The organism is Pantoea sp. SGAir0215 (assembly GCF_043543215.1).
Window position 1 is genome coordinate 4,088,847 of sequence record NZ_CP028031.1, and the last position, 230,686, is coordinate 4,319,532.

Here is a 230,686-nt window from a genome sequence, read left to right on the forward strand (position 1 = left end):
ACGCCCAGACATTGCCCCAGCAGATCCAGCAGCGCGGCCTCCAGCGCCGCAACCGCATTTACGCGCAGTTCAAACGTCCAGGCGCCCTTGCCAAAGGTCTCGAAATCCGCAGACTGATTGCCCCGATGCACCTGCTGTACCAGCCGGTTCAGGCAGGCGACCTGCTGACCTGTCACCTGCGGTACGGCATCCAGCAAGGTCTGATAAATGGTCTCGCCTCCCGGTGCCTCACCCAGCCCGGTATGACCCGCACTGTCCGTCAGTATCACAATGTTGCGGGTAAAACTGGCATTGTGTGCCCCCCCAATGTTGAGCAGCATACTGTCGTAACCGGCCACCGGCACAACCTGCATAGCGGTGATAACGGGCGTGGATTGCGTATTCATACAGGCTCCTTAGCGGGTTTCAGCTCAATGCGCTTGATGTTATCCACCAGCACCAGATAACTGAGTACCGCGACAAAGGCGTGGATACCCACGTATACCAGCGCACCGTTATACGATCCGGTCGAGGCAATGATGTAGCCAATCGCGACAGGCGTGATAATGCCGGACGCATTACCAAACATATTGAACAGGCCGCCGCTCAGACCGCTGATCTCCTTCGGCGCGGTATCGGCCATCACCGCCCAGCCCAACGCACCAATGCCTTTGCCAAAAAAGGCCGTCGCCATAAACAGCACCACAACCCAGTCGGTTTCAACGTAGTTACATATCACCATAGAGGTCGAGAGCAGCATCCCGAGCACAATGGGCGTTTTGCGGGCAATGTTCAGGGAGCCGGTTTTGCGCATCAGCCAGTCGGAGATCACGCCACCCAGCACGCCGCCAATAAAGCCGCACAGTGCCGGTACGGAGGCAACAAAACCGGCTTTAAGAATCGACATTCCGCGCGCCTGAACCAGATAAACCGGAAACCAGGTGATAAAGAAATAGGTCAGTGCGTTGATGCAGTACTGGCCAATATAGATACCGATCATCATGCGTGACTGCAGCAGCTGTTTGATCTGGAACCGCTTGTCACGGAAGCTGACGTTTTGCTTTTCGCTTTTCTGATCCATGTTGATCAGTGCACCGCCCTGCTCCATGTATTCCCGTTCCGCCTGATTAACGCCAGGATGATCGCTGGGATCGTGAATCACTTTGAGCCAGATAAGGCTCAGGATGATGCCCAGTCCCCCCATGAACCAGAAGACATGAGCCCAACCGACTGCGGAGGTTAGCCAGCCCATGATGGGTGCGAAAATCACGGTCGCAAAATACTGGGCAGAATTGAAAATGGCCACGGCGGTACCGCGCTCCTGAGCCGGAAACCAGGCGGCCACAATCCGGCTGTTACCCGGAAATGAAGGTGCTTCTGCCAGCCCCACCATAAAGCGCAGCATAAACAGCGCCATAACGATGGTGTAACCACTGAACAGGTCCACGAAACCTTGCAGCAAGGTAAATAACGACCAGAGGAAGATGCTCCAGAAATAGACGCGTTTGGACCCAAAGCGATCCAACAGCCAGCCGCCGGGGATTTGTCCAATAACATAGGCCCACGAAAACGCCGAGAAGATGTAACCCATGCCCACGGGATCGAGGCCAATATCCTTTGCCATCGCGGAGCCAGCGATGGATAACGTCGCCCGGTCGCCGTAGTTGAATGAGGTCACAATAAACAACATGACCACAATCCAGTAGCGTGCATTTGTCCGTTTCTGGACCGCCTCTGACGTCTGGTGAAAACTACTCATGATGCACTCCTGAAAAATAGCGAAAGTGACATTCGCTCTGACTGCATACACATCGCGTTGGGTATCAGAGAGATGTAGGTTAAACACGGCGATTTTTTTATTGGCAAATTGCTCACGCGGCGTGACAGATAACCTGACCGGGGAAACGGAAATCAGTATAAGAAGTGGGTTTCACGGTGACATTGGAATATCTCCCTGGAATAAGGAGAAGGAATCGTGCTTTTTTGGGCTATTGCATAAAACACTGCGGCGCATTTCACGTATTTTGGTATTCCTCACCCAAAGCCAGTTCCTACGCCCGACGATCGCCGGCTTTGTGAGAATCTTCACTTGATTTGGTACAAAGACATGAAAACGGCCGTCTCTGAAGGCTGAATGTAGGTCAATTGCACAATGTGCAGGTGAGAACCCCTCTTTATACTGACGGTGGCAAATACTGAACCTGTGACATCTGACTTCTTATAATGAATGCGCCACAGAAATAAGGCGCGACGCACTGGAAGGTGAGCGATGATCCCCCTGTCAAACGAACAACCGCTCTATATCAAAGTTCATGAAAACGATAACGTGGCCATTGTGGTTAACAGCCAGGGACTGCCTGCCGGTACCACGTTTCGTGATGGCTTAACTCTGACCGAGCATATTCCCCAGGGACACAAGGTGGCGCTGCAGGCTATTCCTGGTGGGCAGCCCATATTGCGCTATGGCGAGGTGATTGGGCTGGCCATGCGTGATATCGCCCAGGGGAGCTGGATCGACGAATCGCTAATTGCTCTGCCGGACGCCCCGGACTTAGCGCATTTACCTTTAGCGAATAATGTGCCGCCGGCGTTACCGCCGCTGGACGGTTATACCTTTGAGGGCTATCGCAACGCCGACGGCAGCGTGGGCACCCGTAATCTGTTGGGGATCACCACCAGCGTGCACTGCGTCGCGGGCGTGGTGGATTATGTGGTGCAAATCATTGAGCGTGATTTACTGCCCCGCTATCCCAACGTTGATGGCGTGGTGGCGCTGAATCATCTTTATGGCTGTGGCGTGGCGATCAATGCCCCCGCGGCGGTGATCCCGATCCGAACCGTTCATAATCTGGCCCTGAATGCCAATTTCGGCGGCGAAATCATGGTGGTCAGTCTGGGATGCGAAAAGTTACAACCCGAACGCCTGCTGACCGGCACGCCTGACGTACAGCCCATCTCGCTGGACGATGCGGATATTGTGCGTTTGCAGGACGAGAGCCGGGTGGGCTTCGGTGCCATGGTGGATGACATTTTGCAGGTCGCAGAGCGTCACCTGAGCCGCCTTAATCAACGCCAGCGCGAAACCTGCCCGGCCTCTGAACTGGTGGTTGGCATGCAGTGTGGCGGCAGCGACGCGTTTTCGGGCGTGACCGCGAATCCCGCCGTCGGCTTCGCCGCTGATCTGCTGGTACGCTGCGGAGCCACCGTAATGTTTTCTGAAGTCACGGAGGTACGGGATGCCATTCATTTGCTGACGCCACGCGTGGTTGACCAGACCGTGGGCCAGCGACTGATTGAGGAAATGGCCTGGTATGATCGCTATCTCGATCAAGGCAAAACGGACCGCAGCGCCAATCCCTCGCCCGGCAACAAGAAAGGCGGACTGGCCAACGTGGTGGAAAAAGCATTAGGCTCGATTGCCAAATCAGGCCGAAGCCCGATTGTGGAAGTGCTGTCGCCGGGACAACGGCCAACACGACGAGGGCTGATTTTTGCCGCCACGCCCGCCAGCGATTTTGTCTGCGGCACGCAGCAGCTGGCCTCAGGCATCACCTTACAGGTTTTTACAACAGGCAGGGGAACGCCTTACGGCCTGGCGGCGATTCCGGTGATTAAGATGGCGACCCGTACCGCATTGGCTGAACGCTGGCATGATTTAATGGATATTAACGCCGGTACGATTGCCACGGGCGAAGAAACCATCGAGCAGGTTGGCTGGCGGTTGTTTACATTAATTCTGGACATTGCCAGCGGCCGGAAACAAACCTGGTCAGACCGCTGGGGCATCCGCAATCAGCTGGCGGTCTTTAATCCCGCACCGATCACCTGATGCCGTTTTTATGCAGACAGGTCGTGCTGACACCCGCGTGGCGCGCATGTCAGCCACGCGGGTGCCGTCTTCCCACCCTGTACAGTCAGAGCTGTTTGCCCCACTGCTCAACCCAGGGAGACGTTACCGACTCTGGCTCCGGATTTTCGGTGGCGTCGATGAGCAACACGTCACCGATCCGCTTCGCCTGGTGCGCCTGCAGCAATGCATCAAAACGTTTGCCTGCGCCGCAGAAATTTTCATAACTGCTGTCGCCCAACGCTATCACGCCATAACGCAGCGTGGGCTGATGGCCCAGCTTATCCTGCATAGCATGAAACAGGCCGGAAATCGTATCCGGAAAATCGCCCTGACCGGTGGTCGAGGTGATGATCAGAGCGACATCACTGGCATAGTGTTGCCAGTCGGCCAGTGTCGGATCTTCGAAAATCGTTACCTCATGGCCCTGCTGCTGCAACAACGGCTCAGCTTCTTCTGCAACCAGTAAGGCGTTCCCATAGACGGTGCCTACAAAAATCCCAATCTTTGCCATTTCTTTTCCCCTTTATTCCGGAACGCTATCCTGACCTGAGCCTGCGAGAAACTCAACCCGTGGAACATCAGGAATACAGGCCTGCCAGCCAAACCGCTCCATCACCCGTTGCCAGACAGGATCGAGCCCGGCACGAATAAGCAGCGGTTCGCCCGTCACAGGATGGTTAAGGGATAAGCTGCTGGCATGCAGCATCAAACGGCTGGCCCCAAAGTGCGCAGCCGCACCACGATTCTGGCGTAAATCCCCGTGGGCCGAATCGCCGATGATGGGATGACGCAAATGGGACATGTGCCGACGGAGTTGATGTTTCCGCCCGGTTTGCGGTTTAAGCTCAACCAGGCTGTAACGTGCCGTGGGATAGCGACTGATGGCGACCGGCATTTCTACCGTTGCCAGTGCGGCGTAATCGGTCACCGCCGGCTGCGGCGCACGGGGTTCGCTGACAAATTTGTCCGCGATCTTGTCCAGTTCTTCCACCAACGGATAATCCAGCCTGTCACTGCCTTCAAGCCAGCCGCGCACAATGGCATGGTAGGTCTTTTCCATGTGGTGATGCTCAAACTGCTGGGACAGCAGGCGGCCTGCCTCACTGGACAGCCCCATCAGCAGCACGCCTGATGTGGGACGATCCAGCCGATGCGCCGTGAAAACATGCTGGCCTATCTGGTCGCGTACCGTCTGCATCACAAACCGGGTTTCATGGCGATCAAGCCAACTGCGGTGCACCAGCCAGCCTGCGGGCTTATTCACCGCGACCAGCCACGCATCCTGATAAATGATTTCCAGCATCAGACCGGGTCATCCTGCAGCAATGCATCCAGCTGCTGTAAGGTCAGCAACAACAGTGTGCGCCCCGGCTGAACCGGCGTTAACGCCATTTCAAAATAGGGGGCAACCGCAAAATTTTTTGGCAATGCCTGGCCCGCACGAATCAGCATCTGCACCCGTGGAATCAGGACCCACTGCAACCATTCCAGCGGCTGCATCGTGTCGAGGAAAAAAGGTTGCTGGCTTGCGAAAGCCTGTTCGTCTGGCGCGTCCACCTGCCACAGATCGTGCTCACGCATGACGGCTTCGAGCTGTTCAAGCCGTTGCATAATAAACTGTTCTGACGTCATGCCTCACCTCTGACGAATAAAAAGGGGCGGCAAGGATAACCCGCAGGCACAAAAAAAGGGAGCACTGTATTAAACAGTGCTCCCGGTTCGTTTGCAGCTCTCCTGCTACGTTAATGCTCCCTGCTCATCCTTGACAACTTTTCCCGTGCGTAGTCCTTCCGCGAATCATCCTGATCACTCCTTAGCCTCCTGGCCCACCGCCTCGTCCGAGGGGCTCTCATTCTCCATCCTGGAGGTGTCCCTTAACTCATTCCTGAGTGTCCTGCTTCGTCCTGAAGCCTTCCTTGTGACGTAACAGCATTACGTTCCTGCCTCCTGGCTACCGTCTTCCTGACGGTTCCTGCTGTCCATGACGTCCTGTCAGCGAGACCTATTCTCTTAAGAAAAGCCTCAGGGCACAAGGTGTTAAAACACGATATAACGCGATCCTGTTCAAGAGATTGAACAGCGGTGCTAATAAGTTAATGATTTACAATATTTTTACATCTCGGCCGCCACTTCACCGTTTCGCTAATATGGCGATCTCTCACACGGCATGTAAGAGATCTCTCACACGCGAAGCGGCACATCTCTGCAATTAATCACTAAGCGGTTGTAAATTATTAAGAAAAGTACAGATATCCGATGCCAGCGTAATACGTTTCTTCTGACCGGGCGTTTCAAGGATGATGTCACCGCTCAGATTGCACAGGGAAATAATGTTCTCTTCTGACGCAGTGGTGGCAATAAACAGTGTTGGATTCTGCTTCAGGCGCCGCTGCATGACGAGGTGCCCGATCAGGTTTTCCTGCAGCCGGACAAAGTCGGTTTCACTCCAGACCTGGAGCAGCGTTAGCCTGTGGTCCTGCCACATGGCCTGCATGTCCCCCGCGAACTGGTGCGTATAAAAGGCCGTAATCTGCGGTTGCAGCGCAATCTCCAGCGCCCGCTCAACCGCCTCCAGCGAGGGCGGTAGTGTAAAGGGTTGCGGTTGCCAGAGCGCACACTCATCACGGTTTTCCAGCAAACAGGGGGAAGGAATACCATAAAGATCGCGACTGGCTGGCGCATGGCCCCGGCTCTGCTGCCAGTGCTGGCAGTAGCGCGTGGTAAAATCCGTTAACGCTTCAGCGGTTTGCTGCATCATTCAAATTCTCACTTCTGATAGGTTACACTTACTCACTTTGATGACTCTAGTGGTAACCGTTATGTCTTCTTACCAGCCGGACCCGGCACTGAGCAACCTGACGCTGGGCAAGCCTACAGCGTATCACGATCGCTATGACAACAGCTTATTACAGGCCGTGCCGCGCAGCATGAATCGCGAGCCTTTGGGCCTTTATCCCGATAATTTGCCGTTCTCGGGCAGTGATATCTGGACGCTCTATGAACTCTCATGGCTCAACAGCAAAGGCGTGCCCCAGGTGGCCGTGGGCGAAGTCGAGCTTGATGCCCGGAGCCGTAATCTTATCGAATCAAAGAGTTTTAAGCTCTACCTTAACAGCTTTAACCAGACGCGATTTACAGACTGGGCCGAGGTACGCCAGACGCTGGAGCAGGACCTGCGCGCCTGTGCCGAGGGCGATGTCCGTGTGGCGCTGTTTCGCTTACAGGAGATCGAAGGTCAGCCTGTCGGCCACTTTGCGGGCACCTGCATTGATGAGCAGGACATCGAGATTGAAGATTACGGCTTCAATGCCGATTATCTGATCGACGCCGCCGGTCAGGAACAGGTGCAAGAAACGCTGGTCAGCCATCTGCTTAAATCCAACTGTTTGATCACCAATCAGCCTGACTGGGGATCGGTAATGATTCGCTATCAGGGCCCGCGCATCGATCGTGAAGCTCTGCTGCGCTATATCGTTTCATTTCGTCAGCATAATGAGTTTCATGAACAGTGCGTGGAGCGTATTTTCAACGACCTGATGCGCTTTTGTCAGCCATCACAGCTGACCGTCTACGCACGTTACACGCGACGGGGTGGACTGGATATCAATCCGTGGCGCAGTAATGTGCCCTTTACGCCGGGCCATTCTCGTCTGGTTCGTCAATAGTTTGCGAATCCTTTCTCAGACTGTTAAACGCGCATACGGTTCCACTTGAGCAAACCTTGCCGACAAGGCTACTCTGGACAGGGCGGTAACCTGCGGGTTGCCAACCAGGGATTTTGGTCACTGCATTTGCAGTGTCAGTTATCACCCCAGCGGGTGCAAAGGAGTTCATTTGATTACACATGTCAGCCCTCTTGGCTCTATGGATCTGCTCTCCCAACTGGAAGTAGATATGCTGAAGCGCACGGCCAGCAGCGATTTGTATCAACTTTTCCGTAACTGCTCGCTCGCCGTACTCAACTCTGGCAGTCAGACTGACAGCAGCCATGAACTGCTGTCGCGTTTTGAGAACTTCGACATCAACGTACTGCGCCGTGAGCGCGGCGTTAAGCTGGAACTGATTAATCCCCCGGAAGAAGCCTTCGTCGACGGTCGTATCATCCGTTCACTCCAGGCCAACCTGTTTGCCGTCTTGCGCGACATCCTGTTTGTGAATGGCCAGCTCGCCAGCTCGGGGCGTTTACCCTGCGAAGAGGACAACGACTCAGCCACCATCACCAACACGGTGTTTTCCATTTTGCGCAATGCCCGCGCCCTGCATGTGGGTGAATATCCCAATACCGTTGTCTGCTGGGGTGGCCACTCGATCAACGCGGTGGAATACCAGTATTGTCGCAACGTGGGCACGCAACTGGGGCTGCGTGAGCTGAACATTTGTACCGGTTGTGGACCGGGCGTGATGGAAGCGCCGATGAAAGGTGCCGCCGTGGGCCATGCCCAGCAGCGCTATCGTGACAGCCGCTTTATCGGGTTAACTGAGCCGTCTATTATCGCGGCTGAGCCACCGAATCCGCTGGTGAACGAACTTATCATCATGCCGGATATCGAAAAGCGCCTGGAAGCCTTTGTGCGCATCGCGCACGGCATCATCATCTTCCCGGGCGGCGTGGGTACCGCAGAGGAGTTCCTCTATCTGTTGGGCATTCTGATGAATCCACAGAACGCGCATCAGGTTCTGCCGCTTATTCTGACCGGCCCGAAAGAGAGCGCCGATTATTTCCGCGTACTGGACGACTTCATTGTCAGCACGCTCGGCGAGCAGGCACGTAAGCATTATCAGATCATCATTGACGATGCTGCTGAAGTTGCCCGTCTGATGAGAAAAGCCATGCCGCAGGTGAAAGAGCATCGCCGTGAAACCGGTGACGCCTACAGTTTTAACTGGTCAATGCGTATTGCTCAGGATCTGCAGGTGCCGTTTATGCCAACGCATGAAAATATGGCCAACCTCAATCTCTACACAAACCAGGCTCCAGAAAAACTGGCGGCGGATTTGCGCCGGGCCTTCTCTGGGATTGTTGCAGGAAACGTCAAAGAGATGGGCATTCGCGAAATCCGCGAAAAAGGCCCTTACAAACTGCACGGCGATGCCGACATCATGCACCGCATGGATGAACTGCTACAGGGCTTTGTGGCGCAGCAACGTATGAAACTGCCCGGCACTGCCTATATTCCGTGCTACGAAATCATCAAGTAAATCTGGAGGCAGCCTGCGGGCTGCCCATATCTTATGTCTCTTCACTTACTCATTGTTGACGCCCTCAATTTAATTCGTCGCCTGCATGCGGTACAAGGCTCGCCCTGCGTCGACAGTTGCGTAGGCGCGCTGCGTCAGCTTCTGGGGCACACGCGGCCGACGCACGTGGTGGCGGTGTTTGATGGTGAAGCCCGCCATCAGGGATGGCGGCACCAGTTGTTGCCTGACTATAAAAGTGGACGCCCACCGATGCCCGACGATTTGCAGGCCGAAATGCCCGCGCTGAAGGACGCCTTTCGAAACGCGGGCGTCAGTTGCTGGATAGCCGACCAGGATGAAGCCGACGATCTGGCGGCGACGCTGGCGGTCAAAATGGCGCAGGCTGGTCATCAGGCGACCATCGTTTCAACCGACAAAGGTTACTGCCAGTTACTGGCACCGACGATTCGCATCCGTGACTATTTTCAAAAGCGCTGGCTGGATGTGCCTTTTATTGAAGCCGAATTCGGCGTTGCACCCGCGTTGCTGCCTGACTACTGGGGATTGTGCGGCATCAGCAGCAGTAAAATTCCCGGCATCGCAGGCATTGGCCCCAAAAGCGCCCGGGAACTGCTACAGCAGTTTGGTTCACTGGAATCGCTGTATCAGCAGTTGGATCAGGTGCCGACCAAATGGCGTAATAAGTTACAGGCCGGACAGGAGATGGCGCTGATCAGCCGCGATGTGGCCCGGCTGAAACAGGATTTGGTGCTGGAAGGGAATCTGAATTTACTGCGTTACCATGGCGGCTAATCATATCAGACCGGGCACAATCGTGCCCGGTCAGCAGGGTTAACGCTCGTCGCGGCGGCCACCGACAGCGGCCCAGATGCGACGAATGTGCACTGTCACTTCTTCACGATCGTGATAAAGCTGACGTGCCCGAATCTGCGCGTTAACGCCATTTTCATTGAGCCGCTGCTCGATCATGGCCAGATTCTGCGTGACTTCTTCGTAGCGCTTCTTCATGGGCAGTTTCAGGTTAAATATGGCTTCGCGGCACCAGCCGTTGACCAGCCAGTCCGCCATCAGGTTCGCCACGCGAGCCGGCTTTTCCACCATGTCGCAGACCAGCCAGCTGATGTTGGTGCGGGGCGGACGGAAACGGAAACCGTCTTCACGCTCGTGAAAAACCTGGCCGGTCTCCATCAGGCTGGGCGCCATCGGCCCGTTATCCACGGCGTAAACCATCATGCTGCGCTGTACCAGTTGATAGGTCCAGCCGCCTGGACAGGCCCCCAAATCGACGGCATACATTCCACTGGCCAGACGTTCATCCCACTCATCGGCCGGAACAAAAACGTGAAAGGCCTCTTCCAGCTTAAGCGTGGACCGACTCGGCGCATCAGACGGGAACTTAAGACGCGGAATGCCCATATAAAAGGGTGAGCTGTTCTCCGGCAGTGAATACCCAACGTAGCAGGTGCCGGGGGCGATAAAGAACACATGCACGACCGGGCGTTTTGGGCTTTCATAGCTGAGCAGGATTTTGCTCTCACGCAGGCTGGCGCGCAGCGGGACGGTAAACTTGCGGCAGAACCTGGTGAGCTCTTTGGCTTCGTTGGTGTCCGGCACTTCAACACGCAGTTCCCCACCCTTTTCCACCACGCCGCTTAACATGCCTACGATGGGGGAAATACGATCGTCCTGGGGCAGATCCCGCAGCAGTTCGCCAACAACCAGCATCTGACGGGCAAAAATCAACTGCTCAAACGGCAACTCGCGGATCAGTCTCTCCGCATCGGGCTGCTGGTAGCACTCAAACAGGACATAACCTGCATCCTCTTTAACCCGAGGAAAGCCGTAAACATTGCGCTCGGCGGCTTTAGCACTAATTTCCGCCGCACACTCTTTTTCAAAGCCAGCGCGGCAATACAGTAAAACTTTATTCATGGCGTTCTGCCTTGGTTTTAAGACGCAGTGCGCCAATCAACATCAATAGCCAGCCAACGAGGAAGAACAGCCCCCCGACTGGCGTGATAAAAACAAAAAACGTTAAGTGCGACAGCGCCAGGGAATAGAGGCTGCCGCTGAATAATACGGTACCCAGTGCCATAGAGGCGCTGCTCCAGTAGAACCAGATATTACAGCGATAAAGCATCGCCGCTCCCAGCCCCAGCACAGCCAGCGTATGATAAGCCTGGTATTCCAGCCCGGTATGAATCCAGGCCATTTCAGTCGCTCCCAGCGTTTTATTCAACACATGAGCACCAAAAGCACCAAATGCCACCAGGAAAAACCCACTGATGGCCGCAAAAATAAACATGGCACGTCTGGACATGAATGTATCCTCAAGGTGCGTTTGCAGGTCCCTGCAAAAAAATAAAAAAGTTACTGATCATAACGAAAGCGGAATTTTTCTTGTTCGGTAGCCGCTTTGGCGAGGATCCACTGTCGAAAGGCGGCTATTTTACCCAGTTCTGCCTGACTGTCATGACAAACCAGATAAAAAGCATTTTTGCTCACTAAAACGTCATTAAACGGACAAATCAACCGTCCCGCTTCGATTTCGCTTTGCGCCATAACGTTATTGGCCAGGGCAACGCCCTGCCCATGGATGGCCGCCTGCAGCACCATCGCGCTGTGGCTGAAAATGGGCCCCTGTTGCACATTGATATGCTGGACGCCTGACTGACGGATATACGCCTGCCAGTCACGGCGGGAAGCATCATGCAACAGTGTAAAACGAGCCAGATCCATGGGCGTTTTCAGGGGATTTTCACCCGTCATCAGCGATGGCGAACAAACCGGCAGCAAATATTCGGCATAGAGTTTTTCGACCCGCAGGCCTGGCCAGTTTCCCCGGCCATAGAAAATGGCCACGTCCACATCATCGGCCAGCTTCTCTTCATCCCGATCGACCGCCTGAATGCGGACGTCAATTCCCGGATAAGCCAGATTAAAGCTGGAAAGACGCGGGACCAGCCACTGAATCGCAAAGCTTGGCAGCAAACTCACCGTCAACGCCCCTTTGGCGCTGCGTGCCTGCAGTTTACGCGTCGCCTCGTTGAGCGCAGAGAAAATTTCTTTGATATCCAGATAGTAACTTTGGCCTTCCTCGGTGAGTAAAAGCGACCGGTTTCGCCGTCTGAACAGCTTCAGTCCCAGAAAATCTTCCAGTGATTTGATCTGGTGACTGACAGCAGCCTGGGTCACAAACAGCTCTTCAGCGGCTTTGGTAAAGCTTAAATGGCGTGCTGCGGCATCAAATACCCGCAGTGCATTCAGGGGAGGAAGACGTTTTGACATGGTTATCCATAGCCAGCCTGGCAAAAAATACGCGGACTAATACAAAGCCTTAACGTATTAGAATTTATAATCCGAGACATTATAAATTGTCCGTTGAGGAAGCTCCAGCAAATACCTATAGTTGCGGTACTTCCTGAGCCGGAACGAAAAGTTTTTAGATTTGTGAGTGAGTTCGCAGATTTTCTGAAAGCTTTTGGCTTGTGGTCGTGATGTTGTGTTTGCAATTTTGATCTGACCTTTACAGATCAAGCTTTTTTATTTCCTGTAGATTTACCCTGTCTGTCCATTGTGATATTGAGTAGCACCGCAAATTGCGGTGCTTTTTTTATGCGCGGATTACTTCATCTCAACCATTTCTTTCACATCTGAACGGTTAATCTGCTGCTCATTGCCATTCGCATCTTTATAGCTAATCATACCGGTATCAGTATCGACTCTTGGTTTACCTTCAGCAACGATAGTGCGTCCGTCATTGGTATGCATTACGTAGTTGCTTGAACAGGCAGCCAGGGTAAAGGCCATTGTACAAACGGCCAGCATTGCGGCGAGTTTTTTCATCTTCTATCTCCTTGCAGATTGATTGCACCAAACCGCCCGCGTTACGCTGACCCGAGAAATGGTCAAGTGGGATCGACTATCAGAATGTCGTATCGCCATGCGGGTGAAGTTTTTACCTTGCAATATTCAGCATAACCCGCTTTTCCAGCTTTGCCAGACAGACATCCATCTTTCAGCCTGAGTCTGATAATTAACAACGAGCTATGTATGCGTGCCTTTAATCCTTCTTCATTCCGGCAGCAGTTTCCTGCCCTGAGCGACGCGGGTGTTTATCTCGACAGCGCCGCCACCACGCTAAAACCGCAGGCGGTAATCGAGGCGACTCAGCAGTTCTACAGCCTGAGCGCCGGTACGGTTCATCGTAGCCAGTTTGCAGCGGCTCGCCGGTTAACCGAGCAGTATGAGCAGGCGCGGGGCCAGGTGGCGCAGTGGCTCAATGCCGCCAGCGACCGGCAGATTGTCTGGACGCGCGGTACCACCGAAGCCATTAACCTGGTGGCGCAAAGCTGGTTAGCCCCGCGTTTACAGCCCGGCGATGAAATCCTCGTCAGCGAAGCCGAGCACCACGCCAATCTGGTTCCCTGGCTCATGGTCGCACAGGCCACGGGCGCGCGCGTGGTAAAATGGCCAATCGGTGAGGATCGCCTGCCCGATATCGCCGTGCTGCCCTCACTGATCACTCACCGGACGCGTCTGCTCGCGCTGGGTCAGATGTCCAATGTCACAGGCGGCTGCCCCGATTTATCCCGGGCCATCGCTCTTGCCCATGCGGCAGGCGCAAAAGTTATGGTCGATGGCGCGCAGGGCGTCGTACATTGCCCACCGGATGTACAGGCGCTGGATATTGATTTCTATGCCTTTTCCGGCCACAAGCTCTATGGCCCACTGGGCATCGGTGTGCTGTACGGTAAAGCGGAATTGCTGGAAGAGATGGCCCCCTGGCAGGGCGGCGGTAAGATGCTGACGAAGGTCGACTTCACCGGCTTTACGCCCCAGCCGGTGCCCTGGCGCTTTGAGGCCGGTACGCCAAACGTGGCGGGCGTGACCGGACTGAGTGCCGCGCTGAGCTGGCTGCAACAGCATAATATGTCTAAAGCGGAGATCTGGAGCCAGCAGTTAGCCAGTCTGGCCGAGGAACAGCTTGCAGAACTGCCGGGCTTTCGCAGTTTCCGTTGTGGCCAGGCCAGCCTGCTGGCCTTCGACATTCAGGGAATTCATCACAGCGATATCGTGACACTGCTGGCAGAGCATGGGATCGCCTTACGTGCGGGTCAACATTGTGCCCAACCGTTAATGGCGGCACTGGGCGTTGAGGGGACGCTGCGCGTATCGTTTGCCCCCTATAATAATTTACAGGACGTCGATGCGCTGCTGCGCGCTATGCACAGCGCTGTCGCGTTGTTATCGGAGTTTTAATCATGCACGCATCCCTGCTTGCCCCGCATCCGTTCGGTGTTGAAATTACGCCTGCGGATCTGAAAGAAACCTTCTCTCACTGTCGGCAGTGGGAGGATCGCTACCGGCAGCTGATTTTACTTGGCCGACAGTTGCCGGCCTTACCTGACGCATTAAGAACACCGGACAGTGAGCTGAGTGGTTGCGAGAATCGCGTCTGGCTGGGCAGCCAGATCCGGGAAGAAGGTTCCCTGCATTTTTACGGTGACAGCGAAGGTCGCATCGTTCGTGGTTTGCTGGCCGTGCTGCTCACCGCTGTTGAAGGCCAGACGCCCGCGCAATTACTGGCGGCCGATCCGCTGGATCTGTTTGAATCGCTGGGCCTGCGTGCGCAGCTTAGCGCCTCACGCAGTAGCGGCCTGAAAGCGCTGGCCGATGCCGTCCAGCAGCATGCGCAACGGGCGCTGGGTTAACCGCTCATGGCGCAGTCGTCGGCCAGTGTTTAGCTAATCAGGTCAGGCTGGCGGCCTGGCAAACGCGGGCTAAAGCCGTACAACCGCGTTGCACGGCAGATTAGCATTACGCCTGGCGCGCGGCCCGTGCCAGAAATTTCTTCAGGGCATGCGAAACGGCGACAAAGCCAAAGGTGGCGGTGACCATCGTGGCTGCGCCAAATCCGGATTCACAATCCATTCTTTTCGGCCCTTCCGCTGTGCTGCGTGAGGCGCAAACCGAGCCATCCGCCTGCGGATAAACCAGCGCCTCTGTAGAGAAAACGCAGTCGATGCCCAGCTTGCCTTTGCTGTTTTTTACCACGCCCAGCTGTTTAAGCCGCTCGCGTAATTTAGCCGCCAGCGGATCCTGGATGGTCTTCGCTAAGTCAGTCACCTGGATTTGCGTGGGATCGATTTGCCCACCTGCGCCGCCCGTGGTGATCAGGGGAATCTTATTGCGTCGACACCAGGCAATCAGCGCCGCCTTGGGGCGCACACTGTCGATAGCGTCAATTACATAGTCGATATCGGCAGTCAGCAGCGTCGCCGTGTTTTCCGGGGTGATAAAGTCATCAATACAGATCACCTCACAGTCAGGATTAATGGCGCGCAGACGCTCGGCCATCACGTCCGTTTTGGCTTTACCCACATTGCCGCTCATCGCATGTATCTGACGATTGGTGTTGGTGATACAGACATCATCCATATCGATCAGGGTAATCCTGCCGATGCCGGTTCTTACCAGTGCCTCGGCAGCCCAGGAGCCCACGCCGCCAATACCAATCACGCAGAAGTGGGCATCAGCGAAATGCTGCAACGCCGACTGCCCATAAAGACGTGCCGTGCCACCAAATCGCTGGTGCCAGGCATCGTTTAACACTTTCATAGTTGAACCTGTTACTGAGCGCGGGCCCGATCGCCCGCCGCTTCAAAATTTAGTTAGCGCCTAACAGCAGGCTGCCGTTGTTGCTGCTCTGCGCGTTGCTGAACAGCGGCTGACCGGCTCCCGGTGCCGATTTCAGCACCCACACACGACCATAATGGTTATAGAACCCCGCCAGATGGGCAGCATCTGGCCCTACGCCCTGATAGATATCGAAGTGCTGGCCTTTGATCGCGCCGCCGACATCCAGCGCCACCATCACCCGCATTTCATATTTCCCGTTGAATTTGCCCTTTTCATTGAGCTGCGGCACTTCCGCCAGCAGCACCGTTCCGGCAGGAATCAGTGAACGATCGGATGCCACAGAGGCTTTCGCCACCAGCGGTACCGCGCTCGCGCCACGTACCGGCACATAAGGTTCGGGTTTGAAAAAGACAAAGGAGGGGTTAGTTTCTAGCAGCGCCCGCACTTCCTCGGGTGAATGTTCCTCAGCCCACTGGCGAATGGCCTGCATTGACATGTCTTCACGCTTGACCTCGCCCCGGTCGATCAGCTCTTTACCGATGCTATGATAACCCCAGCCGTTTTTGCCGCCATAACCAAAAAAGCTCATCGGACGTCCGTCACCAAAATCGACATAGCCGCTGCCCTGCACATCCATAATAAAGTTATCAATGAGTGAGTTACTCCAGGCAATCACGTAGCGATCGTCTAACGCCCCACTGTATATTGATGCGCGGCTGGGTAATTTCTGACCGCGTTTGCGCGGCGGCATGCGGTAAATAGGGTACTGAAACTCGCCCTGTCGCGTGTAGCGTGCCTGAACGACCGGCGTGTAGTAGCCCGTGAACTGGACGTTACCGTAATTATCGGTGCCTTCCATCTGAAACGCATTTAACCCAAACTGGCGCAACTGTCGTGTATCGCCCCCCGCCATCAGCCAGTTTTCAACCGCACTGTAAGTGCTGTTGTTACGGCCAAACAAACCCGAAGCGGCCGCCTGGATTTGCTGAATCTGTTGCCCAAAATCTCTGCCGTTAACCGGACGGCCTTTGGCGTTAGGTTGATTAACCAGCGCTAAGGGTTGATCAAGTTTTCCGTCTTTATATTGTTGACCCCGATCGGTCGGCTTAGAACTACAGCCCGCCAGAAGCGCTAAAAATGCGCCAGTAAGTGCGTACTTCGCCCAACGTCCTTTCATCTTCATCTCTTTTTATAAGTGTTCGCCACGCGACGATAGCAAAGCCGTCATCAGAATGAAATCCATCCTCTTTCGTCATAACGGATATCGGTGCAATAATTCACCAATTGGTGGAATCCTTCAGCAATTAACAGCAAATTTAGCCTTTTAGGGCAAAAAGGGGTTGCAACAATCATCGTGCGGAGTATAGTGCGCATCCACGGACGCGGGGTGGAGCAGCCTGGTAGCTCGTCGGGCTCATAACCCGAAGGTCGTCGGTTCAAATCCGGCCCCCGCAACCAGTTCTTCTGTAGTTTTGCTCAGACAGAAGAAACAATGTGAAAAGTCGCTATGCGCAATCGGACGCGGGGTGGAGCAGCCTGGTAGCTCGTCGGGCTCATAACCCGAAGGTCGTCGGTTCAAATCCGGCCTCCGCAACCAATTCTTCTGAGATAATGCTCACTCAGAAGGGACAATGTGAAAGTCGCTATGCGCAATCGGACGCGGGGTGGAGCAGCCTGGTAGCTCGTCGGGCTCATAACCCGAAGGTCGTCGGTTCAAATCCGGCCCCCGCAACCACTTTAAACACCTGAGAAGGTGTTTTTTTGTTTCTGGCCTCCGTCAGTCAATCCCCCTCTCCTTTTTACCGCTCAGACACGCAGTGAGATCAGACCGCACGCGAATGTCGCAACAGATCTTGCTCTGGCCAACCCGTTTCTGCTTTTATGATTCATCCGGACACGACAAGGTCTGTTATGAATACCTTCAACATTGCTGCACTTGCTGCACAGTATCCGACGGTTGCGGATATGATCGCGCTGAAAGAAACCATCTGGTTCAATCCTGTCACCACAACCGTCGCCGACGCCCTGCCCTTTGTGGGTCTGACAGAGCAGGACGTTGAAGCCGCCCATGCCCGCCTGAAGCGGTTTGCGCCTTTGCTGGCTCAGGCCTTTCCTGAAACCGCCGCCACGGGCGGTATAATCGAATCGGATGTGGTCGCGATCCCCGCCATGCAGGCCCGGCTGGAACAGGCGTACGGCCAGAAAATTGCAGGCACACTGCTGCTGAAGAAAGACAGCCACCTGCCGATTTCTGGCTCCATCAAAGCGCGTGGCGGCATTTATGAAGTCCTGAATCATGCCGAGAAACTGGCATTAGCTGCCGGTTTGCTGTCCCCGGAGGCGGATTACCGCACGTTGCTCTCCCCCACGCTTCGGCAGTTTTTTAGCCAGTACCGTATTGCCGTGGGATCGACCGGCAATCTCGGGCTGTCGATTGGCATCATGAGCGCCCGCCTCGGCTTTAACGTAACCGTTCATATGTCGGCGGATGCCCGGGAATGGAAGAAAGCAAAACTGCGCAGCCATGGCGTAACGGTGGTGGAATATGAACAGGATTACGGCGTGGCGGTCGGGCAAGGACGCAAAGCGGCCGCATCGGACCCCAACTGTTTCTTTATTGACGATGAAAACTCCCGCACGCTGTTTTTAGGTTATGCGGTCGCAGGCCAACGGCTGAAAGCGCAGTTTGAACAACAGGGTCGCGTGGTTGATGCCCAACATCCCTTATTTGTGTACCTGCCCTGCGGCGTGGGCGGTGGCCCCGGCGGCGTCGCGTTTGGCCTGAAGCTGGCATGGGGTGACCATGTTCACTGTCTGTTTGCGGAGCCCACTCATTCGCCCTGCATGTTGCTGGGCATAACAACGGGCTTACACGACGGCATTTCCGTACAGGACATAGGTATTGATAATGTCACGGCTGCGGATGGTCTGGCGGTAGGCCGGGCGTCCGGCTTTGTGGGCAGAGCCATGCAACGTCTGCTGGATGGCATTTACACACTTGATGATGCGCGCATGTACGACATGCTCGGCTGGCTGGCGCAGGAAGAAGGTCTGCGGCTTGAACCTTCTGCGCTGGCCGGGATGATCGGTCCACAGCACGTATGTGGTTCAGCGCACTATCACGCGCTGCACGACTTCAGCCCAACACAGTTACAACAGGCCACTCACCTGGTCTGGGCGACGGGCGGCGGCATGGTGCCGGAACAGGAAATGGCGCACTACCTGGCAAAAGGCCGCTAAGTGGACGCACATCGTCGGCGAGACAGGAACGCCACGCAACCCGGTCCCTGTTCCGCTTCTGACGGCAAACCCTGACAGCAGATAAGGCCGGGCGGGTGATTTTTCCTGCCCGGCAGCTTAACGGTGTGCCAGCGCCGCCCCGTTTTTGAAATAGGCCTTAATGCCTTCCAGAATGGCCTCGGCGACCTGATGTTGATAACGCGTGGTGCGGAGTTTACGCTCTTCTTCGACGTTGCTGATGAACGCGGTTTCCACCAGGATCGAGGGAATATCCGGTGCCTTCAGCACCGCAAAACCGGCCTGATCCACAGTGCGTTTGTGCAGATGGTTAATCCGCCCCATCCGGTGCAGCACTTCTTTGCCAAACTTCAGGCTGTCATGGATCGTCTGGCGCTGCACCATATCAAACATGGTGTGATCCAGATAGCGATCGCCACTCATGCTGACGCCGCCAATCAGGTCGGATTCATTCTGGGTTTGCGCCAGAAAACGCGCCGCGGCTGACGTCGCCCCCCGGGTCGAAAGGGCAAACACAGAGGAGCCCCGTGCGGCCCGGCTGGTGAACGCATCCGCATGAATGGAGACGAACAGATCGGCCCGCTGTTTACGGGCTTTGGCCACGCGAACCCGCAGGGGAATAAACACATCCTCGTTACGCGTCATGTACGCCTTCATATTGTGTTCTTTCTCAATCAGCGCCTTAAGGCGGCGGCCAATCTTCAACACAATGTCTTTTTCACGGGTTTTGTATTTACCGTGCGCGCCCGGATCTTCCCCGCCATGGCCAGGATCGATCATGATAATGATGGGGCGATCGCGCCCGGCTTTACCGGGTAACGGCGGCTGAACGCTTTCATTTTTATCCAGATCGCCCTGGTTGTAATCTTTCAGTAATGCCAGCAGCGGATCATCTTCTACCGTATTCTGGCTGGGGTAGAGATCGACCACCAGCCGGTGTTGAATACTGGAGACCGGTGCAAGGCTGAAGATTTTTGGCGAGACGTTGCGTTTCAGTTCCAGCACCACCCGCACGGTATTGGCATCGAACTGCCCGACCCTGGCGTTTTTGATAAAAGGATCGTCCACCCTGACGTGCTGGTTAACGCCCTTAAGGACCGAATTAAGGTGCAGGTTCTCAATGTCGATGACCAGCCGGTCCGGATTCGTCAGTGCGAACTGCTTATACTTAAGGGCAACATTGGATTCCAGCGTCATGCGCGAATAGGTTGAAGAGGGCCAGATGCGAACCGCCATAATATGGCTGGTGGCCGCGATGCCCACACCGCTTACGCTGAGCAGCAGCAGTGCCCCAGTACCTTTTAATAATCGTCTACGTGAAATAAGGGGATGACCTTCCGACATGCCACTCCAGCTGTTATATCGTGTTTAAAAAAACGGCAACCAAATAAAATGGCGGCGAAAACTTTATCCAATCCGGCTGACGATGTCACCCCGGAAACTCTAAATAATGCAGTCTGTTAGCGGCGTTATCACCTGAAAAAACGTAAATAAACGTCAGGATTAGCGCTTGCAAAATGGCCGCCAAAGGCATAAAAATACAGAAAATACGAATAAACATTCACTGAGGGTTAGCCGTGAAGGAACGTAGTACTGAACTGGTTCAGGGTTTTCGCCATACCGTTCCCTATATCAATGCGCATCGGGATAAGACATTTGTCATCATGCTTGGCGGTGAGGCCATTGAGCATGAAAATTTCTCCAGCATCGTCAACGATATTGGCCTGCTTCACAGCCTTGGCATTCGTTTAGTCGTCGTGTACGGCGCACGTCCGCAGATTGATGCCAGCCTCGCCGCAAACCAGCTGGAACCGGCTTACCACAAATATACCCGCGTGACCGACGCGCAGTCACTGGAGCTGGTAAAGCAGGCCGCAGGCCGTCTTCAGTTGGATATTACCGCCCGCCTTTCCATGAGCCTGAATAACACTCCGTTACAGGGCGCGCATATCAACGTGGTGAGCGGCAACTTTATCATTGCCCAGCCGCTCGGCGTAGATGACGGCGTCGATTACTGTCACAGCGGTCGCATTCGTCGTATCGATGAAGAGGCTATTCACCGCCAGCTCGACAACGATGCCATTGTGCTGCTGGGTCCGGTGGCCGTGTCAGTGACCGGTGAAAGTTTTAACCTGACTTCTGAAGAAGTGGCCACGCAGCTGGCAATTAAGCTTAAAGCAGAAAAAATGATTGGCTTCTGCTCGGAACAGGGCGTAATCGATCGTGAAGGCAACATTGTTTCGGAGTTATTTCCCAATGACGCTCAGGCACGCATTGATGAAATGGAACGCGATGGCGATTTTCTGTCTGGCACGGTGCGCTTTCTGCGTGGCGCCGTTAAAGCCTGTCGCAGCGGCGTCCGTCGCAGCCATCTGATCAGCTATCAGGAAGACGGCGCCCTGTTACAGGAACTCTTCTCGCGCGACGGCATTGGTACGCAGATTGTCATGGAGTCCGCCGAGCAGATTCGTCGGGCCACGATCAACGACATCGGTGGCATTCTGGAGCTGATTCGTCCGCTGGAGCAGCAAGGGATTCTGGTACGCCGTTCACGCGAACAGCTGGAAATGGAGATCGACAAATTCACCATCATTCAGCGGGATAACCTGACCATCGCCTGCGCCGCGCTCTATCCGTTTATGGATGAAAAGATTGGCGAAATGGCGTGCGTTGCGGTCCATCCGGATTACCGCAGCTCCTCACGCGGAGAGCTGCTGCTGCAACGCGTTGCACTTCAGGCGAAGCAGATGGGGCTGGAAAAACTGTTTGTGTTAACCACACGCAGTATCCACTGGTTCCAGGAGCGCGGCTTCACGCCGGTGGATATCGAGTCGCTGCCGGAGAGTAAGAAAGAGATGTACAACTACCAGCGCCGTTCCAAGGTGCTGATGGCCGATTTAACCTGATGGCAGCCGGGCGGCCATCCCGCCGCCCGACCTGTTATCCCTGCGTTTCCGCCCCCAGCCTTTCCACCAGGCCACTTCGCCGCTGCGTCTGCAACTGGACTGCCCGTTCAAATATCGCGCGATCGCTGTAAAGGGTCAGTTGTTTGCGTGCACGGGTAATGGCCGTGTAAACCAGCTCACGGGTCAGGACCGGCAAAAACTGCGTCGGCATGACCAGCGCGGTATGATCAAATTCTGAACCCTGCGACTTGTGCACCGTCATCACCCATGCCGTTTCATGAGACGGCAAACGGCTGGGCTGAATCGCTTTCACGCTGCCGTCTGGCAACGGAAAAAACACCCTGAGTTGCCCTTCAGCATCACGCAACGTAATGCCGATATCGCCGTTAAACAGCCCCAGGGCACTGTCGTTGCGGGTGATCATCACCGGACGTCCCGGATACCAGCGGCTGCCCAGTGCAGGACGCCGGATGCGCTGCAGCTGCATCAGACGCTGTTCGATGCGCTGATTTAATCCGTGCACACCGAATGGCCCTTCACGCAGGGCACACAGGAGCTGATAACGGCTAAATGCCGCAATGGCCTGTTCTGGCGCAGCCTGACGCTGAACGGCATCCAGATAGTCCTGATAGCCCTGCGCCACCTCGTTCAGCATGGTCTGATATGCCTCACCGTCATTCAGCGGCTGAAAAGACAGGTCAGCATGTCCGGCGGCGAACACCTTACTCATCTGGCGCGCATCGCCCTGGTTGACGGTGCGGGCAAGCTGGCCAATACCGGACTTTTCGTCAAAGCGGTAACTTTGGCGGAGCAGACAAATGCTGTCGCGAACGGCAGGCGCGGTATCGTCATCGCTGCCCGTAAGCGCACATTCGGTAAGCGTCACCAGTTGTGCGGCGCGCGCCGGACTGAAGCCGGTTTCGCTGCAACGACAAATGTCCCCCAACACCGCTCCGGCTTCAACCGAAGCCAGCTGATCGCGATCGCCCAGAAACACCACTCTGGCGTGAGGCGGCAAGGCGGAAATCAGTTTTGCCATCATCGTCAGATCAACCATCGACGCTTCATCAACCACCAGCACATCCAGGTGTAACGGGTTACCCGCATGGTAGCGCATGCGCTGCGAGTCAGGCTGTGCGCCAAGCAGGCGATGCAGCGTGGTCGCTTCAGCAGGAAAACGCGCACGCTCGTCATCGTCCACCGCCAGTCCCTGCAGGGCTTTTCCCAGGGATTCGGTCAGACGGGCTGCCGCTTTCCCTGTCGGTGCCGCCAGCTGTATGCGCAGAGGTTCGGGATTCAGGCGAATCAGCGCCGCCAGCAATTTCGCCACCGTCGTGGTTTTGCCGGTACCGGGTCCGCCTGAAATAACGGCGGTTTTACGGGTCAGTGCCACCGCAGCAGCAATTTTTTGCCAGTCGTCAGGCTGACGGCCAAATAACGTCTGCAGAACATCTCGTGCCTGCTGCGAATCGAACGTCCCGCTATCCGGCTGCAATGAGAAAAACCGGGCAACCTGGCCTTCACTTTGCCAGAGCCGGTGCAGGTATAAACGCTGGTGACTCAGCACCAGGGGCGTCACAACACGGCCATCGCTCACAGCTGACCAGCTGGCCAGCTGTGCATGCCGCTCCGCTTCATCAGGCGCGCCTGCAGCCTGCCACAATGCCTGCGCCAGTGCGGGCTGACGACCGGAGAACAGTCCAGCCTCATTCAGGTTAGCCAGCGGCAGGCAGACATGTCCTTCGCCCGCGTCGGCACTCACACAGGCCGCTGCCAGCAACCGAAAGGGTTGCGTCTCATCTGCAATCAGGCGGGCAAACTGAATATCCAGAGGACGCAGTAAACGCTTTTCGACTGCCTGAAGCAGCAAGGCGTTTATATCACTCATAAGCTCTCCTCTGTATGACCAAACAATGCATCCAGTTCCTCAATAAAGGCGGGATCGGGACGAGTGGTAAAGATGCCGTTATCGGCAGAGGTGCCATCCACCCCGCGCAGGAATACATAAAAGACGCCGCCAAAATGCTGTTGGTAATCATAGCCCGCCAGGCGGTGCTGCAGATACCGATGCAGCGCCAGTGTGTACAGCTGATATTGCAGGTCATAGCGATGGTCGATCATGGCCTGCGCCATCGCCTCCTGCGTATACGCGGTATGGCTGTCACCCAGCCAGTTCGATTTGTAATCCAGCAGATAATATTTTCCCTGCCAGCGAAATACCAAATCAATAAAGCCTTTTAACATGCCTCTCACCTGACGGAAATCCAGCGCGGCAGCGCGCTGCGACAGTGGATCGTACCGGCGCATCAGCGCATCCAGATCGGCAGCCGTCAGCAGGCGGTTGATCGGCAGGTAAAACTCCATCTCAATCAGCCGATCAGCGCTGCGGATGCAGTCCAGGGTTAAGCCGTCTTTGTTGAGCGGCGTGGTCAGTACGCGGGCGATCCACTGCTGAATCACGGGCAGCCAGTTCAGGGAATAGCCCTGTTGCTGAAGCTGATCCTCCAGCCAGAATGCGTCCGGCGGCTCAGTGAAATCCATGGCCTCAAACAGCCCGTGCAGAAACGTGCCGGGAGCCGCACCGCGGGGGAAGTGGTGCGGCGTTAACAAGGGCTCTTCATCCTCGACCGCCTCACCAGCAGCATCAATATCGAATTTCGGCAAAGCATCCAGCAGGGGGGAACTGCCGTGCTGTTGTAATCCGGAGTAACTGGTGACGCGCCAACTGTCCGCCAGCGCTCGGGTCATTTCCCGACTGCTCAGCGCGTTCTCGCGGTGTTCGCTGTCCTGCCACTTCGCGCCGGGCTGCAGCTCGCTCCGTATCACCTCAATCCCTTCGCCTGCGAGCGCCTCAAGATGGTGACTGAGCACGGCGGCATCGCCGCTCTCACCGCGCTGTACCAGGTAGCCCAGCGCGCTCTTATGCAGATCGCTGTCGCCCTCTTTTTTACGCGCGCCTTTGATTAGGGGCGCAATACCCACGCTGCAGTGGTAAACCGAGCGCGTCAGCGCGACATAGAGCAGCCGTAAATCCTCGGCCAGTCGCTCCTCTTCCGCCAGCGTCAGGCTCTGTGCATCGCCCTGTATGTCGAGCATGGCAGCAAAACTTTCACGGTCGTGATACAGGGCGCTGGCCGCTTCGCGAAATCCGGCCGCAAACGGCAGCCAGACCAGCGGATACTGCAGGCCTTTGGATTTGTGAATCGTGACGATCTGCACCAGATGGCGATCGCTTTCCAGACGCAGCTGCTGACTGGCGGCCTGGCTGTCAGGGCGGGCAATTTGCTGTGCCAGGAAACGCACCAGAGCATGCGTGCTGTCGAGCTGCGTTGCCGCTTCCTGCAGTAATTCGCCCAGATGCATCAGATCGGTTAAGCGCCGCTCGCCATTTTCGGAAGCCAGCATATTTTCCGCCAACTGCCGTTTAATCATTACATCGCGCAACATGGGCAGTACGCCACGTTGCTGCCAGATCTGCTGCCAGCTGACAAACTGCTCTACCAGCGCATCCCACTCACGTTCGTTTTGCGCCAGCGCATCAAGTTGGGCGGCATCGATAGCAAAGATGGACGTGGCCAGCGCGCTACGCAGCAGTCGCTCCTGTTCAGGTGACTGCACCGCCTGCAACAGCCATAACAGCTCGCGCGCTTCAGGCGTGGTATAAACGCTGTCGCGGCTGGAAAGATAGACCGACGGAATGGCCAGCTTATTCAGCGCGTCACGAATCAGACTGGCTTCATTGCGGCTACGCACCAGTACGGTGATATCCGAGGCCTTAACCGGCTGCAGTGCATCGCCTTTCCCTAACCGCGCCTTGCCCTGCTGACCGGCCGCCAGCCAGCGGCTGATATCGGCCGCACACTGCTGGGCCATAAATTGTTGGTAATCACTTACTCCAACACCTTCGCCCGGCTGGAGCCAGAAGCGCAAGGCAGGCTGGGGCTGATCATGGTAAACCAGCGTTAACGCCTGATTCGGGGCAGCCGGGCTGACCGGAAGAAACGGAATGGAAGAAAATAAAAAGGGTGCGTCAACCTGTGAAAACAGGCGGTTGACGCTGTTCACCATCGCGGGCGATGAGCGCCAGTTCGTCTCCAGCGTATAGTGAGCACTAACTTCACTACGGGCGCGTAAGTAGGTAAAAATATCTGCGCCGCGAAACGCATAGATCGCCTGCTTGGGATCGCCAATGAGCAGCAACGCCACATCCGGCTGTTGAATATACAGCGTACGGAAGATTCGGTACTGTTGCGGGTCGGTATCCTGAAACTCGTCAATCAGGGCCACCGGGAAACGGCCACGAATAGTTTCGGCCAGCAGCGCCCCGCCCGGCTGCTGAAGCGCTTCATCCAGACGACTTAACAGATCGTCAAATCCCAGCAAGGCACGCTGCCGTTTTTCCCGCTGCACCGTTTCTTTCACCTCGCTCAGCGCCTGCCAGATGATGATATCGCGGAGCGTCAGCGGTTCGGCAAGAAAGCCATCGACGGCATCGAACAGCGCATGTTGCGGTGCCTCGCCCTTTTTGGTTTTTTCGTGCAGCACCTGCTGGCCAAAGCGTTCAAGCTCTTTAGGAAACTGGTAATCCAGCGTATCGCTCTGTGCCCACTGAGTCACTTTCGCCACCCAGTTAGGTAAGTGCTTACTGCTGTAGCTGCGTTTGTCGACGCCGGAAGCCGCGATCATCCCTTCAATATCGGCACAGACAGTCTGCCACTGCTGCTTGAGGGCCTGGATGCGTTGCAGGTTAGCGGTATGACGTGATGCCAGCGTTTCGTCTGCGCGAGGCGGACGCTTCAGCCTGGGGGATTCCCCCTGCAGCCAGGGCCGTAACGTCGTCAACAAACTGTCCGGGCCGCTCCACTCCGCCGCGATCACCCGGGCCACATCCAGTGACAGGGGATAACACTGGCGACGCCAGAAATCCGCCGCGGCCTGGCGGAGTAACGTTTGTTCGTTTTCGATGAGTTCCTGCTCGAACAACATGCCTGACTCAAAGGCATTCAGGTTGAGCATGCGCTGGCAAAAACCATGAATGGTAAAAATCGCCGCTTCATCCATTTGCCGCTCAGCCGCCAGCAGCAGCGAGGCCGCCTGGGGCAAATCCGCTATCTGCTCAATCAGCTGTTGGTGCATGGTGTTATGGCTTTTACCCCGCACGCAGGCGAGCCGAAGCTGATGAATATTGTCACGAATACGGCCGCGCAGCTCCGCCGTGGCGGCTTCTGTAAAAGTCACCACCAGGATCTCTTCGACTGACAGCGGCCTGCGCCAGGCGTTCTCGCCCCCCAGCCCTAATAACAAACGCAGGTAGAGCAGACCAATCGTAAAGGTCTTACCGGTGCCCGCTGAGGCTTCAATTAACCGCTCGCCGTTGAGGGGCAGCGTTAGGGGGTTTAACGGTTCAGGTCTGGACGCCGTCATGGTGTTTCACTCTTGACCGGCAGAGACTGCTGTAATTTGGCGATTTCTGGCCAGGTCCGCCAGCCCGGTAACGGTGCGAAGGCGATGTTATGCTCGCCGCTACCGGCGATTTGAGAGGTCATTGCCATGCCCTTTTTCTGCATGACGGCCTGGTGAAAGAAGTCCGCCAGTCCGGCAGGGGTAAGCTGTTGAACCTGCTCCATCAGCTTTTGTCGGGTATCAAAATCGTAATTCTGCCGATCAAAATCGCGGCTGTAACGGTCGGCCTCTTCATTCAGCGTTTGTGGACGCTGTTTCAAATCGTTGATCATGGCCTGCTGATACTGCACAAAATCGGCCTGACTCATCGAGCGCAGGCGGTGTTCCGCCTGGGGATAAAACGCCTGATAGCGCTGCATCAGATAAGCGGGTGGTTTACTGTTACTTTGCAGCAGAAAGCCAATCCCCCACTGACGCCCTACCGGCATCCTGAACGCAAACACGGCATAACCTAACTGCTCCTCGGTACGCAGTTGGTTATAGAACCACGGCTGGACAATCTGACTGAGCATCGCGCTGTTGGCCATACTCTGGTATTCGTCATAACCCAGGGGAATATAGAGCGCCGCCAGCGCAGAGTCCGTGCTGCTGCCGTGCTGCTCCAGATTCGCCTTAAGCGGCTTTTCGACACTGAGGTAATTGCTGTGCCAGTAGTGCGTACCGTCGCACTGCATCTGCTGTTTCAGCTCGCGTCCCAGTTGCGTCACACTGTCAGCACTCAGGTTACCGATCACCATCATTTCTGGCGTGGCATTTTTAATTAAGGCATCGCGATAGGCCACGACATCCTTCAGTGTAATCCCCTTGACCAGCTTACGGCGCGTGTCTCGCTGCGTGTAAGGCAGCTGGGATAAGAGCTGCATAGGCTGGATCGCCTGCTCGAAGGCTTTTCCTTTCTCTGCAGCATCCAGACGCTCCAGATACCAGGATTTGGCCTGTTGTAGCTGTGCCTCGCTGGGCTGAAAAGTGCTGTAGCGATTAACTAACTGCTTAAGCAGGTCAGGCAGGCGTTGTGTGAAGCCGCTGGCATTAAAGACCAGACCATCGTTTTCGCTGGTTGAAAAACTGATGCCGCCAATAGACGCCTGGGAACTCAGTTCATCCAGCGCCAGGCTTGCCAGATAATCATTCAGGCCGAACAGCACCTGCTGACGCGCATCACTGATCGCCTGCTGATTTCGCAGCGCGACGGTGATGCTGGCCTTTGGCTCGCTGGCATAGAACTGGCTTGGCATCCAGTAAATACGCATCCCGAAATCATTGTCGAGCTTAACCGGATGACGGTAGGTTTTGTCAGTCGACACCAGGGTAAACGCATCGGGAATGTAGGGATTTAAGCGCGGCATGGCGAGCTGAATCGCCTGGCCACGCTGTTGCCATTGCGTCAACGTCTGGGCCGTTATCTTATCAACCTGATAAGGCGCATTCACAAAATAGGCCAGCTTGTTATGCGGTTCCTGCGGGCTGATGTACCAGATTCGCGCCTGCGCTGGCGTCATGCTTTCCAGACGAGCATTGATAGCCGCGGGATCGTAGCGATCGGCCAGATAAGGGGCATCCAGCGTGTGCTCAACCGGAACACGCAGCATCGTATCCGCCAGCCACTCAATATAGTCCATGTCGCGGGTGATTGACGGATAACGGAAGTCCAGCGCCAGCACATGCGAAACTTCATCGAAATAGCGTTGGTCGATACCGTTTTTGCGCAGCATCGCGAGATAGCTAAAAACAGCCGCGACGACCTCATCACGTTGTGCCAGACCTTTGTCCGTTAATGACACGCTGATGGAGAACACGCCGCTGGTGCGCTCGGTCACCGGATCGGCCCCCGCGCTGACGCCGTCGGCCAGGCCCTGTTTTTGCAGCCAGTCGGCCAGCGTATTGGGGCTGCGGTTACCAATGACATAGCTGATAAGCGTGTCCGTTTTACTGCGAAAGCGGTCACTGTTATTCGGTATACGGAACTCGATTTTTAACTGCTTACGCGGCTGCGCCGGCACATAGTGAATAATGATGCCCTGCTGGGCTTCCGTGACGACCGGCTCGGTAATCGCGGGAACGCTGGCATTGTGGTTAGCCACGCGCCCAAACGTATTCACGGCGATGGTCGCCATCTCTGCCAGCGGTTTATTACTGTAGATCACCGCCTTCATCAGATTGGCTGAATAGTGCGTGTGGTAAAAGTCCAGCAGCGCCTGATGCAGATTACTGCCGGGCTTATCGCGCAGGGTATCCAGATTGCCGCCGTAAAAATGCGCGGCCGGGTGCGCCGGGTTAATCGTCTCAGCCCCGACCTGTCCCATGCGCAAACCGTCACGGGACCGTGCCATGGTCAACTCCGCATTGACCGCATGGCGTTCCCGATCGGCATTGACCGGATCCAGTAAGGGTTCGGCAATCGCGTCGGCCAGACGATCGACGGCAGGCTCAAGCGCATCGTTTTCGACTTCGAGGTAATAAGCCGTGCGACAGGAGGCGGTGCTGGCATTATGGCTGCCACCGTGTTTCTTGAGAAAATCGGCAAGGCTGTCAGGCTGTGGGTAACGCGTTGAGCCCATCAGCACCATATGTTCAAGGTAGTGCGCCAGGCCGGGCTGCTGCGCGGGATCATCCAGTGAGCCAATGGGCAATGTCAGCGCAGCAAGGGATTTCGGCGCCTGAGTATCTGAAACCAACAGCACCGTCATGCCATTATTCAGCGTGATGGCCTGATACTGACGCGGATCCTGTTCGCTTTTCCCGATGGGCGTGTTGACAGGCTGCCAGCCGGCGCCGGTTTCGGCTTGTACCGCCAGCGCCAGTAAGCCCAGCAGAATGGCGGCGATCAAGCGTGCATGTGTGCGCATGTAAAACCTCTTACGTTACCCAAAAGCCGCGTTGCGAGCGCATTAACGGCTGAAAGTACAACAAACTTTTTGATGTTTTCATTACCCGGCAGCGGTCGCTTACCGGTCGTCCTGATGCGCCTGGAGTACCGGTAAATACCAGCATTCAGCCGCGTCGGTTATCTGCTGTATCCGGGGTTCATCCAGTGCCCTGCATAACCGTTGCAGGTAGGGATCGCTTCCCTCACCTTCCTGTTGGTAACCGCCGACCCAGGCGGCAAGCAGAGCGTTACGGGCTTTGAGCTGTGTCGCCTCATCTGTCATAAACTGATGATTTTTCTTGTCAAAACACGCATTAAGCCAGGCACCACCGCTTTTGGTCAGCAACATCAAAGGCTCGCGCATGCCCTGCAGATAGCCTTGCATATAGCGCGCCAGCGCATCAGTCGCCTCGTCCGGCGGCACGGCAGGGAAGCACCAGTAGCTGTGCTGTCGGCCAAACATCCGACTTTTACCGTCGCCACCCAGTGCACAATAAACTAAATGTTCCAGCCACAGTAATAAACCGTCATTGATATTCAGCACACCCGGTCGCCAACGCAGCAGGCCATCGCTCTGCACCTGGGTTAACCAGCCGGTTAATGTGACGCCCGCCAGTGCCAGATTGATCTCCCGACTTTCACCCTCACTGCGCTGAGTGATCACCTCTGCGGCCACCTCCTGCATCTCTTCGCGCTGAGCCTGCCAGAACAGCTCGCCAAACGCCCCATAAGGTAAATTGCCGGCGGCGCGGTGATGGGCATAAAGGCGATCGGTGTCCTCCCCTGTTACCAGCGCATTCAGTAGCTGCGCATTGATTTGATAGCGCTCCAGGCTGTCCAGAGCAAAGGGTTCACTGTCGGGCAGTTCATTTTCTTCAAGCCAGAAATTGACCCCCAGGCGCTGCTGAAACCAGGCCCGAACCGGATGACGCCAGAAGCGCAGAAACTGTTCGAAGGCTAATGTCTCTACAGGCGGTGTGCTCAGCGGCTGAACAAAATCAGGCTGGGGCTGACCGGTGCCCTGCGCGGCAGGCAGCCATTCACGAGCAAAGCTGTGTGCCGCTGACGCAGGCTGGAAGTTTTCCGGCGCAAACGGCATCCGGCTGTGTAAATGTTCCAGGTGTGCCCGTACCCGCTGTGCGCTGTCATCCAGTTCCCTGTCCTCGTCGCCAGGCAGGTAAAAACTTTGCCCGATATACTCCAGCAATTCGGTGACCAGCACCGAAGGGTAACGTTCGGTATTGTCCTGAATAGCGCGGCCAATATAGCTGATATAGAGCTGTTGCTGAGCGGAAATCAGGGCTTCCAGAAACAGATAGCGGTCGTCATCACGACGGCTACGGTCACCTTTGCGCGACTGCTGCTGCATCAGATCAAACCCCAGCGGCGCTAAGGTGCGCGGATAAACGCCGTCGTTCATCCCCAGTAAGCACACCACGCTGAAGGGAATCGAGCGCATCGGCATCAGGGTACAAAAATTGATTTGCCCGGCCAGAAAGCGTTGACTGATACGCTGCTGATCCAGCCGCCCACGCAGATCGTCGCGCAGGAGCACGACCGGAATCGCCTCATTGAAACGCGCGTCCATACCGTACTCAATCAGCGTTTTCCACTGCTCTTCCACCAGCAACAATGCCGCTTCTGTTTCGGTATCCGGTGTAAAAAAGGCATTCAGCAGTTCGCGACACAGCGGCAGCCAGGCCTCCAGCGGGCGCGGCTCCGATAAGACCTGTCGCCAGTGATTAAGCCGGGACAGCAGTTCGGCCAGATGGCCCGCCAGTTCGGCGACCAGCCCACTTGATTCGTCATAAGGCAGAATACCTTGCCAGTCGCCATGCTGGCTTTCCATTGCATATCCCAGCAGCATACGTTGCAAGCCAAAGCGCCAGGTATGCTGACCGGTGACCGGCAGAGCCAGCGCTTCCACACTGGCATCATCCAGCCCCCAGCGCACGCCTGATTCGCTGACCCAGCGACGCAACAGACGCAGGCCGCTTTCGTCAATCGAGAAATGATTCGCTAAGGCCGGGACATCCAGCAGCGCCAGCACATCTTCAGAGACAAACCGGCTGTCCGGCAGTGACAGTAATTGCAGAAACGCGACGATAGCAGGATGCGCCTGACTGGCACGACGGTCAGAAATGGCAAACGGCAGATAGCGTTCTGCCGGGGCGTTTGCAAACACGGCCTGAATAAAAGGCGCGTAAGCGTCAATATCGGCCACCATGACGATAATATCCCGCGCTTTCAGCTCAGGATCGGCTTCCATCAATGCCAGAAGATGATCCTGTAGCACTTCAACTTCGCGCTGCGCACTGTGGCAAACCTGGATGGCAACAGAGCGATCCTGCGGGTCCAGCCGCCGTTTCTGCCCACTGTAAGCCAGTTCATCCGCCGTCAGGCCAATGATTGCCCTGTCCTGCAGATTAAGAAGATCGTGCTGCATGCAGTGCAGCAGGTTGTCTTCTTCGACGTCAACAAACGCATCGATTTCGCTGTTCAGCTCCATCTGGCTGAGCAGGAAGAGGTTATCGCGGCCTAACTTGCCCCAGGAGGCCAGCAGCGGGTTAGTCAGATGTTGTTCCCCTTGCTCACTAAACAGGGCTGGCGCGCGCGCCACATCACTGAATAAACCGCGATATTCTTCCCGGTCATGACGCCGCCGCTGGCGGCTTTGTAGCTTCGCCAGAAACGCATAGTCCTGAATATCGCCCCAGTAATCACGGCAGGGATTGGTAAACAGCAGATAGATATCAACGTGCCGCCCCAGCGCCTGCAACGCCTGTAAATAGACCGGCGGCAGCGCTGAAATACCACAGATAAACACCCGCTGCGGCAGGTTATCAGGTCGGGTTTGTGCCTGCTCAAGCGTGGTAATAAAGCGCGCATAGAGGTTGGCACGATGCCATTTGGGCTGGCCCAGCGCGTCGGTATAGTCGACTAAATCACGCCACAACGCGGCCTGCCACACCTGCGCCTCTCCCAGGCCCTCGATCTGTTGACCGCGTTCCCAGCTGTTAAGCCAGTCCGCGCGGTAAACCAGATACTGGTCAAACAGGTCGGCAATGCGGGCACTGAGCTGAAAAAGTTTGCGCCTGTCTCCGTCGTCACTCAGATAATGGCGCAGTGAGGCAAACTCGTCCTGCAGCAGCAACGTGGGTAAACGATGCATCAGTTTCCAGCTCATGCTGGCTTTGCTGAAGGCGCTCTCCGGCGGAATGTCTGGCAGGACGCGCACAAACATTTCCCAGATAAAGCTGGCCGGGAGCGGGAATTCGATATTTGCCGCAATGCCAAAGGTGCGCGCCAGTTCCATCTGCAACCACTGCGCCATCCCCGGGCTTTGCACCAGCACCATTTCTGACGCAAAGGGATCGTCAAGCGGATCCAGTTTAATCACTCTCGCTGCCAGGCTTTTGAGCAGATCAAGCTGATTAGAGTGATAAACGTGAAACATGCAAACTCCTGTGGAAACGCTAAACGGCATGGCGATGGCAGACGGTACTCACTCTACCGCGTATCGCATTTGAAGCCTACCGTGAAAACCCATTCTCATCCGCTCAGCAGTGTAATCGCGTCAGGCTGGCCTGACGTTGATGCGGACCGCTCACCGTAACCGTTTCCAGCGTACAGCCGCCCGGCCCCGTTTTTTTATCTGACCGCGTTTGCCAGCCCGCCACTTCACGCCCCAACAACCGCTGTTCCGCCACACGCCAGGCTTCACGCTGCTGCCATTGCTGACTAAAGCCGAGCGTTAACACCCGGTGATACTGCAATAAGGCGCTGGTGCTGATGGCCATCAGTAACAGGGCAAACAAGGCTTCCGGCAGGCTAAATCCTGCCGCCTCACAGGCACTGCTCCGGCGCGGATTGCGGGCAATAATCAATCCAGCCCTGTGGCAAGGGACTGATTTTGCTGCCCTCCAGCCTGACCCAGTGCCATAACGCCTTATCACTTTTTTGCGTTTCACCTTTAAGCAATCCTTTCTCATCGTCCACGCGATGCAGGCACGCCTGCCAGCCATACTGCGACTCGCGCTGGCAGGTGGCAGGTGGTTGCGCTGGCCACGTTAATGTCAGTCCCCATTGCAGTGCCGACTGGGCCTGCCAAAACCCCTGAATAGCGTGTTGCTCATCGGCGACGATAAACATTCCCTGCGCCAGCATCTCGCGGCTGGCCTGAAGCGTGATGCCGCCTGTCAGCAGGATGATGAGTACCATCCCCAGCGCACTGTTGCCCTCGGCGTTCACAGATTCATTCCTTCGACCCGGCTTTCCAGCGTTTCGGTTCGGTTCCCGCTTCGCCCCTGCAGTACAACGGTGACCAGCCGGCCTTCACGGCGCACGTCGAATGCCTCAATCGAAAGGAAAGCCGGATCGGAAAGCCGTTCCCATCCACTGCCGTTGCAGTTATCCACACCACGCTGCATCTCCAGTTGGTGTTGTCGCAGCCGGTAACCGTAGTAATCGCTCTCACTGTGCGTAACCCCTTCCCACTGACCGTTGCTGTTCTCGTCAAACCGGATCAGCACACAGCCTTCGGCTGTCATCAGGCCACCCGTTCCGCACTCCCCGTGGCAATAACCCGCCCGCCGGATCGCTTTTTCCAGCGTGGACAGCATTTGCTGTAACTCCTGACGCAGTTGAACCTGTTGTTGCAGCCTGAGGTTTTCGGCCAACAGTCGCGGCATAAAGCGTCCTGCACTGACCATCAGCACCGCACTGATCGCCATGGCGATGAGCATTTCCAGCAGACTAAACCCGGCCATTTTCATTCGCAGTCCGCATCGTCAATACGGCAAAGACGAATTCGCGCCCGTGCAGAAATAATCACCCGTATTTTTCCGGCGCGATTGCGCAGCTCAATGCTGCCCGCTTTGGCCACGTTGCGGCGTCCGTAAAAACCCGGCTCGCCACGCAGGGCGTGAAGGGTGATGTCCGCATACGGCGCGATAAAGTGCAGGCGGCTTGCCGTACTGCAGCCATTCTGTGGCGGTGCTGCCACGCCGATACACCAGGGCTGTGTGGGGCGGTGCCACAGCACCAGGTCCCGGTTTTGCGCATTGGCCTGAGCACGGACGCGTAACAGAAAGTGTTGCAGTTGCAGCGCCGTATCGCGAAGCTGTTGACGCTGCTGCCAGCGCTGCCAGCCTTGCGTGGCAAAGGCGCTGAGTATGCCAGCGATTACCATCACCAGCAGCAGCTCCGCCAGCGTAAACCCTTTTGACTGTGATCTTTTCATGGCGGCAGAGTGCCGCAGCAGCGAGCGCTTCAGCAAGCCCGAAAGCCACCTGTTGGAAGCAAAGCTACAGCATTATTCCTCTGGATAAAGACATGATCAGTGCAAGTGTGCACCGCGCCGCAACATCGCTGTAAAAAAAACGCCCCGGCATGCTGTGGCAAGACCGGGGCGGATGCTGGCGGCGGGTGTTCAGACCGCAACCGGCGCTTTGATGGCGGGATGCGGATCGTAACCTTCAATCTCAAAATCGTCGAAGCGATAGTCAAACAGCGAGGCAGGCTTGCGTTTAATCACCAGCTTCGGTAACGCACGCGGTTCGCGCGTCAGTTGCAGGCGCGCCTGCTCCAGGTGGTTGCTGTAAAGGTGCGTATCGCCGCCGGTCCAGACAAAGTCACCGACCTCCAGATCGCACTGTTGCGCGACCATATGCACCAGCAGCGCATAGCTGGCGATGTTAAACGGCAGCCCCAGGAAAATGTCGCAGGAACGCTGGTAAAGCTGACAGGAGAGCCTGCCATCCGCGACGTAGAACTGGAAAAAGGCATGGCACGGAGCCAGCGCCATTTCATCCAGTTCGCCCACGTTCCACGCCGAGACAATGATGCGGCGGGAATCCGGATCGCGCTTGATCTGTTCAATCACTTTGGTGATCTGATCAATCTCTTCGCCACGGGCGGTGCCCCAGCTACGCCACTGTTTGCCGTATACCGGTCCCAGATTGCCCTGCTCATCTGCCCACTCATCCCAGATAGAGACATTGTTTTCTTTCAGGTAACCAATGTTGGTGTCCCCTTGCAGAAACCACAGCAGCTCATGAATGATGGAGCGAACATGGCACTTTTTAGTCGTGACCAGGGGAAAGCCATCCTGCAGATTAAAACGCATCTGGTGACCAAAAATTGAAAGCGTGCCTGTACCGGTACGGTCAGATTTTGGTGTGCCTTCGTTCAGCACGTAGCGCATTAAGTCCAGATACTGTTTCATTTTTCCTCGTGAAGTTGTTGCTGCGGACGTCGACGGTACGCCCAAATCATCATAATCACACCGGCGATGATCATCGGCAGAGACAGTATTTGTCCCATGCTCAGGCCGCCGGTGAGCAAACCCAGTTGCGCGTCGGGCTGACGGAAGAACTCAACAATAAAGCGGAAGCAACCGTAGCCGATCAGGAACAGGCCGGACACGCTGCCCATCGGGCGGGGTTTGCGAATAAACAGGTTCAGGATAATGAACAACACAATGCCTTCAAGGAACAGTTCATAGAGCTGTGAAGGATGGCGCGGCAGGACGCCATAGGTGTTCAGCAGTGCCTGATATTGTGGGTTGTTAGCCGCCAGCGCGATATCTTCGCTGCGTGAGCCGGGGAACAGCATGGCGAAACGGAAATTGGGATCGACGCGGCCCCACAGTTCACCATTGATAAAGTTGCCCAGACGACCGGCGCCGAGGCCGAACGGAATCAGAGGGGCAATAAAATCAGCAACCTGGAAGAAATGACGTTTGGTACGGCGCGCAAAAATCAGCATCACCAGGATGACGCCAATCAGACCGCCGTGGAACGACATGCCGCCATCCCAGACTTTGAACAGGTAAAGCGGATTTTCCAGGAACAGCGGCAGGTTATAAAACAGCACGTAACCGATACGTCCGCCCAGGAAAACCCCCAGGAAGCCGGCATACAACAGGTTTTCGACTTCCTCTTTTTTCCAGCCGCTGCCGGGTTTGTTCGCGCGGCGCACCGCCAGCCACATGGCGAACACAAATCCCACCAGATACATCAACCCGTACCAGTGAAGCGAAAGCGGTCCGATTGAGAAAATCACCGGATCAAACTGTGGAAATGCGATGTAGCCGTTATTCATCATTCACCGTTTTTTTTCTGCCCTGAAAGGGGACGTGATGCACATAAATTAAGGCTGTGCATCATAGCACAGCCAGTTTTTTGCGTAGTCGCAGAAATGTAACCTGGGTTAACGCCCGCCGCGGATCAGACCGCCCAAACCACGCTGTTCCATAAACGCCGACATCATCTGGCGTACCTCCGTCGCTGACGAGGCTTTAAGCGCCTGGGTGCTGAGCTTCTGCGTTTCTTCGTAATCCAGATGACGCAGCAGGTATTTAACACGCGAGACGTTTTTCCCGTTCATACTGAGGTGGTGATATCCCATTCCCACCAACAGCGCCACGCAGGTCGGATCGCCCGCCATTTCACCACACAAACACAATTCCAGATTCGCCAAATGGGCTTCAACAGAAATGGCCTGCAGTGCGCGCAACATGGCCGGATGGAGGGAATCGTACAGATTCGCCACGCGCGTATTGTTACGATCGACCGCCAGCAAATACTGGGTCAGATCGTTGGTGCCTACCGAGATAAAATCAACACGCGAGGCCAGATGCGGGATCATAAACAGCATCGAGGGCACTTCAATCATGATGCCGATGCGCGGCTTCGGAATCGCATAGCCGAGCATCTCTTCCACTTCTGCCCCGGCACGCTGAATCAGCCGTTTGGCCTCGTCGATCTCATCAATGTGGCTGATCATCGGCAGTAAGATGCTCAGGTTGCCTGAGGCGGCATTCGCACGCAGCATCGCGCGCACCTGCACCAGAAAAATTTCCGGTTGATCGAGCGTCAATCGGATTCCGCGCCAGCCCAGACACGGGTTCTCCTCGCTAATCGGCATGTAAGGCAGTTGTTTATCGGCCCCGATATCCAGCGTACGCAGCGTAACGGGCTTGTCGTGAAAGAGCTGTAACATGCCCTGATACTGTGCCACCTGCTCTTCTTCTGACGGGAATCCGCTTTGCAGCATAAACGGGATTTCCGTACGGTAAAGACCGATGCCGTCAACCCAACTGCCCTGCGTTTGCTCATGCTCCGGGCTCAGTCCCGCATTAAGCATCACCTGTATGCGCTGACCGCTTCTCAGTTCTGCCGGTCTGTCTACACCGCCTTCAGCCATCTTGCTGAGGGCATTTTCTTCATTGATTAACCGCTGGTACTCCTGCACGATCACCGGTTCAGGGTCGATCAGCAGTTCACCACGATAGCCATCGACAATCAGCAGGCGCTTATTGAGCTGGCCGGGCTGAATGTCTGCGCCCATCACCGTGGGGATCCCCATGGCGCGGGTCAGGATCGCGGCGTGCGAATTCGCGGCGCCGTCACGCACCACAATACCGGCCAGGCGATCATGCGGGATCTCGGCGAGCGTTGTCGCTGTCAGCTCATCGGCTACCAATACAAAGCGTTCGGGCCAGGCATTGACGCCCACCAGGGAATCATCAAGGTGGAACAGTAACCGCTGCCCAAGCACCCGCAGATCGCCCGCGCGCTCTTTCAGATAGCTATCCGTCAGGCTGGCAAACTGCGCGGCAAACTTTTCAATCACGGTTTTGACTGCCCACTCGGCCACGGATCCGCGTTCGATCTCATCGAAGAGATCTTTTTTCAGGCGGGCATCCGTTAACAGGTGCGAGTAGAGATCGAAGATTGCCGCGCTTTCTTTCTGCGCGCTGGCAGAAAAGCGTTTACTGAAGCGACGAAACTCACTGGCGGCTTCACTCATCGCCAGTGACAAGCGCTCACGTTCGCGCAGTGGATCCAGCGTGGAGGCCGCGGAGACCTGATCGAGCAGGGGTTGGGTTTCATCCACCCAGCCCGGCGCAACCGCCACACCCGGTGCGGCCGCGATGGCGCGAACACGGGCCTGGCGATACTGGCCAAACAGCTGGCTCAGCTGCGATTGTGACAGCAGGGCCGCTAGCTGGGTGGCGAGCGTAACCAGAAAAGACTCTTCGCTTTCGTCGAACTGGCGATGCTCGCGCTGCTGCACCACCAGCACACCCAGAAGCTGGCGGCGGCTGATGATGGGCACACCAAGGAAAGAGCGATAGCGTTCTTCCTTAACGGAGGGGATGTATTTAAAGCTCGGATGGCTCTGCGCATCAGCCAGGTTGATAGGCTCGGCCAGGCGACCGACCAGGCCCACAATCCCTTCATCAAACGCCAGTTTCACCGTCAGGCCACGCGGTTTTTTCAGACCGCGCGTCGCCATCAGGTAATAACAGCGATGATCGTGATCGGCCAGATAAACGGAACAGACTTCCGTTTCCATAGCCAGACAGATCTCATTAACCAGGATGTCGAGTGCTTCGTTCAGACGGGGCGCACTCGCCACCTTTTCAACAATTTCTCGCAACTGAGTGAGCATAAAGGGCGTGGCCTATCCTCTTTTACGTCGATGGGCAGGATGATTTCGCTGCACCGCACTCTCCTGCATGGACATGACAACGCCTGCAAACTCCTTCATCACCCGACGGTACACATCGCGTTTAAAAGAGACAACCTGACGTACCGGATACCAAAAGCTCACCCAGCGCCAGCCGTCGAATTCCGGCGTGCTACTGTGTTGCACATTAATATCTGCATCACTGCACATCAACTGCAGAAGAAACCACTTTTGTTTCTGACCAATACAAACCGGTTTTGTGTCCCAACGCACCAAACGTTTTGGCAATTTGTAGCGCAACCAGTTACGGGTAGATGCAAGTATTCGGACATCCTTTCTGTGTAACCCTACTTCTTCGAACAATTCGCGATACATCGCCTGTTCTGCGGTTTCACCGGGATTGATGCCTCCCTGAGGAAATTGCCAGGAGTGCTGTCCAAAGCGCCTGGCCCATAACACTTGTCCCTGCCTGTTACAAATTACGATACCAACATTCGGGCGGTAGCCATCATCATCGATCACTGGACTACCTCAAAAGCTAAATTTGAATGGTCTGATTGTTTCACACTCCTTACAGGCGGTAAACCACTGGATTCACGGGCAATGGGGACCGTAATCTCGGGATAACTCACAGAAGAATGCAAAGTTATAAACAAAGCACCGAGAAAATATCGATCTTATTCACGTTTTCTGTGGATAGCTTTGTGTAGAACACGGGAGTTAACTGAATAACCCGTTGGGAGGAATCTGAATACGCTTTACTGTCATTCTGAAATAGCTATTGAAATATAAGACTATTTCTCTGCTGAGGTTTGAATAAATTCGTCTGAGTGACATTGTATAATGTCCTGTCGCTGACAATTGGCTAAATATCCACCACCCGGCTTTTTATCCACAGATATCGGTTCAAGCTTGCAGCAAACCGGCTAATTTTTGCTAAAAAACAGCAAAGTCAAGGCTGTAAATCGAACCAGTAACCCGTCTGATGCCAGGTTATCCCATCTTTCTGTGGATAACTGGTCATAAGATCCTGTTCATTGTTGATAGCAAGTTGGGATAACCTGACCCGTCGTTAACAGCATGAAGCGGTGCATTCTTAAAAAAGCACTATGTTTCATGTTATTATGCGCACCTTACCCTGCTCATTCCTGTGGAAAACCTGACAGGCCGCAGGGCGCTTATTTTTTAACCACATCGGGTTACGCATATGATCACTCTTCCAGAGCCACCTGAAAACGAATCGGTACTGTTCGCGCGGGCGCAGGCACTGGCAGGTTTACCTTTACACTGTCTGGCAGAACAGGCCGGCATTCCAACGCCAGCCAATCTGAAGCGCGATAAAGGCTGGGTGGGCATGCTGCTGGAATGGCATTTGGGGGCCAGCGCAGGCAGTAAAGCCGAGCAGGATTTTGCGCATCTGGGCATTGAGTTGAAAACCATCCCTGTCGATCGTGAAGGCAAACCGCTGGAAACCACATTTGTCTGCGTTGCACCGCTGACCGGTAACAGCGGCGTGACATGGGAAAACAGTCATGTTCGCCATAAGCTGGCTCGCGTACTATGGATGCCGGTTGAGGGTGAGCGTGATATTCCCCCTGGCGAGCGCCGGGTAGGCGCACCCTTGCTGTGGAGCCCGACGGCACAAGAAGAAGACATGCTGCGTCAGGACTGGGAAGAACTTATGGATATGATTGTGCTGGGTCAGGTGGAACGTATTACTGCCCGTCATGGTGCCTGGCTGCAAATTCGTCCCAAAGCGGCTAACAGCCGGGCCCTGACCGAAGGGATCGGCGAACAGGGACAGCCCATTATGACGTTACCGCGCGGGTTTTATCTCAAGAAAAGCTTTACCGCCCCGCTGCTTGCCCGCCATTTTCTTCTCTGAATCCCCTTTCCCCAGGCCATGCACTATTTAAATGTGAGTTCGACAGATTAGGTGCGTATAATCTTCGTTTACTTTTCGTTTAGGATACGAGTGCAGGTATGTTCGAGTGGATTTCCGATCCTAACGCCTGGCTGGCGTTGGGCACCCTGACCATTCTGGAAGTGGTTCTGGGCATTGATAACATTATCTTTTTGTCATTAGTGGTGGCAAAACTGCCTAAACATCAGCAGGCCCGCGCACGGCGCATTGGTCTGATGGGCGCGATGCTGATGCGGCTGGGACTGCTGGCCTCGATTGCCTGGGTAGCAAAACTGACCAATCCCCTGTTTACCCTTATGGATCATCCGTTCTCCGCACGCGATCTTATTCTGCTGTTTGGTGGCTTATTTCTGCTCTGGAAATCCAGCATGGAAATCCATGAAACTATCGAAGGTGAGGAAACCGAACACAAATCCAATGTGCATTCGTTCCTGGGAGCGATTGTGCAGATTATGTTGCTCGACATTATTTTCAGCCTCGACTCGGTTATTACAGCCGTCGGCCTTTCAGACCATCTGTTTATTATGATGGCCGCCGTGGTGATTGCCGTCTTAATGATGATGTTTGCGGCACGCAGTATTGGCGAATTTGTTGACCGTCATCCGTCGGTCAAAATGCTGGCGCTTTCTTTCCTGATTTTGGTGGGTTTCACCCTCATTCTGGAGAGTTTCGGCGTGCATGTACCAAAAGGTTACATTTATTTTGCCATGTTCTTCTCGATGGCCGTTGAGTGCCTTAACCTGATGCGCAGTAAGAAAAAAGTCAGCTAGCGTTGTCAAGGGCGGCGGCCTGCCGCCCACCTATTTTCAGATTGATACGATTAACCCAATCGGTAAAAGGATTTATTACTACAATTTTTTTACAGTGGACGCGTTGCGAGGATAAGCACAATGAAAGGGCTGAGTAAGATTATATTGGCGGCCGTTGCCGCAGTGACATTAGGTGGTTGTAGTTCTGATTATGTGATGGCGACAAAAGACGGTCGCATGATTATGACGGAAGGCAAACCGAGCATTGATAAGGAGACCGGACTGGTACAGTACACCGATCAGTCAGGCCATACGGTACAGATTAACAGTGATGAAGTATCAACCATCATTGAGCGTTAAATGCGAAACGAGCAGGCCTGTCGACCTTTCCCTCTCCGGCAGGCTGTTTCTCCTTGTTGTTTCCCTTTCTTAGCCGCTACGCCTCGCGCTATAGTCCCTTAAGACACAATATCCATCCTCAGAGAAAAGGAAGCCGGCAATGCATTATCACCGTATCCCCCATAGCACGCTGGAAGTGAGTCAGCTTGGATTGGGCACCATGACGTTTGGTGAGCAAAACAGCGAAGCCGACGCCCACGCGCAACTGGATCTTGCGATCAGTTCCGGCATCAACCTGATCGATACTGCCGAAATGTATCCGGTGCCGCCTCGCCCGGAAACCCAGGGCCTGACCGAAAAGTACATTGGCAGTTGGTTAAAAAAGACCGGCAGCCGCGATAAAATCATTCTCGCCAGTAAAGTCGCAGGGCCGACCCGCGGCAACGATGCCTCCATTCGCCCTAATATGGCGCTGGATCGTAAGAACATTCGCGAAGCGCTGGATGCCAGCCTGAAGCGCCTGAATACCGATTATATCGACCTGTACCAGCTGCACTGGCCGCAGCGCCAGACCAACTTCTTTGGCAAACTTGGCTATCAGTACAGCGCTTCCAGCGTCCCGGTGACCCTGCTGGAAACGCTGGAAGCGCTGGCAGAACAGGTGCGGGCCGGTAAAATTCGCTACATCGGCGTCTCTAATGAAACCCCCTGGGGCGTGATGCGTTACCTGCAACTGGCAGAAAAGCATGAGTTACCGCGCATTGTTTCTATTCAGAATCCCTACAGCCTGCTGAACCGCAGTTTTGAGGTGGGCCTGGCGGAAATCAGCCAGCATGAAGGCGTGGAACTGCTGGCCTATTCGTGCCTGGCTTTTGGTACGCTAAGTGGGAAATACCTGAACGGTGCACAGCCTGCTGGTGCACGTAATACCTTGTTTAGCCGGTTTACCCGCTACAGTGGCGAGCAGTCTCAGCTGGCAGTCGCAGAATATGTGGCGCTGGCAAACAAGCATCAGATCGATCCCTCGCAAATGGCCCTGGCGTTTGTTCGCCAGCAGCCGTTTGTTTCCAGCACGCTGCTGGGCGCCACCACGCTGGATCAGTTAAAGATCAATATCGACAGCGCCAACCTGACGCTCAGTAGTGAGATTCTGGAAGAGCTTGAGGCGATTCACCGCCGTTATACCTACCCAGCACCGTGATGCCATGTGCCAGCCGCAAGTGCGGCTGGCAGTTCTGACTGACAGCCTGCGTTAACCCAATTCCAGAGCCAGCAGATCCTCGATACGCTGCGCGCGACGAATCTCGCGTGGCGTGCCGTTTTCAAACAGGATTTCCGGAATCAGCGGTCGACTGTTGTAGTTAGAGGACATGGACGCACCGTACGCCCCGGTATCGTGGAACACCAGATAGTCGCCGACTTTCGCGTCGGGAATCGCCCGGGTTTCCACTTTGCCCCCTTCAAGCTGAGTAAACACATCGCCGGACTCGCAAAGTGGCCCCGCGACAACGCTTTCACGCGTGTCCTGTTCATCAATCTTTCGGTTGTCGCCAGCCATCAGGGAGATATGGTGATAGCTGCCGTACATCGATGGTCGCATGAGATCGCTGAATCCGGCATCCACCAGCACAAAGTGACGGCTGCCCATCTCTTTAACGGCCCTCACCTGCGACACCAGCACGCCTGACTCCGCCACCAGGAAACGGCCCGGTTCAATTTCCAGCTTCACGGCGTGACCCAGATGTGAGGCAATACGCTGGCGCGCGGCGTCCCACAGGCCAAAATAGTGTTCGGTATCGATCGCTTCCTCCCCATAGTGATAGGGAATGGATAAACCGCCGCCCGCAGAAATCGCCTCCAGATCCTGACCGAACGCCACCACCAGATCGACCATGGCATCGCAGACCTGCTGCAGGTGCGCATAGTCCACGCCCGAGCCGATATGCATGTGAATGCCGATCAGGCGCAATCCATATTGCTCAATCGCCGCCTGAGCAGCAGGCAAATCACTCGGCCAGATGCCGTGTTTACTGTTTTCACCGCCGGTATTGGTTTTCTGGCTGTGGCCATGACCAAATCCCGGATTGATACGCAGCCAGACCGCGTGCCCTGGCGAAACCGCACCCAGCTGATGCAGCATATCGACCGAACCGGCATTCACCGGCACCTTTAGTTCTGCAACTCTGGCGAGTGTAGGTTCATCCAGCACGTCAGCCGTAAACACGATGTCGTCACCGCCGGGCGTAAAACCAGCCACGAGGGCGCGCTCAATTTCGCCCAGCGAAACGGAATCCACTTTAACCCCGGCCGATTTCATAAGGCGCAGGATGTGCGTATTTGAACAGGCTTTTTGAGCAAAGCGCACCACATCAAAAGCGTGAAGCTGTGCAATACGCTGCTGAATCACCTGCGCATCATAAGCCCAGAACGGGCCAGAATACTGGCGGGCAAGCGGCAGCAGATGATCAACGTTGAGGGCGGTTTCTGTGGTGTTTAACGGACGCGGCATAGCATGTCTCCTGTGGCAATCCTCCTATTAAGCCAGATTCGTGCCATGCCGAAAAATATCTGTTTTAATAGCATCTATGCATAAATGATATGGGATATCCCATGGCCACGATTAACTGGCGCCACATCGAGATCTTTCATGCCGTGATGACCAGCGGCAACCTCACCCAGGCCGCCACGCTGCTGCAAACCTCACAGCCCACGGTCAGCCGTGAACTGGCGCGGCTTGAACGGCAGTTGAGTCTGCAACTGTTTGAGCGCGTGCGTGGCCGTCTGCAACCGACGGTGCAGGGACTACGCCTGTTTGAAGAGGTGCAGCGCTCGTGGTATGGGCTGGACCGCATTATGGATGCGGCAGAAGGTTTGCGGCAGTTTCGTCAGGGCGAGCTGTCGATTGCCTGTCTGCCGGCCTTCTCACAGTCGTTGCTGCCGCCCATTTGTCAGACGTTTTTACAACGCTATCCCGACGTCAGCCTGAACATCATTCCGCAGGATTCACCGCTGCTGGAAGAGTGGCTGTCGGCGCAGCGCTATGATTTGGGCCTGACAGAAACGCTGCACGCACCTGCCGGTACCGATCGCCAGGCTTTACTGACCTGCGATGAAGTCTGTGTCTTACCGAAACAGCATCCTCTGGCGCAGCGCAACTTACTTACGCCGCAGGATTTTGCGGGTGAGAACTATGTCAGCCTGTCACGTACGGACAGCTATCGGCAGTTACTGGATGCACTGTTTCATGAGCAAGGCGTGACTCGCAGGATGGTGATGGAAACCCATAGCGCAGCCTCGGTGTGCGCGATGGTGCAGGCTGGCGTGGGTATTTCTGTCGTTAATCCGCTGACAGCACTCGATTATGCTGACAGCGGGATCGTCATGCGTCCGTTTAGCGTGGCGGTGCCCTTTACCGTCAGTCTGGTCCGGCCGCGCCACCGGCCGGCTTCAGCACTGGTTGACGCGTTTGCGGCGCACCTTCAACATCAGATTGCCCGTTTTCCGGCGCTGATTGCGGCCAGGCTGGTTTAGGCGTGAACGCTGGCCGCCGCGCCGCCTGATTTACGGAAGGTGATCACGCAGACGATCAGCCCCACCGCCGCCAGCGCGGCCGCGGCAACCGGCACGCTGGTCAGCCCATAGCCCCGGGCGATAACCGCTCCGCCTACCCAGGCACCCAGTGCATTCCCGACATTAAAGGCCGAAATGTTCAGGGTCGACACCAGATTTGGTGCCTCCTTACCGTGGCGCACGACATTTATCTGCAAGCCGGGTACCGTAGCGAAGGTAGCCATCGCCCAAAGGAACAAGGTGATTTCCGCCAGCCACAGCGCATGGCTGGTCCAGCTAAACAGTAGTGAGAACAGCGCGATCAGCAGGAAACTGCCTGTCAGGCTGAGCGCCACATTGCGGTCGGCCAGTTTGCCGCCCAAAATATTGCCTGCCGTCAGCCCCGCCCCAATCAGGAACAGAGTCCAGCTCACGCCATGATCGCTGATGCCGGTGACCTGCAACAGCAACGGCGCAATATAGCTGAACAGCGTAAACATGGCGGCAGCAAAACAGACCGTCATCAGTAACGACAGCCACAGTTTACCGTTTGCCAGCGCGCTGATTTCGCTGGCCAGATTGACGGGCTTCTCGTTTTTATTTCCCGGCAGGCTGGTGATCAACGCAATAAAGGCCAGCACACCAATTACCGCAACGCCCCAGAAGGTGGCACGCCAGCCAAACAGCTGACCAAACCAGGTCCCCAATGGCACGCCTAATACGTTGGCTAACGTCAGGCCGGTAAACATCAGCGCCACGGCGGACGCCTGGCGATCGGCAGCCACCAGACTGGCAGCCACCACAGCGCCAATGCCAAAAAACGCACCGTGACAGAGGGCGGTAATCACCCGCGCCAGCATCAGAAGGTTGTAGCTGTACGCCAGCGCGCACAACAGGTTACCGATGATGAAGATGGCCATTAACAGAATCAGCGTTTTCTTGCGTGGCAGTTTCGCGGTCAACAGTGCCATGACCGGCGCGCCAATGGCCACGCCCAGGGCATAGCCGCTGATGAGCCAGCCCGCTGACGGAATGGTCACCTGTAAATCGTTTGCCACTTCCGGCAGTAACCCCATAATAACGAACTCAGTGGTTCCGATGGCGAACGCACTCAGCGCCAATGCCAGTAATGCCACAGGCATAACACTCTCCCAAATATGATTATTGCGACGCGGTTGCTTCCGCGTGCATCGCGATGAACAGGCTATAATTTATGATCTCTGTCACATTCTGTATTACACCATAGCTGACTGTCATCGGATACTCACACAGAGGCAACACTGTATTGCAGGAAAGGCAATAATTGACAGTAAGATGAACTATGCTTATTAAACATGAGGTTAAGGAGAAAGGGATAGCCCGCCACTTAAAACAAGCAGAAAGGTTGCCAGCGAAGTAGCCGTTTTTTAGCTAATACCGATTTTAGTTATCAATAAAGTATTAGCGTTGCCGATAAAGCTCTTATGAATCGCCAGATGAAATGCAGTCCAACTGACGCGGAGAGAGAATAATGCAACGGCTTACCCTCTTACTGGTACTGGGCTTAACGGGTTGCTCAGTCGGTCACTATGAGTACAGTAAAGAAGCTGAAAAGCGGGTTGATATGACCGTTACCGGCATTCCAACCATCATGGGGCTGGGCACGCTGGGTACGACCATTCCCCTGACCCCGGACTACAGCCTCACGGCGGCCCACGTGGCGAAATATTCGCTTTACCGGGTGAAAGCCTGGCATCCGGAGTGCGACCTGGCGGTGGTCTACCACAAGAACAGCGAAGCCAACCTTCCTCCTGCCTTCCGTAACAGCCACATTGGCGATAAGGTGAACCTTTACGGGTACAGCTTTATCTCGGCCATGCCGGTCAGCTCAACCGGTCAGAATCTGGTGAATACCACGCTGGCCAATGACTGGAACAAAGCTAACTGTGTGGTGGTGGCAGCGAATGCCGGCGTAGTTAAAGGGATGTCTGGTGGCGCGGTTTACAATGCTTCTGACGACACACTGGCTGGCGTGATTGTCGGCTACAGCCAGCGCATTAACGATAACCACAGCGGCAAGACGTTGTATAAAGACGTCGCCCTCTATGTTCCTTACTCTCGCTTTCAGCACTGGCTGGATGACGCCGTAAAATCTTAATTTTTGTCGGGCAAACCGGGATGCTTGCCCATCGTCTGTTCAGGCGGATTCAGCCACCTGTCCTCACGGGTTGCTTCGTAGTCCGGATTGAGCGGATAAGTAATACGGTTTTCGGGTTTGCTCACCTCGCCCACCACTAAAAAGCGCGCCTCATGGTCGCGGTTGTTGATAAAGGTATGGCAGATGCCGGTTCCGGCCGGAAAAGCAACGGCATCGCCCGGCGACAGCGGGTACAACTCACCGTTTATCCAGGCGTCAGGATGACCTTCAAGCACAAAGATAAACTCTTCTTCCGCGCTCTCCGCGTGCGGATAGGACATGCGGCGTCCGGGCAACAGCCTTTCATGGTGAATGCCGAGGCGGGTTAACCCCAGTAACCGCCCCAGTGGCGCGCCAATCGACATACGCTCATCGCTGTCAGAATAGTGTTCGTTATCGTCGCCTTCCAGCGTCTGCCAGTGGCGAATACAGTCGGGACGTTGTGTCATCGTGGTTGGCTCCCTGTTGAGATTTCAGTCTGGCAGAGGGAGCGGGATGACTCAAGCACGGCATCGCGAACAGCAGAAAGAAAAAAGGCCGGGATAACCCGGCCTTTTTACAGAACAACAAGACTTATTTAGCGCCAGGACGCAGCGCCGGGAACAGGATCACGTCACGGATGGTATGGCTGTTGGTAAACAGCATCACCATCCGGTCGATACCAATGCCTAAACCTGCCGTTGGCGGTAAGCCGTGTTCCAGTGCAGTAACGTAGTCTTCGTCATAGAACATGGCTTCATCATCGCCCGCGTCTTTGGCATTAACCTGCTGCAGGAAGCGATCAGCCTGATCCTGCGCATCGTTAAGCTCAGAGAAGCCGTTGCCGATTTCACGTCCGCCGATAAAGAACTCGAAACGGTCGGTGATTTCCGGGTTTTCATCGTTACGACGAGCGAGCGGAGAAACTTCCGCCGGGTATTCGGTAATGAAGGTAGGCTGAATCAGGTGCGCTTCTGCGGTTTCCTCAAAAATCTCGGTCACCACGCGGCCTAAGCCCCAGCTTTTCTCGACTTTGATGCCGATGGCCTGAGCGACTGCCACGGCTTTATCGAAATCGTCAAGATCGGCCAGATCGGTTTCCGGACGGTATTTTTTGATGGCTTCACGCATGGTGAGCTTTTCAAACGGCTTGCCGAAATCGAATTCCTGCTCACCATAAGGCACGACGGTGCTGCCCAGCACATCCTGCGCCAGCGTGCGGAACAGGCTTTCGGTCAGTTCGATCAGATCCTTATAATCCGCATACGCCATATAGAGTTCCATCATGGTGAACTCTGGATTATGACGTGGCGAAATCCCTTCGTTACGGAAGTTACGGTTGATCTCAAACACGCGGTCAAAACCGCCCACAACCAGACGTTTCAGATACAGCTCTGGCGCAATACGCAGGTACATATCGATATCCAGCGCATTATGATGCGTGATAAACGGACGCGCTGATGCGCCACCCGGAATCACCTGCATCATTGGCGTTTCCACTTCCATAAAGTCGCGAGCGACCATGAACTGGCGAATACCGGCCATAATCTGAGAGCGAATTTTGAAGGTGTTGCGTGATTCATCGTTGGCGATGAGATCAAGATAACGCTGACGATAACGTGTTTCCTGATCGGCCAGGCCGTGAAACTTATCAGGCAACGGACGCAGCGCTTTGGTCAGTAAACGCAGTTCTGAACAGTGAACAGACAGCTCGCCGGTTTTAGTTTTGAACAACTTACCGCGTGCGCCGAGGATATCGCCCAGATCCCACTTTTTGAACTGCTCGTTATAGATGCCTTCAGGCAGATCGTCACGTGCTACGTACAGCTGAATGCGGCCGCCAACGTCCTGCAGGGTGATGAAAGACGCTTTGCCCATAATACGGCGCGTCATCATACGGCCCGCCACGCTGACCTCAATGCCTAAGTCTTCCAGCTCTTCGTTACTCTTCTCGTCATAGCTGGCGTGCAGCCGATCGGAGGTGGTATCACGACGAAAATCGTTAGGAAACGCCACGCCGTTTTCACGCAGCACGCTCAGTTTCTCGCGACGCGTTTTCAGTTCGTTATTTAACTCAAGTGCGACGTCAGCGCTCTGCGGTTGTTGTTCAGACATGTCGGTTCCTTATAGCCCTGCTTTTAAACTTGCTTCAATGAAACGGTCCAGATCGCCATCCAGAACCGCCTGCGTATTACGCGTTTCCACGCCGGTACGCAGATCTTTAATTCGTGAGTCGTCCAGAACGTAAGAACGGATCTGGCTTCCCCAGCCGATATCCGACTTATTGTCTTCCAGCGCCTGCTTCTCGGCATTTTTTTTCTGCATCTCAAGCTCGTACAGCTTCGCCTTCATCTGCTTCATCGCCTGATCTTTGTTTTTGTGCTGAGAGCGGTCATTTTGACACTGCGTGACCGTACCGGTCGGAATATGGGTGATACGCACCGCAGATTCCGTCCGGTTAACGTGCTGACCACCGGCACCGGAGGCACGGTAAACGTCAATGCGCAGGTCTGCCGGGTTAATGTCGATATCGATATCGTCATCGACTTCCGGGTAGATAAACGCGGAGCTGAATGAGGTATGGCGGCGACCACCGGAGTCAAACGGACTCTTACGAACAAGGCGATGAACGCCTGTCTCGGTGCGTAACCAGCCAAACGCATAATCGCCCGACACGCGAATGGTTACCGATTTAATGCCCGCCACTTCGCCTTCGGACTCTTCAATAATCTCGGTTTTGAAGCCTTTCGCTTCGGCCCAACGCAGATACATACGCATCAGCATGCTGGCCCAGTCCTGCGCCTCGGTGCCGCCGGAGCCAGCCTGCAAGTCGATATAACAGTCTGCGCTGTCGTACTCACCTGAGAACATACGGCGGAATTCGAGTTCACCCAGTTTAACGTCCAGCGCGTCCAGTTCTTCGACCGCTTCGTTAAAGGTTTCTTCGTCATCGGCTTCCACAGCCAGATCAAGCAGGCCCTGTACGTCTTCCAGCCCCTGCGTCATCTGATCCAGCGTATTCACGATTGCTTCGAGAGAGGAGCGCTCTTTACCCAACGCCTGGGCGCGTTCAGGTTCGTTCCAGACGTCAGACTGTTCGAGTTCTGCGTTTACTTCTTCAAGGCGTTCTTTCTTGGCATCGTAGTCAAAGATACCCCCGAAGAACGTCGCTGCGCTCGGTGAGGTCCTGAATACGGTATTTGACCGGATTAATTTCAAACATGTGTTTAGCGTCTTTTTAACGTTTGATGGAATAAGAAATGTAACCTGCGAGTTTACCCGAAACCGGCGACAGTTTGTAGCGTTGAGAAAATGCGCAGGGTGTAAACGTTTGGGACAGGCTGTGCTGAAAGGGAGGGAGGCAACGTCAGAAAGGCCTGGCGGACGGACTCCCGTCCGTCCACCTTCATCCGTTAACTGAGCGGCCAGAGATGTTCAATAATCAACTGCACTGAGCGGTTACCGCGATATTCATTGATATCCAGCCGGTACGCCAGTTCAACCTCGCGAACGCTGCTGTCAGGCCACAGCGTGGTATCTACGTTAAACGCGATACCGTCGATCAATGGCCCGCCGCCCAGTGGCTCCACCATGACTTTCAGATGACGTTCCCCCACCAGCCGCTGTTGCAACAGCCGGAATTTGCCGTCAAACGCAGGCTCCGGAAAGGCCTGTCCCCAGGGACCGGCATCGCGCAGCATTTCGGCGGTCTCCAGAGAAAACTCAGCGGGTTGTAACGCGCCATCAGACCACATCACCCCTTGCAGCGCTTCGCCAGCCAGCCAGTCGCCGACCAGTTCAGCGAACCGCTGACGAAACTCCTCGTAGCGCGCCTCCTCCAGCGACAGCCCGGCCGCCATGGCGTGACCACCAAACTTCTGCATCAGCCCGGGGTGGAGCGTATCAAGCCGTTCCAGGGCATCCCGCAGGTGCAGGCCCGCAATCGAACGTCCCGAGCCTTTCAGCATGCCGTCGCCCGCAGGCGCAAAGGCGATGACCGGACGGTGAAAACGCTCTTTGAGCCGGGAAGCCAGAATACCTACCACGCCCTGATGCCATTCGGGATGATAAAAGGCCAGCCCCAGCGGCAAATCGGTTTGCTCACGCTCCAGCGTCTGACAGAGCGCCAGCGCCTCGCTTTGCATACCCTGTTCAATCTCTTTGCGCATCTGATTGAGCGCATCCAGCTCGCTGGCTAGCATACGCGACTGGCTGAGATCGTCCGTCAGTAACAGCGCGACGCCGACTGACATATCGTCGAGCCTTCCGGCCGCATTCAGCCGCGGTCCCAGCGCAAACCCCAGGTCGCTGGCGGCCAGCTGGCGCGCATCGCGATTGGCGATTTCCAGTAGCGCCTTGATGCCCGGTCGGCATTTACCGGCACGAATGCGGCTCAGGCCCTGCCAGACCAAAATACGGTTATTTGCATCCAGCGGCACGACATCCGCAACCGTGCCCAGCGCCACCAGATCGAGCAGGTCAGCCAGGTTAGGTTCTGCCCGCGTGACGCCAAACCAGCCCTGGGTTCGCAGATGGGCACGCAGCGCCATCATCAGGTAAAAGGCCACACCAACGCCTGCCAGCGCACGCGACGGGAAAGTGCAATCAGGCAGGTTTGGGTTAACGATAGCGTCCGCGTCAGGCAGCGTTTCGCCGGGTAAATGGTGGTCGGTCACCAGCACCGCAATCCCGTGCGCATGCGCGACGGCGACGCCAGCATGAGAGGAAATACCGTTATCGACAGTGAGGATCATCTCCGCGCCGCGCGCTTTCGCCTGTTCGACAACCTCAGGACTGAGGCCGTATCCATCCTCAAACCGGTTAGGTACCAGATACTGAACATTGCTGCATCCCATGCTGCGCAGAGCCAGTACGGTAAGCGCGGTACTGGTGGCACCGTCAGCATCAAAATCGCCGACGACCATAATACAGCGTCCATCCAGCAGCGCTTCATGCAGCAAGGCGACGGCCTTATCAATACCGCTCAGCGCACTAAACGGCAGCAGGTTTTTCGCGCCTCTTTCAAGCTGAGCGGCATCACTGACGCCGCGTTGCAAATAAAGCCGACGCAGAAGCGGCGGCAAATCAGCAGGGAGCCCGGGCAAATCCGGTACCGCCTCACGACGACGTAATTCGACTTCGTGCTTTACCACGCCTTAACCACCACGCTTTTGATTATCCAGTACCTGTTTGAGTTCCTGAGGGCTTTGGTAGCCCGGGATCATCATTCCGCTATCGGTCAGAATGGCGGGCGTGCCCTGAATGCCGAACAGAATGCCGAGTTTATACTGCTGACCAATGTCAGTTTTGCATGACGCAGGCGCCTCCATCTTCGGCGCATCACCTTTCATCGCGTCATCGAAGGCTTTGTTACGATCGGCGCTGCACCAGACCGCTTTCATGGCGCTGGCGACATTACCGTTCATCCCTTCGCGTGGGAAAGCAAGATAACGAACCGTGATGCCCAGCGCATTGTAATCGGCCATCTGCTCGTGCAGCTTGTGACAATAGCCACAGGTAATGTCCGTGAACACCGTGACCACATGCTGCTCTTTTGGCGCTTTATAGATGATCATCTCCGGAACCAGCGCGTCGACCTTTTTATCCAGCAGCGTATTGGTCACGTTCACCGGTTGCGTGCCGCTGACATCATAAAGGGGACCCTGGATCATGTGCTTACCATCATCGGTCACATACAGGACGCCGCTTTCGCTGAGCACGGTTTTGAAGCCTGGCAGCGGAGACGGCTGAATCTCGGTCTGGTGTAAACCCAGCTTTTTCAGGGAAAGCTGAATAGCGCTGTCATCAGCGTGGGTTAAACCGGAAAAGGCGCTGACCAGCAGCGCCAGCGTGGCAACATGTTTGTTCATTGTTTTCCTTATATCCGTCGGTCATGCACGCGGATGATGCTGTTGATGTAACAGTCGCAGACGTTCCGTGGCGACGTGAGTATAAATCTGGGTCGTGGAGAGATCGCTGTGTCCCAGTAACATCTGTACGACACGCAAGTCTGCTCCGTGGTTCAGCAAATGTGTGGCAAAGGCGTGGCGCAGCACATGGGGCGACAGCTTTTCGCTGTCAATGCCTGCCAGCGTGGCGTAGTGCTTGATTCGGTGCCAGAACGTCTGCCGCGTCATTTGCTGCGCGCGGCTACTGGGGAAGAACACATCCAGCGTTTGCCCGTTGAGCAACCACGGACGACCATGTTCCATATAATATTCCAGCCAGTAAACCGCCTCTTCACCTAATGGCACCAGGCGCTCTTTATTGCCCTTACCGATCACCCGCACCACGCCCTGACGCAGGCTGACGTCGTTCAGGGTTAATCCCACCAGCTCCGAAACACGCAGCCCGGTGGCATACAATAATTCCAGCATGGCTTTATCGCGCAGTTCCAGCGGCACGTTGACATCCGGAGCCTGCAGTAAACGCTCGACCTGTGCCTCGCTCAGATCTTTGGGCAGCCGCTGGGGCAGCTTTGGCGCGGCCAGTTGGGCGCTGGGATCGTCCACACGAATCTTTTCACGGTACAGGTACTGAAACAGGCGGCGCATAGCGCTGAGCAGACGCGCTGAGCTGGTGGCCTTATAGCCGCCTTCCAGTCGCTCTGCGAGAAACTGTTGCAGATCCTGCGGGCTTAATGACACCAGCGTCAGGCCGTGATGCGCCAGCCAGCCGGTGAGCGTTTGCAGATCCTGTCGATAGGAGGACAAGGTATTTTGCGCCAGATTGCGCTCAATCCACAGCGCGTCAAGAAACTGTTCTGTCAGTTCGCTGTCTTGCACGTTTTCCCCGCCGTTCAGTCTGAAATCGTGCTCATTATGCCTGATTCACCCCTGCTTCTGATACAATTACGCCAAAGTCTGGATTAACAGAGCACTATCTGCATGAAAATAGGTCTTTTTTACGGTTCCAGTACCTGCTACACCGAAATCGTAGCGGAGAAGATTCGGGATTTTATTGGCGACGAGTTAGTGACGTTGCACAACGTGAAAGATGACGATCCGCGTCTGATGGAAGAGTACGACCTGCTGATTTTGGGCATTCCGACCTGGGACTTCGGCGAGCTACAGGAAGACTGGGAGGCCATCTGGCCGCAGTTGCCCACCCTCAATCTGCATAACAAGATAGTGGCGCTTTACGGCATGGGCGACCAGATTGGCTATGGTGAATGGTTTCTCGACGCGCTGGGTATGCTGCACGACCTGCTGCAACCCATGGGCGTGCAGTTTGTCGGCTACTGGCCGCTGGATGGCTATGAATTTACCAGCCCCAAACCGCTTAGCGCGGATGGCAAACAGTTTGTCGGGCTGGCGCTGGATGACGTCAATCAGTTTGACGTGACGGATGAGCGCGTTGAGCAGTGGTGCGAGCAGATTCTGACGGAAACGGCCGAACGCCTGTAGGCTGTCGGTGTTAACGCGCGCGTTGTCTGTCGCGAAAACAGCAGGCGCGTAAGGCGCGCCATTCAGCAGGCTGCATATTATCCTGCATGAGCCAAAACCGCGTTATCCTGCCTTGAGGGTTCTTCATGACCAGCAACACCGCGCCAGGTAACCAGTAAAGCGGTTGCTGCGTTTGCCAGTGTTCATCCTGCCAGTGCCAGTCACGGGCACTGTCGCGTCGTAGCGCTCCACAGCGCAGACACAAGCGCCTGTCCTGCCGCCATCCTTCCCACACGATGAGGGCGAACAGCACCGGCTTTATCACCCACTCTGCCGCAGACAAGGGCATCAGCCCGACGCCGGCTAGCGTTACCACCAGCGTCAGGGCAAGGATTGTGCGCGCCTGCAACGAGGGATGAAGGTTACATTGCCACCGGGCCGCGTTCACGATTACGCTGCTGAATAAGCTTCACCATGCGTTTCAGCTCGGGATCGGCTGGCTCGCCGTGGTTCATCATCCAGTTGAAAAGGTCCGGATCGTCACTTTTCAGCAGGGCAATGAAAACCTGCTTGTCGGTATCGTTTAACGTGTCATATTCGTACTTGAAGAACGGCATAATAGCGACATCCAGTTCCAGCATGCCACGACGGCAGGCCCATTGAACGCGCGATTTATCATGAATATCCATGCATCAGTTTTCCTGTTTCACATCGTGGCGACTAGTGTAACCTGGATTAACAGCGGCTGCAGGCTCCAGACTTCGTCATGTGCACAACGCCGCAGGATGACGCTTTTTATGGCGTTCATCACGCGTTTTGTGCGCCCTGTTCAGTAAACAGGTTGCAATGCCAGTCTGCTCTTTTACCATTGAAGATATTGTTCCGGATGAACCTTCATACTCAGGATTTATCAATGCCAACATTTACGCTTCCCCCACGTCAACCTGCGGCCTCATCGCGTCTGCCGCTCACGTTAATGTCTCTGGATACCTGGGCTCTGGTGTCTGTAGTGGGCCCTGACAGTACGTCCTATTTGCAGGGTCAGTTGACGCTGGATGTCGCCGCGCTGGATGCCGCCCATCATCTGCCCGCCGCCCACTGCGATGCGAAAGGCAAAATGTGGAGCAATCTGCGTCTGTTTCACCGCGGCGAAGGTTATGCCTATTTAGTGCGCCGGGCACTGCGTGATACTCAGTTGCCGGAGCTAAAAAAATACGCCGTATTCTCTAAAGTGACGCTGGCCGCCGATGACGATGTGGTGTTACTGGGCGTTGCCGGTTTCCAGGCTCGCGCGGCGCTGGCCGACCGGTTTGAAGCCCTTCCTGACAGTACCACTCCCGTGGTGCACCAGGGCGAAACCACCCTGCTGTGGTTTGCCCAGCCCGCAGAGCGCTTTTTACTGGTCACCTCGCTTGCTGAGGCAGAAGCACTGAAACAGAAGCTGGCCGAGGATGCTCAGTTAACAGACAGCACACAGTGGCTGGCCCTGGACATTGAAGCCGGTATTCCGGTGATTGAACCTGCGACCAGCGCGCAGTTTATTCCCCAGGCGACTAATTTGCAGGCACTGGACGCGATCAGCTTCAAAAAAGGCTGCTACACCGGGCAGGAGATGGTGGCCCGCGCGAAATACCGTGGCGCCAATAAGCGCGCCCTGTACTGGCTGTCAGGCCAGGCCAGCCATCTGCCTGCCGCAAACGACTCGCTGGAATTGCAGATGGGTGAACGCTGGCGTCGCACAGGTACCGTTCTCGCCGCCGTGCAGCTTGATGATGGCGTGACCTGGGTGCAGGTCGTGATGAATAACGATCTGGAGCCAGACAGCGTATTGCGCGTCGAAGGGGATGAAGGAGGCAAACTCACTATTCAGCCTTTGCCTTATTCGCTGGACGAAAACTGAGTGTCGGGGCGGGAACCTCTCCCGCCCTGTTTCTACATGACGTAGAAATAAATGGCGCAGAAATGACAGATGCAGCCGCCTAACACAAAACCGTGCCAGATGGCGTGATTAAACGGCACGCGGCGCGCCACATAAAAGATCACCCCCAAGGAATAGATGATGCCACCCAGCGCCAACAGCCAGATTCCGCCCGGCGACAGTTTCATCGCCAGTTGATAGACCACCACCAGCGACAGCCATCCCATACAAAGATACGTGACCAGTGACAGCACCTTATAGCGTTCGGCGATCGTCAGTTTAAACAGGATGCCCAGCAGCGCCAGTCCCCAGATGACCGCCATTAATGCGTGAGCCAGCGGTGACTGCAGCCCTGTCATCAAAAACGGCGTATAAGTGCCCGCAATCAACAGATAGATGGCGCAGTGATCCACTTTTTTCAGCACGCGTTTGGCGCGTGAATGACTGACAGCGTGATAAAGCGTGGACGCCAGAAACAGCACGATCATGCTGCCGCCATACAGGCTTGAGCTGACGATGGTGGTGACATCCGCATGGATCGCTGTTGCCTTAACCAGTAGCAGCACTAACCCAACGATTCCAAAGAGGCAACCCAGCCCGTGACTGATACTGTTGGCAATTTCCTCTGCCAGTGGATAGCCCTGCGTGGAAAAATGTTTATGCGTCATAACCTTCCTGCCTGAAAAGTGAGAGCCATTGCAGATTAATCACCAGATAAATTAATCAGAAAAACTTTCAGTGTACAAGTGTAAGCTTAAATTAATTAATGCGGTCAACGCCGGTTCAAATTCTGTTAAAATGCTGACTGGTCAACTATCTGGTGATTTTTTCATGTTCGCGCATCACGATCTTGCCACGCTCAACGATCTGGAATTGCAGGTTTATCAGTACATCATCAGACATCGTGAAAGTGTCAGTTACATGACCATTCGTGAACTGGCGGAGCAGGCCGCCGTGTCAACTACCACCGTGCTGCGTTTCTGTCGCAAAATGCACTGTGAAGGCTGGTCTGAGTTTCGTATCCGTCTGCGGCTGGCCCAGGAACACACGGCCCCAGCTTTACCGGTCTCTGGCCCGGCCGATATGCTGAGTTTTTTTAAAAGCATCAATAATGCTGAATTTGAGCAGGTCATCACCCAGGCAGCCGCGATGATCAGGCAGGCTGAGCGGGTATTTTTTATTGGTGTGGGCACATCAGGGAGCCTGGGAAAATACGGTGCACGTTTTTTTTCGAATGTGGGGAAATTCAGTCATGCTATTGATGATCCTTATTATCCCGTCAGTCCGAGCCTGTATGAAAATGCCCTGGCGATCATCCTTTCTGTCTCGGGCGAAACAGAAGAAGTACTGCGTATCGCCAGCCAGTTTAGCCTGAATAAATGCAAAATTATTGCGGTCACCAACAGTGAAAACTGTTCGCTGGCAAAAATGAGCGACTTTACGGTTTCCTATCACGTCCCGGTTATCCGCCTGGCGGATAACTGCGATATTACCACTCAGGTACCGGCGATTTATATTATCGAATCACTTGGCCGACGGTTAAGCCAGTAAAACACAGCGTTTTTTAGCTGTGACAAATCCCTTTTTTCGCACGGTGTTATACCGTGACTTTATAAAGTGCTTTGCTACACTCAGCCCAATTTTATCTGTATTGGAGAGTGGGTAATGAGCTTACCAGACACATTTTTGTGGGGCGGTGCCGTCGCGGCTCACCAGGTTGAAGGCGGGTGGGATCAGGGTGGAAAAGGTATTAGCATCGCTGACGTGCTGACAGGGGGTGCACACGGCGTGGATCGTGTCATTACCGATGGCGTTCAGCCCGGAAAATTTTACCCTAATCATCAGGCCGTCGAGTTTTACTCACACTATAAGCAGGATATTGCGTTATTTGCGGAGATGGGATTTAAATGCTTCCGTACCTCGATTGCGTGGACGCGTATATTCCCTAATGGCGATGAGCAGCAACCTAACGAAGCCGGCCTGCAGTTTTATGATGACCTGTTTGATGAATTACTGAAATATGGCATCGAACCAGTAATTACCCTTTCCCATTTTGAAATGCCCTACCACCTGGTAAAAGAGTATGGCGGCTGGCATAACCGTAAAGTCATCGATTTCTTTGTGCGTTTCAGTGAAGTCGTGCTGGAACGATACAAAAATAAAGTTAAATACTGGATGACCTTTAACGAAATTAATAACCAACGTAACTGGCAATATCCGCTGTTTGGCTACTGCTGTTCCGGCGTTATTTTCACCGACCATGAAAAACCTGAACAGGCGATGTATCAGGTCATGCACCATCAGTTCGTTGCCAGTGCCCGGGTGGTGAAGCGCGGACACGAGATCAACCCGGACTTCAAAATTGGCTGCATGATCGCCATGGTGCCGGTTTATCCGTTCTCCTGCCATCCGGACGATGTCATGCTGGCTAAAGAAGCGATGCATCAACGCTATGTCTTTAGCGATGTACAAATGCGCGGTTACTACCCTGCCTACGCGCTGAAAGAGTGGGAACGCAAAGGCTACCACATTGAGATGCAACCAGAGGATGCAGATACCCTGCGTCAGGGCTGTGCCGATTACATCGGTTTCAGCTATTACATGAGTAATGCCGTGCAGCACAGCGCCAGCGGTGTTGACGACCCCATTACCGGTTTTGACGGGGTGGTCAAAAACCCGCATGTCAGCGCCTCAGACTGGGGCTGGCAGATCGATCCCGTTGGCCTGCGTTATGTGCTGAACGATCTGTACGAACGCTACCAGAAGCCGCTGTTTATCGTGGAAAACGGCTTTGGCGCAATCGACAAACCGAATGCGCAGGGCGTGATCGAAGATGATTACCGCATTGCGTATCTGGCGGTGCATATCGCAGAGATGAAAAAAGCCGTCATTCATGATGGTGTGGATCTCATGGGATATACGCCGTGGGGCTGCATCGATTGTGTATCCTTTACGACCGGCCAGTACGACAAGCGCTACGGTTTCATTCACGTTAATAAAAACGACGATGGCAGCGGTGATTTCTCACGCGCGAAAAAGAAAAGCTTTGCCTGGTATCAGCAGGTTATCGCCAGTAACGGTGAAAAGCTGTAAGTCGGTTGCCGCAGCGTCACGCTGCGGCATGAATTTACCGCCCGCCGGCGGCATCAATGATGCTGCCGGTGATGTAAGAGGCCGCATCGCTGGCCAGCCAGACCACCACTTCTGCAATTTCTTCGGCATGTCCACCACGTCCCATCGGAACGCCGCTCGCCAGTCGGTCGACCCGGCCGGGCTCCCCGCCATCGGCATGCATCCCGGTGTAGATCAGACCGGGCCGCACGCCATTGACGCGAATTCCCTGTTGCGCGACCTCCAGTGACAGACCTTTCGTCAGCGTATCCATCGCGCCCTTCGATGCGGCATAGTCGACATATTCACCGGGAGAACCCGTACGGGCTGCCGCGGAGGAAACGTTCACAATACTGCCGCCCAGTCCTCCCAGGTGCGTTCCCATGCGCCGGACGGCTTCACGACAGCAGAGGAAGGTGCCCGTGACATTTGTGGCAAAAACCTGTTGAATGCGCGCCGCGTCCAGTTGCTCAAGACGGCATTGCTGAAACAGGATACCGGCGTTATTTACCAGCAGCGAGAGCGGCAGGTTCTCCTGATCCAGCCGTTGAAACAGCGCCATGACCTGCGCCTCCTCACTGATATCGGCCTGTACGCTAAAGGCTTCTCCGCCGTTACGCACAATCTCATCCACCACCCGCTGCGCTTCACTTTCGCGCGCGCGATAATTCACGGCCACACGGTAACCCCGTGTCGCCAGTAAAACGGCGGTCGCACGGCCAATGCCGCGACTACCGCCAGTAACAAGCGCGAGTTTCATCTGAGCCTCCATAAAAAAGGGCCGAAAACCGGCCCTCAAAACAGTTGTGTTAACCCGACTCAGGCATAGTCGCTCATCGGTACACATGAGCAGAACAGGTTGCGGTCACCAAAAACATCATCCAGGCGCTTCACTGTTGGCCAGTATTTATTGTGGCTGCCTGCCGGGAAAACGGCCAGCTCGCGGCTGTAAGGATGCGTCCATTCGCCAGTCACTTCCATTTGTGTGTGAGGCGCGTTAACCAGCGGATTATCATCCATTGGCCACTCGCCCTTTTCCACCCGCCCAATTTCCATACGAATCGCCAGCATGGCATCAATAAAGCGGTCCAGCTCCAGTTTGCCTTCCGATTCGGTAGGTTCCACCATCAGCGTGCCCGCGACCGGGAATGACATGGTTGGCGCATGGAAACCGTAGTCGATGAGGCGTTTTGCAATATCCAGTTCACTGATCCCGGTCTGCTCTTTCAGCGGACGAATATCCAGAATACATTCGTGCGCCACACGACCATCGCGCCCGGTATACAGAATCGGATAAGCTGATTTCAGACGGCTGGCGATGTAGTTGGCATTGAGAATCGCCACCGAACTGGCCTGCTTGAGCCCTTCCGCGCCCATCATGCGGATGTACATCCAGCTGATTGGTAAAATGGAAGCACTGCCAAACGGTGCAGCAGAGACAGCGCCCTGCTGTGTCAGCACACCATCATTCTGCACCACGCTGTGACCGGGTACAAACGGTGCCAGATGCGCTTTCACGCCAATAGGTCCCATGCCCGGGCCGCCGCCGCCGTGCGGAATACAGAAAGTTTTGTGCAGGTTAAGGTGCGAAACGTCAGCGCCAATATAACCCGGCGTCGTAATGCCCACCTGGGCATTCATGTTCGCACCGTCCAGGTACACCTGGCCGCCGTACTGATGCACGATCTGGCACACTTCACGAATAGTCTCTTCGTACACGCCGTGCGTGGATGGGTAGGTCACCATGATGCATGACAGTTTATCGCCCGCCTGTGCGGCTTTTTCGCGCAGGTCGCCCAGATCGATATTACCCTGTTTGTCACAGGCCACGACCACCACATCCATGCCCGCCATCTGGGCTGAGGCCGGGTTGGTCCCGTGTGCTGAGCTGGGAATCAGGCAAAGGTGACGTTCACCTTCACCACGGCTTTCATGGTAACGACGAATCGCTAACAGCCCCGCGTATTCCCCCTGTGCACCGGAGTTCGGTTGCATGCAGAGCGCATCGTAACCGGTAAGCTGAACCAGCCACTGGGAAAGCTGGCCAATCATTTGCAGGTAGCCGCCCGCCTGTTCTGCCGGGCAGAACGGATGCATTTCGGCAAATTCAGGCCAGGTGATGGGAATCATCTCTGCGGCAGCGTTAAGCTTCATCGTGCATGAACCCAGCGGAATCATCGCCTGGTTGAGAGCCAGATCTTTTTTCTCCAGGCTGTGCATATAGCGCATCATCTCGGTCTCACTGTGATGGCGATTGAACACAGGGTGAGAGAGGATGTCGCTGACGCGCTGCTGGCTTGCAGGGATTGACTGGCTGTCTGCCGCAACCTGGCTATCAAGTTGATCGATATCCAGACCATGATCATCGCCCAGCAGGATGGCGAACAATGTCGCAACGTCTTCACGACATGTGGTTTCATCCAGCGTGATACCGACAGCGTTATGAATATCACTACGCAGGTTAACGCCGAAACTCAGCGCACGGTTTAACACGGCGGCTTTATCGGTCACGTCCACTGTCAGCGTGTCGAACCAGTGGTGATGACGCAGCTTCAGCCCGCCACGTTGCAGTCCGGCAGCCAGGATATCGGTGAAGCGGTGAATACGTGAAGCGATACGTTTCAGCCCAACAGGTCCGTGGAACACGGCATACAGTCCCGCGATATTGGCCAGCAGCACCTGAGAGGTACAGATATTGGAGTTGGCTTTTTCCCGACGGATATGTTGCTCGCGAGTTTGCATCGCCATACGCAACGCGGTGTTGCCAGCGGCGTCGCGTGAGACACCGATAATACGGCCAGGCATAGAACGCTTGTGTTCATCACGGCTGGCAAAGAAGGCCGCATGAGGACCGCCATAGCCCATTGGTACACCAAAGCGCTGAGCGGAACCGAACACAATATCCGCGCCCTGCTTGCCCGGCGATTCAAGTAACACCAGGGCCATAAAATCCGAGGCCACGCTGACGACCACCTTACGGGTTTTCAGCTCGGCAATCAGGCTGGTGTAATCGTGGACCTCGCCCGTGGTGCCTACCTGCTGAAGCAGGACACCAAACAGATTATCGTGCTCCAGGGCTTTCTCCGCGCTGTCGATAATCAGTTCAAAACCAAAGGTTTCGGCGCGGGTCCGTACCACATCCAGCGTTTGCGGATGGATATCATCAGCGATAAAGAACCGGTTGGCATTTTTCAGTTTGCTGATGCGTTTTGCCATCGCCATCGCTTCGGCCGCCGCGGTGGCTTCATCCAGCAGTGAAGCGGACGCGATATCCATGCCGGTCAGATCAATGGTGACCTGCTGGAAGTTTAGCAGCGCCTCCAGGCGCCCTTGAGAAACTTCGGGCTGATACGGCGTGTAAGCCGTGTACCAGCCCGGATTTTCCAGCATGTTCCGCAGGATAACGGGCGGCGTTATCACCGCACTGTATCCCATGCCGATCCAGGATTTGTAGCGCAGGTTTTGCGCGGCAATCGCTTTTAACTCTGCCAGCGCCTGCTGTTCAGTTGCCGCATCGCCAACGGCGGGCGGACCGGGCAACTGAATGTCGGCGGGAACAATAGAACCAATCAACGACGCCAGAGAGCTGGCACCAATCGCCTCCAGCATAACGGCCTGTTGTTCTGGCGACGGACCAATATGGCGCTCAATAAACGCACCGTTGTGTTCAAGCTGGCTGAGAGTCTGAGTCATGAGCTGTAAATCCTGAATCGGGCTGGGGAACAGAGAGTGCTGGTCAGATATCGGCGGCCTCATCTGGAGGCCGCGCAACGATTACTCGTCAATAGATGCTTTATAGGCATCCGCGTCCAGCAGTGAGTCTAGTTCTGACTCATCGCTGGCTTTGATCTGGAATAACCAGCCGTCCTGATAAGGCTCGCTGTTAACCAGCTCTGGGGAATCATTCAGCGCGTCGTTCACGGCGATAATTTCGCCACTGACAGGAGAATAGATATCGGAAGCCGCTTTTACGGATTCGGCGACGGCGCACTCTTCGCCGGCAGCGAACGTCGCCCCTACTTCTGGCAGGTCCACAAAGACCATATCGCCCAGTAATTCCTGCGCGTGTTCGGTGATGCCGACGGTGTAAGATCCATCCGCATTTTTGCGCAGCCATTCATGACTGTCGCGGTATTTCAACTCAGCTGGCACATTGCTCATCGCCCTTTCTCCTGTAATTATGTTTTACTGCGCAACCGGCTTGCCGGCGCGAACGAAAACGGGTTTAGTCACTTTTACGGGCATTTCACGGTTGCGGATTTCAACGATAGCGTCTTCGCCAATGCCCGCAGGCACGCGGGCCAGCGCAATGCTGTAACCCAACGTTGGTGAGAAAGATCCGCTGGTAATAATGCCCTGCTGCATCTGCCCCTGACTATCCGTAAAACGCACGGGCAGGCCGTTACGCAGTACGCCTTTTTCTGTCAGGATCAGGCCAACCAGTTTTTCAGTGCCTTTTTCGCGCTGACTTTCCAGTGCTTCGCGCCCGATAAAATTGCGGTCCGCCGGTTCCCAGCACAGGGTCCAGCCCATGTTGGCGGCCAGCGGTGAGACGCTTTCATCCATTTCCTGACCGTAAAGATTCATGCCCGCTTCCAGACGCAATGTATCGCGTGCGCCCAGCCCGGCGGGTTTGACGCCCGCGGCGAGCAGGCGCTGCCAGAATGTAACGGCCTGCGCCGCAGGCAGCGCGATCTCATAACCCGCTTCGCCGGTATAACCGGTGGTGGCGATAAACAGCTCCCCGGCCTGGATACCAAAGAACGGCTTCATACCTTGTACAGCCTGACGCTGTGCATCACTGAAGAGCGTTTGTGCTTTTTGCTGGGCCTGTGGGCCCTGCACGGCGATCATCGCCAGATCGTCACGCTCCCGGACTTCCACGCCATAACCCTGCGCATGTTCATTGATCCATGCCAGATCCTTTTCACGCGTCGCAGAGTTCACGACCAGGCGGAAAAACGTCTCATCCATGAAATACACGATCAGATCGTCAATCACGCCGCCCGACGCATTCAGCATGCCGGTGTAAAGCGCTTTGCCGGGTTGCGTCAGCCTCGCGACATCGTTTGCCAGCAGAAAACGCAAAAACTCACGCGTACGTGCACCGTGCAGATCGACGATGGTCATGTGCGAAACATCAAACATGCCTGCGTCGTTGCGAACAGCATGATGTTCATCCAGTTGGGAGCCATAGTGCAGCGGCATCATCCAGCCATGGAAATCCACCATACGCGCACCGTTTTTCTGATGCTGGTCAAACAGAGGTGTGTGCTGAGTCATAACTATCCTGTGCTGAAACAAGTAAGTTTGAAACCACGCCGCCGGGAGCCGACGCAAACGTTCTCTTTGCAATGACGTTACCACTGAACGGGTCGATTAACCATAAGCAAAGCGAGGTCGAACGCAGACGCACAGCCTAATCGCGCAAAAGAAAAAGCAGGACAAAAGACTGTAATTTTGTGATTAAACACACAACAAATACGACCTATTCATTTTTTTACAGCCATTTTATTCGTACCGACACGCAAGATGTTAAAAAAATAGCGAAGCAAAAATGGCGTCGAATAAAAATAAGTAATGCGAAACATCACGCAAAATTAGAATAAATCAAATGAGGCGCTGCAACGGTGCAGGACTGCATTTTTACGGTGCAGTCCTTTTTTAAAATAAAAAAGCCAGCAATTACGCTGGCTTTAAGAAAGGGATTCGCGTCAGCGAAGCCAGGCGGGAATGTCGTTCAGGCCCATCGCCTGCCGCAACATGACAGGTTTCACGCCCGGTAAATTATCGGCCAATTTTAGCCCGACATCGCGAAGCAGCTTTTTAGCCGGATTATTGCCCGCAAACAGCTCACGAAATCCCTGCATGCCCGCGAGCATCATGGCGGCACTGTGTTTACGGCTGCGTTCATAGCGGCGCAGATAGAGGTGCTGCCCGATATCTTTGCCCTGCTGATGCAGGCGGCGAACTTCACCAATCAACTCTGCGGCATCCATAAAACCGAGATTGACACCCTGCCCGGCCAGCGGATGAATGGTATGCGCAGCATCGCCCACCAGCGCCAGGCGATGTGCAGCAAAGCTGCGCGCATAGCGTGCCGTGAGGGGGAATGCCTTCCGTTCGCCTTCCAGTTCGCACAGGCCAAGGCGCATATCAAACGCCACCGACAACTGTTGATTAAAGAGCGCCTCAGGCATCGTTTCCAGCCGGGTGGCTTCCTGGGGCGACAGCGACCAGACGATGGAGCACAGATGCGGATCCTGCATCGGCAGAAACGCCAGAATGCCATCCCCATGGAATACCTGACGCGCGACGCCATCATGTGGCATGGAGGTACGGATGTTCGCCACCAGGGCATGGTGTTCATAATCCCAGAAAGTCAGCGGAATATCGGCTTTGTTGCGCAGCCAGGAATTGGCACCGTCTGCGGCAACCATCAGCCGTGCGCTCATCATGCCGCCATCCTGTAGCGTAATGAAAGCTTCGTTATCGCCAAATGCCACCTGCTGAAGATGTGACGACGGCAGCAACGTCACGTCACTGCAATGCCTGGCTCGCTGCCATAAGGCGCAGTGAATCACCGGGTTTTCGATAATGTGCCCGAGATGGGTTAAGCCCTGCTGCTCACCGTCAAATGAGATAGCACCGAAGCTGTCACGATCCCAGACTTCCATGGCCTGATAAGGGCTGGCTCTGAGCGACAGGATCGTCGACCAGACATCCAGTTTTTGTAAAAGACGTTCACTGGCCGCATTGATAGCCGATACGCGGACAGACGGAGAAGCGGTGGCATCAAATTGCGGCTCGGGCGCTTGTTCGAGTACGGCGATACGCAAGCCACTGCCCTGCAGACCGCAGGCCACGGCCAGTCCTACCATACCGCCACCGGCGATCACCACATCATAAGTTTGCATCAGTGCCTCTCAGTTAACGCTTAACCCAGCCAAGCGTGCGCTCGGCCAGAAGATTTCTCAGCAACGGCAGATGATCCATTGCCAGCAGGCCAAGGTTGCGCCCGACGACCAGCGGTGCATGGCGGTTGGCAAACAGGCGCACCAGACCGTCGGTGAGACCGATGGTCGTGGCCCGATCCTGTTGGCGACGCTGGCGGTAATGCTGCAGGACAGCATAGCTGCCGGGGTCCTGTTGCTGCCGGTGCGCGGTGGCCAGGGTTTCGGCTAAGGACATGACATCCCTCAGGCCCAGGTTAAATCCCTGCCCGGCAATAGGGTGCAGCGTCTGGGCTGCGTTGCCCACGGTGGCAACACGATGTGAAACGACCGGTTCGGCCTGTTGCAATGCCAGCGGATAGATATCGCGTTTACCGGTGTGGGTAAATTTCCCCAGTCGCCAGCCGAACGCGTGCTGAAGTTCGCTGAGAAACGTCTCGTCGTCCCAGCGCTCAAGCTGCGGGCGTTTATCCAATGAATGACACCACACCAGCGACAGTCGGTTGTCAGACATCGGCAGCAGGGCGAGCGGGCCGAACGCAGTAAACCGTTCAAAGGCCCGCCCCTGGTGCGGTATCTCGCTGGTGACATTCGCAATGAGTGCCAGCTGCTGATAAGTTTCGGTTTGCCACTGAATACCGCAGGCTGCCGCGACAGCCGAACGCGTGCCATCAGCCGCCACCAGCACATCAGCGTCCAGCTGTTCATCATTATCCAGCGTGACCTTCACGTGCGCCTGAGTACGGTTCACATTGGTGACCCGTGCCGGACAGCGCAGGGTGACGCCGGGAGCCTGTTTAAGCTGCGCGAATAAACGCTGGCCTACGTCGAACAATTCGACGACCTGGCCCAGCGCGGGAATCGCATAGTCGCTGGCCGCCAGTGAGACAAAACCCGCATGACCCCGATCGGAAACATGGATCGTTGTGATCGGCGTTGCGCAGGGGGCAATGCGCTGCCAGAGATTAATATTGGCCAGTTGCTGACAGGTGCCGGCAGACAGCGCAATGGCACGGCCGTCATAACCTGGATGCGCGCGGCTGGCAGGTTCGCTGCTTTCGATCAGCGTGACGGGCAGCGCGCCCTGTGTCAGGTGCGAAATAGCCAGCGCCAGCGTGGCACCGGTCATTCCGCCACCCGCGATGAGGACGGTCATCCTGCGCGTGCCGCCGCCATCAGCGCCTCAATAGCATCTGGATCTTTCACCACGCTGTCAGTGAGGTTCTCGTTACCTGTTTCAGTGATCACAATGTCATCCTCAATGCGAATGCCGATACCGCGGTATTCCACCGGCACGTCGGCATCGGGGGCAATGTATAAGCCTGGTTCAATAGTAATGACCATGCCCGGTTCCAGAATGCGATCCCGGCTTGGCGTGCCGTAGTGCCCCACATCATGGACATCCAGCCCCAGCCAGTGGCTCAGGCCATGCATAAAGAATTTGCGATGCGCGTCTTCAGCAATTAACGCGTCAACCTCGCCCTGCAACACGCCCAGTTCAACCAGACCGGTCACCATGATGTGCACCACCTCATCATTCACCTCGCGAATACTGACGCCAGGCCGGAAACGGGATAATGCCGTCTCTAATGATTTCAGCACGATGTTGTAGACAGCACGTTGAGCAGGTGAGAATTTACCGTTTACCGGGAAGGTGCGGGTAATATCGCCTGCGTACCCCTGCCATTCACATCCCGCATCAATCAGCACCAGGTCGCCATCCCGCAGCTCACATTCATTCTCGGTATAGTGCAGAATACATCCATTTTCACCGGAACCGACGATGGTGTTGTAGGAGGGAAAACGCGCACCGTGGCGGTTAAACTCATGATGAATTTCGCCTTCCAGATGGTATTCGTACAGGCCGGGGCGACAGGCCTGCATAGCGCGCGTATGGGCCAGCGCACTGATCTCACCTGCACGGCGCAGAATGGCGATTTCTTCCGGACTTTTGAACAGGCGCATCTCATGTACCCAGGGACGCCAGTCTGTCAGGCTGGCAGGGGCGCTCAGGTTCTGGCGGAAACCGCGACGTAGTTTATCCAGTGCACTGAACACCAGCTTGTCAGCCTCAGGATATAACCCTTGCGCGTGATAAACCTCATCCAGACCGTTCAACAAAAGATGAAGCTGCTCACCGATATCGTTCCAGGGCAGTGCGCGATCCACACCCAGTTTTGCCGGTGCCGCCTCCTGGCCCAGACGGCGACCAAACCAGATTTCTGCGGTCAGGTCGCGGACACGATTAAACAGCACACTGTGGTTGTGGTTCTCATCACTTTTGATCAGCACCAATAAGGCTTCAGGCTCATTAAAACCTGTGAAGTACCAGAAATCACTGTTTTGACGAAACGGATATTCGCTGTCGTTACTGCGCGTTACTTCAGGCGCCGCAAAAATTAACGCTGCGCTGCCCGGAACCATTTTCGCTAACAGCGCCTGACGACGCTGCTGGAAGGTCTCCAGTGAAATCATGTCTGCACTCCCTGTTGAACTGAGATATCTGGCTTAGTGTAACGTTGGCTTCTGTACTTCAGGTGCGGTTGGCTGCGGGCGCGTGAACGTATCGTGACAAAGTAGCGCCGCGACGCGGACGTACTCGATCACCTCCTCCAGCGACTGCTCCAGCTCTTCCTGATCTTCGTCTTCGTCATAGCCAAGCTGCGCGATAGTACGCAGATCATCAATGGCCTCGCCGGTTTCGCCGGTGACCTTATCCAGTTTAGGCTGAGTTACGCCCAGGCCGAGTAAAAAATGGTTTACCCAGCCAGCCAGGGCGTCCGCCCGATCAAACACGGTGATGTCATCATCGTCGGGCAGCATCAGTTGAAAGAGAAAGCCATCTTCTTCAAGCGCCGTCGTAATATTTGCATGCAAATCCTGCAGCGGCTGGGCCAGCGTGTGCGAAAAAGCCATGCCTTCATTCGCGAGATCGTGGACCAGCGTTTTCCAGCTGGTATCCTGATTACCGCCACACAGAATACCGCTGAGTAATCCGTGCATTTCGGCAGGTGTCATTCCGACGCCGTGCTGTGAGAGCGCCGCCGCCAGCGCATTGTAATCAGGGGTTGCGTTCTGTGAAGACATCATTTTTCATCGTCGTTGGCTGTAAGAGTTCGTGGTATGCTACCACTAGCTGCCTCAAGGTTTCCAGAAAAGGGGTTGTATCTTATTTCTCAGGTCTATATAGTTGCCCGCCTCCCAGGCCATTGAAGGCTAAGGGAATGGCGAGCCAGGTAATCAGTCAGGAAGGTGGCATGTCTGCACAACCGGTAGATTTACAAATTTTTGGTCGTTCTTTGAGAGTAAATTGTCCGCCTGAACAGCAAGATGCGCTGAACGCGGCGGCGGAAGATCTCAATCAACGGTTGCAAGATTTAAAAGTTCGCACTAGAGTCACCAATACAGAGCAACTGGTGTTCATTGCCGCGTTAAACATTTGCCATGAACTGGCACAAGAAAAAAACAAGACGCGCGACTATGCTGCTAATATGGAACAACGAATCCGTATGTTACAGCAGACGATAGAGCAGGCATTAGTTGAGCAAGGTCGCATAACTGATCGTCAGGATGCGAAGTTCGAATAATACTTCATGGTCACTGTGCTACACTGACGGTGAAGTCAATTTTCTCTGAGATGTTTGCAAGTGGGCCAGTCCCCTGAGCCGATATTTCATACCAACAGAATGTGACGCTCCGCAACCTGTGAGCATGCTCGGTCCGTCCGAGAAGCCTGATGGTTGCGACGGCATGTTCACCTTGAACCAAGGGTTCAAGGGTTACAGCCTACGGCGGCATCTCGGAGATCTCCTTTCTGGTTGTACTGCATTATCCCCCACCAGACATGATATAGTGCGTCGCTCAGGCGACTTCTTCTGGGGGACACCATGTCAGAACCCTCTTTACTTCAGCGACAGGACATTCGTCAGCATGTTCGTCATTTACGTCGCGCCTTAACCCCGGAACAGCAACACACTGCCGCCGAACAGCTTGCGGAACACGCGATTAACTTTGCGCCTGTCTCCGACGCCCAAAACGTCGCGCTGTTCTTATCCGTCGATGGGGAAATTAATACGCGTCCGCTTATCGCAAAATTATGGCAGCAGAACAAACGCGTTTATCTTCCTGTGCTTCATCCCTTCTCTGCCGGTCATCTGCTTTTTCTGCGCTATACGCCAGAAACGCAGCTGAGCCCGAACAAGCTACGTATTCCTGAACCACCACTTGATATCCGGCATATGGTTACGCTGGACGAACTGGATGTGATGATGGTGCCGCTGGTGGCCTTTGATCGCAGTGGTCAGCGTCTGGGCATGGGAGGCGGCTTTTACGACCGCACGTTACAAAACTGGAAACAGCACGCTTTTTTACCGGTTGGCATCGCGCACGACTGCCAGTTGGTCGATTCGCTGCCTGTGGCGGCCTGGGATATTCCTTTGCCCGCCGTGCTGACGCCGTCAACGCTGTGGTTGTGGGAAGAATAAACCCAGGCACTGTTGTGCGCCTGGGTTGATTATTTCGATAAATCAGTAGAGGAGACGGGCGCGGATAGTGCCAGGGATAGCCTTCATCAGCTGCAACGCTTTCTCCGCCAGTTCGTGCTCGGCATCGATATCAATCACCACATACCCCATCATAGGTGAGGTTTGCAGGTACTGCGCGGCGATATTAATGCTCTGTTCGGCAAAAATCTGGTTAATTGCGGTCAGCACACCCGGACGGTTTTCATGAATGTGCAGCAGACGGCTTGCGCTGACGCCGTGCATCGGCAAGGACACTTCAGGGAAGTTCACTGCAGACAGCGTTGAACCGTTATCGGAATATTTCGCCAGTTTGCCTGCCACTTCGATACCAATGTTTTCCTGCGCTTCTTCGGTGGAACCCCCGATGTGTGGCGTCAGAATGACATTATCGAACTCACTCAGTGGCGAGACAAACGGATCGCTGTTTGTGGCTGGCTCAACCGGGAACACGTCAATGGCCGCGCCCCCGACCTGCTTGCTGGCCAGCGCGTCACACAGTGCCGGAATATCCACGACGGTGCCGCGTGAGGCGTTGATTAACAGCGCGCCAGGTTTCATCTGCGCCAGCTCGTCAGCAGAGATCATATTTTGTGTCGAGGCAGTTTCAGGCACATGCAGACTGACGACATCGCTCATATTCAGCAACTGCGTCAGGCTTCGCACCTGCGAGGCATTACCCAGCGGCAGCTTATTTTCAATATCGTAAAAATACACGTGCATGCCCAGGCCCTCAGCCAGCACGCCTAACTGCATACCAATGTGACCATAGCCGATAATGCCCAGCTTCTTACCGCGCGCTTCGAATGAGCCTTTAGCAATCTTATTCCAGACACCGCGATGGGCTTTGGCGTTCGCTTCTGGCACGCCACGCAGCATCAGCAGCATTTCGCCAATCACCAGTTCGGCGACCGAGCGCGTGTTAGAGAACGGGGCGTTAAAAACGGGAATACCGCGCTTTGCCGCCGCATTTAAATCAACCTGGTTGGTACCGATACAGAAACAGCCCACAGCGACCAGTTTTTCTGCTGCGGCAAAAATCTCTTCAGTCAGTTGGGAACGGGAACGGATACCGATAAAGTGCGCGTCACGGATGGAAGCCTTTAATGACTCGCTATCCAGTGCGCCTTTGTGGAATTCAATATTGGTGTAACCTGCAGCACGAAGATTGTCCAGCGCGCTCTGGTGGACACCTTCCACCAGCAGGAACTTAATCTTGTCTTTTTCCAGTGAAACCTTTGCCATTTCCCAACCCTATTCAGAATTCAACGAGGACTGAACGCAGTCAGCCAGCAGTCAAAATATCAAAAAAAACGCCAGCAGCAATACAAACGATTGCCTGACCGGCTGGCTGGCTGGATTCAGAAGCCAAACTTTGCCGGACAAAATCGTGGGTTGGCCGCATCGGGGAGAATGAACCCGCTGTTGATGACGCTTATGTGACATAAGTCACCAAATTTCAGCCTGGCGAGAAAAGTTTTTTTTTAATTAAAAAAACGCGGGCGCAAATTATGCGCCCGTCGCGTTATTTTTTCAGCGTTTTGACCCCATCCGGTCCGCCAATCAACGCCACATCGGCACCCCGGGTAGCGAAAAGCCCGACGGTGACGACGCCCGGTAACGCGTTAATGGTTTTTTCCAGCTCAATGGGATCCAGAATACGCAGATTATGCACGTCCAGGATGATATTACCGTTGTCAGTGACGACATTCTGGCGATACTCAGGCAAACCGCCCAGCCTGACCAGTTCACGCGCGACGTAGCTGCGTGCCATGGGAATCACTTCAACGGGCAACGGAAAACGCCCCAGCACGTCGACTTCTTTCGATGCATCGGCAATACAGATAAACTTTTTAGCCACGGCCGCGACGATTTTTTCGCGGGTCAGCGCGGCACCGCCGCCTTTGATCATCTGCATCTGGGGATTAATTTCGTCGGCACCATCAACATAGATGGCCAGGTCATCGATTTCATTCAAATCAAACACCTGAATACCGAGGCTTTTGAGCTTTTGCGTGGAGGCTTCAGAACTGGACACGGCACCTTCAATCTGGTGTTTGATGCTGCCGAGCGCATCAATAAAATGGGCAGCGGTAGAGCCTGTTCCCACGCCGACGATCGTACCTGGCTGGACATAATCAAGTGCAGCCCAACCAACAGCTTTTTTCAGTTCATCCTGCGTCATGGTATGTTTAGAACCTGTGCGATAAGAAAATGCGCGTAGTATAAAGCAAGGTTTGCTGAAAATGCTCGGATGCATTGGGCGGATTTAATGCTTTGGAAGCCAGCCCACAAAAATACCCCAGACTTTTGCTCAGGCACATTTGTGGCATCGTAACGTCCACCCTGAAGGAGAGAAAAGAATAATGAAACGCCCGGACTACAGAACGCTTCAGGCGCTGGACGCAGTGATACGTGAACGTGGCTTTGAACGTGCTGCGCAAAAACTGTGCATCACCCAGTCGGCCGTATCGCAACGCATCAAACAGCTGGAAAACCTGTTTGGTCAGCCGCTGTTGGTTCGCACCGTGCCCCCTCGTCCCACTGAGCAGGGGCAAAAGCTGCTTGCGTTGTTGCACCAGGTTGAACTGCTGGAGGAAGAGTGGCTGGGGGATGAAATCAGCGGTACGACGCCGTTACTGCTCTCCCTGGCGGTGAACGCCGACAGTCTGGCCACCTGGCTGTTGCCTGCATTAAAAGACGTGCTGGCCGATTCGCCGGTGCGCCTTAACCTCCAGGTTGAAGATGAAACCCGTACGCAGGAACGTCTGAGACGTGGCGAAGTGGTCGGCGCAGTCAGTATCCAGCCCCAGCCTTTACCCAGTTGTCTGGTTGATCAACTGGGCGCCCTGGATTACCTGTTTGTGGCTTCCCGTGACTTTGCCGAGCGCTTTTTTCCCAACGGCGTCACCCGTTCCGCGTTGCTGAAAGCGCCTGCCGTCGCATTTGACCATCTGGATGATATGCATCAGGCCTTTTTACAGCAGAACTTCGATCTTTCGCCGGGCAGCGTGCCCTGCCATATCGTTAACTCTTCTGAAGCCTTTGTGCAGATGGCCCGTCAGGGCTCAACCTGCTGTATGATCCCGCATCTGCAGATTGAGCGCGAACTGGCGAGCGGTGAGCTGATCGATCTGACACCGGGGCTGTATCAGCGTCGGATGTTGTACTGGCACCGTTTTGCACCGGAAAGCCGATTGATGCGTCGGGTAACCGATGCGCTGATTGCGCATGGTCATCGGGTTCTGCGTCAGGACACGATGGAATAGCGGCCAAAGGCGAAAGTGAAGGTCGGATAAACTGGGGACGGTGCGTGTCAAACGCGACTCTCTGCCGCTACCGGGCAGCATTCCCGGTCTGCTTATTCTCCTGACAAACCGCCCGGAACCGGACAGCCTGTCCGGGCTTCTGCTGAACTAAAGAGAATAATCCCCTGTGCCACAGCAAGCGTCAGGCGTTGCAGTGAGAGTGTACCTTGCTAAAAGCAGCACGGCTCCATGGCCATCAGGGGCGTGATTTCAGCAGGTGATACCGGGCGCTGAAAAGCGGGAATCAACCAGGGATTGCCCCCGCAGGAATGCGGGGGAAAAGCGCCGCCGGCAAAGGAACAGGCCGACTGCGACAGTCCGTCAGGTTGCTGAGCGATGAAAAGGCACCGCATCAGTGGTGCAAAGCGCACCTGGTAAACACGGCCGCTGATGGCTTCACGACAGCATCGATAAGCTTACTGTGCCGTATTGGGTTTCATCTCAAAAACCACATCAACCTGGTCATCGAAGTTAATGCTTTGCTGGTCGTAGGTTTCCTGCGCGGAAGTATCGGCCGCTGCCGCGGAGGCTTTAAACATGCGATTCATCGGCATAGGCTGGTAGTTAGCGACCTGATAGCGAATGCTGTAGATTGGCCCCAGTTTGGCGTTAAAGCCTTCTGCCAGTTCTGTGGCTTGCTGAGTCGCATTTTTGATGGCGGCTTTCAGCGCCTGCTGCTTGTAGCGCTCAGGATTGGCGACGCCTAACTCGACGCTGCGAACTTCGTTCAGGCCCGATTTCAGCGCGCCGTCAAGCAGCTCATTCAGCTTGTCCAGCTGGCGGACGGTCACCTGAACCTGACGTACCGCACGGTAACCTTTCAGCTGTGATTTACCGTCTTTGGTATAATCGTATTCTGGCTGCGTGGTCAGGTTGGCCGCTTCAATATCCTTTTTCTCGATGCCGTTTTTCTGCAGGAAATCAAAATACTGCGCAACACGACTGTCGACCTGTTTCTTTGCCTCTGCGGCATCTTTCGATGAGACATTCACCACAATTGACAGCGTCGCGATATCCGGGCGGGCATCAACCGTCGCTTTGCCTGACGTCACAACATGCGGTCCGTTTGGCAGTTCATCAGCCTGTGCGCTTAAAGGCAATGCCCCTACGCTCATCATCGCGACAAGCGCCAATGCTTTCAGTTTCATGAAAGTCCTCCTTGAAAGGTCAGTTCGGTGGCTTCGGGTCCGAAGCCGGCACGCGCATCATATTACGCCTTGCTTGGAGTGAAGGTAATGACAAAAGTTCGGAAAACGGGTCTGGATAACCCGTTTTCGTTTACCTTTTGCTCAAAATCCTGTGATGGCCTGCTGTACGAGTTGAAACGCGATAAACCACATGACCGCGCCGACCAGCAGGTTGATGAGGCGTTGCGCGCGCGTTGTCTGCAGTAACGGCGCAAGCCAGGCCGCCAACAGGGCTAAGCCAAAAAACCACAACACAGAGGCACTGACGGTCCCCAGGGCGAACCACTGACGCGCGTGGGTATCAGGAAACTGGCTTCCCAGGCTGCCAAGCACAACAAAGGTATCGAGATAAACGTGGGGATTGAGCCAGGTGACTGCCAGCAGGGTAGCAATGATCCGGCCTCGGCTCTGCCGGATATCCAGGCCTGACGCCAGCGCCAGCTCGCGGCGAAAAGCGGTCCGTAATGCGCCCCAGCCATACCAGAGCAAAAAGGCCACACCTGCCCAGGTAATCACGGTCAGCAGCAGTGGCGACTGCTGCAGGAGCGCACTTCCCCCGAAAATCCCCGCGCAGATCAGCACGACATCGCTCAGCGAGCAGAGCGTGGCGGTCATCAGATGATAGTGCCGTTTCACGCCCTGATTAAGTACGAAGGCATTTTGTGGCCCCAGCGGCAGAATAAGCGCGGCCCCAAGAGCAAGCCCTTGAAAATAAATCGATAACACGGGAAATATCCTTACATCAGTCAGATGTCAGGCATTATAGGGAAGCCGATATGATTAGCGGAAATGGAAAAAATTAATACATCATTAGCCATTTTAATGGGCGGCGGCTGCCGCCCATCGGCTTAACGGGTGACCGCAGTTTCCGCGTCAGGTTTGTTCACCTGATGCAGATGGACATCCATCTGTGGGTAAGGAATACCAATGCCTTTGTTATCCAGCGCACGTTTGAAGTTCTTGAGCAGATCCCAGTAAACGTCCTGCAGATCGCTACTGTTGCTCCAGCAACGCACAACGAAATTCAGCGATGAAGCGCCCAATTCATTCAGGCCAATCTGGATGCCACGATCTTTTAAGACACGCTGATCGGCTTCCACCACTTCACGCAGCAGGGTAATCACCTCATCCACATCGGCTTCATAGGCCACGCCGACGATGAATTCATTACGGCGCACGGGTTCACGCGAGAAGTTGATGATATTCCCGCTGATGATTTTGCCATTGGGCACCACCACAATCTTGCCATCCGCCGAACGCAGTGTGGTCGAGAAAATCTGCACATTCAGTACGGTGCCCATCACGCCGCCCAGATCAACAAACTCACCGGTACGGAAAGGACGGAACGTGACCAGCAGTACACCGGCTGCCAGATTGGACAATGAGCCCTGTAGCGCAAGGCCGACGGCCAGACCCGCCGCACCCAGCACGGCAATGACCGACGCGGTTTGCACGCCAACGCGTCCCAGCGCAGCAATCACCGTAAACGCAATGACGCCATAACGAACCAGCGCGGAAAGAAAGTCTGCCACGGTGGCGTCAATATGACGCGCGATGAGCAGACGATTAACGGCGTTTGAAATCACTCTGGCGATGACCATCCCGACAATAATGATGGCAACAGCCGCAACGATATTCACGGCATAACTCAGAATCAGCGCCTGGTTGTGTACTAACCAGCCACCGGCACTGTTGATACCATCCACAACATTCAAGTCTTCCATTTGTAAGCCCTGTTGATGAATCCCCGAGGGGGAAAAACAAAAACTGCCAGATGTAATCCGACACCCAGGGATTAAGGGTAATCAATTATTTAGCCTGGTGCCAAATTACATGGCACCATAATGAGGACGGGCAGCCTGAATCGTCGCCACAATGCGTTTGACTCCCCTTGCTTCGCCCTTCCCTGTTGAGAAGTTTTTGAGCATAAAAGGTGGTGAGCGATGCCGCTGTAACCGGACGTCGACTTATCAAAAGCGCAAAGAGAAAGGTGTACAAAGGCGGGATAAAAAAAGTCCCGATCGGCTGATCGGGACAGAGTCAGTCACGCTGACGTCCTGACGACCTCAGCGCTGAGCAACGCTACTTACAGAACGTCAACGGCGTTGAGTTCTTTGAACGCCTGCTCCAGACGCACCACCATGGATGCCTGCGCAGCGCGCAGCCAGACGCGTGGATCGTAGTATTTCTTGTTCGGCTTATCAGCGCCTTCTGGGTTACCCAGCTGCGCCTGCAGATAGCCTTCGTTCTTTTTGTAGTACTGCAGAATACCGTCCCAGGTCGCCCATTGAGTATCGGTATCGATGTTCATCTTGATCACGCCGTAGCTGATAGACTCTTCGATTTCTGCAGCAGAAGAACCTGAACCACCGTGGAACACGAAATCCAGCGCATTGTGCGGCAGGCCATGTTTTTCACAGACAAATTTCTGGGAGTCACGCAGGATGGTTGGGGTCAGTTTCACGTTACCGGGTTTGTAAACGCCGTGGACGTTACCGAAGGATGCCGCAATGGTGAAACGCGGGCTGATCGCATTCAGTTTTTCGTACGCGTAGTTCACGTCTTCTGGCTGGGTGTACAGGGCAGAAGCGTCCATGTGGCTGTTGTCCACGCCATCTTCTTCACCGCCGGTGCAGCCCAGTTCGATTTCCAGGGTCATGTCGATTTTCGCCATGCGCGCCAGGTATTTGCTGCTGATTTCGATGTTTTCTTCCAGTGACTCTTCAGACAGGTCGATCATATGAGAAGAGAACAGCGGCTTGCCGGTTTTTTTGAAGTGCTCTTCGCCTGCGTCAAGCAGACCGTCGATCCACGGCAACAGTTTTTTGGCACAGTGGTCGGTGTGCAGGATAACCGGCACGCCATACTGTTCAGCCATCAGATGCACGTGCTGTGCGCCAGAGATCGCACCGAAAATGGCGGCGCCCTGTGGCTTGTCGGTTTTAAAACCTTTACCGGCGATGAACGCAGCACCGCCGTTAGAGAACTGTACGATAACCGGGGCTTTAACTTTCGCGGCGGCTTCCAGCACAGCGTTAATTGAGTCAGTACCGACGCAGTTAACCGCTGGCAGAGCGAATTTATTCTCTTTCGCTACTTTGAAGATCTTCTGAACGTCGTCACCAGTGACAACGCCGGGTTTTACGAAATCAAAAATTTTAGACATGATTGTGTCCTGTTTCGTGACCGGTTATCCCCAACATGGGGACAGCGATTTAAACGCCCGGTATCGGGCGAGTTTTCAGGCAGTGCCGCCAGGCACCGCCCCCAAAGGATTACTGCTTCGCACGCTCTTCCAGCATGGCAACGGCAGGCAGTTTTTTGCCTTCAACGAACTCAAGGAACGCGCCGCCGCCCGTCGAGATATAGGAGATTTTGTCTTCAATGCCAAACAGATCGATAGCAGCCAGCGTATCACCGCCACCTGCAACAGAGAACGCGTCACTGTCTGCAATCGCGTTAGCGACAATCTCGGTGCCTTTACGGAAGTTCGGGAACTCAAACACACCAACCGGGCCATTCCACAGAATGGTTTTCGCATTCTTGAGGATGGTTGCCATGGCCTGAGCGGTTTCGTCGCCGAAGTCCATAATCTCTTCGTTATCTGCCACTTCCGAAACCTTTTTCACGGTTGCCGGGGCAGTTTCAGAGAATTCCGTGCCAACGCGTGAGTCGGTTGGGACAGGAATACCGTACTGATCGCGCAGGCCTTTTGCCGCTTCAACAAAGTCTGGCTCATACAGCGATTTACCCACTTTGTTATCGATAGCGACGAAGGTGTTCGCAATGCCACCGCCGACAATCACGGTGTCAGCAATCTTGACCAGCGACTGCAGCACATCAAATTTGGTTGAGACTTTTGAACCACCGACAACGGCCACCAGCGGACGCTCAGGGTTTTTCATCACTTTACCCAGCGCGTCCAGCTCAGCCGACAGCAGCGGGCCCGCACAGGCGACAGGCGCAAATTTACCCACGCCGTGTGTAGAGGCCTGGGCGCGGTGCGCGGTGCCAAAAGCATCCATCACGAACACGTCACACAGTGCTGCGTATTTTTTTGCCAGCGCTTCGTCGTCTTTCTTTTCGCCTTTGTTAAAGCGAACGTTTTCCAGCACAACCAGCTCGCCCGCGCCGATATCGACGCCGTCAAGGTAGTCTTTCGCCAGCGTTACCGGGGTGCCGTTCAGTTTTTCTTTCAGGTAGTTCACTACAGGCAGCAGTGAGAATTCGTCGTTGTATTCACCTTCGGTCGGACGACCCAGGTGAGAGGTAACCATCACTTTAGCGCCCTGCTTCAGGGCTGCTTCGATGGTAGGCAGAGACGCACGGATACGTGCATCTGACGTCACTTTCCCTTCTTTTACCGGCACGTTGAGATCGGCGCGGATTAGAACGCGTTTGCCAGCAAGATCCAGATCGGTCATCTTAATTACGGACATGGTGAACCCTCTCGTTGATTCTCATAAGTTTTGCCAGACGCAAACCGCGTCTTACCTGAAACCGCTTGCGGCCATCGCTAACGTCGTGTCGATCATTCGGTTAGCAAAGCCCCATTCGTTGTCGCACCAGACCAGGGTTTTGATCAGATGCTGACCGCTGACCCGCGTTTGTGTACCGTCCACAATGGCACTGTGCGGATCATGGTTGAAATCTATTGAGACTAACGGCAACTCCGTATAGTCAACTATACCACGAAACGCCCCTTCTGCCGCGCTCAGCAACAAGGCGTTAACCTCACAGGCCTTAACCGGCTGACGCACAGAAACGCTGAGATCAATGGCGGTCACGTTGATCGTCGGCACACGCACTGCGATGGCTTCAAAGCGATCGTTAAATTTCGGAAAAATACGCGTAATGCCTGCCGCCAGGCGCGTGTCCACCGGAATAATAGACTGACTGGCTGCACGCGTGCGGCGCAGATCGCTGTGATAAGCATCGATCACCTGTTGATCGTGCATCGCCGAATGGATCGTCGTCACCGTGCCCGACTCAATCCCAAACGCATCATCCAGCAGCTTAATCACGGGAATAATGCAGTTGGTGGTGCAGGAGGCATTCGAGACAATACAGTCCGTTTGTTTCAGTTCCTGCTCGTTAACACCGTACACGACGGTGGCATCAAGATCGTGACCACCCGGATGGGAAAACAGGACTTTTTTAGCGCCAGCGCGCAGATGAGCTTCACCATCCTGGCGGGAACCATAAACGCCGGTACAGTCCAGTACCACATCGACATTGAGTTCGCGCCAGGGCAGCGCGTCCAGTCCGGCGTGGTGCAGAATACGAATAGTATCTTCTCCCACCCACAGCAGGTCCCGCTCCTGGCGAACATCCAGTGCAAAACGGCCATGACTGGTGTCGTATTTTAATAAGTGCGCCATGCCTGCGGCTTCCGCCAGCTCATTAATCGCCACCACGGTGATTTCAGCACGGCGTCCCGTTTCATACAGTGCACGCAACACGTTGCGTCCAATGCGACCAAAGCCGTTTATTGCAACCCGAATGGTCATCTTTCTCCTGCCAAACCAGACTGAAAAAAAGGTGCAGATAGCCTGAGCGTTTCACCACGTTTTGTACAGGAGATTCTTACCTGGTGCAGGGTGAACGCGCCATAACTGAAACGGTTCAGCGAGAATAATAGAAGTGAGGAATAACAGGAATGACTGCGATCAAGCGAGCTGCGAATTTTTGGATCTGCATCACATAATTGAGCAAAAATGAGCGATTACTCCAGGAATAATTGCGTCAGTCAGGGGGCAGAAAGCGCCCCCTTTTTTATTGCTATCCTGACGCGCAGGCACGCGTCAGGATTGTGGCATTACGCCAGCAACGCTTTTGCTTTTGCGACAACGTTGTCGAGCGTGAAACCGAACACTTCGAACAGCTTCTCAGCAGGAGCCGACTCACCAAAGGTGGTCATCCCAACAATAGCCCCGTTCAGCCCGGTGTATTTAAACCAGTAATCGGCGATACCAGCCTCAATAGCGACGCGCGCCGCAACGGCTTTTGGCAGAACAGATTCACGGTATTCTTCGGACTGTTTATCGAAAGCATCGGTCGATGGCATAGACACCACGCGCACCTTGCGACCTTCTTCGGTAAGCTTCTGGTAAGCCGCGACGGCCAGTTCCACTTCGGAACCGGTGGCAATCAGAATCAGTTCTGGCGTGCCTGCGCTGTCTTTGAGGACATAACCACCGCGGGCCACGTTGGCCAGTTGCTCGGGTGTACGCTCCTGCTGTGCCAGGTTCTGACGCGAGAAGATCAGGGCGCTTGGACCGTCTTTACGCTCAATGGCATATTTCCACGCCACGGCAGATTCAACCTGGTCACACGGACGCCACAGGCTCATGTTCGGCGTCGTGCGCAGGCTTGCCATCTGCTCAACAGGCTGGTGCGTCGGGCCATCTTCACCCAGACCGATTGAATCATGGGTATACACCATGATCTGACGGATCTTCATCAGCGCAGCCATACGTGCCGCGTTACGCGCATATTCCACGAACATCAGGAAGGTTGCGGTATAAGGCAGGAAACCGCCGTGCAGGGCCAGACCGTTAGCAATCGCGGTCATACCAAACTCGCGCACACCATAATGGATGTAGTTACCCGCAGTATCTTCATTGATTGGCTTAGAGCCCGACCAGATAGTCAGGTTACTGGGTGCCAGATCCGCTGAGCCGCCCAGATATTCCGGCAGGATCTTACCAAACGCTTCAATCGCATTCTGCGAGGCTTTACGGCTGGCAATTTTCGCCGGGTTCGCCTGCAACTGCTCAATGAATTTTTGCGACTCTTGCTGCCAGTTAGCTGGCAGTTCGTTGCTCATGCGACGTTTGAATTCGGCAGCCAGTTCCGGGAAGGCTTTGGCGTAAGCGGCAAATTTTTCATTCCACGCGGCTTCTTTCGCCTGGCCCGCTTCTTTAGCATCCCACTCGGCATAAATCTCAGACGGGATAACAAATGGCGGATACTCCCAACCCAGTTGCTTACGGGTCAAGGCCACTTCGTCGTCACCCAGTGGCGCGCCATGTGAATCATGGGTGCCCGCTTTGTTTGGTGAACCGAAACCAATCACGGTTTTGCACATCAGCAGTGAAGGCTTATCGGTTACGGCTTTCGCTTCTTCGATGGCTTTCGCGATCGCATCCGCGTTATGCCCATCCACACCGCGCACCACATGCCAGCCATAGGCTTCAAAACGCTTAGCGGTGTCATCGGTAAACCAGCCGTCGATATGGCCATCGATTGAAATACCGTTATCGTCATAGAAGGCCACCAGCTTACCGAGCTTCAGCGTACCGGCCAGTGAGCAGACTTCGTGTGAGATGCCTTCCATCATGCAACCATCGCCCATAAACACCCAGGTGTTATGGTCTACGATGTCATGACCCGGACGGTTGAACTGCGCCGCTAATGTGCGCTCAGCGATGGCAAAACCCACGGCATTGGCAATGCCCTGGCCCAGCGGACCGGTGGTGGTTTCCACACCAACGGTGTAGCCGTACTCAGGGTGACCCGGGGTTTTAGAGTGCAGCTGACGGAAGTTTTCCAGTTCGCTGATGGGCAAATCGTAACCGGTCAGATGCAGCAGGCTGTAGATCAGCATCGAACCGTGACCATTCGACAGCACAAAACGGTCGCGGTCAGCCCACAATGGGTTAGTTGGATTATGATTCAGGTAGCCACGCCATAACACTTCGGCGATATCCGCCATGCCCATAGGGGCACCCGGATGTCCCGATTTAGCTTTTTGCACTGCATCCATACTTAACGCGCGAATGGCATTGGCAAGATCTTTACGAGAGGGCATCTTCTACTCCATTTCGGATTAACGATTTGCGCCTTAACCTTTTGTAATTAATCAGTTATCGGGCAAAGCGAGGGGAAACTTTCACAACAATGTACATGAAAAACGGCCTAAAAGTAATGTCGTAAAACGCGAAATATGCCCGGCGCGTTTGGCTTTTCCGGTAATGTCTGCTAGCAAAACGGTTTACCGCCGACTATAACCAGTAAGTTCGATCACCAGCCACCGCGTCAGGTGATTGTTTTTTATCTTGTTACTATTGGGAAGATGGAATGAAAATTCAGAAAACGGTACTGGCTTTGGGGATGATCGCGCTGTTAAGTGGCTGCGAGGGGATGAATAACAACGGCCTGCTGCAGTCAGGTGCACAGGCTTTCCAGGCGTACACATTAAGCGATGCCCAGGTGAAGCAGTTGAGCGATCAATCCTGTGCCCAGATGGACAAAGACAATCAGGTCGCGCCGGCGAACAGCGAATACCAGCAACGTCTGAATAAAATCGCGGCCGCACTGGGCGACAACATTAACGGTACGCCGGCTAACTATAAGGTCTACCAGACCAAAGATGTGAATGCCTGGGCGATGGCCAACGGCTGTATTCGCGTTTACAGCGGCCTGATGGACATGATGAACGACAATGAAGTGGAGGCGGTGCTGGGGCACGAAATGGGTCACGTCGCGCTGGGCCATACGCGTAAAGCGATGCAGGTTGCCTTTACCACGACCGCCGCGCGCACCGCTGCCGCGTCCGTAGGAGGCATCATTGGCTCGCTGTCGCAGTCACAACTGGGCGATATGGGCGAAAAACTGGTGAATGCGCAGTTCTCCCAGACTCAGGAAACGCAGGCGGATGACTACTCTTACGATCTGCTTAAAAAAAGGGGAATTGACCCTGTCGGATTAGCGACCAGCTTTGAAAAACTGGCGAAACTGGAACAGGGTCGCCAGAGCTCTATGTTCGATTCGCACCCTGATTCTGAAGCCCGCGCACAACACATTCGCGATCGTATCGCGGCAGACAGCAAGTAAGCCTGAATCAGCGGGATAACGCTGTGTTATCCCGCTGTGGCATTAGCCTTTGTTGGCGGCCTGAACGTGTAACATATCCAGTGCCAGCGTTGCGGCAGCCAGCGCGGTCAGATCGGCGTGATCATAGCCCGGGGCCACTTCCACCAGATCCATCCCGACAATATTCATGCCCTGCAAACCCCGAATCAACTTGGTCGCTTTATCGGTCGTTAAGCCACCGATCACTGGCGTACCGGTACCCGGCGCATGCGCAGGGTCTAGGCAGTCAATGTCAAAGGTAAGGTAAACCGGCAGATCGCCAACGGTGCGCTTAATTTCCGCAAGGATATCGTCCACGCTGCGGTCGTTAACCTGCGCCGCATCCAGCACGTTAAAGCCCAGGCTCTTATCGAACTCGGTACGGATACCGATCTGGACGGAGTGCTGCGGATCGATCAGGCCCTCTTTTGGCGCCGTAAAGAACATGGTGCCATGGTCAAACGTGGGGCCGTTAGAATAGGTATCGGTATGCGCGTCGAAGTGCACCAGCGCCATTTTACCGAAGTGCTTCGCGTGGGCACGCAGTAGTGGCAGCGTGACGTAGTGATCGCCGCCAAACGTCATCATACGTTTACCGTTAGCCAGCAGCTTCTCTGCGTGAGCCTGCAACTTGTCAGACAGGTCCTGAGAGTCGCCAAAGGCATAAACCAGATCGCCACAGTCCACGACATTCAGGCGCTGACGCAGGTCAAAATCCCACGGCCAGCGACAGCCTTCCCAGGCCAGATTCGTTGAAATCTGACGGATGGCACCAGGGCCAAGACGGCTGCCTGGACGGCCAGAGGTTGCTGCATCAAACGGAACGCCGGTGATCACCCACTCTGCGTCGCTGTCGTAAGGCTGAAAATTGACTGGAAAACGCATAAAACCAAAGGCGTTAGAAACCAGTGAATTGTCGTACTGATTACCGAGGGTATTGTACATAAGTCGTCCTCTGTTAATGTCTGAACCGGGCCGGGCCCGCACACCTTTCAGGTTGAGATAAAAAAAATCCCCTCCGCGTCGTTAGGCCCGACGAGGAAGGGATGTGTTGCCGCCGATTATCAACAATGTCCCGCCCGGCTGCAAGCGCTTCGCAGGGCGTTATTCGTCTTCTAAATACGTGTAGCCATACAGACCGCTTTCAAACTCCTGCAGGAACTGCTCACGCAGGTCTTCGTCCAGTTCAGAAGTCTGAATCTGTTTACGGAACAGCGTCATCAGCTCATTGGGGTCCAGTTGCACATACTGCAACATGTCGGCCACGGTATCGCCTTCATCGGAAAGCTGTACTTCCACTTCGCCATCCTGGAATGCGAAGACATCCACCGCTTCGGTATCACCAAACAGGTTGTGCATGTTGCCCAGAATTTCCTGGTACGCGCCGACCATAAAGAAGCCCAGCATCGGTGGGTTCTCCACATCATATTCCGGCATCGGCATGGTCGTAGCGATGCCGTCGCCATCCACGTAATGATCGATGGTGCCATCGGAGTCACAGGTAATATCCAGCAGCACGGCCCGACGTTCGGGCTTTTTATTCAGGCCTTCCAGTGGCAGCACCGGGAACAGCTGATCGATGCCCCACGCGTCCGGCATCGACTGGAACAGCGAGAAGTTCACATAGATCTTATCCGCCATGCGCTCCTGCAGCTCATCAATAATCGGGCGATGTGCGCGGTTGCTGGGATCCAGATGCTGCTGAATATAATGGCAAATGCTCAGGTACAGCTGTTCAGCCCAGGCGCGCTGCTTAAGGCTGTAAATGCCTGACGAATAGCCGGTGTGAATATCAAACAGGTCCATCTGGCTGTCGTGCAGCCATTCACGCAGAGAGCGGCGCGTATTCGGCTCGTGCATCTCCTGCCAGGTTTCCCACATGCTCAGGATAGGACGTGGCGCATCATCGATATCGGGCGCTTCAGGTTTGCTGAATTCGTTCCGCTCAACACCAATGATGTTAGAGACCAGCACCGTATGGTGCGCCGTTACGGCGCGACCGGACTCGGTGATGACGGTAGGATGTTCAAGTCCGTGTTCGTCGCAGGCGGCACCGATGGCCCAGATAACATTATTAGCGTATTCATTCAGCCCGTAGTTTACCGAGCAGTCAGACTGTGAACGCGTCCCTTCATAATCCACGCCCAGGCCGCCGCCGACGTCGAAGCACTTAATGTTGACGCCCAGCTTCGCCAGCTCCACGTAAAAACGTGCCGACTCGCGCACGCCGGTGGCGATATCGCGAATATTCGCCATCTGAGAGCCAAGGTGGAAGTGCAGCAGTTGCAGGCTGTCAATGCGTCCGGCTTCGCGCATGATTTCAACCAGCTTCAGCACCTGCGTGGCAGACAGGCCAAATTTGGATTTCTCGCCACCGCTCGACTGCCATTTACCGGAACCTTGCGACGCCAGACGCGCACGAATGCCGAGGCGCGGCACCACATTCAGGCGTTCCGCTTCTTCCAGCACCAGGCGCACTTCGGTCATCTTCTCCAGAACCAGATAAACCTTGTGCCCCATTTTTTCGCCGATCAGCGCCAGACGAATGTATTCACGATCTTTATAACCGTTACAGACAATCACTGAGCGGGTGTGGCCGGCATGCGCCAGCACCGCCATCAGTTCCGCTTTTGATCCGGCTTCAAGGCCCAACGGCTCACCGGAGTTCACCAGCGATTCAATCACGCGTTTGTGCTGGTTAACCTTGATGGGATAAACCAGGAAGTAGTCACCGGTATAGCCATAGGATTCACGCGCGCGTTTGAACGCGGCGTTGATTGAGCGCAGGCGGTGCTGAAGGATCTGCGGAAAACAGAACAACGCCGGCAGACGCTGGCCTTGCGCCTCACGTTCTTTCACCAGTTTTGCCAGATCAACGCGCACGTCCGGGCGATCCGGGTCGGGACAGACACTAATATGACCCAGTTCATTCACGTCATAATAGTTATTGCCCCACCAGGCAATGTTATAGGTCCGCAGCATCAGGCTGGCGTCCTGATCGTTCATCGCCACCTCCTGCATAGAGCGGAGAGCACCTTGTTCGCCAGCTGACGAACCCTTGATATTCTTCATGCCGTCAGACATCACGAACCTCAATTTTCCGTTGAAAGATAATACTGTAATCCGACTCAACAGCCGGATGTAGGGAAATTCGTTGCCACATATTACGTCATGCTCTGTCAGCGTCACGCGCCCAGATAATCCCCTTGCATGACCTAAGTGTAAAACACTCCGCCACGACAGGGGAAAAAAGGGCCGCGAATAATTCACACCACGTCGGTCGGGCCACTTGCCCACGTTGACGTGTCAGAGGTTAGCCAGCGCTTGTGTCGGGATAATTACCGAAGCGAATAAAAGGGTGGCAGGAAAGAAATAAAGACGGGAAACAGGATAACGCTGACGCAAAGCCAGCACGCAAAGAAGCCGTGAAGGAGAAGATAAGGCTCATGACGTGTATCACCTCCGCACATGACGCCGTCATGTGGCAAACCATCAGGGTGAAAGCCAGACAGTGGTCTGACGGGCGCGACGCGATAGCGCGTCATCCTTTTTCTGCTGCAAACGCAGCGGCGTTTTATACAATTTGCGCCTGAAAAATGCAAAGAGATTATTCGCTTAATGCTGGCCCTGCCCGCAGCATTATTCACTACTCAGCACCAGGCCGGCAGTGCATCAGAAAAAAGGGCTGGTAATTCGCTCATCTCGTAACCTAAAATAGACGTCCAGATGGTTTTCCATCTAAACAGGTTAATATCCAGGCGGTGTTGGCCTGGCGTGCTGACACTACCTGACTGCTCTCGGCTTTGCCTTAAGGGGCGTTAAGTCAGCTAACACTCACTTGCGCTACGCAGTCGAACTCAAACCATTGGTAAGGTAAAGAACATAATGGCTAAACATCTTTTTACATCCGAGTCCGTATCAGAAGGACATCCTGATAAAATCGCTGACCAGATTTCCGATGCGGTGCTTGATGCGATCCTGGAGCAGGATCCTAAAGCGCGCGTGGCCTGCGAAACGTACGTGAAGACCGGTATGGTTCTGGTCGGCGGCGAAATCACGACCAGCGCCTGGGTTGATATCGAAGAAATCACCCGTAATACCGTACGTGAAATCGGCTATGTTCATTCCGATATGGGCTTTGATGCCAATTCCTGCGCTGTGTTAAGCGCCATCGGTAAACAATCTCAGGACATCAACCAGGGCGTTGACCGCAGCGATCCGCTGGAACAGGGTGCAGGCGATCAGGGCCTGATGTTCGGCTACGCGACCAACGAAACCGACGTGCTGATGCCCGCCCCGGTAACCTATGCGCATCGTCTGGTTCAGCGTCAGGCTGAAGTCCGCAAAAATGGCACGCTGCCATGGCTGCGCCCGGATGCGAAAAGCCAGGTCACTTTCCAGTATGACAATGGCAAGATTGTAGGCATCGACGCGGTCGTGCTCTCGACTCAGCACAGCGAAGCCATCAGCCAGAACGATCTGCAGGAAGCGGTGATGGAAGAAATCATCAAGCCGGTACTGCCTTCTGAGTGGCTGAACGCGTCCACCAAATACCACATCAACCCAACCGGCCGTTTTGTTATCGGCGGTCCAATGGGTGACTGTGGCCTGACCGGTCGTAAAATCATTGTCGATACCTACGGCGGGATGGCGCGTCACGGTGGCGGCGCATTCTCAGGTAAAGATCCCTCAAAAGTTGACCGCTCCGCGGCGTACGCTGCGCGCTATGTTGCCAAAAATATCGTGGCGGCTGGCCTGGCCGATCGGTGTGAAATTCAGGTTTCCTACGCCATCGGCGTGGCAGAGCCGACATCTATCATGGTGGAAACCTTTGGTACCGAGAAAGTCTCTACTGAACAGCTGACGCTGCTGGTCCGTGAATTCTTTGACCTGCGTCCATACGGTCTGATTCAGATGCTGGATCTGCTGCACCCAATCTATAAAGAAACGGCCGCTTACGGTCACTTTGGTCGCGAACATTTCCCATGGGAAAAAACCGACAAAGCGGCACAGCTGCGCGAGGCCGCTGGTCTGTAAGCACCGGTGAGTAAGTGCACCTGAAAGCCCTGCCCGATGGCGGGGCTTTTTTATGGGCTTTATCCCGCATTCGTCCTCCGCTTTTTTCCTGCGGCACATTTTTTTAACTCAACTACACTTTCTTTCAGTTTGTACCCTGCCCTTGTGTTAACGATTACAATTTGAAACGCTTTAAATATCGGCTATTTAGGAATTTATCGCCGTAGTTATTCTTTTAAAAATGCGTTATTTTCAGCGTCATCTGATAGGCGTTAATCAGGACATTGTCAGAAACTTCGAGGGTACTATACCTCACTGGTTACTTGACCTTTCTGGGTTGTAAATGCTGGATTTCAGGGTTTCAGCATGTGTAAGCGATTACATCAATGTGATCGGGCTCACTTTTAACCCAGATAAGGTTTTTTAACATCGATAACAACAATGATGGATAATTTGGAGGCAACCATGCCTGGCAACTCACATAAAAGCAGAACCTCAAATAAGGCAATGACCTTATTTGTCTGCTTTCTGGCAGCGCTCGCAGGCCTGCTCTTTGGGCTGGATATCGGCGTTATCGCAGGTGCCCTGCCCTTTATCGCTAAGGACTTTAATGTTACTGCCCACCAACAGGAGTGGATTGTCAGCTCCATGATGTTTGGTGCAGCCATTGGTGCTATCGGCAGCGGCTGGATGTCATCACGTCTGGGCCGTAAAAAAAGCCTGATGGCCGGTGCGATTCTGTTTGTCATTGGATCACTCTGGTCAGCGATGGCACCTAATCCAGAAATGTTGATCTGCGCGCGCGTCCTGTTAGGTCTCGCCGTGGGTGTCGCCTCGTATACCGCGCCACTTTACCTTTCTGAAATCGCACCAGAGAAAATCCGCGGCAGCATGATCTCGCTGTACCAGCTGATGATTACCATCGGTATTCTGGGTGCGTATCTCTCCGATACCGCATTTAGCTTTACCGGAAACTGGCGCTGGATGCTGGGCGTGATCACGATCCCTGCCATTCTGCTGCTGATTGGTGTGTTCTTCCTGCCGAACAGCCCGCGCTGGCTGGCGGCGAAAGGCAACTTCCGCGACGCACAGCGTGTTCTGGATCGTCTGCGTGACACCAGTGAACAGGCAAAACGCGAACTGGATGAGATCCGCGAAAGCCTGAAAGTGAAGCAGTCTGGCTGGGGTCTGTTTACCAATAACGCCAACTTCCGCCGCGCGGTCTTCCTCGGCATTCTGCTTCAGGTGATGCAGCAGTTCACCGGGATGAACGTCATCATGTATTACGCGCCGAAAATCTTTGAGATCGCCGGTTTTGCGAATACGACTCAGCAGATGTGGGGAACGGTTATTGTCGGTCTGGTTAACGTACTGGCCACCTTCATCGCCATTGGCCTGGTGGATCGCTGGGGCCGTAAGCCTACGCTGATTCTGGGCTTCTTGGTCATGGCTGCCGGTATGGGCATCCTGGGCACTATGCTGCACATGGGCATCCATACACCAGGCGCGCAGTACTTCGCCATTGGTATGCTGCTGATGTTTATCGTGGGCTTCGCCATGTCAGCCGGTCCGTTGATTTGGGTACTGTGTTCCGAAATTCAGCCGCTTAAAGGGCGTGATTTTGGTATCACGGTTTCAACCACCACCAACTGGATTGCCAATATGATCGTTGGCGCAACCTTCCTGACCATGCTGAACACGCTGGGTAATGCACCGACCTTCTGGGTTTACGCGCTGCTGAACGTGTTCTTTATTGTGCTCACCGTTATGCTCATTCCGGAGACCAAAAACGTGTCGCTGGAACATATTGAACGTAACCTGATGGCGGGTAAAAAACTGCGCGATATCGGCCAGTAAATTCCTTCGCGCCCGCGTCCGTGAAAGCCAGTCAGTGTAAACTGACTGGCTTTTTTTAACCCTTTACCCACGCCAACAGCTCAGCGTATTCACGCTAAAACCCTGCCACGCCTGGCTTGCGCCGCCCCGCTTCGCTTTTCTTTCGTTAAAGTCGAAAAAATATACGCCGATAAATGACCTGACGTTTCCCTTATAAAAATCCGTTTTCAGACTTTATTTTCATCAGGAAATCCAATGAACAACCCCAGCGTAAAAAAGACAATGAGCACCCGGGCTCAGATGCTGCTGGCAGGGGGAATGACGATTGTCGTGGGCTTTGCAGCGACCATCGGATTGCTCAGCTGGCAGTCTTCAAAAGCGCAAAAATCTCTGGCCGCTGACTACCTGCAACAAATTGCTGCCAGCCATGCCGGACAAATTCAACAGGAACTGACGCATGCCCTGGACGCGGCACAAAACCTGGGGCAAAGCCTTGCCGCGCTGCCTGCGGCCGGCGTGACCGATCGCAACGTTGCCCATAAGCTCATGGAATATGCCCTGCAGAAAAATCCTGACTTTGTATCGATGACCGTGGTGTTCGAACCCAACGCCTTCGACGGTCGTGACAGTGCTTTCGCCGGCCAGCAGGGAATGCCACCCGAGGGGCGCTATGCCTGGTATATTGATCGGGATAAAGACGGGCATTTTAAAATGAATCCGGCGCTGGATTTTTTACAACCCGGTGCGGGCAATTACTATCTGCTGCCGAAAGAAACGCTTAAAGACACGCTGATTGAACCCTACAGCTTCGCCTATGATGGCGCGAAACCCGAGTGGTTAACCTCAGTCGCCACGCCTGTCATGGTGAACGATAAGCTAAAACTGGTCGTCAGCTCGGATATTCTGCTGTCGTCTATCCAGAAAAAAATCAACCAGATCAAACCCTGGCAAGGCACCGGTTACGCGCTGCTGATTTCAAACAGCGGTAACGTGATTTCCTCCCCCGATACAAGTGAAGCGGGCAAGAAATGGCCGGGGAACGTAAACAGCACCAGTACCAACGTGACGGAGCAATACGATCCGGTGCTCAAAGAACAGGCCATGTATACGTGGTATCCCGTGCGCGTTGGGAAGAGTGATAAACCCTGGTATGTCGGGATCGTGGCGCCCGTCAGTCAGGTGATGGCGGCCGCTGACCGCCAGCTGTACTGGGCAATCGGGCTGATGATCATCAGCATCCTGTCGGTGGGTGCCGTGCTGGGGCTGCTGTTCAGTCGCAAAGTGATGCGCCCGCTGGGTGGTGAACCGGCAGAGGCTGCGCGTATCGCGCTGGCTGTGGCTGAGGGGCGGTTAAACAACAGCATTGGCGTTGCGCCCGACGATAGCCGTAGTCTGTTCTACGCGTTGAGTACCATGCAGTCACAGCTTAGGACGATGGTCGGCCAAATCAAAGATGCCAGCCTCTCTGTCCAGCAGGGCGCGGGCGAAATCGCCAGCGCCAACCTGAACCTGTCCTCCCGAACTGAGGAGCAGGCTGCCGCCCTGGAGGAAACTGCGGCCAGCATGGAACAGATTAGCGCGGCCATTCGTATGAACGCTGACAACGCACAACAGGCGACAGGACTGACGGAAAATGCCACCCGTATCGCTAACCGTGGCGAAACGCTGGTGGATCAGGTCGTGACAACCATGGCGAAGATCGATGAAAGCTCGCAGAAAATTGGTGATATCACCACGCTGATTAACAGCATTGCTTTCCAGACCAATATTCTGGCGCTTAACGCCGCCGTTGAAGCGGCACGTGCAGGGGAACAGGGACGCGGATTTGCCGTGGTGGCCTCAGAAGTGCGTAACCTGGCGCAGCGCACCACCAGTGCCGTAAAGGACATCGCCGCCCTGATTGAAGAGTCAGCGCTGCGCGTCGAGAATGGCGTTGTGCTGGTCAATGATGCGGGCAAAACCATGCATGAAATGACAAATGCCGTTTCATCCGTGCAGCGCATCATCGGTGAAATTGTTGCCGCATCCGATGAACAGGCGCGCGGTATCGCTCAGGTCACCCTTGCCGTTAATGAAATGGACGGCACGACTCAGCAAAATGCGGCACTGGTTCAGCAGATGTCGGCGGCCTCCAGTTCACTTGAGGATCAGGCCCGCCAGCTGGCACAAACCGTCGCGCAGTTCCATTAAGCCGTGGCGATGTCCGTCGTGACAGACGGGCATCGCCATCTTTGCCCCGCGCATTCATATTGAGTTCCGCCTCTGCGGCGCTTATGCTGAGCGCCATGAAAACACCTCGTCTTCCGATTGCCCTGCAACAAGCCGTTATGCGCGCCCTGCGTGATGCTCTTGAGCGCGCTAATCGCACGCTTGAACGCACCTACCCTGAGCCCACGCTGGTTTATCAGCAACGGGGCACCGCCGCCGGTACCGCCTGGCTGGAAAAATGGGAGATTCGCCTCAATCCTGTGCTGCTGCTGGAGAACCAACAGGCGTTTATTGATGAAGTCGTCCCTCACGAACTGGCCCATTTGCTGGTGTGGAAGACCTTTGGTCGCGTGGCACCGCACGGGAAAGAGTGGAAGTGGATGATGGAAACCGTCCTCGGTGTTCCGGCCCAGCGTACCCACCGTTTTGAAGTCGCGTCCGTCCGTAGTCGCACCTTTGCCTACCGCTGTCAGTGCCAGCAGCACCACCTTACCGTACGGCGTCATAATCGCGTGATTCGCGGCGAAAGCGAATACCGCTGTGTCCATTGCGGCAACGTATTAAAAGCCGGCCTTTTCCTTCCATCCTGACCGGATTCTCATTCCGCCTGCCCCCGCATTCTGGTACCCTGCCGCCCTTTTTAGGATCAAGGTGATAACTGGAATATGTCTCGCAAAATAATCATGACCGCCGCGCTGCTGCTGGCCTCCTTTCATGCCACCGCGCTTAACCTGAATAATTACCATCAGAATAATTTTCAGCAGGCAAAAGCTTATGCGGCCGAGATTAATGCCGATGCACCGGGCAGCTTTTATTGCGGCTGCAAAATGACCTGGCACGGTAAAAAGGGCGAACCTGATCTGAGCAGCTGCGGTTATCAACCGCGTAAAAATGCCAACCGTGCCGCGCGCATCGAGTGGGAGCACGTGATGCCTGCCTGGGAGTTCGGTCATCAACGTCAGTGCTGGCAGAATGGTGGACGCAAAAACTGCAGTAAAGATGCCGACTATCGCCATATGGAGACCGATCTGCACAATCTGCAACCGGCAATAGGTGAAGTAAACGGCGACCGGGGTAACTTTGCTTACAGCCAGTGGAACGGGACAGAGAAGCAATATGGTCAGTGCAGCATGCACATTGATTTTAAAAACAAACAGGCAGAGCCACCAGAACGGGCCCGCGGTGCCATCGCGCGCACCTACTTCTATATGCGCGATCAATATCATCTGCGCTTGTCGCGCCAGCAAACCCAGCTATTTACGGCCTGGAACAAGCTCTATCCGGTCAGCCAGTGGGAATGCGAGCGAGACCAACGTATCGCACGGGTACAGGGGAATCATAATCCTTATGTGCTCGAAGCTTGCAAGCGTTAAAATCCCTGCCCTAAACTAACTGTCTTTACGGCCTCGCCGCGTGGATCGCGCGGCGTTTTGCTCTCAGGTACTTTATGCGCATACCTCGCATTTTTCACTCACAGCCGCTGCATGTTGGCAGTGAGATTACACTGGATGACGATGCCTCTAACCATGTTGGTCGCGTATTACGCATGACCAGCGGACAGCATCTGGAACTGTTTGATGGCAGTAATCTGACTTTCGCGGCAGAAATCACGCAAGTTGATAAAAAACGTGTAAAAGTATCCATCACAACGAGTCAGACTGACGATCGTGAATCGCCCCTTTATCTCCATCTCGGCCAGGTGATGTCGCGTGGCGAAAAAATGGAATTTACCATCCAGAAATCAATCGAACTGGGCGTTAATGTCATCACGCCGCTGTTTTCTGAGCGCTGTGGTGTCAAACTGGACGCCGAACGTCTGGCGAAAAAAATTCAGCAATGGCAAAAGATTGCGATTGCCGCCTGTGAACAGTGTGGCCGTAACCGGGTACCGGAAATCCGTCCGGCGATGACGCTGGAAGCCTGGTGCAGTGAAGCGGAAAGTGGGTTAAAACTGAATCTGCATCCGCGCGCCAGCCACAGTATTAACACCTTGCCCCAACCGGTCGAGCGCGTCAGGTTGCTGATTGGCCCGGAAGGTGGGCTGTCCGCTGAAGAAATTGCCATGACGGCACAGCATGGATTTACGGATATTTTGCTTGGCCCACGCGTTTTACGCACCGAAACCACCGCGCTGACGGCCATTACGGCACTTCAGGTGAGGTTTGGCGACCTGGGTTAAGCGATACTTTTAGCACGTTCAGGTCATGCAGCCTCACCGCCAGCCTGAAAGATCAGCCCCTTTTGCCCGAACGGAACGAGACGGTTAGTGCCGCCTCCTTCAGGAGAGAATAATGATTAAGCTTGGCATCGTGATGGACCCGATCGCATCCATCAACATTAAGAAAGACTCCAGCTTTGCAATGCTGCTGGAAGCCCAGCGCCGGGGCTACGAAATTCACTATATGGAGATGAACGATCTCTCCCTGCGCGGCGGCGTGGCCTTTGCCCGCACGCGCCTGCTCAGCGTGGAACAGAATGCCGCGAGCTGGTACCAGTTTGGCAGCGAACAGCAGATCAAACTGGCCGATCTTGATGTCGTCCTGATGCGCAAAGACCCACCGTTCGATACCGAATTCATCTACTGCACCTACATTCTTGAACGTGCCGAAGAACAGGGCACGCTGATCGTTAACAAGCCGCAAAGCCTGCGCGACTGCAATGAAAAACTCTATACCGCCTGGTTTGCCGAATTTACGCCGGATACGCTGGTGACCCGTTCGAAGCAGCAACTCCGTGCATTCTGGCAGGAGCATGGCGATGTGATTATGAAGCCGCTGGACGGCATGGGTGGCGCATCCATCTTTCGCGTGAAGCAGGATGACCCAAACTTTGGCGTAATCGCCGAAACGCTGACAGAGCATGAAAGCCGCTACTGCATGGCGCAAAATTATCTGCCAGCGATCAAAGAGGGCGACAAACGCGTACTGGTCGTCGATGGCGAACCCGTTCCCTATTGCCTGGCGCGTATCCCTCAAGGCGGTGAAACCCGTGGTAACCTGGCCGCCGGTGGACGCGGTGAAGCGCGCCCGCTGAGCGAAAGTGACTGGGCGATCGCCCGCAAAGTCGGACCCACGCTTAAAGCCAAAGGCTTGATTTTTGTCGGACTCGATATTATTGGTGATAGACTGACAGAAGTTAACGTGACCAGCCCAACATGCATTCGTGAAATCGAGGCCGCTTTCCCTGTGTCCATCACCGGTATGCTGATGGATGCCATTGAGAAGCGTCTGGGCTCAGCATAACGCTGGGACCATGCTCCGTGATCAACCCAACACCGGTGCTGACTTTACGCACCGGTTATCTTTGGTAAAGCATGTGAGAATGAATTTACAGCATCACTTTTTGATTGCCATGCCAGCGTTGCAGGATCCCTTTTTCAAACGTTCTGTGGTCTACATTTGCGAGCACAACGAAGAAGGGGCAATGGGGCTGATTATTAACAAGCCTATGGAAAACCTGACGGTTGAAGGCATTTTGAAAAAGCTCAAGATTGCCGAGGAAAACCGCGATCCGGCAATCAACCTGGATAAGCCGGTATTCAGCGGCGGCCCGCTGGCAGAAGATCGCGGATTTATCCTGCACTCTGCCCAGCGCACGTTTACCTCCAGCATCCGTGTCTCAGACAACACGGTGATCACGACATCACGCGATGTCCTGGAAGCCATAGGTACCGCCGATCAGCCCGATCATGTTCTGGTGGCGCTGGGCTATTGTGCCTGGGAAAAAGATCAGCTTGAAAATGAGCTGATGGAAAACGCCTGGCTGACCACCCCCGCAAACAGCAATATTCTGTTTCAGACGCCCATAGCTGAGCGCTGGCGCGAAGCGGCACGAAGCATCGGGGTGGATATTCACAATATGGCCAGCGATGCAGGTCACGCCTGATGACACATCAAACCTTGTTAGGCTTCGACTTCGGCACCAAAAGCATTGGCGTTGCCGTCGGGCAGCAGCTGACGGGCAGCGCCCGTCCGTTAAGTGCCCTCAAAGCACAGGACGGTACGCCTGACTGGCTGCAAATCGAAAAGTTGCTGAAAGAGTGGCAGCCTGATTTTGTGGTGGTGGGATTGCCGCTTAATATGGACGGCAGCGAACAGCCACTGACCGCGCGTGCGCGCAAGTTTGCCAACCGCTTACACGGGCGTTTCGGCATTCGCGTGGAGCTGCAGGACGAACGCCTCAGTACCGTTGAAGCCCGTGCGGGCCTGTTTGAGCGTGGCGGTTACCGTGCGCTGAACAAAGGGTCGGTCGATTCACAGTCAGCGGCCATTATCCTGCAGGACTGGTTCGACACTCACTAGCGAATGACCCCTTCAGCCTGACGGGCTGCGCGGCTCTGTTCGAACGTCTGCATCCCGGCCCGAGCGCCGGTTTGCAGAAGCGCCGGAATCTGATGCATTTTGCCTTCCCGAATCAGATTGACCACGGCACTGGTCGCCATCAATACTTCAAACAGCCCGGTCCTCCTCTCATCACAGGCTGGCACCAGTTGCTGCGCGATCACTGCGTTGAGGCTGCTTGCCAGTTGAGTGCGCACCAGATTTTTTTCTTCCGCAGGAAACACATCCACCAGCCTGTCTACCGCCTGCACCGCACCGCGCGTGTGCAGCGTGGCCAGCACCAGATGGCCGGTTTCTGCGGCAGTGAGCGCCTGACGAATGGTATCGCTGTCGCGCAGTTCCCCCAGCATAATAACGTCAGGATCTTCCCTGAGTGCGGCTTTCAGGCCCTGGCTGAAATTCCGGCAATGCACACCGACTTCACGCTGTTGAATCAGGGATTGCTGACTGCGATGGATAAACTCAATCGGGTCCTCCAGGGTCAGGATATGGCGGGCCTGCTGCCGGTTAATCGCATCCACCATTGCCGCGAGGGTGGTCGACTTACCGCTGCCCGTCGCCCCGGTGATTAATATCAGTCCGTCCCGTTTCTTCAGTAACGCCTGCACCCCTTCCGGTACGCGCAGATCGGTCAGCGTCGGGCATTCGCTGGCGATGGTGCGTAGCGCCAGAGACAGCCCGTTACGCTGCATAAACAGGTTGGCGCGCAGGCGCTGTCCCGCCGCCAGGGTCAACGCGAAATCCAGTTGCCCTTCCCGCTTAAGTTGCTGCTGCTGTTCGCTGTCCAGCCACACCGACGTAAACTGCGCCATCCAGTCAGGTGACAGCGCAGACCGATCGGGCAGCGGCTCCAGCCTGCCCTGACGCCGCCAGTACGGCAAATGTCCGCTACAAAGGTGCAGATCGGCAGCGTTATGCTTTACACTAAGCGCCACGATTTCATCCAGATTCATTGTGTTCTCCCGACTATGACTTCAATCCAGCACAACCTACAGCAAGTCCGCCAGCGAATCGCCGCTGCTGCAAGGCGTTGCGGCCGGGCTCCCGAAGAAATTACGCTACTTGCAGTGAGCAAAACGAAACCTGCGAGCGCAGTCGAAGAAGCGGCGGCGGCGGGTCAGCTCGCGTTCGGGGAAAATTACGTTCAGGAAGGGGTTGAAAAGGTTCAGGCGCTGACCTCACATCCCAATCTGATATGGCACTTCATTGGCCCGCTGCAGTCCAATAAAAGCCGACTGGTGGCAGAACACTTTGCCTGGTGCCACACCCTTGATCGTCTGAAGATTGCACAGCGGCTTAACGATCAGCGGCCTGAACATCTGGCACCGCTCAATGTGCTGATTCAGGTAAATATCAGTGACGAAAACAGCAAATCTGGCATCATGCTGGAGGCCGTCGACGAACTGGCGCAGGCTATTGCCGCGATGCCGCGTTTGCGTTTGCGCGGGCTGATGGCGATTCCGGCACCCGAACAGGATTATCAGAAACAGCTGGCGGTATGCCAGCAAATGGCTGATGCATTTCACCAGTTAAAACAGCACTATAGTGATGTTGATACGCTGTCGATGGGAATGAGTGATGATATGGAGGCGGCGATTGCCGCAGGCAGCACCCTGGTGCGCATTGGCACCGCAATATTTGGCGCACGTGATTACACACAGCCTTCACAACAATAATTGAGGAACTTCATGTTAACAATGACGTTTTTGGTAAAAACGCTAATCGATCTCTACGTCATGGTGCTGTTGCTGCGCATCTGGATGCAGTGGTCACGTTGCGATTTTTATAATCCGCTTGCCCAGTTTGTCGTGAAGATCACTCAGCCGATTGTAAAACCGTTGCGTCGCATTCTGCCTGCGCTGGGTCCGATTGATACGGCTTCTCTGCTGCTGGCGTTTGTGCTCACTACGCTGAAATATCCGCTTCTGCTGCTGATTCAGGTCGGCGTGTTCTCTGTCGATCCCGCTAACTTGTTGGTCGGCCTGCTGTCGCTACTGAAATCCGCCGGTTATCTGGTGTTCTGGGTCATTATTATCCGTTCCCTGATGAGCTGGATCAGCCAGGGCCGCGGTCCGATGGACTATGTGCTGATTCAGCTGACCGAGCCGTTAATGGCGCCGATTCGCCGCATTCTGCCCGCGATGGGCGGCATCGACTTCTCCGCCATGATCGTCATTCTGGTGCTGTATGCCCTGAATTTCCTCGGCATGGACCTGTTCTCGGGTCTCTGGTATTTGCTGTAAATGAACCAAACTGGAACTGTTATGCAAAAAGTTGTTCTTGCCACCGGTAATCCCGGCAAAGTCCGTGAACTGGCGGATCTGCTCTCTGCCTTTGGTCTGGATATCGTGGCGCAAACCGACCTCGGCGTTGAATCCGCCGAGGAGACCGGCCTGACCTTTATTGAAAACGCCATCCTGAAAGCGCGCCATGCCGCGCAGGTGACCGGGCTGCCCGCTATCGCAGATGACTCCGGGCTGGCCGTCAACGCGCTGGACGGCGCACCGGGCATTTATTCGGCTCGCTATGCCGGTGACGACGCCAGTGACCAACAGAACCTGGAAAAGCTGCTTCAGGCGCTGGAAAGCACCCCGGACGGACAGCGTCAGGCCCAGTTCCACTGCGTGCTGGTGTATTTACGTCACGCTGCCGATCCGACGCCGCTGGTGTTTCACGGCGCCTGGGACGGCGAAATCACCCGCACCCCAGCCGGTGAAGGCGGCTTCGGCTACGACCCGGTGTTCTACATTCCGGCATTGGGTAAAACCGCCGCCGAGCTGACAAAAGCAGAGAAAGGAAAAGTCTCTCATCGAGGTAAAGCATTGACGCTGTTACTGGAAGCGATGCGTAATGCCTGATTTACCCCCGCTGAGTTTATATATCCATATTCCCTGGTGCGTCCAGAAATGCCCTTACTGCGATTTTAATTCTCACGCGTTAAAAGATGAGGTGCCGCACATTGAGTATGTGCAGCACCTGCTGCGCGATCTTGAAAACGATCTGCCACTGATTCACGGACGTGACGTGCGCACGATATTTATCGGTGGCGGAACGCCAAGCCTTTTAAGCAGTAGCGCGATGCAGATGCTGATGGATGGCGTACGCGCGCGCCTGACGCTGGCAGAAGGGGCGGAGATTACGATGGAGGCGAATCCAGGCACGGTCGAAGCCGACCGTTTCAGCGCCTATCAGCGCGCCGGGATTAACCGCATCTCCATTGGGGTACAAAGCTTTAGCCCGCAGAAGCTGGAACGTCTCGGTCGCATCCATGGTCCCGAGGAAGCGAAGCGCGCCGCGGCGCTGGCGCAGGGCCTGAACCTGCGCAGCTTTAACCTCGATCTGATGCACGGTTTGCCCGACCAGTCACTGACGGAAGCGCTGGACGATTTGCGTCAGGCGATCGCGCTTAATCCTCCGCATTTGTCCTGGTATCAGCTGACCATCGAACCGAATACGTTGTTTGGCTCACGTCCGCCTAAATTGCCCGACGACGATGCGTTGTGGGACATCTTTGAGCAGGGACATCAGCTGCTGACCGCTGCCGGTTATGAGCAATATGAAACATCGGCCTATGCCAAACCGGGATACCGCTGTGAGCACAACCTGAATTACTGGCGTTTTGGCGATTATCTTGGGATTGGCTGTGGTGCCCATGGCAAGCTGACCCAACCCGATGGCCGTATTGTTCGCACGGTCAAAGTGCGCCATCCGCGGGGTTTTATGAAGGGCAACTATCTCGATAAACAGTACGAGGTAGCAGACAGTGACAAGCCGTTCGAGTTCTTTATGAACCGTTTCCGGTTGCTGGAGCCTGCGCCACGCGCGGACTTCAGCCGCTATACCGGGCTGAATGAAGCGCTGATTCGTCCACAGCTCGATCAGGCTATTGCCGCAGGTTATATCACTGAAACAGCGGACATCTGGCAAATTACCGAGAAGGGCAAACTGTTTCTGAACTCGCTACTGGAACTGTTCCTGGCCGACGAGTAACGCGCTTCGGGTTCGGCGTGCAAACTGCGGCTGTATGAAGGAGGCCGAATCCTTATCCGCGCTCGGTATTCTGTCTCAGTTGCAACAACCGGGTATTGATGATGGCAATGTTCACTTCGCAGGGCATGCCATCATCCAGATAAACCGTCTCATTAATCTCCAACGCCGCCTCATTCGCACTAAAATTCAGCAGTCTGAGTTGCTCACTGTCGGTCACGTTAATCGCATTAAGCTGCTGGTCGCGGCGCTGAATCTTTTTGCCGGTGATTTGTTCAATGTAAGAGTATTTCGAGATTTCCAGCCGGCCAAACTCCATGCTGCTGAACAGGCTGACAGGCAGGTGGATATATTCCAGCGCCACGGGAATATCGTCAAAGCACATCAGTCGAAGAATTTTGTATATCTGATCGCTGTTTCTGATACGTAACGCCTGCGCCATCTCCGGTCCGGGCACCTTGATGATGCTGGCAGTGAGCACCTTCCTGACCGCTTTATGGCCTTTTTTATGAGCCTGATAATCAAAGGGCGAAAGCGCATGGAACCGGCCGGCGTGATTGCTCTTGCCGATAGAACCGACAAACAGTCCCGACCCCTTCACGCGATAAATACGCTGCTGCTCAATCAGAATACGGGTTGCTTCCCGTACCGTCGCCCGGGTGATACCGATGTTCTTTGCTATCGCAATTTCGGTATCCAGCTTGTCGCCCGGCAGCAGTCCGTCCTGCATGATCTTGGTCAGAATATAGTCGACAACCTCTTTTTGTTTCTCTGTTACGCCATCGAACATCATGCTGTTCCCGAATAGTAAGCCCGTGCCTGCGGTGCGCCGCCGCATCGCCTGTATGCCTGATTTCCGTCACTGCGTATGAGTGAGACAGGAACCAGTGTGATCCAGCTAACGATTTTGCACTCCAGTGTCGCCTGTCCAGCCAGAATTGATTCTTGCATATTGTATCTGTACAGGTCGAGGTGCATCATCAAGATGACTAGACACGTTAAACATGTCTATACGTATAAATAAATTTGTGCAACAGGCAATTGTCAGAACTGACGCCTGCTTTAGCAATAAAAGTCATTACCAATCAAATAATTGGTTTTGACTTTTTATCTACCCTGACGTGTGTGGAAGAGAATCAGGAAAAACAAACAGGTTGACCGCCTGAAAAAGGCAAAAAGCTGACTGTACATCTTGCAATGACAAGCAGCCTGCCTACTGGCCCAACTTTTTTATCCAGGACACCGTATGGCAAATCTTACCCAATGGCTGAATGCTGAAAAAATTCAATACATTGAGCGCGTTTCCGACTGGAAAGAGGCGATTCAGGTCACCGGTAATCCTCTCTGCCGTGAAGGCGCTATTTCGCAGGATTACATTGACACCATCGTCCGGCTCAAAGAAGAAACCGGCCCCTACTTCGTGATCGCCCCCCGAATCGCGATGCCACATGCGCGTCCTGAACAGGGCGCGAAGAAACTGGGCTTGTCCGTCGTGAAACTGGCAACCCCTGTCAACTTTGATGCTGATGAAAACGATCCTGTTGACATCCTTTTTATGTTCTCGGCCCCTGACAGCAACAGCCATATCGAGATGATTTCGCAGCTGGCTGAAGTGCTGACAGACGAGGACATCATGCAACGCGTTTATCACGCACAAAGCCAGCAGGAACTGTGCACGGTTCTGCTGGCAGACGACCTTATCAGTTAACAATTTCAAATAAGAAGAGGTAGTTATGAAAATTATGGCAGTGTGTGGTTCAGGCCTGGGAAGCAGCTTCATGATGGAAATGAACATCAAAAAAGTGCTTAAAGCGATTGATATGACGGCGGAGGTCGAACATGCCGACCTCGGCTCGGTGACGCCGGACGTCGCAGATGTATTCGTGATGGCAAAAGACATTGCCTACAGCGCTAATCTGCCCCCGGAAAAAGTCATTATCATCAACAACATCATCGACCTGAAAGAAGTTGAGCAGAAAATTCGCGACTACTTCAATAAATAACACCGTTATCCCCTTTGATAAGAACACTTACCGCTGAGGTTATTATGTTTATACAAAACCTTTTACTGGTAGTTGTCGATGTGCTGAAAGTCCCTTCGATTCTGGTCGGGTTAGTCGCGATGTTCGGCCTGATCGCGCAGCGCAAGCCGTTGCCGGATGTGATAAAGGGAACGGTAAAAACGATTCTGGGCTTTTTAGTGCTGGCAGGCGGTGCCACCGTTCTGGTGGGCTCGCTGACGCCGCTCGGCGATATTTTTAAGCACGCATTCAACGTTCAGGGCATTATTCCTAATAACGAAGCGATGGTATCCATCGCGCTGGCGAAATACGGCGCGCCTACCACGCTGATTATGGCGTTCGGCATGGTGGCAAACATTACCGTCGCCCGCTTTACCCGCCTGAAATATATCTATCTCTCTGGCCACGTCACCTTCTATATGGCCTGTATGATTGCCATTATTCTGTCCGTTGCCGGTTTTGAAGGTGTGCAGCTGATTTATACCGGTTCGCTGACGCTGGGCATGCTGATGGCCTTTTTCCCGGCCCTGGCTCAGCCCTATATGCGTAAAATTATCGGTCACGATCAGGTTGCGCTGGCTCATACCGGCACGATGGGTTATGTCCTGTCAGGCTGGATAGGCTCTATAGTGGGCAAAGGTTCAAAGTCCACCGAAGAGATGAACATGCCCAAAAACCTGAGTTTTTTGCGCGACAGTACCATCTCCATCTCTCTGACCATGATGATCATCTATTTTATTTTGTCCGTCTCGGCGGGCAGAGAGTATGTTGAAAGTCAGTTCAGCCATGGTCAAAACTATCTGGTGTATTCGTTTGTCCAGGCCATTACCTTTGCTGCCGGGGTCTTTATTATCCTGCAGGGCGTGCGCTTAATTCTGGCGGAGATTGTACCGGCCTTTACCGGGTTTTCAGAGAAGCTGGTGCCCAGCGCGCGTCCTGCTCTGGACTGCCCTATCGTGTTTCCCTATGCGCCCAATGCCGTTCTGGTCGGCTTTATTTCCAGCTTTATCGGTGGACTCGTCGGGTTGTTTATCCTTGGGCAGCTGCACTGGGTGCTGATTTTGCCCGGCGTGGTGCCGCACTTTTTCTGCGGGGCGACGGCGGGCGTCTTTGGCAATGCGACGGGCGGCAAGCGGGGTGCGATGATTGGCGCCTTTGCACACGGTATTCTGATTACCTTCCTGCCGGTTGCGTTACTGCCTGTGCTGGGTGCGATTGGTCTGACGAATACCACATTCTCAGATACGGACTTTGGCGTGACAGGGATTCTGCTGGGTAATATGGCGAGGTTCCTCGATAAAGGCACCATTACCATGATTATTACGGGCATCTTTGCGCTGCTGGTGATCTATAACTATGTCGCCGGTAACAAGACCGTGACCAAAGAAGCTAACAGCGACTGAGACAAAACGGGGCTGATGATTCAGCCCCTTCTTAACAGGGCAGGACATAAAACGGGTTAGTTAAATGATTTAACCAGCGTTTTACGGTCTTTTTCCAGCGAGATAACCCGGTTACAGACGTCTTTACCAAACTGCTGGAAGTCCGTTTCCTGATTATTCCATTCGCTCTGAATGGCGTTCTGCAGACCACCAAGGTTACCCATCAACCCCTGCAGCCCGCTGCCGCCACCGTTGGTCATGGCTTTCGTCCCCATCTCATTAATGCTGTCCTGCAGGATACCGCCCATCGCCTGATTCACCAGTTGCTGCCCATCGGCACGAACCTGATCGATCGCCTGGTGATGGAACGTCAGTCCGTCACTGCGATGTTCAATAATGCGGTTCATCTGGGTTTTTAACTGGGCATTCAGCGTGGCCAGTCGGCTGTGCAAGCGGCTTGATTCCCCTACATGCTCAGTGATGATCTTATCCAGCGCCAGCCGACCTTTCTCCAGACGGGAGGTGGCACCGTTATCGATCCACGGCAGATCGCGACGTAACGCATTTTGGTAATTAATGGCCTGCTGACGACTGTCGGCGTTCATCGTGATTTTTTGCCCGTTGAACTGCACATCGCCCTGCGGCGAAATCACAAGATTGCCGTTTGCGCCAACAACCTGCACGTTTTGTGGGCTAATGACCACATCATCCTGTGGTTTAACGCTGCATTCCCAGGCCGCCTGGGCCTGCGTTGCCGCCAGCAAGAGGCCAGCGACCAGCACGTTACGAATCATACGTTCTCCCTGTCTGGGTGTGAAAGCGATATCGCTGGTAACTTAGTCCCACCAGACGTCAAAGAGTTCGGTCACCTTTACATCCAGTAACTGGCGATCTTCCAGCCATTTACGTACCAGCTCGCGATGTTCCTCGGTACATTTACCGGTTTGCTGCAGGCAGATTAGCCCTTCCCAGGCCAGATAGCCGCTGCCGTCATAAGCCAGGCCATTGGGATCGATCGCTTCGTTAATAAACTGATTCAGCGTTTCGTCGATAACCTCTTCAGAGGTGCCGTCCGGGAAGCGCCAGGCTACGGAAAAGCCCAGCTCCTGAAACTCATCAATATGCAATTTTTTACGTAAACGACGGCTGCGTTGTGTGGCCATTATTTCACCCTCTCAAACATTAAATCCCAAACGCCATGGCCCAAACGCTGCCCGCGCTGCTCAAATTTGGTCAGTGGACGCGTCTCAGGACGCGGCACATACGTATTGTCTTCAGACAGGTTTCGATAACCCGCGATGCTGCTCATCACCTCAAGCATATGCCCGGCATAGGCTTCCCAGTCGGTCGCCATATGGAACACACCGCCCAGTTTCAGTTTACGCATCACAAGCTCGGCAAACGGCACCTGCACGATACGGCGTTTGTTGTGACGGGCTTTATGCCACGGATCGGGAAAGAACAGCTGAACCATGCGCAGTGAATTATCCGGGATCATTTTCTCCAGCACTTCCACCGCATCATGACACATCACCCGCAGATTGCTGACATTGGCCTCTTTCGCCGACGCCAGGCAGGCTCCCACGCCGGGCGCATGCACTTCAATGCCCAGGAAGTTTTGATGCGGATTATTTTGCGCCATGGTGACCAGCGACGCGCCCATACCAAAACCGATCTCCAGCGTGACAGGCGCATCGCGCCCAAACAGCGCGGGCAAATCAATGGGCTCTGGCTGATATTCAACACCCATTTCCGGCCAGTAGTTGTCCAGCGCCTGCTGCTGGCCTTTGGTTAAGCGGCCCTGGCGGCGCACAAAACTACGAATCCGACGCAACGGGCGTCCATTTTCATCATATTCTGGGGTGATGACGTCATTAATCATGTTGAAGCCTGCTGGTTAGCCTGTTCAGGGAAACGGGCATTATGCAAAGTTCAAAAGCAGAAGCAAGCCTTTGCCACTTTCCGCGCGCACCCGGCGTGTTTTGACATGCGTTTTCCTGCCTGAGTGTAGAGTAATGCAAGAAAATTGCCTGGGAGGCTGCTGGCCGGAAACAGAATTATAACGTCATGGTCTGCCGCCGTTGCTGACTGAGCTTGCGGTACTGTTGTGGCGACATGCCGACATACCTGGCAAAGGTGCTGTAAAAGCGACTACTGGAACGGAAGCCGGCCGTCAGCGCCACATCCAGCACGGTAATATCGGTATCGCTCAGCAGCGCCCGGACGTGGTTAATGCGCATCGCGGTAATGTACTGTTTTAGCGTAAGCTGCATGACGCGTTGAAAGATGCCCATGGCATAGTTTGCATTAAGCTTGACGTGCTCTGCGACGTCATTGATTGTCAGAGCCTGGTCATAATTGTCGGCAATATAGCTCAGCATCTGACTGACATAAAACTGCGCATGGCGCGACACGCTGTTTTTGTGTGTCCGCGACGTTTTGTTCACCAGCACAGGCTGCCACCCTGACAGACTAAAGCGTTTAAGCATCAGGCCAATTTCATCCACAGCAAGCTGGCGAATCTGTTCATCCGGGCTGTTCAGTTCCTGCTGCCAGCGCTGCACTTCAAAGGCGCTGAGCTGCTGTTTTGCCACAGACTTAATCACCATGCCATGTGTGACATGATTGATGAGTTCCCGGTCGAGCGGCCATGACAGAAACAGATGCATCGGCAGATTAAGGATAGCCATGTTCTGGCAGTTACCGGGCCGGGTAAGCTGGTGCGGTGTACAGGCCCAAAACAGCGTGATATAGCCCTGCTTAATCTGCACGACTTCATTATTGATTAAATATTCCACGTCCCCGTCGAACGGCACATTGACCTCAACCTGCCCATGCCAGTGACAGCTGCTCATCGCCAGTGGCCGACGCAGTTCGATATCCATACGTTGATATTCGGAATAGAGCGACAGCGGGCTGCGGGTTTGCTTTTCGTCACTGCTGCACATATGCGGATCGGGCGGCAGCGTGGCAACGGGCTGTAATGTCGTCATGATTCTCTCCTGAATTATCAGAACCCCGCCCAGCGTACCCGCGGAGACGGTCAAAAACAGCAGTGGATTCCCTATACTAAGCGCTCTTTCAGACCAGATACTCTTCTTTTTACGTTAATTTATCCCAAAAACTCAGATCTGTTCGTTGCCAGCATCTGATCTGAGTTTTTGGGAATGCTCATCCGATAAGACGGAAGTTTTCGCCCGCACAGCGTGCCACCATGAGATTATCCCACCCTGTCATGGAGCGTTCTGATGTCTGCACCCAAAATTACCTTTATTGGCGCGGGTTCCACTATCTTCGTCAAGAATATCCTTGGCGATGTCTTCCATCGCGATGCGCTAAAATCGGCCCATATTGCCCTGATGGATATTGATGCAACCCGGCTTGAAGAATCCTATACCGTCGTCAGTAAACTTATGGATTCCGCGGGCGCGGCTGGCCAGATTACCTGCCACAGCGAGCAGAAAGCGGCCTTAGCGGATGCGGATTTTGTCGTGGTCGCCTTTCAGATAGGCGGCTATCAGCCCTGTACCGTCACCGATTTTGAGGTCTGTAAACGCTATGGTCTGGAGCAGACCATAGCCGATACGCTGGGCCCCGGCGGCATTATGCGCGCCCTGCGCACCATCCCGCACCTGTGGCAGATTTGCGAAGACATGACGGAAGTCTGCCCGCATGCCACCCTGCTTAATTACGTCAACCCCATGGCGATGAACACCTGGGCAATGTATGCGCGCTATCCCCATATCAAACAGGTTGGGCTGTGCCACTCGGTACAGGGAACGGCGGAGGAACTGGCCAACGATCTGAATTTAAATCCTGCCGATCTGCGTTACCGCTGCGCCGGGATTAATCATATGGCGTTTTATCTGACGCTGGAGCGTAAAACCGCTGACGGCAGCTACGTTGATCTCTATCCCGACCTGCTGGCGGCCTGGAACGCTGGCCAGGTGCCGAAGCCCAACCTGCACGGCAATACGCGCTGTCCCAACATTGTGCGCTATGAAATGTTCAAAAAGCTGGGCTATTTCGTCACCGAATCCTCAGAGCACTTCGCAGAATATACGCCGTGGTTTATCAAACCAGGCCGCGAAGATCTTATTGAACGGTATCAGATTCCGCTGGATGAATATCCCAAACGTTGTGAAGAACAACTGGCGGAATGGCGGGCAGAACTGGCACGTTACCGTCGCGCCGAACGTATTGAAAGCAAACCCTCGCGTGAGTACGCCAGCACGATTATGAACGCTATCTGGACCGGCGAACCGGCGGTCATTTATGGCAATGTGCGTAATGATAGTCTGATTGATAATCTGCCGCAGGGATGCTGCGTGGAAGTCGCTTGTCTGGTCGATGCCAATGGGATTCAGCCCACCAAAGTCGGCACGATTCCGTCACATCTGGCCGCCATGATGCAAACCAATATCAATGTGCAGACGCTGCTGACCGAAGCCATTCTGACTGAAAACCGCGATCGGGTTTATCACGCCGCCATGCTGGATCCGCATACGGCAGCGGTATTAAGCCTTGATGAGATCTATGCACTGGTGGACGAACTCATCACTGAGCACGGCAGTTGGTTGCCCGCCTGGCTTCATCGTTAATTCTTTGTCGCCGGATGCTATGGTCCGGTCGCGATTCTACGTCATAACAGTGAGCGGGCGCTGGCAACAGCGACCCGGCAACCGATGAGCATTTCGATAACGACAAAACTCAGTTACGGATGTGGTGCGTTTGGAAAAGACTTCGCGATTAGCATTGTTTACCTCTACCTGATGTATTACTACACCGACGTGGTGGGCTTATCGGTTGGCATGGTCGGCACGCTGTTTTTAGTCGCCCGGATCTGGGATGCGATTAACGATCCCATTATGGGATGGATCGTTACCATTACACGTTCTCGCTGGGGGAAATTTAAACCCTGGATTTTAACTGGCACGCTGACAAACTCGCTGGTGCTGTTCGCGTTATTTAGCGCTCACCTGTTTGAAGGGACGACACAGCTGGTTTTTGTCTGGGTCACCTACATTCTGTGGGGAATGACCTATACCATAATGGATATTCCGTTCTGGTCACTGGTACCGACCATTACGCTGGACAAACGTGAGCGCGAAGAGCTGGTGCCCTGGCCACGCTTTTTTGCCAGCCTCGCCTCCTTTGTCACGGCCGGCATTGCGCTACCGTTTGTCAGTTATATCGGGGGCGACGATCGCGGCTTTGGCTTTCAGATGTTTACCCTGCTCCTGATCGTGTTTTTCATCGCGGCAACCCTCATCACGCTGCGTAATGTTCATGAGGTTTATTCATCAGACGGCGCGCAGACCCAGGACGGCGGCCGGATGGGACTGAGCGCGATCGTCGGCCTTATCTACCGCAACGATCAGCTTGCCTGCCTGCTCGGTATGGCGCTGGCCTATAACATTGCGGCGAATATCATTACCGGTTTTGCGATTTACTATTTTACCTATGTGATCGGCGATGCCAGTCTCTTCCCTTACTACCTCTCCTATGCTGGCGCGGCGAACCTGGCAACACTGGTTCTGTTCCCCAAATTAGTGAATCTGCTGTCACGCCGGATACTATGGGCGGCGGCGTCTGCCCTGCCGATTCTGAGCGGCGGTGTGCTGTTCGCTATGGCATTAGCAGGCAGTCACGCGACATCCTTAATCGTTATTGCCGGGATTTTATTCAATACCGGAACGGCGCTTTTCTGGGTGCTTCAGGTAATTATGGTGGCGGATACCGTAGATTACGGCGAATACAAACTGCATGTGCGCTGTGAAAGCATTGCCTATTCGGTGCAAACCATGGTCGTTAAAGGCGGCTCTGCGCTGGCGGCTTTCTTTATCGCTGTCGTGCTGGGCATGATTGGCTATCTGCCCAACGTCAACCAGTCGCAGGAAACCCTTGCTGGCATGCAGTTTATTATGATCGTGCTGCCCGCTGTCTTTTTTGCCCTGACGCTGCTGCTCTATTTCCGTTTCTATACACTGAACGGCGATATGCTACGGAAAATTCACATCCGCCTGCTGGATAAATACCGTAAGCCACCGGAAAAGGAAGCGGTGCCGATCGCAGCAACCCAAGAGATAAAAATTTAAACGCGAAGCCCCGACCCGGGGCTCCTGTTTTAAGTCTGAGTTTCGGCTATGCCCGAAAACGAGAAACAACCCGTGTTTTATCAGCAACATTTTCATCGCCTTCTTGTGTGTAACCGGCCTTATCTGACAACCGGGCGTCAGTGGCCACCAGAAAGAAACAGGCCTTTGCAATCTTCAGGTTTACTCTCAGTGGCGCTTATGCTGGAATTCCCGCCTGAATGTCGCGTAATCACGGAAATATCCCCTTTATGATGCAAGCCCCGCAGTTCGCGCAACAGGTGCTGGACTGGTATCAACGCTTTGGCCGCAAAACCCTGCCGTGGCAGTTGGAGAAAACACCTTATAAGGTGTGGCTGTCTGAAGTGATGTTACAGCAAACCCAGGTCGCCACCGTTATCCCCTATTTTGAGCGCTTTATGGCGCGGTTTCCGACCGTCAGCGATCTGGCCGCCGCGCCGCTGGACGAAGTGCTGCATCTCTGGACCGGTCTGGGTTACTACGCGCGTGCGCGTAACCTGCACAAAGCCGCCAAACAGGTGGTTGAGGTGCACGGCGGCGAGTTCCCGCGCAACTACGATGACGTCGCCGCGCTGCCCGGCGTAGGCCGCTCGACAGCGGGTGCGATCTTATCGCTATCGCTGGGCCTGCACTTCCCGATTCTGGACGGTAACGTGAAACGGGTTTTGGCTCGCTGTTACGCAGTGGCTGGCTGGCCGGGCAGGAAGGATATTGAAAAACGGCTGTGGCAAATTAGTGAAGACGTGACGCCAGCCGAGGGCGTCAGTCAGTTTAACCAGGCCATGATGGATCTGGGCGCCATGGTTTGCACCCGCTCGCGCCCGAAATGTGAAATCTGCCCGCTCAGCGATGGTTGCGAAGCCCGCGCGACGAACAGTTGGGCAAACTATCCGGGCAAAAAACCTAAGCATACGTTGCCTGAACGCAGCGGCTGGTTTTTGATGATGCAAAACGGCGACAATGTCTGGCTTGAACAGCGTCCGCCGGTGGGTTTATGGGGCGGTTTATTCTGCTTCCCGCAGTTCACCAGCGAAGACGATCTGAACGCCTGGCTGTCGACGCGCGGCATCCATGCCAAACCGCAGCAGCTTACGGCATTTCGTCACACCTTCAGCCATTTTCATCTGGATATCGTTCCCATGTGGCTGTCATGGCCTTCTGCCGGGGCATTAATGGATGAAGCTGGCGGTCTCTGGTATAACTTAACGCTGCCGCCATCTGTGGGATTAGCCGCACCTGTAGAGCGTCTTTTACACGAACTGCGCCATCCCCAGCCGTTGCCTGTGGGCGACGGTGAGATTAATGAGGAAGAGTAATGAGCCGCACCATTTTTTGTACTTTTTTACAACGTGACGCTGAAGGGCAGGATTTTCAGCTCTACCCTGGCGATCTGGGAAAACGCATTTACAATGAAATCTCGAAAGAAGCCTGGCAGCAATGGATGGCTAAGCAGACGATGCTGATCAACGAGAAAAAACTCAATATGATGAATCCCGACGATCGCAAAGTGCTGGAAAAGGAAATGATCAATTTCCTGTTCGAAGGTAAAGACGTTCATATTGAAGGCTACACGCCACCCGAAGCATAACTTTATTGGCCTCCGTGTTGAGGCCGTTTTCCAGGTCAGGCACGTATTTTAGATGAATAAAAAGCTGATAGCCCTGCTGGTGATTGCCCCCCTTTTGGTGTCCTGCTCCGGTAAAAAACATCCGGAATATTCAGAGGAATGGGTCAAAGATACCAACGGATTTGACATTCTGATGGGGCAATTCGCCCATAACATTGAGAACATCTGGGGTATCAATGAGGTCCTGATCGCTGGACCGAAAGACTACGTTAAATACACCGACAATTATTACACCCGCAGCCACATCAACTTTGAAAGCGGGAACATCACCATTGAGACCATTTCCGGTACCGATCCTGCCGCCAGTCTGCGTCAGGCGATCGTGACTACGTTACTGATCGGCGACGATCCGGGAAATGTCGATCTCTACTCTGATGCCAACGACATTCAGATCAGTAAAGAGCCGTTGTTGTACGGACAGGTGCTGGATAACACCGGTCAGGCGATTCGCTGGCAGGGACGTGCTCAGGCCTTTGCTGACTACTTGATTGCCAATAAACTGCAACGCCGTACGTCCGGCCTGCATGTGATCTACTCGGTCACGATTCCGATGGTGCCAAACCATCTGGATAAGCGTGCGCATAAATATCTGCCTATGGTGCGTAAAGCCGCCGAAGAGTACGGTGTAGATGCGTCTCTGATTCTGGCTATTATGCAGACCGAATCCAGCTTTAACCCCTACGCAGTCAGCCATTCTGATGCGCTCGGCCTGATGCAGGTAGTGCAGCATACCGCCGGTGTGGATGTATTCCGCATGAAGGGCAAATGGGGCAAACCGAGCCGCAGCTATCTGCTGGATCCCGAGAACAACATTGATGCCGGTACTGCCTATCTGTCGTTGCTGCAGAGCAACTATCTGGCCGGTATTCAGGATCCGGTTTCACGCCGCTATGCGGTTATCACCGCCTATAACGGCGGCGCCGGTAGTGTACTGCGCGTGTTCTCCAGCGATAAAGATCGTGCCTTTACCATTATTAACAGTATGTCGCCGGGTCAGGTTTATCAGACGCTGTCGAAGCAGCATCCGTCGGCGGAATCGCGGCGGTATTTGTATAAGGTGAGTTCGGCGCAGCGGAGTTATCACAGGTATTGATTTGGCGGGGTTCCGCTCAGCAGGTGCTGCGGGTTGCTCTGAGCGGGTTCCGCCCGCTTGGTGGCGGGAGCTGCGGGTTGCTCTGAGCGGGTTTCGCCCGCCTGATAGCGGGAGCTGCGGATTGCTCTGAGCGGGTTCCGCCCGCCTGGTGGCGGGGCTGCGGGTTGCTCTGAGCGGGTTCTGCTCACCAGGTGGCGGGGGCTGCGGGTTGCTCTGAATGGGTTCCGCTCACCAGGTGGCGGGAGCTGCGGGTTGCTCTGAGCGGGGTCCGCTCACCAGGTGACGGGGCTGCGGGTTGCTCTGAGCGGGTTCCGCCCGCCTGGTGGCGGGAGCTGCGGGTTGCTCTGAGCGGGTTCCGCCCGCCAGGCGACCTGGAGTTTCAGCCTGCCCGTGTAGGCGGACGTGTTAAGGGGCTCGCGCCAGCCCCTTAACAATCCCGGCGGCCGTCAGCCGTCGCTGTTCCTTCGTCTCTCACTCCGGCCTCACGGGCCGTCCGGATGCGCCCTCCCTGGCGCAGCCGTCCTCGTCGCGGCATCCCTGCCGCGCCGCCCTGGCCTCCGTTCTCTCCTCAGCGCGCCGGATGCCGGCAGAAAAACCCCCGCCTGCGAGTCTTGGGTTTTTAAAAAGCCGGTGTTGTCTGTGGTCAGTGTATGAAGTGAGGATCAAAAATGAACGCTTTAATAAACAGGGCATTGACTCAAAACCAGCAGACTGTATGACTTTCCGGTCACCTACAGCGACACCGGAAGTGGCTTTAACACAGAAATAGTGAAGCGGGGGTTTGGGGCGGCCTTCCCACCCGCTGAGCGGATGAGGGATTTCCGGATGAGCCGACAGGACGTCGGCGAGAGCCGGGCCGCGCCATGGATGGCGCGTCCTGGCGGTCCGCAGAAATCCTGAAGGAGCGAAGGCACCGCGAAGCGGCGGGTGGGCAGGACGGGAGCCCGGGGTCAAGGGGCCGCGGCGGCTGGCGGCCCCTTGTCGGTCGCCCGCACCGGGCAGACTGAAACTCCAGGCCGCCTGGCGGGCGAAACCCTCTCAGCGTTTCATAAGCTGTCAGCGACTCAAACCTTCTCAAAGCCTAGTCGCGCAAGCATCACTGCAACTCATTATCCGTATCCAAAGCAATAAAAATGCCTGAACAGGCGCAAATGTTAAAGCGGTAGCCTGGGGCGGCCTTCCCACCCGCTGAGCGGATGAGGAATTTCCGGATGAGCCGACAGGACGTCGGCGAGAGCCGGGCCGCAGAAATCCTGAAGCAGCGAAGGCACCGCGAAGCGGCGGGTGGGCAGGACGGGAGCACGGGGTCAAGGGGCCGCGGCGGCTGGCGGCCCCTTGTCGGTCGCCCGCACCGGGCAGACTGAAACTCCAGGCCGCCTGGCGAGCGAAACCCTCTCAGTGTTTCATAAGCTGTCAGCGACTCAAACCTTCTCAGGGCCAGCCATGGCCCCTGATTCCAGCCAGGCTGTGCAAACAGCCACCCAGCACTTACCCCTGCATCATGTTCGCCACCAGGTACTTACGTCCCTCGGCATCTTCCTCGGTGTAAACGCCCTGTAGCTCGGGTGAAAAACCCGGGAGCTGGTTGATGCCTGCTTCCAGCGCAAGAAAATAACGCTGTACCGCCCCACCCCAGGCTTCACCGGGAACAACACAGAGTACGCCAGGCGGATAAGGCAGCGCGCCTTCCGCGGCGATGCGCCCTTCTGCTGACGCAATCGGCACCAGCTCCACATCACCGCGAATATAAGCCTGATGTGCGTCCTGTGGATTCACTTTGACCTGAGGTAAGCCCTGCTCACGGAACATGAGACGTTGCAGATCTTTCACATTGAAGCTCACGTACAGGTCATGCATCTCCTGGCACAGGCGGCGCAACGTGTATCCGGCGTAGCGTTTGGCGTTCTTACGGTAAAGCGTGGGCAGGACTTCAGCCAGCAACGTGTCGTCTTTTACATGCTGCTCAAACTGCGCCAGCATGGCGACCAGGTTGGCCATTTTCTCCGGACTTTCCGCTGGCGTAAGCAGAAACAGGATGGAGTTAAGGTCACACTTTTCCGGTACGATGCCGTTTTCACGCAGGTAGTTGGCCAGGATCGTCGCCGGAATCCCAAAGTCAGCATATTCGCCGCTTGCCGCGTCAATGCCCGGCGTGGTCAGCAGCAGTTTGCAGGGATCGACGCGGTACTGGTCGCGATCGTATCCCGCAAAACCGTGCCATTTGGCGTTGGGTTCGAAGCTGAAATAGTGCAGATCCCGCGCGATCTCCTCTGTGGGCGCATCCTGCCAGCGTTTGCCGTTCACCGTTTCAGGAACAAAAGGCAGGATCATATCGCAGCGCTCAAAGATTGCCTTGCGCGCCTCAATGCCAAGCATGACGCACTCGTCCCACATGCGACGTCCCGCCTCGCCCTGGTGCATTTTGGCGTTAATATCCAGTGCGGCAAACAGCGGATAAAACGGGCTGGTAGAGGCGTGCAGCATAAAGGCGTTATTCAATCGCTTATGCGGGCAGAAACGCTTCTGACCGCGGATATGGTTGTCTTTTTTATGAATCTGCGAGGTCTGTGAAAAGCCCGCAAGCTGCTTGTGTACCGACTGCGTCACAAAAATGCCGGGATCGTTTTCGTTTAACGACAGCGTCAGCGGTGAGCAGCCTTCCATCAGCGGAATAAACTGTTCGTAGCCCAGCCAGGCGGAGTCAAACAGGATGTAGTCACACAGATGACCTATGCGATCCACCACCTGACGCGCGTTGTACACCGTGCCGTCATAGGTGCCTAACTGGATAATCGCCAGGCGGAAAGGACGTGCTTCCTGTGCACGCTCAGGGGCCACGTTGGCGATCTGAGCACGCAGATAATCCTCATCAAAACAGTGCGCGTCAATGCCGCCAATGAAGCCAAACGGATTACGGGCCGCTTCGAGATAAACGGGCGTTGCGCCAGCCTGAATCAGCGCCCCATGGTGGTTGGACTTGTGGTTGTTGCGGTCAAACAGCACTAAATCGCCGCGCGTCAGCAAGGCATTCGTGACCACTTTGTTGGCGCTTGAGGTGCCGTTCAACACAAAGTAGGTTTTATCGGCATTAAAAACTTTGGCAGCAAACTTCTGTGCATGCTTGGCCGATCCCTCATGGATCAGCAGATCGCCCAGCTTGACGTCAGCGTTACACATGTCTGAGCGAAAAACGTTTTCGCCATAAAAATCATAAAATTGCTTACCTGCCGGATGCTTTTTAAAAAAGGCACCGCCCTGATGACCGGGGCAGGCAAATGTACTGTTTTGCATATCGACATAGCGGGTCAGCGTTTCAAAGAACGGGGGCAGCAACTCAGCTTCATACGCCTGCGCCGCCGTTTCCAGTGCCGCCCAGTCCTGCGGTTCACCGTTCAACTCACCCGTCACGCCGGGCAGATGCATGACCTCTTCTTCAAAGGCATTGGCAACAAACACCGGTAAGTTAAAACCGGTATGCCGCAATAAGGCCAGCACGCCACTGCGTGTATCCGCAAGCGAGACGACCACAGCCGCCACATCGGTAAAATCAGTATTATCCAGCGTGACCACGTCGCGCGCAGTATTCAGGGACAGACTTGGCGCAACGGCAGCGCTGGCAGCAATTTTAAGTGGTGTCATAACACAAATCCCTAACAGTCAGGGAGTGGGTGCCTGAGGCACGGCAATAGGGAAATTTCCCCGGCGAATGATATCTGACGGGCCAAACCGATAGACATCAGTAAAGAGTAGTCCTTACTCATGTCCAACAGCAACGACCAGGCTGGCGTCACCGCATAGTGACGGAAATTTGTGTAACCGGTATGACGGCGGAAAACAGGTCACGCGCCAGGTCTGGCGAGTGGGAACAAGTGCAAAAACGCATTGATCCGGACATGATAGCGTCCTCTGTCTGGGATGGCGGCGGGGAAAAATGTGGCGGCAATAATGTCATTTTTTACTGACAGGGACAACCCGACAACGTTAAATATCAGGTCAATAAATTTAAAATAAAAAACAATACATATCATTCAGTTGCAATATCTTTAAGCGACTAAACCTCTGTAATCAATGCAAAATTATGCCATGTCCGGACATTGCCGCCCCGCCACCGGGATGTTTGATAATGCCTCAGAGCGGGGTACTTGTCGGGCCAGTACCTGGCCCTCTCAGGCTGTCGGGCGTAGACTTGCCTGATGATTCTTACGCCTGACGGAGGCTGTATGTTTAAGGCACTGGTCATTGAAAATGACGAACAAGGTTACCGTACCGAGTTAAAAGAACTCTCCGAAACACAATTGCCCCACCAGGATGTCACGCTCGACGTGCACTATTCCACCCTGAACTACAAAGATGCGCTGGCCATCTGTAATAAAGGCCCGATTGTCCGTGAATTTCCCATGGTGCCGGGGATTGATTTCGTCGGTCGCGTAGTCGCCAGCCAGCATTCCGACTGGAAGCAGGACGACACCGCTATTTTGACCGGCTGGGGCGTGGGAGAAAAACACTGGGGCGGCCTGGCGCAAAAAGCCTGTGTCGCAGGCGACTGGTTAGTGCCCGTGCCAGACGGCTTATCGCCACTGAATACGATGGCCATTGGCACCGCCGGTTTTACCGCCATGCTGTGCGTGCTGGCTTTAGAAAAACAGGGCGTTACGCCCGATCGCGGCCCCGTGCTGGTCACCGGTGCCAGCGGTGGCGTGGGCAGCTTTAGCGTCAGCCTGCTGGCAAAACTCGGCTACGAGGTGATCGCCTCCAGCGGCCGCGCCAGCGATGAAAACTGGCTGATCAACACGCTGGGCGCGAAAAGGATTATGGATCGCGCTGAACTGTCTCAGCCGGGCAAACCTTTGGGCAAAGAGCGCTGGGCCGCGGCTGTCGACAGCGTGGGCAGCCATACGCTGAGTAACGTTCTGGCGGGTACGCAGCGCGATGGCGTTGTCGCCGCCTGTGGCATGGCTCAGGGGCTGGATCTGCCCACCAGCGTCGCGCCTTTTATTTTACGCGGCGTGACGCTAGCGGGCGTGGACAGCGTGATGTGCCCTAAACCGCTTCGCCAGCAGGCCTGGCAACGGCTCGGACAGTTGATGAATGATGCGCAACTGTCTCAGATGATCACGGTCATCCCACTGAGCGAAGCCAGTCAGGGCGCGCGGGATCTGCTTGAAGGCAAGGTTCGCGGCCGCCTGGTGGTGGACTGCCGCTAACGGTCTTTATGGGGCGGCGCATCCTGCTGCATCAGTAACGCGCTTAGCCCCTGCAGTGCCCAGCTCGCGCCCTGCTCCATGACGGCTTTGGGGTCGCCAGAAAAGTGCTGACAACGGGCAACGACTTTGCCATCAGGCAATGTCCATCCTACCCAGATAGTGCCTGCAGGCGTACCATCTTCGCCGCCGTCCGGTCCGGCATAGCCGCTTATCGCCAGACTCACCGGTTCGCCGGACCGTTCACGCGCCCCCAGCGCCATTTCACACACGGTTTCTCTGCTGACTGCAGTGTGGTTTTCCAGCGTTTGCGGGTTAACGCCAAGCAGACGCACTTTGGCGCTTTCGCTGTAGGTGACGAAGCCGCTGGTAAAAAAATCACCGCTGTTTTCGACCGCCGCCAGCGTAATACTGATCAATCCCGCCGTGCAGGACTCTGCGGTTGCCAGACGCAAACCAGAGGATAAAAGCTGCTGACCCAGTTGTTCAGCAGCCTGACTGAGTTTCATGGTCATGAGTTTTCCTTTGTTTTCTGTCACAGGTAAAGTATGGCTGAAACTCAGTAATCTGATGCGGCTAATCTGATGTTTTATCAGCGTAAACGGGAAAATGGCCTGTGCCGTTTCGGCTAACACGTCGCCCATCGTTCTCTGCCGTTTCGGCTGGCAACGCGAACCGGTTTGTCCCGGTCAGCCTGTAGATGTTTCATGTAGCCTGTCTGCCATTGCGTAACATCGCTGACAGCCCTTATTCAGGAAAAGGAGAAAAGAATATGCAAAAACCTGTCGTTGTGATCCACTACTGTACCCAGTGTAACTGGCTGCTGCGCTCAGCCTGGATGGCACAGGAATTGTTGCACACTTTTGCTCAGGACCTGGCCAGCGTCACGCTTCGCCCCGGCAGCGGCGGCATATTTGAAGTAACGGTAGATGACCATCTGGTGTGGGAACGTAAACGTGACGGCGGCTTTCCCGATGCTCAGGTGCTCAAGCAGCGTGTCAGAGACATCTGCTTTCCGGAACGTTCACTGGGACACATCGACAAAAACAAAACTGACGGAAGCTGACGGGCGCGATCCGGCGTTAACTGCGGCTGATTTGCTCAGCGGCTGCGTTCAGCGCAGCCACAATCTTATGCCGTGTTTCGTCCGTGATGTCCTGCTGTGCCAGACGGCCATTTAAGGCGTTTTTAAACTGAAAGATCGCCTGTTCTATGTCGGGAATACTGCGGTTGTTGACTAATACAGCCAGCGAGGAAAGGCGCGTAATCAAACGCGACAATCGCTGGGCTTCGGCCTCTAACATCGCCTGACCCGTTGCGGTCACTACATAAGCCTTTCTCGCCGCCTGAGGATCGACAATCTCAATGGCCTCCATTTCCTCAAGCAAGGTCAGGTTGGGATAAATGATACCCGGGCTGGGGGAATATTCCCCTTTCGACAGTTCTTCAACGCATTTAATCAGCTCGTAACCGTGCGAGGCGCGCTGAGCGATAAAGTGCAGCATCAACAGGCGCATTTCACCCGCATCAAGCATCTTTTCCCGGCGCTTCCGCCGCGCTGCGCAAGGCCGCGCAGACTGGCTGCGGTTATCCTGTTCTGAATGGGCCGAATCCATCTGTCGCCTCTGCCTGTTTAAGGAGAAAGAGCCTGATGGTAGAGGGCCACCAGGTAAAATTCAATCAACGGCAGGTCACTCACTTGTGATGCCAGTAAGCAACCGCACGCACAAGATCAGCATCCACGCCGCGTTGCGTTGTGAAGTAGTCAGCGAGCTGTTTAACGACGCGCCCTTCTCCCGTTAGCCAGATAAAAGCGTCATGCGACGGTATCGCTATCTTATCCAGCGCCGCCGTCAGGGCTGGCAAAGCCGCCTGCGTCATCTGCTGGCTACCGAGCCAGGCCACATTTGCCTTGCCGGTGTCCGCTAAGTAGTCACGCCCCGTTTTTTCATCGGTGAAGGCAAACAGGTGCAGGGTTTCGGCTTCAATGCTGCGGCTGCGGCGCTGAAACGCAGGCAGACCGGTTTCATCACAGACATAAAGCTGGAAAGCATAATCCGTTGGGACCAGCAGAGAACCGCGAGGTCCACCGATAATCAGGCTGTCGCCGGTCTGTGCCTGCGCGGCCCAGTCGCTGGCGACACCGCTTTCATGCAGGTAAAAATCGATTGTCAGCGAAGATTCACCATCAAAGTCAAACGGCGTGTAGTCACGCGCAGCCGGCCGCAAGCCGTCTTTCCAGTGAATGCCGTCCTCGTCCATCGTCGGCAGTTGCAGCGTCGTGTCAGCGGTGGGCGGGAAAAAGACTTTGATGTGGTCATCAAAACCGGGCGAATTAAATCCTTTCAGGTCGTCGCCCGTAAACTCGATGCGCCAAAACCGGTCAGCCACTTTGGTTTTGGTGGCAACGTGAATACAGCGAAAGCGGAGCGCGTTACGGATACGTTCAGGTAAACGGCGGGAAGAAGATGCAGGCACAGTGGCTCTCCGAAAAACAGGGTTGTACGCAACCTTAGTAAACAACAATCATTCTCATGTCAGTCGGAGAGAATAGCTATGATATATCTTAAGAACAATGACTAAAAATGCGGTCCGGCAGTAGGTGCAGGCACATCTGTCGGCCTTTTATCGCTGAAAAGCAAAAAGGCGCTTACGCGCCTTTTAAAGGAGGACTGTCGGTCATCGGGCGGTTACTGCGCCTGATTTTGTCCGCTGTTTTGCGGCAGCGAGCTGTCACCGAGTATCTCGCTGTGGCCGGCCTGACTGCCGGGATGTAATCCTGTGCGAACATTGCCGGGATCGGTGAGTTGTGCAGTCGCCAGGCCGGGAGCGGCACACAGCGCGACAGTCAGAAAAAAGGCGGCTATTTGCGTTATTTTGGTCATGGTATTTTGCCTGTTCAGGCGTAAAAAGCAGGTGAATATCCAGCGCTGAGAAGGAAATACAGTATGCGTAGCTGCGCTCAGCGCTTCGGTAAGGATTTTACGCCTTGCCTGCCAGCCTGCTTATAAAATCGTGCGCTTTATCACACAATGACGCACATAATGTGCATTATCCCTGCGTGACAGGAATAGAGAACACCCCTTCAATGTTGTCGGCTGTGCATCGGGTTAAATCCAGACAGAGCAAATCCATTCCCGGCCGGCAGGCCACATTCAGCTGCGGTAGATAAAGGTAGTAAATATCCGCGATGAAACGCGTCAGTTCTTCCGGTGAGCCACGCCATGCCAGGCGGGCGTAAAACCCCGCAGGCACCGTGCGGCATTGAAGATCGTCTGGCCCGGCATCCGTGTTTGCCAGCGCGACGCCACGAAACAGGCTGATGTGCTGTTGATCGACGGACGCGTTGCCGGGGCCATACTGAAATCCCAGCCATCCTTGCGCGTCGCCCTGCTGCGTACGGACAAAATGGCGTACCAGGCCGGCCATACGCTGATGCCGGTCGCGAATATAGTCGCCATAGGGGCATTCCCATTCCAGCGTGTCGCCCTGCAGGAGCAACTCCTCTTCGCGCCGGTAAAGCGATACCGGCATGACCGGCTCGCGCTGAGCAATACGGCTGTGAAAATACCGGACAGGCAGCACGTTAAGACGGCGAAAACCGCCCGGCGTAACAGAGAAGTGATTTTTAAACACGCGGTTAAAGTTTTGCTGATTTTCAAATCCGAAACGGACGGCGATATCAATTAACGGCATGCGCGTCAGTCGTAACGCCATAGCGGCAAGGGTTAAGCGGCGCTTGCGCGTATAGGCCGCCAGCGTTTGTCCGGTCATCTCTTTGAACAAACGTTGCATATGCCATTTGGAATAGCCCGATTTGAGCGTAATCAGATCGATGGAAATGTCGTTGGTCAGGTTGGCTTCAATCCAGTCGACTAAATCATTTATATGCTGTTTTTTTATGGTTTGACTTAGCATTTTAAAAAACGTGAAAAGAAAAAAGAGGGAAAGATTTGTAATAAAATAGTAACAAAAGCGTTGCAGGATGTCATGACTCATGGGCCAGCCAGGGCCGGATAGCGGCAAAAAGCGCATTAATTGCCTGGGTTACTACTTTAAAAAGCCAGCACACAGGCTGGCTTATGGAAGGACGAGGGGAACAACGGAGGCAGTCAGGAATGCACTGCCTCGTTCGGAGGACTCAGTGGCTACGCATGCCTGCGGCGGTCATCATCATTCTGAACAGCGTCGCGACCACACCGAGTGCCAGCACGCTGGCACTGTAGATGACCACCAGCCACAGCACGCGTTTCCACCACGGTGACCGGGTTTCATTCTGACGTTCTTTGCTGCTGACCTGGGTCTGCATATCAATGGTATCCTTCGTCTGCTTTGATTTTTCCACGGAACACGTAGTAGCTCCAGAAGGTATATCCCAGAATCATTGGAATGATCAGTAAGCTACCTACCAGCATAAAGGCCTGGCTCTGCGGCGGGGACGCGGCGTCCCAGATGGATACCGAGGGCGGAATAATATTCGGCCAGATACTGATACCCAGACCCGAGAAGCCCAGGAAAATCAGGGCCAGCGTCAGCAGGAAAGGCGAATAATGCGCCTCGCGCTTGATTGCGCGGCGCAGTCCCCATGCACACAGCAGCACCAGTACAGGCACCGGCAGGAATAAGAACAGATTTGGCGTGGTGAACCAGCGATGTGCAATGTTCTGATGCGTGAACGGTGTCCAGATACTGATGATGCCAATAATTAACAACAGCGCAATCAACAGCGGTGTCGCCAGGGCTGACATTTTACGGTGCAGTTCATGTTCGGTTTTCATGATAAGCCAGGTGCAGCCCAGCAGCGCATATGCCACCACCAGCCCGACGCCGCAGAACAGCGGGAACGGGGCCAGCCAGTCCATCGTCGAGCCTGCAAAGCTGCGGCCTTCGACAGGAATGCCATCCAGCATCGCGCCGACGGCAACGCCCTGGCTAAAGGTTGCGAGGAGTGAACCGGCAATAAACGACTTGTCCCAGAAGGCCCGATGGTGCTCGACAGCCTTGAAGCGGAACTCAAAGGCGACGCCACGGAAAATCAGCCCAATCAGCATGGCGGTTAACGGCACGGAAAGCGCATCGGCTATTACCGCATAGGCCAGCGGGAAAGCGCCATACAGTCCTGCGCCGCCCAGCACTAACCAGGTTTCGTTGCCGTCCCAGACAGGCGCAACGGTGTTGACCATCATGTCGCGCTCGCCTGCGTCTTTGTTAAAAGGAAACAGCAGGCCGATGCCCAGGTCGAAACCGTCCATGACGATATACATCAGGACAGCAAAAACGATAATCGCGAACCAGATAACAGAAAAATCAATCATCTCAACGCTCCTCATGATGGTGAGTGGCCGCAGAGAGCGGGCGCGCTGGCGTTTTGATTTGTCCGGGGCCACCTGTTTCCACGGTATCGCCTTCGCCGGTGACCGGCCCTTTTTTAATCAAGCGCATCATATAGTGATAACCCACACCGAAGACGGAGGAGTAAACCAGAATAAAGGCGAGCAGGCTGATACTCATGTGCATTTCGCCATGGGGAGATACCGCATCAATCGTTCGCTGAACGCCATAAACTACCCAGGGCTGACGACCGATTTCGGTAGTAAACCAGCCTGCTAAAATCGCGATCAGGCCGGAGGGTCCCATGAGCAAAGCAAACCACAGGAACGGACGCGACTGGTACAGGCGTCCTTTGTAACGCAGCCACAGGCTGACTACGCCAAGGGTGATCATTAACAGTCCCATTGCCACCATGACGCGGAATGACCAGAAAATGATGGTGGAGTTAGGACGGTCCTCTTTCGGGAAAGATTTCAGCGCCGGGACCTGTTTATCCAGACTGTGCGTCAGGATAAGGCTGCCCAGATACGGGATTTCGAGCGCATATTTAGTACGTTCCTCTTCCATATCCGGTAAACCAAACAGTATTAATGGCGTGGCTTCACCGGGTGGGTTTTCCCAGTGGCCTTCGATGGCCGCAATTTTTGCAGGTTGATGCTCCAGCGTGTTCAGTCCATGCGCGTCACCAATCATGGCCTGCACAGGGGCGACAATCAGCGCCATCCACAACGCCATTGAGAACATTTTACGGATGGCAGGATTGTCATTTCCTTTAAGCAGATGCCAGGCCGCCGACGATCCGACAAAGAACGCACTGGCCAAAAATGCCGCCACGGACATATGTAACAGGCGATAAGGAAAGGACGGGTTAAAGACAATTTTAAACCAGTTTTCTGGCACCACGATGCCATTCTGAATGAGATAGCCCTGCGGTGTTTGCATCCAGCTGTTAGAAGACAGGATCCAGAAGGTGGAAATCAACGTTCCCAGTGCCACCATGCAGGTCGCAAAGTAGTGCAGCCCCGGGCCGACGCGGTTCCAGCCAAATAACATCACACCTAAAAAGCCCGCTTCAAGGAAGAAAGCCGTTAACACTTCATAGGTCAACAAGGGACCCGTGATACTGCCGGCAAACTGGGAGAAACCACTCCAGTTGGTCCCAAACTGATACGCCATGACCAGCCCGGAAACCACGCCCATGCCGAAATTCACCGCAAAAATTTTCGACCAGAAATGATAGAGATCGCGGTAGGTTTGATTACGTGTTTTGAGCCACATTCCCTCCAGCACAGCAAGAAAGCTGGCCAGACCGATGGTGATGGCTGGAAAGATAATATGGAAGGAAACAGTAAAACCGAACTGGATCCTGGCGAGATGAAAGGCATCTAATCCAAACATTGCTTACCTCTTTGCCACATAGAGCACCACATATAGTTACTTATAATTAACGACTTATACACAAAGCATGTCATTCCATTGCATGGAAAAATGCCATGACGAATGTAAGATGCTTCGTCCTGGTAAAACAGAGACAATCAGATAAGTAAAAACTATAACAGTATTTTTTGATTAAGATCATTTTTTTGTTGAAAGTTTTCTTATTTAGGACGGATAAGCAAAACGTTAATTTCAAAGGGGCAATGTGACATTATTGTTATTAAAACAGACCCTGCACGGAGCCGTAACGGCCACGCGAGATTACCGCTAAAAAATAACGCAACTCGCTGTTTTTAAGCATCATTCGCCATTTCCGCGCTTCGTTAAACAGAGAAAAGTACCGTTCTGACAGGGGAATCACGTGTTTTATTATATTGTTAGCAGGATATTTATATTATCTGCGCTTTATGATGCTTTTTTTTAGAATACGTCCGGTTTTTCGCACTCTGGCTTCGCTATTTCCGGGCAGGAAAACGAAGCTCAACCGGTCAGGCATGTTAAAAATCATATGCAATATGTAAATAACTCATCACATCTTTATCACGCGCAATAATTAACGCAGCCAGAAACCTCAGGAAAAAGTCGCCTGGTAAAAAGGATGTTAAAGAAATGCTGTGAGTAATTAAGACCGCCCGACGCAGAATGAATCTGTTATGTCGGACAGGCATTTTTTTACGGTGGCCGAGGGGAGTGTTTCTCTGCGCGCTTCGGTCCCGTCTTATGAACGGTCTTACGCGTCGGCGGACTGTTTCTCCCGGTGGGCGAGGATGCGTTCTACATTCATCTCCAGCCAGTCGGCCAGTCCTACCACCTGCTCCCCTACTTCCAGACCCAGCGGTGTCAGTCGGTATTCAACATGCGGCGGCACAACATCGTAAGCGATGCGCTCAACAAAGCCGTCTTCCTCCATATAGCGCAGGCTCTGCGACAGCATACGTTCGCTGACGCCGCCGACTGCACGCCGGAGTTCGCTAAAACGCAGCGTGTCATTTTTCAGCGCCAGTAAAATTAATACGCTCCAGCGACTGGTAATGCGCTTTAACACATCGCGCGACGGGCAGTTAACATTCAGCAATTCGCCGCGCATAAATTTTTCGCTTAATTTATCAGTCATTTAAACAAAACCCTTCATCCTAACAATTCTGTAAGTACTTACTAAAAGTTAGCATATCGCATAGGCTGCTGTTGACCAACTGTCCTCTTAAAGGAGCTATGTGATGATCGCAGTGACTGGAGCAACAGGCCAACTGGGCCGTTTAGTTATCGACGCATTACTGAAAAAAGTAGCCGCAGATACGCTGGTTGCCGCCGTACGCACGCCGGCGAAAGCGAGTGACATCGCCGCCCGTGGTGTTCACGTACGTGAGGCGGATTACAACCGCCCAGAAACCTTAACGGCCGCCCTGCAAGGGGTCGACAAACTCCTGCTGATTTCCGGCAGTGAAGTGGGCCAGCGTGAAGCGCAGCACCGTGCAGTCATTGATGCCGCTAAAGCCGCAGGCGTGAAATTTATCGCCTATACCAGCCTCCTCCATGCCGATAAGTCTCCGCTGTCGCTGGGCGCTGAACATCGGGCTACAGAAGCCCTGCTGGCAGCGTCTGGCGTGCCTTATGCCCTGCTTCGCAACGGCTGGTACACCGAAAACTACGCGGCGAGCATCACCCCTGCCCTGGCGCACCATGCGTTTCTCGGCGCGGCAGAACAGGGCCGTATCGCTTCTGCGGCGCGTCGGGATTATGCCGACGCGGCAGCCGAAGTTATGGTGCGTGACGGCCAGGCGGGCAAGGTGTACGAGCTGGCCGGCGATGACAGCTATACGCTGGCGGAGTTTGCGGCTGAAATCGCCGCGCAGAGCGGCGAAAAGGTGGATTACGTCAATCTGCCACAGGCAGATTTTGCCGCCGCACTGAAAAGCGCAGGCTTGCCGGCCCCGCTGGCAGAGCTTCTGGCAGATTCCGATGCGGGTGCCGCTCAGGGCAGTCTGTTCGATGCGTCCCGCACACTGAGCCAACTGCTTGGTCGCCCCACCACGCCTTATGCCGAGGTGATCCGCGCGGCGCTGACAAAGGGATAACGCACTCACGCTTACGCTGCGGTTAAGCCCTGCCGGTTAACCGCAGCGATTATCCTCTCTCACTCCCTTTATCCTCTTTCTGATGCTCCATCAGCCACGATTCGGTGCACACCGAAGTAACCGCTTTTGCATCGGGTACGCTGTCTGCAGGCTGACTTAAGGGAGAGAGAAATGATTGCCGTACTTTTTGAAGCAGAGGCCTTACCGGCAGCGCAACAGCGTTACATTGAACTGGCGGCCGAACTTCGGCCCGAACTGGACAGGATACCAGGATTTATCGCGATTGAGCGCTTTCAGAGTTTGAGCGAGCCTGGCAAGATATTGTCCCTGTCGTGGTGGGAAGATGAACGGGCGGTGCGTCACTGGCGGGAAAACAGCCTGCATCAGTCGGCACAGCGGGAAGGCCAGAACACAATTTTCAGCCATTACCGCCTGCGCGTTGCGAAGGTTATGCGTGATTATGCTGGTCCAGAGGAGAACACCCGGCATGTTTAATCTTTATGTGGTCTTCAGGAACGAACCGGGGTCGCTGGCCGCGTTTGGAACACTGCTTGGGCAGCATGGCATCGGCCTGGAAGGCGGCGGCGTCTTTTCAACGGGCAAGGAAAGTCACGCTCATTTTCTGGTGGAGGATGGCCCGCGCGCCCGGCAGGTGTTAGTGAATGCCGGTTTCGATGTCAGGGACGTCCGAAGGCCACTGCGCCGAAAACTCCCTCAGCAGCGGCCAGGTGAACTGGGTGAAATTGCGCAGTGCCTGGCGCAAAATGGCATTAATATTTGCGCGCAGTACAGCGATCACAGCAACTGGCTGGTGCTGATTACCGATGATGACAGGCGGGCCGAAGCACTGACCCGCCAGTGGAAAGGATGAGCAGAATGACACGCATGGCGGCCCGGTGTGATGACAGCACACACTCTTCTCTGACCTTCAGCATGGCGACGGTGGCCACTGCGCTGGCGGATACCTCGCGCATGCACATCCTCTGTGCCCTGATGGATGGCCGGGCCTGGACGGCGACCGAGCTGAGCGTGGTCGCTGACGTTGCGCCCTCCACTACCAGCGGCCATCTGAATAAGCTGACGGAGACAGGGTTGCTAACCTGCGTGGTACAGGGACGGCATCGTTATTACCGTCTGGCCAGCCATGAGGTGGCGGGCCTGCTGGAAAACCTGATGGGCATTTCGACCCGGCCCGGTTCAGTCCTGAAAACAACCACGCCAGACCGGCTCCGGCGAGCCCGCACCTGTTATGACCATCTGGCCGGTGAGATTGCCGTCGGTATCTATGATGCTATGCAGTCAGCGGGCTGGCTGATGCCGGATGGCACGGCGCTCACAATGGAGGGCAAGGCGCATTTTGCCGCAACAGGCATCGAGCTGACTTCGCCGTCGCGACGAAAGCCCTGTTGCCCCTGCCTGGACTGGAGTGAGAGGCGCTTTCATCTTGGTGGCGAGGCCGGTGCAGCCTTGCTGCGCTTCATGATACAAAAAGCCTGGCTACAGCAGACGCCCGGCTATCGGGAGCTTGGCGTCACCGCACGCGGCCAAACTGGCCTGTCGCGCATATTTAACCTCCGCCTCGTCTGACAGCCTCCTTTTCGCCTTATACCACGCGCGCGCATGCTGGCAGTGCGCCTCAGCCGATAGCCGTTAAGTCCAGCCGCATCAGCACGGTATCGTGGAACACACCGTCGACATACAGCGCCGCGACGTCTGTTCCGTAGGTCGTAAATCCCGCAGACCGGTACAGGGCCGTTGCTGCTGCATTGGTGGCGCTCACGGCAAGCCGGATGCTGATGCATTCACGGGCTTGCGCGATTGCGGTCATGAGCAGCGTCTTCGCCAGGCCGCTTCCCCGCCACTCAGGCAGCACATACATTCCCCAAATCGTGGCGACGTGCCGCTGTTTCTGGCCGGGATGGAAGCGTAAACCCGTCACGCCCACGATCTCGCCCTGGGGATCGAATCCGGCCAGCACAGTATTGTTTTGCAGCAGAGCCGCAAAAAACGCGTCAGGTTCTGAGCGCTCACGCGCATAATCCGCGCCAAACGCCTCAGGATGGCGTTGTAATCCGTCCAGCCGAATGGCGCGATAGCCTACACTGTCGCTGCCGGTGAGTCGTCGCAGAGTAAAGGAACGCACGATCATTCTCCTTAACAGGGCACCCCAGAGGGTATTTTCTTACATCATGCCACTTTTGCTTCATTTTCCTGCCGCACAGGGAAAAAACAGCCCCTTTTGGCCCAGGCAAAATTTTATTAAGCCTGCCGTAAGAGATTCATCTGAAATGCATTTACGTCATAAGTCGAGATATTCGGTTGAATTGTCTGTGTTTTATTCAATCTATACGATTAATAGACAATTTTTATTACGTTCATAGACAATCTGCATTGTTGTTCCTGCCTGCGAGAGGTCTATAATTTCCTTTTTGTGCAACCCCGTTCGCTCAGGAGGCCGTTATTAATACTTATCGCCAGCAACTCAATGCATTCGAAGAGAATCGTGCCGGGGCGGAAGTTGAGTATCAATACGATCCCCATGAACTGAAGCTGGAGCGCATGCAGGATTCTGAACCCGAGCCAGAGCTGATCGAAGGTCTGCCTGCCCCGGATGCGTTGACGCCTGCCGATCGCTATCTTGAGCTTTTCGAGGCCGTTCAGATGTCGGGCATCTTCGAGGACAGCAAAACGTTCCCCGACTGCTCGCCCAAATACGATCCGCTTGATGTGCTGATGCGTTACCGCCGTCAGAAGCGCAGCAAGGACTTCGATCTGGCGCGTTTCGTTGCCGACCATTTCTATATGCCAGGCATCAACGAAAGCTTCTACGTTTCGAACCCTGACAAAACGCTTAACGAGCACATCGACGATCTGTGGCCGGTTCTTACCAAGATGCCGCAGCAGCATATGCCGCATTCGTCGTTGCTGCCGTTGCCTAAACCTTATGTCGTGCCCGGTGGTCGTTTTGGCGAAACCTATTACTGGGACTCGTACTTCACGATGCTCGGCCTGGCGGAATCAGGGCGTGACGATTTGTTACGTCATATGGCCGACAACTTTGCCTGGCTGATTGATAACTACGGGCACATTCCGAACGGGAACCGCACTTATTATCTGAGCCGCTCACAGCCACCTGTGTTTGCGCTGATGGTGGAACTGTTCGAAGAGGACGGCGTGCAAGGCTCACAGCGCTATCTGGATCAGCTGATGAAAGAGTATCAGTTCTGGATGGATGGCGCCGGCTCACTGATGCCCAACCAGGCTTATCGCCATGTGGTCCGGATGCCGAACGGCTCGCTTCTGAATCGTTACTGGGACGACCGCGACACACCACGTGATGAATCCTGGATCGAGGACATCGAAACAGCGCGTCATTCTAAGCGTCCGGCAAGCGAAGTTTACCGCGATCTGCGCGCGGGTGCCGCGTCAGGCTGGGACTATTCATCACGCTGGCTGCGTAATCCAAAACGTCTGTCGAGCATCCGTACAACGCAGTTTATCCCGATCGATCTCAATGCGTTTTTGTACAAGCTTGAGCTGATGATTGCGACGTTGTCTCACGTTAAAGGCGAAGAGCTGACTGCGCTGGCCTGGCAGAATAAGGCGGACGCCCGCAAACGTGCCATTACCCGTTACCTGTGGGACAGTACCGCAGGCGTTTTCCGTGATTATGACTGGCGCCGCGCCCGCTTTGGCGCGTTCACCGCCGCTGCGGTAGTGCCGCTCTTCGTCGGACTGGCAACGCCTTATCAGGCGCATTTACAGGCTATCGCGCTGCGCCATCTGCTGCTCAGCAATGGTGGGCTGCTGACCTCTATGGTGGAAAGCGGCGAACAGTGGGATAAACCTAACGGCTGGGCGCCTATGCAGTGGATGGCGGTGGTGGGCCTGAATAACTACGGCGAAGAAACCCTGGCGAGCGAAATCGCCGTGAACTGGCTGACAACCGTGAATAACTTCTACCAGTTACACCATAAACTGGTCGAGAAGTACGATATCAGCGGCGACCGCGCGCGTCCCGGTGGCGGCGGTGAATATCCTCTGCAGGACGGCTTTGGCTGGACAAACGGCGTAACCCGTCGGCTGATGGCGATGTATGGCCATATGATGATGGATTAATCTGTGTCGCAGGCACAAAAAAGCCGGGAAACGTTCCCGGCTTTTTTCTGGCGATTTCTCTGTAGAGAACTTACTTTTTCGCTTCAACGCCTGGCGCCGCAGAGCGCTGCAGGAACTGCTGAGTGACTTCCGGCAGATGCGTGAACAGCCATTCGGCCATCGCAATTTCCTGATCGCGAATTTCGGTCAGGACTCTGACGCCATCACTGTCGCCGACCTGCTCGGCAGCCGCGATCAGGCTGGTGTAGCTGGCGATTTCCGCGTTTTCGAACACATAGCCGCTCATCGCGCCTTTGACGACTTCGTCAGAAGTAAACATGCCGCCAATCGCCTGTCCTGTGGCGGCCATTTTGCCCATCACGTCTTTCATAATGGAATGGTCAATGCCGTGGCGATCCAACAGTTGTTCAAGCAGAGTAAGCTGATGCTTAGTTTCATCCAGATGCTGGGCAAGGCGCTGCTCCAGAGCGGGATAATGCTCCAGACGACCCGCCATTTTGCTCAACATGCTCTCGGCCTGCTTCTCCATGGCATGCGCGTCACGCAACCAGTCATGATAGTTTTCAATGGCCGTCATTTCGCAACTCCTTCAGCCGAACTGATGGTCTGTGCAACGCTGGTCAGTTTTTCATCCGTCTGCTTTTCCTCCGCAAGGGTTTGGGCCAGCAGCTTCGCGGCTTTGGTATAACCCAGCTTTGAGGCCAGCGCGTGCAGCGTACCGTAGGTCGCAATTTCATAATGCTCGACCTTCTGCGCCGCCCCGATCAATCCCTGATCGCGTACTTCACCCTTTTCAACAGACTCAATAATTTCCTGGGCTTCTTCTACCAGGCCTTCCAGGGCATGGCATTTCATTCGCTTGATTTTCACTTCAGGCGTAACGTCGACTAATTCGTCCAGACGTTCGATTTGCCCGCGTGTCTCTTCGAGATGCTGATTAAACGCAGCGATAAGATTTTCATCACTTGCCGCACGCGCCATTTTGGGCAGTGCTCTCGCGATTTGTTTTTCCGCACTGTAAACATCGGACAAGTCATGGATAAAGAGATCGTTTAACGTTTTGACAGTCATAAAAGAGCCTCATTAATTGAACGGCTACGCCACTATTTTTAATGCAGCGCCAGTGACAATGTACTCACTAACCTTAGACTATTTAACGAAGAATGCATTCGGCTCCGTTTAATTCAGATTTTAAAGTAGCATTGAAAATGCCTTTTTCACTTAATTACCAGTACTTTACTCAAAATGAGTTATTTTGATAAATGCCCCGCCTCACCTCAATTAAGACAAACCTATACAGAATTAGCAAAAACCGTACAAGTTAACCTTCAGTTAAAATAGAGGCGTTTCACCTGGTGAACCCGGATTTCATTTTTTCGTTCAGACAGCCGTGCGTGACCGGAAAAGCAGCAATAAAAAAACCGGAAAGGAATATCCTTTCCGGCAAGATTGACCAAATCCTAAACCAGAGGTGGTTTATTTCATGGATTAAACAGCGAAGTTTATATATTGAGTAGAAGTCAGCTTCACTGAAGGTTTCAGTTTAAATAGCTAACCCCTTGTTGATATTGAATTAACTCCTTCGACTGATCTTACCTCCCTTACGCCCCGCCTCAATAGCTCGCTGGGGATCGTTTTTGAAATTCCCACCGCTGTTTTGTCCGCCTTTACGGCCTGCTTCTGCTGCTCTCTCTTTGTCTGCAGCGAAATTACCGGCCCCACCACGATATTGAGTCATTCTGTGTTCTCCGCAAGTTTAATTATTGAAATAGCACAGTGGAAGTTGCATCAACTAAAGGGTGCACAAACAAATGTAGCTGTAAAAATCACCTAATCAAGCATGACGGCCACGACACTCACAAAGGCAGATACATATACCTTATTTGTACATCCAGTTAATTCTTTAGTGATGAAACTATTTTTCGAGGAAACTCTAGTTTAACGCTCCTGGCGAAAACTTTAATGAAAACGCTCCTCTAAGGCTCTATTAATCGATCTATTTATTAAAAAGTCCACACTGATTTTATTTTCAATCGCAGCACAGGGACGGCTAGGTGACATTGCCTATCGTCAATATGATCAATAAATGATCTATTTAACTAAGCGCGATAAAATCGAATTCATTACGGCAGGGTTTGCAACATGCAAAAATAAGCGAAGCGGTAAACGTCTCGTTTATTAGAATGAAGAGAAAGAAAAGATCATAAAATGACCAGGCAGGCGACAATTAGTAAAATGGCACTTCTCACAAGCGGAAGAAATACCGCTCATCACATTTCAGGTAAGCGAAGCGGCAATAAAAATAAAAACGCCCTGACGGGCGTTTTTTTCGGACTATTCTGCCCTGCTGTTTTGCAGGAAGGCGAGTAAATCGTTGTTGAGCTGAGCCTGATGCGTGACAGCGAATCCATGAGGCCCCTGATCGTAGATCTTGAGCTCTGAACCCGTAATCAGTTCATGGGCCAGCTTTCCGGTTGCCTCGAACGGGACGATCTGATCATGGCTGCCATGAATGATTAAGGTGGGCACATCAACGCGAGCGAGATCCGCGCGAAAGTCGGTTTCAGAAAAAGCGGTAACACAGTCCAGCGTTCCCTTGAGCGATGCCAGCAGGGCCATGTTTAACGTCTGCGTCAATACGCCCTCGGATACTGACTGGCCAGCATTGGTGCCATAAAAGGGGGCGGCAAAATCCTTAATAAACTGCGCTCTGTCGTCAAGCAGTCCCTGTTTGATATCGTCGAAAACCGATTTCTCTACGCCTTCGGGATGATCGTCTTTCTTACCAAACACGGGCGTGACTGCGCCTAACAGAACCAGCCCTTTAACGTTGCCCGTGCCATATTTTCCAATATAACGCGATACGTCGCCGCCGCCCATTGAGAACCCGACCAGCGTGACATCCTTGAGCTGTAAATGTGTGATCAGGCTATGAATGTCGTCAGCAAACGTATCGTAGTCGTATCCTTCCCATGGCTGGTCGGAACGTCCAAAACCGCGCCGGTCAAAAGCAATAACCCGATAGCCGCGTTCGGCAAGGAAGTTGAGCTGGCTATCCCACATATCCGCGTCCAGCGGCCAGCCATGGCTAAACAGTACCGGCTGCCCTTTGCCCCAGTCTTTGTAGTAGAGGTTAAATCCATCTTTGCTTTTAAACAGACTCATAAACGCCTCGCTATGGATGAAGGTGATGACGCTTCCGGCCATCGTCTGAGAAGCTCAGCGACGTTCCGGCGCGCGGCACTACCTGTCAAGCATGGCAGAGGGAAACCGATGGTCAAACCAGAAGCAGAAAAAACGCGTTTTTACAACGCTACACCGCGTTTACCGTTTTTTTTGATGCGGTACATCGCCTCATCAGCACGGGCCAGCGCACTGTCAAAGTTTTCTGGCTCCTCAACCTGAACAACCCCAATGGATGCGCCAATGACGGCAGTACCGTTGGCCAGCTCAAAAGGTTGCAGGGCAGCATTAAGACAGGCGTGCGTGAGCCTCTTCGTGAGTGGATGGGTTAACGCGAGCGGAATCAGTAAAACAAACTCATCGCCGCCCAGTCGCCCAATAATGACACCTGGTGGGCAGGCTGCGATAAAGCGCAGACTAAGTTGAATCAGGACTTCGTCGCCACTGCGATGCCCTAACGTGTCGTTGACATGCTTAAAATTATCTAAATCAATAAAGGCAATACATAATGCCTTTTTCTTCATATCGCGAAAATGATTGATCAACGCATGCCGGTTGGTTAATTGCGTCAGGGGATCGTGCATTGCCAGTGAAGCCAGTTGCGCTTCGTACTGTTTCTCTTTGGTCATATCAATGTGCGTGCCCGTCACTTTGATCGGTCTGCCCTGCTCGTCCCATTCACTGACGCGGCCCCGGTCCAGCACCCACGTAATTTTTCCTGTTTTACCAATCATCCGATGTAAGGCTTCATAGAAGGGTGCTTTGCCCTCGATATGGTCATAGAACGCCTTCAGAACATCTGCGGCATCCTCAGGATGCAGGCAGGATTTCCAGACATCAAAATGGGCATCCGTTTCTTTAGGCTGAAAACCCAGCATGGATCCCCAGCGGCGGTTAAAAATAACCAACTTGCCCGTGGGAATATCCAGTTGCCACAAGCACAGGCCCGTGCCGTCCAGCGCAGCACCCAATTTATCGCGGGCATCATGCGCAATACGCCTTAATCGCGCATTGTGTTTTTTTAAATTCGCAATTTGCTGCCGCAGGGCATCTTCAGACATATCGATAGCGGGAAAGGGAAAAGGCTATTTTGCCATTGCCATGCGCACTGTAAAGCAACATGTTCAAAACACGATGAGACAGGGATAAAGTCAACCCGTTCAGAATTAACCACGCTTAGCCGCATCAGAACCAGCATACGGCAGACGCTCAGTGACAGCGCGCTGAATGATTATCTTGCACAGAGAGTGATCAACGACGGCGAGGCTGATGTGGCTCCTTTTATGACCCGACTGTCAGCCTGTACGCTTTCTTCTATAGAAAACTCAGGTTTTTTAAAGAAGCGGTAAGATGTAACAAACACTGATTCGCAAGCCATTGAATTAAAATGATAAAAAAACCATGCAATTGTAACAGTGACATTTTTCTGCAAACTCATAATTACAATTAAATATCCTCCGGGTGTTAAGTAAAGACGTCAAGACGACATCAAGGAGATAACATCATGGCTCTGCCCCTTCTGCTTTCTTACCACGGTAACCTGTGTAAAAGTGATTATTCACGCCAGGATTCACATCTGACCGACGCCCTGTTTGTTGGCGATATGTTTTTCTCAAAAAACAGCCCGGACATTTCGCAGGCGGATTATGTTTTCAACGCCGTTTCACCTCATTATTTTTGCGTGAAGAATGCCATTCTGGATAACTGTTTCCCAAACAGCAAAAACAGCGACGTTGCATTTGTCTGACAACGCAGTGTTATTGCTTTTTCGAAAAAGACAGTACTGGTAAATGAACACTACAGATGTAATCAATGACGTTAGCACCTTTCGGATGCATAAATACAGAGGATAAATATCATGAAAAAGATGATTATTAGCTCAATGATTGTAGCCGTATTAGTGTTTACTGGTGGCGCTGCGGCCGCTGAGTCCTTTAAAGACAGCCATACATTAAATAATGAAGTCATTTCGGCCCAGGCCGCGCAGGCCATGAATAATATTCAACTTTCACGCAACGCATTATTTAATGGCCAAACTCAACAAGCAAAAGCGCTGGCGACTCAGGCTGACACTTATTTGAAAGATAATAGTGTGGACTGGACAAAGTATATTCGCTATGACAAAAAAGCCCCGATGACGGGAGATAATTATATTCGCATCGGCTCCGATGTATCCGTGTCGGAAGATTACCAGCTATCAAAACAGAAAAATGACGCGATCGATAAAGCCAATCAGCATATTAAAGCAGGTGATAAGCAAGGTGCGCTTGATGCGCTGAAGCTGGCTGGCGTAGCCGTCACTGAAACGCAGGAACTGATGCCGCTACAACAAACAGAAAATGATGTTTCAAATGCCCTTGCTTTAATGAAACAGGATAAATACTACCAGGCAGGCATGCTACTGAAATCCGCAGAAGAAGGCGTGATTTACGATACACAAACTTATTCTGAACTGCCTGTGAGCCCTACCCTGCATCACTCACAGACCGGTGCCAGTGCATCACAGAGTAATAAAGGCTCGTAATTATCAATAAGCGTGACATTAAATACACGATGACGATGTTAAACAATAAGGCCGCTTTCATTTCATCGATAAGGTGAGATGAAAGCGTCAACCTTATTTAATCCGTTCAGATATCAAGCGCACAATGATACGGCCTGATTATCATCCATTTTTTTCCCCCTACCCCAGCAACTACGCTCACTTAACACAAATCTCCAGTACCTCCTTTTCATTATCACTTTTATTTTCAGTTTATTTATACACCTTACGCTAATCTCGTCCTTTCTATCGAATACTATAGATAACTCAGGAAATTAACTTTTTACTAAACTTAAGGATAGTTTTTAAACTTTTTTTTAAAAAACGGCTTCGCTTTCATAAACTGCCTTCCTTTGTTGCCGATACTCGAAAAGCAAGGGTTGTTATTACAAAAATAAAAAAATTACTAAACGGGGAATCAACATGAAAATCACAACAGGCCGCAAAATCGCGTTCGCGTTCGGCATCATTGTTCTTGTGTCATTAATAGGCAGCAGCTTGTCGATTATTAACTTTCTCAAGCTACGGCAGGCCAATAGCTGGAATATTCACAGTTATAAGGTGATGAGTCTGAGCGACAGCATGTTAACTGACATGGTTAATATGGAAACGGGCGTGCGGGGATTTGTCATCTCCGGTAATGAAGCCTTCCTGGCACCGTTCAACGCAGGCAAAACGGCGTTCGACCAGAAATATAATCAGCTCCGCACCATGACGGCAGATAATGCCAGTCAACAGCAAAGACTGACGTCATTACTTGACCTGCACAACAGCGTCCAGGCCATTGACGATCAGCTAATCGCATTGCGTCGTCAGGTTAATGGTGGACAACAACCGCTCGAAGCCCTGACGCATTTTTTTCAGGAAGGGCGTGATAAAGCCTTTATGGATCGCTACCGCGCCGTCGCCGCCGATTTCAACAACGCAGAATCGTCGCTGCTGGCTACGCGCTCTGACGACGTCAACAGCCTGGCCTTTGCCACGAAAATGACGCTCAGTCTGGCCGGGTTAACCACCATCCTGCTCTCGTTGGTGCTGGGCACCATCATTACACGCAGTATCGTTCGCGCACTGGGCGGCGAACCCAAAGCGGCTGCCGATATTGCTGGCATGATTGCCCAGGGTAACCTGACGGTAGACATTGCTGTGCCGCTTAAAGGCCAGGGCAGCCTGATGGCCTCGCTGGAAGCCATGCGCCAACAGTTGGTCACCATTGTGAGTGGCATTCAGTCCTCTGCGGAACTGATCAATAACTCAGCGAGCGAAATCGCCCAGGGCAATATTGACCTGGCTCAGCGCACTGAAGAGCAGGCTGCCGCACTGGAACAAACGGCCGCCAGTATGGAGGAGCTGACCGCTACCGTCCGTCAAAATACCGATAACGCCCGTCAGGCAAATTCTCAGGCGGATACCACTTCGCACGTGGCCCTGCAGGGGGGAGATGTGGTGAAACAGGTTGTCGAAACCATGCGCTCTATTTCAGAAAGCTCAGGCAAAGTGGCCGAGATTATCTCTGTCATTGAAGGGATTGCATTCCAGACGAATATTCTGGCCCTGAACGCCGCCGTTGAAGCCGCACGGGCTGGTGAAGGCGGACGCGGATTTGCGGTGGTTGCCGGAGAAGTGCGTTCGCTCGCCTTACGCAGTTCTACCGCCGCTAAAGAAATCAAAGATTTGATCACCCAGTCGGTTGAACACGTGGCAAAAGGTTCGGGCCTGGCGAAACAGGCAGGTAACACGATGGAGGAGATCGTGAAATCCGTACAGGGCGTGACGACCATTATGGGCGAAATCACCATTGCGTCGGATGAACAAAGCAACGGTATCGGGCAGGTCAGCATTGCCGTCAGCCAAATGGACCAGGTCACCCAGCAGAACGCCGCGCTGGTACAGCAGGTCTCCTCTGCGGCCCAGGGCATGGTGGAACAAACGACCCTGTTACGTAATGCCGTGTCCATTTTCCGTATTGACCGACACCAGCCAGCCGCTGTGCTGCGCTAAACAGCCTCGGTGTTTAGCTGCGGCATGACGTAAAGCCCACCCGGCACGTGTCTGGATGATTCTGGCGCGTGCCGATTTTACTGTTAGCGTGAATCACTCACCTTCCTCTGTCGCCTGAAAAAAGCCGTTTAAAAAAACAGCCATGCCGACTAAAGTGGGCCTTCCCTCACTTACCAGTGGCCATACTATGTTTAGCAAAACGTATCAGGTTGACGAAAAGCATATCGATTTTCAGGGCGTTGTAGACGGACTTTACTATCCCTTCTATATGGAATGGACACGCCACGCGTTTATGAAAGAGCACCTTGGCGTGGATCTGGAAGCGGAGTTTACCGAAGGCCGTATCCATATGCTGCTTGAGTACACGCTTCGCTTTAAAAAGAGTCTGAAAAAAGGCGATGAGATGCAGGTGACCTGCGCACTCGCGGCAAACGAAAAGCGTAACCGTGTTAATTTCGTCCAGCAAATTTTGGTTGATAACGTTGTTTATGCTGAGGCGGTTTTCACCGGCACCTGTCTGGAAAAAGGGCGTCCCGTTATTCCGGCTTTTTTACGTAGTGCCATACCTGACGCCGGAAACTAACGCGCCGGCTTTCCGCCTGATTACCGCGACGCTCGATCACGACATTCTCATCATGTTGAGATCGAGACGTCCTCTCCTGTATCGATGTACCTGCCTTGCCCACCACCTGTAACGTGACGCATCTCACTGTGCGCTCACCGTGGCTGAAATGTGACCTAAATATGACATGCGCAATGCCGATAACCGAAGTAGACCCGAGCCGATCGACTTCCCCTTAACCGGGTCGCTGTCTCTCCACTACGCGGTCATCACCTTTCGAGCTTATTACAGCGATATCTGGAGAGATCTATGTTTTCCCTTATGCGTTTACTTCGCGGCAAAAACGCGCGGAGCGCCTCGGATGATCAGAATAATATCCAGGCCATCCAGGCCTGTAGCGGCTGGATTGAATTCACGCCCGAGGGCATTATTCTCACGGCTAACCCGGCCTTCCTTGCCGTAACGGGTTACCAGCTCAGTGAGATCACCGGTCAGCACCATCGGCTGTTCTGTAAGCCTGATTTTGTGCGCTCCCGTGAATATGCCCTGTTTTGGGAAACCCTGGCCTCAGGCCAGTCCTTCAGCGGCATTTTCGAACGCTACCGCAAAGACAACAGCCTGCTCTACTTAAGCGCTAACTATTTCCCCGTGAAAGATAAACACGGCACGGTCAAAAAAATTATCAAAATCGCTAACGACATTACCGATCGGCATGAAGAACTCACGCATAAAGAAGCGATTATTACGGCGCTGAACAACACCATGGCCATGATTGAATTTACGCCACAGGGCGAGGTCATTAATGCCAATAAAAACTTCCTTACGCTGATGGAGTACGATCTGGCCGCTATTCAGGGCAAACATCACCGTCTGTTCTGTTTTGACGCGTTCTATAAAGAAAACCCGGACTTCTGGCACAGAATTCAACAGGGGCGCGCGTTCACCGGGCGCTTCGAACGGATAACAGCATCAGGAAAACGCGTCTGGCTTGAGGCCAACTACAACCCGGTGAAAGATGCCTCAGGACACGTTTATAAAGTGATTAAGCTGGCGTCGGATATTACCGAACGTGTCGTCACGGCGCAGGACGTGGCGGATATCGCCATGACCACGTCTGAAAAAACGTCACATATCACCGTGAATGCCAATGATGTTCTCAGTCAGACGGTGCGTAACGCCGAATCGATGGCTTCGCAGGTCGCTGCGGCAGCGGGAATCAGCGACAAACTGAATTACTCAGCCAAAGACATCAAAGAGATTGTCTCAACCATCCATAACATTGCCGGACAAACCAATATCCTGGCGCTCAATGCTGCGATTGAAGCCGCACGGGCAGGCGAAGCAGGACGCGGTTTTGCCGTGGTAGCAGAAGAAGTCAGACGTCTTGCTGCTTCTACCTCACAGGCGACGCAGAAAATCAGCAAGGTGGTCGAAGAAAATGCCAGCCTGATTGGCGATATGCACCAGCAACTCGACGGCATTAACAGCTTTCTTACCACAGAAAACGACAAAATCACGCATCTGTCCGACAACATTCAGGAAATTTTCAGCGGCGTGAACGAATTCGTGACGGTGATTCATCGACTGAAGGTCTGAGGGCACAGGCAGCATTGATGCGATTCACGGCACTGCATACGGTTTTATTGTCAGGGTTACGCCCCACACACGGGCGCGTCATTGTTTGGCGCGTCAGCCTTTTCTGCTGCCGCCAGCCTGTCGACGCCGCCGTGTGGTGATGCAGCTCACGGGTATCACAGCGGCGGCATGCCTGCCTGACAGAAAATCCGGCTCATCGCCATCGCAGGCGCGTTCTCGGGTGTGCATGAAAACGCCTGGCGACGCCATTGCCATCGGCTTCGCTCTCGCTGATTCGCGCTTTCCTGTCATAAAAACGTCCCTACACTGCAACCAGCCCTAAACACTTTATGTTGACTGTATAACCCCTCCTGATGTCTTCTTTTACCTCGTTTGACAAACTCTGGTTAACAATCTTATCCGGGCTGTAGCGGTTGCCGCTGACATCTGCCCGGAAAAGCCCCCGCTCATCCTGCTTTTTTATCTGCCGTCCTGTCTGGCAGCGGGAAGCAATCCGCCACATGGCTGCTGTTTTTCTGCTTTCGCCATCTTTTTACTGTTACAGGCAGTCTGTCAGAAGACGTAGCTCGTTATCTGTGTGCACTGACAGCCACTGTGATAAGTATCAATTTTTTTAATACATTTCTAAATATGAACCGGCCTGTGCCGATAAGTTAAATGACCCGGGCCGGACGCTTTACTTTCCATCAGACAGCAAACTCTCCGCCACGAGGCCCGACGCTTTACGCCCCTTTAACTGAATCAGATGGAGAGAAGTATGTTAGCCCTGACACGTTTTATGCCTGGTAAAGCTTCACTGGGGTTAGCGGACGACCAGACCAATACACAGGCGATCAAAGCCAACATCGGCTGGATTGAATTTACGCCCGACGGTCGCATCATTACGGCAAACACGCCTTTCCTCGAACTGACAGGCTACACGCTAAATGAGATCGCCGGTCAGCACCATCGCCTGTTCTGCGATGATGAATTTGTGCACTCCAGCGACTATACGCACTTTTGGCAAACACTCGGCTCAGGTCACTCGTTCAGCGGTATCTTTGAGCGGTTTCGCAAAAATCACAGCCGGCTGTATTTGAGCGCCACCTATTTCCCTGTGAAAGATCGCCACGGTGCGGTGAAAAAAATCATAAAAATTGCCAACGACATTACGCATAAACATGAAGCGTTAAAGCATAAAGAAGCCATCATTACCGCCTTGAATAACTCCATGGCCATGATTGAGTTTACACCGCAGGGTGAGGTCATTGACGCCAATAACAATTTTCTGAAATTAATGGGCTATCAGCTTGAGGCCATTCAAGGTAAACATCATCGCATATTTTGCTTTGATGAATTTTATAAGGAGCAGCCTGATTTTTGGCAAAAGATTCAGCAGGGGCGTGCTTTCACAGGGCGTTTTGAACGTGTGACAGCGTCTGGAAAACGCGTCTGGCTGGAGGCCAGCTATAACCCTGTCAAAGATGCCTCCGGGCATGTTTATAAGGTTATTAAACTGGCGTCTGATATCACCGACCGCGTAGAGAATGCCAAACGGATCGCTGACATTGCCGTTACAACGTCGGAAGAGACGTCGCAAATCACCTTTAATGCCAATGATGTCCTGGGTGAGACCATCCGCAATGCGGAATCCATGTCGTTACAGGTGGGTGCGGCAGCAGACATTGGCGACAGACTCAATCATTCTTCCATGGACATAAAAGAAATTGTTTCGACGATCAACACCATCGCCGGACAAACCAATATTCTGGCGTTAAACGCGGCGATTGAGGCCGCGCGGGCAGGCGAAGCGGGACGTGGGTTTGCCGTGGTGGCCGAGGAAGTCCGGCGACTGGCGGCTTCGACGTCGCAGGCGACGCTTAAAATCACGAAAGTTGTGGAAGAAAATACCGCGCTCATTGAAAACATGTCCCGGCAGCTTGATGAAATCAGACGCTTTCTTACGACTGAAAACGATAAGATCAGCAACCTCTCGCGCAGTTTCCAGGAGATCAATCGCGGGGTGAACGAATTCGTGACGGTCATCCACCGGCTCAATGTATAAGCATGAAAACGTCATGCCAGCGGCGTAACGCTGGCTTTTTCTTTCTCAGACGAGCAGAAAAAAGCGCGCAGATGAACAAGCCACGACGACGCTGCATCGGGCGTTATGAAGCGTGCTGTAAGCGCCATTGCGGCCCGCTTAGTCATAACAGATATTCCTCTTTCGCTCGTTGTACGTCTTCAGTCATTTTTTAGTCACAGATCTTCACTAAGCTCCCCGGTTGAGAAGCGCCCTGAGCGGCTCACCGTGCAGGATGACGTCGGGTTCTTTGTTTCTGCGCATGCGCGTTATTGTCCCCTTATCACAGCCCCTCTGCCTGTTAAGCCCGGTCAGGCATGAGAACAGCTTCTCAGGAATACATCACGCGCAGATACGGGTGGCGTTGCGCGGGGAAACGGTCCCGTTACCGACCTTGTCGGAACCGGCTAAATGCAGAGGTTATTCGATGACAACACGGAGAAGGCTGTTGAAAGGTACGATTGCCACCCTGGGCGGTCTGGCCGCTTCCCTCGCCATCGGTGCGGAACACCGCCCCAACGACGTGGGTCGTAAGTTTGACGCAGATGGCCGGGTTCTTCCCTTTAAAGGAAACACGATTATCTGCCATCTGCCGCAGCAAGGTGACGGCTCAGAACCCTTTGATGCCCTGCTTGATGTCTATCGTGAATTACCCGGCGAAAGCTGGTCAAGGAAGGTTACCGCACTGCCGCCCTCCAGTTATCACATGACTGTTTTCGGCGGAGCCAACGACAAGGCAAGACGCTATCCCTTATGGCCTGCCGGGCTGCCGCTGGACATGCCCATGGACGAGTGCGACCGGATTCTGGCTGAACGCCTGCGGACATATAAACTGGGTGAGGATGCCTCGCCTTACCGCATGCGCGTCAATCCGGAGGCGCCGTCTGCGCGTGAAACCCCGTTAACGCTGCGCCTGCTAACGGCGGATGCGGAGACAGAGACGCGGTTGCGCCGTTTACGCAATCGGCTGTCCGAGGTCACCGGCATTCGCGAACCAGACCACGATCGCTACCAGTTTCATATCACGCTGGGATATCAGGTTGCGCCGTTGACCGACGACGAAGACGCCGCCTGGCGACGTTCACTGGCGAACTGGAAAACGATGATCGCGCAGCGCGCGCCAGTTATTACGCTCGGTAATCCCGAGTACTGCCTGCTGAATGATATGTTTGCCTTCAAGCGACAGTTTTATCTGACCTGATCCGCCTCACTGTGCAGCGCGACGCCTCTGCTTCGCGCCTTTGTTTTGATTCCTGACTTTACGCGCCAGCCACGGTTTACCGGTGGTGGCTGAAACGTTTACAGCTTTCGCGTTTATGCCGATAAAAAGATGACATAACAGCATTAATAAGCATTTTAAATGTGAGCAACATCCCACTAACACGCTTAATCCTGCCTGATTTTCCAGCAGGTGAGAGAAATCACGTTTCCGCGTAGCCCAAATCAGTAAATTCCTCTCACTAATGAAAAAACGATTCAGCCAGAGAGGTAAACGATGAAGATGAAACTCGCACTGACGGTGCTGGCCGTAATGATTTCGGGTTCGGTATCTGCAAAAACCTGGGTGCTGACGAGTGCTGAACAAGGCACCGACAAAGGAAACTGGCAGATAAACAGCAGCGAGCTGAACATTCAGGGCAAACCGTTCAGCATTGAGCAGAAAGTGTTGCATGGCGGCAAGCAGGAAGGCAGTAAGCTTCTGGTCATCCGCAGTCAGGATGGCCTGACTATTACGCTTATTCCGACACGCGGTATGAACCTGCTCCGCGTAGAGGGATTCGGCACCCGCCTGGGCTGGGATTCGCCCGTTAAAGAGGTGGTAAACCCGGCGTTCATCAATCTTGAAAGCCGCAATGGCCTGGGCTGGCTGGAAGGATTCAACGAAATGATGGTGCGTTGTGGCTACGAATGGACCGGCCATCCGGTGAACGACAAAGGCCGTATCTACACGCTGCATGGCAAAGCCGGAAACACGCCGGTCTCGCAGCTTGAAGTCGAGGTGGCGGATGCGGCTCCGCATGAAATCCGTATTCGCGGTTTGATCAAAGAGAGTACGTTTAAGAAAGCCGATCTGCAGACGTGGACGGAATTGCGTTATGTGCCGGGCAGCAATCAGTTCAGCCTGCACGACGTGCTGACCAACCATTCCGATTATCCGCACGATTACGAGATCATCTATCACAGCAACTTCAGTACGCCCATTCTGGAGGAAGGTGCCCGCTTTATGGCCCCGATGTCGGGCATCAGCCCGTTCAATGACTATGCCAAAGCGGGGCTGAAAAACTGGCAGACCTATCAAGGCCCAACCAAAGACTTCGATGAAATGGTGTTTAACATCAAACCGCTGTCCGACAAGAATCATCAGACGGTCGCCGCCGTGGTTAATAAAGCGGGCAACAAAGGCGCGTCCATTCAGTTTGATACTCAGCAGTTGCCGCTGCTGACCTTGTGGAAAAATACCGACACGCTTAAACAAGGCTATGTCACCGGGATTGAGCCCGGCACCAACTATGCCTATCCGGTCACGATTGAACGGGAGCAGAAGCGCGTGAAACGGCTGGCACCGGGCGCGAGTGCAACCTTTGATCTGACCTACACGCTGTTGCACAACAGCGATCAGGTAAATGCGGTAGAGAAGCGGATTCAGGCGATTCAGGGCGACACCAAAATCGAGGAAAATTCGACGCCGATCGCGAATGAATAAGCGCGGTTTACTGCCACAAAAGCGGTAAGGTTTCGCTGTTCATCACAGAGCCGGGGGCAACCCCGGCCAGTTGATATTAACGCGAACAGCGTGGACAGGTTTTTTATTGCGCCGCTGAACGCAATATGGCGTTACGCTGAAAACTGGCCGGGATTATCCAGCTCGTCCAGCTTCTTCTCCACCAGCCACTGAAACGTTTTACCATCCGGTTGTGAATAGAGCGTCTTTCTCACCGTTGACAGTGCAACCCACTTTTGGGCGATGGTCATTTTTCTGACCTCCGCCAGCGGCAGCCCCTGACTCTCGCTAATCACGCGGTTGACGGCCTGCTCCGCGCTGATATCAGTCCAGTTGTGGTTACGTTTCAGCGCCTCGCCGAACCACAGCAGACGAAAACTCTGGTGACGTTCGATAAGCCCTTTCATCGCACTGACGCGCTGCCAGAACGTTTTACTGAGGGTATCAATGACATCCTCAGGAAAGAAAGAATCCATGGTGGTTCTCCTTTGCAGATGAATGTTCAGGTCAGTATGTGCACTGTTTTCTGTTTTATCGGCAAACTTCCGACTGAGTGACAGTGACGTATGGCAGGAATGATAAGCGCGTCACAGGCTAAAAACGCGCGTTTTTACAGCCTTTTACGTCCTTTACACTACCTAACGAGTGATGTCATGGTGATCACGGCGCGGCGTAGCCCACTGGTGAGCGAGCGGTCAGCCATCGAAGGCTGCGCCATAACCTTCAGACGCTTCACATCATTTTCCTGCGGGTATTTCAGCAATTCACCTGGCGGTTTTATCAGAAACGACGCGCCTGCGGTGGCAGTCACCCGGTTGCAGTTTGTTTCCCTGGGAGGAACGCACATCCAAAAGCTGAACCGGCTTACCCTGTTCGTTATCAAGCAGGACAGAATAGGTTTCCCCTTGGTCAAACATATAACGCTCTCCCCATTGCCGCATCGCTACAACAATGGGGAAAACGGAACGCCCCTTTTCCGTCAGGACGTATTCCCTGTAGGCGCTGCCATCCGATGCTGGCAATATGTCGAACACGCCGATATCGACCAGATGTTTCAGACGTGAGGCCAGTATGTTTTTGGCAAGCCCCAGATTTTTTTGAAACTCGCTGAATCTCCGCACATCATCAAATGCCTCGCGGATAATCATCATGCACCAGCGCTCACCAATCGATTCCAGCGTCCGCGCAACGGGACATTCGCTGGTTCTGAGCGATTCCTGTTTTGCCATCGGTGTTCTCCCTGTCAGTCTGTCCACTGATGTAAGCTTAATTCCCACATTTAATAGTTGCAAAAAAAAACCACTCTTGTTACTTCTATAAGTAATCTAGTTTTAAAAAAAAACCAGAATAAAGGCATCTTATGGTAGATAAGGCAAGTACGTGCCGCGATGACGGGACTAAAACTGCATCGCCCGGTGTCACTGCGCTGAGTTCAGGAATGACGATACTATTTTCATTGACCTGTGCACTGGCGGTAGCCAATGTGTATTCTGCGCAACCGTTACTCCATTCGATGGCGACAAGCCTGAAAGTCTCACCCGCTATGATCGGCAGCGTTGTCACTGCCACACAGGCGGGCTATGCCATCGGCCTGCTGTTTCTGGTGCCGCTCGGGGACTGGATGAATCCTAAACGCATAGTGATGACGCAGTTGCTATTGTCCGTCGTGGCGTTAGTCGTGGCGGGGTTATCACGCAGTGTCACGATTCTGCTCTGCGCCGTGCTGATGATTGGCCTGATGGCCGTGGTGGTGCAGCTTATCGTGGCGTGGGCAGCGAGACTGGCGACGCCACAGAAACGAGGCCAGGCGATTGGCACCCTGACCAGCGGAATTGTTACAGGCATTCTGTTATCCCGTTTTATCTCAGGCGCCATTGCCGATATCGCCGGCTGGCGGGCCGTTTATCTCACCTCTGCCTGCCTGATGTTGCTGATTGCCTGTTTCGTCTGGAAAGTGATGCCATCGCCCCCGCCACTGCCCTGTAAGCCAAGTTACCTTTCCCTGCTGAAGTCGGTTTTTCGGTTGTTTATTACGGAACCTCAACTGCGAAAACGTGGAATGATTGCGCTGCTGATCTTCGCGGCTTTCAGCATGCTATGGACAACCATGGTAATGCCACTTACGGCACTTTCCCTGCCACATACCCAGACAGGGATGTTTGGCTTAGCCGGAATTGCTGGCGTGCTCGCGGCATCACGCGCGGGCAAGTGGGCTGACAGAGGATTTGCCCAACGCACAACAGGGTTAGCGCTGGCGCTATTGACGTTCTCATGGCTGCCCGTCGCGTATGTCGAAACCTCTTTGTGCTGGCTGGTGGCGGGCATCATCGCGCTGGACTTTGCGGTGCAGGCCGTTCATGTCACCAATCAGAGTCTCATCATTGCCGCCAGACCCGCAGCAGCAAGCCGTCTGGTCGGTGCTTACATGTGTTTTTATTCGGTGGGCAGCGCAGCAGGCGCCCTCATTGCAACGCAACTGTACGCCTACTGGGGATGGCAGGCCGTCTGCCTTGCCGGTGCCTCGGTCAGCGTGTGTGCTTTTCTTATCTGGTCAGGATCCCGTCAATCATGAAATATCCGCATCTTCTGCTCGCCATCCTGGTTACCGCAATCTGGGGTGTAAACTTTTCCGTCATTAAACTTGGCCTGCACACTATCGATCCCTTCACACTGGCAGCCATTCGCTTCACGCTGAGTGCCCTGCCTGCCCTGTTTTTCATCAAAAAGCCCGATGTGCCATGGTGTTACCTCATCGGTTATGGCCTGATTTTTGGCATCGGTCTGTGGGGGCTGGTCAATCTGGGAATCAAAACAGGCTTGTCTGCCGGGATAGCATCGCTTGTGCTGCAGTTCAGCGCTTTTTTTACCTTATTGCTGGGCAGCCTAATATTTCGGGAGCGCCTCAGTCGCTATCAAATCACCGGTTTTGTTATCGCCTGTGCGGGTTTACTAAGCATCGTGTTTGTCACGGATGGCTCGGTTACACTGAGTGGCATGTTGCTGGTCATGGCCGGTGCGCTTGCCTGGAGCATCGCTAACATCATTATTAAAAAGGCAGGCACAAAACAGGTATTCGCCTTTCTGGTATGGTCGAGCGCGTTTTCGCCACTACCGCTTTTTGGGCTGGACTGGCTGGTTAACGGCAGCAACGGCTTTACAGAGATGTTTAGCCACATGGACAACCGCGCGTTGCTGTCTGTTTTATTCCAGGTCTATCCCAATACCCTTTTCGGTTACTGGATATGGAATTCGTTACTCAAGCAGTATCCTGTTTCCACAGTAGCACCGCTTTCACTACTGGTGCCGGTCTTCGGGATTTTAGGTTCCATGATGATATTCGGCGAGCACATCTCACCGCAAAAAATGCTTGCTCTGCTGTTGATTATTATCGGGCTGACGGTGGGGTTATATGGTCAACGACTCGTCCAGCGTGTTCAGTTGCTGCCGCGCAAACGCTAAAAACATCTCCAGCGCGGCGCTGCGGGGCCGACCAGAAGGCACCTGCAGTTGCAGATTGCGCTGGCTCAGTTGATCGATGTCGACAGATCGCATCACCAGTCCATGCGCTTCGGCTTCCTGTAGCACGCTGAAGGCACTACAGATGGTCATGGCCAACGGCGTACGCAGCAGAAACTGGAATAAGGTAGAGAAATTATCGCAGGTCACCACCGGCTCAATCAGGTTGCCACTCATATGGCTCGCCAGCTCAAACAGCTGACGCACGGTGGTATTCTGCTGGGGCAGTGCCAGCGGATAGGGACTGATATCACGCAATGTCACCTGCGGCGCGCTGGCGAGTGGGTGGCTCTGATGCATCACTAACAACACCGGCGCAGGCCAGGAGCCGATAATTTCCACGCCCGTTTCGGCATGAAGACTGAACTGCAGCGCCAGGTCGCACTCGCCGCTGCGTATTCGTTCGGACACGCCCTGCGGGCTGGCGACATTAATGTCAAAGAGGATGCCGGGATTCGTCTCGCGAAAGTCGGCAATCATGCGCGGCAGCAACGTAAAGGCCAGCCCGTCGGTACAGGCCAGCCGAATCAGCGTGCGCCGCACGGCTTTCAGCCCTTTGATCTCGGCCAGCGCATAGTCCATATCCAGCATGTTCTTGCGCACATGGTGGGCAAAAATCTCCCCGGCTTCATTCAGCACCATCCCGCGAGCGTGACGTTCAAACAGCGGAACGCCCACCTGGGTCTCCAGCCGCTGAATCTGACGGCTGATAGCCGACACCGCAATAAACAACTGTTCGCTCGCCGCACTTAACGAGCCCGTATTCGCCACGGCGAGAAAATAGCGGATTTCATTACTGATCATGCGCGCCTCATGCTGGTGCATGCCTCGAAAACGGGCAGGTTAGCTTTGCCTTAAAAGCAAATCTTACTCGATAAATTGATAATTGTGGCAAAGCAGCGTTTCGGAAATGATGGGACAACATAATACGCATAAAAGATACGCAAACATGACAGCGCAAAACGCCATACAACAGGCCACCGCCTGGTTCGACAGTGGGGAATTTCAACGCATTCTGGCGCGTCGCGTGGCGCAGCGCACCGAGAGCCAGCGTCAGGATCGCGACGGCGAGTTGCATCACTATTTACACAATGAGATTGGGCCGCAGCTGCGCGCGCTGGGCTTTACTCTGCACTTTATTGAGAACACCGAAGCAGCCCATCGTCCCTTTCTGGTGGCGGTACGCATTGAAGATCCCGCTCTACCCACCCTGCTGAGCTATGGTCATGGCGATGTGGTGTTTGGCGATGACGAAAACTGGCGCGCAGGGTTAACGCCCTGGGAGCTTGTTGAAGAAGACGACCGCTGGTATGCCCGCGGCAGTGCGGATAACAAAGGTCAGCACTGCGTCAACCTGGCCGCGCTGGAACAGGTGTTTCAGGCGCGCGGCGGCAGGCTGGGTTTCAACTGCAAGCTGCTGTTCGAGATGGGCGAAGAGATCAGCTCGCCAGGTTTGGCACAGCTGTGCCAGCAGCACGGCGATCTGCTCAAAGCCGACCTGTTTATCGCCTCAGACGGTCCACGCCTGAACGCGGTGCAGCCGACCCTGTTCCTGGGCTCGCGCGGTGCCGTCAATTTCCGCCTTACCATCACGGCTCGCGACAACGCCTATCACTCCGGCAACTGGGGTGGCCTGTTGAGTAACCCCGGCACGCAACTGGCCAATGCCATTGCCTCGCTGGTGAATGCTCAGGGCGTGCTTCAGGTGGCGGCGCTGAAACCCAGTTCACTCACTCAGCAGGTACGCGATATTCTCCGTCAGATTCACGTCGGCGGCATGCCTGGCGATCCCGAGATTGACAGGGACTGGGGCGAACCGGCACTTACCCCCACAGAACGCCTGTATGGCTGGAACACGCTGGAGGTGCTGTCTTTTCTCACCGGCAATCCTGCCCGCCCCATGAACGCCATTCCGGGCGAGGCGACCGCGGTATGTCAGCTGCGGTTTGTGGTCGGCACCGACTGGGAAAATCTGGCGCAGCACGTCAGGAAACATCTTTCACAGCACGGCTTTGACAACGTGAACGTCGAGTTTATGCGCGGATCGCCTGCCACGCGGCTGGATCCCACCGATCCGTTAGTCGACTGGGTGCTGACCAGCATGGCCGAAACCAGCGACAAAACGCCGGCACTGCTGCCGAACCTGGGCGGTTCACTGCCTAATGAGGTGTTCTCCGACATTCTCGGCCTGCCCACGTTGTGGGTGCCGCACTCTTATCCCGCCTGCGGTCAGCACGGCGTGAACGAGCATATGCTGAAGTCGATTGCGCGCGAAGGCTTGCAGATCATGACCCGACTGCTGTGGGATTTGGGCGAACAAGGCCGCGAACTGGTCGCGAAGCATCGTCACCATGCCGGAGGTGCCGCATGAGCACACTTAATACCACCGCATCTCTGCAAGCGAATAAACCCAGCCTGCACAAAACCCTGTTTGCCACCTGCATCGGTAATGCGCTGGAGTGGTTTGATATTGCGGTTTACGGCTTCTTTGCCAGCTATATCGCCCATGCGTTTTTCCCGACCCGCGATCCGTCCGTGTCGATATTGCTTACGTTCGGCAGTTTCGGTGTGTCTTTCCTGATCCGGCCGCTGGGCGCGATTGTGCTGGGCAACTATGCTGACCGCCATGGTCGCAAAAAGGCGCTACTGCTCTCCATCAATCTGATGATGCTGGGCGGTGCCGTGATTACGTTTATGCCGGGTTACGACAGTATTGGGTTGATGGCCCCTGTACTTATCCTGCTGGCGCGGCTGGTTCAGGGTTTTTCTGCCGGCGGCGAATTTGGCAGCTCGACGGCGTTCCTGGTGGAGCATTTTCCCGAGCGCAAAGCCTTTATCGCCAGCTGGCAGTTTGCCACTCAGGGGGCCAGTACGCTGATGGCATCCGCGTTTGGTCTGGGATTAACGAAAATCCTGACGGAAAGCGAGATTCAGGACTGGGGCTGGCGCATTCCCTTTGCCTTTGGTCTGCTGATTGGCCCACTGGGAATTTATATCCGCCGCCATGTGCATGAACCTGCCAGCTTTGCCACACATCAACCTGATGTTGCCCCACTTAAACGCCTGTTTGGCCGCCAGAAAGAGCTGATGTTGCTGGCGATTGGCCTGATGGTCATCTCCACGGCGGTTAACTACATGCTCAACTATGTACCGACCTATGCCACGCGCAATCTGCACCTGCCCGGCTCTGTGGCCTTTACCGCGACGTTAATGGCGGGTGTGATCCTGACCGTGGTGACGCCGGTTATGGGTCTGTGGGCAGAACGCATCGGCCGGGTTCCGTTGATGTGGGGATCGCTGATTTTACTGATCGTCACCATCTATCCCGCCTTTAAGCTGGTCGTCAGTCACACCACGCCCATCACGCTTGTCGCGCTGGTCTGCTGGATGGCGTTGCTGAAATCGATCTACTTCTCAACCGTGCCGTCGGTCATGGCCGATCTGTTTCCGATGGGCACCCGCGCCAGCGGCATGGCGATCAGCTATAACATCGCAGTGACCGTATTTGGCGGATTTGCACCGCTGATCTGTTCGCTGTTAATCACGGCCACCGGCACCAGCCTGGCACCCGGCTATTACCTGATGGCCATGTCGGTGCTGAGCGGCCTGGCACTGCTGCGCAGCCAGAAGCGCGTGAAGTAGGAGAACAGGTGCACAGGGTTGTGCACCTGACGGATTTTACAAGGTGGCAGAAGTTTGGCTGTTAACGCTTCATTTGCTTCAATAACCCCAGCATCAGTCGGGCTGAGAAAGCTGACTGATTTTTCCTTTCTTTATACCTTGCTAAGAACCCCCCGATTGCTGTCAACAATATTCATCCCCACCCACTTTAGAATGTAACAGTCTTCATAACACCCGGTAATTGCTCAATGTGTGGTCTGCCACCCCGAAAACGGGACGGTAGAAAAGACGCATTAATACTGTAAACAAGATTAACTTACTCACATGAGGCATCATCTTTATGCCGTCTGGCAAGCTGACGATAATGAAAAATAACGACCCAGTCACGATAAAGAAGCTCTGTGAACCATCATATTCTGCTGCGTCCCAGCAGCAAGACTTACGGGGAACGTACTAACAATTAACCCGCACCGTTTTTATTCCAGTGATGGAACGGCAGAACAATAAGGATGCGTTCACCAATACGAGCAAAGGTTATTACAGCGTTATTAAGAACAGCCCATATCGGAAGTATTTTTTTAGCAGCATCAAAACTATCAGACCATGACTTTTCGCCTGGCCAGTGAGCCATCTTTCCTCCGCCTGAATATGCTGTTTGTCAGCGACCCGTTCGCCTTTTTCCTGTTGCGCGATTTGGCAGGGATCTGTGAATCATTTCAGATCGGCTTTAACTGTAAAATCTATCCCGTATTCTGTTTAACTCATCCCGGCTCTGTTAACCATTTTGATCTCGCTCAATGTTCTTACGCTTAATGTTGCCTACCCAGGCAGAAACCCGTTTTTTATTACGTGCAATCATGCAAACCTGCCATTATTCGGCCCTCCCTTGCTGAAGATGCAGTAGAAACACTGCGTAATTTACATTAAATACGGACAGACACACCATGCAGATCAAGTAGGTTTTACGTTAAAAATGAGGTGAATATGGATACGTTATATGACTATATTTTTGCGCCCGACATGGGTATTTACCCTGATACATCCGAAGATCTCTCTGAAAAACTCATTGCGCTATTAAATATCAGCACGCAACAGAAAAAAGGCATTTATTTCCCCGCAGGCGTCTACCTTTTCTCGCAGGATATCCAGCTCAAATCGTTTAACTCACTGAAAGGTGATGTTACCGGCACGGTATTTCGCGGTATCAACAACAAACGCGCCGTCATGTTTGGTGACGGTCAATATGGCAATACCGTCGCTAACCTGACAATAGAGAATATTATCTTTGAGAATGCGACGCTGTATTTTTACGGAAGAAAAACCGGCATTAATGTTAACTATAATGTTTTTATTAATACGGTGAGCGATACTAACGTGGCCCAGTTAACCTGCTCAACAAAGGCTTACCTGATTAAGGGCAATGTTTTTATGCGTGGCCGGGGTTATCCCGGCGTGGCGATAAATACCTATGGCAATTCGCCCGGCCTGATAATCGAGCAAAATTTTCTGGGTTCAATAACGGACATTTCTGTTGCTGAAGCGTGGATTGATGCAACCACAAAAGCGATGCTGCTGACGCTTATCGCATTACGCACACGGGGGATAATGACATTTGATGATGAGCAGGGACACTTTGTTGCCGGTTGGTACTCGACCAGCAATTTGAAAAAAGGGGTTTTCCGTAAAAATTTCTTTTCAGGTAGCACGACTCCCCGCTTGTATAATCCAGCCAGCGGTGAAAATGATATTGTCCGGGATCATGCTGTTTATATTAAAGCCTACGACCAGGTTGAAGTTGTTGAGAACTATTTTTCAGGCTGGCCTGCTGATGCGTCCGGTCAGTTGAAATTTCGTAATGCCCGAGGCCTCGTATTTGCCGGTAACTATCTAAAAAGTATCTCATTTGATGCACGTCCCTACGACGATTTAGCCGTTCAATGGCGCATCATGCAGGATACCTTTATATTCAATAATTATTTGAACGATGGAATGATTAGCTACTGGAGTAACATTTATGATACGCCAGAGAAACACATCACCGTTTCAAAGTATCTGGTGTTCTCTAATCTGTTTATTAATCGCAGCGAAGATTCTCAACTCATTGGCTCGCCTGGCCCTGGCGTCACCCTGTTCCCTGACGCTTTTCTTTGCGCGGAAAACCGCTTTGCCGACAGTGGAAAACGGGTGGTGGTGGCAGGCGTCATCGCAGAAATACCCCTGCCAGCGATCATCGACCTGTTACCTGACTATGCGTTGCCCTATCTGAATCTTCAGCCGATCATGCCAGCCGTGTAGCCTCTCGCTTCGCCCCGGTACCGGCCGGGGTTTATTATTAGCCTGGGCCAGGCTGGACAGCCTGATTTACGCAATTTGAATGGGGCAGCAGGCCGTAGCAGTAAACTGGATGTCAGTCCTTGCGTCTGGCAGGCGTCAGCGACGTGATCCCGTTAAGCTGATGATAACAGGCTTCCGGTAAAAAGAGGTCTTTCTGCTCTGCTACCGGACTGCATACTTTTCGGAGAAGCGCATGACAAAGGGAAGATCGAGGTGCTATCGCCGCTCAGTCAGCCTTTTTATGGGCAGATGCCGTAACAGGCTGGCAATCGACATACGCCTTGTCCCTCGCCACGAAGAGGCTGTTTTGCACGTTTAGCCGTCCCGATAACTACGGCCTTGCCCCCAAACGCAAAAACCCCCGCCGAAGCGAGGGTTTCAAATTTGTGGTGCCCGAACCCGGAATCGAACCAGGGACACGGGGATTTTCAATCCCCGTGTTTCTAAAACGCAGTGAAGTACGCATTTGCTTGCACTTGAATAACGCATAGTTATCAGGTGATTAAATGCATTCAAAAACTAAAGTCATACCCGTTGTTTCTACCAAAGGTGGAGAGGGTAAATCAACTCAAACCGCTAATCTTGGTGGATTTCTGGCTGATGCCGGCCTGAAGGTTCTCATCATTGATGGCGATCACGCCCAGCCAACGGCCAGCAGTATATTTCCTCTGACTTATGAAGCCCCTTGCGGATTGTATGAACTGCTTATGCAGAATGCAGACCTGTCAGTGGCTGATAACATCATCTCCCGCACCGCCATCGATAACCTTCATCTGATTGCATCGAACGATCCCCGTAATCTCCTCCCGACCCACATGCTTAATGTGCCCGATGGTCGTGTACGTCTGCGCAATGCGCTCTCAGCTCCTTTGTTTAAGTGCTATGACGTGATCCTGATTGATTCACAGGGTGCCAAATCCGTAATGCTAGAGCTGATTATACTGGCTTCGACGGGTGAAATGATTGGCATGGTCAAGCCTGTGCTGCCAGATGTCAGGGAGTTTTTACGCGGAACGGTCGCGCTGATGGAGGACCTGCGTTCCTACTCTGCATTCGGGATCAGACTGCCGGCTGTGCGCATGCTCGTTAACTGCATGAAATATACAGCTCTTGCAAAAACAACCTTTGAGCAGGCCGAAGCCATCATTAACAGCAGAGAGTACAGCGCTCATGCTGATGAAATAGCCATATCCATGCTGCAGACGCGTATTTACGATCTCACCGTCTATGAGCAGGGCCATGCCAGCGGACTCCCCGTTCACCGGCTTGAGAGCAAAACGTCCCGCGTCAGCGATTCAGCATTTGACTCTATGCACAAGCTTGCGAGTGAACTGTTCCCCGAGTTCAAAGAGCGTTTTGACTCCTTTGCTGTCAGCGGAGGGTGTCATGTCTGATAACCGCCGAAATATTCCGGGCCTCTATGCACTGGACGCGGAACAGAGCGTCATTGGCGGCCTGATGCTGGACAATGAGTGCTGGGATGAGGTTGTCATGCGTCTTGGGCCTGATGATTTCTTTCATAAGGCTCACCGGGAAATATTCAATGCCATGTCGAATCTTGTGGCGGCAGGCAGGCCGATTGACCTGCTAACGCTTACCGAAAGTATTGAAAGCCGGGGCAAGAACCTGCTTGAGCAACTTGGCGGTTTTGCCTATCTGGCTGAGCTCGCCAAAAACACCCCCAGTGTGGCTAACATCACGCACTATTGCGACATCGTGGCCCGCTACAGTCGCGGGCGCCAGCTGGCAGCCATCGGTAGTGAGATACATGCGTCAGCCACCGCGCCGGGCGCTGACATCGCGGCCGCGATGGAAACGGCCGAGCGGAAAATCACGCAGCTTGCAGAGCGGGCCGAACCACAGCAGGGCGTGACCATCGTTGACGGGCTGGAAAAGCTGGCGGCCGAACTTGAACGACGCTGTCAGACTCCTGACGGCATCACGGGCACGCCAACAGGGTTTGACGACCTGGATGCTTTCACAAGCGGACTTCAGCCGGGTGACCTTGTTCTCGTCGCGGCACGCCCCTCCATGGGAAAAACTGCACTCCTAATTAATATCATCATGAATTCTCTTATGAAAAACGTGGCCTCAAACAGCCAGTTTTACAGCCTGGAGCAGCCTGAAGAGCAAATTCTGATGCGTGTGGTTTCGTCGCTTGGCAATGTTGACCTGACCCGTATGAAAAGCGGAATGATGGACGAAGAGGACTGGGCCCGCGTCTCGAATGTTTTTAAGTTACTCACAGAGGATATTAAAGAGCGTCTGCTCATTGATGACACCAGTGATCTGACGCCAGCCATGCTTCGCGTTCGTGCGCGACGTAATGCCCGCCGCTACGGTAAACCTGACATCATTGGTCTCGACTACCTTCAGCTCATGCGCTGTCCGGATCAGGAAAACCGCACCCAGGAAATCGCAGAGATATCTCGTTCGCTGAAGGCGCTGGCCAAAGAGATGGGCTGTCCTGTGGTGGCACTTTCTCAGCTCAATCGTGCACTGGAAAGCCGGGCCGATAAGAGGCCCAACAATGGTGACCTGCGTGACTCGGGTGCCCTTGAGCAGGATGCTGACGTCATCATCTTTGTTTATCGCGATGAGGTTTACAACGCAAACTCCCCGGATAAAGGCCTGGCTGAGCTCATCATCGGCAAGCAGCGTCAGGGCCCAACCGGCACCTTGCGCCTACGCTTTGAGGGCCGCTACACCCGCTTTGAAAATCTGCAGGCCGCCACGGGGAGATTCGCATGAATAACATACGTAACCTCGATTTGGGAAAAGCTATGCTGCAGAGGGGAAAAAGCCCCGTTAAACAGACTGAAACGCCTGCTGCTGTTCCGCTGCCGGTCAGCGAAATGGCGATGGTGCTGACGCTGGATCAGCTCCGTCCCAATCCTGACAATCCGCGTAAAAGTAAAAATTCTCGTTATGACGAAATCAAGGCGTCAGTGCTTGCAGGCGGGCTTAATACGGTTCCTAAAGTCACACGCGATCCGGACGGAGAGGACGTTTACATCTTCAGTGACGGCGGAAACACTCGCTACCAAATCCTCAGTGAGCTCTGGCAGGAAACAGGTGATGAGCGTTTTTACCGTATTCTGACCGTCTTTAAACCCTGGCCGGGCCGTCTCAAATGCCTTGTTGGCCACCTTGCCGAGAATGAAGTCAGAGGAGACCTCACATATATAGATAAAGCATTTGGCGTTCACAATGCCCGTTGCATACAGGAGGAAATTCTGGGCCGTACGGTGACATTACGGGAGCTATCTGAACTGCTGAACAGGGAGGGACTTCCGGTTGATAACTCGACTATCAGTAGAATGGAAGACACCATAAAGTACCTGTGGCCTTGCCTGCCTACATTACTCAACAGCGGCTTCCCCCGACTGCAAGTACTGTCTTTACTCCGTATACGCTCTCAGGCCTGTAAAGTCTGGGCGCAGTATGTTCATGAGACAGCTCCCTCCATCACTTTTGATGAGGTCTTCTCAGCCAGTTGCCACCCCTTTGATCACACTGACAGTTATGCTTTTGAGACCTTCAGGGATGAGTTTATCGGGCAACTGGTGAAGGCTCTGCCACATCCCAGCCTCAACTATGATCGTTGGCTGATAGAGCTCGACCCTAAGGAGCAGAAGCGCCGTGAACAGTTTGGTGAGCCGCCAGCCATGCCGCCGCTGACGCTCAGTCAATCGCTGGAACGTCCCGGAGGGAAGTCTGCGCCTGTTACCGTTTTGCCGGATGACCCGACCTCCGTCACTCCCGTCACCGGCCTGCGCGCAGGCACTCTTGTCGGTTCAACCCGCCCCGAACCTGCCACTGAGCCAGCAGGCAACATTGTATTGCCTGAGAGTCACGGCATTAGCACCGGCAGTCTTCCGCGCAGTGAAATCCAAAATGACCTGTTTGGTGGCCGTCCCGTTGTTACTGGTGATGGCGTAAACACAAACAGTGTGCACGGCCCTGATCTGGTTTCTTCAAGCAGCCATTCTCTTGTTTCTGCGTTCAGAAAGCATGACGACACTGTGTCGGTTTCTGCCGGGTCCGTGAGCTTTGCAGAAACCGGTCTTGAGCCCGTCAGCGACATCTGGCTGATTCCGGCTATGCAGGATGATGTTGAGCATCTCCAGGACATGGCCTATCGGCTGGTCTATGAAATTGCCGAAGGTATGGGCTGTGTAAGCGACATCAGTGAGGACAAAAGCCCTGAGTCTGCCGGTTTTTCCGTATCAGGCGGCAGCAGAGAATTCAGCCTTTTCCTCTCAGGCCTGTCCGGACGCCTGCCAAATCAGCAGTGCAACATGTTCATGTTCTGTCTGAATTTCTTTGGCTCACAGGAACCAGCTGACACGCCGGTATTTGACGACGTCATGGTGGTCAAAATGATGCGCCTTATCCGCATCATCCGCCGCCTGCGTGAGCTGCAGCGCCTTGCCGCAAGAGGGGGAGAAAATGTCTGATGATTTGAACGACGAGATGGCACAGGCCAGTACGGCTTTATTTATTCAGCGTGGAATTGACGCCGTTCGGTCCCAGCTCCGTTCTGACAGGCCGTCAAACGAATTCTGTGACTGCTGCGGTGCTGCCATTCCTCTTGCCCGTCAGCGTGCAATGCCGGGGGCGGAACTCTGCGCCGACTGTCAGTACGTAGAGGAGAAAAAGAGCCGCCACATGGCGGGCGGTAACAGGAGGGCTCATCATGGCAGATAAGTCAAAACTCACCCGGCGTATCCGTCGCTTGATGGCGCTTGGGACGCATAACAGCAACGATCATGAAGCCGCCCGGGCGGTTGCGCTGGCTCAGCGGCTTATGCGCCGTCACGGCCTGACTGACGATCAAATTACGCTGAGTGAGATAGGTGAATCGGTCTGCGAACAACTGACCAGTAACGCTGAGAAAGTGCCCGCCTGGATGCACTCGCTGGCAATAGTGGTATGCATGGCTACAGGCTGCCGGTGCTGGTTCGGCTGGTACGGTTACGTGAGCACGGGTGGGTTGCGCCTGGTACGTCGCTCACTCCACTTCTACGGCTTCGGGGAACGTCCCGAGCTGGCCGTCTATATCTATACCGTGCTGCAGCGCAAAGTGCGGGCGGCAACTGATGCGCACATGTCGACTTACCGCAGGCAGCGCATTAAGAAGAGTACGCTTCGCGGTCGCGCCGACCAGTTCCGTGAAGGATGGGTCTCCGGCGTGTGGCAGGTTCTGCAGTCTTTTAGTACGCCTGACAGTGAGAATCAGGTGCTACAGCGCTGGCTTGCGCAGCGGCATTCGGGGCAGACGTTATCGGATGTTGTAACGCGTCAGGCGAAAAACTGTCGCGGTGATTTGCTGGCAAGGAACGCCGGATGGTTCGCAGGCCGTCAGGCCGAACTCAGTCACGGCCTGGCAGGGGCGCAGGCTAATAAGCAGCTTACGGCGGGAGACACACGCAATGATTAACACACTCTTGTTGGGGGCCTGCCTGTCAGGCTGGCTTTTTGATGCAATACAGTTGACCAGCCAGGTCTGCCCGGGAGGTGGTCTGTGAACCAGCAAAACCTTCCCGGCGCGACAGCCAGTATTCTGAACTCACTGCTTATGGACATCAAATGCGGGAATATCCGCCGCTGCGAATCGATGGGCCTGTCAGTTGAGGAAATTCGCGTGCTCAGCGGCCTCAGCCTCGACGAACTACATTACATTGGTCAGTCGAAGGTGTCCGTCCTGGACGTCAAATTAAACCACGAGAACTTCTGGCTGATACTCAATCAGGCCCGCAACGAGCAGGCCCGTATGCTGATGATCGACCGCGCCCTTGAGCTCGGCGGCTCTATGGAGCTGATGGACAAATACTTTGGCATGTCACCTTCTGATGTGAGCAGCCGTCGCCGGCTGATGGGCATCGAGAGCCGCCAGGGCCGGACGCAGTCTCTGACCGAGGAGCAGGATGCGCTTCTATGGAACGAGTGGAAAAACGCCGGTCTTGAGTCGCCTGAATCACACAAAGCGCTGGAGGCGATGATGCTGGCGGCAGAGCTTCACGGTCTGTCGCTGACCGCCGTATGGACAAAGGTCTGCCAGTGGTGCCGGGAGGCATTGCATACTTCCTCTGTACCTGCGCTGCGCAAGGGGGCTTGATGCGGTTAAGCGACTTCACCAGGCGTCAGCAGGTCTCCCCGTCAGTACGACGCCGCGCTCAGCAGCTGTTCCTGGCGGTCTGCAGCGGTAAAAAGGTGTTCCGGCGGCTGGCCCGCAACGGCTACCTCAAGATAGACGTCGGCCCCTGCTGGCGAATTCTCAGCAAGGACGGGGGCCGGCAGTGGTGGCTGATGGATCATGAGACGTACAACCGTGAAATACGCCGGTAACGGACGACCAGCGAAGACCAGACAGTGCCGGGTTTATCCCGGCACTGTGCTGTCTCAGGCAAAGAAGGGGAACAAAAAATGAACATACCCGCCGACAGCATCGTGGCGCATACCCTGTCCCGTATGGAAAAAAACCTTGAGCGCAGGGCAGTGAGCGGCGACGCCGGTCAGGAACGAAGCGGCCTGCTGTTTATGGGCAACGTCCACGACGCGTTTCCCCGCCGTTTATTTCTCGACACGCGCCTGTCGCCGCTCGATAAAACTGCCTGGGTGATGATACGCCTTTATGCACAGCAGAATGAGGGCGCAGTATTTCCGACCTATGATGAACTGCAGGCACAGCTTGCCTCAGCACACTCAGACAAAGCCTCGCGTGAAACCGTGAGCCGCACGCTACTGATGCTGCGTCTCACGGGATGGATAAGCCTGTGTAAAAAGGTCCGTGACGAGGGCGGCCGGGTACGTGGCAACATCTATGCTCAGCACGATGAGCCGCTGGGCTACCGTGATGCAGAGACCTTCGACCCGGGCTGGCTGACGCTGGTTGAGCAGAGCTGCCAGAGTAAGAACAAATCCGTGCGCATGACGGCGCTGGCCATTGTTAACGACATTCTTCAGGACAGCGGCATGCGCCACCGCCACAGCCGCCTTGCGCTGGTTGAAAGTCGCCTGAATGCGCCCTCGACGCCGCTGGACATGGTGCGGAAAAGCGGTGCGGCACGGCCGGGTTCGAAAAACGAACTCAGTCAGAAAGCTGCTGAAAAATCCCCTTTAACACTGAGTTCGGAATCCGAACTCAGTCATGCGGAGGGTCGAAAATCACCGAGTACGGAATCCGAACTAAGTACAAAATCAGTCACTTACAACAGAGTTCGAAATTCGAACCATAACGTACGTTCTTTCACACAAAGTGTGATTAAAACAACGTACGTCCCTGACGCGCCGGTTCTGCCTGACAGTTTTCTCTCCGTGTTGAGCACCGAAGACCGCCAGATGGTGAGTCAGCAGTTCGGTGCGCTGCCGATGCCGGTGGCAAACGCCCTAAGTGGCCTGCTGCAGGTACAGTTGCGTAAAGGCCGCCTTGCGAATCCTGCCGGCTGGATGTTCACCATGCTGAAACGCGCCCGACAGGGCGAATTCAGGCTGTCTGATTCCCCGGGCACACCCGCAGCCCAGAGTGGATCGCAGCCTGTTAACAGTGCCTCAAACAGGTCAGCACTGATTACCGCCTCGTCTGTCAATCCTGCGGTGTTGCCTGAGAATAGGGCATCAGCTGAACAGGTTATTGCTGCCATTGCCGCTATCAGGCAGCAGTTCAAGTAAGTGATTAAGGGTGGGTGCCAGTACAGGAGTCAGATTTGTAGCCATCAACGGCAAGGAGCCCTGACCTTAAACTGTAATTTTCATAGTGAAATGCTGATACCACAAACGATAGTTGGTTAAAAAATATACTTGCTGCCACTGGCAGCAAGATTAATAAATGAGCAATCCAATCTATTTAAGCCGATTACTCATTCAATGGAATACTGAAATCTAATGTAAAAGCGATTAAAAAGTAACCTTGCTGCCAGTGGCAGCAAGGCTAAAAAATGAGCAAAATAAATTGCGATTAGCTGATTATTAGTTTCACATTGTTGTAAAACCTTAGATTTCAGGAAGATGTCGACTCATCTTAACTGACGGCAGGTGTCGACAATGGCTGATAAAACGGACAAGCGGACAGGTGCTTTACAGTCCGAAATGACGATAGCGCTTCATACTAATTATGCAATTGGGCTCTGGCAGGGACGTAAGCCAGAAAAGAATGAATCTGATAAGCCCGGGCGGCACGGGATTATCGGTATGCCTCAGTTTTTTCAAAGAGCGGGCCAGATAAATCAGGATTCGCTCAGGAATAACCCCTGGGCAGATCAGGCGATGTTCCAGCTTGAAGAGAAAATAAGGTCTGCTTCTGAAGCCATGACTTCTCTGCTGGAACAGATAGATAAAGACATGAGTATGCTGCCTAAGGGTGTGTCGGTCAGCGACGTGGAATCAGCTGAGCCACTCGACATTAATGTCTTTACCAGGACCCCTCTGGGTTATCGCTGTGTATTCCTGCTCATGGGATTCGATCAGTTTGCCAAAAAGGTTTTGCAGGCGTCACATTATGGTCTGATAACACGTTCCAAAAGAGACCAGTACTTGAGCGAAGGTGGCCGCCTTTTACGACAGATTTACGGTACGGTACTTTCATACCGTCATGTTGACGCCACTCGTATCGATGCCGCTGAAGATAATGAAACCTGGCGAAAAGCCTGCGAAGCAGCTGGTGAACCCGACCGGGCCGTTCTGCTCGGTGACAAACGCTCGGCGTTCTCCCCGCCAGTTAATGAAGCCAGCGTGAACTTTCTGCGCCTGCGCTATAAAGCTGGCCAGTAAGCGGGGGGGCCGGTGATGCGGTTATTCTTGTGCGAAAAACCCTCCCAGGGCCGCGACCTGGCCGGGGTACTGGGCGCGACCCGCCGGGGTGACGGTTTTATGACGGGTAACGGCGTGACGGTCACCTGGGCGGTCGGTCATCTGCTGGAGACCGCGCCCCCAGAGATCTATGGCCAGCAGTACGGCAAGCCCTGGTCGCTGTCTGCGCTGCCAATCCTCCCTTCAGCGTGGCAGGTTGTCGTTAAAAAGGACACTCAGGATCAGTTCAAAGTCATTGAGAAACTGCTCAGGGTGGCAGATGAAGTGGTGATTGCCACCGACGCCGATCGCGAAGGTGAAGTCATCGCCCGCGAACTGCTGGACTACTGCGGCTGGGAGGGGAAAATTCTACGCCTGTGGTTCTCGGCCCTGGACGAGCTCAGCGTCTGGGCTGCTCTGAGCGACCTGCGTCCGGGACAGGCTTCGGTCGGGATGTACCATGCCGGGCTGGGTCGTTCACGCGCGGACTGGCTGGTCGGCATGAACCTGTCCCGGCTGTATACCCTCCGGGCTGCCGAAGCAGGTTTTGAGGGCGTGGTCTCAGTCGGTCGGGTACAGACGCCCACGCTGGCACTGGTTGTTCGTCGGGACCGTGAGATTGCCGCTTTCATGCCGAAGCCCTACTGGCAGGTTAAGGCAACGCTCAGCGCCTCAGGTGTCAGTTTTCAGGCGTCATGGGTGCCGGCCGCCGTCTATGCGGATGAGGAAAAGCGCTGTATTCACCAGAATATTGCTCAGCAGGTGGCGCAGCTCTGCCGTCAGGCGGGTGTCGCTACGGTGACGGAGTACGAAACAAAACGCGAGAAAGAGCCCGCCCCGCTGGCTTTTTCACTGGGAACGTTGCAGCGGGCCTGCGGCAAGATGTGGAATATGTCGCCACAGCAGGTGCTGGACACTGCTCAGAGCCTGTATGAAAAGCATAAGGCCACAACCTATCCCCGCACAGACTGCGGCTGGCTGCCGGAATCAATGCGGGAAGAAATCCCGGCCGTGTTTGATGCCATGGCGCGGACTGACCCCTCACCTGAGTTCGCATCCCTGCTTTCACAGCTGGACAGAGGATTTGTTTCCCGTATCTGGAACGATAAAAAAATCACGGCGCACCACGGCATTATCCCCACACGCAATGCCGTTCAGCTGTCCACCCTGACTGAGAATGAGCGTCAGGTTTACCTGCTTATCCGCCGCAACTACCTTGCCCAGTTCCTGCCACTCAGTGAATCGGACGCAACGCGTATTTCCTTTGATATCGGTGGCCAGCTGTTCCGCACGACTGGCCGCACTGAAGTCTTAAAGGGCTGGAAACTGCTGTTTACAAAGGATGAAGAGGATAAGAAAGTTAATGACGAAGAGAGCGCAGGAGCCCTTCCACCGCTCAGCAAAGGGTCACAGTGCGGCGTTACTGGCGCAGACGTTAAACAGCTGATGACCCAGCCGCCTGCGCACTACAGCTTTGACACGCTGATTGGTGCCATGATGAACGCCGCTGCTTATGTCACGGACCTTCAGCTGCGTAAAATCCTCAAAGAAAACGCCGGGCTCGGCACTGAAGCAACGCGGGCTGGCATCATCGAGCAACTGCTGAGCCGCCGTTTCATCACACTGAAAGGCAGCAAACTGCTGGCAACAGACCTGGGGGCGGACGTCATTGATGCCCTGCCAGCGCAGCTGACCGACCCGGGTATGACTGCGCTCTGGGAGCAGGCGCTTGATGAAGTGGCTGCCGGCCGTATGAACCTGAACGACTTTCTGCAGCGTCAGACCGCCTGGACCTCGACGCTGGTTAGCCAGGGAATGCAGCAGCGCATCAGCATCCGGGTGCCGCCTTCGCCTCCGTGCCCGCTCTGCGGCAACAAAACTGCCCTTCGCAGGAGCCCTAAAGGAGAATTCCGCAGTTGTACGCGCTACCCGGAATGCAAAGGCATCATCAGTCTGGATTCAGGCAGGCGTAAAAGCCCCGCCCGCGCTAAGTCGCCAAAAACAAAAAAGAATTAACCCGTCTTATCCGATTGCGGGCGGGTAGCGCCTTTGTTATTGTGACGCCGGCTCTGAAGCCGCACCCCGTGACTGCGGGCTCCGTCAGCATCTAATGCATGTGTTGCCGGAGTACAGTCTGACCGCCCACGCACACACCTGAGCGTGAGACGGTAAGGCACGAAAACTCCGTGAAACCCGTGCCGGGCGCTGAACACGCCAGCGGAGCAACTGCCTCAGGCAGGTTAACAAAAGGTCGATGGTGCAGACCCCGATGGCGGTGCCGAGAGGTGCCGCTTTTTATTATCCGCGCACTGATGAATTTTTATACGCGGCCAGATTGACAAGCGCCGCGTGTACGTGAAAGATAAAGAGGCTAAACGTTGTCCTTCCGACAACTGCCAATGTTCCGGTGATTTGAGAGGAACGCCTTCGGGTAATCACATGCCAATGCCATCACAACCTGAGAGATGGCGCTTTCGGGCGGTTTAAACCTGTTTAACCTTTGCAAACAGGTGCCTTTTAAGGTCAAGGTCCACTTCACTAATACAGCCTGTCGGCAGTTATCTGCTGACCCCCTGCGGGAAACTCTCTCCCGCACGGGACTGATGTTTCTCCGCGCCCTGTTTCGTTTTACTCCGGAGATAACATCATGACTGCAACTGCAAACACCCCTGCTTCAAACAACACTGCTTCTGCTGGCTCTGCCACTACCGGCAACAACCAGAAAGAGTATTTCAACCTGAACGTCAGTGGTATCGGCTACCTCAGTTCGATTCGTCGACTGCAGGGCGCTAATGGTGAGTTTACCTGTGCCGTAATCAATGCCCTGACCGGTCCGACTGACAATGCTTCCTATACCCGCTTCGACATTACCGTTGCAGGTAAAGAGCAGACCTCCCTCATCAACCGCTGTCAGAAAGCCGTTGATGAAGAGGAAAAAGTTTTGATTGGATTTGTACTCAGTGGCCTTAAAGCCGATGTGTTTACCCTGCAAAGCGGTGAGCACGCCGGTGAATCACGTCCCTCCCTGAAGGCTCGCCTGATAAAGGTCGAGTTCATCAAAAAGGGGCAGGACATTGTTTACAAGGCTCCTAACGCTTCCCAGACGCCAGAAACCGGTCCGGCCACTCAAAAGGCTTACGATCCGGAATCTTTCTAAGCGTCACGGACACACCGCCGGAACACATCCCGGCGGGTGTGTTCCTCTCAACCCCATTTCTAAGAGGAATTCATTATGTCCGCACGCGGCGTCAACAAAGTTATCCTGGTCGGCAACCTCGGTCAGGACCCTGATGTTCGTTACATGCCAAACGGCACTGCAGTGACCAGTCTTTCTCTGGCCACCTCAGAAACCTGGCGTGACAAACAGACCGGTGAAAACCGGGAAAAAACCGAATGGCATCGTGTCGTTCTGTTTGGAAAGCTGGCTGAAATTGCCGGTGAATACCTGCGTAAGGGTTCACAGGTCTATATCGAAGGCAAACTAAGAACACGGGAATGGCAGGATAGCGAAGGTACTAAACGCTATACGACCGAAATCGTGGTTGATGTAAACGGAACAATGCAGATGCTGGGCGGGGCTAAAAGCAGCACCAACACCAGTGGAAACAATAAGCCGTCAGGCCAGCAGAGCGGATGGGGTCAGCCACAACAGCCTCAGCCTTCTCAGGCACAACAGACGGCTCCGAGTAATCCGGCGAACGAGCCGCCAATGGACTTTGACGATGACATACCGTTCCTCGGACACGGCTATGGCGTCTGCCGTAAGGCCATTTACGCAATTTCGTAAAGGATTCATTAGGTTACACCCTCGCGGCGCCAGTTTTTTCTGGCGCTTTTTTATTCTATAATGATATTCATAAATCAGGAATGTCACTGGAGATCAACCATGAATACACGATATGAAGCCGATGTTGTTGCCTGGGCACAGGAGCAGGCGGCTTTACTGCGTGCGGGTCGTTTCTCTGAGATTGATATTGCTAATATCGCCGAGGAGATCGAAGACGTGGGCAAAAGCGAAAAGCGTGAATTAGCCAGTCGTATGGCGGTTCTGCTTGCACATCTTCTCAAATGGAAGTTCCAGTCTGGACGCCGAGGATCAAGCTGGCAACGTACCATCAAAGAGCAGCGTAAAGCTCTGGCGTTGCATATAAAAGGTACGCCGAGTCTGAAAGTGGCACTGGCCGATCCAGACTGGATTGCGACCGTCTGGGCCGATGCTGTCTCTTCTGCCGCTCAGGAAACGCAACTTGATGTGTTTCCTGAAGACTGTATCTGGGATATGGGGCAGATCCTGTCTCTGGAGTTCTATCCGGAATAAAACTGCCGCTGTTTCGTCACGGATCAACACAGCCAGCTTATGCTGGCTTTTTATCATCTTTGATAAGAGAATGTGGTAGATCAAGTTAACGCAGCAAGTTCGTTACTATCGCCATTGTAATTATATCTTATTGAAATCAATAAGATGCAAGATCATTGCTTTAGCCATTAAGATTATATAGATTGATGTTTAAGGAAAAGTTCAAGTGCCCCCCTCTGGAGAACTCACCTGAGCATTAGTGTTAATTTTCATCCATAACAAGGAAACAGAATGGAAGAGCGTGTTTATCATTTTAATGAGTCAACTTCTGGTTTTGATATCATTGAGAAATTAGTCGAAATAATTAGCTCCTGTGATTTAGAAGACTCTACTCTTAGTTATTTATTAAGTTGTGGCTCAGAAGTGGTTTTAAATTCCATGCAACATGGTTACCCTGACACTTACAGATCAAAAGAGAAAAATATCTTTTCTTTATATGTTAATTATGATGATGACGCTCTTGAACTTGTTCTATTAGATTATGGTGCTACCATACCGGTTACAATATTAAATAAACTGCCTGCTTTAGCCACAACTCAGCAAGATGATCAAATTTTGAATATGGCTATGGCTGGTGAACTTGATTTAGGGGGATTCAGAGGGAAGGGACTACCCTCGTTGCTAGGGGCGCTTGAAAATGAAAATATATTAAACTTAAAGATACATTCTGGAATTGCATATTTTGAGGCAAATTCAGCGGGCAAGATCCTTTTTCAAAAGAAGAACGATTTAGTAAAAGGGACGAAAGTTACCTTCAAAGTCACCAGCAAAAATTTTCACGACGAGCCAGAAGCAAAATCAATCACTCTCGTTCTTTCAAAGACACTTAGATCAATTCCTTTTGGGCGTTATAAATCAGATAGTTCGTCCAGCGGTCAACATTTGAGAGAAGACCATCTTGTACCAGCTCTTGAAAAATATGATTTAGTAAACCTTGAATTAGACGGGCCCTCTACTTGCGGGTCATCTTTCCTTGAAGAAGCTTTCGGTGGTTTAGTCCGTGAAAACGGTTATGATATAGATGTGCTCTTATCAAAATTAAACATCATAAGTGATAAACCTTTTTTGACCGAACAAGCCATTAGATATATTAAAGGTGCGAAATAATGGATTATGAAAAAATAGCTATTGCTGTTACATCAGCTTTAATTGGCGGCTTGGTGGTTATATTTACAAACTGGTGGCGTACAAGATATACAGTGAAAGCACAGGACTTTTCTAAAAGAGTCGAAGAGGTACTAAAAAAAATAGAATCCTTAGAAGAAATGTCTTGCTCTTACTGGTCGTCAACTAACAAAGAAAACAAAGAAATTACAGAGGCAAAAATATTGGGAAGGCAAGGTCAGGTTGGAATGCTCATCAACCATCTCGCCAAGGAGTATAAGATTCACCCACTAAATAAGATTGAAGAAAAATATTTGGATCTATGTGATGCTTGTACGGGGGCGGAATTTAATAGCGCGGGACTAAACAAAGCTAAAATACCCGCATATATACAGAAAGTATTAGATCACTCAGAAAAGCTAAAAATTGAGTTATTCGAATCGCGAACAAAAAAGTATTAGCTCGCTACCTAAATGAAAACACTGCCAGGTCACAAAACTTGTTTTTGGGGCTTGCGGTGTTCCCACGTGGTGATATTCAGTGGAGTCATATTGCTGCGAAAAAAAATCTCCCACGGACGGTTAAGTCATTTACACATTTCGTAAGATAAGTTCTTTGCGTAGAGCATCAATCCATTTGTCCGCTAACCCCTTTTATGAAAGCGCAAGCTGTAAATTATCGCTTCTTTCTCTCAATGCCCGCCCCGAGTTTTTTTGTTAGATTCCCGGTCAGAGTTTTGAATTGTCCGGTTTTACGCCACAGCCAGAATAGCAATCCTGATTAAGACTATTCCTGGGGTGGAACCTGATGGCAGTACCTTCCGGACAGGCCGGTAAACGTGCCGGCATCATTGCCTGCACTGTGATGCTGGCAGGCTGTGTGAATGCAGCCGCGACAGACAACGCATCGGTGTATTCCCGCAGCCGCACACCGGCCCGGTTTGATGATATCTACCGCAACCGCTCGCCTGAGGTGGTGCGCTACGATCGCTATACCCTGGTCAGCACCCGCCCTGCCGATGCGCAGCTGGACCCGCTGAATCAGGTTGTCGATATCACTATGCCGGCGCAGCTGGTCAGCACGGTCGGTGAAGGATTCCGCTATCTGCTGCTGGAGTCAGGCTATTCACTGTGTTCAGCAACGACCGCTGCGTTTTCTGAACTGCTCAGCCGTCCGCTGCCCGCCGTTCAGCGCACCATCGGCCCGCTGAAGCTCAGTGAAGCACTTCAGGTTGTCGCGGGTCCCGCCTGGCGTCTGAAGGTGGACGAAGTAAACCGCGAAGTCTGCTTCGAGCTCCGCGACCAGTACCGCAGCTTTTCAGCGCCGGCTGCCAGCCTTCCGGCCATTCACCCTGCGGTCAGCGCCCCGGTCACCAGGCCATACGCAGCTCCGGTTGTGCAGACTAAAGCCGTATCAGTACAGACGCCTGCATCCGGGCTTGCCAGAAACCCCTTCACCGGCGATGTGGTCACGCCCTCAGGGCTCAGACCGCAGAGCCTCAGCGTACCCTCGCCGGTACTGCAGCAGAGTCAGTCGTCAGTAACCTCAGGCAATTTATCGGCCTCTTCACAGAAGCCGGCCTCTTTAGCTTCAGCGGGAACCGCAGCTGCTGCGCGCACCACGGCACAGCAGAATCGAACCGTCATTACTCCGACAGCCGTCAAAACCAAAACAGTACCCCTGACTACAGTGAATGCCGCACCAAAAGCCTCTGCCGTCGTGCATCAGCAGCCGTCCACGGCTGTCACACCGGCACCCGCTGCGGACAGCCGCATCGTACCCACTTATTCGACGGGCACGCCGGTAACGCCGCCTGCCACGGGTCAGACCTGGCGGGCTGAGCCGGGCACCACCCTTAAAGAAGCGCTCACCGCCTGGACGGCAAAAGCGCCCTGCGCCAATGGCGGCAACTGGGTCCTCATCTGGCCCGTCACGCTGGATTACCGCATCGATGCCCCTCTGGTGTTTCACGGCAATTTCGAGTCGGTTCTGGTGCAGGTATTTGACCTGTACCGCCACGCTGAAAAGCCGTTGTTTGCCGAAGCAAACCGCATTCAGTGCCTGGTGTCCGTCAGCGACACACCCACGCCCGGAGGGCGGTGAGATGGGTTTTGCCCTGCCGGTTATCGCGCTGGCCATGTTCTTCTTGCTGATGGCCAGTGACGCCCAGCGCCGTAATTCTGACGTTGTCACGCAGTCAGTGACCGTGGCCGCGCCCGCCCGGCTTGCCACCGACATGCTGCGAACGGCAGATGCGGTAAACGACTGGCGGCATGGCCGCTCAGTGGGTGACGGCCCCGTTTCGCCGGCGGCGACCGGCATGATGCCGCCCCCTGATGAGCGGATTCAGAGCGTCATCCAGAACGGCAGGCTGTGGGTCTGGGTCGCTGACACGCCGGGGGTTTATGCCGCGCTCCGTAATCAGTCAGCGAGTTCTGCGCTGGCGCTGACCGTTTCCGGGGGCCGGCTGCGTATGTATGACGGCACCGATATGAATCTTTCCCTTCCGTCCGGCGTGACGGAGGGGAGCATTGTTTACCTTAACTGAGGAGCAGCAGATGTCGCGCACCCCATTAAAACTGACGCTGCTGGCCGCTGCGGTGATGTTGTCTTCGTGCTCAGTCAGAGACGTCTCAACCATCGAAAAAGAGAATAATTCGCAGGCTGACACAACCCAGCGTGTGCTTAAGAGTCGCCAGGAGATTACTCAGCCGGCTGTGGTGTGGTCGGATAAACCATGGGTCAATCTCAGACCTATACAGCCTGTAATATCGGCACCTGACGGCGTAAAACTGCCGCCCTGTCCGGTATTTCTGAATAACCCCGAAGGGCTGACGCTGCCGCAGATAGCGAGCCGCATTAACGCCATCTGTGGATTCCGGGTTTACATCTCGCCGGAGGTGTCCGCTGCGCTGCTGCAAACACCGGGTGGCGGCATCGTCACTTCCCAGATGAATGGCCGCCTTCCTGCGCCGGACGACAATGGTCGCGTTCCGCTGGCACAGATGGGAATGTCAGCGCAGCCGGCGGCCATGTCGTCGTCTGAGCCTCTTCTCTTCCAGGGAACACGCTTTCAGGGCGATGCGCAGGAGGCGCTTAACATCGCGGCGAGCACGCTGGGTCTGTCCGTAAGGCGCTCAGCAGGCCGCGTAGATTTTTATATTCAGGACACGCGCACCTTCCAGCTCGCCATCCTCAATACCAAAGTCAACAGCTCCGCATCGATAACGTCCGGTGCAGGTACACAACTGGGTTCAGAAGGCGGCACCGGCGGCACTAAAGGCGAGGTGAGTTCAAATCAGAAAACGGACTACGGCATGAACAGTGACCTGTACAACGATATCCGCAAAACTGTTGAGCAGATCCTGACGCCGAAAAGCGGTCGCTACTGGCTGTCCGACGCCACGGGCACGCTCAGCGTGACTGACACTCCGGAGGTGCTGGACCGGGTCGGTCGCTACATCGATTACCAGAATAAAGTTCTGAGCCGGCAGGTCCAGCTTAACGTGCAGATTGTCCGGGTTACCCAGACCAGTAATGTCGACAGAGGCCTGGACTGGGGCCTTATTGTGAAAAGCGTTACCGGCTTTGGCGCAACACTTGGCAGCACATTTGCCGGCGCACCATCCAATGCCGGCAGCGCCGGTATTTCCATCCTGGATACTGCAAGCGGCGGTGCAGCGAAGTTTTCCGGTTCGCAGTTGATGCTGAAGGCACTGGCTCAGCAGGGCACCGTCACCATGGCGCTTAACCAGACCGACCCGACCGCCAACCTGACACCGGTGGCCTACCAGCTTTCAAAAAGCACCGGACTGCTGAACAGTTCTACCTCGACGGCCGTTGCCAACGTGGGCGTCACGTCAACCCAGACCGTCTCAAGTATCACAACCGGCCTCTTTATGACCATGCTTCCGTTCGTTCAGGAGAACGGGGATATTCAGCTGCAGTTCGCCTTCAGCTATACCACCCCGCCTGACGTAACACAATTCATCAGTAAGGACGGCAATACCCGTAACGACGTGGCCAACACGGCAACCGAAGGGCTTGCCCGCAAGGTCAACCTGCGAGCCGGCCAGACGCTGGTGCTGACCGGTTCTGAACAGCAGAACGCCTCTTCTAATAAACAGGGAACGTTCACGCCTGACAACTTTATCCTGGGCGGCGGTCAGAGCGGTGCGAAAAGCCGCTCCACGCTCGTCATTATGGTTACGCCGGTTTTGCTGGGGCAATAACGATGAAAATCAAAATGAAAGCATCACTTCATCTCAACAACGGCGTAACTGTCAGGGACAGAAAGAACCGCCGGGAATGGGTTGCCGGTGTGGAGTGGGAAAAGGCTTCTTCAGGCATTCAGTGGCTCCGACACGGCGTCAGGGCAGCGGATACGCATTACCGGATTCAGGGGAGTCGCCCGCATACCCTGGTGGGTAACGTTTCGCCGGGCCGGACCCGCAGTGGCGTGTATTCACTGGCCGTGGCGTTTCAGCTCTGCGAAGGCGGCAATGCCTGGGGTATATACCGTCTGAGCAGTGAGCAGGAATGCTGGGTGTTTTTTGCGGTCAGCAACGGTCACCTGTCCGTTATGGGCGACGTGACCGGCACCCGGGCTGACGTGGAGGCAGCGGCTGAAAACTTCCTGCTTTTCAATGATTCAGGTGAAATCCGCTGCGCCGCCAGGGCTGAAGACGGCACCGATGCGCTTTCCTTCACGTCGCGCCTGACCAGAACGCAGCTCAGACGCTGCCGCCTACACCGACGCGTGGCCCCGGCCGCGCTCGCGCTTCCTTCTTTACTGCTCATTACACTGCTGGGCACCGGCTGGTATGCCCGCGACACCCTCAGCGAACGGGCGAGACAGGCCGCCGATGAAGCCGCTTTCCGCGCACGGCTTGCCATGACGCCGGCAAAACCTGTGCTGCCGGCCTCAGCGCCGCATCCCTGGGCGCATCAGTTGCCGGTGCCTGTGATGCTCAGCTTCTGCTGGCTGACGCGTGAACCGCTGTACGCCTCTGTTGCCGGCTGGCGCGTTTCAGATGCGGAATGCATTCCGAAGGGCATCCGCCTTCGCTACACCGCCACGCCGGGCGCCACGGTGAGCGATTTTGCCAGACGTGTCAAAGAGTTGTTTGGTCTTGATGCGGTCTTCAACCTTCAGGAAGGCGGTAAAAACGGAGATGTATTTATCCCTGCCAGGGTTACTCCTGAGCTGTTTGAAGACGAAAAGCTGCCTGGTGCTGAGGCGCTTCTGATGCGCTTCATCTCTCACCTGCAGCGGCGAAACATTGATGTGAAGTTTGATGAAGTTAAGCCGCCTGTTCTCGCCCCCGGGCAGGAAATGAAAACAGCACCGCAGGACTGGCGGGAATTCACCTTCATCATCAACTCCCGCCTGCAGCCCGAGCTGCTGTTTCAGGGGCTGGATGCGACGGGGATTCGTCTGACGAGCGTGGCCATCACTATGAACGAGCAGGCGAAGTTCAATTACACCATTAAGGGGAGCGTTTATGCGCAGAAATAGCCCTGCCGTTATCTGTCTGCTGCTGTCATGGACGCTGATGCATCACGCTCAGGCAGCAGACAGCGGCTCTCTTCCGCCCAACGTCACCCTGGGCGAGCTGGAATCCGCTCAGGCACAAAACCTGCTGCTTGAGCAGAGGGTACAGACGGCGCGACTGCAGCAGCAGCTGCGTGAGAGCCAGGCGCCTGTCACCTCTGCGCCAGCGCTGTCAGCCGTCGTTCCGCCACTCTCCTCTTATCCGCAGGCGGGGCAGATGCCGTCATCATCCTCACAGGTAAAAGAGAGCAGCTCAGCAGCTCCTAAGTCTGCCGGCATCCGGCTGGTCGAGATTTACGGTAAGCCCGGCCAGCTCCGTGCCCGCCTGCTGTTGCCGAGCGGTGGTATCGCTGAAGTGGTCAAAGGCGACCCCGTCCCCGGTACGTCTAAGCGCGTGACGGCCGTAACCGAAACGCTTGTGCGTCTCAGTGACGACACCGAACTTTCATTCTGAGGTAAAGATGATAACGGCTAAGGAAATCGCAGACTTTGTGTTCGCCGAGCACCACCCTGTTCAGGGCGTGACGCTGCTTATCGATAAAAACCGCCGCCAGGACCCGGCCATTCAGCGCTGGGCGATGGACTCGGCGAAACAGTATCCGGGCGCCAGAACCGAATTTGTTTCGCTCAGTGAGCTGAACCAGCGTCGTGAAAGCACCGCCGCACTGGGCCCGGGCGTGACGGAGGATGACCTGAGCACAAAGGACGTCAGCCGTTCACAGGATAAAGTGCTGAGCTATTTCCGCCTGGCGAACGAACTGAATGCGTCAGATATTCATCTGGAAATCAGCGCCGACCGCAAGCTTACCGTCATTCAGCTGCGCATCCACGGTGAGCTTGAGGTGATTGACGAGCTCACCGACGAGGAAGGAACGACGCTGGCATCCACTGTGTATATTTCCATGTGCGACGTGCGCGAACAGTCATTTGTCGCGGGGCGCGAGCAGTCGGGACGCGTCAGTTCGAAATTTGCGCGTCAGGCCGGCCTTTTTGGGGCGCGTTACGAACACCGCCCCACGCCTGACGGCCTCTACCTGGTCATGCGCATGATCCCCGATGACAGCAAAAACATTCCCACACTGCCGCAGTTGGGTTTTCTTGCTGAGCAGATCAAAATCATCACGCAGATTCTTCGCCTGCCGTCTGGCATGGTGCTGGTGACCGGGCCGACCGGGGCCGGAAAAAGCGCCACCCTTCGCGTGTTAAGCGATATCTGGCTGACGCTTACCGGCGGTAAAAAGCGCCTGCTGACGCTGGAAAACCCGCCGGAAGGCCTTATCCCCGGCGCAATCCAGACGCCGGTTATGCCCGATGACAACACGCCGGAAGCCATCAGCCGGGCCTGGAATAACGCTAACGCCTCGGCGTTGCGTCTCGATCCCGACGCCATCCTGAACGGTGAAATGCGTGACTTCTATTCCATTATGGCGGGCATTTACGGCACCGAAACGGGGCATATTTTCATGTCTACCCAGCACACGCTCAGCGCTATCGGCGCCCTGAGTCGCATGGAGCATTTTGGCATCAAGCGACAGCTGCTGGCCGATGCGTCCCTTATCACCGGGCTGATTGGTCAGCGTCTGGTGCCGGTGCTGTGTGACAACTGCAAAATCTCCTGGGCAGACAAATTGCCTGAGCTGGACAGCGATACCCGCGAGCGTCTGGAAAAATACTGCATCGTGAAGGGGGGCTGTCGTCCTGAGCAGCTTTTTTTCCGCAATAAGGAAGGCTGCGACCGCTGCCGCAAAGTCATCCCGGTCACGAAGCGCGTTGTCAGCAAAGGCATCACCGGCCGTACTGCCGTGGTGGAAGTCGTCCGCACTGACGCGATGATGATGCAGTTGTGGCTCACTCAGGGACCGGCCGTGGCCCGTCAGTACTGGGTGAACAAAGGCGGCATCACCCGCGTGATGCACCTGCTGCGCTACCTGGCTGAGGGGCGCGTTGACCCGCTTGAAGGTGACCTGGTCTGCCCACTGGACGAAGACGAGCTGATGCGCTGCGAGGTTCCCAATGTCGCGTAATCTGCGCTTTCGCACTGAGCGAGACTTATCCCTTTTTGAAAAATGCCGCTATCACGCCGTCAGGCTGACCTTCACCGGCTCACACCGGCAGGTCTTCTATGAAAACATGCGTTTTCTGCTGGAAAACAGAAAGCATCTTGAGACCTCGCTGAAAATGATTGGCGAGGTGCACACCAGTTTCGGTGAGAAATGGCATCCCTTCCTTGAACTTACCGAAGACTGCCTTGAGGGGCTCCGGGATAACTCGCCAGGCCGGACTCTGGCGGATGTGCTGGCGGTATGGGTGCCCTACGAAGAGGCCGCGCTGATCAGTGCCGGTATGAAGACGGGCAATATTCCCGTTGCCCTGATGCAGGCAGACAAACTCATCAATGCCCGTGAGCAGATCTTCGGTCAGGTCGTGTTTGCATCGGTTTACCCGCTGGTTCTGCTCGTGCTGGGCGGCGGTCTGCTCGGGGTCAATAACCAGTCCCTCGTCCCGATGCTGAGCAGAATGTCTGATCCGGCCAGCTGGACCGGGGCACTCGGGTTCATGAAGGGGCTTTCTGACTGGACAGAACAGTGGGGACCTGCAGCGGCATTCTCCGGTGCTGCTCTGGTTGTGGCCAGCCTGTGGTCCCTTCCCCGGTGGCGCGGCAGAATTCGTCGTCTTGCTGACAGCATTATGCCCTGGTCTCTCTATAAAGATTTGCAGGGTGCGGTCTTTCTGATGAACACCGGTGCCCTTCTTGGGGCCGGAGTGCATGAGCTTGAAGCCATGCAACTGCTGCACAGCTTCGCGCCGCCCTGGCTGCAGGAGCGCCTTGATGCGGCGATGGACGAGATGAGTGAAGGCAACTCACTCGGTATGGCGCTGCGCAAAAGTGGTTACGACTTCCCTAGCCGCGAGGCCGTGAACTACCTGTCACTGCTTGACGACGGAGACGGTGCCGCTGAGCTTATCAGCAACTATGCCGACCGCTGGCTGACACAGACCCTCAGGCGGGTGGCCCGCAGGGCTAATGTAACCCGTCTTTTATCCATGCTTCTGATTATGGGGTTCTTCGCGCTGATCATCATGATGGTCATGCAGATCCAGGACTCCGGCTCACTTAACCTTCACTGAGGACGCACCATGTCTTTTTTAAACAATACTGCAGGAAAGCACCCTGATCGGGGCTGGGGATTTATGGAACAGGGTGCCATCGGCCTTCTTTATGCCATTGTCATCACAGTGGTTTTGGGGGGCGTCTGGAAGCTGTTCACTGCCAAAGACGCCACAACGGAGGTGTCCAGCCTGCAGACTATGATGAGCAACGGGACGGCACTAAAAGGACCTAACGGCTATGACTTCAGCAGCGGCGCCTCTATGACTGGCTTCCTGATCCAGAAAGGCGGCGCACCGTCCGGCTTTACCGTGCACGGCACAGCCTCATCCGGCACCGCGACGCTCACCAACAGCTATGGTGGACAGGTGGTCATGGCGCCGGTGGCAAACAGTAATGGTTATAACAATGGATTCTCAGTGACGACCCAGAGCGTGACGCAGGCCGGCTGCATTGACATTGCCACCCGCATGGCTTCTGCAGGCTCCTCCAGCTCAATGGCCATCAACAGTACCGATTTCAGCAGCGGTCAGGTGAGCTCTGAGGCGATCGGTCAGGCCTGTACCGCAGACAGCGGCCGGACCGGCAATAACACACTGGTCTTCACGCACAACGGCTGATGTCATGCCTCGTACTGTGCTAATCGTGTTGATGCTAATAGTTCTGTTCTGCGCCCGCGCGCACGCGTTTTGTTTTGACGCAGCGGGCGCGAAATACCACATCGACCCGCTTCTGATTCAGGCGATAGCAACCGGTGAGAGCAGCCTGCACGCGGGTATTACACATATAAATCGTGATGCGCGCACAGGGCGGGCACTCAGCACGGATTACGGACTGATGCAGGTGAACTCAACCCATATTCCGTCGCTTATCGCAAAGGGCTTTATCAGCAGCCCGCAGGATCTGCTGACAAAACCCTGCCTCAACGTGCAGATAGGCACCTGGATTCTGGCCACCCATTTTCAGGTCTGTGGCATCAGCTGGAACTGCCTGGGTTCGTACAACGCAGGATTTCGAAAAGACCGGCACGAAACCCGCGAGTCCTACGCCAACCGCGTGTATGCCATTTATAAAAAACTGCTGTTAAAAGAGCGGGGAATAAAACTGTGACACTGCTGACCCTGAGTATGCCCTGGCAGTTCGCTGCGGGCCTTTTTCCATTGTTTCTTCTTTTGCTGTGTCTGATGGCCGCCCGCGTTCGCACAGACCTGAAATTGTCTTTGTACCCTTCAGTCACTGTTGATCAGGATGTCACCGAATTGGCTGTGTGCTGGTTGTTTGCAACGGCCGCGACCCTGACCATGCTCTCCCCCCTGTCAGCGCGACTGCCGGCTTTCTTTTTTATCCTGTTCCTGTTCAGGCTGACCCTGACCGATGCACTCACCGGACTGCTGCCACGTTCCGTGACGGTCAAGTGCCTGATTGCCGGTCTGATGGCTTCGCTCTGGCAGCCGCTGACAGGTGCCTCTGTATCCGCTCTGTCAGCGCTGCTTTCACACATTGTGGCGGCGACCACCATGCTGGTCGTTACCGGCGGTCTGCGCCACCTCAGCCTGCTCAAGGGCGGCAGAGAAAATCCGGCAATGGGTGACGTGTGGATGAGTGGCGCCGTCTGCGCCTGGCTGGGGTTCAGCGGTTATCATGCCGTCGGCATCGGCGTCCTGCTTTTTGCGCTGTGGCAGTTACAGTCACGCCGCGCTTCAGAGGGCGGCCCCTTAGGCCCCTGGCTGGCAGCAGGCGCTGTAATGGTGACGCTCTTTCAGCTCTATCAGCCCCTTATTACCTGGTGAACATCATGCCAACACAAAAATATCCCGATCGTGGCTGGGCTCTTCTCAGCACGGGTGCTGCGCTTATCGTTCTGGTTTTTATCAGCGTCTGGGGGAGTTCACTGATTCAGGACTGGAACGCAAGACAGAACTGGCTCAGAAGCGCCACGCAGGCATCACGTTTTACCCAGGCCGTGAAAAGCTATACGGGCCGCTATTACGATACGCTGCTGTCGACCGCGCCGGTTAGCGTGACGCCGGCCATGTTGAAAAACACGGGATTTCTGGAGCCGGGATTTACAGAAACCAACGACTACGGCCAGCAGTACCTGGCCTCTGTGGTGCGCAATGCGTCGCAGAATAACCAGCTGCAGGCGCTGATTTACACGCAGAACGGCAGTCCGCTACCCTTTATGGCCATGGATCAGATTGCCGTCAGCATTAACTCAGGCATGGGCGGTTATATCAGCACATCGGGCACGGTGACCGGCGCCCGGGGTGGCTGGTCAGCCCCACTCCAGACCTTTAACGTCAGCACCACACCAGGCCATATCGCGGCACTTCTGACCACGGATGACCTGGGCGCCTCAAGGGCAGAGAGTGACCGGTTATACCGCTTTGCGGTGAACGGCAAACCGGACCTCAACACCATGCATACCAGCATCGATATGGGCGGAAATGACCTGAACAATACGGGCAATGTGAACGCGGCAAACGGCAATTTCAGCAGCAACGTCACGGCAAACGGCACCGTAACGGGTCAGGATGTGAATGCACGCGGCAACATGTCTGCCGGCAGCAACATCACGGCGAACGGCGATATCCGCAGTAACAGTGGCTGGCTTATCACCCGCGACGGCAAAGGCTGGCTCGATGAATCTCACGGCGGTGGTTTTTACATGTCGGATAACGACTGGGTGAGGGCCGTGAATAATAAAAACATTTATACCGGCGGTCAGATCAGGGGGAACTATCTCAGCTCAGAAGCCAACATTAATGTCGGGGGCCAGCTGGAGCTCAACCAGGTGAACAGTCCCGGTGCCTGGTGTCCCCGAAACGGGAACGTCAGTCGCGACTGGAGCGGTGCCCCGCTTTCCTGTCAGAACAACGTCTGGGTGGGGGTGAAATCAAACGGCCAGTACGCTGACCTTGGGTATATCACGGGGCAGTATAATGGCTATAACGGTCAGCCCTATACCATTACCGTTTATGCTACGGGCGGCGCGTCAACCGTCCACAGACAAATTGGCGATGGTGACTGCTCCAATACTTATGACCTTGTCGGTTACGCGGGCGGAAAGTTTGTGGCGCAGGCGCACGATAACAATACGGGATGGGCAAAGGCGGGATTTATCAGCTTTCAGGTGCCGGCAAATACCAGCTACAGCATTGTTTCCAGTCCCCTGCCGGAATACGGGTGTTCACCGGGCGCCTTCAACGGCTTCATTTACCAGTGATGTCTCTATACATAACGGGCGTGCAATAAAAGACCGCCCTCTGGCGGTCTGAGTTTCATACTGCTGACCGGGATATCCGGGGTTGCTCTTCTCTGATGTGCTCGTCGGGTGTTTCAGCCGTGTCGGCTATACCCGAATGGCCGGTATAGCCGCTGCGGTGCCAGGGCAGCGGCTTTACATGCGGAATGTCTCTGGCCATTGCGGTGAAGGTGGCGAACATACACAGAGCTGCAAAACGGAATCCCGCTTTCATGTGTTTTCCTCCTCGCTGTTGAACAACCGGAGCTATCGTGCAAAAAATTCCGTAAAGCTGCGTCAGTCCTATTTAAATCTCCTGAGTAGCCTGTAACGGATTCATAAATCTTTGAAAGCGGCTGATGAGTTAATCATCGCCAGTGCTGCGTTAATTTTGCACCTTATGGCCGTTCTGCTGTGCAGCCATAAGGAATTCACCGATGTCACTTTCCCATGCCTCACCTGATGAACTGGTTGCCCCCGTATCGGGGGCCAGCGTCACAACAGATGAGCCCGTTGTTTCTTCGCCAGCCCCAGAAAAACGCCCGCCCGACCTACGGCGACGGTTGCGTCAGGGTGGTGCGGCTATTCTCGTTATCGCTCTCCTCGGCACCCTGACGGCTTCTGCGGTCCTGCTTGTACGTGTGTCGAACCTGACTATCCGGGTTAATACCCTGGATGCCGCTTTCCGCAGCGGCGAGATTGGCCAGCTGTCTTCGAACGTTACCATCATGCAGGAAAAGCTGAAAACGCTGGAAAAGCAGGTATCAGCGCTTGCACCCGTGCAGGACAAAATCACCTCGCTGTCGACTGAACAGATGAAACTCAGCACCCGCGTGAGTCAGCTCAGCGATGCCGGCCTCAGCGATCAGCAGTCTGTACAGCAGCTGCAGCAGCAGCTGGGGCAGCTCAGCCAGACGGTTCAGACGTCGGCTTCGGTCATTGAGGTGCTGAAACAGCAGGCCGTGGCGGCACCCAAAGCCCCTGAGCCTGAAAAGGCATCACCGCAGCCGTCTCAGAAGGCGGTTTCCTCGCCAAAAAAGGCTAAACGGTCAGTCCGGCACGCGGTGATGCCGGCTGCACCGTTTGAGCTGACCGGCATCGAACGTCGCGGAGGCCAGACCTTCGCCGTCGTCATTCCCCGTGGCGTCACCGTGATTTCCTCAATGCGCCTGCTCTCACCCGGGGACGGCTTTATGGGCTGGACCCTGCGTGCGCTTGAGGGCAACGCGGCGCTGTTCAGCGTTAACGGCAGTGCCGTTCGTCTTCAGGTTCAGTAAAAGGACAACTCATGAAAAAAACACTGACCGCAGTTCTCATCTTACTGCCTTTCTGGGCGCTGGCATCCACCGCGCAGACCCCGGCAGTGAACAGCCGTGTGGCACCGCTTCAGGAAAACACCTCTTCCAGTCTGAGCACTCAGCAGCAGGCCTGGCAGTGGGGGTTGTCTGACAGCGACTGGAGCCGTTATCAGACGCTGATGAAGGGCGAGCGCGGGATCATGTCACCGGGTCTGGACCCGCTTACGGCGCTCGGTGTGGAAACCGATAACAGCGCGGAACGTCGCCGCCTGGCTGAGTTGTGGGTAAAACACGAATATCAGCGAACCGAGAAGGAGCTGGCTTTTCAGCGTGACGTTAACGCGGCCTGGCTTCGCCTCTATCCGGAAACGCTGGCGGTAAACATGGGCGCCAACGCGGCCGGCATTGCGCACGACACGCAGGGTCGCCTGGCGCTGTTCCTGAAGGAGAACTGCTCACGCTGTGATGCGCGCCTTGCCGCCGTTCTGGCTGATAACCGCCCCGTCGACCTGTATCTGGTCGGCATCGACAGCGATGACGGCCTGCGGGCCTGGGCGGTTAAGCATAACATTCCGGTGGAAAAAGTCCGCAGCCGTCAGATAACGCTTAATCACGACAATGGCCTGTGGTTCAGGTACGGCATGGGGCAGATGCCGGTCATTCTGCAGCAGGGGGAGACCGGATGGCAGGTCGCGGCGTACTGAAACGGGCCGCTGCCGTGCTCTGCCTGGTGAGCTGCGCCAGCAGTGCGGCTGACAGAGGTCAGGTTATTCCGGATGCCTACCGGCAGATAGCGGCAGCAGAGCGAGTGCCGGCGGAGTCGCTGTATTCGCTGGCTATGGCGGAGAGCACCCGAAAAACCGCATGGGGTACAAAACCCTGGCCGTGGACCATCAACGTCGCCGGCCGGGGTTATCACTATGAAACGCGTGAAGCGGCCTTTACCGCGCTGCTGGGGTTCATGCAGCGCTGGCCACTGAAGAACATCGATGTCGGCGTGGCGCAGGTCAACCTGGGCTGGAACGGACATTTTTTTTCGACCTACCGCGACGCCTTTGACCCGTATCTCAACCTCCGTGCCGCCGCCCGCATACTGAGGGCCTGTTACGAAGCGCGTCCCGGCAGCTGGTTAAACGCGGCCGGCTGTTATCACCATCCGGCCGGCGGTAAAGAGGCGCAGACCTACATCGCTATCGTCCGCCGCAAGCTTGGCCAGATTGCCCCGGTGTCAACCGGTGCACAGTCTGTCACGCCGGTCGAGCTCGCCAGTAACACCCTTACCTGGATCGAACCGAAATGATGAAACGAAACTGCTTTATCCTTAATGCTCTGTTCAGCGCGTGCCTGCTCTCCGTTGTCACGGGGGCCAGCGCGGCGCTGGTTGTGGTCGGTGACCTGGGCGGTGAGCCCACAGCGCCGTACTTTGATGCTATCAACGCTGATAAAGATGCTGTTGCCGGTGCACCCTCCGTGCCTGCAGCACCGCCAGAGTCGCTGTCCATATCCGACATGCTGCCCGTCAGCACGCCGGAAATGAGCCCGGGGCCAGTAACCCCTCAGCCGCTTGCGCTTTCAGGCATGCCGCCGGTGTTTGTTGTGGGTGACGACAGCCTGTCCAGACAGTGGCTTTCACAGCATGCGGCAGCGCTCGGTCAGATGCATGCCACAGGCATGGTCGTGAGCGTGAAAGACGCGGCTGCTCTGAGCGCGCTTCGTGCGCTGGCGCCGTCCACTGAAATGGTGCCGGTCAGCGGCGGTGACCTTGCCCGCCGTCTGCACCTGGTTCATTACCCCGTGCTGATTACTGAAAAGGGGCTGTCACAGTGATTCCTGTGTCTGTTATTGCAGAGCTGATAAGGGCGAATCCTGTTCAGGTCGGGGTTGCTGTGGCGCTGGCCCTCGTTCTGGTGTGTCTGCTTTCGCCTTTCTGTCTCAGGAGCGCCAGCGATCGTCGACACCGCCGTTATCAGAAACGCGCCTCATCAGCACTCTCCCGCCTGCCACAGCTGCGTGACGACGCTGCCCGCATGGTCTGGCTGCGGAAAATGAATCCCTATGTGTTTGAGGAGATGTTGCTGACAGCATTATCCCGCCAGGGATTTCGTATCAAACGCAATGCCAGTTACAGCGGTGACGGCGGTATGGACGGTCAGGTCTGGATAGCCGGCCAGCGCTGGCTGATTCAGGCGAAGCGCTACGGCGCCACCATCAATGCACAGCACGTTGCCGCCTTCGGTCTGCTGGCCGTTCAGGAACAGTCCCGGGGACTGTTTATTCATACCGGTCGCACCGGCCTGAGCAGCCATGATGCTTTCAGGCGCTGCCCGTTAGTTATTCTCATCAGTGGCCAGCGCCTGCTTCAGCTGCTTGCCGGCGACAGGCGCTGGCTGGATTTTCATGACAACGTTCATTACCTGGAGCTGCAGTCTGGTTTCAGGGCCCCTTCATCCCGCCAATGAGGTCGTCTGTTATGCGTATTTTCATCAGGACCGTGCCGGTCGCTGCCATTAACGTGCTGCAGTCACTGAACGCAGGCCGTGCATTTAAATCCCTGTTCCTCCTTTTACTTAGCCTGCTGAATTATATATTACTGCTGTTTATGTACCTGCTGAAGCCCGTGTTCCTCTGGCCATTGATGTTCCTGTCCGCAGTCCTGACCATCCTCATAATTGCGGTTCCTGTTCTTTTGTTTGCCAGTCCGGTGTTTACCCTGAGTAGCGCCTGCAGCGGGCTGTTAAAGGTAATCCATCAGCTTCCTGAGATGTGGCCGGTGTTAATCCTGCTGAGTCTCCAGATCGACATGCTGCTTTTTTTGCGTCGCGAATATAACCGTGAATTTACGAGAATGCGCGATCGTTTATCAAAACGGGAAATCGTTCATGGCGGGTCGGGTTGCGGTGGTGATGTAAAAGACAAGCAAAGAGACTGAGCCATGAGCGATCGTTATGTCATGGAGTCGCTGCTCCGTCCTGCCGTCGAGATGTACTCGGCAACCGTGGCCGGAAGCGCCACATTCATCTGTCTGACGGCGCCCTGGTCTGTTGCGCTGGCGCCGTCGGTCAGTTGGGTGACGGCTGCGGGCTTTGGCGTGCTGGCGCTGAAGCGCACTTCTCAGGGATTAAAAATACTGCGCTACCGCCGTAACATACGCCGCCTTCCTCGCTATGCGCTAACCAGTGATCAGATACCGGTCAGTCGTCGGCACCTGTTTCTCGGTAAAGGTTTTCAGTGGTCTCCCCGCCATACGCAGCGGCTGATGGAGGCCCGCTGCCCGGAATGCGAAATTTACGTCCAGCCCTCGGTCATGTACCGCCTGGCTCGCGAGCTGGAAAAAAAGATGGAGTACAGCCTGCCGTGGCTGTGCCGGTTGACTTCGGCCGACTCTGCCTTAAATCCGTTCCGGCCGCTGCCGCCGGTCGGCGGAAGTTCCGTTTATCACGGGGTTGAGCCTGCTGAGGTCAACGTTATGTCTGACCTGGGCGAGCGCGTAGGCCATATGCTGGTCATGGGCACTACACGCGTCGGTAAAACCCGACTGGCGGAGCTGCTTATTACGCAGGATATCCGCCGGCGCAATGCCGCCGGTGAATTTGAGGTGGTTATCGTTTTCGACCCCAAAGGTGACGCAGACCTGCTCCGGCGCATGTATGCAGAGTCGCACCGCGCCGGCCGTCAGGATAATTTCTGGGTGTTCCACCTGGGGTGGCCGGACATCAGCGCCCGCTACAATGCCGTGGGCCGCTTCAGTCGCATTTCCGAGGTGGCGTCGCGCGTCGCGGGTCAGCTCTCCAGTGAGGGCAACGCCGCCGCCTTCCGCGAGTTTGCCTGGCGTTTCGTTAACATAATCACCCGTGCGCTGGTCGCGCTTGGCCAGCGTCCGGATTACAACCTGATTCTGCGCTACGTCACCAATATCGGCGAGTTGTATGAGACCTATGTCGATAACCTTTTGAGCGGGAAGGCACCGGCGCTGATGGGCAGTCTGGAGGCACTGATGCAGGCAGGCATCAAAGAAAAAGACCTGCCACGCCACCTGCAGGGACGCCCGAACGGCATAAAAATATGGGCGTCTGAGCAGGTGCTGGCCAGCCCTCAGGGTAAAACACTCTGGGACCCGGTCCTCGATGGGCTTCGTAGTGCGGTGCAGTACGACCGTACGTACTTCGACAAAATCGTGGCCTCGCTGCTGCCGCTGCTGGAAAAACTCACCACGGGTAAGACGGCCGCGCTGCTGGCGCCCGATTACAACGACCTCAGCGATCCGCGACCTATACTCGACTGGCACAACATCATCAAGTCACGCGGTGTGGTCTACGTCGGCCTTGATGCGCTGTCTGATCCGGTTGTGGCCGCCGCCGTGGGTAACAGCATGTTTGCCGACCTGGTCTCTGAAGGTGGCCACATCTATAAGTTTGGTCTGGGCGATGAGGGTGACAAAAAAGCCGGCAAGGCCGTCATCAACCTGCACTGCGACGAATTTAACGAGCTGATGGGGGACGAATTTATTCCGCTCATCAACAAGGGCGGCGGTGCCGGCTTTCAGGTTACAGCCTACACGCAGACTCTGTCCGACATTGAGGCCCGCATCGGGAATGCGGCCAAAGCCAGCCAGGTCATCGGTAACTTTAACTCACTGGTCATGCTCCGGGTTCGCGAAAAAAACACGGCCATGCTGATGACCGACCAGTTACCTGAAGTGGGGGTCTACCAGAAAACCCTGACGTCCGGGGTAACCGACGTCTCCCGCCCTGGTGAAGGCACGGACTTCAACAGTAACGTTAACGATCAGGTGACGCTGGTTAAGGTGCCGATGATAAGTCCGTCTGACATCATCAATCTGCCGAAAGGTCAGGCCTTTGCCCTGCTGGAAGGCGGAAGGTTGTGGAAAATCCGTATGCCGCTGCCGGTCAGCGACGACAACGACCGCTTTATGCCGGCGAGTCTGAAGCAGCTGGCTGACACGATGGAGAAGAATTACCACAGCGGCGAATCCTGGTGGACGGGTGGCGACGCCGGTATTCCGGGAGGCCTTCATGTCCCAGAATGACGGCGGGAACGCACGACAGAGCGCTCCAGCGAGACACAGACACCCGGGTCCTTTTACATTGCTGCTGTGGGACCTGCCGCTGAGCATCATCGGCATCCTGATCGGTTCGTTGTTCGTCAGCCTGGGTGTTGAATATGCGTGCATGACGTTCCTCTGGCCGGACGATGGTGCCACGCACAGCTATCAGGTAATGCTGGCCGAAAGCCACTGGCTGTCTTCGGGGTATACCCGAAGTCTGCTGATGGCCACACCGGTGGAAACCATCACCCGCTGGGTTCAGGCCGCCTGGTACTGGCTGTTTGTGGACAGCGGATTCAGTCACTGGCTGGCCTCATTCAGGGAAACGAGTCAGAAAGGGAGCGGCCTCATTCCGTCCCTGAACGGTTTTGGCGCATCCCTCATCAGCTGGCTGGGAGAATACCTGCAGGCCACGCTCTGGGTGACGCTGATTTTCTTTATCCGCGTGATGATCCTGTTTCTCAGCATCCCGCTGTTCGGGCTGGTCATCATCACCGGCATTGTGGAGGGGCTGGTCAGGCGCGACCTGCGTCGCTACGGGGCAGGCTACGAGTCGAGCTTTGTCTATCACCACGCCAAACGCTTCATCAAGCCGGCACTGTACGGCCCCTGCATGCTGTACCTGGCATGGCCGACAGCAGTCTGGCCAAATCTGTTTTTGCTGCCCTCTGCGCTGCTGGTTGGTGGCGTACTGGCTGTTGTGACGGCGTCGTTCAAAAAGTATCTGTGATATGTGTGCTTGCGGGGAATGTGCCCGGAGGGCCTGCGCTGCTGCAGGCCTTTTTTTATCCGGGCATCTGAGACGGGCGCTGTTCAGGGAAAGAGCCAGCGGCCGGCCCGTGCAGAGTCGATCAGCATGCTGACCGTCAGCGGCTTATGAGGGTCCGGTATATCCCCTGTTCCTGGCAGTTCCGGATGGACGTAATTCCTGATATCAAAGCCCAGGCTTTCAACGTTCCAGCGCTCAAAATACTCATGCATCAACGCGCCTGCCGTCTCTATAGTGAGCTTCAGGTCATCCCGGAGGCTGGTTTCAGGCGTGACGGGGTGACGCTGACCCCAGAAGATAAACCGGCGGCGGGCATAGTTATCTCTCACAAAGGTAATGATTTCTTCGCTCAGCGTGTCCATTAAAAATAGGTCCATTGGATGCGGTGTTCCGGCCGGGCAACCCGGTTGTAGGTGCTGCGGATATCGTTAAAGATGTTGTAGACCGTGGTAAACGTCATTATCCAGCCCAGCCACGGCACATTCCGGCCAACGAACGCACCCAGATGGTTGGTCCAGCTAACGTGCAGTTGACTGATGGTTTTGCCGTTGAGTGTCGGCAGTAACATGCCTTTTGGAAAACGGTAATTCAGCAGGTATCGGGAAGCCAGAGAGGCGACTGACGTGCCTTTGGTTGCGCTACCGGGTTTTGCGCGGGTGGGAATAAGAGGTTGTCCTGCCAGAACCAGTGCCGCGTCTGTCGCCGCGAGTCCGAGATGCTCACTCACCACCTGAACGCCCACAAGCCAGAACAACTGGACATGGGTAACGTTGCTGTACCCGCCATAGAAATAGGTGCCATTAAGCTCTTCGGTCGTGTCCATGTGCCTTCAGCTCCGGATATGAATGCTTTGTTTGATTAATAATCGCCCAGCCGGTGCGGTTTCTGCCAGAAACAATCCGCTTTTATTTTCAGAAATCCATAAAGATTTTACTGCTGTCAGGCGGTCGCGGTTGCGGCACTCTCACCCTCATCTGATACCCGGGAGAGCCGTACATGCGCCGTTTACCCCCTTTCATTGCACTCCTCGTCTGCGTCATGCCGGCCGTGGCGTGTCATGCCTCCGAAAAGGACGAGCTCGCGCTGGTGATGCGCCAGCTGGATCAGGTCCAGGCGGGCCTTGACCGCGCCCGCGTGGTGGCGAACCAGAATCAGGATGCCCGCTTTTACTTCGACTATCAGCAGGCAACCCGCGATATCGCCACCATGAAACAGGGTATTTCCACCTACCTCGAACCGTCCCGGGCACAGCCTAACACCGGCTCAGCGTCGGTGAGCGGGCAGTACCGTGCGCAGGAGCCCGCGTGGCGATGAACGGCGCTCAGACCTCCGGCTGGGCGGCAGGCACCGGTGGCGGCCTCACTCCTTCCCAACTGAACATTCTGATCCTGAGCGCGCTCGCCATCGTAATCCTGCTGTTCTCTGCCTGGGCGCTGGTTCAGGCGTACCGGGGCCTCGCGTCTAAGACGGTGACTTTTCGGCAGTTTACCGAAACGTTCATCCGTCTGGCGCTCCTGTGGCTGCTGACCCTGTTTTTCTTTTTTAACTGAAAGGACACCGCAATGAAACTCCGTTTTATCAGGTTCTGCCGTGCCGCACGACTGCGTGCCACGCTGCTCATTTTTCTGCTTTCTGACGGTCAGGCGCGAGCCGGGTTGCCTTCCGTTCAGCAACCGACAACGGGCGGCGGAGGTGGGATATGGAACACCTGGATGGGCTACGTAAAAATGGCCGGTTTGGGTTTTGGTCTTCTTGTAACCGTCTCTGCTTTCCTGGCTGTTGCACACGCCGTCATTACTTCGTTTCACGATGTCCGTAAAGGTAAGGGCACCTGGACCGAACTTATTCTTTACAGCGTCGTCGGCATCATCCTCATCCTGGTGGTGATTTTCCTTGCGACACAGGCAGCAGACATTCTCTGAGGAGCAGTGATGGCCGTTATCGACTTTCTCCCCGACCGGCTCAATTACCCGCCCGTGGTGTACCGGGGATTTACCGCCAGCGAGTTTCTGCTTGCGGCAGGTACGGGCAGCCTGGTGGGCATTCCACTGGGCGTACCGCTTTGCCTGGTGCCCCACGTCGGCTGGCTGGCATTCCCGACCTGCATGTTGCTGATGCCGATTCTTACTGTGTTTTTCGGCGGGAACTGGATTGCTGCCTACAAGCGCGGCAAGCCTGAGAACTACATCTGGCAGCGGCTGGAACAAATCCGCTGCCGCCTTGGCCTGTCGCGCTCGATGATTCTGGCCAGCCGCGCCTGGGAGCTGCAGCGCACGTCCGCGCGGGCTTTGAGGAGGGGTTTATGAGCCGGTTTCGTAACGGTATCACGGCGCGTGATAACCACATCTTTTCCCTGAGGATTGCCTGCGTGCTGCTGTTCGCCGGCATGCTGGTGACGTCAGTTGGCTGGATGCGTGCGCCCTCGGACATGACCATCCACATTCCCCCCGACCTGCGCTCCGGCAGCACGCAGAAATGGTGGGTTATTCCGCCCTCAACGGTTTATGCCTTCGCGTTTTATATCTTCCAGCAGCTCAACGCCTGGCCGACCAACGGTGAGGTGGACTATTCGGCGAAGATTGCCCAGCTCAGTCCTTACCTGACGCCGTCCTGTCAGGATTTCCTGAACAGGGACTATGAGTTTCGTAAAAACAGCGGCGAACTCAAGGACCGCGTGCGCGTGGTGTATGAAATCCCCCGTCGCGGCTACAGCGACAGCAGTGTTGACATCCTGAGTGACGATCGCTGGGTGGTTCGGCTCGACCTGGTAGCTGACGAGTATTACCACGCCGAGAAGGTCAAGAGGGCGCTTGTTCGCTACCCCCTCAAAGTCGTGCGCTGGGAAGGTGATCCGGCCCGCAACCCGTTTGGTCTGGCGCTTGACTGCTATGACTCCACGCCGCAGCAGCTCGAAGCCATGCCGCAGCCAGAGCCGGAGAAAAAATCAGGAGTCTTCCAGTGATGAAACGTCCTCTGATACTGCTGTGCCTGCTGATGGTCTCTGGCCTGACGCAGGCGGTTGAGCTCATGAAGTGGGAGCGCATTCCGCTGCAGATACCGCTCACCGTCGGCCAGGAGCGCATCGTGTTTGTGAATAAAAACGTGCGCGTGGGATTCCCGCCGTCCCTAAACGGCAAAGTGCGCATTCAGAGCACCGGCGGCGCGGTGTACTTCGATGCCAGAGATTCCTTTCCGGTAACGCGCATCGAGCTGCAGAACAAGGAAAACGGCGAAGTCATCCTGCTTGACGTCAGCGCCGTGCCCGGCAAGGTGACGCGCGAACCGGTAAAGCTGGTCTATGACGGTGAGGTGGCCACTGCAACGGCCAGTGACAGACAGTCGGTGAGCGGTGATGCCGGCAGCAGCAAAAAAAGTCCGTCTCCGGAGTCGGGTACTGACGCTGCGCCAGCACACAAAACACCAAAACTCAGCGCCCCGCTGCCGGTGGTGCTCACCCGCTATGCCGCACAGAGCCTGTACGGTCCGGTCCGCACCGTGGAGCCGGTGCCGGGTATCAGCCCCGTGTCGCTGAAGCTGCCCTCGTCCATTACCACGCTGATGCCCGGCGAGCCCGTGTCGGTCACGCCGATGGCGGCCTGGAGCCTGCTGGGCGACAGCGTGGTGGCGCTGCAGGTGCGTAACCGCTCTGCCGACAAGGTGGTCCTCGACCCGCGAGAGCTGCAGGGACAGTTCGAGACGGCGACCTTTCAGCACCGCTGGCTGGGTCGTGCCGGCACGCCTGAAGACACAACGGTCGTGTACCTGGTCATTCAGGGACGCCCTGAGGGCGCGTTTATCGCTGAACCCGTCACGGTTCTGCCCAAAACGGCACGGAGGGCGAAGAAATGAGCCAGCCCGGCACAAACCTGATAGTGAAAATTGCGGTGCCGGTGGTGCTGACCGCCGCCATCGTTGTGGGCGTTAAATCCTGCTCGGATTCAAAGGAAAAAACGGCGTCGACGCAAAAAACCACCAATGCAGCGCTGAAAGACCTGTCGCCTGATGATCTCAAGGCACTGGGCGTTGAAGGCGACACGCCGCAGGACACCCTGCGCACGATAGTGGGCAACTTTCGCCGCGTTCAGGACCGCCTCGATACGCTCGCCAGTGACAACAAAAAACTTAACGAGGAAAACACGGAGCTGAAAAAGACCAACAGCAACGTGGATGCTCAAATTAACGAGGCCGTGGCCAACGCCCGTGCTGACGAGGCTGACAAGCGGGCAAAGCTCAGCGCACAGGTTTCCGACCTCAGTTCGCAGGTCGGTCAGATGCTTGAGCAACTGAAAAACAAAAATGCCGCAACGCCTGACAAAAGCAGTGCAACCGGTAGCGACATTCCGATTGGTCTGGGCTATGACAACGGCACCAGTGGCAGCGTCGCGATGTCAGCCCCTGCCTCAGATGGCCTGCAGTGGGTCGAACCTAAAGACGGACTCCCGGTGGATGCCAGCGGCAAACCCGTGAATGACAGCAATAAAAACAGCGCGACCGGCTTCTCGTTTGCCTCGTCATTCGGTGAAGCGGGTGACGCCGGTAAGCAGGCCGGCGCAGCGGTTTCCACAGCCGTCAGCCAGGCCGTGCCGGATGCGGTGAAACCCGTCGATCCGGTGTTTACGCTGCCGGAGAACTCCACGCTGGTCGGCAGTCGCGCCATGACGGCACTGCTTGGCCGCGTTCCCATTGACGGCAAAGTCACTGATCCATACCCGTTCAAGGTTATGTTAGGCAAAGACAACCTGACAGCCAACGGCATCGAGCTGCCGGACGTACAGGGGGCCATCGTATCCGGAACGGCGACCGGTGACTGGACGCTGTCCTGCGTGCGGGGGTCCATTACCAGCATCACGTTTGTGTTCGCGGACGGCACGGTGCGCACGCTGCCGTCGCCGGACAGTCAGAACGCCAGCGGTAACAATCAGAATTCACAGAACAGCAGCGGAAACGGCAATAGCAGCATTGGCTGGCTGTCGGATGACAACGGCATTCCCTGCATCTCCGGCACCCGTAAAAGCAACGCCTCTACCTATCTGCCGACTATCAGCCTGCTGGCCGGCGCTGCCGCTGCCGGCGATGCCCTTTCACAGAACCAGATGACGGGCCAGACCAACGCCATGGGCGGCGTGACGCAGACCCTGACCGGTGATGCGGGACAGGCCGTGCTGGGTAAATCGCTGTCCGGGAGCATGAAAGAAACCGTGGACTGGGTAAAACAGCGTTATGGCCAGACGTTTGACGCGATATACGTGCCACCGGGTCAGACCGTGGCGCTGCACATTACCCGCCAGCTGGCGATCGACTATGAAGAAAAAGGCCGTAAGGTGAAGTATGACTTCAGCCTGGCAGGCTCAGGTACGGGGATGGACTGATGAACAGCCAAAGTAAAGACAGCAATGAGCTTGAGTACCGCGTGGGTTATACCCCTCTAAGTGGCCGACTGTATGCCGGCTTCGTCCGGCGTGATACTGGCAAGTGGGAAGCTGAACCGCATGACGTAACAGAATTTGCCATGCTGGCCGTCGCGCAGAAGCTGGTCCGTGAAGATACCGATGTTCTCATGAAGCAAGCGGACGGTCGCATCCTGCGCCTTTCAGCAGTCATTTCTGAGATGCACACGCTGGAGGCTGATGATGAAGAATAATGCCTTAATTTTGCTCATTCTGAGCGGGACAGTTGCCCTGATGCTGAGCGGCTGCAGTACCTCTAAAGATGAGATGCTGCCGCCGGGTGACAGCACCATGCTGGAGCTCTGGAACAACGGCGCGTCCACCACCCACGCCACCGCTGAAAGCCGCACCACGCTGCGCCGCCCGGTCTCCGACAGTGAGCGTACGATCGGACAGCAGACCCGGGACAGCTACAGCCGCACTCAGGAAAATGAAATTCAGCAGACGTTTCCGCGACTGCCCAATCCGGATATGGTGATGTATGTGTTTCCGCATCTGGCCGACGGCAATACGCCGGTGCCGGGCTACAGCACTGTGTTCCCGTTTTACAGCCAGGTACAGTATGCGCTGCCCGGCGAACGCACGGAGGCGCTGTAAATGGCCTTTCGTCTTTTTCGCCGCAGCCCTGAAACGCAGACTGAACATCAGCACGGTCAGGGGCCGTTCTCAGTTGAAGGCCATGAGCCGATCACCCGTGACGGCCGGCTGACGCATGCCGATGAATCAGGCCTGTATGCCACCGGTCCCTCCATTATCGACCACGTTCCCTGGGGGGAATACCTTCCCGAACACCAGTGCATCCTGCTCGATGATGGCGTTTCTGTGGGAGCAGTTTATGAGATCAATCCGGTCGGCACTGAAGGCCGTCCCGAATCGCGCCTGGAAGAAATCCGTGACGTGGTTGAAAATGCGCTGCAGGACAGCATTCCTGAACTGGACTCACACCAGTGGGTGGTACAGTGCTTCTGTCAGGACGATTCCGATCTGTCGGCGTATATGGATTCCATCCGGGGCTACGTCAGACCCCGGGCACAGGGGACGGCTTTCACCGAGGCCTGGCTGAACGAACAGGAGCGGCATCTGAAGAACGTGGCCGCTGAAAAAGGCCTGTTTGTGGATGAAACCGTGACAGGTGCACCCTGGCGCGGGCAGATCCGTCGCACGCGCATGGTGGTTTACCGCTGGGTGGAAAAGCCTTACCGCGACCCGATGGCGCCGGAAGTTTTACTGAATCAGGTCTGCGACCGTCTGACCTCGGCAATGAGCGGTGCCGGCATTCGTTCCGTGCGCCAGAACGGTGAGCAGATACACAGCTGGCTGCTGCGATGGTTCAACCCGGCCCCGCAGTGGACAGACAAGGCCACGCTTTACCGCTGTGCCCGTCACCGCGATGACGCGCCCGGGGACCTTCCTCTGCTCAATGACTTCAGCGAAAGCCTGTGGTTCACCCGCCCCCGCAGCGATGCGGACAAGGGTATATGGTGGTTTGATAACGTCGCGCACAAAGCGGTGCCGGTCGCCCGACTTCGTAACCGCCCGCAGACAGGACACCTCACCGGCGAGGTAAAGCGCGGTGACAACATCAACGCCATTATGGATCTGCTGCCGGAAGGCACCGTGCTGGCCATGACGCTGGTTGTGCAGCCTCAGGACAAACTGGAGGCGAATTTTGCCAGCCTGAGCCGCAACTCGATGGGAGAGAACGTCGATTCGCTGCGTGCGCGTGAAGATGCCGCCACGGCCCGCACGTTCCTGGGTAACAAGCACAAGCTTTACCGGGCGGCCATTACCCTGCTGATAAAGGGGCAGGATGAGGACGCCCTGAGCAAACGCTACCTTGACCTCAGCAGTAAGCTTCTGAACTGCGGGCTGGAGCCGGTTAATCCGGAACACGATATCGGTCCGCTCAGCACCTACATGCGGGCGCTGCCGATGTGCTTTAACCCGCAGCTTGACCGCCACAACTGGTACACGCGCCTGATGTTTGTTCAGCACTTTGCCTGCCTGTCACCGGTTTACGGGCGTGACACCGGCACCGGCCATCACGGTCTCACCTTTTTTAACCGGGGCGGCGGTCCGCTGTCTGTCGACCCGCTGAATAAAGCGGATCGCACCCAGAACGCGCACCTGTTGCTGTTTGGCCCGACCGGTGCCGGCAAGTCAGCCACGGCGGTCGACAAGCTGTCTCAAATGGTGGCCATCTATCGATCGCGTATTTTCCTGATTGAGGCGGGGAACAGCTTTGGCCTCTATGGTGACTACTGTGCGTCGCTGGGCCTCAGCGTTCACCGCGTCAGCATCAAGCCCGGCAAGGTCGTGTCGCTGGCACCCTTTGGTGACTCGCACCTGTTACTGGATGTGAAGCCCGAAGCGTTGATCATCAGTGAGGACGACCTGCCGGATACAGATGCAGACGATGAGGATGATGAAGACGGTGAGCGTGACGTTCTGGGGGAAATGGAGATTGCTGCCCGCCTGATGATTACCGGTGGTGAAGCCTCTGAAGAGTCCAGAATGACGCGTGCCGACCGTGGCATGATCCGCGAAGCCATCATGAATGCCGCCCGTAAGGCTTATGCTGATTCCCGCCAGATGCTGCCCGAGGACCTGATGTTTGCGCTACAGGACATTGCTCATGACGTCAGCCTGGGCGACGACGGCCGCGAGAAACGTACGCCGGCCCGCCGCGCACGCGCCGAGGAGATGTCAGAGGCACTGCGCATGTTCACGGAAGGCTTTGAGGGCGAACTGTTCAACCGTCCGGGCACCCCCTGGCCTGAAGCCGATGTCACGATCGTGGACCTGGGGCAGCTTGCCCGCGAAGGGTACGAGGCGCAAATGGCCGTGGCAGTGATTTCTCTGCTTAACACCATCAATAATATCGCCGAGCGCGATCAGTATCTTGACCGTGACATCATCGTGCCCATTGATGAGGGACATATTGTCACCACCAACCCACTGCTGGGACCCTATGCCACCAAAATCGCCAAAATGTGGCGAAAGCTGGGCACCTGGCTTTGGATTTTTACCCAGAACCTTGCCGACTTCCCTGATACGTCGAAAAAGATGCTGAACATGGCCGAGTGGTGGATATGTCTGGTTATGCCGCCTGAAGAGGTTGAGCAGATTGCCCGCTTCAAGACGCTTAATGATGAGCAAAAAGCAATGCTGCTCTCTGCCACAAAACTGCCGCGCAAATACACTGAGGGGGTCATTCTCTCGCGTAAGGTGCAGGCGCTGTTCAGGGCCGTACCGCCGAGCCTCTACCTGGCGCTGGGCATGACGGAAAAAGAAGAGAAAGCAGAACGCCGGGCCATCATGAGTGAATTTAAATGTACGGAACTTGAGGCCGTTTACCATGTTGCGCGTCGTCTTGACGAGAGCCGTGGTCTTATTCACTGACAGGGGATTTTATGAAAAAACTGACCATGGCGCCGCCACTGGTTGTCCAGGACAAGGCTTTAATCGCCACTGTCATTTTTACCGTCCCGCCGCAGGGGCAGGCATCGGTCGGTGAGACGGATAACCGTGCCATCGTGCAGCTCCGGGAGGAGATAGGACAGCGCCTTGAACATCCCTTGCTGGTATCTGTCTATCCGCATCGCGTCGGGCGCCGCAGCTGCACTGCCGTGCATCTCTCCGGTGCCAATAACAGGGCGCTGGATATTCTTATCACCGTCACGGGCAATACGCTATGGCCAACCGAGGGGGATTACAGAACCGGCATCCGCTGGAATATCTGTGTGCCGGATGCGACCGATATGCTGTGGGTGCTAAAGGAGATAGACCGCGCGACAGAAGCGGATATGTGTCATTAAACCGGCCCTCCGTTATCGCCCGGCACCGGTGTGTGGTGTCGGGCGGGAACGGAGGCTGCGGGTGCGGGCGGCATAGAGCCCGCGTGCATTACGATTCCAACAACTACTGGCATGTCTGCTTTGTGCCAAGAGCGGATGTTACCACTTCAGGACCTTGTTAATTAGCGAGACTAGTTACTACGTAGCCGCTCTAGTCATCATCTCCCTGCCTCTCAGGTATTAAATCGTTGAAGGAAATAGTATTACTCTTAGGTTTCTCTTCAGTTGGAAGTTCAGCTACTCTTAATTTGAGCGGCATGGGACAGACAACACCACTAAAAATACATGTTCCTGTAGATAGTGTGGGGATCGACTCTTCAGTCAGACGGTCTATATATGATACCGATTTTTCAATTGCGTAGAGATCATTCTGATTAATAAGGCGATGAATGAAATAATTATGTGCTTGTGATATAATTGTCGACGATATATCATTAGGGCGTTGGCTGGAAATTGTGATGAAAACTCCAAATTTCCTCCCCTCCTTTATGATTTCCTCAAAGGTTTCCAGACGATAATCTTTCCAACTTTCTGTTTCTCGAAAAGAAGTATTAGACAAAATATTGTGGGCTTCATCTATAATGATGTGCAGTGTAGATGTCTCGGTAGACATTTTCTTCATATTGTAAGCCCACTTGGCTATCAAAAGAGGAAGCGTTTTCTTCATGGTTATATTAACCATGTTTAGATTCAAAACCGTGAAATTATATTCCCCCCAAAAATCAAACTGTCCTGAAGTGTCAAAAATTTTGGCTATGTCTTTACGGTTTGCACTCATTCTGTTTATAACTGGTGAAATATGTTCAGGGTTAGACTTGTTGGATAAATATTCCTGAATTAACTGTAAGTACATAAAATCCAACAGATCTTCAATCATATCATTTTTAAATAAAAAATTGCTTGCTAGAGTAAATAGATAGGAGCGCTCCGTATCAGCCTCAGCATTGAATATGATACCAGTCCTCAATTTCCATTTATATGCAGTTGAATGATACTCAAGATCAGATATAAGTTCAGGGTCATCATTAAAAATTGGACTGAAAAATTGATTTATAGCATCGCATTTGGGCTTATCCCCACTAAATAGATTCTGCCTAACTCTTTTCTTCAGGATATTACGTATAAACTCAAGAGGATTGTCAGAGGTCATCACCTTCTTGCGAAATTCAAGAACTCGCTTCAGAAATGGTTTCTGTGTTTTGTCTGTTGCATCGGTTAGAACGGAGAGCATATCATGCTCAAGCAGAACCTCTCTGGGTAAAGGAAGTTTGTCACCACCTGCATGATGCGTGTTGAGATTATAAACCGTCTTTTCGTTAGTAATGCATTGTGGGGCGGTATACTCTCCATTAAAATCAAATAGAATAAATTTACATCTTTCCCTAAAATGGTTGCCGAGAATATGTTTAACTTGGGCAGTACCTGCTTTGTATAGCGCGGCTAGAGTGTTTGACTTTCCGCTACCAGTATTACCGAAAATTGCAATGTGGGAATTAATAAGGCCATTGATTGGTAGTGCAATCTCAATATCTTCAAGGTCTGTACGAGTAAACCTCATTACAGTTTCGTCTGCATCAGCTATCTGATGTACCGTATGTATCATCTCTTCAGTCACTACGAAGGCTTCATTGCCGATGAGAGGTAGTTCACGCGAGCCACCAATGAAGCAACCAGTACGATCAATGTAACCCGTCAGAGTTGATGTCAGGTATCGCCGATATCGCCAAGCATCACTGCCGCTCCCACCGAAATGTTTTTCCTCAATGACTCGTTCCGCTTCAACCTTGCCGATCAGGCTCATGAAACCTTTTTTTATTTCAATGAAGCTACCCACTGATACATTTCTTAGAACTTTCCCATGATAAAATAAATCACTGAGATTTTTGTTTTTATCTACCAAAATGGTCACAGCGCGTCCAGAAACCTCGCAGACTTCGCCTATACGGAGCACCGCTTCCTCTTCAGTAAAATGCCTGCTCATCTCGAGCCTCCCAGATAGCACGTGATAATGTTATTCATTACCGAGAAATCAACATTTCCTCCCGGGCGATAAATAACCTCTACGTTTGAGTAATCTCGAAATCTCTCCATAAATCCGCTAACACTGGCCTCATCGTAAGCAAAAATCAGCAGTTTTAGGGTAGCGTTGCGTAAGGCTTTTTTAGTTATTGTTTCAAGGTGCTCATCAGCAAACGAGAACCCAAAGACAATTAGTAGGGTTGCTTCTTTATCAAGCTCATTGGAATAGGTTCTCAGTAAATCATAATAAACGTTCTGTAGTAGAGTCTCTTTAAACTTCTCCTTGCGTGGAAGAATAAGTGTATGAGCAAGTACCCATTCTTTCATTTCGGCTGGGGTGGGAAAGTTAAGCGGTTTAATATCTGCAATACGATAAATAATCTTTCCTTTAGAATGTTTCCAAGAGAGCGAACCATGAAGTTTTATAAGGTTAACAGTAGGGAGTTCAACTTTATAATTATACAGATTCCCAGTTGCACTTACCGAATGGTTAAAGCTGCCCGCATCAAATTCCTGATCTCCCCAGACATTTGTTCTTCTATTAAAACCATCATTGAAAAGTATGTTATTATTACGAATTGCTGCTTCTTCAATGAACAAATCATAATTAGTCGTAAAAACGTTAATACGCCTCGGAAGTAGGCCAGTCCGGCGTCGAGTCAGTATCTTCTCCAGTGAAGACATAAATGCATCATAATTCTTACGGGTACATTCTAAATTGGTGATCACCTGAGGAGCGAAGGGGGCACCGTGGCCGCGCTGCAGCATGCATTCATGAGGAAGCCAAACAGCTGACAAAAAGTCAGTGCCCATCCTGAAGTATTCTTCTTCCTGCTCATCATTAATAAGCTGCTGAAGGTCCGTTTCGATTGTCCCCAGTACTTGAATCGCAGGGAGGGATGCACCAGAACCGATGAGAAAGTTGATGTTAGCTGACTGAAATACCCGCTCAAAGTAGTCTCGGTCACTATCGTTACCGTAGTATGCGCGCTTAACTGCCATCTTATCCTTCCATAAAACATTGGATTTATCTGTAAGTTATTTAATCTTAACGCTGGGTTCAACACTTTGAAATCACTTCTTCAGGCGACTGTTATGATTCCTTCTTGAGCAAAAGTACACACGAGGAGTAGACCCTTTGTGCCACAAGCTTTCTAACTATCCTCAAAAATAGGTCTTAAAAGTGCGCCAACAAAGTTGCAAGGTCCGCTTCTCGCTCATAGCAGACCTTTCCAAGCACGCAGGTCCGCTCTGTGCCAAGAGCGGACATTGGTGACATCACGATGTATTAATCAACGGGGAGCAGATCTTCAAACAGAAAAGGCTCCCGATGGAGTTTATTTAAACACTTCAACGCAATGAAATGAAAGGATTTATTTCATTGGGTGTCTGTAGGTTGACCACATAGATAAAGGAAGCCACGCAAACTCGGGGCTTCTCATAATATCTATTTAAGTTCACTATCTGCTTTTTTTGATAGTTTAGACTTAGATTCATATCGTATTAAACTGGGTTATCACTCAGATTCACTATCTTTTTTATTTTGTTGGAATGTTGATATCATTTCTGCCAATTCTTCAGGAGAGAGGTTGTCGAGGAATTTTTGTCCTTCTAATAAAATGCGCTGAGTTTCTTCTGTTGCATTCTCAATGATTTCAAGAATATCAAAATTAATTGAAGGAGGTTCATCTGAAACCGGAAGGATAGCCACCAATTCTTTTACTTTCTCAACAATTGACTCAATCTCGCTCCTGCGATAAATCCTTCCAGAAATAGATTCATCTAGTTTCATTTCTGCATGATAAATAAAATCCTCGAGATGCCGAGAAAGTGACTTTACCCTTCTGTTATATTTATCGTTAATGGATTTTTTCAGATTTTTGGGCTGGTCATTGAATCCCATAATACTCCCTAATTTTGAGTAAATACTCCTAGTAACGGCAGAAAACTGCCGATACTAACCTATTTATAATTATTCTTTTTCAATTTGGAGTAGCTCAGACGCTCTCTGTTGAGAGACTCCAGAGAATGCACCTAAGGTTTTTTGTGTCAGAGAACCAGCATTAAGCTCCTCTAAAGCTTGTTGTTCAGTACTTCCTTCGTTACGGAAAATAACTGTTGTAGTGTGGGGGCTCTGCCGCATCAAGATTCCATCAGCTGCAAGAGTAGTGGTCTGCGATTCGTGATCATGTTTATAGTAAGCTCCACTATCAAATGTCGCTTCTTTGATACCCATTTTTTTAAGAGTATCAGTCATCTCTTGACCTTGAGCTACAGCTTGATTGAGGTCTATTTTGCTTGTAACAATTTCAGAAAACGGAACAATTTCGCTATTAGCCATTTTTAATTCCTACTTATGTTAATGACAGTTAGATAAATTCTCATCTCACTAATTTAGTGTATCCCACAATGAAAAGCCAGCATAAAACCCTTAGTATAATTAAGTCGAATCGACGATTTTCGTAAGTCAAAAACTTTATTTTGCTGCACGCAAAATGAAGATAAAGGTCACATTCAGTGAATCTGCAGCAGTCAAGACGTTGTCGGGTGCGGAGGCGTTGATACTGTAAGTGCCACGCTTAAACGACCCATTATCTCTTAGAGATCCTCTGGCATATGAGTTAGGTTACCCGAAAGCGAACGTCCGTTCCTCGCTCATAGCGGACGTCCAGCTCAGTCAGCCTGTCCGCTTTGTGCCAAAAGCGGACGTTGCTTGCATCATGGAATGTTAGTTTACCGGGAGCAGGTCAGCGCCTCTATGCAGCTAACCCCGCATCTAATGATTTTCTGCATATCGCCATTTTCAAATTTGAAGTCTGATTTATGAAACTGCGTAGTAAGAGATTTGACTGAATGGCCGGATGGCGCGAGTGCAGAACAGCGCCCCAGGGGGAAGGTGTAACGCGCCGTCCGGCACGAGAGGAATTATGAAGGCCATCTGCAATAGAAACAACTTTAAAGAGGAACGCGTTGCAGGTTGCATAACGGATGTTATGAGCGTAGCTCATATGGGCAATTGGGGGGTAATGCCAAATATTTCAACAGGCGTTTAATTAGTCCACCGGGCCTTTAAGTGCAAAAGTATAAATTTATCATGGTTTTAAATGAGATAAGCCATCCCTGAAGATGGCTTATCAAATGCAAATACAGACGCAGTTTTGTAAAAATGTTGCCGCATTAAATGGCACACAACCAAAGTATTTGAACCAATTATACAGCGTTTGTGCGGAATACGCTGACAGCATCCCTCAGGCTTGCGGCCCGGCTTGCAAGTTCATCAGCAGATGATGCAGACTCTTCAACCAGTACGGCATTCTGCTGCGTAACCTGATCCATCTGTGTCACCGCAATATTTATCTGAGATATGCCCGCACTTTGTTCTTCAGAAGAAGATGAAATCTCTCTGACTAATTGAGATGTTTGCTCAATAGCTTCCACGCTTTGCTTAACTTTTTCACCGGCATCCCGGGCCATCGAAATTCCCTGTTCGGCATGCTCAACTGACTGCTCAATCAGTCCTTTGATCTCCTTCGCCGCTCCAGCCGATCGCTGTGCCAGTGCCCTGACTTCAGATGCAACAACAGCAAAGCCCTTGCCGTGCTCACCTGCCCGGGCAGCTTCAACGGCTGCATTTAAAGCAAGAATATTCGTCTGAAACGCTATCCCGTCAATAACGGAGATGATTTCTTTAATCTGCCCCGCACTGTTGCTTATTTTTTCCATTGAATCCAGTACTGACTCCATCGCCTCACCGCCTCTTAAGGCCGCACTGGTAGCGGAGTTGGCCATTTCAGCAGCATGGCGCGTGTTATCTGCATTATTGCCGATAATTGACGATAACTGCTCCATACTGGCCGCAGTCTCAGCCAGAGAGGCTGCCTGTTGTTCAGTTCGCGCAGAAAGATCACCATTTCCGCGAGCAATTTCTTCAGATGAGGTAGCAATAGTGACAGCGTTGCTTTTGATGTTTTCAACCGTAAGTGTAAGTCGCTGACTCATTTGCAGTAATGCCTTGAGCAGCCCGGCAGTTTCATTACGTCCTGTCACCGTAAATGTTGACGTAAGGTCACCACCTGCGACTTCAAGCGCAAGCTTTGAGGCTGCACTGACAGGTCTGGTAACGGAGCGAATAATAACCAGAGCAAAAATTACTGCCAGCAGGACGATAAAAACAAGAACGGTCAGTAGTGCATATTGTGCATACCGGTGTTCCTTAATCTGCCCATTCAGCATTTCATTCAGTTCATTACCCCCGCCAATGGCGTAGTCGCTGAATTTGTTTATAGCGTGCGTAAAGAGCGCTGCATAGTCCTTCGGGTTTTGATTCGTCATGCTCCGGTTAATAAAAATCGCCTCAGCGGTTTTGAGAGCACTGCTTGCCTCCTGAACGGCTGCATCTGCATCTGCACTGAACTTTTGCTTAAGTCTGTTATCAGATAAAAATAGTTTTTCAGAATCCTGAACAAATAAATTCAGGTTATACGAACCATTACTGATTAAAGACTCCATACGGACAGAGTCTGCTTCACTTATGCTTTCATTTCGGGCAAGAAGGGAAGTGCCGAATGCACGTATTTTCCCAAGGCTTTCGGTCAGCTCAGGCAATGATGAAAAATTACTCGTAATTAAACGGTACGTGCTGATATCTGAATCGAGAGAAAGGCCGTAAAAATCCAGCACATCACGGTTCGCGTTCAAAAGGTTGCGGATGAGGAGGGCATGCGCATCAAGACTGGCTGTCAGAGTCAGTTGTGAAGAATCTATTCTCTGCTGTAGCTGGCTCCACTGTGTGCGCACATCATTAATTTTGCTGATTATGGCAGCGCTGCCTTCTGTCTTGGCCATATCTTTAGTAATAATGTCAGTGATGTTTTCAATTTCATCCCTGACCTGAACGCGGGACGGTGTTGCTGGATTTTTAGTTGCAATGGCAAGGGCGGTTTCTGCACGATGGCGCTGTATCAAATTGAGTAGGGCTAAAATCCTATTTTCTACGGGTACACCTGTTACCTCCCTTTGCTTGTCCTGAATGTATTTATTACCTTCGGAAACAAAAAGCATGGTAGGAACTGAGAACAGGACAAGGGAAAACAGGCCCAGAATGGCAAATTTAGCGGTAAGACTTATATTGTTAAGAATCTTATTCATTTATAATTCCTGGTGAATTAATTCGTTATAGTGACAATTGCAAAAGATACATTTGCAAAGCACCTTAACCTTTTTATCGGTTATTCCTTCATTAACTTTATACCGCATTGTTGATTTACTGCTTTACGGAATAAACTTTAAGTAACGTTAAACAAAGCACTTAAGCTAAATAATCATTTTTTCTCGGGATGAAGTTCTGTTCGCAGCGGCATTAGCCATTGCTGGATTTTCATCTGAGAATTTTTACTGAGATTTGAATGAGTCGGCTGAACTAAATGCGGTTCGCGCACATGTATTATTAATATGTCGCCGAAGGACGTTGTCTCGGGGGTGTAAGGTGAAGCAAAACTATCTGACCTGGCAGGCGCTTTGATCGCTGCGAGTGACCTGCTCCCCGTTGATTCACTCATAACGCTGTTAGCAATGTCCGCTTCTCGCTCACAGCAGCCCTTGCCTGCTCAATTGTTTCGCAGTGCTGTCTTCCAGTTTTATTGTGCCTTTCCGTTCTTCCTATCCGCATTGATCTTAACGGATATTCTTTCAGCCCCGCATTATGACTTCCTTATTTGAACCTGAGTCGGTGTAAGGAAAATGGCCCTGAATCCATAACAGGAGCATTCTGATGCGACATCCCTTCGAACTCGACCCCGAAATTATTCACCACATCATCTACAGCCAGGCCGGCTCCGTGGCCAAAGCCCTCATCGAGCTCATCATGAACAGCGTCGATGCCGGTGCGGGTGCGGTCATTCTGGAGATTACCCCGGAGGGCTTCACCTGCCGTGACGACGGTCATGGTTTTGCTTCACATGACGATGTGAAACGTTATTTTGGCCGGTTCGGTACGCCACACCGTGAAGGCGATGCCACCTACGGTCGTTTTCGCCTCGGCCGTGGCCAGATTATGGCGCATGCCCGGACCTTCTGGCGCTCGCAGCGCTGGCAGATGGAGGTCGACACGCGGGTAATGGGTTATGAATATGAACTGACAGAGCCCGGAGAGATTCAGGAAGGGTGTGCCATCAGTGGTGACTGGTATGAGCCGATGTCCACTCAGGAGCGTATGTCATGCATGCAGGAAATTCGTGATCTGGTGCGTTACACGCCCGTCTCGGTCAGCCTCAACGGCAAGGTGATTACGCGTAAACCGGAGCTGGAAAAATGGGACGCTGAGGATGACGCCGCCTGGTATCGGCTGCGGGAAGACGGCGCTGTGTCCATTTATAATCAGGGTGTGCTTGTCAGGCATGACCCGGGCCATAACTGGGGCGTTGGCGGCCTTATCGTGAGTAAAAAAGCCATTGCGCTAAACGTGTCGCGCACTGAGATTCTGCGCAAGAGCTGCACGGTCTGGAAGCATATAGCAGCAAAATTCAGCGGGCTGGCTCAGGCCTTTTCTGATAATACCGGCAGCCACCGCAAAACCGAGTCACGCCGTGAGAAAACCGCCCGGGCGCTGCTTGCCGGTGAGGGAGACCTGCAGACGCTGGTTAACGGCGAAGAGGTGATTACGCTGCTCCCGGGCAAACAGCACGTTACCCTGGAGCACTTCCTGCGCAAATGCCGCTACTATCCCTCTGCCGTCGATAAAAACTGTTTTACTGTGGCTGAGTATGCACGGGTCGTCCCGCGCGGGGAGCTCATTGCGCGTGCCGGCATCGCGCCGGTCATTCACCCGGTGACGCTGACGCGCTTTAACTGCGACGGCACGGATGATTTTATGGACTGCATGCGTCGCGTGCGCGACAACCTCATCGCGTACCGCGCACAGCTGCCGTCTTCCGGCCGCTGGGGAATGCCGTTCAGCTCAGAGCTGCAGCTTATTGATTTTGACACGCTCAGCGCGAATTTTGTTGACCGCACGCAGATGGTGAGTGAAACGACGCTGGATAAGGAAACCCGCAGGGCCTGGACGGCGCTGCGCTACTGCCTGGCCCAGTATGCCCGGGTGTGTTCGGGCGGCGAGCGCGGGAGCAACTCCCGGGCTTACGGTGGCGTGCGGTTCCAGATTCTGCTGGGCGAGTCGACGTCGGCCGACGCCTGGACGGACGGTCAGACGTACATCGCGTATAACACTGATATCGTGCGTCAGCTTAAAACCGACGCGCTCACAACGGCCAGTCGCCTCTTCAGCCTGACGGAGCACGAGGTGGCACATGAAGGTGACAGCATGGACTGCGGCCACGATGAGGGGTTTTATCAGCGGTTTCACGATATCAGCACAGAGTGTGCGGCTGAACGTCAGCATTTTATGCACGTCTGGCTGATGAAATACACAACCAGCCTTGAAGGTGCCGGTAAACGCGCTAAAGGCCAGGCGTGGAGTGAGCGTTACCTGGCTGAGCGTGCCAGTACCGGTCGTGAAAGGAACGGCCTGCCCGGGATTATCAGTGCTGACAACCTGGCTGATGACGTCGGGGCAACTGTCGAACCGGAGGACGGGGACCGTCTGGCATTCCTTAATCAGCAGCTTGGGGTTGCCGGCACACTTAAACCCGAATCCGTCAACTGGGCTGACGTTGTGGCTGAGGGGATCGAGGAGGCCAGGGTCGCCCGCGAGCGCAGGGCTGAGGAGAGAAGAATTCAGGAGGAAGAGTGGGAAGCTTACAAGGTATCACCCGAATTCATGCAGCTCATAAAAGATCAAAATGAGTCTCTTGAAGCGTCTGAGCAGGAAGAGCGTGAGCACATGGAGTCCAGTCGTCTTCGTTTACTTGAGTCCCTTCCCGGTGCAACCCCTGAAAACCTCACGCAGGAAATTTTAGAATATCTTGTCTACGCCACAGACACAGGTGAAGAGGAACTGGATGCCTGGCAGCGAAAAACATGGGAACAGCCCGGCGGATATCGACCCCTGCCCACAGCAGACGACACCGCTTCAGCTATTCAAAAGTCCGAGACCCGACCAAAAGACAGCCTCCCGGAATCATGGCTACCGTACGTTAATGAGGGTGAGACACACGAAACGATTAAGCGCAATGCGGCCGCTGCGGGCTTCTTTTGGGAGCTGGATTATCTTGAATGGCGGCAGGCTAACGAGACTGGAAGTCAGGAGTAACAGATAAAAAAGGGGTCGAGGGGCCCCTGACTGAATTGCTAATTCATTGTCTAAATGCACGGTCAATGTCTAAATGCTCGGCACCTGGACTGGTGCTACCAGATTTATCGGTACATGCCTTCTTTTCTTTATAATATGGCTCAGCAATTTTTATCCCCCCGCCACAATTCTGTTGCCTGCTGCCAGAATTATCATTTCTGGGTTAAGAGTTAACGGCTGACCCTGCCACGCGAACAACGCACCCTGACGGCATCATTCACTCAGGGACTGTTATTCATGAAAATCCCCCTCTGCAGCCTTACCATTCTGTTCCTCACAGCCGGTGCCCATGCCGGCACCGTGATTTATACCGACCATGCTCATCCCGTTGCCGGTGAGCTGAGCCCAGACATCTCCGTCACCGAGCTGGACGTGCCCGATCGCCTTTTGGCGCAGCAATTCGGTCCGCTCTCCGCTAACCCCGCGCTGGCTGAACAGCAGGCCCGGGCGGTCATCGCCTCGCCGGCGTTCCGTCAGAATCAGCAGGCCTTAGCGGCGAGCTATGCCGGCGTCGCGCACGCCTGGTCACTCGGGCTGGAAAAGTACCCTGCCGTGGTGTTCGACGATAAATGGGTGGTGTACGGCACCACCGACGTCGCAGCCGCCCGGGCGAAACTGGATGCCTGGCGGGAGAAGCAGCCGTGAACATGCGCCTGACCCGTCCGCGCCGGCTGATGCTGGCCACGCTGTTTACCTGCACCGGCACGCTCGCCAGCGTGAACACCGCGAGCCTGATCTCCAGCGCCATGAGCCCGGACTGTATCAGCTGGCGCATCAGCGGCATCTGCTACTGGCTGCTCTGTACACCTTTGGGCTGCACGGTGAAAACCTCGGTCAAAGTCACCCACTACATTCCGGAAGCCGTGGTCTCTGCCTATCTTAACCCGGGCGACAACCTCTGGACCGAAATGTCAGCCGTGAGCGCCACGGCGGGCGGCGCTGAAAGCCTGGTGTCGGGCGGTCTCGCCGGCGTGCCTGCTGGCGGTGGGCGTCAGGAGATGAAGGCCCCGGGCATGCGCAAACAGAACCTGCATTTCTACTATGGCGATGCATATGGCCATCCGGCAACGTCGATTATCGGCGGGATGGTGCCGGGCTTCTCCTGCCGTTCAGCCGCCGCGCCGTTCGTGCCATATTTCGTCAGTGCCATGGATTCCCTCGCGTGGCGAACGGGAATTCCGGAGTCGCTCTATCCGGAAGCACTCATCCCCGGAAAACGTGAAATCGGGAATACGTTTGCCGGCGAGATGTGGGGCAACGTTTATCCCCGCAGCGGCTTCGTCACGCAGACCGACAGCTACAAATCGGCGGCCGTCGTGGTTCAGCGCGTGGCCGACATCATGACCCGCGAGGGACAGCTGCACGTCTACAACCCACTGGTTGGCCAGCGGTCTCCGGGTTACTGGCCACCTGACCCCGTTACCGAAAACACCGGCACAAAAAACCACAAGTGGCAGCGGCTTTCGCCTCAGCTGTCGCAGAGCTGCGCGGTCTTTCCTGATACGGGTGGACAGACGGCGGAAAGCGGCGACTACGCCTGGGCTCTCTGGCAGCCCTACAGCTGCTGTAAGCGACGTGGCCAGACCTTCCTTTACAGCACCGATTTTTCATAAGGACACACAGCATGATGAATTTCAGCGTTAAAAAACTGCGCGTGGCCACGGGCGCGCTTTTGCTTTCCCTGGCGATGCCGGCACTGGCCATCGATACCACGCTTTCCTCACAGGGTGCCGGCGTCAGCGGCGCCATCAACGACGGGCTGTTCTACTCCATCGGCGGCGGCTCTGTCATTTCGCCGCCTTCAACGCGCAGCAACATGTCACGGCTCGGCTTGGACGGCGGCTGGAGCAGTGATTTGATGTGCGGCAACTTTGACCTTAAAACCACCGTCGGTAACCAGCTGAACGGCATCACCAGCGGATTCAAGGACCTCATGGGTAACGTCATTCAGGGGGCGACCGGCGCGGTGATGAGCATGCCGGCGATGGCCATTCAGCGTGCCAATCCGGGTCTGTATGAAATGCTGACCAACGGAGTGCTGCAGGCGGGCCTGAACTTCGACAAGGCCCAGATGAACTGTCAGAACATGTCGAAAAAGCTGGCCGACTACACCCTGGGCAGCAAGTGGCAGCAGGCGGCCGTGTCTGAAGAGTATAAAGACATCGTGGCATCAAGCGGTGGTGATGCGGTATCGAGCGACCAGAAGCTGCAGAAGGCCACGGGCGAAGAAGGTGTGACCTGGGTCGGTGGCCAGAAACGCGGCGGCAAGGGACAGCCGGCGATTCAGCCGACGCGTGACCTGGCAAAAGCCGGCTACAACATGATGAACAGCCTGCCAGTGACCAGCAACAGCAGCGTAGGCTCATCCAGCTGCAACGGTACGGTCTGCCAGCGCTATAAATCCTCCGATGAAGCCGCTGCGGCCGTTGTTAAAGTTCTCGGCGACCGCTCTATACGCACCTGCCGTGAAACCAGCGAATGCACCAGCGGCGGCGCGGATAACCAGCCGGGCAGCACCGTTGCCGGCACTGGCTTCTCGCCGGTACTGGAAGACGCCACCAAAACCAACCTGGAGCAGCTCAGCAAGCTGGTTAACGGTCAGCTGCAGCCCACGGCCGATAATCTGGCCGCGCTCAAAACCGGCAGCCTCGTTGTCACGCGCGGCGTGATTCAGGCGCTGCGTGATGACCCGGACAGGGCCGCACTGGTGCAGCGGCTGGCGGGTGAGCTGGCCATGTCTGACACGGTTGAGGCGGCACTCACCATGCGACGCATGCTGACGACCGGTGAGTCTGAGCCGAACGCGGCCGAACAGCCTGAGGCCATTGCCGAGGGTGACCGCCGCGTTGATGCGCTCGATCGCGAGCTGAACGCGCTGCGCAACGAAATGGAGCTGCGCAAGTCCATCAGCAGCAACAGCCTGCTGACCACGCTTGAGCGCCAGGGCGAACGTAATCAGGATAACCAGCTGCAGCAGAAAGCCGGCAATCAGGACCAGGGCTTCAGCCAGATGGGCCAGCCTCAGCCGGGAGGCAACTGACATGATGCGGAGATTTTTGAGCGGCCTCACCGGACGCATTTTGCTTATATCCCTCATCACCGTTGTGGCCATGGCCGCGATTTTGGGACTGGCATCAGTGTTCATGGCGTATGACCCTGATGGCCACCTTATTCAGAAGTGGCTCTACGACAGCCGCTGGGCCATGTTTGCCTGGCGACTGTGCATGTACGTATTCATAGGCTACATCTGGATTATGAATTTGCGGCCCCGGCTGCTGAAGCGCTGGCCGGAAGCCGCAGCACGCCTGCCACGTACTGAGCTGCTTGTCGTCATCTATGTTCTGGCCACGGAGTACGTAGCCTGGTCTAACGCGGTTCAGGGAGGCTGACATGACGGCGAACAGTTACCTGGAATACTTCCTTATCCTGTTTGGCTGGGTGCTCAATAACTCGATGTGGGGAATCCTCAGCAGCACCGGTCTGTTCGCGCTGCCGCTGATTTTTAAGGTACTCGGCGTGTGGCTGAAAGTGCGGGAGGAAGGGGCCGATGAGGGAAACAAAGGCGTTCTGGCGCTACCTCGCATCGAGCACGCCATTTATGTCTCGTTTGTGGTCATGCTGTTCTGCTGCGTACCTCTGTTGCCGGTTGATATCAGCACTATCAAGTTTGATGACTCGCGGGCGAAACAGTGCGGCTTCAGCGTACCCACGCCGCAGAACTCCGGCTATAAAGGGCTGGTTAACGACTTCGACGGCCGTACGGCTGAGGTGCCGGTGTGGTGGTATCTGCTGCATGCGATGTCGAAAGGCACCACGCAGGCAATGATCGCCTCAATACCCTGCGGCACGCAGCTGCGGCAGCTGCGCTTTGACGTTCAGAACACTAAACTGCGAGATCCGGTGGTGCTGCAGGAGGTCCAGGACTTCGCAAAGCAGTGTTACTCCCGGGCCTATTTTAAGCTGAAGAACAGCAACAGCCAGTTGAGTGACGCCACCATCAACTCAGTTGGCTGGATTGGCAGCGACTATTTCCTTAATACCTCTGGTTATTACGACTATTACACGGCCATGACGCCCCGCAGCCAGTGGCCATACAGCAGCAGTCGAGACAGTGGCTATCCGGATACGGGTCAGGGGGGGTATCCGACGTGCAAAACATGGTGGTCTGACGGCAGCAACGGACTGCGTAAGCGCGTGCTGGCCAGTATCAGTGATGGCACACGCATAGAGCTTCAGCGCCAGTTCCCGGGTAGTCAGTGGGAAGAGCCAGCCCTTCGCTGGCTGGTCAGTCCCCGCAATGCTGGGCTGTCCGGTGACGGCACAACTTATACAGTTGGCAGTGCAGATAATACCAGCGGTGTTGTCGGTAACCTCACCCGGCTGACGTCGACAATTGGGCTGGGTCTGAAGCAGGCCGAGGCACTGCCAGGCTTTGATGCGCTCAAGCAGGCGCTGCCGATGATACAGGCGTTGCTACAGATGATGATCATCATCGTCATTCCCGTGCTGATGATGTTCAGTGCCTACGAACCTAAAACGGTTGTGACGATTTCGTTTGCGCTGTTTGCGCTGCAGTTTATCACGTTCTGGTGGGCGCTGGCGGGCTGGCTGGATGACCGGCTTATCACCATTCTCTACAATAATATGGCTGACCAGGGACTCACAAGCTCAGTCCCTTTTGCCAATTTCATGAGTTCAACCAACGATGGCTGGATTATGAACCTGGTGCTGGGAATGATGTATCTTGTGTTTCCTACGTTCTGGATAGGCATGCTTAGTTGGATTGGTGTCAACTTAGGAAGCATAGTCCAGTCGGGCCTCGAAAGGGCAGGTTCTCCAGCTCAGGATGCAGGCGCTAAAGCGGGACGAGATGCTCAGGGCTTAGTTACAAGTAGCGTTCAGGGCGGGATAAAGGGGGGGCTCAAGTAACATTAAAAAGTAAAAACTGCATGGACTGCTAACGGCCATGCAGTTTTTATTTATAGAAGAAGTATGAATTGTTTCTGTCTTCCCCTTCCTTACGTTTCAACTCATCCCAATCCGCATTGCATTTTCTTTGATTAGAGGTCACTGTCAGCGCCTTTGCCACGCCGTTGAAAATAGCTGAACCGAAGTCGTGTGTTGCACTTGAAAAAACGACAGGTTCTGGCTTTTTAGGCTTGAGCTTTGAAGCATCATGAACAATCTTTTGGCCCTTGCTGGCGAAACGTGCCAGAGTGCTATCAAAATCATCCTTATTGAATCCGTCATCAATCATAAAGCCTCCCGTAACTTAGTAGTTAACCATCTTTATCATTTTGAGAGCATCGTTTCAAATTACTAGAAAAAGGGCAAGCTGGCAAATTTTTGTACAGTTAAAAAGTGGTTTTTCATAAGCTTTACTACATCTGAAATGTCAGTTTCAATTGATTACAAAAATGGTGTTACCTGGGTAACTAATCTTACGTAAAAAGGGTTATGCATAATTTTAAATGACTTGGGTGGGTTATGAGAGGGTCTCAAAAGGTTGATGTGTTGGAGGTGCTTGAGGATTTAGATTTACCGAAATACTGCATCCTCGACCGCCTTTTAGCAGGATGTCTAGGCTGGCGATATGATTACCGCGATAATATTAGCATACAGGGATTAAGCGAGGGCAAAGCACATGGATATGTAATTCTAGTGCACTTTTTATCCAAAACATTCGATATAAATAGACTTCCTTCACATGAGGATCGCATTCTTCATGAATACATGAACCCTTTAGAGAAAACGAAAGGAAAACTCATCAATGAGATAATAAATGGGCTAGGCGAAGCTAATATAGAAGCCATTTGTCATGAGCTGCGTGCAATGTATGAAAATACACAAAATATATTAAAAAATGCTCAGTTGAAATACGTTTATTTGCAAAGAAACATCCGCTCTAAATACAGAGATAAAGTGTTAATCCTTAAGGCTGCTGCTGAAATATTAGGTAAGGAGGAAATTCCCGTTGATATGGATGTACTAAATTCCTTCACTGATTATTTTGGTTTGAGTGCATATGGAGATGTCTCATTCCGGTTTAATATTCCCGCAGAAGACATACTTTGCTCTCATCTTTTCATCAGCAGTAAATACGATTCAATGGCTATGGAGGGAGAAGAATGGATTGTTATGAACAGATCCGCCACAGGTATAGTAAATGTGAATATTTCAGATATTTACATCAACAAGAGTGAATCCGAAGAAAATAAAGAAGATGAGATTAAAATAGAGGTTGCTTTCTATAAGTTAAAAGAAAATATGAGCATTGACTTCGCTACAGAAGTTTTATCATGTGACCCATGTGAGTTTTGGCGCCATCCTTATAAGTATCTAAACTCATATTTATAATATCAATATTAGCCTTTTTAATTTACTTGACCGAATTTATTACTTGTGAAGACGACTAAGGAACTGAGTAATGCTCAGTTCCAAAATGCTTACATAGCTAAACACATGTCAGGCTTGTAATTAGATCTCATAACGATCTAATATCTCATCCGTTGTACCGTTGCTTATGCAACACGCCAATGTCCCGACAATCTGAGAGGGACGCCTTCGGGTGATTGCACTGCCAAAACCGTCATGACCTGAGAGACGGAGCCTTCGGGCGGTAACTTCGTTTAACCTTTGAGAACGAAGATCGCGATGCGATAAAGGTCCCTTCTATTACAAAGCCATTTCTGGCATTTTCTGATAACGGTTTCGGCCGTGTCTCTTTCACTTTTCTTTACGCATTGACGCTGAAAAGCTGCTGCGAACTTTGCAACGCGGGTATGACCATTTGGAACATTTGGGCATCTTCCACGTTTGCATTGAAAGCAGAGGAGCGCGGCGTCACTTGTGTACGAGTGAAACGAGTACCAAGTGACGCGCGCGAAAACACGTCCTGAACGCGCATTTTACGTACCTTTTCTTCCTTCACTACAACGTGAAACGAAGTGAGAAGACGAACACAAATTTTATCAACCCAGTGAAAAACGCAAAACGAATCCGTTTATCACACTGTTATTTAAGGAATAGTTATGTAATGAGATACCGAATCGGCGACATCATCGGAGGATGATGTCGGGGGCGACCTGGAAACAGGTACAGCGAAAGCTGCGGTCAGTGTAGAACACTGATTTGACACCTCTCAAAACCTCAACACTTTGCACTTCCCTGGTGCTCAGGTACTCATTACGACGCAGGATGCGCGAACCCAAACCGTGTCGCCAGGGTAATGCGGGTGTCGTTTTCTGCCGTTTTCACGGAACGGCAGAAAACGACATCTGCCTGTAATGCTGTTTTACGTGGCAAAACTGTTAAGGAGATACAGATGTCCAGACGTGAAAAACTGTTAAAGCAGGAACTTGTCGCTGAAATCCGTAAAAGCGGGGGAAGCTTTAAAAAGCAGGATGACTATTCCAGAATTATGCACCGGTTTGCTGAGCGTCTAGCCGCGCTCAATATTCAGATAAACTCGGTATCACAACTCAAAGTCCGGCACATTGAGTTGTATATGAACAGCCGGGCATCTGATGATGTTTCCCGGCGAACCCGTCAGAATGAAATGTCGGCAATACGGGTAATGCTCCGTAATGCCGGTAAACACAAACTGGCTGACCCTTCACATGAACGACTGAATAATAAAAGTCTGGGTATTTCAGACACGAGTCGCATGGGCACAAAAAAATCTGTTTCTGAGGAGCGCTACATCGAGATTCTTCAGAACATTGAGAAAAAAAATGAAGGCGTTGCCGTGGCGGTATGTCTGTCACGTTATATCGGACTGAGAAATGAAGAAGCTATTCAGTCAGCAAAATCGTTAAATACCTGGCAGAAGGCATTACAGCGGGGCGATAAAACCCTGAAGGTTATTTTCGGAACCAAAGGGGGACGTGCAAGGCTGACCACAATCGTCGACAGGGATAAAGTTCTGGATGCCGTTAACCGTGCTATTAAACACGCAGAAAAAAATAACGGTAAGATTATTGATAAGCCCGATTTAAAATCCGCGATGGACTATTACAGAAATACGCTCCGGACCGAAATGACCGGGGGGCATGAGACACCACACAGCTTACGTTACAGTTACGCGGAAGATGCTTTCAGATATCACCTTGCCAGAGGTTTTTCGAAAGACGAATCACTTGCACTGACCTCGATGGACCTCGGGCATGGTGACGGACGAGGAACCTATATCAGAAATGTTTACTGCCAGTCCCTGATGGACTGATGATTAATCATGAGGTGTACTGTGAATAATTTACCCGTTATAAATTTCAGCATTTTATCTGTTGAGTATATTCACGAAATCAGCTTATCTGAAACACCACCCTCAGAAATCAGGATTACGTTTAGTTGTCTTTCACCGGTTAATGAAACGGATACGTTTGCGACAGTTAACCATTATTTTGATGACGGTATCGACTTCAGTTGCGCGACTGTCACTTCAGAAACAGGCTATATATACATGGGTTCATTAAAGATGTGTAACCGCGACAGTATTGAAAACATTACGGCGGGTGAGTTTACCATTCCTCTTTCAGCGGTTTTAGCCACGTTGCTTAAAAACGGAACCTACCTGCAGCAGTGTGATCCCTATGCCATTATGGCGGACGCCTGGTTTGGGGATCGGTGCAAGACGGTGAAAGCGTCCTGGTTATTTTCATAAAATTCACTCCAGCGTTGTTGATTTGGACAGTGCGCTGGAGTACATTTTCCCTGCTAACCGTTGTCATCTCGACAACTGCCAATGTTCCGGTGATTTGAGAGGAACGCCTTCGGGTAATCACACGCCAATGTCATCATTACCTGAGAGATGACGCTTTCGGGCGGTAACAAATCTGTTTAACCTTTGAAAACAGAGACCCCTGCGGTTAAGGTCCTTTTCTACTTCGCATTGCCCCCCATACACCTGTTTTACTCATCTGGCATTCCGTGCCTGATTTTCACTCCTGAGGGATACTTTCCCTCCGGGACGGTTCCCTTTTTATTAAGGAATCGTACCCATGCATTACACCAGAATGATCAACCCTCTCACGTTACTGAACTGTGATTCGCCGGCTTCTGCAAAAATCATGGTGGATTACGTAAAAACTCAGCTTCACGTTCGTCTGGATTACAGACTCATGGTCGATGAAGATCCCCAGGTTCCTGCTGACGGTCTTCCGGACTACCTGACTTTTCTGAGACACGTCGCTTATACCGTTGGTTTTGCGGCTGAGCATGGCTACATCAGAGATGCCTTTACCGAAGAGGCAGTGAACGAACTTACTCTCCTGGGAACAAGTGTTAACAGTCTTCACTGGAATGCGGCTTTTCATGAGGGCGCTACCCGGTCTCGCGAGGATAAAGAGCTGGACAACGCTACAGAGCAATTGCGCGCAATGTTTTATCAGAGCATTGATGCTTCTGACATCGTCTGACCGCCTTAATTAACCGATCAGTTTCTTACCCTAACGGGACTTCTGTCCCCGTCAGGGGCAGGGTTCCTCAATTCTTTAAGGAATCCTTTATGAACGCATTAACACTTACCGAAGATTTTCAAATCAGTGCCGGCGAACGTAACGCTTACAAAGTCGCACTGGCCAGAGCTGAAGGTGACCTGCTGATTATTGCAGCGCATCGTCGCCTTGGTCTTAACACCAGTACCGATGAAGACGGTTTTCCATACTACGTTTGGGAAATGGCTCATGTCGCACGAGACCTTGCCGAGCTGTCTGTACGCGAACTCGTGCCTGCATCATGGCAGTCTTTTTTTGAAAGCCTCTGCCTCATGGCCAGAGACATTGATGAAGCCGCCTGGACGTTTTTTTTCGGCAGTGCCGTGAAGGACGAAGAGGCTTTGATTGAAGAAGATAGCTGGTATGACTGAGGGGGGATATCTCAAAGCAACCAGCAACCTGTCAACATCACAGCTGTCTGTTTTACCCTTGCGGGGATTTTCTCCCTGCGGAGACAAATCCTCCTTCCATCTGAAGAGGATTTGTCGATGAACATTCAGGCTTCTGAAGTATCACTGCTGGTTAAGCACAACAGCGAAGAGTGGCACCGTATGTGGAACAGGCTTGCGGAGCACCCTTTTAACCGTTCTCTCAACGCCCCCGGGCAGACTTACCACGGCGGCGAAGACTGGGAGTACGTTGAAACACTGGAGCCACCATCCAGCGGAACTGAAAGATGTTATCTTCATCACTTCAGACACCGCTGTCACCCTGTGGCAGGGAATGTGAGTGTTAACATTTCTGCCAGCCAGCGCTTTACCCCGCAGGATTCGGGTAACGCTTACTACCACGATTTTGGTTAGTGATGAACCACCGGCCTGCGTCAGTTTCTGACAAAGGCTTTAACCCGCGCGGGGACAACCTCCCCGCAACAGCGGCGGTGGTTTTCTCCGCGCTTAATCAGGAGAAAACCATGAGCAGTATAATGCTTTCACTTATCACCCGCCTTTCAGGCGCACTCAACCGGCTTGCCGGCAACCTGCAGCAACAGCAGGCAGAGTGGTTTACCAACCGCAGCGGCCGCTGCAGCTTTAAGGCCGACGTTGTGCCGACAGAGAACGGGTTTACGCCCGTCATCTTCCGTCGCACCGGCTTTACCCAGCGCGACTGGCGTGTTGACAAGTTGCCGGGTGCCGGTACGTACGCAACAGCCCGTAAGGCCCTCAGGGCCGGTCGGCTGATGGCGCAGCAGATGGCGGAACTTCGCTACCGCTTTGACTGATGTTAACTGAATGACACTTCCCGGAGGGACTTTCCCTCCCGGGGAGGTCACCTCCTTTTTTGAGGAGCCACTATGATACGTTTCACTTCAACTGAACTTCGCCCGCTGCTTACACAGAATCAAGGCAAAGGGCGTCCGCTGATACTTGAAAAGAATCTTGGAATTTATGTCCGCGTACCCGATGACAATGGCTGTGCTGAGTGGCTGAAGGCGTGGGCTGCCGGCTGCAATCCCTCCAGGGATGCTGACTGGTCAGCACTGAGTGATGCCTTGATATCCGAGCCGGAGTTTTCATTCAGCACCTTCCTGGACCAGAGTATTTACGATGCCGTGCTGAATGAACATCACGATTTATACATGCAACCTAGCATAAATCATTTTGCTAAATCGTTGACCATTTATAAAGAGACACAGCCGCCTCTGAAGGAATATTTACCAGTTGCGGATTACCGCGATCACATTCAGTGGCTCCATGACCAGTTCCGTCTGCATCTTCGCGCCTGCGTGGGCAATACTGAGCGTCTCAACTGGTGTTCACAGGCACTGAACGTGCTCGACAGGGTTATTCGCGTTGATTCTAAGCGGGCTAAACCTGAAGACCGTAAGCAGTTTGAAAGCGCTGTAAGTCGCGTCAAATCCGATATCAAATCGTTAAAGACAGACGGATCTTACCGCCGTTACTGATTTATCCACTCACCGGTGGCGCACTGTCCGCCACCGGGACAGATGCGCCGTTTTTTTAGAGGCGCATCCCATGAAGAAAAAAACTGCCGGCCGCAAGGCCACAACGGAACAACAGACTGACCTTTATCAGCAGGTCACCGACAAAATCATCATCGCGCTGGAAAACGGCGTGCCACCTTGGCGTCGGCCATGGCGCTCCGCGCAGAAGGTCTACGGCAGCGGATTGCCGGTCAACGCCGTCACGGGCAGGCACTACAGCGGCGTCAACGTGCCGCTGCTGTGGATGGCTGCAGAGGAGGCGGGTTACGGCGCCGATCGCTGGCTCACGTTTCAGCAGGCAAAGGTTGCCGGCGGACAGGTCAGAAAAGGCGAGCGCAGCTCAATGGCAATCATCTTTAAACCGTTTGAAAAGCAGCTCCGTGACGGCAATGACAGTCCGGTGTTCAGAGACGGCGTGCCGGTGATGGAAAAGCTGGCCATGATGAAACCCCTGCAGTTGTTCAACGTTGCGCAGTGTGAAGGGCTACCCGATAAGGTGTATGCCCCCACGATGATGCAACCGGGTACTCCCCCTGAGGGGTTCTCAACCGGACAGCAGCAACAGGTTCTGGAGATACTCAACGCAACCGGCGTGAAGTGCTCTTCTCACCGGCAGAACCGGGCGTATTACAGCCCGGGGGCAGATCGGATTGTGTTGCCTACAACTTCACAGTTTCGTTCACCTGAAGACTACTGGTCCACGCTGCTGCACGAACTGGTGCACGCGACCGGCCACCGCAGCCGCCTCGATCGTGAGGGGATAACCTCCTCATCAAGAGAGTTTGGCGATCCCGTTTACGCTTTTGAGGAACTAATAGCAGAAACCGGCAGTGCGTTTCTCTGTGCACATCTCGGCATTTTTGGTGAGGTACAGCACGAGAGCTACCTGAACGGCTGGCTCAGCGTTTTACGTAATGACAAAAAGGCGTTTTTCCGTGCCTGCCGGTTTGCCCGGGAAGCATCGGAATATCTGCTTAAGCCACTGGGTGAAACCCGAACTGAAGCAGCGTAATTAACCCCGGCGACGTCAGTCGCCGTCATCCCCCTGAGGGCATTCTCCTCTGGGAGATGCCCTCTTTTTTAAACGTAAAAGAGGAGTACAACGATGTTTTCATGGTGCAAAAACCGTCTGGAAATCACCGGTAAGTCTGCCGACATCGACGTTATGCAGTCGTGGATTGCCGGAACCGAAGTGCCGCTTTACCGCCACGCCATACGGCAGGCCATAAAGCTGTTTCTCGCCGGCTGTGCCGGCATGCTCAAACCCGTCAAGGCAACGGAATACCGTGCTTATCCGGAGCTGGTTTCATCAGGCTCCGGGGGCGGCACGTCACCCAACCAGGCGTTTCAGCATTTCCTGGAGCTGCTTGAGAAGGATGCCTGGCTTGACGGCACAACGCTCTCGCGAATGGACAAAATCTGGGTTCAGTCCGGCATAGGCGACATTAAGTGGGAGAGTATCCCTCATGCAGCCCGCCAGACCATCACCCGGCTTATGGCCGTTCACTACGCCGACTGGTTCGGCGTCGCCTCGGCGGGCGGTCAGTTTGACCCGCAGGAGCGCTGGGAGTGGCTCAGTATAAAACCGGACACAACCTGTCCGTGCGACATGCTGATGGTGATGCCGTCGCGTCTGGCCACCGAGCTCAACGGGGACAGCGGTCTGTTCAGTAGCCTCAGTACCACGTCAGAACTCTATACCCAGCTCTACGGGACGGAGTTTCCGGCGGGGCACCGGCTGGAGTGGAGTCGTGACGATATCGGGTCGCTGAAGCTGACGTTCTCGTCTCCCTGGTATCCGCCGTCGGCGGAAGTCATGGGGCAGATGTCGCAGAAGTTTGACTGTGAAATCCGTCACTACTGGCACTCCCCAGATGCCGGCACGTCGGGTTACCACTGTTTTGACCGCGGTGACCACGTCGACAGCGGCCCTTATCCGGAGGATGAAGTGCAGTATCCGGTGAGTGAAGGGGCACGTCTGTATCAGTTCAGTGAAGCAGGCGCACCTGCCACTCCGGCCGTTGCACACTACGCCGGCGTTCGCGCATGACGTTACCAACCGACAGACCGGTATCTCAGGTCTGTCAGACAATGGCCACAGCATCTGCTGTGGCCGCTTTTTCACCCGAAGGGGGAACATCGTTCCCCTTACGGGGCGTGTTCCCACTTTTTAATGAGGAAACACGCATGAGTATCCGCACCGACCATGAGAAAGAATTCATCTCCCTGTTCAACTCTATCGCCCGGGGCACCCGGCGTCTTCAGGTGTTTACCGACTTCATCAGCTGCAGCGTCATTGCACTTCAGAATGGCCTGCAGTTCTGTGAAAAACGTGAAAAGAAGTACATGGCCATCGTGGCCAGATACAAAAAAGAGGACGTTTTATCGATGGCCAGACTGCTGGCCTGTGTAGTGAACGGCCTGGAAGAAAAGATTTGTGACTTTCTCGGACGCATTTACATGCTGCTTGAGCTCGGTGACAAAGACAAAGAGCAGTATTTTACTCCGTGGAGCGTGGCGCTGTTGATGGCGCAGCTGCAGTTCAGCGCGCAACTCAGCAAGCCTGAAGAGGTGTTCAGAGACAAGCCGTTTATCACTTTTGCTGAACCGGCCTGCGGCGCAGGTGCCATGACGCTCGCATTTGCCAGCATGCTCCGGCAGGCAGGTTATTCACCTCACCGGTATCTGTGGGTGTCGGTAACCGACATCGACCCGCTGGCGGCGGGCATGGCCTATATCCAGCTGTCGCTTTGCGGTATACCCGGCGAGGTTGTTATAGGGAACGCATTATGTGACGAACGGCGACGTGTTCTGCTTACGCCGGTACATTACTTAGAGGGATGGTCAGGACGACTGCAGAAGCATGTCAAAAAGCCCGACAAGCAGAGTGAAGAGGCTGCATGACGGAAACAAACGCCAGTCTGGTAATCACCTGAGAGGCTTTTATTTACAGACAAAAGGGGGCATTAGCCCCCTGTTTCACTATTTAATAAAACGCTCCAGAAGCCACTTAAACAGCGAGCTTAAGGCAATTCTGCTGATCCAAACCAATGGAACAACCAACGGTTTTGCATTCCCGTTACGGTCAAAAAACAGATTCTTGATCATTATTTTGTTCCCATATGATCACTTTACATGGAGCCGAATCTGCCTCTACAATGACGTCGTCAACATTCAGTAGTGCAGTTCAGCCATGGATTCACTTCTGACAAAAAACACCTTCTGGTGTGCGAAAGGCTAAAGGCATTGCAGTGCTTTTGGCCTTTTTTATTTCCATTTTGAATCCTCTCATTTTCAGCCTCAGCCTACATGTTGTTACCTTCATCGCAGGTAACCACATCATATTGGCTTATTCTAGTATTTTGCTGGCGGCGGGCAACAGGAAAAAATGATGTCTGCAGGGGTTGTATTTTCTGCGGCTTTTCCTAGCCCGCGTCTTATAAGGCCGCACGTCCTGTCAACCATTCTGAGAAAATATTGCGATTTATGATCGACCGCTGTTTTTTCAAACATTCCCTATCTGTTTAAAAGTTGTTCTGTCACTTTTGTCACCGTCTCGCTATTTTTTTTCGCATTTCATAAGCATACAAAAATCATACCTGAGCTTCGTTGACTGTCGAGTAGTTACTCGATAATACTGTATATATAAACAGTAAAAACAGGAGGTGCCATGACATGCTCACTTTATACAAATACCCGCTATCCCCGATCTCGATAGCTGCACCACTTTTCCTCGAAACCTGTCAGGCAGGTTTTCCCAGCCCTGCTCAGGATTATGTTGAGCGCGAGTTAGACCTGAACGAATATTGTGTCATCCGTCCTGCAGCCACGTTTTTTGTCCGCGCCTCCGGGCAGTCTATGACAGACATTGGTCTCAACAGCGGTGATTTAATGGTGGTCGATAAGGCCGAATCTCCCCGGCACGGTGATATAGTCATTGCTGAGATAGAGGGCGAGTTTACCGTTAAACGCCTGCTGCTCCGCCCCAGACTGACGCTTCAGCCCATGAATCCTTCCTTTCCTCCCATATACCCCGATCCGGAAACGCTCCAGATTTTCGGGGTGGTTACCTCGTTTATTCATAAGACCCGGGGTGAGTGATGTTCGCCATTGTGGACGTAAACAGCTTTTATGCGAGCTGTGAAAAAGTCTTCAGACCTGATTTGCGTAACCAGGCTGTCGTCGTCCTGAGTAACAACGATGGTTGCGTCATCGCCCGTAGTGCTGAAAGTAAAAAATATGTACGAATGGGCGAACCCTGGTTTAAGATTAAAAACGAGAATTTCCCTGTTAAAATTCATGCATTTAGCTCTAACTATGCGTTATAGTAAGTTAAGTGGAATGCAACATTGATCGTATAGACTTTGAACAGCAACGCTGACCTCAGAGGTAAACGCAATGACGACTCCACTAAACAACAGTGCCATTTTACTGGCGGAACGCTGGCTGAAGCTGCTGTCCGACCTGGGGCGGGCACCCGCCACCCTGACCGCCTACCGCGCAGCCCTCTGTCATTATTTTGCGTTCTGCAGCCGGAACAGGATTGAACCTGAAAAGGTCAGGTTTGATGACATGGCTGCCTACATCCGTCCTCAGTTACCCGGTATGCCTTTCCCGGCCGCAAGCGCCACGCTCCAGCTGCGCCTGTCGGCTGTCCGTCTCTGGTACGACTTCCTGATGTATCTTGACCTGTGTAAGGTAAATCCGCTGCCCCGTTCCGGCACGCCGGGCATGCTGTGTTCCGCACGGGGGCTGGTTCCCCGTATCGTAAAGCTGCCGCGTATTCCTGACGATGCACAGTGGCAGCTTTTTCAGGCTCATGCCGCGGATTCTCCGCTTCGTGACCGGCTGATGCTGGCGTTAACCTACTGCGGTGCGCTGCGACGATCGGAAGTCACCGCGCTGAGTACTGATGACCTTGACTTTGCCCACCGCCTCATCCGCGTCCGGGCTGAAACCACCAAGAACCGTCATGAACGGATCGTCTGTTACAGTCCCGCCCTGACGCCGGTGCTGGCGGCTCATCTTTTACAGATGAAGCGGTCGGGGATGGTAAAAAGAGCCCTGTTCCGCTCTGAGTCCGATCGTAATCAGGGGGCACCGCTCTCTTACTGGAGCTGGAGCAAAACGGTACGGAAATGGGCGCTTGAGTCAGGGCTGCCCGACATTTCAACCCATACTTTCCGTCACCTGCGGTTGACGCATCTGGCCCGTGCGGGCTGGAAACTGCACGAACTTGCCACCTACGCAGGTCACCGTGATCCGCGCACCACTCAGATTTATATTCACCTTTCCGGCAGGGATCTTGCCGCCCGGATGGCAGGCGCGATTGAAACGGCAGATATCAGGATGGCGAACCTCATTTTCGGCTTGGAGGAATAAGAATGTTACCCTCGCAACTACCTGAGAATGTGTGGGCTCCCTTCGACCTCTCCGCTTACAGGCTTGATGCTTTACTGACTGAGCCTGAAAAGGCCGCACTGGCCACCTCTCACAGCCGGGGCAGGCTGCTGCGGATGAAACCTGCTCCTGAGTTTATCAGGCCGCTGAAAGACATCGCAGCAGAAAGCGGATGCAGCCGCGAGGTTGCTGACCTGATAATACTGGACCTCCTGCGTGAGATGCACCTTTCGGGTATACCGTACTGGCGATGGCCGCAGGAACGCTGGCAGACATTCAGCCGGACGGACGGAAAAGGACGGCCGCTGATGGCCGCCTTTGCATGGCATTTCGCCGGACGGTATGATCCCCTCAGCCTGCCAGACATCAGAAAACCTGCCCTGTATACCTGTGCCATTTTTGGTCAGGCTATTTACTTCCGGGAGCTTCACCGCCTGACTGAAACCCTGAAATCGCTGGGCTATGCTGCGGGTAGTCAGGTCACGCATCTGTCGGGCATACTGGCCACGCTGATGGTCATGAACAGAGATCCCCGTCTTGAAACCTTTACGCCTGAACTGCTGTGGGAAGCCCAGAACAACACAGATAGCGGGACATCCCGGTACATTGGCCGGATTTCACACGGCCTTGCTGCGCTGGGCATCTTCAGCGCCCCGATGAGGATGCGTAATTATACCCGATGGTATGAAAAACCCGTAGACGGGATCGATCCGGCCTGGGTCAGGTGGTGCCGGCGCTGGCGGGAAACGTCTGTGCTGAGGCCTCGCACCCGTGAAGGCCAGTACAGCTTTATACTGCGCTGCGGCCTCTGGCTGGCAAAGGCGCATCCGGAGGTGCGTGAACCGTCAGACTGGAGCATGGAAATCTGCGCCAGCTTTATCGCTGCGGTCGGCCGAATGAACGTGGATGAGCTACAGTTGGGCACGGAAAGGGGCACCCGAAAATCGGTGCGATCCGGTGAGCCTATGATGCCGCATTCAAGGGCGCATTTTATCTACTCACTGCGCCGTTTTATGGTCGACTACGAAAACTGGGGCTGGGGTCGCCTGCGCTTCAGCCCTGCCCGTCATCTTTCCACACCGGATACCACCCTGTTTCGGCGCGACGTCAATCCCCGTGTTATCGACGATCCGGTCTGGCTCAAGCTCATCTGGGCCAGCCTCAATCTGCGTCAGGAAGACCTGCTTACTGAAATACATTATCCGCTGGCCATGCTGCAGGCGATGGCCGTCATCTGGACCCATGCGGGGCTGAGGAAAAATGAGCTGCTCCGCCTGACTACCGGTTGCATCGCGCCGCAGGCAGATGAAATAACGAAAGATGACGGCAGCGTCATCCCGGCCGGAACCCTTTGTTACCTTCATGTCCCCGCCGGAAAAACATCAAAAGCCTTTGTTAAACCCGTGGCGACAGTGGTAAAAAAATATCTCGACATCTGGCTGGCCGAACGCCCGGCAGAACAGGCCATGCTGGCTGATGAGCGGACCGGTGAGAAGGTCCGGCTGCTGTTTCAGTACCGGGGGAAGCCTGCCGGCAGCGCTATCCTCAACCGCACGGTGATACCGATGCTCTGCGCAAGAGCGGGCGTTCCTTCTGAAGACAGCGGCGGAGTGATAACCAGCCATCGGGGACGCGCCTCAGCCGTGACCGCACTGGCCAGCGTACCGCAGGGCATGTCACTGTATGAACTGATGCAGTGGGCTGGTCACTCAACGCCCCAGTCCACCATGCATTATCTCCGTATCCGCCCGACACAGCTGGCCGCCTCGTTTGTAAAAGCAGACAGAGTCGCGCACATGATCAGCGTACTGATTGATCGCGACCCTGACGCCGCCAGCCTGACCGGACCTGCAACGTATTATGATTTAGGTGATTCATACTGCACAAATCCGTTCTGGAGCAGCTGCCCGCACCGGATGGCCTGCATCGGCTGCGATTTTAACCTGCTGAAGGACAGCGCGCGCGGGCTTATTCTGGAGAGTAAAGCATCCATCCGGCGTTACCTCGAAGAGGTCCCGCTCACTCCCGATGAGAAAGCCGTACTGGAGCAGGATGCTGAAAAGGTTGAGCAGGCTCTTACAAAATTGGGCCCAAAATCCTGAGTGCTCAAATGCTTTCAATGTCCGGTCTGAGGGTGTCAGTTCAGAGTCAGTACAGACGACCGAACGTCGTATTTGATATGAATCTGATTATAGCGGGCGTTATGACGTAACTGATGGAACAGCAGATGAGAAAACAGAAGCGGTGTATGGGGTATGTGGCTGTCGTGGTCGATGACTACGATCGTGCAATTGAGTATTACACCGATAAGCTGGGCTTTACCCTGATTGAGGACACGCCGCAGCCGGGTAAGCGCTGGGTCGTGGTGACGCCGGACCCTGACAGCGACTGTGCTATTCTTCTTGCCCGCGCGTCGAACGACCGGCAGGAAGGCTTTATCGGCAACCAGTGCGGCGGACGGGTTTTTCTGTTCCTGCAGACCGATGACTTCTGGCGCGACTACAATGCTATGAAGGCAAAAGGCGTCCACTTCTGTCAGGAGCCGCGCGAGGAAGAATACGGAATGGTTGTCGTGTTTGAGGACATCTATGGCAATCGCTGGGACCTTTACCAGAACAGGCAGACCTGAAACTCTGTCACGACAGTGTCCCGGATTTAGGGGAAGCCTTACAGGCGTAAACCCTGTCGGATCAGGCCCGCAGAGAGCGCTTCTGAACAATATACTGAACTGTCTGACCTCAGTGCAGCGGTCACTGCACTGAGGTCTCCCCTGGATAGAGGCCGTACGGTCCGGGTTAACCACACAGCGTCATGATATAAAATCCGGCCGCCGTCATGGCCAGCGAACCCAGCACGTGTATCAGCACCGAGGCGGCTGCCCAGGCATAGCTGCCTGACTGCAGCAGGGCAAAAACCTCAGCTGAGAATGTGGAGAAGGTCGTCATTCCGCCACACAGCCCGGTGGTAATGAGCAGCCGCCAGGCCGGATCGAGGCCGGGATGGCGCAGAAAATACGCCAGCGCCGCCCCGATGATAAATCCACCCAGCAGGTTGACCAGCAGCGTCCCCGGCGGCAGGTCCGGAAAAAGCGCGTTCAGGCGCGCGCCCAGCTGCCAGCGGATAACACACCCTAAAGCACCGCCGGTGATGACGGCAAAAAGCTGATTCACGTTCACTCCTTTTTTTTAATATTCAGAACATAACGGCACACGACCTGTGCGGCCGTATCCATTTCATATACAACCGGCACGCCGGTCGGGATGTGCAGCTGTGCCACGCTGTCGTGGGGCATGCCGTTCAGAAAGGCGGTCAGGGCGCGCAGCGTGTTGCCGTGCGCCACAATCAGAACGGTACTTCCGCAGCGCAGCTGTGGCACCACAACGTGGTGCCAGTATGGCATGACGCGACGCAGCGTCATTTCCAGGCTTTCCGTTGCAGGCAGGTCGGCCAGCGCAACGCGGCGGTAG

The 230,686-nt window shown here is 54.2% G+C and carries 220 protein-coding genes, 3 tRNA genes, 1 other RNA gene and 1 pseudogene (2 of these 225 only partly in view); 134 read left to right on the forward strand and 91 right to left on the reverse strand.

Features of this window, described 5'->3' with window-relative positions:
- Window positions 1-386, reverse strand: partial view of an enolase C-terminal domain-like protein gene (locus tag C1N64_RS19080; protein WP_394515105.1) — the 5' end (the start) only. It extends 961 nt beyond the left edge of the window; only the first 386 of its 1,347 coding nucleotides appear in the window; its start codon is at window positions 384-386; the stop codon falls past the left edge of the window.
- A complete protein-coding gene (locus tag C1N64_RS19085; protein ID WP_033739571.1) occupies window positions 383-1,738 on the reverse strand; it encodes an MFS transporter in 1,356 nt (451 codons plus the stop codon). The genes C1N64_RS19080 and C1N64_RS19085 overlap by 4 nt, the downstream gene beginning before the upstream one ends.
- A gap of 510 nt (window positions 1,739-2,248) precedes the next feature.
- On the opposite strand from C1N64_RS19085, the gene garD reads away from it, so the two are divergent.
- Entirely contained in the window at window positions 2,249-3,808 is a 1,560-nt protein-coding gene (gene garD, locus C1N64_RS19090; RefSeq protein WP_033739573.1) for a galactarate dehydratase, read from the forward strand.
- 85 nt (window positions 3,809-3,893) lie between these two features.
- Here garD and C1N64_RS19095 read toward each other — a convergent pair whose 3' ends face one another.
- The 4 genes from C1N64_RS19095 to syd all read right to left on the reverse strand — a co-directional run bounded on the left by C1N64_RS19095 (window position 3,894) and on the right by syd (window position 6,587).
- Window positions 3,894-4,340: a flavodoxin gene (locus tag C1N64_RS19095; RefSeq protein ID WP_033739574.1), complete on the reverse strand. Its 447-nt coding sequence runs from the start codon at window positions 4,338-4,340 to the stop codon at window positions 3,894-3,896.
- 12 nt (window positions 4,341-4,352) lie between these two features.
- Complete coding sequence (gene truC / locus C1N64_RS19100; RefSeq protein ID WP_006120774.1) at window positions 4,353-5,132, reverse strand: tRNA pseudouridine(65) synthase TruC; 780 nt, start codon at window positions 5,130-5,132, stop codon at window positions 4,353-4,355.
- Complete coding sequence (locus C1N64_RS19105) at window positions 5,132-5,461, reverse strand: YqcC family protein (RefSeq protein ID WP_006120775.1); 330 nt, start codon at window positions 5,459-5,461, stop codon at window positions 5,132-5,134. The genes truC and C1N64_RS19105 overlap by 1 nt, the downstream gene beginning before the upstream one ends.
- 577 nt (window positions 5,462-6,038) lie before the next feature.
- Complete coding sequence (gene syd, locus C1N64_RS19110; RefSeq protein WP_006120776.1) at window positions 6,039-6,587, reverse strand: SecY-interacting protein; 549 nt, start codon at window positions 6,585-6,587, stop codon at window positions 6,039-6,041.
- 61 nt (window positions 6,588-6,648) lie between these two features.
- Here syd and queF point away from each other — a divergent pair, with 61 nt between their 5' ends.
- From queF to xni, 3 genes are all read left to right on the forward strand, one after another.
- Window positions 6,649-7,494, forward strand: coding sequence for an NADPH-dependent 7-cyano-7-deazaguanine reductase QueF (gene queF / locus C1N64_RS19115; RefSeq protein ID WP_033739575.1), 846 nt, complete (start codon window positions 6,649-6,651; stop codon window positions 7,492-7,494).
- A gap of 169 nt (window positions 7,495-7,663) precedes the next feature.
- Window positions 7,664-9,028 (forward strand): nucleotide 5'-monophosphate nucleosidase PpnN, encoded by a 1,365-nt coding sequence (ppnN, locus tag C1N64_RS19120; RefSeq protein ID WP_006120778.1) that lies wholly within the window; start codon window positions 7,664-7,666, stop codon window positions 9,026-9,028.
- Window positions 9,029-9,061: 33 nt separating this feature from the next.
- On the forward strand, window positions 9,062-9,820 hold the full coding sequence (xni, locus tag C1N64_RS19125; RefSeq protein WP_006120779.1) for a flap endonuclease Xni: 759 nt from the start codon (window positions 9,062-9,064) through the stop codon (window positions 9,818-9,820).
- Window positions 9,821-9,859: 39 nt separating this feature from the next.
- On the opposite strand, the gene rlmM is transcribed toward xni, so the two are convergent.
- The 4 genes from rlmM to C1N64_RS19145 all read right to left on the reverse strand — a co-directional run bounded on the left by rlmM (window position 9,860) and on the right by C1N64_RS19145 (window position 12,874).
- Complete coding sequence (gene rlmM / locus C1N64_RS19130) at window positions 9,860-10,960, reverse strand: 23S rRNA (cytidine(2498)-2'-O)-methyltransferase RlmM (RefSeq protein ID WP_033739577.1); 1,101 nt, start codon at window positions 10,958-10,960, stop codon at window positions 9,860-9,862.
- On the reverse strand, window positions 10,953-11,348 hold the full coding sequence (locus C1N64_RS19135) for a DUF423 domain-containing protein (RefSeq protein WP_014605150.1): 396 nt from the start codon (window positions 11,346-11,348) through the stop codon (window positions 10,953-10,955). The genes rlmM and C1N64_RS19135 overlap by 8 nt, the downstream gene beginning before the upstream one ends.
- 50 nt (window positions 11,349-11,398) lie before the next feature.
- On the reverse strand, window positions 11,399-12,316 hold the full coding sequence (locus C1N64_RS19140) for a transcriptional regulator GcvA (RefSeq protein ID WP_006120782.1): 918 nt from the start codon (window positions 12,314-12,316) through the stop codon (window positions 11,399-11,401).
- A 336-nt stretch (window positions 12,317-12,652) separates the two neighbouring features.
- The gene (locus C1N64_RS19145; RefSeq protein ID WP_006120783.1) at window positions 12,653-12,874 is read right to left on the reverse strand and encodes a YgdI/YgdR family lipoprotein; all 222 of its coding nucleotides are present in this window, start codon (window positions 12,872-12,874) and stop codon (window positions 12,653-12,655) included.
- A gap of 207 nt (window positions 12,875-13,081) precedes the next feature.
- Here C1N64_RS19145 and csdA point away from each other — a divergent pair, with 207 nt between their 5' ends.
- Window positions 13,082-14,290 (forward strand): cysteine desulfurase CsdA, encoded by a 1,209-nt coding sequence (csdA, locus tag C1N64_RS19150; protein WP_033739581.1) that lies wholly within the window; start codon window positions 13,082-13,084, stop codon window positions 14,288-14,290.
- Between the two features lie 2 nt (window positions 14,291-14,292).
- Window positions 14,293-14,742 (forward strand): cysteine desulfurase sulfur acceptor subunit CsdE, encoded by a 450-nt coding sequence (gene csdE, locus C1N64_RS19155; RefSeq protein WP_033739583.1) that lies wholly within the window; start codon window positions 14,293-14,295, stop codon window positions 14,740-14,742.
- Window positions 14,743-14,848: 106 nt separating this feature from the next.
- On the opposite strand, the gene tcdA is transcribed toward csdE, so the two are convergent.
- Together tcdA and mltA are read right to left on the reverse strand one after the other, a co-directional pair.
- Complete coding sequence (gene tcdA, locus C1N64_RS19160; RefSeq protein WP_006120786.1) at window positions 14,849-15,649, reverse strand: tRNA cyclic N6-threonylcarbamoyladenosine(37) synthase TcdA; 801 nt, start codon at window positions 15,647-15,649, stop codon at window positions 14,849-14,851.
- Between the two features lie 49 nt (window positions 15,650-15,698).
- Entirely contained in the window at window positions 15,699-16,847 is a 1,149-nt protein-coding gene (gene mltA, locus C1N64_RS19165) for a murein transglycosylase A (protein WP_033739585.1), read from the reverse strand.
- Between the two features lie 204 nt (window positions 16,848-17,051).
- Here mltA and C1N64_RS19170 point away from each other — a divergent pair.
- The 4 genes from C1N64_RS19170 to dsdA all read left to right on the forward strand — a co-directional run bounded on the left by C1N64_RS19170 (window position 17,052) and on the right by dsdA (window position 18,910).
- Window positions 17,052-17,128, forward strand: a tRNA-Met gene (locus C1N64_RS19170).
- A 62-nt stretch (window positions 17,129-17,190) separates the two neighbouring features.
- Window positions 17,191-17,267, forward strand: a tRNA-Met gene (locus C1N64_RS19175).
- A 61-nt stretch (window positions 17,268-17,328) separates the two neighbouring features.
- A tRNA-Met gene (locus tag C1N64_RS19180) sits at window positions 17,329-17,405 on the forward strand.
- 176 nt (window positions 17,406-17,581) lie between these two features.
- Window positions 17,582-18,910: a D-serine ammonia-lyase gene (gene dsdA, locus C1N64_RS19185; protein ID WP_033739587.1), complete on the forward strand. Its 1,329-nt coding sequence runs from the start codon at window positions 17,582-17,584 to the stop codon at window positions 18,908-18,910.
- Window positions 18,911-19,027: 117 nt separating this feature from the next.
- Here dsdA and amiC read toward each other — a convergent pair whose 3' ends face one another.
- A complete protein-coding gene (gene amiC, locus C1N64_RS19190) occupies window positions 19,028-20,272 on the reverse strand; it encodes an N-acetylmuramoyl-L-alanine amidase AmiC (protein ID WP_033739588.1) in 1,245 nt (414 codons plus the stop codon).
- 233 nt (window positions 20,273-20,505) lie between these two features.
- Between amiC and argA the strand changes: the two genes are divergently transcribed.
- The gene (gene argA, locus C1N64_RS19195; RefSeq protein WP_033739589.1) at window positions 20,506-21,834 is read left to right on the forward strand and encodes an amino-acid N-acetyltransferase; all 1,329 of its coding nucleotides are present in this window, start codon (window positions 20,506-20,508) and stop codon (window positions 21,832-21,834) included.
- Between the two features lie 34 nt (window positions 21,835-21,868).
- Here argA and recD read toward each other — a convergent pair whose 3' ends face one another.
- The 12 genes from recD to rppH form a co-directional block, all read right to left on the reverse strand.
- The gene (gene recD / locus C1N64_RS19200) at window positions 21,869-23,722 is read right to left on the reverse strand and encodes an exodeoxyribonuclease V subunit alpha (protein WP_033739591.1); all 1,854 of its coding nucleotides are present in this window, start codon (window positions 23,720-23,722) and stop codon (window positions 21,869-21,871) included.
- A complete protein-coding gene (gene recB / locus C1N64_RS19205) occupies window positions 23,719-27,258 on the reverse strand; it encodes an exodeoxyribonuclease V subunit beta (RefSeq protein ID WP_394515106.1) in 3,540 nt (1,179 codons plus the stop codon). The genes recD and recB overlap by 4 nt, the downstream gene beginning before the upstream one ends.
- Window positions 27,255-30,143 (reverse strand): pitrilysin, encoded by a 2,889-nt coding sequence (ptrA, locus tag C1N64_RS19210; protein WP_033739595.1) that lies wholly within the window; start codon window positions 30,141-30,143, stop codon window positions 27,255-27,257. Before ptrA ends, recB begins: the two co-directional genes overlap by 4 nt.
- Before the next feature lie 99 nt (window positions 30,144-30,242).
- Window positions 30,243-33,620, reverse strand: a complete 3,378-nt coding sequence (gene recC, locus C1N64_RS19215; RefSeq protein WP_054687109.1) for an exodeoxyribonuclease V subunit gamma — start codon at window positions 33,618-33,620, stop codon at window positions 30,243-30,245.
- 103 nt (window positions 33,621-33,723) lie between these two features.
- On the reverse strand, window positions 33,724-34,050 hold the full coding sequence (locus tag C1N64_RS19220) for a prepilin-type N-terminal cleavage/methylation domain-containing protein (protein WP_394515107.1): 327 nt from the start codon (window positions 34,048-34,050) through the stop codon (window positions 33,724-33,726).
- On the reverse strand, window positions 34,010-34,414 hold the full coding sequence (locus tag C1N64_RS19225; RefSeq protein ID WP_054633216.1) for a DUF2509 family protein: 405 nt from the start codon (window positions 34,412-34,414) through the stop codon (window positions 34,010-34,012). The genes C1N64_RS19220 and C1N64_RS19225 overlap by 41 nt, the downstream gene beginning before the upstream one ends.
- Complete coding sequence (locus C1N64_RS19230) at window positions 34,411-34,938, reverse strand: prepilin peptidase-dependent protein (RefSeq protein ID WP_081316783.1); 528 nt, start codon at window positions 34,936-34,938, stop codon at window positions 34,411-34,413. The genes C1N64_RS19225 and C1N64_RS19230 overlap by 4 nt, the downstream gene beginning before the upstream one ends.
- Window positions 34,935-35,405: a prepilin peptidase-dependent protein gene (locus C1N64_RS19235; RefSeq protein ID WP_033739681.1), complete on the reverse strand. Its 471-nt coding sequence runs from the start codon at window positions 35,403-35,405 to the stop codon at window positions 34,935-34,937. Before C1N64_RS19235 ends, C1N64_RS19230 begins: the two co-directional genes overlap by 4 nt.
- 189 nt (window positions 35,406-35,594) lie before the next feature.
- Window positions 35,595-36,389, reverse strand: coding sequence for a thymidylate synthase (thyA, locus tag C1N64_RS19240; RefSeq protein ID WP_058702202.1), 795 nt, complete (start codon window positions 36,387-36,389; stop codon window positions 35,595-35,597).
- Window positions 36,386-37,267, reverse strand: coding sequence for a prolipoprotein diacylglyceryl transferase (gene lgt / locus C1N64_RS19245; RefSeq protein WP_033739682.1), 882 nt, complete (start codon window positions 37,265-37,267; stop codon window positions 36,386-36,388). Before lgt ends, thyA begins: the two co-directional genes overlap by 4 nt.
- Window positions 37,268-37,375: 108 nt before the next feature.
- The gene (ptsP, locus tag C1N64_RS19250; RefSeq protein ID WP_006120799.1) at window positions 37,376-39,622 is read right to left on the reverse strand and encodes a phosphoenolpyruvate--protein phosphotransferase; all 2,247 of its coding nucleotides are present in this window, start codon (window positions 39,620-39,622) and stop codon (window positions 37,376-37,378) included.
- A 12-nt stretch (window positions 39,623-39,634) separates the two neighbouring features.
- Window positions 39,635-40,162 carry an RNA pyrophosphohydrolase gene (gene rppH, locus C1N64_RS19255; protein ID WP_006120800.1) on the reverse strand — a complete coding sequence of 176 codons (528 nt, stop codon included), beginning with the start codon at window positions 40,160-40,162 and terminating at the stop codon, window positions 39,635-39,637.
- 685 nt (window positions 40,163-40,847) lie between these two features.
- Here rppH and mutH point away from each other — a divergent pair.
- The 4 genes from mutH (at window position 40,848) to C1N64_RS19275 (ending at window position 43,853) form a co-directional block, all read left to right on the forward strand.
- Window positions 40,848-41,525 carry a DNA mismatch repair endonuclease MutH gene (gene mutH / locus C1N64_RS19260; protein ID WP_006120801.1) on the forward strand — a complete coding sequence of 226 codons (678 nt, stop codon included), beginning with the start codon at window positions 40,848-40,850 and terminating at the stop codon, window positions 41,523-41,525.
- Between the two features lie 98 nt (window positions 41,526-41,623).
- Window positions 41,624-42,334 carry a TerC family protein gene (locus C1N64_RS19265; RefSeq protein ID WP_006120802.1) on the forward strand — a complete coding sequence of 237 codons (711 nt, stop codon included), beginning with the start codon at window positions 41,624-41,626 and terminating at the stop codon, window positions 42,332-42,334.
- Between the two features lie 120 nt (window positions 42,335-42,454).
- A complete protein-coding gene (locus C1N64_RS19270; protein ID WP_006120803.1) occupies window positions 42,455-42,673 on the forward strand; it encodes a YgdI/YgdR family lipoprotein in 219 nt (72 codons plus the stop codon).
- A gap of 139 nt (window positions 42,674-42,812) precedes the next feature.
- The gene (locus tag C1N64_RS19275) at window positions 42,813-43,853 is read left to right on the forward strand and encodes an NADP(H)-dependent aldo-keto reductase (protein ID WP_006120804.1); all 1,041 of its coding nucleotides are present in this window, start codon (window positions 42,813-42,815) and stop codon (window positions 43,851-43,853) included.
- Window positions 43,854-43,904: 51 nt separating this feature from the next.
- Here the strand turns inward: C1N64_RS19275 and lysA are convergent, their stop codons facing one another.
- Complete coding sequence (gene lysA / locus C1N64_RS19280) at window positions 43,905-45,161, reverse strand: diaminopimelate decarboxylase (RefSeq protein WP_367143675.1); 1,257 nt, start codon at window positions 45,159-45,161, stop codon at window positions 43,905-43,907.
- Window positions 45,162-45,262: 101 nt separating this feature from the next.
- Here lysA and C1N64_RS19285 point away from each other — a divergent pair, with 101 nt between their 5' ends.
- A complete protein-coding gene (locus C1N64_RS19285) occupies window positions 45,263-46,183 on the forward strand; it encodes a LysR family transcriptional regulator (protein WP_006120806.1) in 921 nt (306 codons plus the stop codon).
- Here the strand turns inward: C1N64_RS19285 and C1N64_RS19290 are convergent.
- Window positions 46,180-47,343 carry an MFS transporter gene (locus C1N64_RS19290; protein ID WP_006120807.1) on the reverse strand — a complete coding sequence of 388 codons (1,164 nt, stop codon included), beginning with the start codon at window positions 47,341-47,343 and terminating at the stop codon, window positions 46,180-46,182. The two genes, C1N64_RS19285 and C1N64_RS19290, sit on opposite strands and share 4 nt — an antisense overlap.
- 368 nt (window positions 47,344-47,711) lie before the next feature.
- Between C1N64_RS19290 and C1N64_RS19295 the strand changes: the two genes are divergently transcribed.
- Window positions 47,712-48,338: a hypothetical protein gene (locus C1N64_RS19295; RefSeq protein WP_006120808.1), complete on the forward strand. Its 627-nt coding sequence runs from the start codon at window positions 47,712-47,714 to the stop codon at window positions 48,336-48,338.
- Here C1N64_RS19295 and C1N64_RS19300 read toward each other — a convergent pair.
- From C1N64_RS19300 to xerD, 6 genes are all read right to left on the reverse strand, one after another.
- Window positions 48,335-48,826, reverse strand: a complete 492-nt coding sequence (locus C1N64_RS19300; protein ID WP_039338424.1) for a cupin domain-containing protein — start codon at window positions 48,824-48,826, stop codon at window positions 48,335-48,337. The genes C1N64_RS19295 and C1N64_RS19300 overlap by 4 nt on opposite strands.
- 124 nt (window positions 48,827-48,950) lie before the next feature.
- Window positions 48,951-50,471, reverse strand: coding sequence for a lysine--tRNA ligase (lysS, locus tag C1N64_RS19305; protein WP_033739607.1), 1,521 nt, complete (start codon window positions 50,469-50,471; stop codon window positions 48,951-48,953).
- A 9-nt stretch (window positions 50,472-50,480) separates the two neighbouring features.
- A protein-coding gene (gene prfB, locus C1N64_RS19310) for a peptide chain release factor 2 (RefSeq protein WP_100208631.1) occupies window positions 50,481-51,579 on the reverse strand; the annotation gives its coding sequence in 2 pieces (ribosomal slippage) (window positions 50,481-51,503 and window positions 51,505-51,579; 1,098 coding nt in all).
- A 190-nt stretch (window positions 51,580-51,769) separates the two neighbouring features.
- The gene (recJ, locus tag C1N64_RS19315; RefSeq protein ID WP_039338426.1) at window positions 51,770-53,509 is read right to left on the reverse strand and encodes a single-stranded-DNA-specific exonuclease RecJ; all 1,740 of its coding nucleotides are present in this window, start codon (window positions 53,507-53,509) and stop codon (window positions 51,770-51,772) included.
- 3 nt (window positions 53,510-53,512) lie between these two features.
- Complete coding sequence (gene dsbC / locus C1N64_RS19320; RefSeq protein WP_039338429.1) at window positions 53,513-54,226, reverse strand: bifunctional protein-disulfide isomerase/oxidoreductase DsbC; 714 nt, start codon at window positions 54,224-54,226, stop codon at window positions 53,513-53,515.
- 21 nt (window positions 54,227-54,247) lie between these two features.
- Window positions 54,248-55,141 (reverse strand): site-specific tyrosine recombinase XerD, encoded by an 894-nt coding sequence (gene xerD, locus C1N64_RS19325; protein ID WP_033739613.1) that lies wholly within the window; start codon window positions 55,139-55,141, stop codon window positions 54,248-54,250.
- A gap of 102 nt (window positions 55,142-55,243) precedes the next feature.
- Here xerD and fldB point away from each other — a divergent pair, with 102 nt between their 5' ends.
- Window positions 55,244-55,762, forward strand: a complete 519-nt coding sequence (gene fldB / locus C1N64_RS19330) for a flavodoxin FldB (protein ID WP_006120814.1) — start codon at window positions 55,244-55,246, stop codon at window positions 55,760-55,762.
- A gap of 10 nt (window positions 55,763-55,772) precedes the next feature.
- Here the strand turns inward: fldB and C1N64_RS19335 are convergent, their stop codons facing one another.
- Complete coding sequence (locus tag C1N64_RS19335; protein WP_033739615.1) at window positions 55,773-56,189, reverse strand: protein YgfX; 417 nt, start codon at window positions 56,187-56,189, stop codon at window positions 55,773-55,775.
- The gene (sdhE, locus tag C1N64_RS19340; RefSeq protein WP_006120816.1) at window positions 56,164-56,430 is read right to left on the reverse strand and encodes an FAD assembly factor SdhE; all 267 of its coding nucleotides are present in this window, start codon (window positions 56,428-56,430) and stop codon (window positions 56,164-56,166) included. Before sdhE ends, C1N64_RS19335 begins: the two co-directional genes overlap by 26 nt.
- A gap of 224 nt (window positions 56,431-56,654) precedes the next feature.
- On the opposite strand from sdhE, the gene ygfZ reads away from it, so the two are divergent.
- Window positions 56,655-57,641 (forward strand): tRNA-modifying protein YgfZ, encoded by a 987-nt coding sequence (gene ygfZ, locus C1N64_RS19345; protein ID WP_162285990.1) that lies wholly within the window; start codon window positions 56,655-56,657, stop codon window positions 57,639-57,641.
- Window positions 57,642-57,673: 32 nt separating this feature from the next.
- Here ygfZ and C1N64_RS19350 read toward each other — a convergent pair whose 3' ends face one another.
- Window positions 57,674-58,327, reverse strand: coding sequence for a PAQR family membrane homeostasis protein TrhA (locus tag C1N64_RS19350; RefSeq protein WP_058708966.1), 654 nt, complete (start codon window positions 58,325-58,327; stop codon window positions 57,674-57,676).
- A 163-nt stretch (window positions 58,328-58,490) separates the two neighbouring features.
- Here C1N64_RS19350 and C1N64_RS19355 point away from each other — a divergent pair, with 163 nt between their 5' ends.
- Both C1N64_RS19355 and C1N64_RS19360 read left to right on the forward strand, forming a co-directional pair.
- Window positions 58,491-59,210, forward strand: coding sequence for a MurR/RpiR family transcriptional regulator (locus C1N64_RS19355; RefSeq protein WP_033739684.1), 720 nt, complete (start codon window positions 58,491-58,493; stop codon window positions 59,208-59,210).
- Window positions 59,211-59,324: 114 nt separating this feature from the next.
- Complete coding sequence (locus C1N64_RS19360) at window positions 59,325-60,752, forward strand: 6-phospho-beta-glucosidase (protein WP_394515108.1); 1,428 nt, start codon at window positions 59,325-59,327, stop codon at window positions 60,750-60,752.
- 34 nt (window positions 60,753-60,786) lie between these two features.
- Here the strand turns inward: C1N64_RS19360 and C1N64_RS19365 are convergent, their stop codons facing one another.
- The 8 genes from C1N64_RS19365 to C1N64_RS19400 form a co-directional block, all read right to left on the reverse strand.
- The gene (locus tag C1N64_RS19365; RefSeq protein WP_033739622.1) at window positions 60,787-61,530 is read right to left on the reverse strand and encodes an SDR family oxidoreductase; all 744 of its coding nucleotides are present in this window, start codon (window positions 61,528-61,530) and stop codon (window positions 60,787-60,789) included.
- Window positions 61,531-61,589: 59 nt separating this feature from the next.
- Entirely contained in the window at window positions 61,590-64,463 is a 2,874-nt protein-coding gene (gene gcvP, locus C1N64_RS19370) for an aminomethyl-transferring glycine dehydrogenase (protein ID WP_367143672.1), read from the reverse strand.
- Window positions 64,464-64,544: 81 nt separating this feature from the next.
- The gene (gcvH, locus tag C1N64_RS19375) at window positions 64,545-64,931 is read right to left on the reverse strand and encodes a glycine cleavage system protein GcvH (RefSeq protein ID WP_033739626.1); all 387 of its coding nucleotides are present in this window, start codon (window positions 64,929-64,931) and stop codon (window positions 64,545-64,547) included.
- 24 nt (window positions 64,932-64,955) lie between these two features.
- Window positions 64,956-66,053 (reverse strand): glycine cleavage system aminomethyltransferase GcvT, encoded by a 1,098-nt coding sequence (gene gcvT, locus C1N64_RS19380; protein WP_367143670.1) that lies wholly within the window; start codon window positions 66,051-66,053, stop codon window positions 64,956-64,958.
- Window positions 66,054-66,484: 431 nt separating this feature from the next.
- Entirely contained in the window at window positions 66,485-67,687 is a 1,203-nt protein-coding gene (gene ubiI, locus C1N64_RS19385; RefSeq protein WP_033739628.1) for an FAD-dependent 2-octaprenylphenol hydroxylase, read from the reverse strand.
- 13 nt (window positions 67,688-67,700) lie between these two features.
- A complete protein-coding gene (gene ubiH, locus C1N64_RS19390; RefSeq protein ID WP_110268362.1) occupies window positions 67,701-68,879 on the reverse strand; it encodes a 2-octaprenyl-6-methoxyphenyl hydroxylase in 1,179 nt (392 codons plus the stop codon).
- Entirely contained in the window at window positions 68,876-70,198 is a 1,323-nt protein-coding gene (pepP, locus tag C1N64_RS19395) for a Xaa-Pro aminopeptidase (RefSeq protein ID WP_080752861.1), read from the reverse strand. Before pepP ends, ubiH begins: the two co-directional genes overlap by 4 nt.
- Before the next feature lie 33 nt (window positions 70,199-70,231).
- Window positions 70,232-70,810: a YecA/YgfB family protein gene (locus C1N64_RS19400; RefSeq protein WP_006120828.1), complete on the reverse strand. Its 579-nt coding sequence runs from the start codon at window positions 70,808-70,810 to the stop codon at window positions 70,232-70,234.
- Between the two features lie 170 nt (window positions 70,811-70,980).
- Between C1N64_RS19400 and zapA the strand changes: the two genes are divergently transcribed.
- From zapA to C1N64_RS19415, 3 genes are all read left to right on the forward strand, one after another.
- A complete protein-coding gene (zapA, locus tag C1N64_RS19405; RefSeq protein ID WP_006120829.1) occupies window positions 70,981-71,310 on the forward strand; it encodes a cell division protein ZapA in 330 nt (109 codons plus the stop codon).
- A gap of 39 nt (window positions 71,311-71,349) precedes the next feature.
- Window positions 71,350-71,533, forward strand: a non-coding RNA gene (gene ssrS, locus C1N64_RS19410) — 6S RNA.
- Window positions 71,534-71,610: 77 nt separating this feature from the next.
- On the forward strand, window positions 71,611-72,207 hold the full coding sequence (locus tag C1N64_RS19415; protein WP_162285985.1) for a 5-formyltetrahydrofolate cyclo-ligase: 597 nt from the start codon (window positions 71,611-71,613) through the stop codon (window positions 72,205-72,207).
- Window positions 72,208-72,249: 42 nt separating this feature from the next.
- Here C1N64_RS19415 and serA read toward each other — a convergent pair whose 3' ends face one another.
- Together serA and rpiA are read right to left on the reverse strand one after the other, a co-directional pair.
- A complete protein-coding gene (gene serA / locus C1N64_RS19420; protein WP_367143669.1) occupies window positions 72,250-73,488 on the reverse strand; it encodes a phosphoglycerate dehydrogenase in 1,239 nt (412 codons plus the stop codon).
- 280 nt (window positions 73,489-73,768) lie between these two features.
- Entirely contained in the window at window positions 73,769-74,428 is a 660-nt protein-coding gene (gene rpiA / locus C1N64_RS19425; RefSeq protein ID WP_033739634.1) for a ribose-5-phosphate isomerase RpiA, read from the reverse strand.
- A gap of 181 nt (window positions 74,429-74,609) precedes the next feature.
- Between rpiA and C1N64_RS19430 the strand changes: the two genes are divergently transcribed.
- On the forward strand, window positions 74,610-75,512 hold the full coding sequence (locus C1N64_RS19430) for a LysR family transcriptional regulator ArgP (RefSeq protein WP_006120833.1): 903 nt from the start codon (window positions 74,610-74,612) through the stop codon (window positions 75,510-75,512).
- A gap of 455 nt (window positions 75,513-75,967) precedes the next feature.
- Here C1N64_RS19430 and C1N64_RS19435 read toward each other — a convergent pair whose 3' ends face one another.
- The 7 genes from C1N64_RS19435 to tkt form a co-directional block, all read right to left on the reverse strand.
- Window positions 75,968-76,699: an oxidative stress defense protein gene (locus C1N64_RS19435; RefSeq protein ID WP_394515109.1), complete on the reverse strand. Its 732-nt coding sequence runs from the start codon at window positions 76,697-76,699 to the stop codon at window positions 75,968-75,970.
- A gap of 141 nt (window positions 76,700-76,840) precedes the next feature.
- The gene (gene argO, locus C1N64_RS19440; RefSeq protein ID WP_205950729.1) at window positions 76,841-77,464 is read right to left on the reverse strand and encodes an arginine exporter ArgO; all 624 of its coding nucleotides are present in this window, start codon (window positions 77,462-77,464) and stop codon (window positions 76,841-76,843) included.
- A gap of 122 nt (window positions 77,465-77,586) precedes the next feature.
- A complete protein-coding gene (gene mscS / locus C1N64_RS19445; RefSeq protein ID WP_205955637.1) occupies window positions 77,587-78,462 on the reverse strand; it encodes a small-conductance mechanosensitive channel MscS in 876 nt (291 codons plus the stop codon).
- A 362-nt stretch (window positions 78,463-78,824) separates the two neighbouring features.
- Window positions 78,825-79,904 carry a class II fructose-bisphosphate aldolase gene (fbaA, locus tag C1N64_RS19450; RefSeq protein WP_039339288.1) on the reverse strand — a complete coding sequence of 360 codons (1,080 nt, stop codon included), beginning with the start codon at window positions 79,902-79,904 and terminating at the stop codon, window positions 78,825-78,827.
- 109 nt (window positions 79,905-80,013) lie between these two features.
- Complete coding sequence (pgk, locus tag C1N64_RS19455) at window positions 80,014-81,177, reverse strand: phosphoglycerate kinase (protein WP_033739641.1); 1,164 nt, start codon at window positions 81,175-81,177, stop codon at window positions 80,014-80,016.
- A 51-nt stretch (window positions 81,178-81,228) separates the two neighbouring features.
- Window positions 81,229-82,248 (reverse strand): erythrose-4-phosphate dehydrogenase, encoded by a 1,020-nt coding sequence (gene epd, locus C1N64_RS19460; protein WP_033739643.1) that lies wholly within the window; start codon window positions 82,246-82,248, stop codon window positions 81,229-81,231.
- 308 nt (window positions 82,249-82,556) lie between these two features.
- Window positions 82,557-84,551 carry a transketolase gene (tkt, locus tag C1N64_RS19465; protein WP_394515110.1) on the reverse strand — a complete coding sequence of 665 codons (1,995 nt, stop codon included), beginning with the start codon at window positions 84,549-84,551 and terminating at the stop codon, window positions 82,557-82,559.
- 269 nt (window positions 84,552-84,820) lie between these two features.
- Here tkt and C1N64_RS19470 point away from each other — a divergent pair, with 269 nt between their 5' ends.
- Window positions 84,821-85,576: a metalloprotease LoiP gene (locus C1N64_RS19470; RefSeq protein ID WP_006120841.1), complete on the forward strand. Its 756-nt coding sequence runs from the start codon at window positions 84,821-84,823 to the stop codon at window positions 85,574-85,576.
- 42 nt (window positions 85,577-85,618) lie between these two features.
- Here C1N64_RS19470 and speB read toward each other — a convergent pair whose 3' ends face one another.
- Window positions 85,619-86,539: an agmatinase gene (gene speB, locus C1N64_RS19475; RefSeq protein WP_033739645.1), complete on the reverse strand. Its 921-nt coding sequence runs from the start codon at window positions 86,537-86,539 to the stop codon at window positions 85,619-85,621.
- 159 nt (window positions 86,540-86,698) lie between these two features.
- The gene (speA, locus tag C1N64_RS19480) at window positions 86,699-88,678 is read right to left on the reverse strand and encodes a biosynthetic arginine decarboxylase (RefSeq protein ID WP_033739647.1); all 1,980 of its coding nucleotides are present in this window, start codon (window positions 88,676-88,678) and stop codon (window positions 86,699-86,701) included.
- Window positions 88,679-89,479: 801 nt separating this feature from the next.
- Between speA and metK the strand changes: the two genes are divergently transcribed.
- The 9 genes from metK (at window position 89,480) to ruvX (ending at window position 98,955) form a co-directional block, all read left to right on the forward strand.
- Window positions 89,480-90,631, forward strand: coding sequence for a methionine adenosyltransferase (metK, locus tag C1N64_RS19485; protein WP_006120844.1), 1,152 nt, complete (start codon window positions 89,480-89,482; stop codon window positions 90,629-90,631).
- Between the two features lie 444 nt (window positions 90,632-91,075).
- Window positions 91,076-92,467 (forward strand): sugar porter family MFS transporter, encoded by a 1,392-nt coding sequence (locus tag C1N64_RS19490; RefSeq protein WP_006120845.1) that lies wholly within the window; start codon window positions 91,076-91,078, stop codon window positions 92,465-92,467.
- A gap of 234 nt (window positions 92,468-92,701) precedes the next feature.
- The gene (locus C1N64_RS19495) at window positions 92,702-94,636 is read left to right on the forward strand and encodes a methyl-accepting chemotaxis protein (protein ID WP_162285981.1); all 1,935 of its coding nucleotides are present in this window, start codon (window positions 92,702-92,704) and stop codon (window positions 94,634-94,636) included.
- Between the two features lie 95 nt (window positions 94,637-94,731).
- A complete protein-coding gene (locus C1N64_RS19500) occupies window positions 94,732-95,244 on the forward strand; it encodes a SprT family zinc-dependent metalloprotease (RefSeq protein ID WP_110268430.1) in 513 nt (170 codons plus the stop codon).
- A gap of 75 nt (window positions 95,245-95,319) precedes the next feature.
- Window positions 95,320-96,027, forward strand: coding sequence for a deoxyribonuclease I (endA, locus tag C1N64_RS19505; protein WP_039339282.1), 708 nt, complete (start codon window positions 95,320-95,322; stop codon window positions 96,025-96,027).
- A gap of 74 nt (window positions 96,028-96,101) precedes the next feature.
- On the forward strand, window positions 96,102-96,833 hold the full coding sequence (gene rsmE, locus C1N64_RS19510) for a 16S rRNA (uracil(1498)-N(3))-methyltransferase (RefSeq protein WP_006120849.1): 732 nt from the start codon (window positions 96,102-96,104) through the stop codon (window positions 96,831-96,833).
- Window positions 96,834-96,945: 112 nt separating this feature from the next.
- Complete coding sequence (gene gshB, locus C1N64_RS19515) at window positions 96,946-97,896, forward strand: glutathione synthase (RefSeq protein WP_033739652.1); 951 nt, start codon at window positions 96,946-96,948, stop codon at window positions 97,894-97,896.
- 79 nt (window positions 97,897-97,975) lie between these two features.
- Window positions 97,976-98,539, forward strand: a complete 564-nt coding sequence (locus C1N64_RS19520) for a YqgE/AlgH family protein (protein WP_033739653.1) — start codon at window positions 97,976-97,978, stop codon at window positions 98,537-98,539.
- Window positions 98,539-98,955: a Holliday junction resolvase RuvX gene (gene ruvX / locus C1N64_RS19525; RefSeq protein ID WP_006120852.1), complete on the forward strand. Its 417-nt coding sequence runs from the start codon at window positions 98,539-98,541 to the stop codon at window positions 98,953-98,955. The genes C1N64_RS19520 and ruvX overlap by 1 nt, the downstream gene beginning before the upstream one ends.
- On the opposite strand, the gene C1N64_RS19530 is transcribed toward ruvX, so the two are convergent.
- Complete coding sequence (locus C1N64_RS19530; protein WP_033739654.1) at window positions 98,952-99,947, reverse strand: type IV pilus twitching motility protein PilT; 996 nt, start codon at window positions 99,945-99,947, stop codon at window positions 98,952-98,954. The genes ruvX and C1N64_RS19530 overlap by 4 nt on opposite strands.
- Before the next feature lie 15 nt (window positions 99,948-99,962).
- Between C1N64_RS19530 and C1N64_RS19535 the strand changes: the two genes are divergently transcribed.
- Genes C1N64_RS19535 through hemW form a run of 4 tightly spaced genes read left to right on the forward strand, consistent with a single transcriptional unit; the run spans window position 99,963 to window position 102,984 of the window.
- On the forward strand, window positions 99,963-100,670 hold the full coding sequence (locus tag C1N64_RS19535; RefSeq protein WP_033739656.1) for a YggS family pyridoxal phosphate-dependent enzyme: 708 nt from the start codon (window positions 99,963-99,965) through the stop codon (window positions 100,668-100,670).
- 12 nt (window positions 100,671-100,682) lie between these two features.
- On the forward strand, window positions 100,683-101,237 hold the full coding sequence (locus tag C1N64_RS19540; RefSeq protein ID WP_394515111.1) for a YggT family protein: 555 nt from the start codon (window positions 100,683-100,685) through the stop codon (window positions 101,235-101,237).
- A 21-nt stretch (window positions 101,238-101,258) separates the two neighbouring features.
- Window positions 101,259-101,852 (forward strand): XTP/dITP diphosphatase, encoded by a 594-nt coding sequence (locus C1N64_RS19545; protein ID WP_133745648.1) that lies wholly within the window; start codon window positions 101,259-101,261, stop codon window positions 101,850-101,852.
- Complete coding sequence (gene hemW / locus C1N64_RS19550; protein ID WP_033739660.1) at window positions 101,845-102,984, forward strand: radical SAM family heme chaperone HemW; 1,140 nt, start codon at window positions 101,845-101,847, stop codon at window positions 102,982-102,984. The genes C1N64_RS19545 and hemW overlap by 8 nt, the downstream gene beginning before the upstream one ends.
- A gap of 52 nt (window positions 102,985-103,036) precedes the next feature.
- Here hemW and C1N64_RS19555 read toward each other — a convergent pair whose 3' ends face one another.
- The gene (locus tag C1N64_RS19555) at window positions 103,037-103,771 is read right to left on the reverse strand and encodes a GntR family transcriptional regulator (protein ID WP_033739686.1); all 735 of its coding nucleotides are present in this window, start codon (window positions 103,769-103,771) and stop codon (window positions 103,037-103,039) included.
- A 456-nt stretch (window positions 103,772-104,227) separates the two neighbouring features.
- Between C1N64_RS19555 and C1N64_RS19560 the strand changes: the two genes are divergently transcribed.
- From C1N64_RS19560 to C1N64_RS19570, 3 genes are read left to right on the forward strand one after another with little or no spacing between them, the layout of a single operon-like run.
- Window positions 104,228-104,689 carry a PTS sugar transporter subunit IIA gene (locus tag C1N64_RS19560; protein WP_054633250.1) on the forward strand — a complete coding sequence of 154 codons (462 nt, stop codon included), beginning with the start codon at window positions 104,228-104,230 and terminating at the stop codon, window positions 104,687-104,689.
- A 25-nt stretch (window positions 104,690-104,714) separates the two neighbouring features.
- Window positions 104,715-104,984, forward strand: a complete 270-nt coding sequence (locus C1N64_RS19565) for a PTS sugar transporter subunit IIB (RefSeq protein WP_006120860.1) — start codon at window positions 104,715-104,717, stop codon at window positions 104,982-104,984.
- A 44-nt stretch (window positions 104,985-105,028) separates the two neighbouring features.
- Window positions 105,029-106,405 (forward strand): PTS ascorbate transporter subunit IIC, encoded by a 1,377-nt coding sequence (locus C1N64_RS19570; protein ID WP_367143666.1) that lies wholly within the window; start codon window positions 105,029-105,031, stop codon window positions 106,403-106,405.
- A 56-nt stretch (window positions 106,406-106,461) separates the two neighbouring features.
- Here C1N64_RS19570 and C1N64_RS19575 read toward each other — a convergent pair whose 3' ends face one another.
- The 4 genes from C1N64_RS19575 to melR all read right to left on the reverse strand — a co-directional run bounded on the left by C1N64_RS19575 (window position 106,462) and on the right by melR (window position 109,377).
- On the reverse strand, window positions 106,462-107,178 hold the full coding sequence (locus tag C1N64_RS19575; RefSeq protein WP_367143665.1) for a YggN family protein: 717 nt from the start codon (window positions 107,176-107,178) through the stop codon (window positions 106,462-106,464).
- Between the two features lie 42 nt (window positions 107,179-107,220).
- Window positions 107,221-107,547, reverse strand: coding sequence for a YggL family protein (locus C1N64_RS19580; protein ID WP_006120863.1), 327 nt, complete (start codon window positions 107,545-107,547; stop codon window positions 107,221-107,223).
- Window positions 107,547-108,266 carry a tRNA (guanosine(46)-N7)-methyltransferase TrmB gene (gene trmB, locus C1N64_RS19585; protein WP_033739664.1) on the reverse strand — a complete coding sequence of 240 codons (720 nt, stop codon included), beginning with the start codon at window positions 108,264-108,266 and terminating at the stop codon, window positions 107,547-107,549. The genes C1N64_RS19580 and trmB overlap by 1 nt, the downstream gene beginning before the upstream one ends.
- 175 nt (window positions 108,267-108,441) lie before the next feature.
- Window positions 108,442-109,377, reverse strand: coding sequence for a transcriptional regulator MelR (gene melR, locus C1N64_RS19590; RefSeq protein WP_006120865.1), 936 nt, complete (start codon window positions 109,375-109,377; stop codon window positions 108,442-108,444).
- Window positions 109,378-109,629: 252 nt separating this feature from the next.
- Between melR and C1N64_RS19595 the strand changes: the two genes are divergently transcribed.
- The 5 genes from C1N64_RS19595 (at window position 109,630) to mltC (ending at window position 115,220) form a co-directional block, all read left to right on the forward strand.
- Window positions 109,630-110,985, forward strand: coding sequence for an alpha-glucosidase/alpha-galactosidase (locus tag C1N64_RS19595; RefSeq protein ID WP_110268370.1), 1,356 nt, complete (start codon window positions 109,630-109,632; stop codon window positions 110,983-110,985).
- An 84-nt stretch (window positions 110,986-111,069) separates the two neighbouring features.
- The gene (gene melB, locus C1N64_RS19600; protein ID WP_394515112.1) at window positions 111,070-112,482 is read left to right on the forward strand and encodes a melibiose:sodium transporter MelB; all 1,413 of its coding nucleotides are present in this window, start codon (window positions 111,070-111,072) and stop codon (window positions 112,480-112,482) included.
- Between the two features lie 248 nt (window positions 112,483-112,730).
- On the forward strand, window positions 112,731-113,816 hold the full coding sequence (mutY, locus tag C1N64_RS19605) for an A/G-specific adenine glycosylase (RefSeq protein WP_394515113.1): 1,086 nt from the start codon (window positions 112,731-112,733) through the stop codon (window positions 113,814-113,816).
- Entirely contained in the window at window positions 113,816-114,088 is a 273-nt protein-coding gene (locus C1N64_RS19610) for an oxidative damage protection protein (RefSeq protein ID WP_006120869.1), read from the forward strand. Before mutY ends, C1N64_RS19610 begins: the two co-directional genes overlap by 1 nt.
- A 52-nt stretch (window positions 114,089-114,140) precedes the next feature.
- On the forward strand, window positions 114,141-115,220 hold the full coding sequence (mltC, locus tag C1N64_RS19615) for a membrane-bound lytic murein transglycosylase MltC (protein ID WP_033739669.1): 1,080 nt from the start codon (window positions 114,141-114,143) through the stop codon (window positions 115,218-115,220).
- Window positions 115,221-116,708: 1,488 nt separating this feature from the next.
- Here mltC and C1N64_RS19620 read toward each other — a convergent pair.
- Complete coding sequence (locus C1N64_RS19620) at window positions 116,709-118,859, reverse strand: ornithine decarboxylase (RefSeq protein ID WP_039342318.1); 2,151 nt, start codon at window positions 118,857-118,859, stop codon at window positions 116,709-116,711.
- A 581-nt stretch (window positions 118,860-119,440) separates the two neighbouring features.
- Here C1N64_RS19620 and C1N64_RS19625 point away from each other — a divergent pair.
- Complete coding sequence (locus tag C1N64_RS19625; protein ID WP_039342315.1) at window positions 119,441-120,424, forward strand: acrylyl-CoA reductase (NADPH); 984 nt, start codon at window positions 119,441-119,443, stop codon at window positions 120,422-120,424.
- Here C1N64_RS19625 and C1N64_RS19630 read toward each other — a convergent pair.
- On the reverse strand, window positions 120,421-120,936 hold the full coding sequence (locus C1N64_RS19630; protein WP_054687184.1) for a CinA family protein: 516 nt from the start codon (window positions 120,934-120,936) through the stop codon (window positions 120,421-120,423). The genes C1N64_RS19625 and C1N64_RS19630 overlap by 4 nt on opposite strands.
- Before the next feature lie 257 nt (window positions 120,937-121,193).
- Here C1N64_RS19630 and C1N64_RS19635 point away from each other — a divergent pair, with 257 nt between their 5' ends.
- The gene (locus C1N64_RS19635) at window positions 121,194-121,487 is read left to right on the forward strand and encodes a SelT/SelW/SelH family protein (RefSeq protein WP_006118282.1); all 294 of its coding nucleotides are present in this window, start codon (window positions 121,194-121,196) and stop codon (window positions 121,485-121,487) included.
- A 16-nt stretch (window positions 121,488-121,503) separates the two neighbouring features.
- On the opposite strand, the gene C1N64_RS19640 is transcribed toward C1N64_RS19635, so the two are convergent.
- The 8 genes from C1N64_RS19640 to C1N64_RS19675 all read right to left on the reverse strand — a co-directional run bounded on the left by C1N64_RS19640 (window position 121,504) and on the right by C1N64_RS19675 (window position 128,303).
- The gene (locus tag C1N64_RS19640) at window positions 121,504-122,037 is read right to left on the reverse strand and encodes a PadR family transcriptional regulator (RefSeq protein ID WP_164482548.1); all 534 of its coding nucleotides are present in this window, start codon (window positions 122,035-122,037) and stop codon (window positions 121,504-121,506) included.
- 79 nt (window positions 122,038-122,116) lie between these two features.
- The gene (locus C1N64_RS19645) at window positions 122,117-122,899 is read right to left on the reverse strand and encodes a siderophore-interacting protein (RefSeq protein ID WP_044241494.1); all 783 of its coding nucleotides are present in this window, start codon (window positions 122,897-122,899) and stop codon (window positions 122,117-122,119) included.
- Between the two features lie 212 nt (window positions 122,900-123,111).
- Entirely contained in the window at window positions 123,112-123,306 is a 195-nt protein-coding gene (locus tag C1N64_RS19650; RefSeq protein ID WP_006118279.1) for a hypothetical protein, read from the reverse strand.
- 166 nt (window positions 123,307-123,472) lie between these two features.
- Window positions 123,473-124,339: a helix-turn-helix domain-containing protein gene (locus tag C1N64_RS19655; RefSeq protein ID WP_282498185.1), complete on the reverse strand. Its 867-nt coding sequence runs from the start codon at window positions 124,337-124,339 to the stop codon at window positions 123,473-123,475.
- A gap of 223 nt (window positions 124,340-124,562) precedes the next feature.
- Window positions 124,563-124,730 (reverse strand): DUF2474 domain-containing protein, encoded by a 168-nt coding sequence (locus C1N64_RS19660; protein WP_006118277.1) that lies wholly within the window; start codon window positions 124,728-124,730, stop codon window positions 124,563-124,565.
- Between the two features lies 1 nt (window position 124,731).
- Window positions 124,732-125,736 (reverse strand): cytochrome d ubiquinol oxidase subunit II, encoded by a 1,005-nt coding sequence (gene cydB / locus C1N64_RS19665; protein ID WP_033739704.1) that lies wholly within the window; start codon window positions 125,734-125,736, stop codon window positions 124,732-124,734.
- 1 nt (window position 125,737) lies between these two features.
- The gene (locus C1N64_RS19670) at window positions 125,738-127,150 is read right to left on the reverse strand and encodes a cytochrome ubiquinol oxidase subunit I (protein ID WP_033739705.1); all 1,413 of its coding nucleotides are present in this window, start codon (window positions 127,148-127,150) and stop codon (window positions 125,738-125,740) included.
- Between the two features lie 769 nt (window positions 127,151-127,919).
- The gene (locus C1N64_RS19675) at window positions 127,920-128,303 is read right to left on the reverse strand and encodes a winged helix-turn-helix transcriptional regulator (protein WP_033739707.1); all 384 of its coding nucleotides are present in this window, start codon (window positions 128,301-128,303) and stop codon (window positions 127,920-127,922) included.
- Window positions 128,304-128,406: 103 nt separating this feature from the next.
- On the opposite strand from C1N64_RS19675, the gene C1N64_RS19680 reads away from it, so the two are divergent.
- The 4 genes from C1N64_RS19680 to C1N64_RS19695 all read left to right on the forward strand — a co-directional run bounded on the left by C1N64_RS19680 (window position 128,407) and on the right by C1N64_RS19695 (window position 130,851).
- Window positions 128,407-129,264, forward strand: a complete 858-nt coding sequence (locus C1N64_RS19680; protein WP_367143661.1) for an SDR family oxidoreductase — start codon at window positions 128,407-128,409, stop codon at window positions 129,262-129,264.
- Window positions 129,265-129,435: 171 nt separating this feature from the next.
- A complete protein-coding gene (locus tag C1N64_RS19685) occupies window positions 129,436-129,759 on the forward strand; it encodes an antibiotic biosynthesis monooxygenase family protein (RefSeq protein ID WP_006118272.1) in 324 nt (107 codons plus the stop codon).
- Window positions 129,752-130,135, forward strand: coding sequence for an amino acid-binding protein (locus C1N64_RS19690; RefSeq protein ID WP_039342299.1), 384 nt, complete (start codon window positions 129,752-129,754; stop codon window positions 130,133-130,135). The genes C1N64_RS19685 and C1N64_RS19690 overlap by 8 nt, the downstream gene beginning before the upstream one ends.
- Before the next feature lie 5 nt (window positions 130,136-130,140).
- Window positions 130,141-130,851 (forward strand): ArsR/SmtB family transcription factor, encoded by a 711-nt coding sequence (locus C1N64_RS19695; RefSeq protein ID WP_044241491.1) that lies wholly within the window; start codon window positions 130,141-130,143, stop codon window positions 130,849-130,851.
- 49 nt (window positions 130,852-130,900) lie between these two features.
- Here C1N64_RS19695 and C1N64_RS19700 read toward each other — a convergent pair whose 3' ends face one another.
- Entirely contained in the window at window positions 130,901-131,407 is a 507-nt protein-coding gene (locus C1N64_RS19700; RefSeq protein ID WP_052133206.1) for a GNAT family N-acetyltransferase, read from the reverse strand.
- A gap of 317 nt (window positions 131,408-131,724) precedes the next feature.
- Here C1N64_RS19700 and C1N64_RS19705 point away from each other — a divergent pair, with 317 nt between their 5' ends.
- Complete coding sequence (locus C1N64_RS19705; RefSeq protein ID WP_050504863.1) at window positions 131,725-133,383, forward strand: alpha,alpha-trehalase; 1,659 nt, start codon at window positions 131,725-131,727, stop codon at window positions 133,381-133,383.
- A gap of 70 nt (window positions 133,384-133,453) precedes the next feature.
- Here the strand turns inward: C1N64_RS19705 and C1N64_RS19710 are convergent, their stop codons facing one another.
- The 5 genes from C1N64_RS19710 to C1N64_RS19730 form a co-directional block, all read right to left on the reverse strand.
- A complete protein-coding gene (locus tag C1N64_RS19710) occupies window positions 133,454-133,960 on the reverse strand; it encodes a ferritin-like domain-containing protein (protein ID WP_033739715.1) in 507 nt (168 codons plus the stop codon).
- Window positions 133,957-134,454 (reverse strand): YciE/YciF ferroxidase family protein, encoded by a 498-nt coding sequence (locus C1N64_RS19715; protein WP_006118265.1) that lies wholly within the window; start codon window positions 134,452-134,454, stop codon window positions 133,957-133,959. Before C1N64_RS19715 ends, C1N64_RS19710 begins: the two co-directional genes overlap by 4 nt.
- 502 nt (window positions 134,455-134,956) lie before the next feature.
- A complete protein-coding gene (locus tag C1N64_RS19720; RefSeq protein WP_367143659.1) occupies window positions 134,957-135,121 on the reverse strand; it encodes a con-10 family general stress protein in 165 nt (54 codons plus the stop codon).
- 596 nt (window positions 135,122-135,717) lie between these two features.
- A complete protein-coding gene (locus C1N64_RS19725) occupies window positions 135,718-136,548 on the reverse strand; it encodes an alpha/beta fold hydrolase (RefSeq protein WP_006118263.1) in 831 nt (276 codons plus the stop codon).
- A 140-nt stretch (window positions 136,549-136,688) separates the two neighbouring features.
- Entirely contained in the window at window positions 136,689-137,627 is a 939-nt protein-coding gene (locus C1N64_RS19730) for a sensor domain-containing diguanylate cyclase (RefSeq protein ID WP_033739717.1), read from the reverse strand.
- Between the two features lie 443 nt (window positions 137,628-138,070).
- Between C1N64_RS19730 and C1N64_RS19735 the strand changes: the two genes are divergently transcribed.
- The 8 genes from C1N64_RS19735 to C1N64_RS19770 all read left to right on the forward strand — a co-directional run bounded on the left by C1N64_RS19735 (window position 138,071) and on the right by C1N64_RS19770 (window position 148,033).
- Window positions 138,071-138,313 carry a hypothetical protein gene (locus C1N64_RS19735; protein WP_033739719.1) on the forward strand — a complete coding sequence of 81 codons (243 nt, stop codon included), beginning with the start codon at window positions 138,071-138,073 and terminating at the stop codon, window positions 138,311-138,313.
- A 111-nt stretch (window positions 138,314-138,424) separates the two neighbouring features.
- Window positions 138,425-139,090, forward strand: coding sequence for a YfdX family protein (locus C1N64_RS19740; protein WP_367143657.1), 666 nt, complete (start codon window positions 138,425-138,427; stop codon window positions 139,088-139,090).
- A gap of 441 nt (window positions 139,091-139,531) precedes the next feature.
- Window positions 139,532-141,109, forward strand: a complete 1,578-nt coding sequence (locus C1N64_RS19745) for a methyl-accepting chemotaxis protein (protein WP_133745640.1) — start codon at window positions 139,532-139,534, stop codon at window positions 141,107-141,109.
- A gap of 187 nt (window positions 141,110-141,296) precedes the next feature.
- A complete protein-coding gene (locus C1N64_RS19750) occupies window positions 141,297-141,692 on the forward strand; it encodes an acyl-CoA thioesterase (protein ID WP_325992143.1) in 396 nt (131 codons plus the stop codon).
- Window positions 141,693-141,980: 288 nt separating this feature from the next.
- The gene (locus tag C1N64_RS19755; protein WP_367143656.1) at window positions 141,981-143,267 is read left to right on the forward strand and encodes a methyl-accepting chemotaxis protein; all 1,287 of its coding nucleotides are present in this window, start codon (window positions 141,981-141,983) and stop codon (window positions 143,265-143,267) included.
- Between the two features lie 757 nt (window positions 143,268-144,024).
- Window positions 144,025-145,311: a methyl-accepting chemotaxis protein gene (locus C1N64_RS19760; protein WP_006118256.1), complete on the forward strand. Its 1,287-nt coding sequence runs from the start codon at window positions 144,025-144,027 to the stop codon at window positions 145,309-145,311.
- A 466-nt stretch (window positions 145,312-145,777) separates the two neighbouring features.
- Entirely contained in the window at window positions 145,778-146,530 is a 753-nt protein-coding gene (locus C1N64_RS19765) for a DUF1868 domain-containing protein (protein WP_394515114.1), read from the forward strand.
- A 294-nt stretch (window positions 146,531-146,824) separates the two neighbouring features.
- Window positions 146,825-148,033 (forward strand): aldose 1-epimerase family protein, encoded by a 1,209-nt coding sequence (locus tag C1N64_RS19770; protein ID WP_367143654.1) that lies wholly within the window; start codon window positions 146,825-146,827, stop codon window positions 148,031-148,033.
- Window positions 148,034-148,164: 131 nt separating this feature from the next.
- On the opposite strand, the gene C1N64_RS19775 is transcribed toward C1N64_RS19770, so the two are convergent.
- Both C1N64_RS19775 and C1N64_RS19780 read right to left on the reverse strand, forming a co-directional pair.
- On the reverse strand, window positions 148,165-148,527 hold the full coding sequence (locus C1N64_RS19775; RefSeq protein ID WP_006118252.1) for a hypothetical protein: 363 nt from the start codon (window positions 148,525-148,527) through the stop codon (window positions 148,165-148,167).
- A 288-nt stretch (window positions 148,528-148,815) separates the two neighbouring features.
- Window positions 148,816-149,280 carry a winged helix-turn-helix transcriptional regulator gene (locus C1N64_RS19780; protein ID WP_164482554.1) on the reverse strand — a complete coding sequence of 155 codons (465 nt, stop codon included), beginning with the start codon at window positions 149,278-149,280 and terminating at the stop codon, window positions 148,816-148,818.
- A gap of 209 nt (window positions 149,281-149,489) precedes the next feature.
- On the opposite strand from C1N64_RS19780, the gene C1N64_RS19785 reads away from it, so the two are divergent.
- Together C1N64_RS19785 and C1N64_RS19790 are read left to right on the forward strand one after the other, a co-directional pair.
- Window positions 149,490-150,623, forward strand: coding sequence for an MFS transporter (locus tag C1N64_RS19785; RefSeq protein WP_164482555.1), 1,134 nt, complete (start codon window positions 149,490-149,492; stop codon window positions 150,621-150,623).
- Window positions 150,620-151,510, forward strand: a complete 891-nt coding sequence (locus tag C1N64_RS19790; RefSeq protein WP_164482556.1) for an EamA family transporter — start codon at window positions 150,620-150,622, stop codon at window positions 151,508-151,510. The genes C1N64_RS19785 and C1N64_RS19790 overlap by 4 nt, the downstream gene beginning before the upstream one ends.
- Here the strand turns inward: C1N64_RS19790 and C1N64_RS19795 are convergent.
- Window positions 151,457-152,371 (reverse strand): LysR family transcriptional regulator, encoded by a 915-nt coding sequence (locus C1N64_RS19795; RefSeq protein WP_164482557.1) that lies wholly within the window; start codon window positions 152,369-152,371, stop codon window positions 151,457-151,459. The genes C1N64_RS19790 and C1N64_RS19795 overlap by 54 nt on opposite strands.
- Window positions 152,372-152,516: 145 nt before the next feature.
- Here C1N64_RS19795 and C1N64_RS19800 point away from each other — a divergent pair, with 145 nt between their 5' ends.
- A complete protein-coding gene (locus C1N64_RS19800; RefSeq protein ID WP_367143653.1) occupies window positions 152,517-153,938 on the forward strand; it encodes a M20 family metallopeptidase in 1,422 nt (473 codons plus the stop codon).
- On the forward strand, window positions 153,935-155,209 hold the full coding sequence (locus C1N64_RS19805) for an MFS transporter (RefSeq protein ID WP_325992149.1): 1,275 nt from the start codon (window positions 153,935-153,937) through the stop codon (window positions 155,207-155,209). The genes C1N64_RS19800 and C1N64_RS19805 overlap by 4 nt, the downstream gene beginning before the upstream one ends.
- 439 nt (window positions 155,210-155,648) lie before the next feature.
- On the opposite strand, the gene C1N64_RS19810 is transcribed toward C1N64_RS19805, so the two are convergent.
- Window positions 155,649-155,819, reverse strand: coding sequence for a hypothetical protein (locus C1N64_RS19810; RefSeq protein ID WP_166649060.1), 171 nt, complete (start codon window positions 155,817-155,819; stop codon window positions 155,649-155,651).
- A 389-nt stretch (window positions 155,820-156,208) separates the two neighbouring features.
- Between C1N64_RS19810 and C1N64_RS19815 the strand changes: the two genes are divergently transcribed.
- From C1N64_RS19815 to C1N64_RS19985, 35 genes are all read left to right on the forward strand, one after another.
- On the forward strand, window positions 156,209-157,483 hold the full coding sequence (locus tag C1N64_RS19815; RefSeq protein ID WP_394515519.1) for a glycosyl hydrolase family 28-related protein: 1,275 nt from the start codon (window positions 156,209-156,211) through the stop codon (window positions 157,481-157,483).
- A 545-nt stretch (window positions 157,484-158,028) separates the two neighbouring features.
- Window positions 158,029-158,916 carry a ParA family protein gene (locus C1N64_RS19820; RefSeq protein WP_394515115.1) on the forward strand — a complete coding sequence of 296 codons (888 nt, stop codon included), beginning with the start codon at window positions 158,029-158,031 and terminating at the stop codon, window positions 158,914-158,916.
- Window positions 158,909-160,273: an SPI-7-type island replicative DNA helicase gene (dnaB-PI, locus tag C1N64_RS19825; RefSeq protein ID WP_394515116.1), complete on the forward strand. Its 1,365-nt coding sequence runs from the start codon at window positions 158,909-158,911 to the stop codon at window positions 160,271-160,273. Before C1N64_RS19820 ends, dnaB-PI begins: the two co-directional genes overlap by 8 nt.
- The gene (locus C1N64_RS19830; RefSeq protein WP_394515117.1) at window positions 160,270-161,982 is read left to right on the forward strand and encodes a ParB family protein; all 1,713 of its coding nucleotides are present in this window, start codon (window positions 160,270-160,272) and stop codon (window positions 161,980-161,982) included. Before dnaB-PI ends, C1N64_RS19830 begins: the two co-directional genes overlap by 4 nt.
- Entirely contained in the window at window positions 161,975-162,232 is a 258-nt protein-coding gene (locus C1N64_RS19835) for a TraR/DksA C4-type zinc finger protein (RefSeq protein WP_162285963.1), read from the forward strand. The genes C1N64_RS19830 and C1N64_RS19835 overlap by 8 nt, the downstream gene beginning before the upstream one ends.
- Entirely contained in the window at window positions 162,222-162,965 is a 744-nt protein-coding gene (locus tag C1N64_RS19840) for a DUF2786 domain-containing protein (RefSeq protein ID WP_394515118.1), read from the forward strand. The genes C1N64_RS19835 and C1N64_RS19840 overlap by 11 nt, the downstream gene beginning before the upstream one ends.
- 84 nt (window positions 162,966-163,049) lie before the next feature.
- Entirely contained in the window at window positions 163,050-163,643 is a 594-nt protein-coding gene (locus C1N64_RS19845; RefSeq protein WP_029569406.1) for a DUF2857 domain-containing protein, read from the forward strand.
- Window positions 163,643-163,873, forward strand: coding sequence for a ParE family toxin-like protein (locus C1N64_RS19850; protein ID WP_029569407.1), 231 nt, complete (start codon window positions 163,643-163,645; stop codon window positions 163,871-163,873). The genes C1N64_RS19845 and C1N64_RS19850 overlap by 1 nt, the downstream gene beginning before the upstream one ends.
- 78 nt (window positions 163,874-163,951) lie before the next feature.
- Window positions 163,952-165,196 (forward strand): STY4528 family pathogenicity island replication protein, encoded by a 1,245-nt coding sequence (locus C1N64_RS19855; RefSeq protein WP_162285961.1) that lies wholly within the window; start codon window positions 163,952-163,954, stop codon window positions 165,194-165,196.
- Window positions 165,197-165,568: 372 nt separating this feature from the next.
- Window positions 165,569-166,294, forward strand: coding sequence for a PFL_4669 family integrating conjugative element protein (locus C1N64_RS19860; RefSeq protein WP_394515119.1), 726 nt, complete (start codon window positions 165,569-165,571; stop codon window positions 166,292-166,294).
- A gap of 15 nt (window positions 166,295-166,309) precedes the next feature.
- Entirely contained in the window at window positions 166,310-168,328 is a 2,019-nt protein-coding gene (locus C1N64_RS19865; RefSeq protein WP_394515120.1) for a DNA topoisomerase III, read from the forward strand.
- A gap of 631 nt (window positions 168,329-168,959) precedes the next feature.
- Window positions 168,960-169,469 carry an STY4534 family ICE replication protein gene (locus C1N64_RS19870; protein WP_162285959.1) on the forward strand — a complete coding sequence of 170 codons (510 nt, stop codon included), beginning with the start codon at window positions 168,960-168,962 and terminating at the stop codon, window positions 169,467-169,469.
- 75 nt (window positions 169,470-169,544) lie between these two features.
- Window positions 169,545-170,099 (forward strand): single-stranded DNA-binding protein, encoded by a 555-nt coding sequence (locus C1N64_RS19875; protein ID WP_325992165.1) that lies wholly within the window; start codon window positions 169,545-169,547, stop codon window positions 170,097-170,099.
- A 99-nt stretch (window positions 170,100-170,198) separates the two neighbouring features.
- Window positions 170,199-170,630: a DUF29 domain-containing protein gene (locus tag C1N64_RS19880; protein WP_375096915.1), complete on the forward strand. Its 432-nt coding sequence runs from the start codon at window positions 170,199-170,201 to the stop codon at window positions 170,628-170,630.
- 270 nt (window positions 170,631-170,900) lie between these two features.
- On the forward strand, window positions 170,901-171,776 hold the full coding sequence (locus tag C1N64_RS19885; RefSeq protein ID WP_394515121.1) for an STAS-like domain-containing protein: 876 nt from the start codon (window positions 170,901-170,903) through the stop codon (window positions 171,774-171,776).
- Window positions 171,776-172,234 carry a hypothetical protein gene (locus C1N64_RS19890; RefSeq protein WP_375096917.1) on the forward strand — a complete coding sequence of 153 codons (459 nt, stop codon included), beginning with the start codon at window positions 171,776-171,778 and terminating at the stop codon, window positions 172,232-172,234. The genes C1N64_RS19885 and C1N64_RS19890 overlap by 1 nt, the downstream gene beginning before the upstream one ends.
- A 346-nt stretch (window positions 172,235-172,580) precedes the next feature.
- Window positions 172,581-173,876: a PFGI-1 class ICE element type IV pilus protein PilL2 gene (locus C1N64_RS19895; protein WP_394515122.1), complete on the forward strand. Its 1,296-nt coding sequence runs from the start codon at window positions 172,581-172,583 to the stop codon at window positions 173,874-173,876.
- Window position 173,877: 1 nt separating this feature from the next.
- On the forward strand, window positions 173,878-174,321 hold the full coding sequence (gene pilM, locus C1N64_RS19900; protein WP_394515123.1) for a type IV pilus biogenesis protein PilM: 444 nt from the start codon (window positions 173,878-173,880) through the stop codon (window positions 174,319-174,321).
- 10 nt (window positions 174,322-174,331) lie between these two features.
- Window positions 174,332-176,005, forward strand: coding sequence for a PilN family type IVB pilus formation outer membrane protein (locus tag C1N64_RS19905; protein ID WP_394515124.1), 1,674 nt, complete (start codon window positions 174,332-174,334; stop codon window positions 176,003-176,005).
- 2 nt (window positions 176,006-176,007) lie between these two features.
- Window positions 176,008-177,291: a type 4b pilus protein PilO2 gene (pilO2, locus tag C1N64_RS19910; RefSeq protein WP_394515125.1), complete on the forward strand. Its 1,284-nt coding sequence runs from the start codon at window positions 176,008-176,010 to the stop codon at window positions 177,289-177,291.
- A complete protein-coding gene (gene pilP / locus C1N64_RS19915; protein ID WP_325993149.1) occupies window positions 177,278-177,781 on the forward strand; it encodes a type IV pilus biogenesis protein PilP in 504 nt (167 codons plus the stop codon). The genes pilO2 and pilP overlap by 14 nt, the downstream gene beginning before the upstream one ends.
- A 7-nt stretch (window positions 177,782-177,788) precedes the next feature.
- On the forward strand, window positions 177,789-179,351 hold the full coding sequence (locus tag C1N64_RS19920) for a GspE/PulE family protein (protein WP_394515126.1): 1,563 nt from the start codon (window positions 177,789-177,791) through the stop codon (window positions 179,349-179,351).
- Complete coding sequence (locus C1N64_RS19925; RefSeq protein WP_394515127.1) at window positions 179,341-180,456, forward strand: type II secretion system F family protein; 1,116 nt, start codon at window positions 179,341-179,343, stop codon at window positions 180,454-180,456. Before C1N64_RS19920 ends, C1N64_RS19925 begins: the two co-directional genes overlap by 11 nt.
- A gap of 9 nt (window positions 180,457-180,465) precedes the next feature.
- Window positions 180,466-181,056: a type 4 pilus major pilin gene (locus tag C1N64_RS19930; protein ID WP_394515128.1), complete on the forward strand. Its 591-nt coding sequence runs from the start codon at window positions 180,466-180,468 to the stop codon at window positions 181,054-181,056.
- Window positions 181,057-181,060: 4 nt separating this feature from the next.
- Window positions 181,061-181,546, forward strand: a complete 486-nt coding sequence (locus tag C1N64_RS19935; protein WP_325993146.1) for a lytic transglycosylase domain-containing protein — start codon at window positions 181,061-181,063, stop codon at window positions 181,544-181,546.
- Complete coding sequence (locus C1N64_RS19940) at window positions 181,543-182,226, forward strand: A24 family peptidase (RefSeq protein ID WP_394515129.1); 684 nt, start codon at window positions 181,543-181,545, stop codon at window positions 182,224-182,226. The genes C1N64_RS19935 and C1N64_RS19940 overlap by 4 nt, the downstream gene beginning before the upstream one ends.
- A 5-nt stretch (window positions 182,227-182,231) precedes the next feature.
- Window positions 182,232-183,662: a shufflon system plasmid conjugative transfer pilus tip adhesin PilV gene (pilV, locus tag C1N64_RS19945; RefSeq protein ID WP_394515130.1), complete on the forward strand. Its 1,431-nt coding sequence runs from the start codon at window positions 182,232-182,234 to the stop codon at window positions 183,660-183,662.
- Window positions 183,663-184,117: 455 nt separating this feature from the next.
- Window positions 184,118-184,957 carry a plasmid transfer protein gene (locus C1N64_RS19950; RefSeq protein WP_394515131.1) on the forward strand — a complete coding sequence of 280 codons (840 nt, stop codon included), beginning with the start codon at window positions 184,118-184,120 and terminating at the stop codon, window positions 184,955-184,957.
- 11 nt (window positions 184,958-184,968) lie between these two features.
- A complete protein-coding gene (locus tag C1N64_RS19955; protein ID WP_325993140.1) occupies window positions 184,969-185,682 on the forward strand; it encodes a TIGR03759 family integrating conjugative element protein in 714 nt (237 codons plus the stop codon).
- Window positions 185,661-186,278 carry a lysozyme family protein gene (locus C1N64_RS19960; RefSeq protein WP_394515132.1) on the forward strand — a complete coding sequence of 206 codons (618 nt, stop codon included), beginning with the start codon at window positions 185,661-185,663 and terminating at the stop codon, window positions 186,276-186,278. The genes C1N64_RS19955 and C1N64_RS19960 overlap by 22 nt, the downstream gene beginning before the upstream one ends.
- On the forward strand, window positions 186,275-186,805 hold the full coding sequence (locus C1N64_RS19965) for an integrating conjugative element protein (protein ID WP_325993137.1): 531 nt from the start codon (window positions 186,275-186,277) through the stop codon (window positions 186,803-186,805). The genes C1N64_RS19960 and C1N64_RS19965 overlap by 4 nt, the downstream gene beginning before the upstream one ends.
- A complete protein-coding gene (locus C1N64_RS19970) occupies window positions 186,805-187,437 on the forward strand; it encodes a restriction endonuclease (protein WP_325993176.1) in 633 nt (210 codons plus the stop codon). The genes C1N64_RS19965 and C1N64_RS19970 overlap by 1 nt, the downstream gene beginning before the upstream one ends.
- An 11-nt stretch (window positions 187,438-187,448) precedes the next feature.
- On the forward strand, window positions 187,449-187,907 hold the full coding sequence (locus tag C1N64_RS19975; protein ID WP_394515133.1) for a hypothetical protein: 459 nt from the start codon (window positions 187,449-187,451) through the stop codon (window positions 187,905-187,907).
- Window positions 187,908-187,910: 3 nt separating this feature from the next.
- Window positions 187,911-190,025: a type IV conjugative transfer system coupling protein TraD gene (gene traD / locus C1N64_RS19980; RefSeq protein ID WP_394515134.1), complete on the forward strand. Its 2,115-nt coding sequence runs from the start codon at window positions 187,911-187,913 to the stop codon at window positions 190,023-190,025.
- Window positions 190,012-190,773 (forward strand): TIGR03747 family integrating conjugative element membrane protein, encoded by a 762-nt coding sequence (locus C1N64_RS19985; protein ID WP_394515135.1) that lies wholly within the window; start codon window positions 190,012-190,014, stop codon window positions 190,771-190,773. Before traD ends, C1N64_RS19985 begins: the two co-directional genes overlap by 14 nt.
- An 83-nt stretch (window positions 190,774-190,856) precedes the next feature.
- Here the strand turns inward: C1N64_RS19985 and C1N64_RS19990 are convergent, their stop codons facing one another.
- A complete protein-coding gene (locus C1N64_RS19990; RefSeq protein WP_394515136.1) occupies window positions 190,857-191,189 on the reverse strand; it encodes a DUF1493 family protein in 333 nt (110 codons plus the stop codon).
- Window positions 191,174-191,635, reverse strand: a complete 462-nt coding sequence (locus C1N64_RS19995; protein WP_019105577.1) for an STM2901 family protein — start codon at window positions 191,633-191,635, stop codon at window positions 191,174-191,176. Before C1N64_RS19995 ends, C1N64_RS19990 begins: the two co-directional genes overlap by 16 nt.
- A gap of 173 nt (window positions 191,636-191,808) precedes the next feature.
- Here C1N64_RS19995 and C1N64_RS20000 point away from each other — a divergent pair, with 173 nt between their 5' ends.
- Genes C1N64_RS20000 through C1N64_RS20050 form a run of 11 tightly spaced genes read left to right on the forward strand, consistent with a single transcriptional unit; the run spans window position 191,809 to window position 200,077 of the window.
- Window positions 191,809-192,126 (forward strand): integrative conjugative element protein, RAQPRD family, encoded by a 318-nt coding sequence (locus C1N64_RS20000; protein WP_028724159.1) that lies wholly within the window; start codon window positions 191,809-191,811, stop codon window positions 192,124-192,126.
- Entirely contained in the window at window positions 192,123-192,362 is a 240-nt protein-coding gene (locus C1N64_RS20005) for a TIGR03758 family integrating conjugative element protein (protein WP_019105575.1), read from the forward strand. Before C1N64_RS20000 ends, C1N64_RS20005 begins: the two co-directional genes overlap by 4 nt.
- 12 nt (window positions 192,363-192,374) lie before the next feature.
- Entirely contained in the window at window positions 192,375-192,734 is a 360-nt protein-coding gene (locus C1N64_RS20010) for a TIGR03745 family integrating conjugative element membrane protein (RefSeq protein ID WP_325993130.1), read from the forward strand.
- Window positions 192,735-192,743: 9 nt separating this feature from the next.
- Complete coding sequence (locus C1N64_RS20015) at window positions 192,744-193,118, forward strand: TIGR03750 family conjugal transfer protein (protein WP_394515137.1); 375 nt, start codon at window positions 192,744-192,746, stop codon at window positions 193,116-193,118.
- Window positions 193,115-193,774 carry a PFL_4703 family integrating conjugative element protein gene (locus tag C1N64_RS20020; RefSeq protein WP_019105572.1) on the forward strand — a complete coding sequence of 220 codons (660 nt, stop codon included), beginning with the start codon at window positions 193,115-193,117 and terminating at the stop codon, window positions 193,772-193,774. Before C1N64_RS20015 ends, C1N64_RS20020 begins: the two co-directional genes overlap by 4 nt.
- Window positions 193,774-194,661, forward strand: a complete 888-nt coding sequence (locus C1N64_RS20025; RefSeq protein WP_394515520.1) for a TIGR03749 family integrating conjugative element protein — start codon at window positions 193,774-193,776, stop codon at window positions 194,659-194,661. The genes C1N64_RS20020 and C1N64_RS20025 overlap by 1 nt, the downstream gene beginning before the upstream one ends.
- Window positions 194,658-196,181 (forward strand): TIGR03752 family integrating conjugative element protein, encoded by a 1,524-nt coding sequence (locus tag C1N64_RS20030; protein ID WP_394515138.1) that lies wholly within the window; start codon window positions 194,658-194,660, stop codon window positions 196,179-196,181. Before C1N64_RS20025 ends, C1N64_RS20030 begins: the two co-directional genes overlap by 4 nt.
- Complete coding sequence (locus C1N64_RS20035; RefSeq protein ID WP_394515139.1) at window positions 196,181-196,453, forward strand: DUF7446 family protein; 273 nt, start codon at window positions 196,181-196,183, stop codon at window positions 196,451-196,453. Before C1N64_RS20030 ends, C1N64_RS20035 begins: the two co-directional genes overlap by 1 nt.
- Window positions 196,443-196,856: a TIGR03751 family conjugal transfer lipoprotein gene (locus C1N64_RS20040; protein ID WP_047714167.1), complete on the forward strand. Its 414-nt coding sequence runs from the start codon at window positions 196,443-196,445 to the stop codon at window positions 196,854-196,856. The genes C1N64_RS20035 and C1N64_RS20040 overlap by 11 nt, the downstream gene beginning before the upstream one ends.
- The gene (locus C1N64_RS20045; protein WP_394515140.1) at window positions 196,857-199,661 is read left to right on the forward strand and encodes a conjugative transfer ATPase; all 2,805 of its coding nucleotides are present in this window, start codon (window positions 196,857-196,859) and stop codon (window positions 199,659-199,661) included.
- Between the two features lie 11 nt (window positions 199,662-199,672).
- The gene (locus C1N64_RS20050) at window positions 199,673-200,077 is read left to right on the forward strand and encodes a hypothetical protein (protein WP_394515141.1); all 405 of its coding nucleotides are present in this window, start codon (window positions 199,673-199,675) and stop codon (window positions 200,075-200,077) included.
- A gap of 190 nt (window positions 200,078-200,267) precedes the next feature.
- Here C1N64_RS20050 and C1N64_RS20055 read toward each other — a convergent pair whose 3' ends face one another.
- The 5 genes from C1N64_RS20055 to C1N64_RS20075 all read right to left on the reverse strand — a co-directional run bounded on the left by C1N64_RS20055 (window position 200,268) and on the right by C1N64_RS20075 (window position 207,283).
- Window positions 200,268-202,097 carry an ATP-binding protein gene (locus tag C1N64_RS20055; protein ID WP_048280822.1) on the reverse strand — a complete coding sequence of 610 codons (1,830 nt, stop codon included), beginning with the start codon at window positions 202,095-202,097 and terminating at the stop codon, window positions 200,268-200,270.
- Window positions 202,094-203,137: an SIR2 family protein gene (locus tag C1N64_RS20060; RefSeq protein ID WP_394515142.1), complete on the reverse strand. Its 1,044-nt coding sequence runs from the start codon at window positions 203,135-203,137 to the stop codon at window positions 202,094-202,096. The genes C1N64_RS20055 and C1N64_RS20060 overlap by 4 nt, the downstream gene beginning before the upstream one ends.
- A 514-nt stretch (window positions 203,138-203,651) precedes the next feature.
- On the reverse strand, window positions 203,652-204,038 hold the full coding sequence (locus C1N64_RS20065; protein WP_394515143.1) for a hypothetical protein: 387 nt from the start codon (window positions 204,036-204,038) through the stop codon (window positions 203,652-203,654).
- A 69-nt stretch (window positions 204,039-204,107) separates the two neighbouring features.
- Window positions 204,108-204,476, reverse strand: coding sequence for a hypothetical protein (locus tag C1N64_RS20070; RefSeq protein ID WP_264272291.1), 369 nt, complete (start codon window positions 204,474-204,476; stop codon window positions 204,108-204,110).
- A gap of 869 nt (window positions 204,477-205,345) precedes the next feature.
- Entirely contained in the window at window positions 205,346-207,283 is a 1,938-nt protein-coding gene (locus C1N64_RS20075) for a methyl-accepting chemotaxis protein (RefSeq protein ID WP_311093013.1), read from the reverse strand.
- A gap of 622 nt (window positions 207,284-207,905) precedes the next feature.
- Here C1N64_RS20075 and C1N64_RS20080 point away from each other — a divergent pair.
- The 6 genes from C1N64_RS20080 (at window position 207,906) to C1N64_RS20105 (ending at window position 215,309) form a co-directional block, all read left to right on the forward strand.
- Window positions 207,906-210,341, forward strand: a complete 2,436-nt coding sequence (locus C1N64_RS20080) for an ATP-binding protein (protein WP_394515144.1) — start codon at window positions 207,906-207,908, stop codon at window positions 210,339-210,341.
- A gap of 276 nt (window positions 210,342-210,617) precedes the next feature.
- Window positions 210,618-211,025 carry a TIGR03757 family integrating conjugative element protein gene (locus C1N64_RS20085; RefSeq protein ID WP_394515145.1) on the forward strand — a complete coding sequence of 136 codons (408 nt, stop codon included), beginning with the start codon at window positions 210,618-210,620 and terminating at the stop codon, window positions 211,023-211,025.
- 2 nt (window positions 211,026-211,027) lie between these two features.
- A complete protein-coding gene (locus tag C1N64_RS20090) occupies window positions 211,028-211,993 on the forward strand; it encodes a TIGR03756 family integrating conjugative element protein (protein ID WP_394515521.1) in 966 nt (321 codons plus the stop codon).
- A gap of 74 nt (window positions 211,994-212,067) precedes the next feature.
- Window positions 212,068-213,420, forward strand: a complete 1,353-nt coding sequence (locus C1N64_RS20095; RefSeq protein ID WP_394515522.1) for an integrating conjugative element protein — start codon at window positions 212,068-212,070, stop codon at window positions 213,418-213,420.
- Between the two features lies 1 nt (window position 213,421).
- Window positions 213,422-213,769 carry a hypothetical protein gene (locus tag C1N64_RS20100; protein ID WP_041930899.1) on the forward strand — a complete coding sequence of 116 codons (348 nt, stop codon included), beginning with the start codon at window positions 213,422-213,424 and terminating at the stop codon, window positions 213,767-213,769.
- Between the two features lies 1 nt (window position 213,770).
- A complete protein-coding gene (locus C1N64_RS20105) occupies window positions 213,771-215,309 on the forward strand; it encodes a conjugal transfer protein TraG N-terminal domain-containing protein (RefSeq protein WP_394515146.1) in 1,539 nt (512 codons plus the stop codon).
- A gap of 46 nt (window positions 215,310-215,355) precedes the next feature.
- Here the strand turns inward: C1N64_RS20105 and C1N64_RS20110 are convergent, their stop codons facing one another.
- A complete protein-coding gene (locus tag C1N64_RS20110) occupies window positions 215,356-215,637 on the reverse strand; it encodes a hypothetical protein (protein ID WP_394515147.1) in 282 nt (93 codons plus the stop codon).
- Window positions 215,638-215,867: 230 nt separating this feature from the next.
- On the opposite strand from C1N64_RS20110, the gene C1N64_RS20115 reads away from it, so the two are divergent.
- From C1N64_RS20115 to C1N64_RS20190, 16 genes and pseudogenes are all read left to right on the forward strand, one after another.
- Window positions 215,868-216,737, forward strand: coding sequence for a hypothetical protein (locus C1N64_RS20115; RefSeq protein WP_394515148.1), 870 nt, complete (start codon window positions 215,868-215,870; stop codon window positions 216,735-216,737).
- A gap of 967 nt (window positions 216,738-217,704) precedes the next feature.
- Window positions 217,705-218,604, forward strand: coding sequence for an integrase domain-containing protein (locus C1N64_RS20120; protein ID WP_024471417.1), 900 nt, complete (start codon window positions 217,705-217,707; stop codon window positions 218,602-218,604).
- A 21-nt stretch (window positions 218,605-218,625) separates the two neighbouring features.
- On the forward strand, window positions 218,626-219,042 hold the full coding sequence (locus C1N64_RS20125) for a hypothetical protein (RefSeq protein ID WP_394515149.1): 417 nt from the start codon (window positions 218,626-218,628) through the stop codon (window positions 219,040-219,042).
- 337 nt (window positions 219,043-219,379) lie between these two features.
- Window positions 219,380-219,796, forward strand: a complete 417-nt coding sequence (locus C1N64_RS20130; RefSeq protein WP_394515150.1) for a hypothetical protein — start codon at window positions 219,380-219,382, stop codon at window positions 219,794-219,796.
- Between the two features lie 89 nt (window positions 219,797-219,885).
- A complete protein-coding gene (locus C1N64_RS20135) occupies window positions 219,886-220,245 on the forward strand; it encodes a hypothetical protein (RefSeq protein WP_206116467.1) in 360 nt (119 codons plus the stop codon).
- Between the two features lie 117 nt (window positions 220,246-220,362).
- The gene (locus tag C1N64_RS20140; RefSeq protein ID WP_206116466.1) at window positions 220,363-220,677 is read left to right on the forward strand and encodes a hypothetical protein; all 315 of its coding nucleotides are present in this window, start codon (window positions 220,363-220,365) and stop codon (window positions 220,675-220,677) included.
- A gap of 110 nt (window positions 220,678-220,787) precedes the next feature.
- Window positions 220,788-221,096 (forward strand): hypothetical protein, encoded by a 309-nt coding sequence (locus C1N64_RS20145; RefSeq protein ID WP_206116465.1) that lies wholly within the window; start codon window positions 220,788-220,790, stop codon window positions 221,094-221,096.
- 72 nt (window positions 221,097-221,168) lie between these two features.
- On the forward strand, window positions 221,169-221,780 hold the full coding sequence (locus tag C1N64_RS20150) for a hypothetical protein (RefSeq protein WP_394515151.1): 612 nt from the start codon (window positions 221,169-221,171) through the stop codon (window positions 221,778-221,780).
- A 70-nt stretch (window positions 221,781-221,850) separates the two neighbouring features.
- The gene (locus tag C1N64_RS20155) at window positions 221,851-222,831 is read left to right on the forward strand and encodes an ArdC family protein (RefSeq protein WP_206116463.1); all 981 of its coding nucleotides are present in this window, start codon (window positions 221,851-221,853) and stop codon (window positions 222,829-222,831) included.
- A 93-nt stretch (window positions 222,832-222,924) separates the two neighbouring features.
- Window positions 222,925-223,869, forward strand: coding sequence for a DUF1281 domain-containing protein (locus tag C1N64_RS20160; protein ID WP_206116462.1), 945 nt, complete (start codon window positions 222,925-222,927; stop codon window positions 223,867-223,869).
- Window positions 223,870-224,006: 137 nt separating this feature from the next.
- A complete protein-coding gene (locus C1N64_RS20165; protein ID WP_394515152.1) occupies window positions 224,007-224,723 on the forward strand; it encodes a DNA methyltransferase family protein in 717 nt (238 codons plus the stop codon).
- Window positions 224,724-225,494: 771 nt separating this feature from the next.
- Complete coding sequence (gene umuD / locus C1N64_RS20170) at window positions 225,495-225,920, forward strand: translesion error-prone DNA polymerase V autoproteolytic subunit (RefSeq protein ID WP_394515153.1); 426 nt, start codon at window positions 225,495-225,497, stop codon at window positions 225,918-225,920.
- Window positions 225,920-226,144, forward strand: a pseudogene (locus C1N64_RS20175) (DNA polymerase V subunit UmuC); the annotation flags it as partial. The gene umuD and the pseudogene C1N64_RS20175, both read left to right, overlap by 1 nt.
- Before the next feature lie 73 nt (window positions 226,145-226,217).
- Window positions 226,218-227,201: a tyrosine-type recombinase/integrase gene (locus C1N64_RS20180; RefSeq protein ID WP_065647957.1), complete on the forward strand. Its 984-nt coding sequence runs from the start codon at window positions 226,218-226,220 to the stop codon at window positions 227,199-227,201.
- Between the two features lie 2 nt (window positions 227,202-227,203).
- Complete coding sequence (locus C1N64_RS20185; protein ID WP_394515154.1) at window positions 227,204-229,321, forward strand: tyrosine-type recombinase/integrase; 2,118 nt, start codon at window positions 227,204-227,206, stop codon at window positions 229,319-229,321.
- Between the two features lie 125 nt (window positions 229,322-229,446).
- Window positions 229,447-229,848 carry a VOC family protein gene (locus C1N64_RS20190; protein ID WP_014606795.1) on the forward strand — a complete coding sequence of 134 codons (402 nt, stop codon included), beginning with the start codon at window positions 229,447-229,449 and terminating at the stop codon, window positions 229,846-229,848.
- A 166-nt stretch (window positions 229,849-230,014) separates the two neighbouring features.
- Here C1N64_RS20190 and crcB read toward each other — a convergent pair whose 3' ends face one another.
- Window positions 230,015-230,389: a fluoride efflux transporter CrcB gene (gene crcB, locus C1N64_RS20195; protein WP_010260804.1), complete on the reverse strand. Its 375-nt coding sequence runs from the start codon at window positions 230,387-230,389 to the stop codon at window positions 230,015-230,017.
- 2 nt (window positions 230,390-230,391) lie between these two features.
- Window positions 230,392-230,686, reverse strand: partial view of a 2,3-bisphosphoglycerate-dependent phosphoglycerate mutase gene (locus C1N64_RS20200; RefSeq protein ID WP_028722238.1) — the end only. 413 nt of this gene lie beyond the right edge of the window; the window shows 295 of its 708 coding nt (coding positions 414-708); its start codon lies beyond the right edge, outside the window — the gene reads right to left on this strand; its stop codon occupies window positions 230,392-230,394.

Bases quoted from the DNA above. Each gene is read 5' to 3' on its own strand.
- C1N64_RS19085 (WP_033739571.1), bottom strand. From the start codon at position 1,738: ATGAGTAGTTTTCACCAGACGTCAGAGGCGGTCCAGAAACGGACAAAT.
- garD (WP_033739573.1), top strand. From the start codon at position 2,249: ATGATCCCCCTGTCAAACGAACAACCGCTCTATATCAAAGTTCATGAA.
- C1N64_RS19095 (WP_033739574.1), bottom strand. From the start codon at position 4,340: ATGGCAAAGATTGGGATTTTTGTAGGCACCGTCTATGGGAACGCCTTA.
- truC (WP_006120774.1), bottom strand. From the start codon at position 5,132: ATGCTGGAAATCATTTATCAGGATGCGTGGCTGGTCGCGGTGAATAAG.
- C1N64_RS19105 (WP_006120775.1), bottom strand. From the start codon at position 5,461: ATGACGTCAGAACAGTTTATTATGCAACGGCTTGAACAGCTCGAAGCC.
- syd (WP_006120776.1), bottom strand. From the start codon at position 6,587: ATGATGCAGCAAACCGCTGAAGCGTTAACGGATTTTACCACGCGCTAC.
- queF (WP_033739575.1), top strand. From the start codon at position 6,649: ATGTCTTCTTACCAGCCGGACCCGGCACTGAGCAACCTGACGCTGGGC.
- xni (WP_006120779.1), top strand. From the start codon at position 9,062: ATGTCTCTTCACTTACTCATTGTTGACGCCCTCAATTTAATTCGTCGC.
- rlmM (WP_033739577.1), bottom strand. From the start codon at position 10,960: ATGAATAAAGTTTTACTGTATTGCCGCGCTGGCTTTGAAAAAGAGTGT.
- C1N64_RS19135 (WP_014605150.1), bottom strand. From the start codon at position 11,348: ATGTCCAGACGTGCCATGTTTATTTTTGCGGCCATCAGTGGGTTTTTC.
- C1N64_RS19140 (WP_006120782.1), bottom strand. From the start codon at position 12,316: ATGTCAAAACGTCTTCCTCCCCTGAATGCACTGCGGGTATTTGATGCC.
- C1N64_RS19145 (WP_006120783.1), bottom strand. From the start codon at position 12,874: ATGAAAAAACTCGCCGCAATGCTGGCCGTTTGTACAATGGCCTTTACC.
- csdA (WP_033739581.1), top strand. From the start codon at position 13,082: ATGCGTGCCTTTAATCCTTCTTCATTCCGGCAGCAGTTTCCTGCCCTG.
- csdE (WP_033739583.1), top strand. From the start codon at position 14,293: ATGCACGCATCCCTGCTTGCCCCGCATCCGTTCGGTGTTGAAATTACG.
- tcdA (WP_006120786.1), bottom strand. From the start codon at position 15,649: ATGAAAGTGTTAAACGATGCCTGGCACCAGCGATTTGGTGGCACGGCA.
- mltA (WP_033739585.1), bottom strand. From the start codon at position 16,847: ATGAAAGGACGTTGGGCGAAGTACGCACTTACTGGCGCATTTTTAGCG.
- dsdA (WP_033739587.1), top strand. From the start codon at position 17,582: ATGAATACCTTCAACATTGCTGCACTTGCTGCACAGTATCCGACGGTT.
- amiC (WP_033739588.1), bottom strand. From the start codon at position 20,272: ATGTCGGAAGGTCATCCCCTTATTTCACGTAGACGATTATTAAAAGGT.
- recD (WP_033739591.1), bottom strand. From the start codon at position 23,722: ATGAGTGATATAAACGCCTTGCTGCTTCAGGCAGTCGAAAAGCGTTTA.
- recB (WP_394515106.1), bottom strand. From the start codon at position 27,258: ATGACGGCGTCCAGACCTGAACCGTTAAACCCCCTAACGCTGCCCCTC.
- ptrA (WP_033739595.1), bottom strand. From the start codon at position 30,143: ATGCGCACACATGCACGCTTGATCGCCGCCATTCTGCTGGGCTTACTG.
- recC (WP_054687109.1), bottom strand. From the start codon at position 33,620: ATGTTTCACGTTTATCACTCTAATCAGCTTGATCTGCTCAAAAGCCTG.
- C1N64_RS19230 (WP_081316783.1), bottom strand. From the start codon at position 34,938: ATGAAAATGGCCGGGTTTAGTCTGCTGGAAATGCTCATCGCCATGGCG.
- C1N64_RS19235 (WP_033739681.1), bottom strand. From the start codon at position 35,405: ATGAAAAGATCACAGTCAAAAGGGTTTACGCTGGCGGAGCTGCTGCTG.
- thyA (WP_058702202.1), bottom strand. From the start codon at position 36,389: ATGAAACAGTATCTGGACTTAATGCGCTACGTGCTGAACGAAGGCACA.
- lgt (WP_033739682.1), bottom strand. From the start codon at position 37,267: ATGAATAACGGCTACATCGCATTTCCACAGTTTGATCCGGTGATTTTC.
- ptsP (WP_006120799.1), bottom strand. From the start codon at position 39,622: ATGCTCACTCAGTTGCGAGAAATTGTTGAAAAGGTGGCGAGTGCGCCC.
- mutH (WP_006120801.1), top strand. From the start codon at position 40,848: ATGATCACTCTTCCAGAGCCACCTGAAAACGAATCGGTACTGTTCGCG.
- C1N64_RS19265 (WP_006120802.1), top strand. From the start codon at position 41,624: ATGTTCGAGTGGATTTCCGATCCTAACGCCTGGCTGGCGTTGGGCACC.
- C1N64_RS19270 (WP_006120803.1), top strand. From the start codon at position 42,455: ATGAAAGGGCTGAGTAAGATTATATTGGCGGCCGTTGCCGCAGTGACA.
- C1N64_RS19275 (WP_006120804.1), top strand. From the start codon at position 42,813: ATGCATTATCACCGTATCCCCCATAGCACGCTGGAAGTGAGTCAGCTT.
- lysA (WP_367143675.1), bottom strand. From the start codon at position 45,161: ATGCCGCGTCCGTTAAACACCACAGAAACCGCCCTCAACGTTGATCAT.
- C1N64_RS19285 (WP_006120806.1), top strand. From the start codon at position 45,263: ATGGCCACGATTAACTGGCGCCACATCGAGATCTTTCATGCCGTGATG.
- C1N64_RS19290 (WP_006120807.1), bottom strand. From the start codon at position 47,343: ATGCCTGTGGCATTACTGGCATTGGCGCTGAGTGCGTTCGCCATCGGA.
- C1N64_RS19295 (WP_006120808.1), top strand. From the start codon at position 47,712: ATGCAACGGCTTACCCTCTTACTGGTACTGGGCTTAACGGGTTGCTCA.
- C1N64_RS19300 (WP_039338424.1), bottom strand. From the start codon at position 48,826: ATGACACAACGTCCCGACTGTATTCGCCACTGGCAGACGCTGGAAGGC.
- lysS (WP_033739607.1), bottom strand. From the start codon at position 50,471: ATGTCTGAACAACAACCGCAGAGCGCTGACGTCGCACTTGAGTTAAAT.
- dsbC (WP_039338429.1), bottom strand. From the start codon at position 54,226: ATGAACAAACATGTTGCCACGCTGGCGCTGCTGGTCAGCGCCTTTTCC.
- fldB (WP_006120814.1), top strand. From the start codon at position 55,244: ATGAAAATAGGTCTTTTTTACGGTTCCAGTACCTGCTACACCGAAATC.
- sdhE (WP_006120816.1), bottom strand. From the start codon at position 56,430: ATGGATATTCATGATAAATCGCGCGTTCAATGGGCCTGCCGTCGTGGC.
- ygfZ (WP_162285990.1), top strand. From the start codon at position 56,655: ATGCCAACATTTACGCTTCCCCCACGTCAACCTGCGGCCTCATCGCGT.
- C1N64_RS19350 (WP_058708966.1), bottom strand. From the start codon at position 58,327: ATGACGCATAAACATTTTTCCACGCAGGGCTATCCACTGGCAGAGGAA.
- C1N64_RS19355 (WP_033739684.1), top strand. From the start codon at position 58,491: ATGTTCGCGCATCACGATCTTGCCACGCTCAACGATCTGGAATTGCAG.
- C1N64_RS19360 (WP_394515108.1), top strand. From the start codon at position 59,325: ATGAGCTTACCAGACACATTTTTGTGGGGCGGTGCCGTCGCGGCTCAC.
- C1N64_RS19365 (WP_033739622.1), bottom strand. From the start codon at position 61,530: ATGAAACTCGCGCTTGTTACTGGCGGTAGTCGCGGCATTGGCCGTGCG.
- gcvP (WP_367143672.1), bottom strand. From the start codon at position 64,463: ATGACTCAGACTCTCAGCCAGCTTGAACACAACGGTGCGTTTATTGAG.
- gcvH (WP_033739626.1), bottom strand. From the start codon at position 64,931: ATGAGCAATGTGCCAGCTGAGTTGAAATACCGCGACAGTCATGAATGG.
- gcvT (WP_367143670.1), bottom strand. From the start codon at position 66,053: ATGACTCAGCACACACCTCTGTTTGACCAGCATCAGAAAAACGGTGCG.
- ubiI (WP_033739628.1), bottom strand. From the start codon at position 67,687: ATGCAAACTTATGATGTGGTGATCGCCGGTGGCGGTATGGTAGGACTG.
- ubiH (WP_110268362.1), bottom strand. From the start codon at position 68,879: ATGACCGTCCTCATCGCGGGTGGCGGAATGACCGGTGCCACGCTGGCG.
- pepP (WP_080752861.1), bottom strand. From the start codon at position 70,198: ATGATTTCACTGGAGACCTTCCAGCAGCGTCGTCAGGCGCTGTTAGCG.
- C1N64_RS19400 (WP_006120828.1), bottom strand. From the start codon at position 70,810: ATGTCTTCACAGAACGCAACCCCTGATTACAATGCGCTGGCGGCGGCG.
- zapA (WP_006120829.1), top strand. From the start codon at position 70,981: ATGTCTGCACAACCGGTAGATTTACAAATTTTTGGTCGTTCTTTGAGA.
- C1N64_RS19415 (WP_162285985.1), top strand. From the start codon at position 71,611: ATGTCAGAACCCTCTTTACTTCAGCGACAGGACATTCGTCAGCATGTT.
- serA (WP_367143669.1), bottom strand. From the start codon at position 73,488: ATGGCAAAGGTTTCACTGGAAAAAGACAAGATTAAGTTCCTGCTGGTG.
- rpiA (WP_033739634.1), bottom strand. From the start codon at position 74,428: ATGACGCAGGATGAACTGAAAAAAGCTGTTGGTTGGGCTGCACTTGAT.
- C1N64_RS19430 (WP_006120833.1), top strand. From the start codon at position 74,610: ATGAAACGCCCGGACTACAGAACGCTTCAGGCGCTGGACGCAGTGATA.
- C1N64_RS19435 (WP_394515109.1), bottom strand. From the start codon at position 76,699: ATGAAACTGAAAGCATTGGCGCTTGTCGCGATGATGAGCGTAGGGGCA.
- mscS (WP_205955637.1), bottom strand. From the start codon at position 78,462: ATGGAAGACTTGAATGTTGTGGATGGTATCAACAGTGCCGGTGGCTGG.
- fbaA (WP_039339288.1), bottom strand. From the start codon at position 79,904: ATGTCTAAAATTTTTGATTTCGTAAAACCCGGCGTTGTCACTGGTGAC.
- pgk (WP_033739641.1), bottom strand. From the start codon at position 81,177: ATGTCCGTAATTAAGATGACCGATCTGGATCTTGCTGGCAAACGCGTT.
- epd (WP_033739643.1), bottom strand. From the start codon at position 82,248: ATGACCATTCGGGTTGCAATAAACGGCTTTGGTCGCATTGGACGCAAC.
- tkt (WP_394515110.1), bottom strand. From the start codon at position 84,551: ATGCCCTCTCGTAAAGATCTTGCCAATGCCATTCGCGCGTTAAGTATG.
- C1N64_RS19470 (WP_006120841.1), top strand. From the start codon at position 84,821: ATGAAAATTCAGAAAACGGTACTGGCTTTGGGGATGATCGCGCTGTTA.
- speB (WP_033739645.1), bottom strand. From the start codon at position 86,539: ATGTACAATACCCTCGGTAATCAGTACGACAATTCACTGGTTTCTAAC.
- speA (WP_033739647.1), bottom strand. From the start codon at position 88,678: ATGTCTGACGGCATGAAGAATATCAAGGGTTCGTCAGCTGGCGAACAA.
- metK (WP_006120844.1), top strand. From the start codon at position 89,480: ATGGCTAAACATCTTTTTACATCCGAGTCCGTATCAGAAGGACATCCT.
- C1N64_RS19490 (WP_006120845.1), top strand. From the start codon at position 91,076: ATGCCTGGCAACTCACATAAAAGCAGAACCTCAAATAAGGCAATGACC.
- C1N64_RS19495 (WP_162285981.1), top strand. From the start codon at position 92,702: ATGAACAACCCCAGCGTAAAAAAGACAATGAGCACCCGGGCTCAGATG.
- C1N64_RS19500 (WP_110268430.1), top strand. From the start codon at position 94,732: ATGAAAACACCTCGTCTTCCGATTGCCCTGCAACAAGCCGTTATGCGC.
- endA (WP_039339282.1), top strand. From the start codon at position 95,320: ATGTCTCGCAAAATAATCATGACCGCCGCGCTGCTGCTGGCCTCCTTT.
- rsmE (WP_006120849.1), top strand. From the start codon at position 96,102: ATGCGCATACCTCGCATTTTTCACTCACAGCCGCTGCATGTTGGCAGT.
- gshB (WP_033739652.1), top strand. From the start codon at position 96,946: ATGATTAAGCTTGGCATCGTGATGGACCCGATCGCATCCATCAACATT.
- C1N64_RS19520 (WP_033739653.1), top strand. From the start codon at position 97,976: ATGAATTTACAGCATCACTTTTTGATTGCCATGCCAGCGTTGCAGGAT.
- ruvX (WP_006120852.1), top strand. From the start codon at position 98,539: ATGACACATCAAACCTTGTTAGGCTTCGACTTCGGCACCAAAAGCATT.
- C1N64_RS19530 (WP_033739654.1), bottom strand. From the start codon at position 99,947: ATGAATCTGGATGAAATCGTGGCGCTTAGTGTAAAGCATAACGCTGCC.
- C1N64_RS19535 (WP_033739656.1), top strand. From the start codon at position 99,963: ATGACTTCAATCCAGCACAACCTACAGCAAGTCCGCCAGCGAATCGCC.
- C1N64_RS19540 (WP_394515111.1), top strand. From the start codon at position 100,683: ATGTTAACAATGACGTTTTTGGTAAAAACGCTAATCGATCTCTACGTC.
- C1N64_RS19545 (WP_133745648.1), top strand. From the start codon at position 101,259: ATGCAAAAAGTTGTTCTTGCCACCGGTAATCCCGGCAAAGTCCGTGAA.
- hemW (WP_033739660.1), top strand. From the start codon at position 101,845: ATGCCTGATTTACCCCCGCTGAGTTTATATATCCATATTCCCTGGTGC.
- C1N64_RS19555 (WP_033739686.1), bottom strand. From the start codon at position 103,771: ATGTTCGATGGCGTAACAGAGAAACAAAAAGAGGTTGTCGACTATATT.
- C1N64_RS19560 (WP_054633250.1), top strand. From the start codon at position 104,228: ATGGCAAATCTTACCCAATGGCTGAATGCTGAAAAAATTCAATACATT.
- C1N64_RS19565 (WP_006120860.1), top strand. From the start codon at position 104,715: ATGAAAATTATGGCAGTGTGTGGTTCAGGCCTGGGAAGCAGCTTCATG.
- C1N64_RS19570 (WP_367143666.1), top strand. From the start codon at position 105,029: ATGTTTATACAAAACCTTTTACTGGTAGTTGTCGATGTGCTGAAAGTC.
- C1N64_RS19575 (WP_367143665.1), bottom strand. From the start codon at position 107,178: ATGATTCGTAACGTGCTGGTCGCTGGCCTCTTGCTGGCGGCAACGCAG.
- C1N64_RS19580 (WP_006120863.1), bottom strand. From the start codon at position 107,547: ATGGCCACACAACGCAGCCGTCGTTTACGTAAAAAATTGCATATTGAT.
- trmB (WP_033739664.1), bottom strand. From the start codon at position 108,266: ATGATTAATGACGTCATCACCCCAGAATATGATGAAAATGGACGCCCG.
- melR (WP_006120865.1), bottom strand. From the start codon at position 109,377: ATGACGACATTACAGCCCGTTGCCACGCTGCCGCCCGATCCGCATATG.
- melB (WP_394515112.1), top strand. From the start codon at position 111,070: ATGAGCATTTCGATAACGACAAAACTCAGTTACGGATGTGGTGCGTTT.
- mutY (WP_394515113.1), top strand. From the start codon at position 112,731: ATGATGCAAGCCCCGCAGTTCGCGCAACAGGTGCTGGACTGGTATCAA.
- C1N64_RS19610 (WP_006120869.1), top strand. From the start codon at position 113,816: ATGAGCCGCACCATTTTTTGTACTTTTTTACAACGTGACGCTGAAGGG.
- mltC (WP_033739669.1), top strand. From the start codon at position 114,141: ATGAATAAAAAGCTGATAGCCCTGCTGGTGATTGCCCCCCTTTTGGTG.
- C1N64_RS19620 (WP_039342318.1), bottom strand. From the start codon at position 118,859: ATGACACCACTTAAAATTGCTGCCAGCGCTGCCGTTGCGCCAAGTCTG.
- C1N64_RS19625 (WP_039342315.1), top strand. From the start codon at position 119,441: ATGTTTAAGGCACTGGTCATTGAAAATGACGAACAAGGTTACCGTACC.
- C1N64_RS19630 (WP_054687184.1), bottom strand. From the start codon at position 120,936: ATGACCATGAAACTCAGTCAGGCTGCTGAACAACTGGGTCAGCAGCTT.
- C1N64_RS19635 (WP_006118282.1), top strand. From the start codon at position 121,194: ATGCAAAAACCTGTCGTTGTGATCCACTACTGTACCCAGTGTAACTGG.
- C1N64_RS19640 (WP_164482548.1), bottom strand. From the start codon at position 122,037: ATGGATTCGGCCCATTCAGAACAGGATAACCGCAGCCAGTCTGCGCGG.
- C1N64_RS19650 (WP_006118279.1), bottom strand. From the start codon at position 123,306: ATGACCAAAATAACGCAAATAGCCGCCTTTTTTCTGACTGTCGCGCTG.
- C1N64_RS19655 (WP_282498185.1), bottom strand. From the start codon at position 124,339: ATGCTAAGTCAAACCATAAAAAAACAGCATATAAATGATTTAGTCGAC.
- C1N64_RS19660 (WP_006118277.1), bottom strand. From the start codon at position 124,730: ATGCAGACCCAGGTCAGCAGCAAAGAACGTCAGAATGAAACCCGGTCA.
- cydB (WP_033739704.1), bottom strand. From the start codon at position 125,736: ATGATTGATTTTTCTGTTATCTGGTTCGCGATTATCGTTTTTGCTGTC.
- C1N64_RS19670 (WP_033739705.1), bottom strand. From the start codon at position 127,150: ATGTTTGGATTAGATGCCTTTCATCTCGCCAGGATCCAGTTCGGTTTT.
- C1N64_RS19675 (WP_033739707.1), bottom strand. From the start codon at position 128,303: ATGACTGATAAATTAAGCGAAAAATTTATGCGCGGCGAATTGCTGAAT.
- C1N64_RS19680 (WP_367143661.1), top strand. From the start codon at position 128,407: ATGATCGCAGTGACTGGAGCAACAGGCCAACTGGGCCGTTTAGTTATC.
- C1N64_RS19685 (WP_006118272.1), top strand. From the start codon at position 129,436: ATGATTGCCGTACTTTTTGAAGCAGAGGCCTTACCGGCAGCGCAACAG.
- C1N64_RS19690 (WP_039342299.1), top strand. From the start codon at position 129,752: ATGTTTAATCTTTATGTGGTCTTCAGGAACGAACCGGGGTCGCTGGCC.
- C1N64_RS19695 (WP_044241491.1), top strand. From the start codon at position 130,141: ATGACACGCATGGCGGCCCGGTGTGATGACAGCACACACTCTTCTCTG.
- C1N64_RS19710 (WP_033739715.1), bottom strand. From the start codon at position 133,960: ATGACGGCCATTGAAAACTATCATGACTGGTTGCGTGACGCGCATGCC.
- C1N64_RS19715 (WP_006118265.1), bottom strand. From the start codon at position 134,454: ATGACTGTCAAAACGTTAAACGATCTCTTTATCCATGACTTGTCCGAT.
- C1N64_RS19720 (WP_367143659.1), bottom strand. From the start codon at position 135,121: ATGACTCAATATCGTGGTGGGGCCGGTAATTTCGCTGCAGACAAAGAG.
- C1N64_RS19725 (WP_006118263.1), bottom strand. From the start codon at position 136,548: ATGAGTCTGTTTAAAAGCAAAGATGGATTTAACCTCTACTACAAAGAC.
- C1N64_RS19730 (WP_033739717.1), bottom strand. From the start codon at position 137,627: ATGTCTGAAGATGCCCTGCGGCAGCAAATTGCGAATTTAAAAAAACAC.
- C1N64_RS19735 (WP_033739719.1), top strand. From the start codon at position 138,071: ATGGCTCTGCCCCTTCTGCTTTCTTACCACGGTAACCTGTGTAAAAGT.
- C1N64_RS19740 (WP_367143657.1), top strand. From the start codon at position 138,425: ATGAAAAAGATGATTATTAGCTCAATGATTGTAGCCGTATTAGTGTTT.
- C1N64_RS19745 (WP_133745640.1), top strand. From the start codon at position 139,532: ATGAAAATCACAACAGGCCGCAAAATCGCGTTCGCGTTCGGCATCATT.
- C1N64_RS19750 (WP_325992143.1), top strand. From the start codon at position 141,297: ATGTTTAGCAAAACGTATCAGGTTGACGAAAAGCATATCGATTTTCAG.
- C1N64_RS19755 (WP_367143656.1), top strand. From the start codon at position 141,981: ATGTTTTCCCTTATGCGTTTACTTCGCGGCAAAAACGCGCGGAGCGCC.
- C1N64_RS19760 (WP_006118256.1), top strand. From the start codon at position 144,025: ATGTTAGCCCTGACACGTTTTATGCCTGGTAAAGCTTCACTGGGGTTA.
- C1N64_RS19770 (WP_367143654.1), top strand. From the start codon at position 146,825: ATGAAGATGAAACTCGCACTGACGGTGCTGGCCGTAATGATTTCGGGT.
- C1N64_RS19775 (WP_006118252.1), bottom strand. From the start codon at position 148,527: ATGGATTCTTTCTTTCCTGAGGATGTCATTGATACCCTCAGTAAAACG.
- C1N64_RS19780 (WP_164482554.1), bottom strand. From the start codon at position 149,280: ATGGCAAAACAGGAATCGCTCAGAACCAGCGAATGTCCCGTTGCGCGG.
- C1N64_RS19785 (WP_164482555.1), top strand. From the start codon at position 149,490: ATGACGATACTATTTTCATTGACCTGTGCACTGGCGGTAGCCAATGTG.
- C1N64_RS19790 (WP_164482556.1), top strand. From the start codon at position 150,620: ATGAAATATCCGCATCTTCTGCTCGCCATCCTGGTTACCGCAATCTGG.
- C1N64_RS19795 (WP_164482557.1), bottom strand. From the start codon at position 152,371: ATGATCAGTAATGAAATCCGCTATTTTCTCGCCGTGGCGAATACGGGC.
- C1N64_RS19800 (WP_367143653.1), top strand. From the start codon at position 152,517: ATGACAGCGCAAAACGCCATACAACAGGCCACCGCCTGGTTCGACAGT.
- C1N64_RS19805 (WP_325992149.1), top strand. From the start codon at position 153,935: ATGAGCACACTTAATACCACCGCATCTCTGCAAGCGAATAAACCCAGC.
- C1N64_RS19810 (WP_166649060.1), bottom strand. From the start codon at position 155,819: ATGGCTCACTGGCCAGGCGAAAAGTCATGGTCTGATAGTTTTGATGCT.
- C1N64_RS19815 (WP_394515519.1), top strand. From the start codon at position 156,209: ATGGGTATTTACCCTGATACATCCGAAGATCTCTCTGAAAAACTCATT.
- C1N64_RS19820 (WP_394515115.1), top strand. From the start codon at position 158,029: ATGCATTCAAAAACTAAAGTCATACCCGTTGTTTCTACCAAAGGTGGA.
- dnaB-PI (WP_394515116.1), top strand. From the start codon at position 158,909: ATGTCTGATAACCGCCGAAATATTCCGGGCCTCTATGCACTGGACGCG.
- C1N64_RS19830 (WP_394515117.1), top strand. From the start codon at position 160,270: ATGAATAACATACGTAACCTCGATTTGGGAAAAGCTATGCTGCAGAGG.
- C1N64_RS19835 (WP_162285963.1), top strand. From the start codon at position 161,975: ATGTCTGATGATTTGAACGACGAGATGGCACAGGCCAGTACGGCTTTA.
- C1N64_RS19840 (WP_394515118.1), top strand. From the start codon at position 162,222: ATGGCAGATAAGTCAAAACTCACCCGGCGTATCCGTCGCTTGATGGCG.
- C1N64_RS19850 (WP_029569407.1), top strand. From the start codon at position 163,643: ATGCGGTTAAGCGACTTCACCAGGCGTCAGCAGGTCTCCCCGTCAGTA.
- C1N64_RS19855 (WP_162285961.1), top strand. From the start codon at position 163,952: ATGAACATACCCGCCGACAGCATCGTGGCGCATACCCTGTCCCGTATG.
- C1N64_RS19860 (WP_394515119.1), top strand. From the start codon at position 165,569: ATGGCTGATAAAACGGACAAGCGGACAGGTGCTTTACAGTCCGAAATG.
- C1N64_RS19865 (WP_394515120.1), top strand. From the start codon at position 166,310: ATGCGGTTATTCTTGTGCGAAAAACCCTCCCAGGGCCGCGACCTGGCC.
- C1N64_RS19870 (WP_162285959.1), top strand. From the start codon at position 168,960: ATGACTGCAACTGCAAACACCCCTGCTTCAAACAACACTGCTTCTGCT.
- C1N64_RS19875 (WP_325992165.1), top strand. From the start codon at position 169,545: ATGTCCGCACGCGGCGTCAACAAAGTTATCCTGGTCGGCAACCTCGGT.
- C1N64_RS19880 (WP_375096915.1), top strand. From the start codon at position 170,199: ATGAATACACGATATGAAGCCGATGTTGTTGCCTGGGCACAGGAGCAG.
- C1N64_RS19885 (WP_394515121.1), top strand. From the start codon at position 170,901: ATGGAAGAGCGTGTTTATCATTTTAATGAGTCAACTTCTGGTTTTGAT.
- C1N64_RS19890 (WP_375096917.1), top strand. From the start codon at position 171,776: ATGGATTATGAAAAAATAGCTATTGCTGTTACATCAGCTTTAATTGGC.
- C1N64_RS19895 (WP_394515122.1), top strand. From the start codon at position 172,581: ATGGCAGTACCTTCCGGACAGGCCGGTAAACGTGCCGGCATCATTGCC.
- pilM (WP_394515123.1), top strand. From the start codon at position 173,878: ATGGGTTTTGCCCTGCCGGTTATCGCGCTGGCCATGTTCTTCTTGCTG.
- C1N64_RS19905 (WP_394515124.1), top strand. From the start codon at position 174,332: ATGTCGCGCACCCCATTAAAACTGACGCTGCTGGCCGCTGCGGTGATG.
- pilO2 (WP_394515125.1), top strand. From the start codon at position 176,008: ATGAAAATCAAAATGAAAGCATCACTTCATCTCAACAACGGCGTAACT.
- pilP (WP_325993149.1), top strand. From the start codon at position 177,278: ATGCGCAGAAATAGCCCTGCCGTTATCTGTCTGCTGCTGTCATGGACG.
- C1N64_RS19920 (WP_394515126.1), top strand. From the start codon at position 177,789: ATGATAACGGCTAAGGAAATCGCAGACTTTGTGTTCGCCGAGCACCAC.
- C1N64_RS19925 (WP_394515127.1), top strand. From the start codon at position 179,341: ATGTCGCGTAATCTGCGCTTTCGCACTGAGCGAGACTTATCCCTTTTT.
- C1N64_RS19930 (WP_394515128.1), top strand. From the start codon at position 180,466: ATGTCTTTTTTAAACAATACTGCAGGAAAGCACCCTGATCGGGGCTGG.
- C1N64_RS19935 (WP_325993146.1), top strand. From the start codon at position 181,061: ATGCCTCGTACTGTGCTAATCGTGTTGATGCTAATAGTTCTGTTCTGC.
- pilV (WP_394515130.1), top strand. From the start codon at position 182,232: ATGCCAACACAAAAATATCCCGATCGTGGCTGGGCTCTTCTCAGCACG.
- C1N64_RS19950 (WP_394515131.1), top strand. From the start codon at position 184,118: ATGTCACTTTCCCATGCCTCACCTGATGAACTGGTTGCCCCCGTATCG.
- C1N64_RS19955 (WP_325993140.1), top strand. From the start codon at position 184,969: ATGAAAAAAACACTGACCGCAGTTCTCATCTTACTGCCTTTCTGGGCG.
- C1N64_RS19960 (WP_394515132.1), top strand. From the start codon at position 185,661: ATGGCAGGTCGCGGCGTACTGAAACGGGCCGCTGCCGTGCTCTGCCTG.
- C1N64_RS19965 (WP_325993137.1), top strand. From the start codon at position 186,275: ATGATGAAACGAAACTGCTTTATCCTTAATGCTCTGTTCAGCGCGTGC.
- C1N64_RS19975 (WP_394515133.1), top strand. From the start codon at position 187,449: ATGCGTATTTTCATCAGGACCGTGCCGGTCGCTGCCATTAACGTGCTG.
- traD (WP_394515134.1), top strand. From the start codon at position 187,911: ATGAGCGATCGTTATGTCATGGAGTCGCTGCTCCGTCCTGCCGTCGAG.
- C1N64_RS19985 (WP_394515135.1), top strand. From the start codon at position 190,012: ATGTCCCAGAATGACGGCGGGAACGCACGACAGAGCGCTCCAGCGAGA.
- C1N64_RS19990 (WP_394515136.1), bottom strand. From the start codon at position 191,189: ATGGACCTATTTTTAATGGACACGCTGAGCGAAGAAATCATTACCTTT.
- C1N64_RS19995 (WP_019105577.1), bottom strand. From the start codon at position 191,635: ATGGACACGACCGAAGAGCTTAATGGCACCTATTTCTATGGCGGGTAC.
- C1N64_RS20000 (WP_028724159.1), top strand. From the start codon at position 191,809: ATGCGCCGTTTACCCCCTTTCATTGCACTCCTCGTCTGCGTCATGCCG.
- C1N64_RS20005 (WP_019105575.1), top strand. From the start codon at position 192,123: ATGAACGGCGCTCAGACCTCCGGCTGGGCGGCAGGCACCGGTGGCGGC.
- C1N64_RS20010 (WP_325993130.1), top strand. From the start codon at position 192,375: ATGAAACTCCGTTTTATCAGGTTCTGCCGTGCCGCACGACTGCGTGCC.
- C1N64_RS20015 (WP_394515137.1), top strand. From the start codon at position 192,744: ATGGCCGTTATCGACTTTCTCCCCGACCGGCTCAATTACCCGCCCGTG.
- C1N64_RS20020 (WP_019105572.1), top strand. From the start codon at position 193,115: ATGAGCCGGTTTCGTAACGGTATCACGGCGCGTGATAACCACATCTTT.
- C1N64_RS20025 (WP_394515520.1), top strand. From the start codon at position 193,774: ATGAAACGTCCTCTGATACTGCTGTGCCTGCTGATGGTCTCTGGCCTG.
- C1N64_RS20030 (WP_394515138.1), top strand. From the start codon at position 194,658: ATGAGCCAGCCCGGCACAAACCTGATAGTGAAAATTGCGGTGCCGGTG.
- C1N64_RS20035 (WP_394515139.1), top strand. From the start codon at position 196,181: ATGAACAGCCAAAGTAAAGACAGCAATGAGCTTGAGTACCGCGTGGGT.
- C1N64_RS20040 (WP_047714167.1), top strand. From the start codon at position 196,443: ATGAAGAATAATGCCTTAATTTTGCTCATTCTGAGCGGGACAGTTGCC.
- C1N64_RS20045 (WP_394515140.1), top strand. From the start codon at position 196,857: ATGGCCTTTCGTCTTTTTCGCCGCAGCCCTGAAACGCAGACTGAACAT.
- C1N64_RS20050 (WP_394515141.1), top strand. From the start codon at position 199,673: ATGAAAAAACTGACCATGGCGCCGCCACTGGTTGTCCAGGACAAGGCT.
- C1N64_RS20055 (WP_048280822.1), bottom strand. From the start codon at position 202,097: ATGAGCAGGCATTTTACTGAAGAGGAAGCGGTGCTCCGTATAGGCGAA.
- C1N64_RS20060 (WP_394515142.1), bottom strand. From the start codon at position 203,137: ATGGCAGTTAAGCGCGCATACTACGGTAACGATAGTGACCGAGACTAC.
- C1N64_RS20065 (WP_394515143.1), bottom strand. From the start codon at position 204,038: ATGGGATTCAATGACCAGCCCAAAAATCTGAAAAAATCCATTAACGAT.
- C1N64_RS20070 (WP_264272291.1), bottom strand. From the start codon at position 204,476: ATGGCTAATAGCGAAATTGTTCCGTTTTCTGAAATTGTTACAAGCAAA.
- C1N64_RS20075 (WP_311093013.1), bottom strand. From the start codon at position 207,283: ATGAATAAGATTCTTAACAATATAAGTCTTACCGCTAAATTTGCCATT.
- C1N64_RS20080 (WP_394515144.1), top strand. From the start codon at position 207,906: ATGCGACATCCCTTCGAACTCGACCCCGAAATTATTCACCACATCATC.
- C1N64_RS20085 (WP_394515145.1), top strand. From the start codon at position 210,618: ATGAAAATCCCCCTCTGCAGCCTTACCATTCTGTTCCTCACAGCCGGT.
- C1N64_RS20090 (WP_394515521.1), top strand. From the start codon at position 211,028: ATGCGCCTGACCCGTCCGCGCCGGCTGATGCTGGCCACGCTGTTTACC.
- C1N64_RS20095 (WP_394515522.1), top strand. From the start codon at position 212,068: ATGCCGGCACTGGCCATCGATACCACGCTTTCCTCACAGGGTGCCGGC.
- C1N64_RS20100 (WP_041930899.1), top strand. From the start codon at position 213,422: ATGATGCGGAGATTTTTGAGCGGCCTCACCGGACGCATTTTGCTTATA.
- C1N64_RS20105 (WP_394515146.1), top strand. From the start codon at position 213,771: ATGACGGCGAACAGTTACCTGGAATACTTCCTTATCCTGTTTGGCTGG.
- C1N64_RS20110 (WP_394515147.1), bottom strand. From the start codon at position 215,637: ATGATTGATGACGGATTCAATAAGGATGATTTTGATAGCACTCTGGCA.
- C1N64_RS20115 (WP_394515148.1), top strand. From the start codon at position 215,868: ATGAGAGGGTCTCAAAAGGTTGATGTGTTGGAGGTGCTTGAGGATTTA.
- C1N64_RS20120 (WP_024471417.1), top strand. From the start codon at position 217,705: ATGTCCAGACGTGAAAAACTGTTAAAGCAGGAACTTGTCGCTGAAATC.
- C1N64_RS20130 (WP_394515150.1), top strand. From the start codon at position 219,380: ATGCATTACACCAGAATGATCAACCCTCTCACGTTACTGAACTGTGAT.
- C1N64_RS20135 (WP_206116467.1), top strand. From the start codon at position 219,886: ATGAACGCATTAACACTTACCGAAGATTTTCAAATCAGTGCCGGCGAA.
- C1N64_RS20140 (WP_206116466.1), top strand. From the start codon at position 220,363: ATGAACATTCAGGCTTCTGAAGTATCACTGCTGGTTAAGCACAACAGC.
- C1N64_RS20145 (WP_206116465.1), top strand. From the start codon at position 220,788: ATGAGCAGTATAATGCTTTCACTTATCACCCGCCTTTCAGGCGCACTC.
- C1N64_RS20150 (WP_394515151.1), top strand. From the start codon at position 221,169: ATGATACGTTTCACTTCAACTGAACTTCGCCCGCTGCTTACACAGAAT.
- C1N64_RS20155 (WP_206116463.1), top strand. From the start codon at position 221,851: ATGAAGAAAAAAACTGCCGGCCGCAAGGCCACAACGGAACAACAGACT.
- C1N64_RS20160 (WP_206116462.1), top strand. From the start codon at position 222,925: ATGTTTTCATGGTGCAAAAACCGTCTGGAAATCACCGGTAAGTCTGCC.
- C1N64_RS20165 (WP_394515152.1), top strand. From the start codon at position 224,007: ATGAGTATCCGCACCGACCATGAGAAAGAATTCATCTCCCTGTTCAAC.
- umuD (WP_394515153.1), top strand. From the start codon at position 225,495: ATGCTCACTTTATACAAATACCCGCTATCCCCGATCTCGATAGCTGCA.
- C1N64_RS20180 (WP_065647957.1), top strand. From the start codon at position 226,218: ATGACGACTCCACTAAACAACAGTGCCATTTTACTGGCGGAACGCTGG.
- C1N64_RS20185 (WP_394515154.1), top strand. From the start codon at position 227,204: ATGTTACCCTCGCAACTACCTGAGAATGTGTGGGCTCCCTTCGACCTC.
- C1N64_RS20190 (WP_014606795.1), top strand. From the start codon at position 229,447: ATGAGAAAACAGAAGCGGTGTATGGGGTATGTGGCTGTCGTGGTCGAT.